Here is a 230686-nt window from a genome sequence, read left to right on the forward strand (position 1 = left end):
GACAACTACTTCGGCACACTGGCGGCCAGCAAGCCACAAATATACGGTATTTACTGGTCAACTCCGCAGGTTGAGGCTCGTCAGGACCAACGCATGAACGCAGTACAGATTTTCTTAAATAACCTGTGGCAAACCGAGAGCAATGGCAAGCAACACTTTGACCCTAACCGAGTGGTAACTTATGCCGACCGCACCCGCCGCCGTCCGCCAAAATCCTCATCTCTTGGCTTATCGCCTCATGTGGATGGTGGTTCTATTGAACGCTGGCTGGATGAGAATTTCCGCCATGTTTACCGCCATGTATTTTCTGGTGAATGGCAGAAATACGATCCCTTTGCTGCTGAAGGTCGCCCGGAAGTGCGCGAATTCGCGTCACCCGCAGTCTGTTCCATGTTTCGAACATTCCAAGGCTGGACTGCGCTGACACCGCAACGCACCCATGCCGGGACGTTAAACGTGATTCCAATTGCCAATGCCATGGCCTATATTCTACTGCGTGCTTTGCAAGATGATGTCGCTGACGATGACTTATGCGGCGCGGCACCGGGGCGCGCATTATCGGCCTCTGAGCAATGGCATCCTCTTTTAATCGAAGCCATTTCCCCTATTCCGGATCTGGAAGCTGGCGATACTGTATTTTGGCACTGCGATGTTATCCATTCGGTAGAAAACGAACATAACGGCGAGTTTGACAGTAATGTTATGTATATCGCTGCTGCTCCTTGGTGTGAAAAAAATGCCGCTTACTTACCACGCCAGTTAGCCAGTTTTATTGATGGCCGCTCACCGCCTGACTTTGCAGCCGATGATTTTGAAGTCGATTTTGTTGGCAGGGCCACAGTCGATAATTTAACCGCCATCGGCAAGCAGCAATTAGGGATGACAAAGTAATCCTCTTCCACCAGATAGTCTGCCGGAGTTTATTTCTCCGGCAGCCTCCATTCAATAGCACGGATAAAGTAGCAGTCTCCCCCCGTTTTCCTTATAGTGATTCGCTTATTCGCCCCAGGATTTAATGGTTTCTTACCGCCAATCCCCGGTTGCTACCAAGAGAAAACAGTGTGCACCAGATATTTGAAATGCTATTAGCGGTATTTGATCGTGCCGCATTGATGCTAATTTGCTTGTTCTTTCTGACCCGCACCCACCTATTTCGTCAGTTATTGCAAAAAGAGAAACACACGCCGCTAGAATTGGCCGCAGTCACTGCTATCTTCTCGTTATTTGCTATTTTCGGCACCTATTCCGGTATCAATGTTGAAGGCTCGCTGGTTAACGTGCGGGTGATTGCCGTCATGTCCGGCGGTATTCTATTTGGCCCGTGGGTGGGGATTATTACTGGGCTTATTGCTGGCTCTCATCGTTATTTAATTGATATTGATGGTATTACCTCGGTCCCTTGCCTCATAACCAGTATTATTGCGGGTCTGATGTCGGGTTATATCAACCTGAAAGTCAAAAAAGAGCGGCAATGGAGCATCGGTATTCTGGCCGGTATGATTTGTGAATCGCTGACCATGCTCTTGGTGGTTATATGGGCCAAACCGACTGCATTGGGTATCGATATTGTGTCTAAAATCGCCATTCCGATGATTTTAGGGGCAGTCTGTATCGGGCTGATTGTGCTATTAGTACAGAGTGTCGAGGATGAAAAAGAGGTCATTGCTGCGCGACAGGCAAAGCTGGCACTGGATATTGCTAATAAAACCTTACCCTATTTTCGCAATATCAACGGCGAGTCATTGCGCAGTGTGTGTGAAATTATTCGCCATGATATCAAGGCCGATGCTGTCGCTATCACCGATACCCAGCATATTTTGGCGTATGTAGGTGTCGGGGTAGAAACTTATAATATCGGCCATGAAATAATCAGTGACATTACCAAGGAAAGTATTCAGCGCGGTAAAATCACCATCCGCAATAATGATGAGGTCCACCGGACGCCCCAAATTCATTCGCTTATTATCATTCCCTTATGGGAAAAAGGTGAAGTGACGGGCTCGCTGAAAATCTATTATTGCCATGCCCATAAAATCACTTATTCACTCAAAGTAATGGCGGTAGGTTTATCGCAAATTATCTCAACCCAAATTGAGGTCTCGCGTATTGAACAACTGCGCGAAATGGCGAATAAAGCGGAAATGCGGGCGCTACAAAGTAAAATTAACCCACACTTTTTATTTAATGCCTTAAATGCCATTTCCTCATCAATTCGTATTAATCCAGATACCGCGCGTCAATTGATCATCAATCTATCTCGCTACCTACGCTATAACCTTGAACTGAATGATGAACAAATTGATATTCGTAAAGAACTGCATCAAATTCAAGACTATATTGCCATCGAACAAGCGCGGTTTGGCAGTAAGTTAACCGTCATTTATGATATTGATGATGACATTGCGCTAAAAATCCCCAGCTTGTTGATCCAGCCGCTGGTAGAGAATGCTATCGTGCATGGTATTCAGCCGTTCCGGGGTAAAGGTGTGGTGGTTATTGCGGTTAAAGACTGTGGCGATCAGATAAAAATCTCGGTGAAAGATACCGGCAATGGGATCAACCCGGAAACCATTGAGCGCGTGGCAAATAACGAAATGCCTGGCAATAAAATCGGCTTACTGAATGTCCATCATCGAGTAAAATTACTCTATGGCGAGGGTTTACAGATACGCCGAATGGAACCGGGCACCGAGATTTCTTTTTATATCAGTAAAAATGGCGGCAAAGTCCATGCAGAACCCAGCATTTCAGCCGGAGCTTAATCCGTGAAAGCAATTATTGTCGAAGATGAATTTCTGGCTCAGGAAGAATTAAGTTACCTGATCCAGCAGCACAGTAATATCACCATCGAAGCAACCTTTGAAGATGGATTGGACGTACTTAAATATCTGCAAAATCATCAGGTTGATGCCATTTTTCTCGACATTAATATTCCGTCGCTGGATGGCGTGTTGCTGGCGCAAAATATCAGCAAATTTGCCCATAAACCTTATATTATCTTTATTACTGCTTATAAAGAGCATGCGGTAGAAGCCTTTGAAATTGAAGCTTTTGACTATATTTTAAAGCCTTACCACGAATCGCGTATTGTCACTATGCTGCAAAAGCTGGAAACCCTGTATAAACGTGATCGCCAAAATAAAGAACAAACCAACAGTCCCAGCCATCGTCCAACGCCCCATACCATCAATCTGATGAAAGATGAGCGCATCATCGTAACGGATATCAATGATATTTATTATGCAGCGGCGCAGGAAAAGGTCACGCTGGTTTACACTCGGCGCGAAGAATTTATCATGCCGATGAATATCACTGAATTTTGTAGTCGCCTGCCTGAAGAGTACTTTTTCCGCTGTCACCGTTCTTATTGCGTGAATTTAGCTAAAATCCGCGAAATCGTGCCTTGGTTTAACAACACCTATATTCTGCGACTCAGTGATTTGGACTTTGAAGTCCCGGTGAGCCGCAGCAAGATAAAAGAATTCAGGCAACTGATGCGCCTTTAAATGCATTTCATTCCTCCCCGAATGCAGCTCATTCCCCTTTCGATCTATTGCTATTAGCCCGCCCGTATACTGGTTTCATTCGGCGGGCTGATAACATCGCAAGACAAGATTTTCGGTGTTCCATCAGCGCGTAATTTTTAGGCTCCGACGCTATTGCTTACTACTACACCGTCAGCAATAGCCCCCATTCGGGCCGTATGCATTGATGTTTAAGGAGTCCGGCATGAGCAATAAACCGGTAAATCGTTGGCTAATTGTTGTTGGTACCATCATCGTTCAGATGGGTTTAGGCACTATCTATACTTGGAGCTTATTCAATCAGCCGCTGGGGGAAAAATTCAGTTGGTCACTCGGTGCGGTTGCCACCACCTTCTCTATCACCAGTTTCTCTCTGGCTATCGCCACCTTGTTTGCGGGCCGCCTGCAAGAGCGCATTGGCATCCGTAAACTGACGCTAATTTCCGGCATCATCCTCGGTTTGGGTTTGATTGCCAGCTCTTTTGCCACCTCATTGGGGATGATTTATCTGCTGGCGGGGATTGTGGTTGGTTTTGCCGATGGCACCGCCTACATCACCACGCTGTCAAATCTGATTAAATGGTTCCCAGAGCGTAAGGGCTTGATTTCAGGTATTTCTGTCGGGGCATTTGGTACCGGTAGTCTGTTATTCAAATACGTGAATGCCAGTTTGATCGCCAACCAGGGGGTGTCACTGGCTTTCTTCTATTGGGGAATTATTGTGATGGTTTTGGTCGGGGCGGGTTCTTTCCTGCTGCGGGAAAAAGCAGTCGCACCACAAACCGCGGCCCACCTGCCATCTGCGCTTGCTGGACGTGATTTCAGTGTCAAAGAGATGTTGGCAGTCAAAGAGTCTTACTGCCTGTTTATCATCTTCTTCACCGCATGTATGAGTGGCTTATATCTGATTGGTATCGTGAAGGATTTGGGTGTGCAGTTGGCGGGTATGGATTTGGCGACCGCAGCCAATACCGTGTCGGCCATCGCCATCTTTAATACTGCCGGACGTATTATTCTGGGGGCGCTATCCGATAAAGTGGGCCGCCTGCGAGTTATCAGCTTTACCCTGCTGGTGACCACTTTAGCCGTATCGGTGTTGAGTTTTGTCCCGCTGACTCATGCCCTGTTCTTCTTGTGTGTCGGTGCTATTGCTTTCTGTTTCGGCGGCAACATCACGGTGTTCCCGGCCATTGTGGGCGATTTCTTTGGCCTAAAAAACCATAGCAAAAACTATGGCGTTATCTATCAAGGATTTGGTTTAGGCGCACTGGCAGGGTCATTTATTGCCGCACAACTGGGCGGATATCATGCAACCTTTATCGTTATTGCAGTGATGTCAGTGGTTTCGCTGTTGTTAACCCTGGTTATCAAGCCGCCGAAAGGGGCTGCTACCGAGGCAGAAAACACATCTACGGCTTCATCTGGGGTCACCGCCAGCAGCCACGCCTAATCATTATAAATTGTAAAAAGCAGAGCCTTGGCTCTGCTTTTTCATTTCAATCCAGTGAACTATGCAATTTTAAGGATGAAGAGTATGCCCTAACTTCTGACGTAAATAAGCCCCTGCGCCCAGCAAACCAGGTTGCTGGTGCGTGATCATATAGACCGGAATATCCTGTAAGAAATCGTTGAAACGCCCTTTATCTTCAAAAGCACCGCGGAAGCCGGAAGCTTTAAAGAATTCCATAAAGCGCGGCACAATTCCGCCAGCGATATACACGCCACCGAAAGTACTGAGATTCAAGGCCAAATTGCCGCCAAAGCGCCCCATAATTACGCAAAACAGTGATAATGCGCGGCGACAATCAGTGCAACTGTCTGCCAGAGCGCGTTCAGTCACATCTTTCGGTGCCAGATTTTCGGGCAGACGACCATCAGAAATCACAATGGCCCGGTATAAATTGACCAGCCCCGGCCCGGAAAGCACTCGCTCGGCGGAAACGTGGCCCAGTTCCTGACGCAGTACCGCCAAAATCCGGTCTTCTTCTTCGCTATTGGGCGCAAAATCCACATGTCCGCCTTCACCCGGCAAGCTTATCCAGCGGCTATCCACATTAACTAAATGTGCCACCCCTAACCCCGTCCCAGCACCGTATACCGCCACCGGTTTACCGGGCTGTGGCGATGTACCACCAAATTGCAGCACATCCTGCTCAGACAACATGGGAATTGCCATTGATACCGCGGTGAAATCATTAATGATCTCTAAGTGCTTCAGCCCGAGGTTTTGCTGCATCGCCGCGATAGAGAATGCCCAAGTGTGATTGGTCATTGCCACCCAATCTCCGGTAATCGGGCAGGCGATAGCAATACAGGCATGCTCTACAGTGACCTTATGCTCTGATAAATATTGCTTAATGACAGCTTCCAGACTGTCGTAATCTAACCCTGAATATGTTTTTGCTTGTGATATTTCGCCCGTCGCCACAGCGCAAAGCGCCAAACGGGCATTAGTGCCGCCAACGTCACCCACCAGGGCATAGCTCGTCATCAGAAACTTCTCCGTTACAGATATTCTTAACTTCAACTATGCCCACTGTAAAATCAGGTTGGCGAAACAACAATCTCAATGCTGGAAACCGTTTCGCTTTGGGATAAAGATCACATAAAAACGTTTCAGCAGCGGTAAATTGCCGCTGCTGAAGTGAGAAATCACGGTTCGTGATGAGCCAAATATTAGTTTGAACCACGCCCTTTATCGGCGGCTGGCGTTAAGACATTGGCCTGGCGTGAGCGGATAATTCGCGCCCGCAAACTGTCATAAGCCCAGTTATAAAACATGGTGTAAGGCAGGAAGAACAGGAAGAAACCTATCTCTAACATAAATGCTTGTAGCAGAGAAACTCCCAATACGCTAGCCGCAATCGGCAAACCAATCAAGATAAACCCACTTTCAAAACCCAGTGCATGGAGTGCCCGCACACGAAGGCTCTTGGCGACACGGCTAACCGGCCAAAAGTAGTCAAACAGGCTGTTGTAAATAATGTTCCATAGCATCGCCACAGAAGAGAGAAGAATGGCCAATGTCCCCATTTGTAATATAGAGCGGTCGAGTAACCATGCTCCTACTGGTGCACAAATGGCGACGGCAATGACCTCAAAGCCGATAGCATGGATAACGCGCTCAAATAAAGATTTGCGATGAACTTGCATAAAACACCCACTTAATGAATCAATAACAGATTGTTGAAGGTGATTATCATCGTTTTTTAAGATAGATTAAAAATAGAACCCATCGATAAAATAGATAGATTATGCATTATTCTCCTGAAGCATTGATTGCGTTTGTCGAAGCGGCCGCACTGGGTTCATTCTCCGCTGCGGCCCGTAAACTGCGCAAAAGCCAGTCAACCATCAGCACCGCCATCGCCAATTTGGAGGCCGATCTGGGGTTAACCTTATTTGACCGGCAAGCCCGTCAGCCGGTATTAACCGATCACGGACGGCGCGTGCTCTCTCATGTGCAAGAAATTCTGGCTGCCAGTGAGCGCCTGGATAATCTGTCAATCCGGCTGGCGGGCCAGGTTGAAACCCGTCTGACGTTTGTCTTATCCGACACCTATCAACCGACTCATCATGAAAGTCTGCTGCGACGCTTTGAGCAACGTTACCCCGATATCGAATTTGAGTGTTTGATTGCTGAAGATGACGATGTGATTGATTTGCTGCAACTGAGGCGGGCGCATATCGGCGTGGTAGAGGTGCAACAACATTACCCGCCGGATATTGCCGCCAGCCGATTAGCCGAGCAAACTGAAATGGCAATATTTGTGCAACGTCATCATCCGTTGGCACAATTATCACAGGTTCACCCGGAACAACTCGCCACCACCCGCCAACTCTGTCTCAACACCTATAACCGCACCGAGCGCAATCAGTCGCAGGGATTGATATGGTCAGCACCCAGCTATTTAATGTTGATGGAGATGGCGGTGCAAGGCTTCGGCTGGGCGATTTTGCCGCACTGGATGGTTGAGCAATACAGTAATAAAAAACTGGTTGCCTTGCCAATCGCAGGTTGGCCAAAAATGATCTCAATTGATGCAGTTTGGTCGAAAAATAGCCCGCCGGGGCCGGCAGGCTATTGGCTGTTAGATCAATTAACCGGTGCCATTAAACCGCCGCATTACGGGCCTGAATAGATTTGGCCACATTAACCATTAATTCAGGCATATCCATTGGTGGCAACATAACCTCAATAAATGCTAATTGCTGGCAATTTTCGATTTGTGTCAGCACCTGTTGCAGTTCATCGGCCTGCGTGACCCGGCAGGTCAATGAGGCTTTGTCCACAGCCAAAGCTTGGGGTAGCTGCGTCCAATCCCACTCAGCAATGTCGTTATAGGGTTGCTGTGGCCCATGAATAGCCCGCTCTACGGTGTAACCATGATTATTAAGCAGAAAAATGATCGGAGTTAAACCATCACGCAGCATCGACCCCAACTCTTGTATGGTGAGCTGCGCTGCGCCATCCCCTACCAGCAAAATCACTCTGCGCTGCGGTTGCGCCAATTGCGCGCCATAGGCTGCGGGTAAGCTAAAACCAATCGCCCCCCACAACGATTGTGCGACAAAGGTGCAGCCAGAAGGCAGACGCAGTGTTGCGGCACCAAAACTGGAAGTGCCTTGATCCGTCACCACAATATCGTCTGGCCGCAGGAAATGCTGGATGTGATACCAAAAGGCTTGCTGGCTGAGGAGATTATCGGACGGCAGCGCGGGTATAGAGTGAGCGATGACCGGTTGCTGCCATTCGCCCTGTAAAGACAAACACAACTCGTGTAGCGCATTAACGGCAGCCAGCATCGGGATTTGACTAAAAACCTGACGTCCAATCCGCACTTGTTCCGGCTGAACATCAATACAATTATCCTGAGTAATATGTTGGCTGAATCCGGCGGTAATGGTATCGACGAACCACACACCGACAGTGATAAGCACATCGGCCTCTTCAATATATTCTCTGACGCTGGCATCACTGGCGGCTCCGGCATAAGTCCCAATGAACATCGGGTGAGTCTCATCCAGCAAGCCTTTCCCCATCAGCAATGTCGAATGCGGTAAATTCACCTCTGCCAGCCAATGATTCAGTGCTTGTCGTGCGCCAAATCTATCGGCGAGAAAATCTGCCAACAGCGCCACCCGGTGCGCCGACTGCAATTTCTGGCGGGCTGCTTCAATAAAAGCCTGTAATGAAGTCGGGGATAACATTGGTTGAGACAGTGCTAACGCCCCAGATTGGCTGGTTAACTCCGCCTCTCCCACATCAGAAGGGAGCTGTAAATAGACCGGACGCCGTTGATAAAGTGCCGCCACCAACAAGCGATCAATCTCAGACGCGGCATTTTCGGCAGTTAAGCTGGTATGCGCGCAAGCAACCTCTTTCGCCATCCGCGCGAAATGGTTGAAATCACCATCGCCAAATGAATGATGTAATAATTCGCCCGCTTTTTGTGAGCGCAGTGCCGGAGTGCCAACAATATGAATGATGGGAAGATATTCAGCAAAGCTACCCGCGATACCATTAATAGCGCTTAACTCACCGACCCCTGCCGTGGTCAATAACGCCGCCGCAGGCATAACACGGGCATAGCCATCAGCTGCGTAAGCCGCGTTAAGTTCATTCGCGCATCCCATCCATTGAATGACCGGATGGCTGATAACATGATCTAAAAAGTGAAGATTGAAATCACCAGGAACACCAAATAGATGCCTGATACCCACTTGTGCCAGTCGATCCAGTAAATAATCTGCTACCTTATAGTTGCTCGCCATCACTACACCACCTCAATGCTTATTATTGTCAAATAAGTATTGAGCAAATCATCAATAAATCTAATGTTTTTTAAATTATTAATTAGCTCGCACAGAATAAGGTTTTGCTGACAGGCATTCTCCCCTGTCACCGAATGCAAACTCTGTGATCACGCCAGCTTTCGAAACCGGTGGAAACGCATACATTAAGACGTTGTTTACTTTCATCAATAAGGGGCATCATGGTCTACCAAGCAGCTTCCTCCCGCTATCAGGAAATGGAGTATCACCGTTGTGGCCGCAGTGGATTAATGCTGCCAGCGATTTCTCTTGGCTTGTGGCATAACTTTGGTGATAGCACCTTGTATGAAAATAGCCGCAACCTGATTCATCGTGCTTTTGATCATGGTATTACCCATTTTGATTTAGCCAATAACTATGGCCCACCGCCTGGCTCTGCCGAACTAAATTTTGGCCGAATCTTGCAACAAGATTTGCGCCCTTATCGCGATGAACTGATTATTTCGTCCAAAGCGGGTTACACCATGTGGCCCGGCCCTTATGGGGATTGGGGCTCCAAAAAGTATCTGGTCGCCAGCATTAATCAAAGTTTGCAGCGGATGGGGCTGGATTATGTTGATATTTTCTATCATCACCGCCCAGACCCTAATACCCCATTGGAAGAGACGATGGCAGCGCTGGATTTACTGGTGCGCCAAGGCAAAGCTTTATATGTCGGCTTGTCCAACTACCCAGCTGCACAAACGCGTCAGGCCTGCAAAATTCTGGCCCAGCTCGGTACGCCTTGTTTGATTCATCAACCCAAATACTCCATGTTTGAGCGCTGGATTGAAACAGATCTGCAAGATACGCTGGACGAGTATGGTGTTGGATCTATTGCTTTCTCGCCGCTGGCGGGCGGTTTATTAACTGATCGCTATTTGGCCGGTATCCCATTGGACTCACGAGCAGCCAGTGACAGTAAATTCCTCAATCCTGAGCAACTTTCAGCGGAAAAACTGGCTAAAGTTCGCCAATTGAATGAACTGGCGCTTGATCGTGGACAGAAGTTGTCGCAGATGTCTTTAGCGTGGGTATTGCGAGGCAGACGAGTGACGTCGGCACTGATTGGAGCCAGTAAAATAAGCCAAATTGATGATGCGGTGGGAATGTTGGCAAATACCGAATTCAGTGACGCAGAGATAAAAGTTATCGAAAATATCTTGGTGTAAACGTTCTCTTTTTAAGTCTTCAACAGGGGGCTAACGCTCCCTGTTACGCCCTGTTATCTCCCCTCACAGATAAATCCTAAATCCGTATTTTACAGTTTTATCCGAATCTCAGCGGCTGACTTCCTGTTTAAGATAGCGCTATAGCCTATAAGGCCAGACAAGGATAAATAATGTTAAAAACGGCCATGTTTAAATCGACAATATTAAAGCTAAGTGTAGTGAGGCCGAGAAGGATAAAACCACTGTTATTGATAACCATCTTAGCCTGGTTCCCGCTTATCCCAATGGCGAATGCCGAGAGTATTGAGCTGCTACCCGGTGTTTCGCTACAAATTGGCGAACAAGACCGCAGCGGTAATTATTGGGATGGTTATGACTGGCGTGACCAGCAATGGTGGCAAAATCATCAAGGACGAGATTTAGGCGAGCGGAATCGTCATGGTCATTACTGGGACGGCCACCGCTGGCAACACAAAGATTGGTGGAAAAAGAACTACTACTATCGTGATGGGCACTATTGGAAATATGATAAACATCATAAAAAACCGAGTAAAAAACATCATCGCGGCAAAGGCCATGATCACCATGATCATGATTAGATGAGAATACCCCAGGCGAGTTTTTATCCTTAGCTCGCCTTACTGATAAATTAAATCAGGCTCACCAATAAGTAAGCATTCAATCCAATCACCACCAGTACAATCAGTTTCCCCAAAACCTGAATCAATTTTGAGTTAACCATATCCCCCATCAATTCTTTATTGCCGGTAAAGGCCAACAACGGCACTAACGCCAAAGCAATACCGAAACTCAGCAATACCTGACTCATCACCAGTATGCGAGTCGCATCCATTCCCATCAAAATGACAATAAAGGAAGGCAACATAGTCACTGTTCGGCGCACCCAAATAGGGATATAAAACCGCACAAAACCCTGCATCACCACTTGTCCAGCCAAGGTTCCGACCACGGTTGATGACAGCCCGGCAGCCACCAAACTCAAGCCAAAAATGGTCGTGGCAGCATTACCCAATAAGGGTTGTAATGTTAAATAAGCTTGTTCAATTTCTGCAATGCTGCCATAGCCGTTGAAGTGGAAAGCGGCAGCTGCCGTCGCCATCATCGCCAAATTGACGAAACCCGCAATCGTCATGGCAATGGCCACATCCAATTTGGTCGAGGCGTAGCGATCCGCTTTAGAGTTTTCCCCGGCGGTTTGCGTCAATGATGAATGCAGATAGATAACGTGCGGCATTATAGTTGCGCCCAATACCCCGGCGGCTAAAAATACTGCATCGCGGTTAGGTAGGTCCGGGATTAACATCCCACGGCCTAAGGCGGCTATTTCTGGGCGTGAGAAGACAAGTTCCACAATATAAGCTGCGGCGACAAACAACAGCAGGCCACCAATCACTAACTCTAATGGCTTTTGCCCGCGCTTTTGTAGCATCAATATAAGGAAGGTCGCGATGCCGGTGAGTACCGCCCCCTCAAGCAGCGTCACACCCAATAGCAATTTAAACCCAATCGCCGCCCCAATAAACTCAGCCAGGTCTGTCGCCATCGCAATAATTTCGGCTTGCACCCAGTAAGCCCATACCGCAGGGCGAGGAAAGCGGTCACGAATATGTTCTGCCAGATTTTTGCCAGTGGCAATACCGAGCTTGGCGGAAAGGAGCTGGATAAGCATGGCCATAAAATTGGCCCAAACCACGACCCATAATAAGGTATAGCCAAAGGAAGCACCGGCCTGAATATTGGTGGCAAAGTTGCCGGGGTCGATATAGCCAATAGCCGCGATAAAAGCAGGCCCCATCAGGGAGAGTTTGATTCTCCTTGATGTACGGGGTGGCGTATCGACAACACGACTATTCAACATTCAGTATTACCCTTGAAAAACTTACGGCTACTTTCTTATCTTTAATAATATCTAAATGATAATAATTATCAAGCGCATTTAGAGGGGTGAAACTTATCTCTCTGATAGCTAATACCGCATAATTTGCCGTGCCGTCATCGCCAGTTGTTGGTTTCTGAAAAATTGAGTTAACAGCTACATCGCAATTTTTAAGACTGAACGCTACAATTGCTCAAACTAGCATATTTACACTATCCCTGTAGCATATTATTAACATCCTGTTTTTTGTGATCAACCCCGCTAATTTGTTTGCATTTATGAAAGTGAATTTCTATATTTGCAGACTACATCTCGTTTTTAATGTAGCCGTTACATAAAATGTCCACCAAAACCTAGCCTGCCTCTAATTTGGAGCACACATGTCCCATATTCTACAGTTTGCGTTGGCCTTAGTCGTAGTGGCCATACTAGCTCTAGTGATCTGTAAGGATCGTAAAAGCATCCGCATTCGGTTTGTTATTCAATTGTTGGTTATTGAGGTGCTGTTAGCGTACTTCTTCCTCCATTCGGAAGTTGGATTAGGTTTTGTGAAAGGATTCGCCGGTTTATTCGACAAGTTGCTTGGATTTGCCGCTACCGGTACCGATTTTGTCTTCGGCAATATGGGTGATAAAGGTCTCGCGTTCTTCTTCTTAAGAGTGCTATGCCCTATCGTCTTCATTTCTGCCCTGATTGGTATTCTGCAATACATTAAAGTTCTGCCGGTCGTTATTCGTATCATTGGTACTTTACTGTCCAAAGTTAACGGCATGGGTAAGTTGGAATCATTCAACGCAGTCAGTTCACTGATTCTAGGCCAGTCTGAAAACTTCATCGCCTATAAAGATATTTTGGGCAAAATGTCTGAAAAGCGCATGTACACCATGGCAGCCACAGCAATGTCGACAGTTTCTATGTCGATAGTCGGTGCTTATATGTCAATGCTGGACGCGAAATTCGTGGTCGCAGCACTGGTGCTTAACATGTTCAGTACCTTTATTGTGTTGTCGTTAATCAACCCATATAAAGCTGAAGATGAAGAAGAGTTACAACTGAGCAACCTGCACGAAGGACAAAGCTTCTTTGAAATGCTGGGTGAATACATCCTGGCTGGTTTTAAAGTTGCCATTATCGTTGCGGCAATGCTGATTGGTTTCATTGCATTGATTGCTGCGATGAATGCTCTGTTCAGCCTGCTGTTTGGTATTAGCTTCCAGGGTATTCTGGGCTATGTCTTCTTCCCGTTTGCTTGGGTTATGGGTATCCCTGCTCATGAAGCCTTGCAAGTTGGCGGTATCATGGCAACCAAACTGGTTTCAAATGAATTTGTGGCAATGATGGACTTACAGAAAGTTGCATCCGAATTGTCACCACGCAGTGTAGGTATTCTGTCCGTATTCCTGGTTTCATTCGCTAACTTCTCTTCCATCGGAATCGTAGCTGGTGCGATTAAAGGCCTGAATGAACATCAAGGTAACGTCGTTTCTCGCTTTGGCTTGAAACTGCTGTACGGCTCTACGCTGGTCAGTGTGTTGTCCGCTTCTATCGCGGGCCTGGTACTCTAAGTATCAGAAAAAAATCGTTAAAAAGGCGCTACGGTGCCTTTGAGGTTAATGACAAAGTGCCCGTATCGGTGAAAACAGGCAGATCGTAAAGACGCCGTAAAATCGTCCCTGATGGCTCGACCCGCGCCATCCGTGGCGCGGACGCTTTACTCTTCTACCTGTCCTCACCTTGCAAGATCGAGTCGTTGGAGTTTGTCAGCAGTCTGAAAGGCGCTACGGCGCTTTTTTTATGCCTGCGATTCACAGATGAGTTATTTGCTTTCGTGATATTTATTGGAAGGTTAAAAGACTAAGGATATAGGTTGGTCACAAAAGGATAGGAGAATGCCATTTGGTATTAGGAGGTGAAGTTGCTGAGGTACTGGATATAATGGTGGGTCGTGCGGGATGACTCGGCCGCTGGCCTCGCCCTTCGGGTCAACGCTGCCGCGTTGCTGTCTCGCTTCGCTCGGCTCGAACCTGAACGCAGGGTCTCACCCACACGATATTGTGTAATATGCGATTTCAGTGTTTGGGGGAAGTTGCTGAGATACTGGATATAATGGTGGGTCGTGCGGGATTCGAACCTGCGACCAATTGATTAAAAGTCAACTGCTCTACCAACTGAGCTAACGACCCATTATATAGACTTACTCGACATTTCCGGCGGTTATCGTGCGGGATTACTCATCCTACGGATTCGCCCTTCGGGTCAACGCTACGCGTTGCTGTCTCGCTTTGCTCGACTCGAACCTTTAACCAATTGATTAAAAGCTACTATTCTACCAACTGAGCTAACGACCCATTATATAATTCTGAAAGTATAGAAGTGGTGGGCGATACCAGATTCGAACTGATGACCCCCTCCGTGTAAAGGAGATGCTCTACCAACTGAGCTAATCGCCCACTTCTACTACTTTTAACACATTAAACATGGATGATGAGTGGTGGGCGATACCAGATTCGAACTGATGACCCCCTCCGTGTAAAGGAGATGCTCTACCAACTGAGCTAATCGCCCTCATCTATCTCATTTAATGCTTGTATTTCATTTACTTAGTAACACGTCGAGTTTGGTGGGCGATACCAGATTCGAACTGATGACCCCCTCCGTGTAAAGGAGATGCTCTACCAACTGAGCTAATCGCCCGCCGTGTTGTTGGAGTCGCATTATAGGGATAGTTCGAAGTGAGTCAACGGTTTTTAAAACGAAAACAATCGTTCGCCGCAAATTTAAACAGGATGCGATATTTATCACCGCTATGGGCGTTTCTTTAGCCGGATCTCATTGCATATCGGTAACATCGTTGAGGAATTGTCTCAGGGTGGTAGAATGTCGCCTACTTTTTCGAAATTCGAGCAACAGCCAGCTTTTGCTGGTCGGCGTAGCGTAATAAGGCATCGAACCCAATGAAAATCAAAACCCGTTTTGCACCCAGTCCTACCGGCTATCTCCACGTCGGTGGCGCGCGTACCGCACTGTATTCCTGGTTATTCACCCGCCATTTCGGTGGTGAATTTGTTTTGCGTATTGAAGATACCGATCTTGAGCGCTCAACTCAGGAAGCCATCGACGCCATTATGGACGGTATGAACTGGCTGAATCTGGATTGGGATGAAGGCCCGTATTTCCAAACCAAACGTTTCGATCGCTACAATGCGGTGATCGACCAAATGTTGGAAAATGGCACTGCATATAGATGCTATTGCTCTAAAGAGCGTTTGGATGAATTGCGCGAAGCCCAAATGGCCAATGGTGAAAAGCCGCGCTATGATGGCCGCTGCCGCGATAGCCAGTGTACCCATGGTGCCGATGAACCTTCTGTGGTGCGTTTTCGTAACCCGCAGGCAGGCTCGGTTATTTTCGACGATAAAATCCGTGGGCCAATCGAATTCAGCAACCAAGAGCTGGATGATTTGATTATCCGCCGTACCGATGGTTCGCCAACGTATAATTTCTGCGTCGTGGTTGATGACTGGGATATGGAAATCACTCACGTTATCCGTGGTGAAGACCATATCAACAACACCCCTCGCCAGATTAACATTCTGAAAGCATTGGGCGCGCCTGTTCCTGAATATGCCCACGTTTCAATGATTCTGGGTGATGACGGTAAAAAACTGTCTAAACGTCATGGTGCAGTCGGCGTGATGCAATACCGCGATGATGGCTATTTGCCAGAAGCGCTGTTGAACTATCTGGTTCGCCTGGGTTGGTCGCATGGTGATCAGGAGATTTTCTCTGTTGCTGAGATGACTGAGCTATTCACACTGGATGCGGTGAGTAAATCTGCCAGTGCTTTCAATACTGAAAAACTGCAATGGCTGAACCACCACTATATCAATAGCCTGCCACCAGAGCAGGTTGCCGTTCACCTGTCATGGCAGGTTGAGCAGTTGGGTATTGATACTCGCAACGGCCCTGAATTGGTCGAGATAGTTAAACTGTTGGGCGAGCGCTGTAAGACGCTGAAAGAGATGGCTGAATCTTGCCGCTACTTCTATGAAGAGTTTGACGAGTTCGACGCCGATGCCGCGAAGAAACATTTGCGCCCTGTTGCACGCCAGCCGCTGGAAGCGGTTAAAGCTAAACTGGCTGCCATCACCGAGTGGACTACTGAAAACGTTCACAATGCCATTCAGGGCACGGCTGATGAGTTGGGTGTAGGTATGGGCAAAGTTGGCATGCCATTGCGCGTAGCGGTCACTGGCGCTGGTCAATCACCGGGAATGGACGTCACCGTCTATGCTATCGGTCAGGCGCGTTCACTGTCTCGTATTGATAAAGCGCTCGCTTTTATTAGTGAACGTGAAGCGCAGCAATAAAATCAAATACATTTATCAGGCGACTGAGTAAAGTCGCCTTTTTTATGCTGTTTGCTCACTGATTTGGCGGCTTTTTCAGCGCTTGGCGTGAGAAATAGAATTAGCCGTTGACACTGTTTCAGGGGTTTCATATCATGCGCCCCGTTCACACGATTTATTATGTGCGCATCGGGGCTATAGCTCAGCTGGGAGAGCGCTTGCATGGCATGCAAGAGGTCGACGGTTCGATCCCGTCTAGCTCCACCAAATTATCTTGTTTGATAAGACTTCAAGCTTGATAATCAGGTGGCATGATAGATAAATCAGCACGAACAACCACATTTGTGGGGCTATAGCTCAGCTGGGAGAGCGCTTGCATGGCATGCAAGAGGTCGACGGTTCGATCCCGTCTAGCTCCACCACTCTTTAAAAGACCGGCCTATGGCCGGTTTTTTGCTTTTTAGCATTTATCATAATCATTCTCCGCTGCTATCCTGCTCCAAACACATTGATTACCGAGGAAACAGGCAATGAACCAGCAACAACAAATCATTGAATGGCTACGTGCGGATCCCTATCGGATGCAAGCATTGTCTATTGCCCGTGAACTTCAGTTAAACCAATGGTGCCTGGCCGCAGGATTTGTCCGTAATCTGGTGTGGGATAAGCTACATGGATACCCTTCCTCTACCCCACTTAATGATATTGATTTAGTCTATTTCGATGAGCAAGATGCCAGTGAGCAGCATGATTTACAGCTCGAAGAACAACTTAATCACACAACTTCAGCCCTGCATCAATCGTTTCCGTGGTCAGTCAAAAATCAAGCCAGAATGCACCTGCGTAGTGGCCGCTGGCCTTACACCAGCACACAAGACGCCATCAGCTATTGGGTTGAAGTGGAAACGGCGATCGGGGCCTGTCTTAAAGAAAATGGTGATATTGAACTGGTCGCCCCATTTGGTTTGGCTGCTTTATTTAGTCAAACCATTACGCTGAATATCAAAAACGGTGAAATCGACACTTATTACCAGCGGGTCAATAGCAAAGGCTGGCAACAGCATTGGCCGCAACTACAATTGGTGATTTAACAGCTTAGAGCCTGGATTTAACGCGCATAAAATCACCAAGTGATAGGTTACTGATTAGCAAGTGATAAGATTGTGTAAAACCCGGCTGAAAGGCTAAAGATTAATATCTTTCACGTCGATAAGCATTATTCCACCCACATGTTCTAAGGAATAATGATGTCGAATACTATCTCTACAGCATCCGTTTCAGTGAGCAGTAGCAGCTCTTCAGATAGCAGTACCGCCGCACAGATTAAATCTCTTAATCAAGAGATCCAAAAACTGACCGAAAAATTAAGTACCTTAAAAGACTCTGGTTTAACTGCTGATGAGTTGCAAAAGCAGCAGCAACAAATTCAGAGTCAAATTGCAGCACTGCAAGCTCAAGTGGCTCGTATTGAGGCACAGGCGGCGGAAAAAGCCAAAGAAGGTGAAGACAACACAACCAGTGCGAGCACACCTACAGGTGATGGGGTAAACCGCCCTTCTGCTCAAAACCAGATTGACGTTTATATTTAATGAAGTTTGTGCCCTACAAAATAAGACTATGGCGATGATCTGCGACTGTTCATCGCCATATCTGAATACAATACTATAGGAATACAATATGTACCCAAAGCCCTTGGTGTTACGGCAAGGCAGCAAGCGAGTGAATCCCGATGAGCTGACACCAGTCAGTGATTCGGGTGAACGAGTGCCGCAGTAGCGTCAAGGACGAAGGGTAAGTGGCTTAACCAAACTATCCAGCCCCTCAATTTTAATCGCGAGCGTCATCTCCATCAACATACCCAGCTTGCCTTGCGGAAACTCACCTTTACGGGCGAACCAAAGCAGGTACTCTTCCGGCAGATCGATTAACACCCGCCCCTGATATTTACCAAAGGGCATCCGGGTATTGGCTATCTCAACCAAGTTCTCTTTTTCCATGCAATCCTCAGCCGTTAGGACGACTCACCGAGCAAACGGATCATTTCCGCTTCATCGATAACTGTAATTCCCAGTTCCTGCGCTTTCACCAGTTTCGATCCCGCCGCTTCACCCGCAATCACCAGATCAGTTTTTTTGGAAACACTGCCACTGACTTTGGCCCCCAAAGCGGCCAGGCGATCTTTGGCTTCGTCCCGTGAGAGGATAGTCAGTGAGCCGGTCAGAACCACAGTTTTACCCGCGAATGGGCTATCTATCTCTTCGGCTATAATTTGCTGCGGCTCGGGCCAAGTGATCACTTTTTCCAGCGCTTCGATCACTTTCTGATTGTGCTCTTCACCAAGGAAGTTCACCACATGCTTGGCCACCACTTCCCCGACATCCGGCACACTTTTTAATGCCTCGATATCAGCAGCACGTAGGTTTTCCAGATTACGGAAATGAGCAGCCAAATTAGCCGCTGTCGCCTCACCTACTTCGCGAATGCCCAGCGCATAGAGGAAGCGGGCAAAAGTCGTCTGTTTTGCCTTTTCCAGCGCCACAATCAGATTTTGAGCCGACTTCGGCCCCATCCGGTCAAGACCCGTCAGCTTGCCCGCAGTCAGCGTAAATAAATCAGCTGGGTTCTCAACATACTGTTTTTCTACCAATTGTTCGATAATCTTGTCGCCCATGCCATCGACATCCAGCGCGCGGCGCGAGACAAAATGCTTCAGTGCCTCTTTACGTTGTGCGGCACAGAATAACCCACCAGTGCAACGGGCAACCGCTTCCCCCTCAACCCGCTCGATATCAGAACCACACACCGGGCAGTGCTCAGGGAAAGTGATCTCTTTGGCATCCTGCGGGCGTTGATCCATCACCACGCCCACCACTTGCGGAATAACATCACCGGCGCGACGGACAATCACGGTATCACCGATACGTAAGCCCAAACGCTCAATTTCATCGGCATTATGCAAGGTTGCATTGCTGACAATCACACCGGCCACTTGCACCGGTTCCAGCCGCGCAACTGGCGTAATTGCGCCCGTACGCCCCACCTGAAACTCCACTTCACGAACTTGCGTTATCTGCTCTTGTGCCGGGAATTTAAATGCTGTAGCCCAGCGAGGTGCGCGCGCGACAAAGCCCAGCTGTTCCTGTAAGTCGAGTGAATCAACTTTGATAACCACCCCATCAATATCAAAACCTAAACCGCCACGGTCTTGTTCGACTTGACGATAGAAAGCAATCACTTGCTCGCTACCAGTACATAATTTGACCCGCTCACTGACCGGTAAGCCCCAGGCCTTAAATTGCATCAGGCGCTGAATATGGCTGCGGGGAAGTTCGCCGCCCTCCAATAAACCGACGCCATAGCAGAAGAAAGTTAATGGCCGTTTAGCCGTAATACGTGGGTCAAGTTGGCGCAATGAACCGGCGGCAGCGTTACGTGGGTTGGCGAAAACTTTCCCCCCTTTGCGACGAGCCTCATCGTTAAGCTGCTCGAAACCCGCCAATGGCATAAAAACCTCACCGCGAACTTCGACTCGTCGAGGGATATTATCGCCCTGCAAACGCAACGGGATTGCACGGATAGTGCGGACATTGGCGGTAATATTTTCACCGGTAGTGCCATCACCACGTGTTGCCGCTCTGACCAGCTCGCCATCTTCGTACAATAAACTCACCGCTAAACCGTCAAGCTTCAATTCACAGCAGAATGTCAGAGGATCGGCACGTTTCAACCGGTCATGGACTCTTTTGTCAAAAGCCAGATAGCTTTCTTCATCAAATACGTTATCGAGAGAGAGCATCGGGACTTCGTGTTTTACCTGCTCGAAAGCATCAAGCGGCGCAGCGCCCACTCGTTGGGTCGGTGAATCATTGGTGATCAATTCAGGATGTTGTGCTTCCAGCTCACGCAATTGCTGCATCAGGCGGTCATATTCAGCATCAGGGATCTCTGGCGCATCCAACACATGGTACAGATGTTCGTGATGGCGCAATGAGGTTCTTAGTTGATTAATTTGCTGAATTATTGATTCCATAGCTCACCATCAAAGATAAAAAACCCCCGGCATGCGGGGGTTCGGGTTAATTCGATTCATTGCGAGGCAACATTATCAGGCGGTTGCGTTTGCATCCAACACTTCGCGGATGCGAGCCTTATATGTTTCCAGTTTTTGCGGGGTCATCATGCGGCGTTCGTCATCCAACACCACACCACCGACATCATCGGCAATGCGTTGGGCTGATTGCAGCATCAACTTAAAGTTTTGATTCGCGTCGCCATAAGACGGCACCATCATAAACATTGAGACACCCGGCGTTGAGAAGTCAGACATAGTGTCAGGGTCAAAAGAACCCGGTTTCACCATATTTGCCAGACTGAATAATACTGGGCCACTGCCAGCAGGGCTTAGATGACGATGGAAAATCCCCATCTCACCGAACTGGAAACCAGACTGAAGCACACTCTGTAGCAACACTTCGCCACCCAGAGCACCACCGTGATGTGCAGCAACATGCAGCACCAAAACGGTTTCTTTCAGTTTTTGCGGTTTCACCTCAGGAGCCGCAACAGCAGGCTCTGGTTGTGATTCCACATGTTGTGGAGCCACCCGAGGGGCATGTTCAGCCACATGTTGTGGCTCTGCATAACGCGGTTGTGGGTCATGTTCTTCAACCGAGCCAAGCAAAGGATCACGCTGTGATTCATGCGGTGGTTGCTCAGCAGATAGTCCACCCAAAAGAGGGTCTTCATAATCTGTTGGCACTGAAGCAAAAGGTTTTTGGCGAGGCTCCGCCTTGACCTGCACCGGTTTGGTTTCAGTATGCTGAATCACCGGCAGTTCATCGTCGTCTTCATCAATATGATTAAACGAAGGCTTCTCTTGTGGATGAGCCGTGCGGACGCGCACTTCTCCTACCCCTTCATCGAGACTCTCGATCGGGGTTTCAACACGTTCTTGTTTCGGACGTTTAACTGGGCGATCGCGAAAAAGCGATGAGCGTTCTTTACGGCTGGTCCATAAACCATGCAATAACAACGCTATTATGGCGATCGCGCCAACAACGATTAATATCAGACGCAAATCCTGCATCATTACTATCTCTGTTGTTCCAATACATTGCCACCGCGGCAAACATTCACCCTTTAACTCTATTTCCCAACGAACACAAGTGCAAGTCCGTGCTCAATTTTCTTCGAAGAAAGATGATTATGCTAGATCTTTCGCTCACTTTTCATACAATATGTGACTATGCAGTGGGAAATCATACCGATATGATACGCAGGTCAATGAGCTTATAGAGAACGGAATGGCATGGCGTATACGCAAAAAGCGGTAAAAAAGGTCAGTGGTATCCATTATTTCGCCCAAGGATGGCAGTTAATCTCCCGTCCAGGTATCCGGCGATTTGTGATTTTGCCCCTCTTGGTGAATATTCTGCTGATGGGTGGGGCTTTCTGGTGGTTATTCAATCAGATAGGGGGCTGGGTTCCCCAATTGATGAGTTATGTCCCTGACTGGTTGCAGTGGCTCAGTTATCTATTGTGGCCAGTGATGGTGATTTCAGTGCTGCTGGTATTCAGTTATCTATTTAGTACGCTGGCCAATTTCATCGCCGCCCCCTTTAACGGTTTGCTGGCCGAACAGTTAGAAGCCAGTTTAACCGGGAAGCCCCTGCCGGATACCGGTATTCTGGGGATTATGAAAGATCTGCCGCGAATTATGGCGCGTGAATGGCGTAAATTAGCCTACTACTTGCCGCGAGCATTAGTGCTGCTGCTGTTGTATTTGGTGCCGGGTGTCGGCCAAACACTGGCCCCTGTTCTGTGGTTCCTGTTCAGCGCCTGGATGCTGTCGATTCAATATTGTGATTATCCCTTTGATAACCACAAAGTGAGTTTTCAGCATATGCGCAGTGCGTTGCGTCAAGATAAGGTCGACAACCTGCAGTTTGGTGCACTGGTGAGCTTATTTACTATGATTCCATTGCTTAATCTGGTGATTATGCCAGTGGCAGTCTGCGGTGCCACCGCAATGTGGGTTGATCGTTATCGCGATCAGTTTATGCAACCACCACGTTAATTTTGCATTTGCATGGGCGTGCTGGTCGCGCCCCTATTGCCAAGGTTAAAAGTGAGCTGCCAAGCTTAAAAGCTATTGGGATTAAAACTTATTTCCTAATAACATATCGATATACCAATTACTTACTTCCATAGCCATACTGTTAGCGTATGCTTTGAACGTTTCCTACATTTTCATAGAGTTAAAGGACGGGCTATGAGCAAGATATATGAAGACAACTCTTTAACAATCGGCCATACGCCGCTGGTTCGTCTGAACCGTATCGGTAACGGGCGCATTTTGGCGAAAGTTGAGTCACGCAATCCAAGTTTCAGTGTTAAATGCCGTATCGGTGCCAATATGATTTGGGACGCCGAAAATCGTGGCATTCTGACCGCAGACAAAGAACTGGTAGAACCTACCAGTGGCAATACCGGCATCGCACTGGCATTTGTTGCAGCCGCGCGCGGTTATAAACTGACCCTGACCATGCCTGAAACCATGAGTATTGAGCGCCGTAAACTGCTCAAAGCATTGGGTGCCAATCTGGTGCTGACCGAAGGTGCTAAGGGGATGAAAGGGGCGATAGCTAAAGCGGAAGAAATTCAAGCCACCGACCCAAATCGCTATATTATCTTGCAGCAATTCAGTAACCCAGCAAACCCGGAAATTCACGAAAAGACCACTGGCCCAGAAATCTGGGAAGACACCGATGGTGAAGTGGATGTCTTTATCGCAGGTGTGGGTACCGGCGGTACTCTGACCGGTGTCAGCCGTTACATTAAAAAAACTAAAGGCAAGTCTATCACCACGGTTGCGGTTGAGCCGACTGATTCTCCTGTCATCACTCAGGCATTGGCGGGTCAGGAAATTAAACCCGGCCCACACAAAATTCAAGGTATCGGCGCCGGTTTCATTCCTGGCAACCTTGATTTGAGTCTGGTTGACCGTGTCGCACTGGTTACCAATGATGAAGCAATCTCTATGGCTCGTCGTTTGATGGATGAAGAAGGTATCCTGGCCGGCATTTCTTCCGGTGCCGCGGTTGCAGCAGCAGTCAAGCTTTCTGAAGAAGCAGACTTTACTGACAAAACAATTGTGGTTATTCTTCCGTCCTCGGGTGAGCGCTATTTAAGTACGGCGTTGTTCGCAGATTTGTTCACTGAACAAGAACTGCAACAGTAGTTAGACCGTCGCACTAAATGCTAAAAAAGCACCCTCATGGGTGCTTTTTTTGTGGCGTGCTTCAAAGTTTTTACTACATAAAGATTGATTTTACCCTCTGGGTTTAGTATTTAACCGGTCAATTATTTTGATACGCGAAATTAATCAAGTATCCTGTGTATCTCTGGCTGAATCGATTTATCAATTATGCAACACAACAAAAAATGTCGTCACTGAGTGCTGATTGAAGACATAACGCAAAGAGAGCATTATTCTTAGATGTAGCAGTATCGATTTTAAGCCTGAACTCAGGTTGTATCGGAAACTGTCTTTGTGACTTACCTGCGGTTAAGGCATAGTCATGCGCGAATGTGAAAGAAGAGTTATCCGCGCACCAATACAGGCTAAAGTTTAGGTTCTACACTAAACTTTAGCTCCACAACATAAATCCAAAATAAGTTGGGGAAATACAATGTTCCAGCAAGAAGTTACTATTACTGCACCAAACGGTCTGCATACCCGCCCTGCTGCCCAGTTCGTAAAAGAAGCAAAAGGCTTCCCGTGCGAAATTACTGTGACCTCTAACGGTAAAAGCGCTAGCGCCAAAAGCCTGTTCAAACTGCAAACTCTGGGCCTGACCCAAGGTACTGTTGTGACGATTTCGGCTGAAGGCGAAGATGAAAAGAAAGCTGTTGAGCATCTGGTAAAACTGATGGCAGAGCTTGAGTAATCACGCACTCTTTTTTAGTTAACACCAGTCAAGAGTAAGGTAGGGTTATGATTTCAGGCATTGCAGTATCACCGGGCATCGCTTTTGGTAAAGCACTTTTACTGAAAGAAGATGAGATTGTCATCAACCGGAAAAAAATCTCTGCTGACCACGTGGAGCAAGAAGTCGAGCGTTTCTTAGCTGGGCGAGCCAAAGCGTCTGCGCAATTAGAAACGATTAAGACCCAAGCTGGCAAAACATTCGGTGAAGAGAAAGAGGCTATCTTCGAAGGGCATATCATGCTGCTGGAAGACGAAGAGCTTGAGCAGGAAATCATAGCCCTCATCAAAGATGATAAACAATCTGCAGATGCAGCCGCTTTTTCAGTCATCGAAGGGCAAGCAAAAGCCTTGGAAGAATTGGATGACGAATATCTGAAAGAACGTGCGGCTGACGTACGTGATATCGGTAAGCGCCTGCTGAGAAATATTCTCGGCCTGGAGATTGTCGATTTAACGACCATCCAAGATGAAGTCATTCTGGTAGCAACCGATCTGACGCCATCTGAAACCGCACAGATTAATCTGAACAAAGTGTTAGGGTTCATCACCGATTTAGGTGGCCGTACCTCTCACACCTCGATTATGGCGCGCTCACTGGAGTTACCGGCGATCGTCGGCACCAGCAAGGCGACCACACAGATTAAGAATGACGACTATGTGATCCTTGATGCGGTCAATAACAAAATCTATTTAAACCCAACTGCCGAAGTGATTGATCAGTTGAAAGCGGTGAAAGAACAGTACATCACCGAGAGAAATGATCTGGCCAAACTGAAAGACTTGCCAGCTATCACCCTGGATGGTCATCAGGTTGAAGTCGTTGCCAACATCGGTACCGTGCGTGATATCGCGGGTGCTGAGCGTAATGGCGCTGAAGGTGTTGGTCTGTATCGTACCGAATTCCTGTTCATGGACCGCGACTCACTGCCGACTGAAGAAGAGCAGTTCCAGGCCTATAAAGCCGTTGCTGAAGCTATGGGCTCGCAAGCTGTTATCGTCCGTACTATGGACATCGGTGGTGATAAAGACCTGCCGTACATGAACTTGCCGAAAGAAGAAAACCCATTCCTGGGCTGGCGTGCCATCCGTATTGCTATGGATCGCAAAGAAATTCTGCACGCACAGCTGCGCGCTATCTTGCGTGCCTCGGCGTTTGGTAAATTGCGCATCATGTTCCCGATGATTATTTCGGTAGAAGAAGTGCGCGAACTGAAAGCAGAACTTGAGCTGCTGAAGAGCCAATTACGCGAAGAAAACAAGGCCTTTGATGAAACCATCGAGGTCGGTGTTATGGTGGAAACACCAGCGGCGGCGGTCATCGCTCGCCATTTAGCTAAAGAAGTTGACTTCTTTAGTATTGGGACAAACGATCTAACTCAGTATACTCTGGCAGTAGATCGTGGCAATGAGCTGATTTCTCATCTCTATAATCCAATGTCACCATCGGTATTGGGCCTGATCAAACAGGTGATTGATGCGTCTCACGCTGAAGGTAAGTGGACCGGTATGTGCGGTGAACTTGCTGGCGACGAACGTGCTACACTGTTGCTATTGGGCATGGGGCTGGATGAGTTCAGCATGAGTGCGATTTCGATCCCACGCATCAAGAAAATTATCCGTAATACGAATTTCGAAGATGTGAAGGTGTTGGCGGAGCAGGCATTGGCTCAACCAACAGCGAAGGAATTGATGGATTTGGTTACCACATTCATCGAAGAAAAAACGCTCTGCTAATTCCACGATACTGGAACGCTGCCCAATATAAATACTTAGGAGAAGATCATGGGTTTGTTCGATAAACTGAAATCACTGGTTTCAGATGATAAAAAAGACAGTGGTACTATTGAAATCGTAGCACCGTTGTCTGGTGAGATCGTCAACATCGAAGATGTTCCTGATGTTGTGTTTGCAGAGAAAATCGTTGGTGATGGTATTGCCATCAAGCCTTCAGGCAATAAAATGGTTGCTCCTGTTGACGGCACCATCGGTAAAATTTTCGAGACTAACCATGCTTTTTCTATCGAATCAGACAGCGGCATTGAGCTGTTCGTCCACTTCGGTATTGATACTGTTGAACTGAAAGGCGAAGGCTTCAAACGTATCGCAGAAGAAGGCCAACGCGTCAAGAAAGGTGATGTGGTTATTGAGTTCAATCTGGCCCTGTTGGAAGAGAAAGCCAAGTCTACTTTGACACCGGTTGTTATCTCTAACATGGATGAGATCAAAGAACTGATTAAACTATCTGGTAGTGTCACCGTGGGTGAGACACCTATTATTCGTATCAAGAAGTAATTGTATACGAATGGAAAACGGCGCTCTTGAGCGCCGTTTTTGTTTAGTCATTTAATCTGCTGTAATCCAGCGCGGCACACGTAGTGTAATCACTAACCCACCCTGCTCACCGTTTCTTGCTTCAACCTGCCCACCATGAGCCAAAATCACCTTACGAGTAATAGCCAGCCCTAAGCCGTAACCTTTACCCGACATTGCCGACTTAACGCGCACGAAGGGATCAAAAATACTGGATAACTTGCTCTCATCAACACCAGGCCCCTGGTCAGAAACCTGAATCTGGTAACTCTTATCAACCTGTGAAAGCAGCACTTTCACCTGTTGGCCGTGAGTTGAGAAACGCAGTGCATTACGAACAATATTGTCGATCGCCCGCTGCATCAGCTCGGCATTTCCCTTGACGGTATAGTCAACTTGCGGTGATACCTGTAGCAAGATTTCAACCCCTGGCACCTGCGCTTCATAGCGGGCATCATTAACCACCACAGTCACTAACTCGCGCAAATCGAAATACTCATCATCTTCGGCAATATTGTGGTTTTCAGCACGCGATAACGCCAGTAACTCGCCAATCATCTTATCGAGGCGTTCCGACTCATGCTCAATACGCTGTAATGAATTTTCGACATTATCGGGATTCTGGCGCGCCAATCCAATCGCCAATTGCAATCGTGCCAGCGGCGAACGTAACTCATGAGAAACATCATGCAGTAACTGTTCGCGGGCGCTGACCAACTCTTCCAAACGCTCGGCCATTGAATCAAAATCCCGCGCTACTTCGGTCAATTCATCATGACGCCGCCGCATGACAGGCAGCAGTCGCACCGACAAATCCCCCTGAGCCACCCGTTCAAAACCCGCGCGTAATTGGCGCATCGGCCGTGTCAGGTTCCAGGCCAGCAATGTACTGAAGAACAAACCACCTAACACCCCCATCCAAATCATCGGGATCGGTATATTCAGTATTTCGCGGCGACTCTCACCGCCTCCGCCCCGCTGATTAACATCCCTTAGTCCATCAATGTCGTAACTAATACGATAATTCTGACCATCGAGACTTTGAGTCCAGGTCGTCACTTCCCGGCTGTAAAACTCGGGATCGCGCCCCTTAGGGGGTTGTACCTTATCCGATGATAGTGCTGTGACCGGGGGAATTTGTGCCACAGGCAAAACCGAAAAGTGACTTTTATCTGTTTCTGACCAGTTAGCCGTCATGGCATTTAGGGCTGGCAGACCACCACTTTGCAGTACCGAGGCCGCAGAAGCGACTTGTAATTTGGCAATCCTGCGCACCATCTCACGCTCAGGCGGTTCATGGCGATTGCCGTAAAAGGAAAACACCAGCCACAGCATCTGAGTCATTAAAATAAAAGTAACCCAAAATCCCAGCAAGATTTTCCAAAATAACCGTCCACGCATAGCTGACTGACTCCACCAATAGCGATTATCTGATGCGGTAGCCAATGCTGCGTACCGTTTCAATGTTTAAGGTACTGCCCGGCAACGCCGCAAGCTTTTGTCTGATATTGCTGATATGCACATCGACACTGCGGTCATAAGCCTCACGTGGTCGGCCCAAACCTTTATCAGATAACTCATCTTTAGTTACTACACGATCGGGCGAGCGTAATAGCAACTCCAGCAAATTAAACTCAGAGGCAGTCAAATCAAAGGGTTTACCCTGCCATTCACTGCTGCGAGTCGACGGGTTAAGCGTCAAATCACCATGCGTAATAACACCATCATCACCCGATGGCACATCCGGATGCTCGTCAAAGCGGCGTAAAACGGCACGCAATCGGGCCACCAGCTCACGCGGGTAACACGGCTTTGGCATATAGTCATCTGCGCCCATTTCCAGGCCGATGACTCGATCAATATTGTCGCCTTTGGCGGTCAGCATGATGATCGGTAAGCGGCTTTTTTTACGCACCTGCCGCAACACATCGATACCACTCATATCAGGCAACATAATGTCGAGGATCAAGGCGGTATAGTTACCGGACAACGCGCCGTCTATGCCCTCTTTGCCGGTTAATACCAGCTCGGCGGTAAACCCTTCGCCGCTCAGGTATTCTCTCAACATGCTACCCAGTTCAACATCATCATCGACTAACAAAATTTTCATCGTTTAACTCTCCTGCCTGATTTCGGCTATTTTCATGCCTATTTGACTCGCGCGCAGCCGATTTTACTCAATCCTTACATATCCTTGAATTTCACTTAACTCACCCCCGTTGGCCTTGGCGGTAAATTATCCCCTGACATTTGGCTTCACTATTTTGTTCATCGTGGTTCAAGGATAGTTGATTGATTATGCAAAAGGTTACAGGCTCGAAACGGCGCCTTATGGGGCTGGCTGTTGTGCTACTGATCGCCGGTGGCGTACTGTTGTTTAGACTGATTTCACCGCCAGACAGGCCAGGGTTTATCACCGCTCCAGCAGAGATCCGTACTCTGGAACAAACGGTACTGGCGGATGGCACTATCAAGGCACAAAAACAGGTCACAGTGGGCGCTCAGGTTTCAGGGCAAATCAAAGCCCTCCATGTCACCCTAGGGCAACAGGTTGAAAAAGGCCAGTTAGTGGCTGAAATTGATGATCTTACTCAGCAAAATGCGTTGAAAGACGCAGAAGAAGCACTAAAAAATGTGTTAGCCCAGCGCGCGGCCAAAGAGGCAACCCAGAAAAATAACCAGTTAACCTACCAACGCCAGCAACAAATCCTCGCCAAAGGGCTTGGTGTACGGGCCGATTTTGATAGTGCCAAAGCCACATTAGACAGCACCCAAGCTGAAATTAAAGCCTTGGATGCCCAAATTGCACAGGCTGAAATCGCCGTCAGTACTGCCAAACTCAACCTCGGTTACACCAAAATCACTTCGCCGATTAACGGTACAGTTGTCGCTATTCCGGTTGAAGAGGGGCAAACCGTCAATGCGGTGCAAAGTGCGCCAACAATTATAAAAGTGGCACAACTCGATACCATGACTGTCGAAGCCCAGATTTCCGAAGCTGATGTAGTGAAAGTCAAAGCTGGCATGCCGGTTTACTTTACCATTTTGGGCGAACCGGAAGAGCGCTTTAGCACCACACTGCGTGCTATTGAACCCGCCCCCGACTCGATCAACGATGAAACCACCACCACATCATCCAGCTCAAGTAGCAGTTCCAGCTCCACCACGACTGCTATTTACTATAACGGTTTATTTGATGTCGCTAATCCAAACGGGGCTTTACGTATTTCAATGACTGCGCAGGTGTATATCGTGTTGCATAAAGCTGAGGATGCCGTGGTGATCCCGGCTACCGCATTGGAGAATAACAATGGGCGCTATCGAGTCCAGGTCGTTGATAGTAATGGCAACGTCAGTACGCGTGAGGTCACTGTTGGGCTAAATAACAATGTCGATGCCCAGATACTTTCCGGTTTGCAAGCCGGGGAGCAAGTGATTGTCAGTCAGGCAAGTGCTGTTACCTCCAACAATAAGGCCCAACATATGGGGCCACCGATGGGGATGTAACGGATGCCTAATATCAATCAAAGTAAGATTTTGCTTCAGCTTGATAATGTCAGCCGCTGGTTTATCAGCGGTGAAGAACGTGTTCGGGTGCTGAAAAATATTAATCTCACCATTCACAGCGGCGAAATGGTGGCGATTGTCGGCGCATCAGGTTCCGGTAAATCAACACTGATGAATATTCTCGGCTGTCTGGATAAACCCAGTTCGGGTGAATATCTGGTGGCTGGCCGCATCCCCCAGCATTTGGATAGCAATGAATTAGCAGAATTACGCCGCGAGCATTTTGGCTTTATTTTTCAGCGTTACCATTTACTGAATGATTTAAGCGCGCAAGAAAATGTCGAGATTCCGGCTATTTATGCCGGAGTTAATCGTGAAGAACGTCGCCAGCGGGCTGCCAGCCTGCTCTCGCGTCTGGGGTTGGCTGACCGCTTGGATTATCGCCCAAGCCAACTTTCCGGCGGGCAACAACAACGGGTCAGCATTGCCAGGGCACTGATGAATGGCGGAGAAGTTATTCTGGCCGACGAGCCGACTGGCGCACTGGATACCCACAGCGGCACAGAAGTATTGAATATCCTGAAGGGCTTACATCAGCAAGGCCATACCGTGGTGATTGTCACCCATGATATGTCGATTGCGGAACATGCTCAGCGAATTATCGAGCTCAGAGACGGCGAGGTGATTTCGGACAGACAAATGCCGCAACCGGAGTTACCCGCGAAAATAAGCACGATAGAAACACCCGACATTGCCCATAAGCCACCACTAACCTCATGGAAAGCACAGCGTGATCGCCTACAAGAGGCGTTCAAAATGGCCCTGTTGGCAATGTCAGCACAGCGCTTGCGCACCTTATTGACCATGCTGGGGATTATTATCGGTATTGCTTCGGTGGTCTCGGTGGTGGCATTGGGTAAAGGATCGCAACAACAGGTTCTGGCAAATATCAATTCGATGGGCACCAGTACGTTAGAGATCTTCCCCGGCAAAGATTTCGGTGACATGCGCTCGGCGGCGATCCACACACTGCGAGCCACTGACGCTGATGCTTTAGCACAACAAGGTTATATTCACAGCGTGACACCAACTGTGTCTACCAGCACCACCTTGCGCTATGGCAATAAGTCCGTCAGTGGCACGGTTAATGGTGTCGGCGAGCAATATTTCTTGGTACGCGGCTATACCCTCGCTCAGGGAATGGCATTTAATCGCACCAGCGTAGATAACTTGATGCAAGAAGCCGTCATTGATGAAAACACCCGCGATAAGCTGTTTCCAAATGGGGAAAACCCGTTAGGCAAAGTTATCTTGCTCGGCTCCCTGCCCTGCCGAGTCATCGGTGTCGCGGCTAAGAAGCAAAGTGGCTTCGGCAGTGACGAAAATCTCAACGTATGGATCCCCTACACCACCGCGATGAAACGTATGCTGGGGCAATCCTATCTGAAAAGCATCACGGTGCGGGTGAATGATGATATTGATCTGGCGAACGCCGAACAAGGAGTCACCAAACTACTGACACAACGTCATGGAACGCAGGATTTTTTCGTTATGAACACCGACAGCATCCGCCAAACCATTGAGAAAACCACCTCCACCATGACATTACTGGTATCGATGATAGCGGTTATTTCATTAGTTGTCGGTGGGATTGGGGTGATGAATATCATGTTAGTTTCAGTCACCGAGCGCACCAAAGAGATAGGGGTGAGAATGGCTGTTGGCGCACGAGCCAGCGATATTATGCAGCAATTTTTGATTGAAGCGGTGCTGGTATGCTTACTGGGGGGCGGCCTCGGCGTGGTGTTATCACTGGCTATCGGCCTGTTGTTCAGCCAATTTAGCAGCAGTTTTTCGATGGTTTACTCCGCGACATCAATTATCACCGCGTTTATCTGCTCCAGCCTAATTGGCGTAATTTTTGGTTTCTTCCCCGCCCAAAGAGCGGCACAGATGGACCCTATCAGAGCATTGGAGCGAGAGTAGGGTTTATATTTTGTACAACCGGCAAAGGGTGTGTTGGTGCACACCCTTTAATCAAAAACGCCGGTTGATAAATAGCGATCGCCACGATCGCAAATAATCGCCACAATCACCGCGCCCGGGTTTTCGGCTGCCACTCTTAATGCTCCAGCTACCGCACCACCTGAGCTAACACCACAGAAAATCCCCTCTTCTGTTGCCAACCGGCGCATGGTCTGTTCGGCTGAACTCTGCGAGATATCCAACACCTGATCCACCAGTTCGGGGCGGAAAATTCCTGGCATATAGGCCACAGGCCAGCGGCGGATTCCCGGAATACTACTGCCCTCGGCGGGTTGCAGACCAATAATCGTAACATCCGGATTTTGGCTTTTTAGATACTCGCTAACACCGGTAATGGTGCCGGTAGTGCCCATGCTGGAAACAAAATGGCTCACTTTACCGGCGGTTTGCTGCCAGATTTCCGGCCCGGTACCGGTAAAATGGGCATACGGATTGTCAGTATTATTAAACTGATCCAGCACCTTGCCCTGCCCTGCGGCTTGCATCGCCAGCGCCTGATCGCGTGCTCCCTCCATGCCCTGCTCACGGCTGACCAAAATCAGCTCGGCCCCATAGGCTCGCATAGCGGCCTGACGCTCCTGGCTCATGTTTTCCGGCATCAGTAATTTCAGCTGATACCCCTTCAAAGCAGCAATCATCGCCAGCGCAATGCCAGTATTACCGCTGGTTGCCTCGATAAGCACATCACCTGGAGAAATCTCCCCACGCAACTCTGCCCGTTGGATCATCGCCAGTGCGGCACGGTCTTTCACCGAACCGGCTGGGTTATTGCCTTCCAATTTGACCCAAATTTCCGCATTTAGCCCTTGGCTCAAGCGTTGCAGTTTTACCAGTGGGGTGTTGCCGATGCAGTGTTCGAGGGTTTTCACTGTAAATACCTATTAAATCCCCTTCCTCCTTGAAGCGGCAGCTGTGTTCGCTGCTCTCACGAACCCGAATCACTTACTTATGTAAGCTCATCGGGATTCGCTCGTTAGCTGCCTTGCTGCCACTCCAATGACGTTGGGTATAATTCTATGTTTATCAAAAGAAGAAAAACTTATCAGGCGCTTTGGGCTAAAGCAATGGGTTGCAGTAATTGATCGCCAGAATATAAGCGAGCATTTAATCCACCAACATAATAACGAGAGCCACGCAGCGGGGTTTCAATATTACCTTCCGGCAAGACCACACTAATAGGATCCTGATGCCAACCAATAGGTTGCACCGTCAATTGCCAGAAATGACCGCGAGGACTGACTTCCAGCACCTGAACCGGCAGCGGGCAGCGCGAGCTTGATTGAGTACTGACTTCCATCTCCCAAGGGCGCAGGAAGAGATCCACACTGCCTTGGTGCATCGGTGCCAAATCCAGCGGCCAATGATGGGCACCGATAAACAACTGTGACCCACGAATTTCACCACTTAAGCGGTTAACTTCACCGAGGAACTCCAATACAAAACGGGTTGCTGGGTCGCGCCACACTTCATCTGGTGTCCCGACCTGCTCAATATTCCCCTGACTCATGACCACCACGCGATCAGCCACTTCCATAGCTTCTTCCTGATCGTGCGTCACAAAAACGCTGGTGAATTTCAATTCTTCGTGTAACTGACGTAACCAACGGCGCAGCTCTTTACGCACTTGCGCGTCCAGTGCACCAAACGGCTCATCCAATAATAGAATTTGCGGCTCTACCGCCAGCGCACGCGCCAAAGCAACACGTTGCTTCTGCCCGCCGGAAAGCTGTGATGGATAGCGGTTAGCCAGATGACCTAATTGCACCATTTCCAGCAACTGCGCAACTTTCTGCTTGATAGCCGCAGCATTTGGCCGCTCACGGCGCGGCAATACCGTTAAACCGAAAGCTATGTTATCGAATACCGTCATATGGCGGAACAGCGCGTAATGCTGGAACACAAACCCAACACGCCGGTCACGGGCATGTAAACGGCTAACATCGGTGCCGTGGAAACTTAAACGCCCGGCGTTTTGGTTCTCCAACCCGGCAATAATACGCAATAAGGTGGTTTTTCCCGAACCAGAAGGGCCAAGCAATGCCACCATTTGGCCTGAAGGAATATCAAGTGTGATGTCATTCAGTACCTTGGTACGACCAAAATACTTGCTGATATTATCAATCTCAATGCTCATGCTTTTGCTCCTGTTCGAGACGAACAACCTGACGCGCTAAGCGCCATTGCAGGCCGCTTTTCAGAAAAAGGGTCACTATTGCCATCAGAGTCAGTAACGCGGCGGCGGTAAAGGCCCCGGCGGTGTTGTAATCCTGATGCAACAACTCAACTTGCAGCGGCAAGGTGTAGGTCTCGCCACGAATAGAACCGGATACCACTGAAACCGCACCGAACTCGCCAATGGCGCGGGCGTTGGTCAACACCACGCCATACAGCAATGCCCAGCGGATATTGGGAAGTGTCACACGGCGAAACATCTGCCAACCAGAAGCCCCCAATAACACTGCGGCTTCATCTTCCTGACTGCCCTGACTCATCATCACCGGCACCAACTCACGCACCACAAATGGGCAGGTGACGAAGATGGTCACCAGCACCATACCCGGCCAGGAGAACATCAATTGGATATCGTGAGAATCCAGCCAACCGCCCACCACACCGTTTGAGCCGTAAAACAACAAATACATCAGACCGGCGACTACCGGTGAAACCGCAAACGGAATATCAATTAACGTCATCAATAGCTGTCGTCCTGGGAAGACAAACCGCGTCACCAGCCAGGCCAATACCACACCAAATACCAAATTGACCGGCACGGTAATCAGCGCCACCAACACCGTCAGCCAAATAGCATGCAGCATATCTGGGTCGAGTAAGTTCTGCCCTACCACCTCAATCCCTTTCGAGAAAGCCGTGATAAAGATCCACACCATCGGGATCACTAGCAGTAAAAATGAGAACAGTGCGCCGATGGCGATCAATGTCCATTTACCCCAATTGATCGGCGGGCGGGCCACACCATTAAACTCTGCAATATCAGCCATCAGTGCCCACCTATCCGCCGACCAAAGCGACTTTGTAACGTGTTAATACCGAACAACAACACCAGTGAAACCGCCAAAATAACGGAGGCAATGGCGCTGGCGGCCGGGTAATCAAATTCTTGCAAGCGGATGAAAATCATCAGCGAAGTGACTTCAGTCTTCCAGGCAATATTGCCAGCGATAAAGATAACCGCACCGAATTCGCCCAGACTGCGAGTAAAAGAGAGTGCGGTTCCCGCCAGTAATGCTGGAGCCAGTTCGGGCATCACCACCAGACGGAAACTCTGCCAGCGGCTGGCCCCTAAAGTTTCCGCCGCTTCTTCATATTCCGGTCCTAACTCTTCCAATACCGGCTGCACGGTGCGTACCACAAACGGCAAGCTGGTAAAGGCCATAGCGACCGCGATCCCTAACCAGGTAAAGGAGACTTTGATGCCGAAAACGTCGTTTAACCAGGCTCCATACCAACCGGTGGTGGAGAACAAGGTTGCCAGTGTCAACCCCGCCACCGCAGTGGGTAAGGCGAAGGGCAAATCCATCAAACCATCGAGTAAACTGCGGCCGGGGAATTGATAGCGCGTCAGGATCCAGGCCATCAACATGCCAAATACCGCATTGAATACACTGGCAACACCAGCGGCCAGTAAAGTGACTTTATAAGCGGCAACCACCTGAGGGTTAGTTATCACTTCCCAGTACTGTGCCCAACTCATCTGGGCGACTTGCATCACTAACGCACTGAGCGGCAATAACAAGATCAGACAGGTGTAAAGCAGGCTGCTCCCAAGACTGAGGGTGAATCCGGGCAGAACCCGTTTACTGGATGCCGACAACATTACTGATGACCTTCTGCTAACAATTTATCCAGCACGCCGCCGGTGGCAAAGTGGGTGCTCATAACTTGTGGCCAGCGACCAAATTGCTCTTCAACCCGGAATAATTTGGTGTCAGGGAATTGGGATTTTGCCGCTTCCATCGCCGCTTTATCATTAACACGGTAGTTAAAGCTGGTAATTACCTGCTGTGCCGCTGGGCTGTAGAGATAATTGAGGTAAGCTTTGGCGGCTTTCTCGGTGCCATTTTTCTCGACATTTTTATCCACCCATGCCACCGGGAATTCCGCCAGAATATCGACCGGCGGGACAATCACTTCATATTTGTCGCTGCCATATTCTTTGCGGATATTATTCACTTCAGATTCAAAACTGATCAGCACATCACCCAAGCCGCGCTCAACAAAAGTGGTGGTGGCACCACGGCCGCCGGTGTCAAATACCACCACGTTTTTCAGGAAGCGCGTCATCCAATCGCGGGTTTTGGCCTCATCTTTGCCATTGGCTTGTTCAGTTGCCCCCCAAGCGGCCAGATAGGTATAACGGCCATTACCGGAGGTTTTTGGGTTCGGGAATACCAGTTTGACGTCTTCGCGCACCAAGTCATCCCAGCTATGGATGTTCTTTGGATTGTCCTTACGCACCAGGAAAGCCATGGTGGAGTAGAACGGCGAGCTGTTGTTGGGTAACCGTGCTTGCCAATCAGCCGGAATAAGATTGCCGCGGTCATGCAAAATTTGTACATCGGTGACTTGGTTATAGGTCACTACATCCGCTTTCAGCCCTTGTAAGATAGCCAATGCCTGTTTGGAAGAACCGGCATGAGATTGTTTGATAGTGAGCTTGTCACCGAGGTTTTGCTGTTCCCACTGTTTCTCAAAGCCCGGATTTAATGCGGTGAATAACTCGCGGGAGACATCATAAGAGCTATTGAGCAACTCAGTCGCAGAAGCCGTTGCACTGCCGAAGATTAACGCGCTAAATAAGGCAACACGGGTCCATCCATTTTTCTTTATTGAAATCTGTTTCATTTTGCACCTTATTCACTGGGTTCATTCGGCAACAAACCTATTCATGAAGAATGTTGCGCCGCTAAATTATGTTCAGTGTATTTATAACTAGGTGCATACCTATAACGCTTTTATATACCGTTTAGTGATGTGCAAGTATCAAATGCTCTAAGCCAGTCACCACGCAGGTCGCCAGCCGCCTATTTCACTTATATCTGGTCAATAAAAAGCCCGGCTAAACTGCACCGGGCGATAAAAATGCGTTCTTAGGTAGAAATATTATTTCTGCGTCACAACACTGGCACCCACCGGGCCGGTAGCGCCACTGAATGGTTTGCCGTCAATGGCATCCACCATACGCAAACCGGATGGCCGTACCCAGCGCTGCACACGGGATGGCATATCAAAACCAATCAGCAGAATAACCACAAATGTCAGGCTGAATGAGAGTGAACCCAATGCCGTACCGAGGCTGAGATGTTGAGCAATTGAAGCGCCTAGAATCGGTGCTAATGCCCCACCCAAGGCACCGACGTTATAGGTAAAGCCCAACCCCGCCGCACGTTGTTCAGTATCAAAATAACCCCCCAGCAGTTTGGGTAATAGCCCGGCAATCCCCTGGCCCAACATCTGTTGCAGGAACAATAACCCGCCGAGGAACAGAATGCTGCTGCCCTGAATAGCGAACAGTGGGATTATCAGTAACTGTGAAATCAGCAAACTGGTGACATAGGCTTTACGCGTCCCGAGCCAATCCCCCAAAAAACCCCCAACACAGCAGCCCACTGCGGCACCAAATCCACTGAAGAACAACACGTTGCCCACGGTGTGCGGGTCATAACCCAAATCCATTTTCAGGTACGTAGGCAATAATGCCTGAATCGGCCATGAGTAGAGGAAAGCACAGAACACCACCACCATCAGCATCACACCAGTCGGCCAACGATCACCACTGGTTTGCACCATAAAGTAGATGAATACTGCTGCGCAAAGGATACCGAGGAGCACCACTACAGGGGTGGATACCATGCCGGTAAAGCAAGCATAGAGCGCAGCGGCGGCAAAGAGGGTCAGCGCAATATTCAGGTAGCTCAAGTTGCTGCGATACAGAATATCCACCATGTTGCGATCTTTAGCCTGCTTAGATTGCTGATGCTTACTTTGTGCTTTTTCCCAATCTTCAGCTTCTGGCAGATTTTTACGTAACCACAAAGCAAAGATAATCGGCAGCAAGCCAATGTAGAAAAGCATACGCCAGCCAAATGCCGGAACCACATAACTGTACGCCTGAGCGGCTAAGACCGCGCCAATAGAGAAACCAGAAATCAGGAACCCACTGGCTTTGTTACGCATATTCTTAGGCCAGCTCTCCATCACGTAGGTAGAACTGGAGCCATACTCCCCCGCCATCCCGATACCGATAATCAGTCGGGCGATAAACAGCGTGGTGTAACCTGGTGCTAAACCACAAGCCAGCGTACCGAAAGAGAACAACACGATGCTGGTGATCATGGCCAATTTACGGCCATAACGGTCACCCATAGCACCCAGTACCAAACCACCGAACCAACGTGAAATAAACGCAGCTGAAATCAGACTGGTAGCTTGAATCAGCGTCAGACCAAATTCCTGTTTAATATCAGTCAGAACCAGAGTAATAAGAACAAAATCAAAGCCGTCCAGGGCATAACCGATCCAGGCGGCAATAAATGCCTTCCATTGCGCAGGGGTGAGCTGCTTGTACCAGCGCAATGGTTTGTCTCTACGAGGCCGTTTATCCGTTTGAGGTTGTACTGAAGTGCTCATAGCGTCGCTCTCTCTCCACCACCAGCCAAGTTCACTGGCAGAAACTGTTTTCCTCGCGGCAGGTAAACCATAGCAACTGATTGTTTAACATCACTTAATCTGTCACTACCAGACGGTTTTCGCCACATTTATATTTATGTGGTTTAACTCCAAATAAAATCAATCAAAGGAGTAAAACTCCATTTGAGTGTATAAGATCAGCCCGCTATTTCAATCACAATGTGTCTAAAACGTGACAAAGATGGCGAAATGCTGAGGTGAATGAGATAAGCAACAGGATGCGGGGTATTTACCACCGCTGGCGGAAGATCCCCGCAGCAGCGGCTAGAAATGGCAGCAGAAATAGATTACCGGTCATCCATTTTGGCTAACGGCTTGGGTTGTTTTACGTTTAATGCTTTCTGCCTGAGCCGGATCGGCTTTGACCAGCAAGGCGTAAATCAGGTCTAGCACAAATAATTGGGCAATTTTGGTACCAATGGAGTCCCCTTGCAGCTGCCCCTGACGGTTGCCGTTAATCAGCACATAATCCGCCAGTTCAGTAATGGTGGAGCCCATATTGTGTGTCAGTGCCACAGTGGTGGCCCCGGCTTGCTTCGCCAGCTTTAATGCATGTACCGTCTCAGCTGAGGTTCCCGAATGGCTGATACCAATTGCTACATCACCGGGGCGCATCAAAGAAGCCTGCATATACATAAAATGATTATTTGTGGCCGCATCGACCCGCAATCCGATACGCATTAATTTACCTTTGGCATCTTCCGCAGTGATACCGGATGAACCGACACCAAAAATGCAGATACGATCAGCCGGGCGCAATAGCTTAACCACCTGCTCGACACTCTCGATAGACAACAGATTCAGGGTTTCAGACAACACATTATTAATCGCCGATTGCAATTTATTGCCAATCGCCAACGTATCATCCCCCTCTTGTACATCAGCATCTAACAGACTGTTTTCATTGTTATGGCGGGTGGCCACTTCAATGGCCAAATCCATTTTGAAATCCTGAAACCCTTTGTAACCCAGCGTGCGACAAAAACGGATAATCGTGGCTTCACCGGCTTGTGTCAGCGCAGAAAGGTCAGCAATGGAAAGCTGAGTCACTTTAGCGGGTTCTGCCAGAATATAGGCAGCAATACGCTGCGCTGAGCGGGTCAGGCTATTTTGCATCGCACCCAAGGCATCAAGAATTTTACCTGGCTTAAAACGGGGGGCACCAGTTTTCACGCGGACACCTCAAGGGAAAGAGAATTGACGGACAGGTGACAGTTCTGCGGCGCATCATGACATAACTGGCCCATTTCGTGAAGAAGAATGGCGGTATTGTGCGGGGTGAGATCAATAAAAAAACCCCGGGGGGCCGGGGAAGATGTCAAAGATAACGTGCATTTTTATTATATAAAAATCATAGAGATAATTTCTTCACAATAAAGAATAGTGAACTTTCACCACCGCTTTTTTGATAGTGCCAGAACCGGCGATTTGGCAACCCGGCTTATGCGGTTCACCCGGCAGAAATACCGCAAACATCCCCGGTAACATGCGTAATTGGCTTTTATCTGGAATCTCAGCAATAAGCTGGTAGTCATCGTCGGCATGATAAGGCTCAAGATGCTCGGTGGGCGTCAATACCGAGTATTCAATCCCTTCAATGCCGCTGATGAGTAGTTGAACATCGGCATAAGTTTGGTGCATTTCAGCTTTCTTATTTTCAGCCAGTTGGGTGTCAAACTCCATCACGTTCATGAAAATAAGCTCGCCATCTATTTCATGACGCCCGCAACTCAATTGAGCCAACGGCGTCTTAGCCAAATAGGCTAAAACCCATTGCAAACGTTCTGGTAATCCGCTGAAAAAAGCTGTTTGTGTTAATGAACCACTGATCATATTGACCTCAATATTTTTGTTTTGATGTTATGGCTTCAGTGATGATCTGGCCCACAGCGCTGCGCCTAATAAACCACTATCCTGCCGGTGATAAGCTGCTTGTAGCGGCACACGATAGATGTCCGGCAAGGTTTTTTGTGCACCAATGACCCGCTCTAAATACCCCGGTGCCAACCCGACACTGCCGCCCAGAATGACCACTTCCAGATCCAGCGCCATTTTCATGTCTGCCAGCATCTGGGCAATGGCGGCCGCGGAGCGGTTAATAATGTTTTCCGCCTGAACATTGCCAAGTTGTGCCAACTCAAACACTTTGGCGGCAGTCACCGGTTGCTTCCAACCCAAGGTTTCCGCGCCGATTGCCGTACCGGAAGCCACACTCTCGACACACCCCTTACGGCCACAACCACACAACAAGCCATGAGGATCGGCCAGCGTATGACCTATGTGCCCGGCCAGTCCGTGATTACCGACCAACAGTTTTTTATTCAACACAATGCCGCCGCCCACCCCCGTGGAAACCGTCACAAACATCATATTGTTTATCGTAATCTCATTGTTTAGCGATATCAGCTTGTCGCCATCATGGCTTAATGCCTGATATTCAGCCCATGCAGCCGCCTGCCCATCATTAAGCAGCACACAAGGTAAATCAGCGATCGATTGGATGCATTCTTGTAACGGAAAATCTGCTAAGCCGCCCAAGTTGGCGGGATTAAGCGCGGTCAGGCGGCCATCACTGATAATACCGGTTGAGGCAACAGCAATAAAATCAACCAGATGTCGATAAGGTGTAATCAGCGTTTCCAGCGCTAGCGCCAGTTGTGCTGCCCCGCCACGTGGCGTTGCCACCTGCTGACGGCCAACCAACATGCCGCTTTCAGTCACCACCGCCGCCGCAATTTTTGTTCCACCGATATCCAGTGCTAACACTTTTCCCATCTGGCGCAACCCTCTTGTACCTGTAATGATGTTGATAGAATCACTATGACAATTTTTTGGCCACAACTCCATTATTTTTTAAAAATTGGAGTTGCACTCCACAATGAACGCTTTTTGACCTGATTAATGAAAGGTTGACCATTGCACCCGGCAAATAAAAGATCTAACATAGTGGAGTAAAACTTCATTTAAAATATTTTATCGGAGCTAAAGACCGTGAGCAATCTGAACGTAACTAAAATAAGTCGTCTCCGCCACCAGCTCCAGAATGGCCTCATCGCCTCGTGCCAACCCGTACCTGGCAGTGCTATGGATACGCCAGAAATTGTTGCGGCAATGGCATTGGCTGCACTGGCCGGCGGCGCAGTAGGTCTGCGTGTTGAGGGCATCAGCAATATTGAAGCTGTGCGCCGGGTTACCGATGCCCCAATCATCGGCATTATTAAACGTGATTTGCCCGACTCAGAAGTCAGGATCACACCGTGGCTGGAAGATGTTGATGCGTTAAGCGCCGCCGGAGCCGATATTATCGCTTTTGACGTCACCTGCCGCCCACGCCCGGTTTCAGTGGAGGATTTATTCCAGCGGGTGCAGGCAACTGGCTGCCTGGCGATGGCAGATGCCTCTAATATTGAAGATGGCCTACTGGCATACCGCTTAGGCATCGACTTTATCGGCACTACATTATCCGGCTATACCCAAACCCCCGTCCCCACTGAACCGGACTTAGAACTGGTAAAACAGTTATCTCAAGCGGACTGTAAGGTGATTGCTGAAGGCCGTTATAACTCTCCAGCCTTAGCCGCAGCGGCAATATCAGCCGGCGCTTATGCCGTAACCGTTGGCTCTGCCATTACGCGTATAGAACATATTTGCAGTTGGTTTTGTGAAGCAATTCAACATGCGCCACAAGAAAACGAAGCAGCAAAACTAACGAGTCACTGATGGCACAACCAGATGTCGCTGGTACTCAAAACTATTTTGGCTAACCATGCCCCCACTCTCTCTGATTTATTAAGGATGCGTATGAAAAAGTTAACCGGCCTGATCGCAGCTCCGCACACTCCCTTTGATGAGCAGGGTGAAGTCAATTATCCCGTCATCGACCAAATTGCCGAGCATCTGGTGAATGATGGTGTGAAAGGGGTCTATGTGTGTGGCACCACGGGTGAAGGTATTCATTGCTCGGTAGAAGAGCGCAAAAAAATTGCCGAGCGTTGGGTAAAAGCGGCACAAGGTAAACTGAGCATTACCTTACACACTGGCGCACTCAGCATTAAAGATGCTATCGACCTTTCGCGTCATGCCGAAACTCTGGATATTTTCGCGACCTCAGCCATCGGCCCATGCTTCTTTAAACCGGGTAATATTGACGACCTGATTGCCTATTGTCAGGCCATCGCGGCAGCCGCACCTTCAAAAGGTTTCTATTACTATCATTCCGGAATGTCCGGTGTGAATTTGGATATGGAACAATTCCTCATCAAAGCCGAATCAAAAATCCCAAACCTGTCAGGGATTAAATTCAATAATGCAGATTTGTATGAATTCCAACGCTGTCTGCGCGTCAGCGGTGGCAAATTTGATATTCCATTCGGGGTCGATGAACATTTACCGGGTGGTCTGGCAGTGGGAGCTATTGGCGCAGTCGGTAGTACTTATAATTACGCCGCGCCGCTATTCCATAAAATCATTGCTGATTTTAGTGCTGGCAATCAAGTTGCCGTACAACGCGGTATGGATCAGGTTATTGCCCTTATTCGCGTTTTGGTCGAATTTGGTGGCGTTGCTGCCGGTAAAGCTGCCATGCAATTACACGGTATTGATGCCGGTAATCCGCGCTTGCCATTACGTGCGCTGACTAAAGAACAGAAACAAACCGTGGTGAATAGAATGCGGGATGCAATCGCGATTTAATTACGATAGATAACTCATCACAAAAAGATAAAGGCCGGAAAACCGGCCTTTCGTCATTCAGAAGAGCTGCACTTATAAAGACAATAACTTAGTCAGAGACGGCGCAAAGTAATAACTGCCGGTTACTGGCTTACTAAAACCTAATAACAGATCGTGCTTACCGTCTATTGAACCAAACATGCTCAGTAATTGCTGTTCGATATTGTGCAACCGTGCGCAATAGGCAATAAAATACAAACCGTGTTTGCCACTGGCAGTACCGTAAGGCAAGCTTTGACGCAAGATTTTTAGCCCTTTACCATTCTCTTTAAGATCAACCCGGCTGACGTGAGAGGTATCTGGGCGTTGATCTGAAGGCAATTCCTCACTGCCATGTTTGGTACGCCCTACAATTTGTTCTTGTTTATGTTCTGGAATACGCTGCCATTTTTTCAGATCATGTTCATAGCGCTGAACCAAGACATAACTGCCGCCCGCATCTTCTTCGCCATCAGCAATAACAGCCACTTCAGGTCGACTTTCACCTTGCGGATTCTCAGTACCATCAATAAAGCCAGTAAAATCACGCTCTTCAACCCAGCGGAAACCATGAGTCTCTTCTTCAACCGCAATAGCATCACCAAACGCAGCCACAGCAGCTTGCGCCAGAGTGAAGTTGATATCCTGGCGTAATGACTGAATATGAATTAATAAATCACGTTGGGTGGCAGGAGCAATCATCGGCGCTTTGCCCAGTGCAGTAAAAGGTTTTAACTCTTTCGCGCCCTGACCATTAGACAGGTCATGCCAAATATCGGAACCGAAAGCAATTACGGCACCTAAATGCTCATTGGGGAATTGCTGTTGTAACTCTTGCAATGCAAAACAGAATTTTTTACACCCTTGCCGAATGGCTTCAAATTCGCCCTGCACTTTTGCTTCCATAAAAATGGCAAAACGGCAATGCTCCAGCAAAATGCCACTCTGAACTTGAGTCATGTTATTTCCTCACTAACAGCCAATATTGATTATGCCGAATATCATAGCTGAAGCGATTAAAATAACCTTGCGTCAACGCAAAATAAAACTGAGCTGGTACCGAGGCTTTGAGAAGGAAGAATATTATTAAGACGCAGATATCAGCCGCGCCTTAATAATAAAAAGAGAATAATATTTATTCGCTTTTAGCGCGCCATATAATTTTACTGACTTTCCAGCTTTGCAAAGCATCGTCAGCTGGCATTAAGCCCTCCGGGCCATGCCAGTCACCATCAAATAAATAACTGACATGCTGACTATCTGGTGCAGCACACTCTATTTGCGCATGATCATCACCGGTACCTTGGCGACAGACACCAAAGGCTTTTTTATACAATTGGCTAAATGGCGTGCCGATACTGACACCCCATTGGCTCGGAATATCTTTATCCATAACATCAATGCGCTCTACCGTACCTTTTGGTTGGCCGGAGATAACCAACTTAATTTGGTCTTCTTTCATGGCCTGATAGAACGACACTAACTTGCCACCATTAGTTTCCATACCGCTGCGCAGCCGATAATCGCCTTTCAGCCCTTCTTTAATCTCATTTTCACTCAACGGCGTACTGGCTGTAATACCACCAACACCTTTATCGGTAACTTGCATACTGCTGCTACCGCCAAACCAATTAAGAGGAGACAAACTGGACCAAGAAAAACCGGACGTGGCTGAGCACCCTGCTAGCAACAAAGGGGCTCCCAGTAATAACCAGCGCATCCCAGACAATCGTGGGCAAATATTCATCTAAAACTCCTAAAAAAACCACTGCATCCCATAAGTTCTCCTGCAAAAAGACTATGCACGGAAGCAAGAGCATGACAATTGAAAATGATAACCAGAGATTGGAGTCCGGCTGGCTGAAAAAGTGCCATCACACTACCGGCTTTCATCATTCTTTCCTATAATCGGTGTCGTCAAACGAATTCACTCACAGAAGAAAATTCCACTAATCGGCTTGATAAAATAGACTTTATCCCCATTTATACTCACCAGACAGTTATATTTCGCAATGAGCTAATCTCTTATTAGGCAAATTCTCACGTAATTTTGGTCTAGTATTGGGTAACGAGGCTAACAAGGCCTCTGGTTTCAAATGCAATAATTTTGAAGGAGCAATAAAATGAAGAAACTGACCTTAGCTGCAACCTTGGTTATGTTGTGCAGCACACCATTTCTGGCGCAAAGCGCATCAACCGCAGCGCAAGGTGGTTTTGACGGCCCGGCAACAACACAGACTCAGCCAGCCGCTCAAGGTGGGTTCTCAGGGCCAAATGCCAGCAATACCACGGTAGATAAAGTGAAAACCATGCGTGATGATGCCCATGTTACCTTGCAAGGGAATATTACCGAGCGCCTGGGCCATGATACTTATACTTTCCGCGATAGCACCGGCACCATTACTGTCGATATCGACAGCAAACGCTGGCAAGGCCAAACCATCACGCCGCAAGATAAAGTCCAAATCGAAGGGAAAGTGGATAAAGACTGGAACTCTGTGGAAGTTGATGTGAAAAACATTACCAAGATTAAATAAGTTAGCTGAAAGTAAGTGGAGTCGCAACCAACCTACCTGCGACTCCACATAATAACATCACTCACTAATATCATTGGATGCCTGAGCCATTTCAGTCACGACGACTATTGAATAAAAAGTGCGGTTTTAAATTAAATTCAACCCACTAACCCCTTAATATTCCTGATCCACAATCAGCCGTTTGCCCAGCATAATCGTGTCTTGGGTTTCGTAATCCAGCTTTTCATACATGCCGATCACTGCGTCATTGTCTTCGCGCACCATAATATTCAGCTTTGGGCAGCCACGGGCAATGAGTTTCTTTTCCAGCCGACTGATCAGCGCATTGGCAAAGCCACGTCCCCGGAAATCAGGATGAACGCCCAGATAATAAGCAGAACCTCGGTGGCCGTCATACCCTCCCATTACCGAGCCGACGATCGCGCCACTGACTTCCGCCACCAGAAACAATTCGGGATCATGATTCAGTTTACGTTCAATATCCATTTCCGGATCATTCCAGGGCCGCAGCAAGTCACAATGCTCCCACAGCAGAATCACTTCTTCAAAATCACTTTGCTGAAATACACGGATTTCCATGGATATTCGCACCCTTGAGTCAAATGGATATGCTGATCATTACACAAAATTATATCACGCAATAATAAAGTGATATTTCCCATAGTGATAGTACGTAATGATAGGAGAACTGGATAAATCTTGTCAGATTCCAACCCACACAGCACAACTCGACACCGAGAGTACAACAATGGCGGCAAATCGCGGTATACTTGGCCCCTTATAATTTCTCGGCTACCAGAACCCTTCAGATGAATTTACCCAATATCGACCAAATCAAAACCTACCTGCTGGATTTACAGGATAAAATCTGTGCTGCGCTGGCCCAAGCTGATGGCAGCGCCAAATTCACAGAAGAAAACTGGGTGCGTGAAGAAGGTGGCGGTGGCCGCAGTCGGGTAATGGTCAAAGGGGCAGTTTTCGAGCAAGCAGGGGTAAACTTTTCACATGTTTCTGGCGCGGCACTGCCAGCATCTGCCACCGCACATCGCCCCGAACTGGCGGGTCGCAGTTTTCAGGCGCTCGGCGTGTCACTGGTTATTCATCCGAATAGCCCTTATCTACCCACCAGTCATGCCAATGTACGCTTTTTTATTGCTGAAAAGCCTGACGAAGATCCGGTGTGGTGGTTTGGTGGTGGCTTTGATTTAACCCCCTTCTATGGTTTTGAAGAAGATGCGATTCACTGGCATCAAACCGCTTATAACCTGTGCCAACCTTTTGGCGAACAACTCTATTCGCGTTATAAAAAATGGTGCGACGACTATTTTTATATTAAGCATCGTAATGAAGCTCGCGGTATTGGCGGCCTATTCTTCGACGATTTAAACAGCCCCGACTTTGATACCTGTTTCAACTTTACTCAAGCAGTCGGCGATGGTTTCCTGGATGCTTATATGCCGATTGTCGCGCGACGCAAAGCTCTGTGTTGGGGCGAGCGTGAGCGCGAATTTCAGCTTTATCGCCGGGGCCGTTATGTTGAATTTAATTTGGTCTGGGATCGCGGCACGTTATTTGGTTTACAAACCGGTGGGCGCACAGAATCTATTTTAATGTCCATGCCGCCACTGGTGCGTTGGGAATATAATTATCAACCGGCAGCAGACAGCGCTGAAGTGGCGCTGTACCGAGATTTTCTGCCGGTAAAAGACTGGTTAGCCGCAGGAGAACATCACTGATGCAAATTTGGGTTGATGCGGACGCTTGTCCGAATGTTATTAAAGAAGTGCTATTTCGTGCCGCAGACCGAACTGGCATGATGGTAACGCTGGTGGCAAACCAGCCACTAAAAACCCCGCCTTCAAAGTATATTCGTACATTACAAGTTGCTTCTGGCTTTGATGTTGCTGATAACGAAATCGTGCAGCGCGTCGAAAAAAATGATCTGGTCATCACTGCAGATATTCCGTTAGCCGCCGAGGTGATTGAGAAAGGGGGGATTGCGTTAAATCCGCGCGGCGAACGCTATACTCCAGATACTATCCGTGAGCGGTTGAATATGCGCGACTTTATGGACACCATGCGCGCCAGCGGTATTCAAACCGGTGGTCCTAATACCTTAAATCAGCGCGATCGCCAGCAATTTGCCAATGAGCTGGATAAATGGTTACAACAAGCCATTAAAGCGCAAGTCTAAATATCGATAACTAAAAATTTAGCGTTATCTCTGCCCCTACCCAGCCCAAAATGAATAATTTGGTTTTATCGTGTTATATACTTTATATAAACCTTCACTGCGGGCTGGCATATGAAAAAATTTGATTACAATCTGGTGAAATTGCTGCAATGCCTGATTGAGTTTCGTAGTGTTACCCGCACAGCAGAAGAACTGGATGTTGCAATTTCAACGGTTAGCCACGGTCTTGCTCGCTTAAGGCGTGAATTCAATGACCGGATTGTAATTAATACCAAAGAAGGTTTGGTTCCCACCACTCTCGCAATAACACTCAACAGCCATTTTTCGTCTGCCGCTAATCTGATTGATAATGCCATTGCTGCTGGGAAAAATAGTGATTCGGCCCAAAACTCGCTGACAATCAGTGCCAGCCCATTAATCCAACACTGGTTAAGTTGCCAAATATACCAACTGTCACAGTCCAGCGATATGGGCAAGAGTTTTACTATCAAATATGTTGATAGCCATTATACCAGTGAGCAACGAGTATCACGGTTAAGAAATAGTGAAGTAGATATCGATATCGGCTCTATTTTAGATATAGACCGTTCATTAGTCAGTTATCATTTAGGATCATTTCCACTGGGGGTTTTATTAAGTAATTCACACAGTAGAATTCCTGGTGACATAACTAAAGATGACTGGTTGCAAGAACAGCGCTTAATTTGGAACCTCAATACCCAAAGAGCTTTATTTACTCCCGGGCGTTCTTTTAATGATATTCATGTCAATGATAATGCAAAAATTGAAACAACCAACTCACTCAACGCTGTAACTCTAGTCGCCAATACAGACTACTTAGCGATTTTCCCCTTTATGATGCAGTCATTCTTAGCGAAACAGTTCAATGTCCGCATGTCCCCTCTCCCCTTTTCAAATGATGGCGTAGTATCGTATTATGCCTATATTAATAAAAAATCCGACTCAAATAATCTGATCAGGAAATGTCTCAAAATCATAGCGAATCTTCATTAACGGAGACTAACAACATACAGCCTGATTAAGTAGTTTATTATAAAGTTGCCCTACCGACTTAACTTTTAGTTTGATATAAATACTGTGTCGATGACCACTCACAGTTTTCTCACTAATATCAAGTTTTTGTGAAATATTCTTATTACTATTACCCGATAAAATAAGGCTAAGTATGGTATATTCTCTTTGTGTTATTTTAAATTTTCTTAAATAGTATATATAGAGAATATCATCAATATTAATATCATTATTAATTCGTCCTTTAATAGTTGCGCTATCAGAAAGTACTAATTGTAGCCCTTGGATACTATTATATAAATCAAAAGATAGATAAGAGGTTTGTTTAATAACAATGTGCTCTATTTCAAGTATTTTCTCACCAATAATACTGACTATTTTAAAATGATGATATCTCATCCGTTCCTTCAGTGAAATTATCATATTTAACCAGTTTTCACCTGGCCAGGTATAATCAACTATTAAGAAATCGACACTATGCATCTCAACATAATCACAGGCTTCAGCAATATCAGTAAAATTATTTAGCGATATTGAATGCTTAGATTTTCTGAGTGACATAACATCCGAGACTACATAGTCTAATCCGATACCAAAAAATGATGACTGACTTAAAGATACAACTGAAATCATTGGATTACCCTTGAGATTAAACAAACGAACACAGCGCATCAATCTATTGATAATCATGTTATCAATATCAATAGATAAAGTAATTCAGACACACCTTGCCGTGCTGGGAATAATCCTATTATGTAAAATAAAATCACAACAGATCTTAAAATGAAAAGACATTTAGCAAAAAACGAACAACCTTAAAAATCATCAAGTTAAACTAAATAAATAGATATCAAAGAAGATAAAACGAACAGTTAATAGCTATTAAACATCATTACGACTAAATATTCACCCTATAAAAACAAGACATATCTTATTAAATAGTCACCAATAATCTTAGGTAACTCAGTTAATCATAAACGCAATAGATAATAGATCAATTTTTATTGTATAGAGTCACTTTTATATATTCATACAATTTGTTGACAAGAAGCCAGCCTTGCATTCGCTATTTTACAATTTAATAAAACAGAGCGGAGCTAATATAGCTCCCCTCCGACTGCTGACAAAGTCAAATGAAGGGGAATCGTGCCGTTGGGGTCGTAGTCGCGTAAGCGACCGGAGTGCCCCGAGGTGCGGTAAACCCTTCACTCACTAAGTTATCAACAGCTTTGTCATTAAGCTCAGGAGAGCTAATATGCTCCCCTCTGACTGTTGACAAACCCCAACGACTCGATCTTGCAAGGTGAAAACAGGTGCGTCCGCGCCAAGGAGGGCGCGGCTCGAGCCCCCAGGGAGGGGGTTACGGCGTCTTTACGATCTGCCTGTTTTCACCGTTACGGGCACTTTGTCATTAACCTCATGGGAGCTAATATAGCTCCCCTTTTGACTCACCACGTTATAACACCAGAAACTACAATGGCTGGGTTTGTGCCTCTACCACCGCTAATGCCACCATATTCACGATTCGACGCACAGAAGCAATCGGCGTCAGAATATGAATCGGTTTTGCCACCCCCATTAGCACCGGCCCAACAGTCACACCCTCTGAAGTGGTCACTCGCAGCAAGTTATAACTGATTCGCGCCGCTTCCATATTTGGCATTATCAGTAAGTTCGCAGCCCCTTTCAGTGGGCTATCTGGCATCAAGTTATGGCGGATACTTTCTACCAGCGCGGCATCCCCATGCATTTCACCGTCAATCTCCAGTTCAGGCGCCATCTGATTCACCAACTCAAGTGTGCGGCGCATTTTACGCGCGGCCGGGCAATCTGATGTACCAAAACTCGAATGAGATAACAGTGCCACTTTTGGCTCAATACCAAAACGGCGCACCGTTTCAGCTGCCATCAACGTAATCTCGGCCAACTGCTCCGGTGTCGGGTCATCATTGACGTAAGTGTCAGCGATAAACGTATTGCCGGTTGGCAGTAATAGCGCATTCATCGCGCCCGCCACATGCGCCCCCTCACGGAAACCGAATACTTTCTCGACCACATCATAATGCTCATGATAAGTGCCAATGGTGCCACAAATCATCGCATCGGCCTCCCCCCGATGAACCATAATGGAGCCAATCAGGGTTGGGTTGCCAATCACTGCCCGACGCGCCTGTTCCTGCGAAACCCCACGGCGCTTCATGATTTGATAGTATTCGTGCCAATATTCATTAAAGCGTGGGTCAGACTCATTATTGACCACTTCGAAGTCTTTCCCCGCCGTAATTTGCAGGCCCAACTTTTTCAGCCGAGTCTCAATCACGTTTGGGCGACCAATCAAGATAGGATAGGCCAGCCCTTGGGAAATAAGCTCTTGAGTCGCATGCAATACTCGCTCTTCTTCCCCTTCCGCCAAGACTACCCGCTTCATCTCTTTTTTCGCTTGCGAGAAAATTGGCTTCATAAATAAGTTGGTTTTATAGACAAATTCCGTCAGTTTTTCGATGTAAGCACTAAAGTCAGTGATTGGACGGGTTGCTACACCGGAATCCATTGCCGCTTTCGCCACCGCCGGTGCGATTTTCACAATCAAACGCGGGTCGAATGGTTTAGGAATAATGTATTCAGGGCCAAACGAAAGGTCTTGTTCACCATAGGCGGATGCCACTACATCACTCTGTTCAGCCAGTGCCAGGTCAGCAATCGCATGCACACAGGCCAGTTTCATCTCTTCATTAATGGTGGTCGCGCCCACATCTAATGCGCCACGGAAAATGAACGGGAAGCACAGCACGTTATTCACCTGATTCGGGTAGTCCGAGCGACCGGTGCAGATAATCGCATCAGGGCGCACGGCTTTTGCCAGTGGCGGCAAGATTTCAGGTTCAGGGTTCGCCAGCGCCAAAATCAGCGGGCTGGCGGCCATGGTTTTCACCATATCTTGCGTGAGGACACCGGGGCCAGAGCAGCCGAGGAAGATATCCGCACCTGGCATCGCATCGCCCAAGGTGCGCTGACCATTATCTTCAATGGCATAAGCCGCTTTGGTTTCGGCCATATTGGCTTCACGACCTTTATAAATCACACCTTTGGAATCACATACCGTAATGTTGTGATGCTTTAATCCCAATGCGACTAATAGATTCAGGCAGGCTATAGATGCAGCCCCGGCCCCAGACACCACCAGCTTCACATCGCTGATATCTTTTTTCACGACACGCAAGCCGTTGAGTACCGCCGCGGTGCAGATAATCGCAGTGCCATGCTGGTCATCATGGAACACCGGGATCTTCATGCGTTCACGCAACTTTTGCTCAATATAAAAACACTCGGGCGCTTTAATATCCTCCAGATTAATGCCACCGAATGTCGGTTCCAGTGAAGCAATAATGTCAATCAGTTTGTCGGGATCGAGTTCATCTACTTCAATATCAAATACATCAATACCGGAGAATTTCTTAAACAGAACCCCTTTCCCCTCCATGACTGGTTTACCCGCTAATGCGCCAATATTACCCAGCCCCAATACCGCAGTACCGTTTGAAATCACTGCGACCAGGTTGCCACGCGCCGTATATTTATAGGCAGCCAGTGGATTAGCCGCAATCTCCAAACACGGAGCAGCAACACCAGGAGAATAAGCCAGCGCCAAATCCCGTTGGGTCGCCAGCGGTTTGGTTGGTGACACCTGAATTTTCCCCGGAGTAGGATATTGGTGGAAATCAAGCGCGCTCTGTTTCAATTGTTCATCCATTGTAGGTTCCCTTTGCTTTTATTCTTTGAGGTGGTAGGCAACCAGTATAGTGAGTGAATTATCACAATCTATGAAGCAGGGCATACTCTGCATAACATTTTTATATCAACAGAAGAATTTGCTTATCAATCAGGAGATATTATCAACAATTAACCATCGGGAATTGAAAATGAAGTGCCGCAATATTGCGGCAGCAAGCAGAGAGCCAATCAGAGTAATATTATTTTAATAAGCCGTGGATTTGGGCGTATTGCAACAGCATGATGGTTTTGCCATCTTTAATTCGACCATCCGCGATCATGGCAATAGCTTCAGTGAAAGGTAACTCAATTACCTCAATAACCTCATCCTCCACCCCAACATCATCAGTCACTTTTTGATCCGCATGATATTCAGCAGCAAAGAAATGAATAATTTCAGTCACGCCACCCGGCGACATATAAGCTTCAAACAGCTTTTGTACGCTATCAACCTGATAGCCGGTTTCTTCCATGGCTTCACGGCGAATACACTCTTCCGGCGAGTCGTTATCCAACAAACCGGCACAAGTTTCCAGCAACATGCCGTCGGGGTTGCCATTGACATAGGTCGGCATACGAAATTGATTAATCAGCAAGACGGTGCCATTGGGCCGGTTATACAACAAAATAGTCGCGCCATTCCCTCGGTCATACACTTCGCGAATCTGTTGTACTGACGTTCCATTATCATCGATTAAATCAAAGGTGTACTTATGAAGCTTGAACCAGTTTTTAGATAACAATTCACTGCGAATATTTTCAATTTTGACTGACATAAGACCTTCTTTACCGGGCTAACAATAATTAGCGTAATCTATCACTGGCCAGTTTATAAACCTCACTACGTTCTCTTTTCCCTACCGCAACCACTGCAACTACCAAAATACCATCAATAACTTCATACACGAGGCGAAAACCAGAGGCACGTAATTTAATTTTGTAACCATTCTTGATCCCCCGCAGTCTGGCACTTTCAATATGGGGATTTTCACTGCATTTTTTTAATTTCTTGGCAAACTGCTGTTGTATCGTCTTATCCAGTTTGTGCCATTCCTTTAGCGCTTCGTCTCTGAATTTAACGATATAAGTCATAAATAGCTATCCAAATCAATATCATGAAGTGGTTGATTACGACGTTCATTCACCAGCCTGGCTAATTCATGATCATCAAGCGCTTCCATTATTTGCTCATAGAGTTCAGCGGGCACACAATAAAATACAGGTTGATTACGGTTCAGAATAGCAACAGGGAAACCTGCCCCAGCATTCACTGTCGCCATGGGATTTTTCTTCAGTTCACTTACGCTCGCGCTGGTATCTGTCAAAATAACACTTGGCATAACTACCTCAATAAGACCTGTTAACTGGTCTTATTATGCGAGTGGATATGCGATATAGCAATAAAAATGCTCTGTCGACGCACAGTCCACAGAGCATTTGATTCGGGTTCATGAGCGCTGCCAACAACCCTGCGGCTTCAAGTATCAAATAAATACCCAAAGTAATTGAAGTTGCAGGTAGGCGGCCAGCGAATGTATCCCGATGAGCTTACTCAAGTAAGTGATTCGGGTTCATGAGCGCAGCCAACAACCCTGCGGCTTTAAGTACGCAGGGGATTAGAAACCGGTCGGCACATCCTTCATATCCGGCAACTTATGGGCGATACCTTTGTGGCAATCGATGCAGGTTTTACCTTCTTCAATCGCTTTACTGTGCATTTTCGCCGCCACCGTTTTCTGAGCCGTGAAGTCCATATTGTCAAAATTATGGCAGTTGCGGCACTCTTGCGAACCATTGGCTTTCATCCGCGCCCACTCGTTTTCCGCCATCGTCAGGCGATGAGCCTCAAACTTCTGTGGTGTATCAATCAAACCAAAGGCCTTGGCATATAGCTCTTTACTGGCTTTGATTTTACGCAGCATTTTCGGCCCCCACTCATGGGGCACATGGCAATCCGGGCAGGTTGCCTTCACACCACTGCGGTTGCTGTAGTGGATGGTTCCCATGTATTCCTGATAAACGTTGTCTTTCATTTCATGGCAGCTAATACAGAATTTTTCAGTATTCGCCATTTCCATGCCGGTATTAAAACCGCCCCAGAAAATGATGCCACTGACAAAGCCAATCAGCAGTAACGTGCCGAGCGCCAGCCGGCTCGGCCGACGCCACCACTGCCATATTCGTTTAATCATGCCGGGCTTTTTAGTTTCATTCATTGTTTATTCTCACAATAGCCATCTCGCTTATTGACCAAAGCCAGGTGCTGGCTGGAAGCTATTACCGACAATCGGTGCTGCATCAGTTTGTGGCACATGGCATTGCAAGCAGAAGTAGCGACGTGGGGATACTTCACTCGATACCTTGCCATCGCGATCAATAAAGTGGGTTGGGCTAACACGAGGCGCACCCGTAGTACGATAATGTTCAACGCCATGACATTGCAGGCAACGGTTGGTATTTTTGCTGATTTGATAGCCATCAACACTATGTGGGATCAGTGGGGGTTGGTTAACATAGTTCAGCGCCATCCGCTGTTGCTGTTTGGGCATTTTCACCTTACCTTCTGCCGTACCAGAGACTTCCGGTGATTGGCTTAAATCCATCTCGACATTGCTGGCAGCGTTGACGACACCGGCTATCAGTAATACCGCCAGTAGCGATATCACTGATATTACCCGGCGATTGAATGCGTGAAACATCGTGTTATTCATTATTTTCTCCTGAGAACACCGTTCTTCCTGAACTGCGCGCTATTTTCTGGACTACGCGCTATCTTCTGAACTACGCGACAACTCGAGCCAATTTGACTGCACATTTCTTGAAGTCAGTTTCTTTGGATAACGGATCGGTAGCATCCAACGTCAGGTTATTCACCAACTGCGCAGCATCAAAGAACGGCATGTATACCAGCCCTTGTGGCGGACGGTTACGACCACGGGTTTCCACCAGCGAAATCACTTCGCCACGGCGTGAAATCACTTTCACTTTGTCACCGCGCCGTAAACCACGAGCTTTAGCATCCAATGGGTGAATGAAAAGCACCGCTTCAGGGAAAGCACGATGTAATTCAGGCACTCGGCGGGTCATGGAACCGGTATGCCAATGCTCTAGTACACGGCCAGTGGAGAGCCACAGGTCATACTCCTGATCCGGACTTTCCGCCGCCGGTTCATAAGGCAATGCAAATATCACGGCCTTACCATCCGGTTTGCCATAGAAACGCACGTCCTCACCTTTTGGCACGAAGGGATCAAAGCCTTCACGGTAACGCCACAGCGTTTCTTTACCATTCACCACCGGCCAGCGCAGGCCACGTTCCTGATGGTAGCGATCGAACGGCGCTAAGTCGTGACCATGACCACGGCCAAAATCGGCATACTCTTCAAACAGCCCTTTTTGAATGTAGAAGCCGAAATCACGCGCTTCATCATTCAATTGGTCAGCAGGAATTTCACTCAGTGGGTATTTATTCACCACATTATTGGCAAACAGCACGTCATACAGCGTCTTACCGCGATACTCCGGTTTCTTGTTAATCAGCTCATCAGGCCACACTTCTTCAACTTTGAAGCGCTTGGCAAACTCAACCATCTGCCATAAGTCAGATTTCGCTTCACCCGGCGCAGGCACTTGTTGACGCCAGAACTGGGTACGGCGCTCAGCATTGCCGTAAGCGCCCTCTTTCTCGACCCACATCGCGGTCGGTAAGATAAGGTCAGCGGCCAGGGCACTGATAGTGGGATAAGGGTCTGAAACGACAATAAAGTTACGCGGATCTCGCCAACCCGGCATGCGCTCTTCATTGATATTTGGCCCGGCCTGCATGTTGTTGTTACACATCACCCAGTAGGCATTAAGCGTGCCATCTTTCAGCGCACGATCTTGCGCTACAGCATGTAAACCCACTTTTTCCGGAATAGTGCCCGCGGGTAGTTGCCATTTGGTTTCGGCAATTTGGCGATGTTTTTCGTTAGTGACCACCATATCGGCAGGCAGGCGGTGGGAGAATGTCCCCACTTCACGGGCTGTACCACAAGCGGAAGGCTGGCCGGTCAGAGAGAAAGGCCCAGAACCCGGTTTAGAAATTTTGCCGGTTAACAGATGCAGGTTGTAGCACATGTTATTGGCCCAAACACCACGAGTGTGCTGGTTAAAGCCCATCGTCCAGTAAGACACCAGTTTCACTTTCGGATCAGCATACAACTGCGCCAGTGACTCTAATTGATCTTCCGGCACACCGCTCATTTTGGCGGTTTTTTCCAGCGTATATTCAGCCACAAAGGCTTTAAAATCATCAAAACTCATCGGTTCTGATGCATCACTACCGGGGTTTTTGGCCGCTTTCTCCAGTGGATGTGTTGGCCGTAGACCATAGCCAATATCCGTTGCACCACGGCGGAAGTTCACATGGCGATCCAGGAAGCCCTGATCAACGGCATTATTTTGAATAATGTAATTGGCGATGTAATTCATAATCACCAGATCGGTCTGTGGGGTAAAGACGATCGGGTTATCAGCCAGTTCAAAGCTGCGATGTTCAAAAGTAGACAGTACCGCAATTCTGACATGCTCATTCGTCAGGCGACGGCTGGTCATGCGTGACCACAAGATAGGGTGCATTTCCGCCATATTGGAGCCCCAGAGCACAAAGGCATCTGCTTCTTCAATATCATCATAACAACCCATTGGCTCATCCATACCGAAGGTACGCATAAAGCCCACCACGGAAGAAGCCATGCAATGACGCGCATTGGGATCAAGGTTGTTGGAGCGGAAACCGGCTTTCAGCAGTTTAGACGCCGCGTAACCCTCCCACACCGTCCACTGGCCGGAGCCAAACATGCCTACAGCGGTCGGGCCTTTTTCTTTCAGTGCATTTTTGAACTTCAGCTCCATGATATCAAAGGCTTTCTCCCAACTGATCGGAGTGAAATCACCTTCTTTATCATACTGGCCGTCTTTCATCCGCAGCAGCGGCTGAGTCAGGCGGTCTTTGCCGTACATGATTTTAGGCAGGAAATAGCCTTTCACGCAGTTCAACCCACGATTGACCGGTGAGTCTGGGTCACCCTGAGATGCCACGATACGGCCATTTTGCGTGCCAACCAAAACACCGCAGCCAGTACCACAGAATCGGCAAGGCGCTTTATCCCATTTGATTGCGTTTGTTGTCTCACCCACAACCGCCTTGGCGACGGTGGGTATGGTCAATCCGGCTGCGGCTGCCGCAGCAACTGCGGCATTGGCCTTCATAAAATCCCGGCGACTGAGTTTCATGGCATTTCCTCACCTTGGCTTTCCTGCTGGTGATAAACCAGCGATACAGCCAGCACACCATCCAGATTGCGTGCTGACTCAATATAATTCAGGAGCACGTCTGAGCGCGCTGCCTGCATAACCACCACCAATTTACCCAGAGCGGTATCACTGGTGGGTATTTCTGTGCCCGGAATCGCCAGCAGGCTGTCGATAAGTGGCGCTATTCGCGCAGGCTTGGCTTGTATCACCAATCCACAGACATGCCATTCTTTATCGTCCATCTTCACTCCGGGTAAGGGTTACTGCTTGGACGGGGCAACTGGGTACACAGGCACCACAGCCGGTACAAGCAGGAAGGTCTAATTCGGGCTGAGCAATGCCGTTTAGGCGCGGACGGAATTTTATCGCCCGCGTTTCACAACTATCCTGACAACTGCGGCATTCAATATTGTGAAAAGGTAAACAGCGGTCAGAGATATTGATTTTCAGCGACCAGGCGGGTTGCGCCGTTGAGGTAAAAACACCCACTTCACAGGCCAGCACACAGGCTTGACAGAAGCTGCACTCGGCACGCTGAAAATCTATTTCGGGAAATCCGCCACTGCCAGCAACCAATACGCCAGTTTCACAAGCGGCAACACAGTTTTGGCAACGGGTACAACCAGCAATAAAATCACTTTCACTAACCGACCAAGGTGGCCGAATAGCCGAGGGCTGCTGTTTACCTGCTTGCCAAAAACCAGTCAGCAATTTACGCCGCGATAAATCAGTCATACTGATATCCTTAACATCTACTGGCGCGCCCGCGTGTACTTTAGGAGAGTGTTCATTTAAAGCTCGGTGAGTCACACCAAAGCAATGATAATAATTCTTATTTGTATTATTAGAGAATTCCCCAGTGTCTAGCTATTAAATACAGAATAATGAGTAATAAAATAATTACTCTTTAGAGTTAATCGTTGGTAGATATTGAGCAAGATCAATTAATTTAGTGGTTATTTGCGTGGTTTCTCACGGTTAAATCTATTTGCGTTATTACTTTTTTTATATAACGATTTGTTTAATGAGAATGGCTATCAAAAAGAAATGATATTTTGGTGATTATTCTTTAGATAAACTGGCGCGGTTAAATGAATTTGGCCGAAGTTTTGAGGTACACTTAACGCGTGGTTCAACTAACTATGATGGATAACATGGTTGGCCAAATTAATGCCGCCAAATAATCCACGTTCAACAGCCAGACATTTAATGCTATCGGTTACAGGGACATTACTTATCATGACCAAAAGCCACACTATAATGATCGTTGACGATCATCCCCTCATGCGCCGTGGGATCAAGCAGTTACTTGAGCTGGATAGCAACTTTGATGTGGTTGCTGAAGCCAATTGCGGCAGTGATGCCATTATTGAAGCGGCCAAGTGCCAGCCAGATGTCATTCTGCTTGACCTAAATATGAAAGGCATGTCTGGGCTGGATACATTGAAAGCTTTGCGTAATGAAGGTATTGATGCGCGAATTATTGTTTTGACCGTCTCAGATGCGCGCAGTGATGTCTACGCCATGATTGATGCAGGCGCAGATGGTTATCTGCTTAAAGACAGTGAACCTGAAATATTACTGGAAAATATCCGTCTGGCTTCAAAGGGTGAGAATGTATTCAGTGATGCAGTCACACAATATTTATCCTCGCGAGATGAACAGGTTAATCCATTCTCTGAATTAACCGAGCGAGAATTAGATGTTCTGCAAGAAGTCGCGCGGGGAATGTCCAATAAACAAGTCGCGTTTGAGTTACACATTTCAGAAGAAACCGTGAAAGTGCATATCCGCAATTTATTACGGAAACTGAATGTCCGCTCACGCGTTGCGGCAACCATCATGTATTTAGAAAATAAACAATATTAATAACCACCCTATTATTTAATAGCAGCCAAGTTATTCGATTATTCAATGGCTGCTAAAATAAAATTATGGTTATCGTCTATCCATTTTTTATTCAGCGGCCCCCAACTGTCTAACCGATAATATCCCGCATTATTGCGCACACCATCCTGTACAAATGTCATGGTGATGCCCAAACCGGGCAGCGCTTTCAGCACATCCTGTAATGTTCGCCGTGGCCAGCCAGTCAATTCCATCAAGCGCGGTACATTCAGCGACTCCCCCCGGCTTATCAACCAGCAAAGGTAAAGACGACGGGCAAATACCGGATTAAGTTCCATAACATCCTCCAAGGTTGGATAATTACTCATAGTCTACTTGATGCCAGAAAAAATACCTGTTTATACCCGTCATACTTCAAGCTACATGTGCGTTGGCTGCCTTCGTTACTCGGCCCATCCATGAGCCTCGCCTCTTCGAGGCCACTGCAAACAGCGTTCAAATCGGTTCCCGACCGATTTGTCACCCCAGTCACTTACTCATGTAAGCTCCTGGGGACTCGCTCAGTTGCCGCCTTCCTACAACTCGAATTATTTAGGGTATATGACTATTTTCGCCATCAAGGTGAATTAACTCGTTTTTTACGATGTTATTTACAGCTTCTCCATATTTTCTTCACGTTTTCTTCAGCATTCCCGCGTAAAGTGCAGCGTGGATTCTGCTGTATTTAACCCGAGAGGCTGGCACTGCATGGCTAATTTTTTCATCGACCGCCCAATATTTGCTTGGGTATTGGCGATAATTTTGTGTCTGACTGGCGCATTGGCAATCTCAACACTGCCGGTTGAGCAATACCCTAATCTGGCACCGCCCAATGTGCGCATTAGTGCATCCTACCCCGGAGCCTCGGCACAAACACTGGAAAATACGGTCACGCAGGTCATAGAACAAAGTATGACCGGTCTGGATAATCTGCTGTATATGTCATCACAAAGCAGTAACTCCGGCAGTGCATCAATAACCCTGACTTTTCAGGCTGGAACCAATCCTAACGAAGCTATGCAGCAGGTACAAAACCAGTTGCAGTCCGCTATCAAAAAGTTGCCGCAAGATGTACAGCAGCAAGGTGTTTCAGTGTCTAAATCAGGGGATAATACCCTGATGATGGTGGCGTTTGTTTCCACTGATGGCAGCATGGATAAACAAGATATTGCCGACTATGTCGCCAGTAACCTGCAAGACCCACTCAGCCGTATTGAAGGGGTGGGCAGCATTGATGCTTTCGGCTCTCAATATGCGATGCGTATTTGGCTTGATCCTAATAAACTCAATAATTATCAACTTACTACCCAAGATATTGTGACTGCAATCCAGTCACAAAACAGCCAGATAGCCGTGGGGCAATTGGGCGGAACACCTTCAGTCGATAATCAGGCGCTCAATGCCACGATTAATGCCCAATCCCAATTACAAACCCCAGAACAATTCAGAGAAATCACGCTGCGAGTCAACCAAGATGGCTCACTGGTGACACTCGGTGATGTAGCAAAAATTGAGATGGGCGCCGAAAAATATGATTACCTGAGCCGTTTTAATGGTCAGCCCGCCTCGGGGATGAGCATCAAACTGGCCTCAGGCGCTAATGAACTGCAAACGGATGAATTAGTCAAAGCGCGTATCGCAGAACTGACCCCATTCTTCCCACACGGCCTCGAAGCAAAAATTGCCTACGAAACCACCCCCTTTGTGAAAGCCTCCATTAAAGACGTGGTCAAAACACTGCTGGAAGCCATTTTGCTGGTTTTCCTGGTGATGTATCTGTTCTTACAAAACTTCCGCGCCACCCTGATTCCGACGATTGCCGTTCCGGTAGTGCTATTGGGCACCTTCGCGATACTGTCGGCATTCGGATTCAGCATTAATACCTTAACCATGTTTGCCATCGTGCTAGCCATCGGTTTACTCGTCGATGATGCCATTGTCGTGGTGGAAAATGTGGAGCGTGTGATGAGTGAGGAAGGGCTTGATCCACGAGAAGCTACGCGCAAATCCATGAGCCAAATTCAGGGCGCGCTGGTGGGGATTGCTCTGGTACTGTCGGCGGTATTTATTCCGATGGCTTTCTTCGGTGGCACCACCGGGGCTATTTACCGCCAGTTCTCTATTACTATCGTATCCGCGATGGTGCTTTCAGTGCTGGTGGCATTGATTTTGACCCCAGCACTTTGCGCCACCATGCTCAAGCCGATCAAACCGGGGCATCATCATGCCAAACGCGGCTTCTTTGGCTGGTTTAACCGCATGTTTGACCGCAATGCTCACCGCTATGAGCGGGGCGTAGCGCAGGTTTTACATCACAGCGTGCGTTATATGCTGCTGTATTTATTGCTTTTGGGTGGGCTGGCGCTGCTGTTTATCAAGTTACCAACCTCATTCCTGCCACTGGAAGACCGCGGTGTCTTTATGGCTCAGGTACAACTTCCTGTCGGCTCTACTCAGCAGCAGACACTCAGAGTGGTTGAGAAAGTCGAGAATTACTTCCTGACGGCAGAGAAAAATAATGTGCTGTCGGTGTTCTCCACCGTAGGGTCAGGCCCCGGTGGTAATGGTCAAAACGTCGCGCGCCTGTTCATCAGACTGTCTGACTGGGAACAGCGAAAAGACAGTAATGATTCGTCATTTGCCATCATTGAACGCGCCACCAAAGTGTTTAACAAAATCGCCGAGGCCAAAGTCTCGGTCAGTAGCCCACCGGCCATTTCAGGTTTGGGCGGTTCGTCAGGTTTTGATATGGAATTACAAGATCACGGCGGTTTAGGCCATGACAAACTGATGGCGGCGCGCGACCAATTATTACAGATGGCATCTCAGGATCCGGCGCTAACACGCGTGCGTCATAACGGGCTGGATGATAGCCCGCAATTACAGATAGATATTGATCAGCGCAAAGCACAAGCGCTGGGGGTGTCCTTGGATGATATTAACAACACGCTAAAAACGGCCTGGGGTTCAACTTACGTTAACGACTTTGTTGATCGTGGGCGGGTGAAGAAAGTGTATGTTCAATCTGAAGCTACCGCACGTATGTTGCCAGAAGACGTTAACAAATGGTATGTGCGTAATAAAAACGGCGGCATGGTACCTTTCTCTGCCTTTTCAACCACTCGCTGGGAGTATGGTTCGCCACGACTGGAGCGCTATAACGGCTATTCTGCTTTGGAAATCGTCGGTGAAGCGGCTCCGGGCGTCAGTACCGGTACCGCTATGGATGTAATGGAGGGATTAGTCAAACAACTGCCTAATGGATTTGGCCTGGAATGGACGGGAATGTCCTATCAGGAACGGCTATCTGGCTCACAAGCCCCTGCCCTCTACGCCATTTCACTGTTAGTCGTATTCTTATGTCTGGCAGCATTATATGAAAGTTGGTCAATACCCTTCTCAGTGATGCTGGTTGTGCCACTCGGGGTGATTGGGGCGGTTGCCGCAACTTGGATGCGGGGCTTGGAAAATGACGTCTATTTCCAGGTCGGATTACTAACCATCATTGGGCTATCAGCCAAAAATGCTATCTTGATAGTCGAGTTTGCCAGTGAATTAAACAATAAAGGCAAAGATTTGGTTGAAGCCACACTTGAAGCCTCTCGCCTGCGGCTACGGCCCATTCTGATGACCTCTTTGGCGTTTATCTTTGGTGTATTGCCTATGGCCATCAGTCAAGGGGCTGGCTCTGGTAGCCAACATGCAGTGGGTACCGGTGTGATGGGAGGGATGATTTCAGCTACCGTGCTGGCTATTTTCTTCGTGCCACTGTTCTTTGTCCTGGTACGACGCCGCTTCCCCGGCAGGCCAGCACACACGAAAAATAGTGATACTCAGTAAAGCAGCAAAGGATACTGGCGGTACGTAAAAAAGGTGATATTAACGATTAATGTCACCTCAGACTGTTGACGCCCGCCAACGACTCGATCTTGCAAGGTGAGAACTGGCAGAAGAGTAAAGCGTCCGCGCCAGGGAGGGGTTTACGGCGTCTTTACGATCTGCCTGTTTTCACCGTTACGGGCACTTTGTCATTAACCTCGAATAATAAGCCAATATATTAATTATATTTTAATAAGTAATTAAAAGTTAAATAAAAAAGCAGCGCTATATATTTATAGTTATATCTTGACCATCTTGAAATCATCATCCATATTTATTTTTCCCGTCATACTTCGGGAATAAAAACACAGCATAACATTAACCTCAAAAGAGTCAGGAGATATAACTATGGGTATTCTCGGCTTATTGCCAAACAAAGTTGATGAAGATGAGTCTATTGAAAACAATGAACACCTTACTTGTTTAACAGAAAAGGAGTTGGCTGAACTGGAAAGCTAATAGCATCATAATTAAGGGGGCTTAGGCCTCCTTAATTAATTGTTAACAGGAGATAAATTAATGGAATTACCCTATGAGCGTGAAATTACATTAGCTGAAGCAAAAAAACGAATTCTGGCTGAATTTCAAGATAATGCCATCACTCCTCACATAGAAAATATTGGTCTACATATCATTACAACCACATGTGATATTTATGATCAAAATAATAATTTACTCAGCCAAGGTGTGGGCAAAGGTATTGATGGCGCGGCACTAACTGGTGCTTTTTATGAAGCATTTGAACATTATATTTCAACAAATCACCAAAAATTCGGCGAAATGACATTATGCAAAACCAATAAACTGCAACATACGTTAGGCGGTACTGATTTCGTTAGAGATGTGCTACAAACTCAACCCAATAAAAAAATTGCTTGTCGCCATTATAGTAATATCACTGGCGATATTTCGATTTATTATCCAGCCGCTTTTTCAACGCCGGATTACGCAGATTGTCCTGTTGCAGGAGATAATTTCGATTATCAGGTATTACGCCGCTATTCCAGTAACAGTGGCACCGCTATTGGTTCTTCTTTTCAGGAAGCGACGCTGCATGCTGCAAATGAAAGTATTGAGCGTGAAGATTTATCGCAATTTTTGATTAATTACTTTTATCAAGATAACAAAAAAGCATTACGCCTGGTTAATCCTGATTCGCTACAAGAAGAACTTCACACTTTATGGTTAAATGCTCAGGCCGAAATAGCAGACCACATTACAGTACTCGAAATCAGCCAATCTTCAAGTTGTCGGACATTCATCGCTTTCGGCCATAAAATCTGCCAGGCAGTACATTTATTTGGCGCAGGAACCTCCCTCTCTCCTTATTACGCCATATCCCGGGCAATAACCGAACTGATCCAGTTTCACTCTATTGTCACCCGATTCCCTTACCTCATTGAGACACAAAAACATTCTTTACGGCGATTAGCACAGTGGCCAAAACTACAGCGCAGCTGTGAAGCTTATTTACCCGGATTATTAACGGATAGAACCTTACATAGTGTCGATATTCCAGAAGATAGCCCCATTGCGCCAGTAATTGAGCAATTATTGCAGGTAGAGCGGGAGTTAAACATGCGAGGGTACCAATTGCTGGTCAATATACTCTATCAAAGTACTTCTGGCTGTACTGTCGTCAATGTGTTGGTTCCTGGCTTTGAGCGTTTCTTTCTTATTAATAGCGGCAACATTGTGGTGCCTTGGATGGGCTATCAATATCAAAACAGCTAGTGATAATTGGCTGAGAGTAAAAGCGATAGATAACCAATAAAAAAGGCAGGAACAATGACGTTTCTGCCTTTCTGCGGACGATAACCCGCCCCTGGATATGTATTAATAAAACAACAAAAGATAACAACTCTTACTGCCGGTTTATTCGCTTATGCCTTACGCAGCATAGCATCGATAAACTCTTTCCACGTACCTAACTCAAAATCAACCATAACTTCCTCTCTAATTATCGCGGTCAATTATACGCCTGTTTTTTGAACAGTCAAAATTGGAATCCATTTAAATTAATGTGGAAATGAGATCTGCTTCAGAGATATTGAATTTGGTCTTTTGACTGTGTTTCTCAGGCGGTGAGCACTTTACTTGCCTGTTGGTTGATTCCGGAGTAGCGTGCTCAGATATATAGGGTAAATGCCGCTTTTGACACAACCCATTATTGGCAAAATGCAGAGTAAACCATGAAACACTCTATTGATTCGCTGAAAGAGTTGGGCCGTTACGATGATGCAGTGGCAATGGCGCAAAATTTACTGCGCAGCGACCCAGACAACGCCATCCTGCTGTATAAGATTGCCTCTCTTTATGATGTGCAGGGGCTAGAGTTGCAAGCGATCCCCTTCTATCGTGCGGCTATCGAGCATAATTTGGCGGGAAAAGAGCTACAGGAAGCCTATCTTGGGCTAGGTAGCACTTACCGGGCGCTGGGGCTATATCAAGAATCATTAAATACATTTGACGCGGCGTTAGTTCGTTTTCCACAAGCAAAAGAGATAACCTTGTTTCGAGCCATGACATTGTACAATCTGGGTGAAACCAAAGAAGCGGTCGCAACATTATTGATATTGCTGGCTGAAACCTCAAATCATCAACATATCAGCCTCTACCAAAAAGCTATTCGCCAATATGCCACTGACCTTGACCGAATTGGCTAAATCCCTCGACTGACGTGTGTATTTACGCGCTAAACACCCCATAGCCATCTGGATTCAAACCCCATTTTCCCGCATTATGGGCAAACCAGGCAGCCATATCAGTGACTAGCCTTGTATTTATCCTGCATAATCGCGCCATTCTAGCCGAGGTATTATTTTTCCATGTCAGATAACCCAGCAACCCCATTATTGTGCCTTTATGGCATTAAAAATTGTGACACCATAAAAAAGGCCCGCCGCTGGCTGGAAGAACAAAACATTGCCTATCAGTTTCACGATTATCGAGTGGATGGATTGAGTGACGAACACCTGCAAGGTTTTATCGATAAACTGGGTTGGGAGCCATTACTGAACACTCGCGGGACAACTTGGCGTAAATTGCCACCAGCCCAGCGCGATGCCATTACTGATGCACAATCGGCCAAACTGCTGATGCTGGAACAACCTGCTATCATCAAGCGCCCGCTGTTGGAAGCGGCCAATGGTGAGCTGCTGCTGGGTTTCAAAATTGAAGTTTATCAACAATTTATTCAGCAACATCTTCAAAAAGTGACTCATAACCAAAACGCTATTGAGGTGCAATAACATGATCTGTCCGGTAATCGACCTGGCCCAACAATTAATTAAACGCCCGTCGCTCAGCCCTAATGATGCAGGTTGCCAGGAGATCATGATTCAGCGTTTAGAAGCTATCGGTTTTACTGTCGAACCGATGAATTTTGGCGACACTCTCAACTTCTGGGCCTGGCGTGGCGAAGGCGAGACATTGGCGTTTGCTGGTCATACCGATGTGGTTCCTACCGGCGATGAAAGCCATTGGTGCAGCCCACCGTTTGAGCCAACCATTCGCGATGGCATGCTGTATGGCCGGGGTGCTGCCGACATGAAAGGTTCACTGGCGGCGATGGTGGTTGCGGCGGAGCGCTTTGTGGCCGCACATCCTAATCATAAAGGTCGCCTGGCATTTATGATTACCTCCGATGAAGAAGCCAAAGCTATTAATGGCACCGTTAAAGTGGTTAACGCCCTGATGGCGCGTCATGAGCGACTGGATTACTGCCTGGTGGGTGAGCCATCCAGTACCGACCGCGTCGGCGATGTGGTGAAAAATGGTCGCCGAGGCTCTGTCACCGCTAACTTACATATCCACGGTATCCAAGGGCATGTGGCTTATCCTCATCTGGCTGATAACCCCGTTCACCGTGCGATACCCGCGCTGAATGAACTGGTGACGACACAATGGGACGAAGGCAATGAGTTCTTCCCCGCCACCAGCATGCAAATCGCTAACTTGCATGCCGGTACTGGCAGCAATAACGTGATTCCCGGTGAGTTCTATGTGCAGTTCAATTTCCGCTTCAGCACTGAACTGACTGATAGCATGATTAAGCAGCGGGTTGAGGCATTGCTGGAGCGTCATCAACTCGATTACACCCTGGAATGGGTTCTATCTGGTCAGCCATTCCTGACTGCGCGTGGTGCGTTGGTTGATGCTGTGGTCAATGCCGTTGAGCATTACGCCGAGATAACGCCGCAACTGTTGACCACCGGTGGCACCTCTGATGGCCGGTTTATTGCCTTAATGGGGGCACAAGTGGTTGAACTAGGGCCAGTTAATGCCACAATCCATAAAGTGAATGAATGTGTTCACGCTGCTGATTTACAACTGCTAAGCCGGATGTATCAGAAAATCATGGAGCAACTCATCGCATGACAGCTAATACATTGACCCCACAGATGATTACCGGGCGCTCAACGGAACATTTAGTGGTGTTAACCGGTAATCACCGCATGCAGCCACAGGCTGTTGATGCCTTTCTCGCCATGCAACGGGCAGCTAAAGTGGCTGGTTTTGATTTGCAGCCAGCCAGTACTTTTCGCGATTTTGACCGCCAATTGGCTATCTGGAATGGCAAATTTCGCGGTGAGCGACCAGTATTAGATAAAGACAGTCAACCGATAGACATTTCTCAGCTTGATGCAGCCAGCCGTTGTGAGGCTATTTTGCGTTGGTCCGCCTTGCCGGGGGCCAGCCGTCACCATTGGGGCAGTGATTTGGATATTTACGATCCATCACTGTTACCTTTGGAGGCAAAATTGCAACTGGAGCCGTGGGAATACCAACTGGGTGGGTATTTTTATCCGCTGACTCAATGGCTTGATACACATATGGCTGAGTTTGGCTTTTACCGGCCTTTTAGCGCAGATACCGGCGGCGTTGCTGCTGAACCTTGGCACCTGAGTTACCGCCCTCTGGCGACAACTGCGGAGTATTTACTGACACCTGCCATCTTGCTGGAAGCCTGGCAATCACAGGATGTGGCGGGTAGTGAGTGGCTTACTGGTCATTTACCCATGATTTTTTCACGATTCATAACGATACCTAATAGATTTCAAGCTGCAACTAACACATAGCAATTTGAAAGATGACAGGTAAAGGAATTTAACCATGCATTGGCTCGCAGATTACTGGTGGGTAGTTTTAATCATACTTGTCGGCATGATCTTAAACGGTATCAAAGAGTTACGCCGCCTTGATCATAAGAAATTTTTGAGCAATAAGCCGGAGATCCCGCCCCATCGCGACAATAATGCGCAGTGGGATGATGACGACGACTGGCCGGATAAAGACAAGAAAAAGTAAATGGGAGGGAGCACAGCTTCCCCTGATTAATTTCCCGCTAGATCTTGATGCAAATGAGTAATCGCTCGCGCCAACATGGGTTGATTAATGCCATGTCCGGTATTGGTATCCAGATCCAATGTCACCGAACATCCCAACGCCGTTAAGCTATTCGCTGCGGCTTTGGCCTGTTCTACCGAGATAACGCCATCCTGTTCCCCATGAATCAGATGAATGATGACGTCAGCAATAGGCTGCTGTGGCAAAGTGGCGAAACGCCCACTGAACCCAACGACCTGCCCAGCCAACTGCGGCTGCGCTTTCACGCCTTCCAATGACATAATAGTGCCCTGCGAGAATCCCACTAATGTCGTCTGCGCTGCGCTAAGCCCACTTTGTTGCTGCCAGTGACGCACCGTAGCAATAAATTCGGGCATCACTTCATCAATACGCCCTTGCCGGCCCTGCTCGGTGATCCCCTGAACGGAAAACCACTGCCGCCCATTGCCCATACTGCTGGAAAATGGCCCATCAATACTGACCACCAACGCCTGTGGGAAAGCTTGAGCAAAATGGCTACCGACCGGTGCCATCCCAGCAGCACTATCGCCAACACCATGAAATAACAAAATTAATTGCTCAGGTTGTGCCGGTTGCTGCACCACAATATGTTTCTGATTCATCACGAGACCTTTAGTATCAAAATAATAATAGGATTAACTATAGGCTGCTGGTTTAAAAAGGATATTGGGTTTTATTGAGGGAGTTATTGGAAATTATTGATGTTAACTAAAAAATTGCCCACCGGTTTTAGCTCCGCCATCGCTTCGGCAGCCTCTTGACGCCACTTGGTCACCAATGCTTTGCGCCCTGAAAGGCCCAGCTGATGAACAATTTCCGCTGTCGTACGCCCCTGCTGTAAATATTGTCGTAAGGCGGGAAGAGGAGCTTTTATTTGCAACGCTTTATCTTGCAACAATAGTCGCTGCAACGCAGGCAAGCTCGCCTCTAATGGGCGCAAAGCAAACGCAAACCCAGCAAGCTCACGCCAGTCATCATCATTTAAGGTAATATCAGGTTGTTCAGGTGGGAATAACGATACCGGCGTTTCGAGGCCAATCCATTGCTGCAACCAATACCAATCCCGCACTAATTGCTGGCGTGCCGCCTCACAGAGCATGTCCCCGGCGCGACTCAGGGGTAACACAGCCATTGCTGCGTAACAGCCGCTACTGGCTTCTTTATGACTCCCAATACGCACCAGATGAAAGCCGCAAGCATGCCAAAAACACGCTAATTCTACCGTATAGCCAAAACTGACCGAAAGAAAGTCCAGCCCTTCGCCCTGCGCCCGAGCTTGTTCGGCGGCAATCATCTGCCGGGCAATCCCTTGCTGTCGCCATAATGGTGCTACCGCGACTCGACTAATTCGTCTGGATAATAAGATTGGTGCTTGCCATTGGCCGCTGTGGGCCGCCAGTGATTGCGCCACCAAACTGCCTTTGGGTCGTCGTTGGCCAGCCCAAACCGCATGAGCTAATGCGCTCGCCAACCCACCTTCATCCACCAGCCACAAAGCACCGACCACTGAATCAGCAACCTTTGCGGCTGAAAAATGCATACCGGGCGCATCCATCAAACGACGTAAATCAAGTGGTGTGGTGCGATAATGAGCACTGGAAAGCAAACCATAAAAGTGCCGCAATAACTCGGAGTTACTCAACCAATTAGACTGTTCACAGACAGTAATACCGATGGATGCCGTGGCTGATCCTGTCGGCGACAATTTATCATTTATCCGATCATCATCGAACAGCATAATATCGTCGATAATCTGCTCCAGCGGATCATGGCTGGCCCAGCGAATAGGCTCTGTCAGTGTTATATGATGCCAGTCACTTAAGGTCGCGCAAAACTTCAATAAGAAGCCACGTCCAGTGCCTTCATAGCCCTGTACAGTCGTGGTTAATAAAGCCCGAGGAAAGTAAGCCAAAAGCGCCGATAGCAACGCCGTTGGGATAGCTGCAGCCTCATCAACCAATAACCAGTCAACATCACTGACATCATGTTGCTGGCAATATTCCAGCAGTGCATCTGGCGCCCAAAAACGCGCGCGATCCCCTGCTCGCTGACTTAATACTTGAGTGGCGGCCTTGCCCGGCCCAGTAACCCAACAATGGCCCGCAGACTGTGCCACCAGCATACCGGCAAGTGTCGACTTACCCCGCCCGCGTGCTGCGGTTAGTACCCAAACCCCCTGCCTGCCCTGCATCAAGCGTTGAAGAATCGCCTGCTGTTCCGTGGTGGGGGTGCCGTCTGGCGGCTGCCAGTTTGGGCGAGCAGCAAACTGCGGCACAGGCGGCAACTGACCCTGCTGCCACAAAAACACATCGGGAGAGGCCAGAAGTTGGCGCTGCATATGGTAGATAAAATTCGGCGTCGAGATAGGGGCACTCTGTTCACTCCAGCGCAGACTGTCACTGTCTGGTAACAGTGCCCAATCGTCCCACGCGGGCACCAATAACAGTAGCCAACTTCCTGCCCTTAATACCCCTGCTAACACCGCCAGCGCTTCGGTATTCAGGCCATCGGTGGCATCGAATACACCGTGTAACCCCTCCTGCCCCAATAAGGTTTTGGCCGCCGTCGGTAGAATGCCATTAGCACCAGGGGGGAAATTATCCCCCACCCACAGCCAATCGCCGGGTAGTTGTTCACTCAGATGTATCGCCTGCTGCCGCGCCCAATCAGCATCGCCACTGAGCACCAGCAAGCGCCGATGCCCCTGCTGTGCCATCAACGCCTGACTAGCAATAATCCCATTGATCACGCTAGGATTTACCAATAACCAGTGAGAGCAAACCCGCCGCAATCAATGGCCCGACCGGGACACCGCGGAATAAGGCAACCCCCAATACGGTTCCCACCAATAACCCCGCCACCACCGACGGTTGGTGTGTCATCAGTGATACGCCCCGCCCACCGAGCCAGGAAACCGCGACCCCAACCACAATAGCTAAAATCGATTTCCACTGGACAAAGGAGTGCAACACTTCGCTGGCACTGATTTTTCCACTGGCAATCGGCGTCATTACCCCAATAGTCAGAATCAAGATACCAATGGTTAACCCATATTTTTCTATCCAGGGAAAAAACTGATTCAGAGGGGTAATACGCACCGCGATTAATGTCAGAATAGCGAGTGTGACAGTCATGTTGTGGCTAATAATACCGAGTCCTGCCAGCACTAAGAGAATTAATAAAGTTGGATCAAGAGCGGCCATCGTTATTCCGCCTTACCATAAATGTTATTCTGCCTTACCATAAGGGTATTCCTGCCTTGCAATAAAATGCCGGCGGCGAATGCACCGGCAAAAAGTCTTCTTATGATAGTCTCTGCTTACTTGAGGTTCTAGCGCTATTAGCGGGTGGCAAAGGTGTTGCAGCTATTCGGGTCGCCACTGTCGAACCCCCGTTTAAACCAGGTATAACGTTGCGCCGAAGTGCCATGGGTAAAGCTATCCGGTACCACACGCCCCTGGCGCTGTTGTTGTAATCTGTCATCACCAATGGCCTGTGCGGCATTCAGTGCTTCTTGTAAGTCACCAATTTCCAACACATTTTGCTTTTCCATAGCTTTACCCCAGACGCCGGCAAAACAGTCCGCCTGCAATTCCATTTTGACCGATAGGCGATTGGCTTCCGCCTCAGATGCGCCTTGCTGCTGTTGGCGCACTTTAGTATCGATCCCCATCAAATGCTGTACATGGTGCCCAACTTCATGGGCAATCACATAGGCTTGAGCAAAGTCGCCATCTGCGCCGAGTTTATTTTTCATATCTTCATAGAAAGATAAATCGATATAAACCGTGCTGTCTGCCGGGCAATAGAATGGCCCCATCACCGACTGGCCGGTACCACAGCCGGTGCGCGTTGCACCGCGGTACATCACTAACTTCGGCTCTTTGTAGGTTGCCCCCATTTTTTGAAAAATGGGTTTCCAGGTGTCTTCGGTATCGGCCAACACCACCGAGGTAAACTTGGCATATTGGTCATCTTGGGCGCTGACAGAGCCTTGTGAACGTGGCTGAGTCTGGGTTTGAGACAGCGGATCAGCGCCGTTTAACAGCGGCGTCAAATCAACCCCGTAGTAGCCCGCCACCAGCACCACAATCAGGATAACCAGCCCCCCTTTGCCACCAATAGGGGGACGAAAACCGCCACCACCGCCAGATGAATTTCCCCGTCTGTCTTCTACATTGTCACTTTCGCGACGACCTTGCCAACGCATAGCGATACTCCCAGATATTTTCCTTACATATTATCGTAAGAAATCTGTTTAGCTAATACCATTAAAAGCTTAAATGATTGGTGCTATTCGGGGAATTTGGCATTCAAATACATGCTCAAAGTACTTAGCGGTACAATCAGGTGGCAGGTGGCAAGTGAGAGACAAATCTGTCTGGAGCCTACCTGAATGCGGTTTGCAGCGGCCTCGCAGCAGAAATGGGCCGAGTGGTGAGCATAGCTAACAACGCAGTGGCATTGAGTAAGAACAATGAGGGGAGATAGCAGCTATCTCCCCTGTGCCAGACAAACGTAATCGATTGCGTGGTTAGGCTAATTTTACGCCGATACGGTGTGCAACTTCTTCGTAGGCTTCAATCAAACCACCCAGGCTTTGGCGGTAACGGTCTTTATCCATTTTGTTTAGGGTTTTCTTATCCCACAAGCGGCTGCCATCGGGTGAGAACTCATCGCCCAACACCACTTCACCGTTGAACAGGCCGAATTCCAATTTGAAATCCACCAGGATTAAACCTGCGTCATCAAACAGTTTGCTTAGCACGTCATTAGCCAAATAGCTCAGTTCTTTCATCCGTGCTAATTGTGCTTCTGTCGCCCAGCCAAAAGTCTTGCAGTAAGACTCATTAACCATCGGATCATGCATGGCATCGTTTTTCAAAAACAAATCAAACAACGGTGGATTCAGCTCCAGACCTTCTTCAATCCCCAAACGCTTGACCAAAGAACCCGCAGCACGGTTACGGATAACACACTCAACCGGGATCATTTCCAGTTTTTTCACCAGCACTTCGGTGTCAGACAGTAAGCTTTCCATCTGGGTAGGAATACCGGCTTCTTCTAATTTAGCCATAATGAAATGGTTAAATTTGTTGTTTACCATGCCTTTACGATCGAACTGCTCAATGCGCTGACCATCCAGTGCTGACGTATCATTACGGAACTCCAATACCAATAGGTCAGGGTTTTCGGTGGTATAGACGGTCTTCGCCTTGCCACGATACAACTCAGCTAGCTTTTGCATCTTAATTACTCCAGTAATGTGAAAATATAACTCGCCATAAAATGACTAAACCCTAAATAATTCGAGTTGCAGGAAGGCGGCAAGCGAGTGACAAATTGGTTGTAAACCATTTTGAACCGCGCCTGCACTGGCCCGTAGGGTGAGCCTCTGATGAAGCTCATCATCCCGATGAGCTTACTATTTCTTAAGGTCAAGACCAGTCAGTGACTCGGGTGATTGAACGTAGCCAACGCATATGCAGCTTGAAGTATGACGGGTTTAAAGGGGCCGAAGCCCCTTTGGTTTTATTGAGTACTTATAGCACTAGTCTAGCTAAGCGCTGCCTGGAACACCGCGACCAGGGCATCATTCTGCGACTGAGTCAGCGTTTGCCCTTTAGGCCCGATGAACTGTAAGCTACTGCGGTTATCAAGGTCACCGACTTGCAGCTTATAATCACCGGTTGGCAATTCTGGGTCTTTGGCACCCAAGGCATCCCAACTACTGCTGCTCATCGATTTAACTGTGACGTTAATCGTACCCAGTGGACGGCTGCGATCCGTAACTTTCATGCCCACTTTTTCAAGTGCATTTGGCAGACGTTCCCACAGTACCGCATACGGCGCACGCACAATCAGTTGCGGTAAGCCGGTATCATCGCTGCCACTCTGGACATCAAGAGCACCAGCTGTACGTGCCGCCTGATTGTTTTCGCTATCAGAACGCACCTTATCCAGACCTTCGATAATGGCATTCAGCATGGCACCATTGTAGCGCTGGATTTCGGTATAGCTGGTAACCGGCTTGCCACCTTGTTGTAACTCAAGGGATTTCACCACCAGGGCCAACTGATAACCTTGCTCTTGCACACTTATCTGATAACGCCCTTCAAATTGGACGTCTTCATCTGCACGATTCCATTTAACCCAGTCAGTTGTCAGGGTCTGGCTGGCATCCTGGCGGCTGGCGATTGCCCAGTTTTTATCCTGTAGCACGCGGGTGACTTGCGCCCACAAGTTACGATTTTGCGGGCTATTTTCTAACAATAGCTTGCTGGTATCGTTAGCATTTTCAGCGCGAGAACCGCTTAACAATGCCAGTGGCTGAACGGGAGGACGAATATCCAACTGTTTGCCCACAGCGCCTTGTGTGTTGACAGAGCGGACATCATACTCACCATTTTGCACTGGCAGAATCATCCCTGCCGGCGAATTCAGTGGCTTCAACCCTGGAGCTTCAAGATAAGACTCGTCACCGCCAACCTGGCGTTTGTAGCGTTGGTCAGTGGTACAGCCTGCCAGCAACATCGCCAGCGAAACCCCCACAACCGTTACCACCGTCGACTTTTGCAATGTTATTGCCATCAAATTTCCCTAAGAGTTACAGCAAACCTGCGCTTTTCAGCGCGTCTTCCACAACCCGTTTAGCTGGGTCAGTCAGTGGGGTCATTGGCAGACGCAGAGTGTCATTCGCCATTAATCCCAGCTTCTTCGCAGCCCATTTCACCGGAATTGGGTTTGCTTCTACAAATAAATGCTGATGCAACGGCATCAAGCGCTGATTCAAACGGCGTGCCTCTGCAAAGTTACCCTGTGCAGCCAGCGCGCAAAGTTCAACCATTTCGCGCGCAGCAATGTTGGCTGTCACCGAAATAACACCTTGGCCACCTAACTGCATAAAGTCTAAACCGCTCGCATCGTCACCACTGAGCAGGATGAAATCTTCATCATCAACCAGCACTTGGATCTGACTTACCCGACTTAAGTTCCCTGTTGCTTCTTTAACAGCAACAATATTTTTAATCTTGGCTAAACGGGCAATGGTCGGCGGTAACATATCGCAACCGGTACGCGAGGGCACATTATAGAGGATTTGTGGTAAATCGGTACTTTCAGCAATCGCTTTGAAGTGCTGATATAACCCTTCCTGCATTGGGCGGTTATAATATGGCGTCACCGTCAGGCAACCAACCACACCGGTATCATTAAAGCGCTGCGTGAGCGAAATAGCTTCGGAGGTGGCATTAGCACCGGTTCCGGCAATCACAGGAATCCGGCCATCGGCCAGTTCGAGCGTCTGCAAGACAACATCAACATGCTCGTCATGGTTCAACGTCGCAGATTCACCCGTCGTGCCTACGGAGACAATCGCCGCAGTTCCACTGGCTACATGATAATCGATAAGTTTCTTAAGACTCGCACGATCGACATTACCTTTGTCGTCCATCGGCGTGATCAGCGCAACTATGCTTCCTGTAAACATCGGACTTCCCGTAAACATTGCCCACCCCCTCCATAAACAAGTTACTCATGGTACTTTTGACCTCTATCCAAAAGCAAGCAAACAACTGTGTTGTAAGCGCTTGGCAGCAGGTTTTTTTTATGTTTACCATGGTAACCCCAAAGAGCATGACAGGAAGAGCGATTTTGCCGCAGCTTGATGAACATTATCTGGTCATTACCGCACTCGGTGCTGACCGCCCTGGAATCGTGAATACTATCACCCGCCATGTCAGTAGCTGCGGTTGTAATATTGAAGATAGCCGGCTGGCCATGTTTGGTGAAGAGTTCACTTTTATTATGCTGCTTTCCGGCAGTTGGAACGCCATAACCTTACTGGAATCGACTTTGCCGCAAAAAGGGGCCGAGCTTGATTTGCTGATTGTGATGAAACGCACCAATGCACAAAATCAGAAAGCCATGCCTGCCACTGTCTGGGTGAAAGTCGAAGTGAATGACTCCCCTCATATTATTGAACGGTTTACCAATCTGTTCCATTGTCACAATATGAATATCGCAGAGTTGGTTTCCAAAACTCAACCAGCCGAAGGTGACATTCCTCCCCGGTTGCATATTCAGATAAGTGCGCACAGCCCTGCTAGCCAAAACAGTTCGATAATCGAACACGCTTTTTATCAGCTATGTACAGAACTCAACGCACAAGGCAGTATTAGCGTTGTGAACTATCCACAGCATGACTCACGAATGGAGAGTTAGTAATGAGCCCATTGAAAGCCGGTGATATAGCGCCGAAGTTTAGTTTGCCCGACCAAGATGGCGAGCAAATTAGTTTGGCCGACTTCCAGGGACAACGTGTCTTGGTCTATTTCTATCCTAAAGCCATGACGCCTGGCTGTACTGTTCAGGCCTGTGGTCTGCGCGATAATATGGATGAATTGAAAAAAGCAGGGGTCGAAGTGCTGGGTATTAGCACTGACAAACCTGAAAAGCTGTCACGTTTCGCCGAAAAAGAGCTACTGAACTTTACTTTACTTTCTGATGAAAATCATGAAGTTGCAGAGCAATTTGGCGTCTGGGGCGAGAAAAGCTTTATGGGAAAAACCTATGACGGTATCCATAGGATCAGTTTCTTGATTGGCACTGATGGCAAGGTGGAGCATGTGTTTGATAATTTCAAAACTACCAACCACCACGAAATCGTTATGGACTATTTGCGCCAAAGTGCTTGAGTGATTAGTTAGCCAGAAGAGCAAAAAAAGAGCGCTCAAACGCTCTTTTTTATTGGCAATAAATCGAATGATCCCCAAAGCCATTGCTGTTGCAGCAAGGCAGCCAGCGAACTCATCCCGATGAGCTGACTCCGGTCAGTGATTCGGGTGACAAATCTGCCGGGAGCAGATTTGAACGCTGCTTGCAGCGGCCTCAACGAGGCGAGGCCCATGGATGGGGCGAGTAGTGAGTGCAGCTAACACCGCTGCGGCATCAAGGGCACAGGGGATAGTTAATCTGCGTCGGGGATAAACTCCTCCGGCCAGGCATGGATAACCGCTTTAACTAAGGTCGCCAGCGGGATGGCAAAGAACACGCCCCAAAAGCCCCACATCCCACCAAAAATGATCACTGACAGGATAATCACCAGTGGGTGCAGATTCACCGCCTCAGAGAACAACACCGGCACCAGCAGGTTGCCATCCAGCCCTTGCACCACCAAATAAGCGACAAAAAGCGTCCAGAAATCCGCGCCAATCCCCCATTGGAACAGCGCCACCAGCACCACTGGAATGGTAACAATCACCGCGCCAATATAGGGAATCAGGACGGAAAAACCGACTAACACCGCCAGCAACAGGGCGTAATTCATCCCCATCACGAAGAACACCAGATAAGTGGCGATACCGACCACCACCATTTCCAACACTTTCCCACGAATATAGTTGGTGATCTGTTGGTTCATTTCCAACCAAACCTGACCTGCCAAACCACGATTGCGCGGTAAAATACGGCGCACCGCATTTAGCATCTGCTCTTTATCTTTAAGCAGGAAAAACAGCATTAGCGGCACCAGAATCAAATAGATGGCCAATGTCAGCAAACCGATTAATGAAGCCAGTGAGATTTTCACCACTGACTCCCCCATGCCGGAGAGCTTGCTACGCAGGTTTTCTGCCATCATATCGACAATGCCAGCGTCCACTAATGCGGGATAACGCGCAGGTAATGTCTGAGCAAACGCATTGAATTTATTCAGCATCTTCGGCATATCTGAGATCAGATGATTACCTTGCTGCCAGACAGTGGGAGCAACCACAAACACCGCCAGCAGCGCAATACCGCCGAAAACCACTAACACAAGACTGGCCGCCCACGGGCGCGAGCAACCAATACGCTGCAACCGGGCCGTTGGCCACTCCAATAGGTACGCCAGAACAATAGCCGCCAATAACGGGGCCAAAATACCGCTGAAGAAGTAGAGAATACAGAACCCAGCCAACAGAATAACCAGTAAAGCGATAACCTGCGGGTCGGTAAAACGACGGCGATACCATTGTAACAACAGCTCTAGCATCCGAAATTGCTCCTTAAATACGATGAGGAATCCGCAAATAAGCGAATTCCTTAAACAGCCCCATAATGCAGAGGCATAACCCGAAGGTCCGTTGATGCTTCAGCCGTTTCTTTGTCACCGTTGCCTTAGTCACCATTCCTTTATATAACTATTTCTTTATATCTATAGGCTGACTAAGATAGTTGCGAATCTCAGTAATGGATGATGAGCTTAACCTTTGACCTATTTAAGACTATTTTTGTGATCCTATACCCAATAGATTTCAAGATGCAGGAAGGCGGCAAGCAAGAGAACCCCGATGAGTTTACACTCGTAAGTGATTCGGGTGCGTGAGCGCGGCCAACACACCTGCGGTTTGAAAGATGACGGGGATAACTCGCTTTCGTGATGATTGTACTGGAGAGCAGTGCAAGGAAGAAGAACTCTTACACATCTCGGAGTCTAATTGTCATTACATCAGTAGGGGCAATCTCGTTTATGACCGTTCAGTTAAATAAAATAAGTCAGTTAAATAAAACAGGCCGGATAAGTAAGACGGTGATCGCCACACTGCTCAGCAGCTTACTGCTCACTGGCCCTTTACCTGTCAATGCTGACACACAGACACAAGATCTGCTGCCCGATATCGGCACCTCAGCAGGTGCAACCTTGAGTATCGATCAAGAAAAAGCCATGGGGGATTTTTATGTCCGCCAAATGCGTGCCAGCGCCCCACTGATTTATGACCCATTATTGACACAATACATCAATTCGTTGGGTAACCGCTTAGTCGCAAATGCTTACTCAGTGCGCACGCCATTCCATTTCTATTTGGTGAATAACGATCAAATTAACGCCTTTGCATTCTTTGGCGGCAATGTGGTGCTCCACTCAGCCCTATTCCGCTATACAGAAAACGAAAGCGAACTGGCTTCCGTATTAGCTCATGAAATATCCCATGTCACTCAACGCCACCTGGCGCGAGCGATGGAAGAACAGCAGCGTATGGCACCACTGACATGGGTTGGTGTACTAGGGTCTATCCTGCTGACAATGGCCAGCCCACAAGCGGGTATGGCGGGTTTAAGTGGTACACTGGCAGGTGCTCAGCAGGGTATCATCAGCTTTACGCAGGGTAATGAGCAAGAGGCTGACCGAATTGGCATTCAAGTGCTACAGCGGTCAGGGTTTGATCCACAAGCCATGCCTAATTTCCTGCAAAAACTGGCCGATCAGTCGCGATATGCATCCAAACCACCGGAAATGCTACTGACCCACCCATTACCCGATAGTCGTCTATCTGATGCACGTAACCGGGCTAATCAGATGAAGCCGCACTCGATTGCCTCGTCGCAAGATTACTTGTTCGCCAAAGTTCGTATTCTGGGTATGTATGGTTCAAGCGAAAACAGCCTGACCCCTGATCTGCTTGAGACATTAAGTAAAGGCACTACACGCGAACAACTGGCCGCCAAATATGGCCAGGCTATTTTGTTGTATCAAGCCAAAAAGTACGATGAAGCCCGCAATCAGTTACAACCGCTGTTAACCCAACAGCCGGGCAATGTGTGGTTCCTTGATTTGATGACAGATATCGATTTGGGGCAAAACAAAGCGGCCAGTGCCATTAGCCGCCTGCAAGCCGCAACCGCTAAACAAAATAATGATCCGGTGTTACTGCTGAATTTGGCCAACGCCTATGTTCAGGGCGCGCAACCAGCGGCGGCGATCAAAATATTGCGTAACTACACATTCCGCTATCCGAATGATCCTAACGGTTGGGATTTACTGGCGCAAGCCGCAGCAGCACTAGGCCTGCGCGATCAGGAACTGGCTGCGCGCGCGGAAAGTCTGGCATTGAGTGGCAAATTAACTCAAGCCATCGGCTTACTGAGTGATGCCAGTGCGCGGGTGAAACTAGGGAGTTTGGAACAAGCTCGCTATGATGCCCGAATTGACCAGTTGCGCCAATTGAATGAACGCTTCCGTAAATACCAGAAGTCCTAAGGAAAGTTACTATGAAAGATGTCACGATTTATCACAATCCGCGTTGCTCCAAAAGCAGGGAAACACTCGCATTAGTTGAGCAACAAGGCATTAAACCGCAGGTGGTATTGTATCTGGATAGCCCTCCCTCAGTAGCAACGTTAAAAGAATTACTGCAACAGTTGGGGTTCAGTGACGCACGGCAATTGATGCGCACCAAAGAGGAGCTTTATAAGGAGCTGAATCTGGCGGATAAAGCACTGACGCAAGAGCAATTGCTGCAAGCGATGAGTGATAATCCCAAGCTTATTGAGCGCCCCATCGTGGTTTATCACGGCAAAGCGCGCATTGGCCGCCCACCAGAGCAGGTACTTGAGATTTTGTAGTCATTGCCTGAATGGAATCATGCCCTGCGTCATAAGAACGCGGGGTATTAAAGGCTGAGGATCTCTTTCACAAAGGGGATAGTCAGTTTGCGCTGCGCAGTAATGGAGGCTCGATCAAGCTGATCTAACGTCATAAATAAAGTGCGCATTTCTCGATCGAGGCGTTTTAACAAAAAACGACCGACATCTTCCGGTAATTCAAAACCGCGTAATTTGGCGCGTAATTGCAAAGCCTGCAATTTTTCATCATCTGACAAGGGCTGCAATTTATAGATTTGCCCCCAATCAAGCCGAGAGGCCAAATCAGGCAAACCAAGATTTAACTGCCGTGGCGGACGATCGCCGGTGATCAATAAACGGGTACGGCCGGTTTCCACAATGCGGTTATAGAGATTAAACATCGCCATCTCCCACTGCTCGTCACCAGCAATACACTCAATATTATCAATACAAACCAGGGCCAATTGCTCCATGCCATCCAGCACTTCCGGCACGAAGTATGCGCGTTTATCCAGCGGGACATAGCCCACCGCCTCACCTTTTTGTGATAACTCGGCACAAGCTGCATGCAACAGATGACTGCGGCCACCGCCTTCGCGCGACCAAAAATAGATATAACTGCCATGAGACTGATGAACAGCGGACTGGATCGCAGCTAATAGGGACGGGTTCTCCCCCGGATAAAAACTGGCAAAAGTTTCATCATCGGGAAGATAGAGTGGCAGTGAAAGCTGTGCCGGCGTATTCAGAAGCACCTCAACCAACAAAACGGGCGGGAAAACGTGGCAAGCTTACCACAAAAAATGACAACAGCATAAAAACCTGACCTGAGGCGAAAAACTGGCCGAACCGACAAGTGCAGTTCGACCAGATGGCTCTTTTACTTAAGCGCAGGCTCGTCTTCCGTCGCCTCGATAATTTCTTCTTCGGTGCGGATTAAGCTAATCACTTTGAACAACAGGCTCAGGCCGATACCCACTACTGTCGCCAGTGCCATGCCTTTCAACTCAGTTGCACCAATGTTCACTTTCGCACCGCTCACCCCAATTATCAGGATGACGGAGGTTAAGATCAGGTTTTGTGCTTTGTTATAGTCAACTTTTGACTCGATCAACACGCGAATACCTGACGCAGCAATAACCCCGTATAGCAGCAGTGAGACGCCCCCCATAACCGGCACCGGCACCGCCTGAATTGCAGCAGCCAATTTACCGATACAAGAGAGCATAATCGCCAGAATCGCCGCACCACCGATAACCCAGGTACTGTAAACACGGGTGATCGCCATAACGCCGATATTTTCACCATAAGTGGTATTCGGTGTCGAACCGAAGAAACCAGAAATAACCGTCGAAATACCATTAGCAAACATCGAACGGTGTAGGCCAGGGTCACGAATCAAATCTTTTTTCACAATATTTGCTGTGACCACCAAATGCCCAATATGCTCGGCAATCACCACCAATGCCGCTGGCAAGATAGTCAGAATGGCAAACCACTCAAAACGTGGAGTATAGAATGTCGGCAAGGCAAACCAGTGGGCCTCACGAATAGGTGTCAAATCAACCACCCCCATCACGAATGACAAGGCATAACCGACCAGCACACCAATCAGAATAGGGATAATGGCAAAGAAACCACGGAATAACACTGACCCTAGAATGGTCACACCTAAGGTCACCATGGAAATGATGATGGTGGTGGAATCGACTGTCACCCCTTCAGCAGGCAACAGCCCCGCCATTCCCGCAGCCACGCCAGCCAATTCAAGGCCGATAACCGCCACAATCGCCCCCATTGCCGCAGGCGGGAAGAGCACATTCAACCAACCGGTGCCAGCTTTTTTGACAATCAACGCCACCAGACAGAACAACACACCGCACATGATAAAACCGCCCAAGGCGACTTCGTAACCCAATGGCAGCAATAGCAATACTGGTGAAATAAAGGCAAAACTGGAACCCAGATAAGCAGGAATTTTCCCCTTACAAATGAATAAGTAAAGCAAGGTTCCGATACCGTTAAACAGCAGCACCGTCGCCGGGTTAATTTTAAACAGAATAGGAACTAAAACAGTGGCACCAAACATGGCGAACAAATGTTGGAAACTCAGGGGGATCGTTTGGAGCAGCGGTGGGCGCTCGCTGACGCCAATGGTGCGACGGCTCATTTTCTCTATCCTCTAATGAAAGTTATATGGTGTTGTGTTGAATGCTAAAAATTATTCAAAAAAAAGCCGACTATCGAGTCGGCTATCATCAGTTATTTGGTTCCAAAAATCTTATCACCGGCATCACCCAATCCAGGGATAATGTAGCCGTGTTCGTTCAGGCCTTGATCGATGGAAGCGGTGTACAGCTCGACATCTGGGTGAGCGGCTTCCAGCGCTTTGATACCTTCAGGAGCGGCAACCAATACCAATACCTTAATACTCTTACAACCCGCTTTCTTGAGCAAATCAATGGTTGCAATCATGGAACCACCGGTTGCCAGCATCGGGTCAACCACCAGCGCCATGCGCTCATCGATATTTGACACCAACTTCTGGAAGTAAGGGACAGGTTTTAGGGTTTCTTCATCACGATAGACACCCACCACACTGATGCGCGCACTAGGTACATTTTCCAATACCCCTTCCATCATGCCCAAACCAGCACGCAGAATAGGGACTACAGTAATTTTCTTACCTTTAATCTGTTCAATCTCAACCGGCCCGTTCCAACCCTCAATGGTGACTTTTTCAGTTTCCAGATCGGCGGTTGCCACGTAAGTCAGCAAACTCCCCACTTCAGACGCTAACTCGCGAAAACGCTTTGTACTGATATCATTCTCACGCATCAAACCAAGTTTATGTTTTACTAGCGGGTGTTTCACCTCAACGATCTTCATTATTTTTCTCCTGGTTAGGCGACTGGCGGCCAAAAAAATCGCGAGATTATACCGCCTTTTTTTTGAACGCCACAATGAATAGCCTGATTCAGATCAATAGAAAATCATTATTAAGTCAAGAAAGCTAAAAATTGGAGTGATATCACAAGCTACTCGCAAACGTTTGCCTGCGCTGTTAGAATTGTCGCGTTTTCTTCCTAAGCTCAAACAGCCAACCGCAGTGGGGACCTCGCAGTGACCAACAAAACCTCTCTCAGCTATAAAGACGCAGGTGTAGATATTGATGCCGGCAATGACCTTGTTGATCGCATAAAAGGTGTGGTTAAACAGACTCGTCGCCCAGAAGTGATGGGGGGATTGGGCGGCTTCGGTGCCCTCTGCGCTTTGCCACAAAAATACCGTGAACCTATCCTGGTTTCAGGCACCGACGGCGTCGGCACCAAGCTGCGTCTGGCGATGGACCTGAAACGTCACGATACCATCGGTATCGATTTAGTCGCTATGTGTGTTAACGACCTGGTGGTTCAAGGCGCAGAGCCGCTGTTCTTCCTTGACTACTTTGCCACCGGTAAACTGGATGTGGATACTGCCGCCAGTGTGATTACCGGAATTGCCGAAGGGTGCAAACAATCAGGTTGTGCGCTGGTCGGGGGTGAAACTGCCGAAATGCCGGGGATGTACCACGGCGAAGATTACGACGTTGCCGGTTTCTGTGTTGGCGTGGTCGAAAAATCTGAAATCATCGACGGCAGCAAAGTCGCACCCGGTGATGCTCTGGTGGCGTTAGGGGCTAGCGGCCCGCACTCTAACGGCTACTCTTTGGTGCGCAAAATTCTGGAAGTCAGCAATACTGACCCAGAGCAGACTCAATTGGACGGTAAATCTCTGGCCGACCATCTGCTGGAACCGACCAAAATCTACGTAAAATCAATTCTTAGCTTGATTGAACAACTTGATATTCATGCGATTGCTCACCTGACCGGTGGTGGCTTCTGGGAGAATATCCCACGCGTATTGCCACAAGGGACTCAGGCAGTGATTGATGAAGCTAGCTGGCAGTGGCCTGCGGTGTTTAGCTGGTTGCAAGAGACCGGTAATGTCAGCCGCCACGAAATGTACCGTACCTTTAACTGCGGCGTCGGCATGGTTGTTGCGCTCCCCGCTGAACTGGCAGACAAAGCGGTTGAATTGCTAACCGCATCCGGTGAAAAAGCCTGGAAAATCGGTGTCATCGCTGCAGCGGCTGAGGGTGCAGAGCAAGTCATTATCAATCCGTAATATTGATAACCCCCCTGCAACTTCAAGTATGAAGGGTATATGAAAAAGATAGTGGTTTTAGTTTCAGGCCAAGGCAGCAACTTGCAAGCATTGATAGACGCCCAGCAACAAGGGCGTATTTCAGGCGAGATTAGTGCTGTTTTCAGTAATAACCCTGATGCTTATGGCTTACAACGTGCTGAATTGGCAGGTATTCCCCACCATGCAATAGATGCTAAATCTTATGCTTCGCGTGCCAGCTTTGATTTAGCATTAGCGCAAGCCATTGATGAATATCAGCCTGATTTACTGGTGCTGGCGGGTTATATGCGCATTCTCAGCCCGGAATTTGTTCAGCATTATGCTGGCCGGATGTTGAATATTCATCCCTCGCTGCTGCCGAAATACCCCGGCTTGCATACCCATCGTCAAGCATTGGAAAACGGCGACCAGGAACACGGTACCTCCGTGCATTTTGTCACAGAAGAACTGGATGGCGGCCCGGTCATCCTGCAAGCTAAAGTCCCGATCTTTAGTGATGATAGCGAAACAGATGTAATGTCGAGAGTGCAAACTCAAGAGCACAGTATTTACCCGTTAGTGGTCGGCTGGTTTACTGATGGCCGTCTGACAATGCGTGATAATGCCGCCTGGCTGGATGATAAACGCTTACCCGCACAAGGTTATGCGGCTGAGTGAAACAAGTTAATGAATATTGATTAAAGGCGCTGCCATTTTAAGGTGAGCGCCTTTTTTAATTCCCCTGTGCTTACCCCTTATGCTAATAGTATAATTTTTAGGGCAGCAACCGCTGTCGTCAGATGAGGAATAAGCATGTCTACCACTAGCAGCGTCCGGTTACGCCCTCTGGAACGGGATGATCTGCCGTTTGTCCATCAGTTAGATAACAATGCCAGCGTTATGCGTTATTGGTTTGAAGAGCCTTATGAGGCTTTCGTCGAGCTGTCTGATCTGTATGATAAACATATCCATGATCAGAGTGAGCGCCGCTTTATTATTGAAAGCCAGGGCACCAAAGTGGGTCTGGTTGAATTAGTTGAAATTAACCACATTCACCGCCGCGCTGAGTTTCAGATTATTATCGACCCAGCCCATCAAGGTAAAGGTTTTGCCGGTTCGGCGGCACGACTCGCAATGGAATACGGTTTTTCCGTCCTAAACTTGTACAAACTGTATTTAATTGTGGATAAAGAAAATGAGAAAGCCATTCATATTTATACAAAATTAGGCTTTGAAATAGAAGGTGAATTAAAACAAGAGTTCTTTATCAATGGTGAGTATCGCACAGTAATCCGTATGTGTATTTTCCAGCCGCAATATTTGGCTAAATATAAGACACCATCGATAAAGAGTGCTTAATCCATTGGGGTCGTACGACCCCAACAATATAATTATCAGAATCAACCTAACTAATTCAACAAAATACTAACAATCATATTGTACCAATAAATATAATGTCCAGAAGTTATCCCTCATCACCATAGCAATCAATTACTGGATGGGTACAATGGCTTTGAACGCCTGAGTCCATGAATTACAGATGCTATTGGCAATGACGCGTCTGTTTGATATTTCGGCCTTAGGAAAAGCGCCTTATTTTAATTTAGGCCCTACACAATAATCATGACTACTACAGCTTGTAATGGCAATAAGCTCATTAGCAGAAAATCCAGTTCTAAAGGCCGGATCATACCAGACGTCTTTCTTTATATATACTCTTACTTGTAAACCAGTAGAATAATAAAACTTGGCTGTGTCCATCATGGCTGAAAAACCATTCTTGTATTTCCCGTACACATCTACTTTACATGCGTTATTGATATCTGGTTTATTTCCAACCCTCGTGTATCCAATACAAAAGAAAGTAGTGTCTTTACCTCCTGAATTATATACTCCACTTGAGAAGTTATTTATTATTACATTACTGTAATAAGTATCATAATCCTTCATTGCAGCTGAAGTCACTGATGAAACCAACAAAGATGCCAATGCAATTGCCTTTATTTTCATGATAGCCACCTATTTTAACTGGTTATTTAGTTAAATAAAAAATGAAACACATAAAATAATGGTTGTCAACCATTATTTGGCCACTTGAACATTTGATAGCAATATAAAATTCCAGTAGCTTTTGCTTGAGCTGACACTTCATCAGTGATTATAAAAATAACTAGAGAGGTAAATGATAAATCAAACAACGAAAGTCATTAAACCCCAAATAAGTGCGAACTGGCCGCTTAAGCGGCAATAGAAACGTATCCCTACGCCCAGTAAAAATGAAAAACATTACCTCACCGGAGTCCTTCATGCGGGAACCGGCAAAGTGGATTACGTCAGTGGAGCAAGCAAAAACTCAAGTTTATTTATTAAGATGCGACGAAACTGAGAAACACATATCGCAGTGCCAAAACGATCACAGTGATTGCCGATAATTACATCATACTTAAAAGTAGAAAAACACAGCATCGTGCCACCAAAAAACTCTCCCGTCAGACGGGCTGATTTCGATCATATTATCTAGCCTCAGCATGATTTGGAATATTTTTGGAAACGGCTCACCGCGCTGGAAACCCAAATTGGGCAGGAAGATTGTATTCTCATCAACACTCAACAATTACAGGCTCTAGTGAAATCGAAACGCAGCATTCCCTATTCCTTACTGGATTTTATATTTATACTATCAAATGTTCAAAAAGTTAAATTAAGACTTGACAACTGTTAGCGATCTAATTAAAAAGAATTCTGTAATTAAACGGCTGAGAAAAGCACCGAATAAACTAAGGTGTTTATGAGTCGTATTCGGTCTTTTTTTTATTCATCTGTTAAAATCAACCATATGAATAAATATCCGTCAATTACCTCCAATCCCGTTACTCTTCATTGCTTGCTATTTCATCCGCTATCGCTGTAAGTATCCCGCTTAAACGGCCCATTCACTTTTAGAGATCTTCCGACATACTGATGATGTCACCTGAGAAGATCCTTATGCGTAAAATCCGATTCACCGAGCACCAGATCATCGCCGTACTGAAATCAGTCGAAGCGGGTAGGACCGTCAAAGATGTGTGCCGCGAGGCTGCTATTTCCGAAGCCAGCTATTACAATTGGAAGGCGAAATATGGCGGGATGGAAGCCGCTGATATCAAAAAGATCAAAGATCTAGAAGACGAGAATCGCCGTCTGAAGCAGATGTTTGCTGATCTGAGTCTGGAATGCCGTGCGCTGAAAGACGTCATCGAAAAAAAGCTTTAAAACCAGCGATAAAGCGTGAGCTCGTCAACTATCTGACCACGCAGTTTACGATGAGCATACGCCAGGCATGCAGGACGTTATCGCTGAGCAGGACGGTGTTTCGTTATCAACCGAATAAACGACGTGATGAACCGGTGATCCAGAGGCTGACTGAGGCGGCTGAACGCTATCCCCGCTACGGATTTAAGAAGCTTTTTCAGGTGCTTCGCAGGCAGGGACACGCCTGGAACCACAAGCGTGTACACCGGATTTACTGTCTGCTAAAACTGAATTTTCGTCGTAAAGGGAAACAACGCCTGCCGGTGCGTAATCCGGCTCCGCTGGCCACGCCGGAAGCCCTCAACCAAAGCTGGTCGATTGATTTTATGCACGACGCGCTGACATGTGGCCGACGTTTTCGGACTTTCAACGTCGTGGATGATTTTAACCGCGAGGCTCTGGCTATCGAAATTGACCTGAATATCCCGGCGCAGCGCGTTGTGCGGGTGCTGGACAGAATAGTGGCAAACCGTGGATATCCGCTGAAAATGCGGATGGATAACGGGCCAGAACTAATATCACTGGCGCTGGCACAATGGGCTGAAGACCATGGCGTGATGCTGGAATTTATCAAGCCCGGCAAACCGACGCAAAACGCATTTATCGAACGGTTTAACCGAACGTATCGGACCGAAATACTGGATTTTTATCTGTTCAGAACGCTGAATGAAGCACGGGAAATAACGGAACGCTGGCTGAATGAATACAACAGTGAGCGGCCCCATGAATCCCTGAATAACCTGACGCCGGAAGAATACCGGCTGATGGGTGAGAAGACGGAAATCTCAAAAAGTGTGTGGAACTAAAACTGGGATACTTACAGTTTGACCTGCCCAAAAACGAATACATGACTATTCTAGTAATGTCTCATCTACAATATAAGTATGAGTACATTCCCCATGAAGAAGCGTTTATCCAAGCAACAGATCATCCGTATGCTGCTCCGCAAAGTGGGCCGGTGAACACGGTGTAGAGCTGCGGCTTATCCAGCCCGGGGAAGCCACACCGAATGGTATTATCGAGAACTTCAACGCCGCTTTCGGCACGAACATTGGTTCAGCGATATGGCTCATGCAAGAAATATTATTAGTGAATGGCGGAAAGATTATAATGTCTATAGGCCACACTCAACACGGAGCGACTTGACTCCCCTTGGAGTTTGCAGCAAACGGGTGTAACGGTGATGTTGACAATGATAAAAATGACATTACTCAATGAGTGCTGGATTTAATTTAGGGGCAGGTCAATCTTCGATTATCCCATATCCTTACGACATTTCCGTCTATTATTATCAATCTAATCGTCTATCTATCACTAACAGACAGTCAGATAAGCGAGCATCTTATATTTATTTCGTGGCGTTTAGATGACAATGTTGATAATGCTTACCTGACAATATTTTTGAAAGATAACTCGTGATATCTGTTGGACTTTCTGGTCAATCTTTCGCAATAATGATTGAGGACACTAAATACTCCCACAATAATCTTACTGGAGTTGCAATGGGTCAGGAAAAGCTCTACACCGAAAAAGAACTCAGTTGGTTATCTTTTAATGAACGGGTATTGCAGGAAGCGGCGGATAAGAGCAATCCACTTATCGAGCGGATGCGATTTCTTGGCATTTACTCCAATAATCTCGACGAATTTTATAAAGTCCGTTTCGCCGATCTGAAACGGCGCATTTTAATTAGCGAGGAGCAAGGTTCTGCCGTCACCTCTCGCCATTTGCTGAAAAAAATCCAAAGTAAAGTGGTGAAAGCCGATCAAGAATTTGACGGGCTTTATAATGATCTATTGCTGGAAATGGCGCGTAATCAAATCTTCTTGATTAATGAGCGGCAAATTTCCGAGAATCAGCAAATCTGGTTAAAGCTATATTTCAAACAGCATCTGCGCCAGCACATCACGCCGATTCTGATTAACCACGACACTAATTTGGTTCAATTCTTAAAAGATGATTACACCTATCTGGCAGTGGAAATTATCCGTGGTCAGGAAATAGCCTATGCGCTGTTAGAAATACCTTCAGATAAAGTACCGCGCTTCGTTAATTTACCACCGGAAGCTCCTCGCCGCCGCAAACCAATGATATTACTTGATAATATTCTTAGGTATTGTCTCGATGAGATTTTTAAAGGCTTCTTTGATTATGATGCGCTGAATGCCTATTCCATGAAGATGACCCGCGATGCGGAATATGATTTGGTCACTGAAATGGAATCCAGCCTGCTGGAATTGATGTCGTCGAGCCTAAAACAGCGCCTGACCGCTGAGCCAGTACGCTTTGTTTATCAACGCGATATGCCTGATGAAATGGTAGAATTACTGCGCGAAAAACTGGGTATCTCGAATGATGACTCCGTTATTGCCGGCGGCCGTTACCATAATTTCAAAGACTTTATTAACTTCCCTAATGTCGGCAAAAGCAATCTGGTTAACAAAACTATGCCACGCCTGCGCCACATTTGGTTTGATAAATTCCGCAATGGTTTTGATGCTATTCGCGAACAGGATGTGCTGCTGTATTACCCTTATCACACCTTCGAACACGTGTTGGAATTGCTGCGTCAAGCATCATTCGATCCCAGCGTTTTGGCCATTAAAATCAATATCTACCGCGTTGCCAAAGATTCGCGCATTATCGAATCAATGATCCATGCCGCTCATAATGGTAAAAAAGTGACAGTGGTGGTGGAATTACAGGCGCGTTTCGATGAAGAAGCCAATATTCATTGGGCCAAAAGTCTGACTGCCGCTGGCGTGCACGTTATTTTCTCCGCGCCGGGGCTGAAAATTCATGCCAAATTATTCTTAATCTCTCGACTCGAAGGCGAGGAGATCGTGCGTTATGCTCATATTGGCACCGGTAACTTTAATGAGAAAACAGCACGTCTTTATACCGACTATTCTTTACTGACGGCAGATGCGCGTATTACCAATGAAGTGCGGCGGGTATTTAACTTTATTGAAAACCCTTACCGCCCGGTCAAGTTCGATAATCTGATGGTGTCACCACAGAACTCGCGCTTGATGTTATATCAATTGATCGATCAGGAAATTATTCATGCTCAGGCGGGCGAAAGTGCCGGTATTACCCTGAAGATAAATAATTTAGTGGATAAAGGCCTGGTAGATAGGTTATATAGCGCCTCCAGTGCGGGCGTGAAAATCCGGCTATTAGTGCGAGGGATGTGTTCGTTAATCCCCAATATGCCGGGGATCAGCGATAATATTCAGGTCACCAGTATTGTTGATCGCTTCTTAGAGCATGACCGGGTATACGTTTTTGAGAATAAAGGCGACAAACTAGTCTATCTCTCTTCCGCCGACTGGATGACCCGTAACATTGATTATCGTATTGAGGTGGCAGTCTCATTACTAGACCCGAGGTTAAAGCAGCGGGTGCTGGATATTTTAGAGCTGTTATTCAACGACACGGTAAAAGCCCGTTATATTGATAAAGAACTGAGTAATCGTTATGTACCGCGTGGAAATAGGCGCAAAGTACGTGCACAGATTGCCATCTATGATTATTTAAAAGCGCTGGAACAACCAGACGCATCGAGCTAAAACTATGCCGCTAACCAACAATTCGATTACCTCGAAACCGCAAGAAATTGCTGCTATCGACCTGGGATCTAACAGTTTTCATATGGTCATTGCCCGCGTCGTCAACGGCGCGTTGCAGGTTTTAGGGCGCCTGAAGCAGCGCGTGCATCTGGCTGATGGTCTGGATAGCAATAATATGCTCAGTGAAGAAGCCATTGAGCGGGGTCTGGCTTGCCTGGCCCTGTTTGCCGAACGTTTGCAAGGTTTCTCACCAGATAATGTCTGCATCGTGGGGACGCATTCACTGCGACAAGCGGCGAATGCAGAGACTTTCCTCAAGCGCGCCGCCGAAGTTATTCCTTACCCGATCGAAATTATTTCGGGTCAGGAAGAAGCGCGTCTGATTTTCATGGGAGTCGAACATACCCAGCCGGAGAAAGGCCGTAAACTGGTGATTGATATCGGTGGTGGTTCAACCGAGTTGGTTATTGGCGAAGATTTTGAACCTCTGCTGGTTGAAAGCCGCCGTATGGGGTGTGTCAGTTTTGCGCAACAGTTTTTCCCACACGGAGAAATCAGTAAGACAAACTTTAAACGCGCCCGCCTGGCTGCTGCACAAAAGTTGGAAAATCTTGCCTGGCAATACCGCATTCAAGGCTGGCAATATGCTCTGGGTGCATCCGGCACCATTAAGGCCACCTACGAAGTATTGGTGGAAATGGGCGAGAAAGACGGGCTTATCACCCCAGAACGCCTCGAAATGCTGGTTGAGCAAGTACTGCAATACAAACACTTCTCTGCACTAAGCCTGCCGGGGTTATCGGAAGATCGCCAATCAGTATTTGTACCGGGTTTGGCTATCTTGTGTGGCGTATTTGATGCATTAGCAATCAAAGAGTTACGTCTGTCTGATGGGGCATTGCGTGAAGGCGTGTTGTACGAAATGGAAGGCCGTTTCCGTCATCAAGATATCCGTCAGCGCACCGCTAAAAGTTTGGCCGAACACTACAATATTGATAGAGAGCAAGCCCGCCGGGTGCTGGAAACCACTGAGCAACTTTATGCACAATGGATGGCACAGAATACCAAGTTGGTGCAGCCACAACTGGAAGCATTACTAAAATGGGCGGCAATGCTACACGAAGTGGGGCTGAGTATTAATCACAGCGGGATGCACCGCCATTCTGCTTATATATTGCAAAATACCAATCTGCCCGGCTTCAATCAGGAGCAGCAATTGCTGCTGGCAACTCTGGTGCGTATGCATCGTAAAGCCATTAAGCTTGATGAGTTGCCACGCTTGAATTTGTTCAAGAAAAAGTATTATTTGCCGTTAATTCAGTTATTACGCTTAAGCACGTTATTGAATAATCAGCGCCAATCGACCACCACGCCGGAAACTCTGCGACTGATAACTGACGATAGCCATTGGACATTGCGTTTCCCAGCCGGTTACCTGGCACAAAATAATCTGGTACAACTGGATTTTGAACGTGAGCAGGCTTATTGGGATGATGTGGTTGGCTGGAAGCTAATCATTGAAGAAGAAGCAGCGGAAGAAGCCGAATCTGAGGCCGAAACGCCCAAAACATAAGCAGAACAAATCCCGATGAGCTTATTTATAGTAAAGTCGACTAACAGTCAGTGATTCGGGTGAGTGAGGGCAGCTAACTCTTGCTGATACCAAACAAGCTGCAATTTCAAGCACGCAGGGGATTCCCCAAAGTCATTGGGATTGCGGCAAGGCAGCAAGCGAACAAATCCCGATGAGCTGACATAAATCAGTGATTCGGGTGAGTGAGAGCAGCTAACTCTTGCTGATACCAAACAAGCTGCAATTTCAAGCACGCAGGGGATTCCCCAAAGTCATTGGGATTGCGGCAAGGCAGCAAGCGAACAAATCCCGATGAGCTGACATAAGTCAGTGATTCGGGTGAGTGAGAGCAGCTAACACCGCTGCAATTTCAAGGACACAAGGGAAAAGGGTAAATATGAAAAGACGGCCATCAACCCAACTAACAAAAATCATCTTGCTGGTGAGCTTTCTGATTCTGTTTGGCCGCTTGCTGTATGCAGGGATTGCCTCTATTTCTCATCATCAGGAGCGACGAGATGCGCAACGAGTTGAGTTGTCAGTGGATGGTGAACTTCCTGGCCCGCATGAGACAGATGTTAGCCCCTAGATTTTCGCACTCATGCGCTCGTTTTATATACACGGACATCACACATTATGCCAGTACCAATCATTCCGGTTTCGTTTTCTGCTGCGGCCAAAAAAACCTCTAAAAATAACGCGAAAAAACTGGCAGAAATACGCAATCGAATACTATCCCTCTTATTAAATAATAAAGCCTTAGTCGATGGCATTCTTGGCCGTCAGGATGAGCGGGAAAAACTCAGTGATGAGCAATTAGCTGAACAAACTTTAGAAATCAAAACACTGCTCGACGATCTGCACGCCGCTGACCTTGCCGACTTACTCGAAGCCTTGCCCAACGATGAACGTTTAGCATTGTGGCGGTTAGTCAAAAACGAGAAACGTGGTCAAACGCTGGTCGAAGTTTCTGAAACAGTGTGGGATACACTGATCAAAGAGATGAGCGATAAAGACCTGTTAAAAGCGATGCGCACCTTGCATGTCGATGAACAGGCTTATCTGGCCGAATACCTGCCGCGTAACTTGATGGGCCGCCTGTTAACGTCACTGGATCCGGATCAACGCGCTCGGGTACGGGAAGTTATCCAATATGGCCGCGATACTGTCGGTCAGATGATGGATTTCGAACTGGTGACGGTTCGGGCTGATGTTACCCTCGCCACCGTGCAGCGCTATTTGCGTTATCGGAAAAATATCCCTGATGCTACAGATAAAATCTTTGTTATTGATCGCAAGAATACCTTACTGGGCGAACTGCCGTTAACCGCCATTCTGCTCAACGCGCCAGATACCCAAGTATTTGAGGTAATGGAGAGCAACCCGACGACTTTCCAACCGGAACAGAAAGCAGAAGACGCCGCAGGTGCCTTTGAGCGTTATGACTTGATCAGTGCCGCCGTTATTGATGCAAAAGGCAAACTGATGGGCCGTTTGACCATCGAAGAGATCGTTGACGTGGTCAATGAAGAGAGCGACACCACCTTAAGGCGCATGGGGGGATTAAGCCCGGAAGAAGACGTGTTCTCCCCTGTAGGCCGTGCGGTTCGTACCCGTTGGTCATGGCTGGCCATCAATCTCTGCACCGCGTTTGTCGCCTCAAGGGTCATTGGATTATTTGAAGACACCATCTCACAATTAGTGGCATTGGCGGCATTAATGCCGATTGTCGCTGGCATTGGCGGTAACACCGGTAATCAAACCATCACCATGATTGTGCGCGCCCTGGCATTGCACCATATCCAACAAGGTAATGTGACCTTCCTGATGTTCAGAGAGTTAGGTGTCGCACTGATCAATGGTCTGGTGTGGGGCGGGATTATGGGGGTGGTCACCTATCTGCTCTATGGCGATCCCGCCATGGGCGGTGTGATGACGCTGGCAATGATGCTTAACTTGCTAATGGCAGCACTGATGGGCGTCATTATCCCGATGACCATGGCCCGTTTGGGCCGAGATCCGGCCATCGGTTCCAGTGTCATGATCACAGCTATCACCGATACTGGCGGCTTTTTCATTTTCCTGGGACTCGCCACTCTATTCCTGGTTTAATTATTATGATAATAAACAAATAATTAATTCAGTATCGAGCCAACAAATCGCCACCATCCATGCTTAGCTATACTAAACTACTGAATATGACCCAGACTGCTGACAAAGTAAAACGAAGGAGAATCGTGCCGTTGGGGTCGTAGTGGCGTAAGCCACCGAAGTGCCCCTGGGTGCGGTAAATCCTTCTATCACAGGGTTATAAGTAGGTTTGTCAACAAACTCACCGCATGTCAAATGCGGTCTATTTTTATGTGATGGATTTTTCCCATCATAATCAAAATGATTGCGAGCAAAATAAGGCGTTCTATGGATCTCAGCGCGGCCGAAAAACCGGCTCCTGACAATAAAACTCTTCTTCACATCACCATCATCAGCATAGTGGTGTTTTTGCTCGCTCTCTTTTGTATCCGCCTTTCTGAGCAATCAGAAAATCTGGCTCCGTTATGGTTCCCGACCGCAGTATTGATGGTGGCACTCTTCCACCACCCCATGCGCTATTGGTCGTGGCAATTATTGGCTGCTGGCATATCTATTATTGCCGCTAATTTTATCTTATATGGCATCAGTTGGTTCCCGCTACCGCTGACATTGATAAACCTTACCGAGGCGACTGCGGGCGCTTGGTTACTGCGTAAATTTCTCCAACCTAAAGATCCGTTAAATAACCTGTTCAGTTGGCTTAAATTCTCAGTTTGTACCGTGATTTTGGTTCCTCTGCTGAGTGGGCTGGCAGCAGCGTGGTATTTAGCCCCGCAAAACGGCAGCTTTACCCAAGTGCTGACAGTGTGGTTTATGTCCGAAGCCATCGGCATGTTGGCTTTAGGGCCAGTCGGGCTGCTTTATCGTCGGGGTTATTTTAATATTACCAATAAAACCAAAGCGCTATTCGACATGATATGGATGATGATAGTGTCACTGTCAGCTTGCTATATCGGCCTGATGTATCTGCCATTTCCCTTTACTTTCATCATTATGGCATTGATCTGGACCTCCATCCGCTTACCGCGTTTTGAAACCTTTACTATCTGTTTTCTGGCCACCTTGCTGATTGCGATGATGATCAATTTCAACCTGTTTACCCTTCAGGTTGATACCAAACTGTCAGTACAGGCGTTTTCCTTTATTCCATTACTGATGGTATTGATTCCTCCCCATGCTATGGCGATGGTGATGCACGCCTTTCGCATGGAAAAAGAGCATATCGTTGAAAGTGAAAACCGCTTTCGCAATGCGATGGAATACTCGGCTATCGGTATGGCTCTGGTGTCGCCAGAAGGCAAATGGATGCAGGTCAACCAGGCACTGTGTAAATTACTGGGTTACCGGCAGGAAACCTTACTCACCCTGACTTTTCAGCAAATTACTCACCCGGAGGATCTCTCCGCCGACTTGAAATTGCTTGATGATTTGTATCATGGTCATATCCCCAGTTATTCGATGGAAAAACGCTATATCCGCAGTGATGGCGAGGTGGTGTGGGCGCTACTGGTGGTCAGTGTGGTGCGAGACCATGAGCAACAGCCGCTCTATTACATCTCGCAGGTTGAAGATATTAATGATCTGAAAAAGAGCGAGATTGTTAACCGCCGCCTGATGGAACGTATCACACTGGCAAACGAAGCCGGTGGTATTGGTATCTGGGAATTGGATATCAGAAAGCAGCTGATCAGTTGGGATAAACGGATGTATGAGCTTTATCATATCCCGTTCAATACCCCCGTTGACGAGACCGTCTGGCAACAATACATTCACCCAGAAGATATCAACCGCGTAAAGCGTGAATACAGTGCGGCGCTCACTCAGCGTCAGCCGTACCGGCTGGATTTCAGGCTATTGCTGCCTAATGGCGATATCGTCCATTTGCGTAATCAAGCCAATATGATTTGCGACAAAAATGGCAATATTCTGCGCCTGATGGGTACCACGCTGGATATGACGGAAATCAGAAACCTGACTGAAGCGCTACATGAAGAGAAAGAGCGATTACATATCACTCTCGATTCCATCGGCGAAGCAGTGGTGTGTACTGATCAGGAAATGAAAATCACCTTTATGAATCCGGTGGCGGAGAAAATGACCGGTTGGGCCAATACCATCGCACTCGGTCAGCCCATACAGCATATTATTAAGCTGACCAACGGCGTCGATGGGCCGGAAATTGATAATCCAATAGAACATTGTCTCACCCATCGTCCTCACTCCTCGTTGAATGAGTCAATCGTGTTACATCATCGCGACGGGCAGTATTACGACATTCAGGAGTCTGTCGCCCCACTGAAAACACTGGAAGGAACCGTTGTCGGGGCAGTACTGGTGTTCCAGGATGTCGGCGAGTCGCGCGCAATGATGCGCAAGCTCAGCCACAGCGCCTCTCACGATAATCTTACCGGGCTGCCAAATCGCGCCAATTTTGAAAATAAGCTGAAGGCAGCTATCCAGAACAGCATCGACTTTGACCAACAACACGCGCTGGCCTTCCTTGATCTGGACTATTTCAAAGCGGTTAACGACACCGCCGGGCACCCTGCTGGCGATGCGCTGCTCAAAGAACTCAGTCAGTTAATGCGCCAGCATCTGCGCAACAGTGATTGTGTCGCACGGCTCGGTGGCGATGAATTTGGTTTACTGATGCTCAATTGCACCCTGCCTCATGCCAAAGCTATCACCCAAAGTCTGGTATCCATGATCAATGGCTATCATTTCTACTGGGAAGATAAGCTGTACCGTATAGGAGCCAGTGCCGGTGTCACACAAATCAGTAGCAGCAACAGTCAGCGCAGTGAAATCATGGCGCAGGCTGATATCGCCTGCTATACCGCCAAGCACAGCGGGCGTGGTCAGGTTTATCTCTATCAGCCGAGGCAAAAGCAGCTGTTAGCTCGCCAGCACGAATTGCTGAGTCGCGAAGAGGTAGAAAGCATTCTCAGCGAGAATCAACTGTTGCTACAGGTTACCCCGACCGCACCGCCTAAAACGCCGTTGTCAGTATGTTTCTATCAGGTCAGTTTGGAGATTGATCGGCCACAAAGCCCGCTGGTCAGCCAGTCTGCCTTTGAGGAGGCGGCAACGTTGTATAACTTGCTGCCGAAAGTCGACAGTTGGATATGCGAGCAATTGTTAGTTGATCACGCCCAGGCCATTCATCAGAAAGGGCTGGCGCTGGCGGTCCCACTGTCTGAAGTGGCTCTGCTCCAAGAAGATTTTCGCCAGTCACTGCTCAACTTGCTGCAACAGACTCTACTGCCCCCACAGAGCCTGTATTGGATGATAGATGAGTCCACATTGCTGCAATACCCGTTTGCGATTGGTAACTTCCTCGCCAAACTGCAACAGCTGGGCTGCAAGCTGATTGTGAAAGAGTTTGGCCATAATTTGAATGATTTTGAATTATTAGCTGAGCACCGCATTGATTACCTGAAATTTAACAGCGAATTAATCGCCCATATTCATATTAATCAAATGGACGAAGTGCTGATATCCATCATCAATGGCACGGCACAGCGCGCGAATATCGCTACACTGGCAGGCCCGGTAGAATTACCGCCAACCTTGAGTAAATTGATTGATATCGGTGTTGATTTAGCCGACGGCACAATGATTGGCCACACTGAACCCTTATCTGAAGTGCTTAACAGCGGCTATTTCGCGATAAAATAGCGCGATAAAATAGCCCGATATCCTGTCTTGACGATTGCCCCACTGCCCACTCTAAGGTAAAGTCGCCCCCTTTTATTTGGCCTGGGGGCAATTATGTTCATTGGATTTGACTACGGCACAGCAAACTGCTCAGTTGCCGTGATGCGGGATGATGCTCCCGAGTTGCTGGTGCTGGAGAATAATGACGTCTATTTGCCCTCGATGTTATGCGCCCCTACCCGCGAAGCGGTGAGTGAGTGCCTGCACCGCCACTGGCAGGTGCCCACCGGCAGTGACGAAAACCAGCAACTGTTACGCCGCGCCATGGCGTTCAATCGCGAAGAAGATATTCCGGTGACAGCTGACAGTTTAATGTTCGGCCTGTCAGCGCTGGCTCACTATATTGAAGACCCCGAAGAAGTTTACTTTGTAAAATCGCCTAAATCCTTTTTGGGTGCCAATGGATTGAAACCGCAACAGTTGGCGCTGTTTGAGGATTTAGTCTGCGCCATGATGTTCCATATCAAACGCCAGGCAGAATCGGTATTGGCAGCTGAAATCAGCCAGACAGTGATTGGCCGCCCGGTTAACTTTCAGGGTTCCGGCGGTGAAGAGGCCAACCAACAAGCTGAAGGTATTTTACTGCGTGCCGCGCAACGCGCTGGTTTTCGCGATATCGCCTTCCAGTTTGAACCGGTGGCCGCCGGGTTGGATTTTGAAGCCACACTAACCAGTGAGAAAACTGTGTTGGTGGTAGATATTGGCGGCGGGACCACTGACTGTTCAGTGCTGCTGATGGGGCCAAAATGGCAAGGTCTGGCCGATCGCCAGCAAAGCCTGTTAGGGCACAGTGGTTGCCGTGTCGGTGGGAATGACCTCGATATCATGTTGGCATTCAAGCAACTGATGCCACTGTTTGGTATGGGCAGCGAAACCGAAAAAGGGATTGCGATGCCGTCGTTACCTTACTGGAATGCCGTTGCCACCAATGATGTTCCGGCCCAGAGCGATTTCTATAGCACAGTTAATGGCCGTTTCCTGCGCGATTTGATCCGTGATGCCGCTAATCCGCAGCAAGTTGAGCTTCTGCTGAAAGTCTATCAACAGCGCTTAAGTTACCGCCTGGTGCGGGCCGCAGAAGAGAGCAAAATTGCGCTTTCCGAGCAACAACAGGTCGCCGCGGCACTGGATTTTGTGCAACCAGAGTTGGGGCAAACTATCAGCCAGCAACAGCTCGCCGAAGCTATCTCCCAGCCATTACAGCGCATTCAAGAGCAAGTCAACCTGGCGCTCGCCACCAGCCACGTCACACCGGATGTGATTTACCTGACCGGCGGTAGCGCCCGCTCCCCGCTACTACGCGCGGCCTTACAGCAGCAATTGCCGGGTATTCCATTAGTGGGGGGTAATGATTTTGGCTCCGTCACCGCTGGGTTGGCGAGGTGGGCGCAGACGCTATACCGGTGATATTGATGGTGGTGATGAGTGATTGGTTCGGTTGTTAGAGAATCAGATCATTGTTGCGATTGATAGTCACAGGATTATCTGGTTCGGTTGTTAGAGCTTCACGGCTCACTTAACCTCCGATGAACCAACCGCCAAAGGGGGCAGCGGCCCCCTTGTGGAATCCCGCGCTTGCGCCCGTATCGCTTGCCCACTGCGTGGGTTCCCTCACTCATCATTTCGCTGACGGACCGGGCCGATTCGCATCCATGCTCAAGCGGCCCTCACTCGGCATCCATGCCTCGCGTCCTGGCTTCATTCTTCACTCGGCGGCTCAAATGTGCTTTTAACATCAAGGTCAAAAACCATGGTTTTGATTTTGAGCGCAATCTGAGATATTGCCGACAAGGAGGGAGGGCCAAGTGAGCCGTGAAGTTTTAACAACCGAACTAACTTCTAACTTCTAACTTCTAACTTCTAACTTCTAACTTCTAACTTCTAATAAAATATCAACCGCCCCCCACCAAACTAATCCCCCTCCTGATTCGATTAAGTTTTAATCCCCATTCCGAACTATTCCGTTACCCCCCCTCTTCCACACCCCTTAATGACTATTTTAAGACCCTATTCCAAGTGATTAATAAACTCCTCCACCTTATTAAATTCTCACTATCTTTTACCCGGTATTAATTCCGAAAAAGAAACTTCCCTCATCACACTTCAGGTCACTATATTAGCTCCCAAGATGAAACGGCAACAAACACCTTTCATTGCAAAATCGGCCATTGGGGCCAAACAAATTAACTATTAAACATTACTATTAACTACCGCGAACTATTTCGCACTGGAGCTTTATTATGAATATCACTATGAAAAAGAAACTGATTGTTACCTCTTTACTGGCTGCCTCGGTATTTGCCTCTGCGGCAAATGCCGCGAATGGTACAATTAATGTTACAGGCAAAATTACAGCAAGCCCATGTTCTATAGATACAGCAAAATCAACTGCTACTCTGGATCTTGGAAGTATTAATCTGAACAGTAAAGATACTATTCCCGCCGAAAAAGAAATTACAATCAGTCTTAAAGACTGTCCATTCACCGCCCAAACTGCCACGGTAAAATTTACCGGTACAGCAGATGGGGATAATTTCAAGTTTGATGGTGGTGCTAAAGGCTATGCATTGCAACTAATTGATATCGATGGCTCAACGCCGATCAAGAATAATGTTGATGCCAACGCTCTGAACATGACAGGCCAAGCTACTCATGACCTAAAATACAAAGCTAAATTTATCAAGACCGGTACTGCTATTACTGACTTCCAAGCTGCTTCCCAAGCTACTGGTGATGTAAATGTATCGTTAAATTACGAAATAACATTTAACTAATTCCCTCCCGCGTTAATACCTTTATTAGCGGTGTATTTGTTGTGTCTTTACCGCCCCGATATTTTATTTGTCGGGGCAGTAATTTTTATTATTTATTGTTGCCACCAAGGCAATAAATTAATCTACTCAGAGAGAAAAACCATGCCGTGGTTAAAATCGTTATTCTTTATCGCCTGTTTAACCGGCGTGATGCAGTCAGCTCAGGCCGGTGTTGCTATCGGCGGCACACGTGTTATTTATGACGGGGCCAAAAAAGAAGCCACTTTATCCGTTAACAATCAGGATAAAAACATCCCTTATTTAATTCAAAGCTGGGTCGATAATATCGAGGCCACCAATCATAATAAAGTGCCCTTTATTATCACCCCACCATTATTCCGTTTAGATGGCGGGCAGGAAAGTAACCTGCGAATTTTGTTCACCGGCGGTAATTTGCCGCAAGACCGCGAATCGGTGCATTGGCTGAATGTCAAAACCATTCCATCCAGTAAAAAAACTAATGGCAACCAGTTATTTATCTCGATTAAAAACCGCATCAAATTATTTTACCGCCCGGCAGGGCTAGCCGGTAACGCCGCTGATGCTTATAAAGCGCTGAGCTTCTCGCGCCACGGTAAGCAATTGCAAGTGAGCAACCCCACCGCCTATTACGTCTCCTTCCATACCCTGAAAGTGGGTGGCAGTGAGATCAAAGGCGCGCTGATGGTTGCCCCCAAAGGCATCCTGAGCGTTGACCTCCCTGCGGGTGCTGCCGGTGTCGTGAGCTGGCAGGCGATTAATGATTTTGGCGGCACTTCCGATGTTGCCACTGCCACCTTATAAATCCGGATTAACCACCATGACGCAGCTTCATTTTGCTTTACCTCCTGCTCGCCGCGCTTTAGGGTTGGCGATTCAGTTGGCGCTGGGATTAACCGCCTTATCGGCCCCCGCCTGGGCTGAAGATTATTTCAATCCCAGCTCGTTAGAAATCAAGGACGCCAGCTACGCGGCGATTGACCTCAGTATTTTCTCCCAATCGGGCGCACAGTTACCCGGGACTTATCGGGTGGATATCTATCTTAACGGCCAGCAGATAGAAACGCGTGATGTCACCTTTATTGAAGATAACGGCAGCTTATTGGCCGAAATCACCCCGCAGCAATTAGCCGATTTAGGGGTGAAAGTAGCGGCCTTCCCGGCTCTGCAACAGCAACCGGCCGACCTGCCTGTTACACAATTGGGTAAATTTATCCCCGCCGCCAGCAGCAGTTTTGATTTTAATAAACAGCGGCTGGATGTGAGTATTCCGCAGGCGGCGCTCAACAGTCAGGCGCGTGGCTATATTGACCCTAAACAGTGGGATCAAGGCCTTCCTGCGCTGATGGTCAATTACAACCTGAGCGGGGCTAATCGCTGGCAAGATAACCGACCGGGCAGCAACAGCAACCACTTCCTCAACCTGCGCAGCGGGCTGAACTGGGGGCCGTGGCGCTTGCGTAACTATTCCACCTATAGCCAAAGTAGCAATGGCGAGCCGCAGTGGAATAACCTGACCAATACTTTACAGCGCGATATTCATGCCATCAAAGGCCAACTGACCCTGGGCGACAGCTACACCCCCGGCGATATCCTGAGCGGGGTGCCATTCCGTGGCGCGCAGTTAGCCTCTGATGACAGTATGTTGCCCGACAGCTTGCGCGGTTTTGCCCCGCTGGTGCGCGGTATTGCTGACAGCAACGCGCAGGTTACCATTCGCCAGAACAATAATGTGATTTACCAAACCTATGTGCCACCGGGGGCTTTTGAAATTAATGACCTGTTCCCCACCTCTTCCAGTGGCGATTTGGAAGTGACCATCAAAGAAACCGATGGCCGCGAGCGCAGCTTTAAACAGGCGTTTTCTTCCGCGCCGATTATGCAGCGCGAGGGCAGCCTAAAATATGCGCTGAGCGCCGGTCAATATCGTGGCGGTGGCAATGGCAGCCCCACCCCGAACTTTGCCCAGACCTCGCTGGCCTACGGCATGCCGTACGGCTTTACCCTGTATAACGGCTTATTGATTTCATCTGATTATCAGGCCGGTGCGCTGGGGGTGGGAATAGGTTTAGGTAGCATGGGGTCGGTATCAGCGGATGTAACGCAAGCCAAAACCACTTTTAGCGATCAAACTACCCGGCAGGGGCAATCTTATCGGCTACAATATGCCAAAAGCATTACCGCTACCGGCACTAACTTCTCGCTCGGCAGCCACCGTTATTCCACGGAAGGTTTTTATGATTTCAGTGAAGCCAATCAACTGAGCGACGTGGGCAGCATTCATTCGCTGGGGCGCAACAATAATAAGCGCAGCCGTACTCAGTTGCATATCAGTCAGTCACTAAATGATTTCGGTAGTTTGTACCTTTCGGCTTATCAACAGGATTACTGGCAGCGCAAAGGTTACGAACGCAATGCCACGCTGGGCTACAACATTTCGCTCTCGGGCATTAGCTATAGCCTGAACTACAGCTATAGCCAAACCCCCGGCCAGCAACAAAACGACCAGCGCGCCAGCTTGAGTGTCAATATCCCATTGGGTCGCCATAACTGGGCCAATTACAGTATTAACACCAGCAAAGGCGGGGCCACCAGTCAGCAGTTGGGCCTGAGTGGCAGTGCACTGGCAGATGATAATCTCAGCTACCACCTGCAACAGAGCCGCAGCAATCACGGCGGTGGCAATAGCGGTAGCCTGAGCAGCAGCTATAGCGGCGCTTACGGCCAGATGAATGCCGGTTACAGCTTCGGCAGCAACAGCCGTCAGTTGAACTATGGCCTGAGCGGTGGTGTGCTGGCGCACCCTTACGGTGTCACCTTGTCACAATCGCAGAGCGATACCTTAGTATTGGTGCGCGCTCCCGGTGCCAGTGGTGTTGGCGTCAGCAGTGGTCGCGGGGTGAAAACCGATTGGCGCGGCTATGCGGTGGTGCCCTATGCCAGCGCTTATCGCCAAAACAACGTAGCGCTGGATACCCAAAGCATGGGTGACAATATTGATATGGATATTACCAGCCAAAACGTGGTGCCAACACGCGGCGCGGTGGTGCTGGCTAACTTCCAGCCGCGCCTCGGTAGCCGGGTGCTGATTAACCTGAGTTATCAGGGTAAGCCGGTGCCATTCGGCGCCATGGCCAGCTTGCAAGATGATGGTGCAGACAGTGCCAATAGCAGCATCGTCGGCGATGGCGGCCAGGTGTATCTCAGTGGCGTGCCGGATAACGGCAATTTGCTGGTGCAATGGGGTAATCAGGACAAGCAGCAGTGTCAGGTGAAATTTACCTTACCGGCAGCGGATACCAATACCACTTCGGCAGTGCGCATATTAGATGCGGTGTGCCGGTAAAATAAAAAACTTCAGGCTAATAATTTATTGGCCTGAATAACCTCCTGACTTATTAAGTTATCAGATTATTATGTTTAATTTTATGAAAAATAAAAAGCACGTTCTTCTTAGTCACTTAATTATATTGTTTGCAGGAATGACATTATTCATTCCTAAAGTCACCCAAGCGGTGGTAACTTCAATGGGATGCAATATAGTTAGTAATAATGACATTCCACCACGATCACTTACCATATATAGTAAAGCACCCAATAACACAGAATATTATATAGGCGAATCAAGTAATCAATTGAGCTGTTTCGCAGAGACAAAGAAAATGTTATTGGGTGACGATAGATTAGTAACAATTAAAATACATGCCGACAGAGCATCAATTCCTGGGCTGCCCAATATTTATCAAACAAACATTAAAGGAATTGGAATAAAAGTTGATATCGATTACTCACAATCTGCATTTTGTAGCAAAGTAGAGAAAAAAATCGTTAACAACGGAATAGACGTCGATTGCATATTAAACCCTGCGGGGGTATCATCTTCATCTCTTAATCCATCCTTCCTATCATTCAAAATAAACCTTGTCAAGTTAGATAATAACTTTGATACCGGTTTAGTTAATGATTTCCCTAAATTTAATTTTACTTATTACGTGCAAAACCAAGGAGAAAAAACAGCTAACACACTTCCCTATATGGGTTTTCTTCGAAATGGGGTTACTTTAACAAAAGCGGGCTGTGAGTTAACTCGCCCCGATATTAATTTTAACTTAGGAGCACAGCAGCAAAAAGATTTTACTAGCATTGGGTCTAAGGGCCGTGATAATACACAAAAAATAGCTTTAACCTGTGATCCCAATACCAAATACTCCTTTAAAATCGATGGTGATGCCGAGCTAAAGCATCAAGGCGTCATTAAATTATCCCCAGAACCCGGTGCCGCCAGCGGGGTGGGAGTGCAACTACTTACTGGTAAAAATAATGACCCAGTAGTATTTGGCCAACCTAAACAAATGGGTATCTCCGCCAGTAGTGGTACTAATTTACAGGAAGAAATAGATATCACCGCCCGCTATTATCAAATTGCGGATAAAGTCACCCCCGGCAGCGCCAATGCCAGTGCCACCTTTACTATGACTTATCAGTAGCAAATTGCGGTGGCAGTGAGTTAACTTCACTGCCACCGTAGCGGCCATTGTCAAGAGTCGGAATGGTATTTTCCCAAAAAGTAAACTGCCCCCAAAAGTTGGACAGTTCTTATCAGGCGGCTAATTGGGTCTGGGTTGATGCGCTTAAACGCGATCCTGGTGGGTAATAATGCTGGAGATTGTTTATCAAAGTCGCTTTAAAAAAGATGCAACAGGGTATGCCAATAATAAAAAAGCGCAAAAAATTATTTTAGAAACTATTGCACTGTTGCAAACCGGCAAGGCACTTCCTAAAAAATATAAAGCACATCCTTTGACAGGTAACTATATTGGCTATCTCGAGTGTTATGGTATGCCAGATTTACACTTAATTTATCAACGTTCTGATTCAGCGGTTAAATTATATCGTGTCGGGAGCCATGCCTATTTGTTTTAAGATGCCAGTATCTGGGTGGACTTTGCTAAAATTTTCTGGCAAAACCTGACCAATTCCAGACATTAGTTTAAACAATTCTCAAGTTATTCCTTAATTCCTCCATTTTTATCCGGTAAATTCCCGCTAAACTAGTAACCTATGCAAAAACCATCTCAGAACACATAAAGGGACTCTTCGCCATCATGAAAGCTCAATCCAAACGCACTTCCCGCTTATTGATTTTATTGGGAATAGCGGTGGCGATTATTGTTGCTGTGTTTGTCTGGCGTCATTTCAGTGCAACCCCCGATGGCAGCACTGGCGCGCAGCAGCATGCGGTGGGGAACAACCCTGCCCGCGCAGGGGGGCGGCGTAATATGCCGATGCCGCCGGTACAAGCCGCCACCGCTACCGAACAAGCGGTGCCGCGTTATCTCACCGGTTTAGGGACGGTGATTGCCGCCAACACCGTAACAGTCACCAGTCGGGTTGACGGTCAGCTAATGGCTATCCATTTTACCGAAGGCCAACAGGTCAACGCTGGCGACTTACTGGTCGAAATTGACCCGCGCCCATACCAAGTCCAACTGACCCAAGCTCAGGGGCAGCTGGCGAAAGATCAAGCCACACTGGATAACGCGCGTCGCGATTTAGCCCGTTACCAAAAACTGGCGAAAACCGGCCTGATTTCACAACAGGATCTGGATACCCAAGCCTCGCTAGTGCGCCAAAGTGAAGGCAGTGTGAAAGCTGACCAGGGGGCTATCGATAGCGCCAAACTGCAACTGACTTATAGCCGCATTACCGCGCCTATTTCCGGTAAAGTCGGGCTAAAACAAGTGGATGTCGGTAACTACATTACCAGCGGCACCGCCACTCCGATTGTGGTTATCACTCAAACACATCCGGTTGATGTGGTCTTTACCCTGCCAGAAAGTGATATCCCAGCCATTATGCAAGCGCAGAAAAATGCGGCAAAAAATAATACGACTGTCCCGGTTGAAGCCTGGGATCGCACCAACAAGCAAATGCTGGCGCAGGGCTATCTGCTCAGTATTGATAACCAGATTGATACCACCACCGGCACCATTAAGCTCAAAGCCCGCTTTGCCAATGAAGATGATGTGCTGTTCCCGAATCAATTTGTCAACGCGCGTATCAAAGTGGATTTACTGCAAAACGCCGTGGTAGTTCCAACCGCTGCGGTACAGATGGGCAACGAAGGCAGCTTCGTCTGGACATTAAATGACGAGAACAAAGTCAGTAAACACTTGGTTACCACTGGGATTCAGGATAGCAAACAAGTGGTTATCAGCGCCGGGCTGGATGCCGGTCAGCGCGTAGTCACTGACGGTATTGATCGCCTGACGGAAGGTTTACAAGTTGAAGTGGTAACGCCGCGCTCAGCGGATACCACGCCAACCGATGCAGCAGAAAAGCCCGCTACGGCTGAGAAAGCCACACACCGTAGGGGCGGAAAATCAGCGACGGGCGCATCGGCAGGCAGTACCACAACTGTGGCGGAGAAATCCTGATGCAAGTGATGCCTCCAACTCCGGGCGGCGGGCCATCACGGCTATTTATCCTGCGCCCTGTCGCCACCACCCTATTTATGGTCGCCATTTTGCTGGCGGGGATTATCGGTTATCGCGCCTTGCCGGTTTCCGCCCTGCCGGAAGTGGATTACCCCACCATTCAGGTAGTCACACTCTATCCCGGCGCGAGTCCGGATGTGGTGACTTCCTCCATTACCGCACCACTCGAGCGCCAGTTTGGTCAGATGTCTGGCTTGAAACAGATGGCGTCACAAAGCTCTGGGGGCGCGTCGGTTATCACCTTACAATTCCAGCTCACTTTGCCGCTGGATGTGGCCGAGCAGGAAGTGCAGGCGGCGATTAACTCCGCCACTAATTTGCTGCCAAATGATCTGCCTTATCCACCGATTTACAGTAAGGTGAATCCGGCGGATCCGCCGATTCTGACACTGGCCGTCACCTCCAGCGCTATCCCGATGACTCAAGTGGAAGACATGGTGGAAACCCGCATTGCGCAAAAGATCTCGCAAGTCACCGGCGTCGGTCTGGTCACCATTTCTGGTGGGCAGCGCCCTGCCGTGCGGGTCAAATTGAATGCCCCGGCGGTCGCTGCTTTGGGGCTGGACAGTGAAACCATTCGCACCGCCATCAGCAATGCCAACGTCAACTCCGCCAAAGGTAGCCTGGATGGGCCAACCCGTTCGGTAACCTTATCCGCCAACGACCAGATGAAATCGGCTGAGGATTACCGCGACCTGATTGTGGCTTACCAAAATGGCGCGCCAGTCCGCTTGCAGGATGTCGCCACCATCGAGCAGGGCGCAGAAAATAACAAACTGGCGGCCTGGGCCAATAACCAGCAGGCGATTGTGCTGAATATCCAGCGCCAGCCGGGGGTCAATGTGATCGCTACCGCCGACAGTATTCGCGAAATGCTGCCGGAGCTTATCAAAAGTCTGCCAAAATCGGTTGATGTCAAAGTACTGACCGATCGCACCACCACTATCCGCGCCTCGGTCAATGATGTGCAGTTCGAGTTACTGCTGGCCATTGTGTTGGTGGTGATGGTGATTTACCTGTTCCTGCGTAATGCAGCGGCCACCATTATCCCCAGTATTGCTGTGCCGTTGTCATTGATCGGGACGTTCGCCGCGATGTATTTCCTCGGTTTCTCAATCAACAACCTGACATTAATGGCGCTGACTATTGCCACCGGCTTTGTGGTCGATGACGCCATTGTGGTGATTGAGAATATCTCGCGCTACATCGAAAAAGGCGAAAAACCGCTGGATGCCGCGCTGAAAGGGGCCGGTGAGATTGGCTTTACCATTATTTCACTGACCTTCTCATTGATTGCTGTATTGATTCCACTGCTGTTTATGGGTGATATCGTCGGCCGCCTGTTCCGTGAGTTTGCGGTGACATTGGCGGTGGCAATCCTGATTTCAGCCGTGGTGTCCCTGACACTGACGCCAATGATGTGCGCACGCATGCTCAGTTATGAGTCACTGCGCAAGCAAAACCGCTTGTCACGCGCCAGTGAGAAGTTCTTTGACTGGGTGATTGCCCATTATGCGGTGGCACTGAAAAAAGTCCTTAAGCACCAATGGATAACCTTGGGTGTCGCGCTGAGCACCTTAGTGCTGACAGTACTGCTTTACCTCATCATGCCCAAAGGCTTTTTCCCATTACAGGACAATGGCTTGATTCAAGGTACGCTGGAAGCGCCACAATCGGTTTCATTCAGTAATATGGCGGAGCGCCAGCAGCAAGTGGCCGCTATCATCCTGAAAGATCCGGACGTCGAAAGTCTGACTTCATTTGTCGGGGTGGATGGCACCAACGCCACACTGAATAATGGCCGGTTACAGATTAACCTTAAGCCATTGGAGAGCAGAAAGGATCGCATCCCAGAAATCATCACCCGCCTGCAACAGAGCGTATCCGGCGTTCCGGGTATTAAGCTCTATTTGCAGCCAGTGCAAGATTTGACTATCGATACCCAACTGAGCCGCACCCAATATCAGTTCACCCTGCAAGCCACCTCACTGGAGGAGCTAAGCACTTGGGTGCCGAAACTGGTGAGTGAATTGCAGCAACAAGCGCCATTCCAGGATGTGACCAGCGACTGGCAGGATCAGGGGTTAGTGGCATTTGTCAATGTCGACCGAGACAGCGCCAGCCGCCTGGGGATCACTATGGCGGCTATTGATAGCGCGTTATATAACGCATTTGGTCAGCGGCTAATTTCCACCATTTATACTCAAGCCAATCAGTATCGGGTGGTATTGGAGCATGACGTCAAAGCTACGCCAGGGCTGGCGGCCTTCAATGATATCCGCCTGACCGGCAGTGACGGCAAAGGCGTCCCATTGAGTAGTATTGCTACCATCGAAGAGCGCTTCGGGCCGCTTTCTATCAACCATTTGAATCAGTTCCCGTCAGCCACCATTTCATTCAATTTGGCACAGGGCTATTCTCTGGGTGAGGCGGTGGAAGCCGTGACACAAGCGGAGCAGGCCATTCAACTGCCGGCTGACATTACAACGCGTTTCCAAGGCTCAACGCTGGCGTTTCAGGCCGCACTCGGCAGCACGCTATGGCTGATTATTGCCGCCATTGTGGCAATGTATATTGTGCTCGGCGTGTTGTACGAAAGCTTTATTCACCCGGTCACTATCTTATCTACCCTACCGACCGCCGGTGTCGGGGCATTGTTGGCGCTGATGCTGACCGGCCATGAACTGGATGTGATCGCCATTATCGGGATCATTCTGCTGATTGGGATCGTGAAGAAAAACGCCATCATGATGATCGACTTTGCGCTGGCCGCCGAGCGAGATCAGGGGATGACACCATATGACGCAATTTATCAGGCCTGCTTATTGCGGTTCCGCCCAATTCTGATGACTACCCTGGCCGCGCTGTTTGGCGCATTACCGCTGATGCTCAGTACCGGGGCCGGTGCCGAACTGCGCCAGCCGCTCGGGGTGTGTATGGTTGGTGGGCTGATTGTCAGTCAGGTGCTGACTCTGTTTACCACACCGGTTATCTATCTGTTGTTCGATAAACTGGCACGCAATACCCATAATCATCAGGATATTGATACACCAGCATTGCCGAATGGACGGGAACAGCCGTGAAATTCTTTGCTCTGTTTATTCAGCGCCCGGTGGCCACGACTCTGTTGACACTGGCGATAACGCTAAGTGGAGTGATCGGCTTTAGCTTATTGCCGGTCTCACCACTGCCGCAGGTCGATTACCCAGTGATTATGGTCAGCGCCTCGATGCCCGGTGCGGATCCGGAAACTATGGCGTCATCCATTGCCACACCACTGGAGCGCGCACTGGGAAGAATTGCTGGGGTCAATGAAATGACCTCAACCAGTTCATTGGGTAGCACGCGGATTATTCTGCAATTTGATCTTAGCCGCGATATTAATGGCGCGGCTCGTGACGTGCAGGCCGCACTCAACGCCGCTCAGAGTTTGCTCCCATCAGGGATGCCCAACCGCCCGACCTATCGCAAGATGAACCCGTCGGATGCGCCGATCATGATAATGACCCTGACTTCGGATACTTTCAGTCAGGGGCAATTATATGACTTTGCCTCAACCCAACTGGCGCAGAAAATTGCCCAGACCGAGGGCGTCAGTGATGTCTCAGTCGGTGGCAGTTCCCTGCCAGCGGTGCGGGTAGAACTGAATCCAAGTGCGCTATTCAATCAGGGCGTGTCACTGGATGCGGTGCGTCAGGCGATCAGTGCCGCTAACGTGCGCCGCCCGCAAGGTTCAATCGACAGCAGTGAGCAGCATTGGCAAGTGCAGGCTAATGATGAGATCAAAACTGCCGAGGGTTATCGCCCGCTCATCATTCACTACAACAATAGATCCGCAGTGCGGCTGCAAGATGTCGCCAATATCGTCGATTCTGTGCAGGATGTGCGCAATGCCGGGATGTCTGATGGCAAGCCAGCGATCCTGTTGGTGATCAGCCGTGAACCAGGGGCCAATATTATTGCCACCGTCGACCGAATTCGCGCCGAACTCCCGGCTCTGCGCGCCTCGATCCCCGCCTCGATTGAGTTGAATATTGCGCAAGATCGCTCGCCGACTATCCGCGCCTCACTGGATGAAGTGGAGCGATCACTGGTGATCGCCGTGGCATTGGTGATTTTGGTGGTGTTCCTGTTCCTGCGATCGGGCCGCGCCACCTTGATCCCTGCGGTCGCCGTGCCGGTTTCGCTGATCGGCACCTTTACTGCCATGTATTTGTGCGGTTTTAGCCTCAATAACCTGTCGCTGATGGCGCTGACCATCGCCACCGGTTTTGTGGTTGACGATGCTATCGTGGTGCTGGAGAACATTTCCCGCCATTTAGAAGCTGGCGTGAAACCGATGGTTGCCGCCTTGCGCGGGGTACGCGAAGTCGGTTTTACCGTGCTGTCGATGAGTATTTCACTGGTGGCGGTGTTTATTCCACTGCTGCTGATGGAAGGATTACCGGGGCGATTATTCCGTGAATTTGCCGTCACATTGTCGGTAGCAATTGGTATCTCACTGGTTATTTCGTTGACCCTAACGCCGATGATGTGCGCCCATTTATTACGCGCCCAACCGGCAGGGAAACAACAACGTATTCGTGGGTTCGGTAAAGTGCTGCTGGCTATTCAGCAAGGTTATGGCCGCTCGCTTAATTGGGTGCTGGGTCATACACGCTGGGTGATGGTTGTGCTGCTTTCCACTATTGCTCTGAATGTTTGGCTCTATATCAGCATTCCAAAAACCTTTTTCCCCGAGCAGGATACCGGCCGCATGATGGGCTTTATTCAGGCCGATCAAAGTATTTCGTTCCAGGCGATGCAGCAAAAACTGAAAGATTTCATGAAAATTGTCAGTGCTGACCCGGCGGTCGATAATGTCACCGGCTTTACCGGCGGTTCGCGCACCAACAGTGGCTCGATGTTTATTTCATTGAAACCACTGAGTGAACGTAGCGAAACGGCGCAACAAGTGATTACCCGGTTACGCGGCAAGTTGGCAAAAGAGCCGGGTGCCAGCCTGTTCCTGTCTCCAGTCCAAGATATCCGTGTTGGCGGCCGTCAATCTAACGCCAGTTATCAATTTACGTTATTAGCCGACGATTTAGCGGCTCTGCGTGAATGGGAACCAAAAGTGCGGGCCGCCCTGAGCAAGTTACCGGAGCTAGCGGATGTTAACTCCGATCAGCAGGATAAAGGCTCAGAAATGGCCCTGACCTATGACCGCGAAACTATGGCGCGGCTGGGTATCGATGTGTCTGATGCCAATGCGTTGCTCAATAACGCCTTTGGTCAGCGGCAGATTTCCACCATTTACCAGCCGTTAAACCAATACAAAGTGGTGATGGAAGTCGCGCCTCAATACACGCAGGATGTGAGTTCGCTGGACAAAATGTTTGTGATTAACAGCGCAGGCCAGTCTATCCCGCTGTCCTATTTCGCTAAATGGCAGCCCGCCAATGCGCCGCTGTCGGTTAATCACCAAGGCTTATCGGCCGCCTCGACTATCTCATTTAACTTGCCCGATGGCGGCAGCTTGTCTGAAGCGACGGCAGCCGTTGAACGAGCAATGACCGAACTGGGGGTGCCGAGCACGGTGCGCGGTATGTTTGCCGGGACCGCACAAGTGTTCCAGGATACCTTGAAATCCCAGCTCTGGCTGATTATGGCGGCGATCGCCACGGTGTATATCGTGCTGGGTATTTTGTATGAAAGTTATGTCCACCCGCTGACCATTTTGTCAACACTGCCTTCCGCCGGAGTCGGGGCATTACTGGCGCTGGAGCTGTTCGATGCGCCGTTTAGCCTTATCGCCCTGATTGGCATCATGCTATTGATTGGTATCGTGAAAAAGAACGCCATTATGATGGTCGATTTTGCCCTTGATGCACAGCGCAATGGCAACCTTAGCGCCCGCGATGCCATTTTCCAGGCCAGTCTATTGCGTTTTAGGCCGATTATGATGACCACTCTGGCCGCCTTGTTCGGCGCGTTGCCGCTGGTATTGGGTAGTGGCGATGGCGCGGAATTACGCCAACCACTCGGGATTACTATTGTCGGCGGGCTGGTCATGAGCCAGTTACTCACCTTATATACCACGCCGGTGGTTTACCTCTACTTTGACCGCCTGCGCAGCCGCTTTAGCAAAAAACCGTTAATGAGACTGGAATAATTCATTATGAAATGCCCAATAGCTTTTAAGTGGCAGCCAACACAGCAGCAGGTTGAAAGATGACGGGTATACGCGCGCAACTGTGGATAGTGGCCTTCGGCTTCTTCATGCAAACACTGGACACCACCATCGTCAACACTGCCCTGCCCTCAATGGCTGCCAGTCTGGGTGAGAACCCATTGCGCATGCAGTCGGTGATTGTCTCTTATGTGCTGACGGTGGCAGTGATGTTACCCGCCAGCGGCTGGTTGGCGGATAGAGTGGGCGTTAAATGGATATTTTTCTCTGCCATTATCTTGTTTACCCTCGGTTCATTGATGTGCGCGCAAGCTGGAACCCTGAATGAGCTGATTGCTTCCCGCGTTATTCAGGGGATTGGCGGCGCGATGATGGTGCCGGTTGGCCGCCTGACGGTGATGAAAATCGTGCCGCGCGAACAATATATGTCGGCGATGGCATTCGTCACATTACCCGGTCAGATTGGGCCATTGGTCGGGCCTGCGCTGGGCGGTTTTTTGGTGCAATATGCCAGTTGGCATTGGATATTTTTGATCAACCTGCCGGTCGGTGTGGTCGGCGCAATCGCCACTTTATGGCTGATGCCCAATTACACCACTCGCACCCGGCGCTTTGATATCAGCGGCTTTATTATGTTGGCTATCGGCATGGCAACCCTGACACTGGCTCTGGACGGGCACAAAGGATTGGGCTTGTCACCGCAGGCGATTGCCGGTTTGGTATTGTGCGGAATATTAGCGCTGGCCGGTTACTGGTGGCATGCCAAGGGTAACAGTTCAGCGCTGTTCACACTGCGGTTGTTCAACAATAAATCTTACTCTCTTGGCCTGATAGGTAGCATGAGCGCCCGTATCGGCAGTGGCATGTTGCCATTTATGACGCCGGTTTTCCTGCAAATCGGGCTGGGGTTTACCCCCTTCCATGCCGGTTTGATGATGATCCCGATGATTATTGGCAGTATGGGCATGAAGCGAATTATCGTGCGCGTGGTCAACCGTTTCGGCTACCGGCGGGTGTTGGTCAGTGCCACATTGTTGCTGGCGGTGGTCAGTCTCAGCTTCCCATTGGTAGCTTTGATGGGATGGACATTACTATTACCGATCGTGTTATTTTTCCAGGGAATGCTCAATGCCCTGCGCTTCTCCACAATGAATACATTAGCGCTGAAAGATTTACCCAACCGTCTGGCCAGCAGCGGCAATAGTCTATTGTCGATGGTGATGCAGTTATCCATGAGTCTGGGAGTCAGTACCGCGGGGATATTGCTCGGCGTGTTTGCTCACAATCAAGTTGTCACCAACACACCGGCGACTCACAGTGCGTTCTTATACAGCTATATCTGTATGGCCATTATTATTGCGCTACCCGCCCTGATATTTAACCGCGTGCCAGCGGATACCGGCACTAACCGTAATCTGCCTCGCGCATCCGCGAAAGCGGCCAACCGATAAAACAGGTGGAAATATCATGAGAATCGGCATTACCGGAAAACTGTTTATGGCGATATTTGCCACTTGTATGCTGGTGCTTATTACTATGCATTGGGGTGTTAGAGCCAGCTTTGAGCGCGGTTTCATCGATTATATAAAGCAAAGTAATGAACAAAGGATCGCCATGCTGGGGGATGCGCTTGAAGTGCAATATCAGCGCTACGGTAATTGGGATTTTCTGCGCAACAATGACCAAATTATCTATCAGATAATGAAGTCTTTTGAGCAAAGTGGTGATAACAGCCGCAACCTGCCACCACATGGCTGGCGTGCTCAGTTTTGGGTGGTCGATAGTCATAATAATCTGCTGGCAGGCCGTACCGACCGGGTACCTAAAGAAGCCAGCCGCCAGCCGATAACCGTGAATAAGCAGGTGGTGGGCTGGGTGATGTCGACCCCGCCAGAAAAACTAACCCGTAATGCTGATATTAACTTTGACAGGCAACAGCGCCGCACCAGTTGGATTATTGTCGGGCTGTCGACCTTACTGGCTGCCGCTGCCACCTGGATTTTATCGCGCGGCATGTTAGCCCCAGTCAAACGTCTGGTAGAAGGAACTCATCGGCTGGCAGCGGGTGATTTTAGTGCTCGCGTGGCTGTTAGCAGCCGTGATGAGTTGGGCCGTTTGGCGCAAGATTTTAATCAGCTTGCCAGCTCACTGGAGAAAAATGAGCAGATGCGGCGCGACTTTATGGCGGATGTCTCGCATGAGTTACGCACTCCGCTGGCGGTACTGCGCGGTGAACTGGAGGCGCTGCAAGATGGTGTCCGCGCACCCACACCAGAATCGTTAATTTCACTGCAAGCTGAAGTCGGGATACTGACCAAATTGGTTAACGACTTACACCAGCTTTCGCTTTCCGACCGAGGCGCGTTGGCTTACCGTAAAACACAGCTCGATGCGGCCCGTCTGCTGCAAATTGCCATAGCCAGCTTCCGTGGCCGGTTTGAAAGCAAAAATATCACCATCACGACCCATTTTCCGGAACAAGCGGTGATGTTCGGTGATCCCGACCGGCTAAACCAACTGTTTCACAATCTGCTGGAAAATAGCCTGCGCTACACCAACGAAGGCGGCCAGTTAGACATTAGCGCACACCAAGAAGAAGAGACCTTAACGCTGCGCTGGCAGGACAGTAAACCCGGCCTGAGCGACGAGCAGCTACAACGTATTTTTGAGCGTTTTTATCGCACCGAAAGCTCACGTAATCGCGCCAGTGGCGGCTCGGGATTGGGATTGGCGATTTGTCACAATATTGTCGAGGCGCACGGGGGGAAAATCAGCGCCGAACATTCACCTATGGGTGGCCTGCGGATTACGGTAGTATTTCCGCTATTCCATTCAATAGGGTAATTCATGTCATGCACGAACCGCTTCAGTCTGCCAGCCAGTCTGGCACCGTATTGATTGTTGAAGATGAACCCAAGCTCGGCCAGCTATTGGTCGATTACCTGCAAGCTGCGGGTTACAGCACTCAGTGGCTTACCAATGGAGCCGAAGTGGTCGCCGCAGTTCGCCAGTCTCCTCCGGCCATTATCTTGCTGGATCTGATGTTGCCCGGCAGTGATGGCATCAGTATTTGCCGTGAAATTCGCCGTTTTTCCGATGTTCCAATCATGATGGTCACCGCGAAGACAGAAGAAATTGACCGATTATTGGGATTAGAAATTGGTGCTGACGATTATATCTGCAAACCATACAGCCCACGGGAAGTGGTGGCTCGGGTCAAAACCATCTTGCGCCGCTGCCAGCAACAGCGGGAACAACCCAGTGAGAGTGCGCCGCTGATTATCGATGAATCCCGCTTCCAGGCAAGCTATCAGGGCCATCTGTTGGAACTGACCCCGGCAGAATTTCGTTTGCTGAAGATCCTGGCGACCCAACCCGGCCACGTTTTTAGTCGTGAACAACTACTGAATAACCTGTATGACGATTACCGTGTGGTGACTGACCGCACTATCGACAGCCATATCAAAAACCTGCGCCGTAAACTGGAAGCACTTGATGGAGAGAAGCCATTTATTCGCGCGGTTTATGGAATGGGGTATCGCTGGGAAGCTGAGATCTGTCGTTTACTTTAATCTCATCATCTTAGGTTGGTGGTGACTCAGTGATTGACTACACTCATTAGAGGTACCACCACCAACAGGAGAAACATTATGGCCACGGGTCACTATGAGATTAAGAAGGCAAAGAATGGGCAGTATCATTTCAATCTGAAAGCCAGTAATGGCGAAATCATTCTCACCAGTGAGATGTATGCCAGTAAAGCCTCGGCGGAAAATGGCATATCATCGGTGCAAAGTAACTCCCCACTGGAAAGCCAATATGAGCTGAAACACAACACCAAAAATGAGCCTTATTTTGTGTTGAAAGCGAAAAACCATCAGATTATTGGTGTTAGTGAGTCCTACAGTTCCGAAGCTGCCGCTAAAAATGGTATTGCCTCAGTGATAAAAAATGGCCCGACTACCATTATTAAAGATCTAACGCTGTAATTTTATTGATTCGATAGCGCTATTTTACCTAAGTATCCTACTAAAAATGTATTCGCGCGGGGCTATTAACCGCGCCTTTCATTTCACCTTTCCCTGCCCATCTGTTGCTTCAAATTCTTTTTCCAGTATCTTTTTTAACAGCTGCTGACTACGCGGCAATAATCCTATTTTCAGACCAAAAGGTCGAAAAGCTCGCCCAAGAACAGATAATGACTGGCTCCCTTTATCTGTCTCAATATCGGACAAAGTTCGTCGACTAATTTTAACCAAAGATGAGAATTCCTCCTGAGACATATTCAGCATATCTTTTCGTAACCGACGTAATAGCTCACCCGTTGAGACTTGATCACTGAAAAATTCGCTCAACAATCCCAGTAACAAAGCTTCGCGCTCCAAAGGCGAAAGTTTAATTTTCATAACTGTGCCCATCGCTGTAATTTTTCATCCAGATAATCAAAAGCCATTCCCGGCATACTAAGAATGCTTTCAGGTACCCCCCGTGCTTTAAGCCGCGATTTTAGACCTATTAATTTTTGGGCTGTTTGTTGAAATGCCAAGAAAACATGATTGGGATCAGCAAGGTCTGATAGCTCAGTAATAATAGCTTGCCAGTTAAAATTCCCCCCTTCTTCATAAGGTGATCCCCATTGGGTTACTCTGACTATCCCCTCAGGATCCGCTTTCAACTGAATTCATCATTATGATACATCCACTCAATCGCATAGTTACCGTCATAACCTAATATAGTGGGCCCCTGCCTTCCGCTAGTTGGGGCTGGAAAGGTCAATTCAGCAGCATCATGCCAAGAGCCGTGATTAAAAATCTGTATCATTAATTTGGCCACAGACACCTCATGAGCAATTTTTTGCTCAAGTGATAGGTAAAAATTTTGTAGCGATAATCAGCAAAAATCATCTAAATTGATCCAGATCATTTAAACCTTACAAAAATTGTGCGATGGCTGATTTTCATAGTTGCCAAGGTTACAATCCTCTGCTTTTAACCACCCCTCGGGCGTGGTTCTGACTTGAACTCAGACTGAGAGCCGTGATATGTCTTTAACAAAAGTATCGTCATCTTCAACCAATACGCCTTTTACACCAGAATTGTTATCCCCGGCCGGTACCCTTAAAAACATGCGTTATGCCTTTGCTTATGGCGCAGATGCCGTTTATGCCGGACAGCCGCGCTATAGCCTGCGGGTACGTAATAATGAATTCAATCACGAAAATCTGGCATTAGGTATTCAGGAAGCCCATGCTTTGGGCAAACGCTTCTATGTGGTGGTGAATATTGCCCCCCATAACTCCAAGCTGAAAACCTTCCTGCGTGATTTAAAACCGGTGATTGATATGGGGCCTGATGCCCTAATTATGTCTGACCCTGGTTTGATCATGATGGTGCGTGAAGCTTTCCCACAGATGGACATCCACCTGTCGGTACAAGCTAACGCCGTGAATTGGGCGACCGTTAAATTCTGGCAGCAGATGGGGCTGACACGCGTGATCCTTTCTCGTGAATTATCGCTGGAAGAAATCGCTGAGATCCGCGCGCAAGTACCGGATATGGAACTGGAAATTTTTGTCCACGGCGCACTGTGCATGGCTTACTCCGGCCGTTGCCTGCTCTCCGGCTACATCAACAAGCGCGACCCGAATCAAGGCACCTGCACCAATGCCTGTCGCTGGGAATATAACGTCCAGGAAGGCAAAGAAGATGACGTTGGCAATATTGTGCATATTCATCAGCCAATTGCCGTTAAGAATGTCGAGCCGACATTGGGTATCGGTGCCCCTACCGATAAAGTCTTTATGATAGAAGAAGCCCAGCGCCCAGGTGAATATATGACAGCGTCGGAAGATGAGCACGGCACTTACATCATGAACTCCAAAGACCTGCGCGCGATTCAGCATGTCGAGCGCCTGACCAAAATGGGGGTACATTCGCTGAAAATTGAGGGCCGGACTAAATCATTCTATTATTGTGCTCGTACTGCACAGGTGTATCGCCGTGCAATTGATGACGCGGTGGCCGGTAAGCCTTTCGATCCAACTTTGCTCACCACTCTGGAAGGGCTGGCTCATCGTGGTTACACCGAGGGCTTCCTGCGCCGTCATGCCCATGAAGAACAGCAAACTTACGAATATGGTTATTCGGTTTCAGAACGTCAGCAATTTGTCGGCGAATTTACCGGTATACGTCGTGATGGACTGGCGGAAGTGATCGTCAAAAACAAATTCTCAGTCGGTGACAGTGTTGAGCTGATGACCCCCAACGGTAATATCCAGTTTATCCTTGAAAGTATGCAAGATAAAAAGGGCCAACCGGCAGATGTCGCTCCGGGTAACGGACATATCATGTATTTGCCGATCCCAGAGGATATTAATGTGGAATATGGCTTGTTGATTCGGAATCTGAACGGGACAAATAGCCGTAATCCTCATGAAAAAGCGTAACGATAAGCAATAAAAAAATAATGCCATCGTCAGGATGGCATTTTAGCAAATATTAGAAATGGATCACATCAATTATAATAACACTGGGGTAGGATAGCTCGAGTACAATCAAGAACTAAAAAAGTTTTAAAGCAAGACTAGGAACCACCTCCTTGGCTAGCCCAATCTCCCTTGGGCTGGCCTTTTCTTTTTTATTAAACAACCCATTGATTATAGGTGATTTTCACCATTTTTTATTATTAATGATTCTTGTTAGGGCATTAGATAATAATAAGAATAGCCCCTTATCACAAATAGCCCACTCGAAATAAAATTTATCTTCGCTAAATAAATATTTCAGTAAAAATAAAACCTGTTTTTATTATGGCAAACTATTACTGATATTCTGTGTTATTTATTGAATAATTTGATAGATAAAATAAACAAGTATGGGTTACTGTTACTCTTATTGAAGAAATGATCTGGAGCAAGTTATGACCTCAATGCCACATACCCTTCTCATCCTGAATGGTAAAGAAGCGGGTAATCAAGATGTTCGCAATGCAGTCAAAAACTTGCGTGATGAGGGTGTGACTCTCCATGTTCGCGTGACCTGGGAACAGGGTGATGCAAAACGCTATGTCAATGAAGCAGCGGCACTGGCAGTTGAGACGATCATTGCTGGCGGGGGGGATGGCACTATCAATGAGGTAGCGAGTGCGCTAATAGCATTACCTGAGTCCAATCGCCCCAGTTTGGGTATTCTGCCACTGGGCACGGCCAATGATTTTGCTACCAGTTGCAGTATTCCTCTGCAAATAGACCACGCATTACAGTTAGCAGTTAAAGGGCGAGCGGTTGCCATCGATTTAGCACAAGTGAATGACAAACACTATTTCATCAATATGGCGACAGGTGGCTTTGGCACTCGCATTACCACCGAGACCCCCGAGAAACTCAAAGCCGTGTTGGGGGGCGCGTCTTACTTTATTCATGGTTTAATGCGCATGGATACAATTAAAGCTGACAGTTGTGAAATTCGTGGCCCGGGCTTTGAATGGTCGGGTGATGCCTTAGTCATCGGGATTGGTAATGGCAGGCAAGCCGGTGGCGGGCAACCTCTCTGCCCCGATGCACTGATTAATGATGGTCTGCTGCAATTACGTTTGTTGATTGCTGAAGAATTGCTTCCCGCCCTGCTGACCAGTGTCTTTAGTGGTGAGAAAAACAAAAACGTGATTGAGACCACTTTGCCCTGGCTCGAAATCACCGCTCCCCATGACATCACTTTTAATCTGGATGGCGAACCGTTGTCAGGAAAAAACTTTCGTATTGAGGTTATTCCTAATGCTATCCAGTGCCGCTTACCTCCCAATTGCGAGTTGTTAGGCTAAAGACCTGAACATGGGCTATCAATGATTAGCCCATGAATATCCTAGATTTTATTGCCATTCCAGCTTCGTCACCTCCCCTGTACCATCCAAAAAATCGTTAAAGTAGCTTCATTCCCCACAGCAAAACCTTTCATTTCAATTCAATTTTCTTTTATTTTTAATATTCACTTTGAAAGATTTATCTTTCAAAGTGTGATCTATATGCAATAAATAGATCTGAAAAATGATTATGGTAGTGCACATGGCGACAAACAAGATGCTGAAGTTCATTCTGGTACCTCAGTGTTTTGAAACCGCTTTAGCACGCGGAACACTAAATCTCTTTTGATAACAAAAGATTATAAAAACAGCCATAACCTCGATTACAGGAGAAGAAGAATGATTGAACTTATAACCCATGGAGCCGAGTGGTTTATCGGACTCTTCCAAAAAGGGGGAGAAGTTTTTGTTGGCATGGTCACCGGGATTTTACCTTTATTAATTAGTTTGTTAGTCATCATGAATGCACTGATCAAGTTTGTCGGTCAGGACAGAATTGAGCGATTGGCACAACGTTGCGCGGGTAACCCCGTGTCGCGTTATCTGTTACTGCCAGTGATTGGTACCTTTGTATTCTGTAACCCAATGACATTAAGTCTTGGGCGTTTTATGCCAGAAAAATACAAGCCAAGTTATTACGCAGCCGCATCTTATAGCTGCCACTCAATGAATGGTTTGTTCCCACACATTAACCCGGGCGAGTTATTCGTTTACCTCGGTATAGCCAGTGGCTTAACCACTCTGGGTCTGCCATTAGGCCCGCTGGCGGTTAGCTACTTCCTGGTCGGGATGGTTACCAACTTCTTCCGCGGCTGGATTACTGACCTGACGACATCCATTTTCGAACGCAAAATGGGCATCCGCCTGGATCGTAACGTACAACTTTAATATGTAATTCAAATGCATACTGTGTGGAGCAGATCATGAGTGAATTTATCCGGATTGAAAAAGGCGAAGGCGGTTGGGGTGGCCCATTAGAGTTGCCAATCGTCCCCGGTAAAAAAATTGTTTATATCACCGCGGGTACCCGTCCAGCCATTATTGACCGCATTAGCGAACTGACGGGTTGGGAAGCGGTTGACGGATTCAAAGAAGGAGAACCACCTGCTGAAGAGATCGCTGTCGCCATTATTGACTGTGGGGGCACCCTGCGTTGTGGTCTGTATCCGAAACGCCGTATACCAACCGTCAACATCCATTCCACCGGTCAATCAGGGCCGATGGCGAAATACATACTGGAAGATATCTATGTTTCCGGTGTACGTGAAAAAAACATCCATAAAATCAGCAAAACTGATGGCGCAACTACCGTAACTGCACAAACAGAACCCGCAGTAGAAGTTGCACCGCAAGCGGCAGCAGCAAACGCCGCCAAAGGTGGCCGTGATTACGACACAACGAAGAAAATCACTGAACAAAGTGACGGTTTGTTGGCAAAAGTAGGCATGGGCATGGGCTCTGTGGTTGCCGTGTTCTTCCAGTCAGGCCGCGACACCATTGATACGGTACTGAAAACCATCCTGCCGTTTATGGCCTTCGTCTCGGCATTAATCGGCATCATCATGGCATCCGGTTTGGGTGACTTTATTGCCCACGGTTTGACACCACTGGCCAGCAGCCCGATTGGATTAGTACTCTTGGCGCTGATCTGCTCCTTCCCGCTGTTGTCACCTTTCTTAGGCCCAGGGGCGGTGATTGCACAAGTTATCGGTGTATTGGTTGGGGTTCAAATTGGTTTGGGGAATATCCCACCACAATTAGCCCTGCCAGCTTTATTTGCGATTAATGCTCAAGCGGCGTGTGACTTCATCCCGGTCGGCCTGTCTCTGGCTGAAGCGAAGCAAGATACCGTGCGTGTCGGGGTGCCATCAGTGTTGGTTGGCCGCTTCCTGACAGGTGCGCCGACTGTATTGATTGCCTGGGCAGCATCCGCCTTTATTTATCAGTAAGACATTATCAGTCACACAGAAGCATTAGATTTTCTGTAATACATTCAACGGTTAAGGATGTACGTATGAATACTATTTATCAGACAACTATTACCAATATCGGAGACAGCGCCCGGGAGGCGCTGTTGGATGACATGCTCATCACCTTCCGCGAAGGGGCACCAAAAGATATTGAAGAGTTCTGTTTTATCCACCAGCACAGCGATACCGATGGGGAATTACAGGCAGGCAACATTATGGAATTGGCCGAGACGCGCTATGTCATCACCGCAGTGGGTGAAGTGGCGACGCAAAATCTGCGTGAGCTGGGCCATATCACCATCCGTTTTAACGGTGATGAGCAGCCTGAATTTCCTGGCTCCATTCATGTCATTGGCCCGACACCGACTGATGTTCCGGTCGGCAGTGCATTGAAATTTATTCGTTAATTTATTCATATCCAACGTCATTGAAGTTGCAGCAAGGCAGTAAACGAACAAATCCCGATGAGCTGACCCCCGTCAGTGATTCGGCTAACAGCGCTGCGACTTCTAGTCCGAAGGATAATTTTGGAGGTATGTATGACACAAGTAGCAGTAGTGATTGGTGGTGGGCAAACTCTGGGTGCATTTTTGTGCCATGGTCTGGCCGAAGCAGGTTATAAAGTGGCCGTTGCTGACTTGAATTCCGGCAACGCACAGTTAGTTGCTGATCAGATTAATGCCGAATATGGTGCAGACAGCGCACAAGGTTTCCAGGTTGATGCCACCAATGAAAGCAGCGTACAAATGCTGGCAAAAGCGGTCGATCAGCGCTTCCATCAAACCAATTTACTGGTTTACAGTGCGGGTATTGCCAAGGCCGCACCAATCACTGATTTCCCTCTGGATGATTTTGACCGCTCACTGCAAGTGAACCTGGTCGGTTACTTCTTATGTGCTCGTGAGTTCTCCCGACTAATGATTCGTGATGGAATTGCTGGTCGTATCATCCAAATCAATTCCAAATCAGGTAAAGTGGGCAGCAAACACAACTCTGGTTACAGTGCTGCTAAATTTGGTGGTGTGGGTTTGACACAATCGCTGGCACTGGATTTGGCTGATTACGGCATCACCGTCCATTCGCTGATGTTAGGAAATCTGTTGAAATCGCCGATGTTCCAGTCACTTTTACCGCAGTATGCCGCCAAATTGGGCATCAAACCGGAAGAGGTTGAAAAATATTATACCGATAAAGTGCCACTAAAACGTGGTTGCGATTATCAAGATGTGCTCAATACCCTGTTGTTCTACGCCAGTGATAAAGCCGCCTATTGTACTGGCCAATCAATTAATATCACCGGCGGGCAAGTGATGTTTTAATATGTTGTCTGAAACAGTTTGTAGTCCCGATGAGCGACGGGGCGACTGTTCCCAGAGGCGCTCCGGCGGTATAGGCCGCTACGACCCCAACGGAACATTTCCCCTTGGATTCGCCTGGTTAGCAAACGAATAAATCCCGATGAGCTGACATAAGTCAGTGATTCGGGTGCATGAGTGCAGCTAACACCGCTGCAGCGTCAAGGGCGAAGAGTATGAGGAGAAAATTATGTCCCCCACATCCGCACTAATCAGCATTGTCATCATCGCCTGGGTACTGCAAATCTTACTTGGATGGTGGCAAATCAATCGGTTTAACCGTGCTTTTGATAGACTTTGCCAGCACGGTAAATCGGTCGGTGTGGGACGTTCTGGCGGGCGTTTTAAACCCAGAGTAGTAATGGCGCTGGCTTTTGATGAAAATATGCGTGTCAGTGACAGCATGATCATGCGAGGAATCAGTGTTTTTGCCCGTCCACGCACATTAGCGCACCTTCATGGGTTACATCAGCAGGATTTAATCCCGGATGTGATCTTCCCTACGGATACAGCATGTCAAACTGCACTATCATTAGCGATTAAACCGAAATCATGATATTTTCACAATGAAAGTTATTCTTTTTCATGTGAAAGTTATGCCTGAAAAAGAGGCAATGGAAATACTTGAGCAGGAATCGTTATGAAACCAAAGCAGCGACAAGTCGCTATCCTGGAATATCTCCAGCAGCACGGTAAAACGGCGGTTGATCAACTCGCCGCCCATTTTTCGACCACCGGCACCACAATCCGCAAAGATTTAACCAGTCTTGAAAATGAAGGCGCGGTTATTCGCACCTACGGCGGGGTGGTGTTAAATCGCGACGATATTGAGCAACCCATCGATCGTAAAACGCATATTAATACCGAGAAGAAAAAGCAAATCGCCAAAGCGGCCAGTAAACTGATTAATGACGGTGATAGTCTGGTTTTTGATGCAGGCAGCACTGTGCTGCAAATGGTGCCGCATCTGGCCAAATTCAACAATATTACGGTGATGACCAACAGCTTGCATATCGTCAATGAATTGGTCGAGCTGGATAACAATCAGACTATCTTGATGCCAGGCGGCACATACCGTAAAGGTTCAGCCTCTTTTCATGGCAGTCTGGCAGAATCTGCCTTTGATAAGTTTAGTTTCGATAAACTGTTTATCGGTGCAGATGGTGTTGATCTTAATGCTGGTGTCACCACGTTTAACGAAGTTTATCATGTCAGTACTGCTATGTGTCATGCCGCCAGTCGCATCATTCTGCTGGTCGACTCTTCCAAATTTGGCCGTAAAAGCCCCAATGTCGTTTGTGCACTGAGTGCCGTTGATATCCTGATTACCGATAAAGGTATTAGCGCTGAGTATTTGCAGGAACTACAAAAAATGGGCATTAACATCATTCTGGTTGATAAAGATGACTAATCCACTGCTTACCTATGCCCGTGAAACACTGGAAATTGAGCTAACAGAAGCCCAGCGTTTGTTATCGCGTTTGGATAATAATTTTGTCCACGCTTGCGAATTATTATTGGCCTGTACCGGTAAAGCGGTGGTCTCTGGCATTGGCAAATCTGGTCATATTGGTAAAAAAATCGCCGCCTCACTGGCCAGTACCGGCACCCCATCCTTTTTCGTTCACCCCGCCGAAGCATTACACGGCGATTTGGGGATGATTGGGTCGCAAGATGTATTGATTTTTATCTCTTATTCGGGTCGAGCTAAAGAACTGGATTTGATCCTGCCGTTGCTGGCAGACAGCCATATTCCGGTGATTGCGATGACTGGCGGTTTAGCGTCGCCACTGGCGCAAGGTGCGGCCTGTGTACTGGATATCAGTGTTGAGCATGAAGCTTGCCCGATGGGGCTGGCCCCCACCTCCAGCGCGGTAAATACACTAATGATGGGGGATGCACTGGCGATGGCCCTCATGCGCCATCGCGGTTTCAATGCAGAAGACTTTGCGCGCTCGCACCCTGGCGGCAGTTTGGGTGCACGGTTGATCAATCGAGTTCACCATCTAATGAGAACCGGTGACCGCTTACCGGTGGTAAATGAATCCGACAGCGTGATGGAAGCTATGTTGGAACTGAGCCGTACCGGATTAGGGCTGGTGGCTGTATGTGATCCTAACCAAAAGGTCGTGGGTGTTTTCACTGATGGCGATTTGCGCCGCTGGTTGGTCAAAGGAGGCACGCTACAGCAGCAGCTCGGAGGCGCGATTACCCGCCCAGGTTTCCGATTGCCAGAACAATGGCGTGCCGGTGAAGCATTAGAAGCACTGCATCAGCATCATATCAGCGCGGCACCGGTGGTTGACCTGGATGGCAAACTGGTTGGTGCTATCAACTTGCACGATCTACATCAGGCCGGCGTTGGCTGATATCCCGTCATCTTTCAAGTTGCAGGTGTGTTGGCTACTCTCATTTGCCGCCTTCCTGCAACTTGAAAACAATCAGCTATCAGTGCCAGTTGGGGTCTTGCTCTAACTGCTTTTTCAACATAGCTTGAATACTCTCACTCGGGCGCCCCAACCATTGATAAGTGGCGAACTTACTCGGGGCATCTAGCGCTTCTGGCTTGTCGTCAACCGAAACTCGCATCCCCCATGCCTGCCAGACTTGTTTTTCATCCCGACTAAAGGCTACCCACATAAAATTATTACTACAATCATGGGGTTTACAAATCCGCCCCACTTTATACTGCTGCCCTTCCCAATTGATCACCGCATACGGCGCAGATGTCCCGACCCCCTTACGCGCCCATGCAGGTAAGTTTTTTTGGCTTTTCACCATTTTTTGCCAGCTATTTTTATACACTGGCTGTTGCAGTAAATCTGCTGTGGTAGGCAAGGGTTTGGCTAATGTGGGCTGAACAGGCGTTGAACTTGCAGACACTAAAGCAGCATTCGTCGCAGGTTGCGCGAAAGCCCAGGAACTGGCACTGAGTATCGTCGCAGTAACAAGACAATGGAGGGTTTTATGGCCTTTCATTATCGAAAATCCTTATTATCTGATTAATCTATACCCTAAATAATTCGAGTTGCAGAATGCACATGCAACTTGAAGTATGGCGGGTATGCTCGCCAGGGATTGAACTGGCCTCTGTGCAACAAATTTGCATACGTGATATTAATTTGCATTTCTATGACCTTCAACTGTCGGAAAAGTTGATCTATAGCACGAATTTTCATCCTAATTCTCGTTATAGCGCAATCTGTATGACAGCTTGAGGTAAGCTATAAACCAGACAATGTTGAGTTGATAAACCTACTCCAGAAGGCCCTGCTATGTTAACCCTTGAGTTGCCCGAAGCCCCAGAGAAGTTGTACTACTCCGCTGGTGATGCCCATCCGCTAGACAAGCTCGAGAGCGATAAAATCGTCCAAATGGTGATAGACCTGGATATTGCCAACTCTGATAGTGAGCATTATGTCACCGGTTGGATGGGGCTAAATAGTGTGGTGATAATTCGCAATTATCAAAATAAGCGCGGGACCGCCAACGGCTTTGTGGTAAATAAAGGAGACCGCTACCGGCTGAGTATTCAGTCGATTGAATTTCGTATCCCAAAAGTGGTGTTATGGATGAGTTTTCGCCGCAAGCCCCGCACCATGGAGTTAATTACCTATGAAACATTGGGCGAGCAACCTAGTGGCATGCAGCAATACCGCAATATCCTCGAAGAGGAATTACGTCAGCAACTTGATGAAGATTGGCGCGAGCTGAATGATTATCTGGGCGCGGCCTGCTGGCAAATCGAAAATGATGTGCCGTTGTGGCAGCAAGCGCATCGAGAAATAACATTGGATGCCATTAACCAACTCGCTGCGGCCCCCATTTTCCGCACCAAACATTTACAAGCTGATGGCAATTATGCCGGTTTCTGGGCAGGCGATTACTTTTTTGCCGTCAGGCAACCTACGGCCGATAACCCCTTACCCGCGATACAAATTTCCTGGCGAGAAAATGAAAAAGAGATCGGCAGCTATCTGTTCGATCTCATAAAAGATGAGGCAGGCGAGCCGAAATTGTTGCTGTGCATTCGCCCACGCAAAGGGGCTGAAAGTTACCTACTTAACCGTTTTGACGCCCATCATTTGCAGCGGGCCATCGCGATGTTTGCCATGACACAGCGCTATTTACTGGCGTAAGAATGCAGGTAAGCAACAAGTGAACATATCCCGATGAGCTTATTTATGCTCAACGACCAGTAAGTGATTCGGGTGTGTGAGCGCAGTTAACACCCCTGCGGCTTCAAGACCACGGGTGCCCAAAGCCATTGGAGTCGCAGGTAGGCAACAAGTGAACATATCCCGATGAGCTTAGTCAAGTAAGTGATTCGGGTGTGTGAGCGCAGTTAACACCCCTGTGGCTTCAAGGGCGAAGGGCATTACCACCATCGGTGGAAATGATGCACCGGCCCGATCCCCTGCCCCACTTCAAGGGTATCGGCCTGCTCCAGCGCCCCTTGCAGATAGTCTTTAGCTGCACTGACGGTATCTGGCCAATTGGCATATCGTGGCCGTAATGCCGCCAGTGCTGCCGACAAGGTGCAACCAGTGCCGTGGGTATGTCGGGTATTAACCCGGCGCGTTACAAAACGCTGTTCCCCCTGAGCGGTAAACAGCCAATCCGGACTTTCTTCGCCGCTCAAATGCCCGCCTTTCATCAATACTCCCTGACAGCCTAAAGCCAATAGTGCTCGCCCCTGTTCGCGCATTTCTTGCTCATTATGTGCGGACGAACAATCCAGCAGTGCCGCAGCTTCCGGCAAATTAGGTGTAATCAAAGCAACCCGTGGGAGCAGTATACGGCGCACAGCATCAATGGCCTGAGGTGCCAGCAAAGGATCACCACTTTTGGCGACCATCACGGTATCTAATACCACAAATGGGATGGGATAACGGCGCAATTGCGTGGCGACAATATCGACAATTTCCGCATTTGCCAGCATGCCGATTTTGGCGCTATCGATACGCACATCACTGAGAACAGAATCTAATTGGGCGGCAACAAAAGCCGGTTCGATGGGATAGACCGACTGCACACCACGGGTGTTTTGCGCCACTAAAGCGGTGATAACACTGGTGCCGTAGGCCTGTAATGCAGAAAAGGTTTTTAGATCAGCCTGAATACCGGCACCACCACTTGGGTCAGTTCCGGCAATAGTTAACGCATTGATACGCTTCATTAATACACTTCCCTACGCTGGCATAATCCAGATCAGGTAATACGGGTAATATCTCAGCCATACCACGATTTGTAGCAGGCACCCCGAGTCAGAATTGTTATTATCACGGGCAGGTGATAGAAGATCAATGATGTATTAACTAAACCAATGATCAACCCAGCAGTCTTGGAGATATAACCGAAGAATGAGCATACAGATTCGTCAGTATCGAGAGAGTGATCGACCATTTCTGCGCACTTTGTATTTGGCATCACGTCAGGCCGCGTTTAGCTGGCTGGATGGGGAGCATTTTCGTCTGGAGGATTTTGACCGTTCCACTCTGGGTGAAACCATTCTGGTGGCGATTGATGGCGATGACCACCTTGGTTTTGCCTCCATATTTATGGAGGAGAGTTTCCTGCATAACCTGTTTGTTGATCCTAAAGCACAGCATCTTGGGGTGGGTAAGGCCTTATTGCTGGCAGCACAACAGCGATTTACTTCTCATGGCTCATTAAAGTGCCTGGCAAAAAACCAGCAAGCTATGGCGTTTTATCGCAAACAAAACTGGGTAGCAATTGCCTCCGGTAAGAGTAACGATGGCGACTATATATTAATGCATTGGCATAATGAAAAGGTTAAATAAGGCCAAGAACTCAATAATAGAAACGAAAAGAGAGTAAGGGAGCCGAAGCTCCCTTATCTTTATTGATTAATTACTCTTCACGTAATGCTTTAACATCCTCAGCTTTGATATTCAAAGTGGGTTGGCCAAACTGTTGCAACAGATAATTGCTCAAACTAACCACCTGTTCATCAGTTAATGTATTGGCAAAACTGGGCATAAAGACCTCGCCATCATTGGTTTGGCGCGACACACCGTGAAGAATCACATTAATCAGGTTATTTTGCGTGGATGCCCCGACCACCGAGTTCTTCATCAATGATGGATAATAACCGTCTTTCACCCCCTCACCGGTAAAACTGTGGCAACTGGCGCAATTCCCCAGATACAAACGCGCACCATCGGTGTGGTTATCTGCGATGAAAGGCATGCCGCGTAAGGTATTAACACTGGTTGCCGCCTGCCCCCAATCCGAGCGACTCTTGGCCTCATCATCGGGATTCAATGGTTTCAGCGTGCGCAAATATACGGCCATCGCGTTCAGATCACTGTCAGTCAGGTGGCGCGTACTGTTTTCAATGACTTCTGCCATCGGCCCAGCCGCTTGTGCTTTACCGTCAACATGGCCGCTACGCAGATATTGCACTACCTGCTGCTGGCTCCAGCCACCAATTCCAGCATGGGGGTCTGAGGTAATATTGAATGCTGTCCAACCATCAATATCGGCACCAGAATAGGCTTTGCTGTCTTTCATCCCCATAGTGATATTGCGCGGGGTATGACATTCACCGCAGTGCCCCAGCGCTTCAACAAAATAAGCCCCCTGATTCCATTGTGCATCCTTACTGGTATCCGGTTGGAAGCGCTGCCCGTCAAAATTCACCAGATTCCAGAACCACAACCCCCAGCGCTGATTGAAGGGGAACGGCATGTCATTCTCACGATTCGGCTGATGCACCGCTGGCAAGTTGAACAAATAAGCTTTAATCGCTTTAACATCCTCATCGGTCAGCAAGGTATACGAGGTGTAAGGGAATGCAGGGTAGAGATTTTCGCCATTTTTGCCTTTGCCTTCATGCAGTGCGCGCAAAAACTCCTCATCGGTCCAACTGCCAATTCCGGTTTCTTTATCGGGTGTGATATTCGGCGAATATAAGGTGCCCATCGGGGTTTTAAAGGCTAATCCACCGGCAAAGGGTTTACCCTCTTTGGTGGTATGGCACGCCACACAGTCCGCGGCTTTAGTCAGATATTCACCACGCGCAATTAAATTAGCATCTGCACTGGCATATCCGGCTACAGCTAATCCGAATGCGATAAACAGGAATCTCATTGAGTGAGCCAAGGTTTGCTTTTTCATATTACACCTCGGCCTTAAGTGTTTCAGCAATGCGCAGAGAGAGCGCGGCAATCGTCAAAGTACAGTTCACTGAACCGACAGTGGGCATCACACTGCTGCTGGCGATAAACAAATTCTTATGGTCATGGCTGCGGCAATCACTGTCGACTACTGAATCTTTGGGGTCATTACCCATGATGGTGGTGCCCGTAATATGATTATTATTGGCAAAATTATTATGGAACTGCACTTCTGTACCGCCCATCAACCTGGCGGCCTCAGCATAAACTTGCTGCGTGTGCACCGCACTTTTGCGCACATAATCATCCATCGCATAGTAAAACTCTGGCTTCGGAATACCGATGGCATCTTTCTCGGTCGGGCTGGGAATAATGCGATTTTCTACATGTGGCAGAATTTCGTGGAAACTGTCGAACTGCACAAAGCGCGCCGCCCGATCGCGGATCTTCGCATCCAACTGTGGCCCCAGTTGCAATTCCCCCTGCTTGAGTAACTCAATCGTGACCTGATCAGTGCGAGATAAGTTAGACAAATGAATCTTTTTCGCTGCATATTCGGATCGAAATGCACCATCCCGGAAGCCAATCAAAGAGGTCATTTCCTGCGGGCCACGCCCCGGCCACAACGGTTCATTAGCCATAAAGGTCACACCGGTGCCTGGGTGATCCATCAGATTGCGCCCAACCATATCGGAGCTATTTCCCACACCAAGCGGATTTTTATCACTGGTGGACATCAGCATCAGCTTTGGCGTTTCAATACCATTGGCCGCCAGCACAAAATACTTACCCTCAGCGCGATGCTCATTACCCTGCGCATCCTTAAATAAGGCAGCGGTGATCTGCTGCTGGTCATTGACTTCCAGTTTATACACCACGGCTTGTGGGCGGATAACAGCACCTGCAAGCTCGGCTTTTTCTACATGGGTAATGGCGTTATACATCGCCCCTATCGGGCAAATTGGCATGCAGTTATTGTTGCCACAACAGGTAGGACGGCCATCATAAGGGCGGCTATTACGGGCCACCGGCTCGGTCACCACATCAAAGTGGCTGCCATTAAAAGTGTGACTGTTTAGCACGGTTTTAATACGCTGTTCATTCCACGACAGTGGCAGCGGTGCCATTGGATAAGGTGCGCTGCGCGGTGAGCCAAGATCTTCATCACTCGGCCCCCAAACCCCTAACTCTTGCTCTGCGCGTAAATACCACTTTTCCAGCGCTGCGTAGTCAATAGGCCAGTCGCGCCCAACGCCATAGATTGTTTTTAGCTTGAAATCATTCGGCAGGAAACGCCAGGCCGATGCCGCCCAATGCCAGGTGGTGCCCCCTACCGCACGAATATATTGTACATCGTATGGGTGTTCACCCTTTTGAATCAGATAGTTATTATTAGGGTTAGATTCAGGATGAGGGGCATAAGAAGTTGAGGGGTAAGGTGCCATATTGTCTGATTTGTCGGGCTGATTGCGGAAGTTTTCCACAATCTCCCAGCGCGAAAGGCGTGGGCCAGCTTCTAGCACCAATACTGATTTGCCAGCCATCGCCAATTGATGCGCAACCAAGCCGCCAGCCACGCCCGAACCAATGACGACGATATCCGCCTTGAGTGTGTCAGCCATAAATGTATTCTCCAAAATTATAAGGCGACATCAGGCTTTGCAGCCCAGTATCCAGGTTTATTCGGGCAATAAGAGCGAATAACCAACACATCGGATACCGCATCGAACATCAACGCATTTTCATAACTGATAACTGCTGCATCAGTTCCTTCACCAATGACACCCACATACCAACCTTGCAAGATCTGCCGGGCAATCTGCTGTTGTAATGGCGGCCATTGATGAGGCTCACCGGCGGGCAGAGGCTGCAATAAGGCGAGTTTTTGGTCAAAACCACCGACTTTACCGAGCAATACTTGATAGATTCGCTGACCAACCTGCGCATTAAGCTGGCGTTTACCCGTCAGTGTGCGGGAAACCAACATAAATCTTTCAAAGTTCTGCGGCGAAGTTTGAGTTGATGCTGCGAAAGCATCCAAAGAGAGGGGGTTCATCAGGCTGCTGACCAGCCCGACACCGACATAGCCTAGCAGGCGACGACGCGAAATACCGCGCAGCTGGGGTATCGCAGAGCGAGTTACCGACATGTTTTTTCTCCACAAAAGAGCACGCGCGCAGTATTCATCTGTTGAATAAATGGACATGCTATCGGCATGGCGTTAACAGATGTGGGTTACTGCGAGCTAAACTGCCGTCTGAAACACCCTGCGGCAGTGGCAATCTTGACTAGTAATGAATGGACTTCCCGCCTGATGGCGATGTGAGTTATAAGATAAATATGTTAAACATTTAGTTTAGTTGTAAAGATTCGTCAAGATTATACATCCATCAATGAGAGGGTAAAGTTAAATGTGATGCACGTCACATTTTGTAACTATGGTGGCGAGTTATTCTCCCATTCGATTAATACATCGACTCGATTTAGGAGATAAGCGGCTTGATACCAAATTTTGGTGTATTCATCTGAGCCATAAGTCTGCAAAAACTCGACCAATAGTGTTTTTGTTTGCTCTAATGCCGGTTTATCAGCTGGCTGGTTTCTCTTCTGTTCGAAAAGCGTCTCCAACGCTTCAACCTTTTGCAGGAAAGCCGCCAATTCATCAGTCCATTCATTTATATGCAACCTATTAGCTATTTGTGATAACAACCAAGGGATATAGTCACGGCTGAGATCGGTATTCAATACTTGGTAATCAGTTGAAGACCAACGGGTATTTGTCCCGCCACACCGGGTATTATTTTTATCTTGAGTTGCACTTAACTCACAAATGCCTTTTTCCATCTCAAGAATATGGGCTAAAGCCGGGTTATTAATGAATATTGCATCCTGTGGTTTTCGATCACTAAAATTAATCGCCTGGCCAATATGCTCACCCACTTTCGGGCCAATAACGCCGCCTCTGAAATTTATCTTTTGTGGGTTTTCATTAATATAAAAGTGCAGCACTTTATTTTCATGTCCATTAACTAAAAAATGATATTGATCATCTGCTAGAAAATTCCACCTATGTGTATATTTATTATAAGCAATACCATTATCACAGCGATACTCAATAGCGTTATCACTGTAACTACTGCGGTTATAAGTAAAGTTGAGTGGTAAGTCATGTCCCTGCCCTACAGGGTTATTAACTAATGAAAGGCATGATGCTTCTTTTAATTTCTGTTCATCACTGTATTTATTATAAGAAATTAAAGATTTGGTCTCTGCATTGTAGTAAACATGCATACCTATTTTATCTCCGCCCAAATAGATATTAATATCATCGGATTTATCTAAATGATTAACTATAACATCTCTATGGCCGGACTCATTTAATGCTTCAAATGTCTCTTTATATTGAAGGAAAGGTCTTACCGCAAATGACTTCATATTCTCAATGTAGGGTTCATCAAACCATATTGTATTTTCGTTAATTTCAATCTCCGAGTGATAATTTTGGTTTCCTCGGCCAAACAGATGATTCATCACATTGGATCGTGGATGCAAACTCACATAAAACCCCTGCTCATCTAATGACAAGGCTGTGCCCGTGCCTTGATTAACCAGCACTGTCTGATCTTTTATTTTTTGAGGGAGCCAAACCTGCCCTTTATTTCCTATATCGCAATAGCTAAATGTAACATCAGCAGCTAAATTGCCCTTCCTACGATCGGCCGGAAACAAACAATAGAGATTACGATCAAATCCTTGTCCAGCAAAAGCGGTCATGATCTGCCCAGCATGACTATAAAAGACAGAGGAACTTTGACTGTCGATATCTATAGGTTGGTCCTTTCTACTTAAAAGAATACTGTGTCCACGGCTAAAATAATAATTGTAGCTGAGATACCTTTCTGGAAACAGATGAGAATGATAGGTAAAAATAATTCGCTTATTACTGGAGTACAATTTTTTAGGTAAAACACGATAGGAACTTATATCAGATATCAAACCGTATTTTTCCAACTCAGCAGAATTGGTGTTTTTATAAAACGATGCCGATTTCCCCGTAAATGAAAAATCGCTAAAGACATCAACCTGGAGATTTAATGGTATTTTAATAGAGGCTATATTATTGTTCCACAGACTAAATAACCACTCATCTTCAGTATAATATGGCACACAAAACTTCTTTGCCCCCCCTTTTTCGATATAGCCATCATTAGAGTAAAAACAGACATTATCCTCATCAAAATGATTAGACATTGAACTGCATGAGATAAAAATCAATGCATAAAACACCTTATCTAGCTGATTATTGATATTCATGCTTCACCTTTTAAAATAAGTAAGCAGAAACATGCTATTTTTTGCATGACCCGATGTGCAATAATTAACTTTTTTATACTCACACACACATAAACAATTTAAAAGAACAACCTGTGAAAAATTAATTCATTTTTTATTTATATTTAAAGATAAAAACATAATTACTATTTTTCTTATGACCAACATAAAAAAACCTCCGAAATATCGGAGGCTTCATTTAGATTAGAAACAATATCTTATTAGAAGCTTATTCCCACTCAATTGTTGCAGGTGGTTTACCACTAATATCGTAAACTACTCGGGAAATACCATTGACTTCATTAATGATGCGGTTTGAAACACGACCCAGGAAGTCATATGGCAAATGCGCCCAATGTGCTGTCATGAAATCAATAGTTTCAACCGCACGCAGAGAGACAACCCAGTCATATTTACGACCATCGCCCATCACACCGACGGAACGAACTGGCAGGAACACGGTAAAGGCCTGGCTGACTTTATTGTACAGATCTGCTTTATGCAGCTCTTCGATAAAGATAGCATCCGCGCGGCGCAGTAAATCACAATATTCCTTTTTCACTTCGCCGAGAACGCGCACACCCAAACCTGGGCCTGGGAATGGATGACGATATAGCATGTCGTATGGCAGGCCAAGTTCGAGGCCGATTTTACGCACTTCGTCTTTAAACAGCTCTTTCAGCGGTTCAACCAAACCCAGTTTCATCTCTTTAGGCAAGCCGCCCACATTGTGATGCGATTTAATCACATGCGCTTTACCGGTGGCAGATGCAGCGGATTCAATCACGTCTGGGTAGATAGTGCCCTGCGCCAGCCATTTAACCTGTTCTTGTTTACAGGCTTCTTCGTCAAATAACTCAACAAACACGCGACCAATGATTTTACGCTTGGCTTCTGGTTCATCAGCACCAGCCAGTGCCGCCAGGAAACGATCTTCTGCCGCCACATGAACAATGTTCAGGCCGAATTTATCGCCGAACATTTCCAACACCTGATCCGCTTCATTCAAACGCAGCAGGCCGTTATCAACAAACACACAAGTCAGACGTTTACCAATAGCACGATGCAACAGCATTGCGGTCACGGATGAGTCAACACCACCGGACAGACCAAGAATGACGTGGTCTTCACCAATTTGCTCACGCAAACGCACGATAGCATCTTCAATAATGGTGGCCGGGGTCCACAGTGCTTCACAAGCACAGATATCCAGAACAAAGCGCTCCAGCAGGCGTTGACCTTGCTTGGTGTGCGTCACTTCAGGGTGGAACTGCACGCCATAAAAACGTTTTTCTTCGTTAGCCATAATGGCAAACGGGCAGGTATCAGTACTGGCTACGGTGACAAAGTCAGACGGGATCGCGGTAACCTTGTCGCCATGACTCATCCAAACATCCAACACCGCTTCACCGGCTGGATTGATGGCATCTTTGATATCACGGATAAGCGCGCTGTCAGTTTTAATTTCAACCTGCGCATAACCGAATTCACGTTGGTTTGACCCTTCGACTTTACCGCCCAGCTGCATTGCCATGGTTTGCATGCCATAGCACACACCCAGCACCGGAACCCCAGCAGTGAACACATAATCAGGCGCTCGTGGGCTGTCATGTTCAGTGGTGCTTTCAGGGCCGCCGGAGAGAATGATGCCGCTTGGATTAAATTCGCGGATCTGGTCTTCGGTCACATCCCACGCCCAAAGTTCACAATAGACACCAATTTCACGAACACGGCGCGCCACCAGTTGGGTGTATTGCGAGCCGAAATCGAGGATAAGAATGCGATGTTTATGGATATTTTTTGTCATGTGCGGCAAATTCCACAGATAATTAATAAAATTAGAGAGTTACCATTATTATTCATAGGTCATTCCAGTCGACGGAACCAAGAAGTTGGCTAACGCCCGCAGCACAGCATGCGCAGTTGACAGCAAGTCAATGAGCAATGCGAGCAGCGGACGATAGTCACATTCGCCGGTTTAAGCCCTGGAATTAGCCCATGCGGTAGTTTGGTGATTCTTTGGTGATGGTAACATCATGAACATGGCTTTCTTGAATGCCTGCACCGCTGATACGAACAAATTCAGCTTTGGTGCGCAATTCATTGATAGTGCCGCAGCCGGTCAGCCCCATACATGAACGCAGGCCACCCATTTGTTGATGCACAATCTCTTTCAGCAGACCTTTGTATGCCACACGCCCTTCGATACCTTCTGGTACCAATTTATCGGCCGCATTATCGGTTTGGAAGTAGCGATCTGAAGAGCCTTTGGACATCGCACCCAGTGATCCCATACCGCGGTAAGATTTGAATGAACGGCCTTGATACAGTTCGATTTCGCCCGGAGACTCTTCAGTCCCTGCCAGCATAGAACCGACCATGACACATGAAGCACCCGCCGCAATGGCTTTAGCAATATCGCCAGAGAAACGAATACCACCATCGGCAATAACCGGAATACCAGTACCTTCCAGCGCTTCGACCGCATCAGCAATCGCCGTAATCTGAGGAACACCAACACCGGTCACAATACGTGTAGTACAGATTGAACCAGGGCCGATACCGACTTTAACTGCGCTCACACCAGCATCAGCCAAGGCTTTAGCCCCTGCACCTGTTGCGACGTTACCGCCAACGATTTGCAGGTTAGGATATTTAGCGCGCGTTTCGCGAATGCGCTGTAAAACGCCTTCGGAATGACCATGAGATGAGTCGATAAGTAAAACATCAACACCAGCAGCGACCAGAGCATCGATACGCTCTTCATTACCCGCACCGGCACCGACAGCAGCACCAACGCGCAGGCGGCCATGCTCGTCTTTACAGGCGTTTGGCTTGCGCTCTGCTTTTTGGAAATCTTTCACGGTAATCATGCCGCGCAGATGGAAGCTATCGTCAACGACTAAAGCTTTCTCGACACGTTTTTCATGCATTTTTTGCAGCACAACTTCGCGGGCTTCGCCTTCTTTGACCGTCACCAAACGCTCTTTCGGTGTCATCACCGCAGTCACGGGTTGGTCCAGATCAGTGACAAAGCGAACATCACGGCCGGTAATGATCCCAACCAGCTCGTAATCTTCGGTCACTACCGGATAACCGGCGAAACCGTTACGGGCGGTCAGTTCTTTAACCTGACGGAGAGTAGTGGTAGGGGTAACAGTCTGTGGCTCAGTTACAACGCCACTTTCGTGTTTTTTCACGCGGCTGACTTCTTCGGCCTGGCGCTCAATGGACATATTTTTGTGGATGAAACCTAAACCGCCCTCTTGTGCCAGCGCAATGGCCAGACGAGCTTCGGTTACGGTATCCATTGCTGCGGACAGCATAGGGATATTCAGGCGGATAGTTGCAGTCAGTTGAGTACCAAGTTCTGCCGTATTAGGCAAGACTGTGGAGTGGGCTGGAACCAGGAGAACGTCGTCAAATGTTAGAGCTTCTTTCGCGATACGTAGCATGGGCAATATCTCACCAAGGTGAATGTAAAAAGATAAAATATTGCCGTGGCATTATACAGAGCGTAATCGGTTGCCTCCAGCACTTTCTCACTATTTTTCTTGCCAAGCGGCTTGAGGCAGGTAATATCGATCAATTAAGTGCTTGTTTTAAAATTTGAACCAGGTCACATGTCACAATCTTCCGCGTCATCAATTTTTACTGTCAGCCGCCTTAATCAGACGGTGCGACAACTGCTGGAAATGGAAATGGGCCAAATTTGGCTCACTGCCGAGATTTCCAATTTCTCTCAGCCTTCGTCGGGTCACTGGTATTTCACCTTAAAAGACGATCGGGCGCAGGTGCGCTGCGCGATGTTCCGTAACACCAATCGTCGAACCACTTTTCGCCCACAAAATGGCCAACAAGTGTTGGTCAGAGCATCGATCACCCTGTATGAACCGCGTGGTGACTACCAATTAATTGCCGAAAGCATGCAACCTGCTGGCGACGGATTGCTGCAACAGCAATTTGAACAGCTTAAACAGCAACTGGCCGCTGAAGGGCTTTTCGACCAAAGCCACAAGCAACCTCTGCCCAGCCCAGCCAAACAGGTGGGGGTGATAACTTCATCCAGTGGTGCTGCTCTGCACGATGTTTTACAAGTTTTGCAGCGCCGTGACCCTTCACTTCCGGTTATTATTTATCCGACAGCAGTGCAAGGTGCTGATGCTCCATTGCAGATAGTCCGAGCCATTCAACTGGCAAATCTGCGGGGGGAATGTGATGTATTGATTGTCGGGAGAGGTGGCGGCTCGTTGGAAGACTTGTGGAGTTTTAATGACGAGCGGGTTGCCCGCGCTATTTTTAATAGCAGGATTCCCATTGTCAGTGCGGTCGGCCATGAAACTGATGTCACTATCGCGGACTTCGTTGCCGATTTACGCGCCCCAACCCCATCAGCCGCCGCCGAGCTGATCAGCCGCAACCAAATAGAGTTGGTTCGGCAAATTCAGGGGCAGCAGCAGCGCATGGAAATGGCGATGGATTATTATCTGGCGCAGCGCCATCAGCAACTCACCCGCCTTGAGCATCGGCTGCAACAGCAACACCCGCATTTGCGATTGGCCCGTCAGCAAACACTGCTGTTGAAATTACAACGCCGACTGGAAGATAGCGCGCAAAACCAAATTCGCCGATTAAGTCGACGCACTGAACGGCTGCAACAACGGCTGGTTCAAGCTCAACCGCAAGGGCAGATCCATCGTTATAATCAGCGGGTACAACAGCAGGAGTACCGCTTGCGTCAGGCATTAGAGCGCCAGTTGAATGGCTATCGTCAACGTTTTGGCATCGCCTGCTCACAATTGGAAGCGGTCAGCCCATTGGCTACACTAGCCCGCGGCTACAGCGTAACGCAGACCCCAGAGGGCAGCTTACTCAAAACCACGAAACAAGTGCATACTGGCGACAAGCTAACCACCCGACTGCAAGATGGCTGGGTGGAAAGTGAAATCACTCAAATCAAGGTGGCAAAAAAGCCCCGTCAGCGTAAAGCCGCTAACTGAGCGCCGTTATTATTGCCACAGCCAATAGATCTGCCGATTGGTATTAGACCATTGGCAGATAACTAAAACGAACGCGGCTTTTTGAAATCAGCCCATGCCCATTCTGGCAAAAATAATCAACAGCTCCACACGCTTTCAATACTTGTAGCGGTTTAGCGCAATCAGGGCATTCAGCCTGTTGCTGATAGTTGCCATAACAACTAGAGCAATGAAAGTGGCCACTCACTTCCGCCATTGTTTTCTGACAAACCGGACATAGCGCATCCATAAATTCTCTCCCAGCGGTTAATGAAAACTTACATCACACCCAGTGAACGTAAAAAGTAAATCCCCAGCGCGGTAGTGAAAAATGAACCGACAGTCGTTATCGCGATGATATTTGCGGCCAGCGTAGCATTTCCTCCCATCGCGCGGGTCATGACATAACTACCTGCGGCAGTTGGTGTTGCGGAGAATAGAAAAATAATACCTAACGTTGCACCACGGAACCCCATCAGCAAGCCGCCTAAAGTCATCAATATTGGCACGATGAATAGTTTTGCCACCGAGGATAATGCCGCCACATTAGAAGAACGGAACATCGCATGCCAATCAAGACTCGCGCCGGTGCAGAGTAATGCCAAGGGCAGTGCCAATGCTGAGATATAGCTGCCAGTCTGAACAATCACCTGGGGAATAGGCAACTGGGTTTGAGCATAGGCTAAACCGCATACCAGACCGATAATCAATGGGTTAGTCACAATACTGCGCAGCAGTGCCACTTTGCTGATTTTACCGCCCTGCCCACTCTGTAAGCTGCGGGTTAGTGTTATCACTGACAGCATATTAAATAAAATCACCGTCACCGTCAGATACATTGACCCCAGAGCAACCCCTTCATCGCCATAAGCCGTCATAGCAAATGCCAGGCCAACAATCGCGGTATTGGCTCTGAAACCACCCTGCACGAACACACCACGCTCTCTTGGGTCTTTTACCAACCACTTGGCGGCAATCTCGAGCAGTAGGAATGTCAGCAAGGTACCGACAGCACCGTAGATAACCAAGGGCAAGTTATCCAGTACGCTGACGTGATTGGTGGCGACACTGAAAAACAACAGGCAGGGCAACGCCAGATTGAACACCACACGGGTCGCGCCATCGCAGAACCGATCATCCATCAGGCCGCCGCGCCGTAATAGCATTCCGAGTAACATCATCAATAAGTTGGGTACTGTGACACTAAATGCAAAACTCCAGGTTTCCCAAGACATGGCTGATGTTCAACTCCTTTTGTTTACGGTTAAGCGACCAAGGCGGCATTTTACTGATGGCGGTCATTAAATGTGCAAAAAGCGTGGAATGCCCACGCTTTGCAGTTACTATTTACCTTTTTTCAAGTGCGACATCAAACGTTTACGTTTGCGCATCTGATTTGGCGTCAGAGTATTGCGCTTACCCGCAAACGGGTTCTCGCCCTCTTTAAACTGGATACGAATAGGCGTACCCATAACTTTCAATGAACGACGGAAGTAATTCATCAGATAACGTTTATAAGAATCCGACAGATCAGTAACCTGGTTGCCGTGAATAACCACGATCGGTGGGTTATAACCCCCGGCGTGAGCATATTTCAGCTTCACACGGCGACCACGAACTAACGGAGGCTGATGATCTTCTTCTGCCATTTGCATAATACGGGTCAGTAAGGAAGTGCCCACTCGTTTGGTTGAACAGTCATACGCTTCCTGAATGGATTCAAACAGGTTACCGACACCGCTACCATGCAGTGCAGAGATAAAGTGAATGCGGGCAAAATCGACAAAACCAAGGCGCAGGTCTAGCATATCTTTAACCTGAGCACGGGCTTCTTCTGACATGCCATCCCATTTATTGACCGCAATAACAAGTGAGCGCCCACTATTGAGAATAAAGCCTAACAGAGACAAATCCTGATCTGAAATACCATCACGGGCGTCAATGACCAACAGCACAACGTTGGAATCTTCAATGGCCTGCAAGGTTTTAATAACCGAGAATTTCTCAACCGCTTCAGTGATCTTGCCGCGTTTACGCACACCTGCGGTATCAATCAGAATATATTCACGTTCATCACGGGTCATTGGAATATAAATGCTGTCACGCGTGGTGCCCGGCATATCATAAACCACCACACGGTCTTCACCGAGGATACGGTTAGTTAGTGTGGACTTACCTACGTTAGGACGCCCAACGATAGCCAACTTGATTGGCAAACTCAGTGGATCAAAGTCATCCTCTTCGTCTTCTGGAATTTCATCTTCGTCAGCTTCTTGCGCCGCCCAATAGGCCGCGTTAGCTTCTTCGTCTGTCAACTCAGCTTCAGGTTCTTCGGCGTCCATGTAAGGCGCCATGACATCTTCAATCAGCTGAGTCACACCACGGCCGTGGGAAGCTGCAATCGCATGCACTTCACCCAAGCCTAATGAATAGAAATCGGCGGTAGCGGTATCTGGATCAATACCGTCAGTTTTGTTGGCAACCAGGAAAGTGGCTTTTTCACGACTGCGCAGATGTTGAGCAATGCCCTGATCCGCAGGCATCAGCCCGGCGCGCGCATCGACCATAAACAGGACGATATCCGCTTCTTCAATCGCCAGTAACGATTGACCAGCCATCTTGGTTTCTACACCATCTTCTGTGCCATCAATACCTCCGGTATCGATAACAATAAACTCATGACCCTCGACCTCGGCACGACCATATTTACGGTCACGCGTTAGCCCGGGAAAATCCGCAACTAACGCATCACGGGTGTGCGTTAAGCGGTTAAATAAAGTGGATTTACCCACATTCGGGCGCCCGACCAGCGCGATGACAGGTATCATTGTTGGAGCCTCATTACTTAATTTTCAAAGCGTTACAGCACTGTATCGAACATTCAACAGCGCAGTTTTAGAAGACAAACGGCCCCTGAATATCAGGAGCCGCTTTGAACCCTTCCTCCTTGAAGTTGCAGCGGTGTTACTTACTGCAACGCCAGTGGCTTGGGTATTAACCTGTCAGACAGGCATTTTAAATAAGGATTAACGGGTGAACGCGTATACCGTGCCGCCTCTTGCCTGCACCAGCAACTTATCGCTGGCAACCACAGGCGCACTCAGGAAACCGGAGCTATCTACGCTCTGCTGAGCAACAAAACGACCATCAGTGGTATTCACCCAGTGCAGATAACCTTCAGCATCACCTACAACCAGATAACCATTATACATCACAGGAGCCGTCAAGTTACGATGTAATAAATCGCTTTGACTCCAAAGAGTTACACCACCATCGGCTTTCAGCGCAACAATGCGATCATTCTGATCGACCAGATAAATATTGCCGCCGTCAACAATAATGTCATTGACTGAACCCATTTCGCGCTTCCACAGAATCTGACCAGAGCGCAGATCCAGTGCAGTCAGGTTGCCATTGTATGCCAGAGCATAAACAACGCCATCTACAACAACAGGTGTGGTATCAACATCATTCAGGCGGTCAATTTCAGTAGTCCCAGTCACTTGGGAAATACGCTGTTGCCAGATCAACTGACCTTGCTCCAGCATTACCGCACTGACACGGCCATTATCACCACCAACAAGTGCAGCACCAAATGCAACTGTTGGCGCTGATTCACCCCGTAGAGACAAGGCTGGTGTATCCAGATTTAATGTCCACTTAATGGCACCGTCAGATTCATTCAGCGCTTGCAACATACCATTCGAGGTGTGAATCAGTACCACACCATCACTGACAACCGGGCGGGACAAGGCTTCGCCAGCAACTACCGTCTGCCAGGCCACCTGTCCATCGTCAGAGTTCAACGCATAAACTACTGCTTTCTCACTACCGACGTACACATGAGCACCTGAAGCTGTTACGCCACCAGATAACATTGCGGAACGGTTGCTGGAGAGGAAGTTGGTTTTCTCAGACAGGTCAGTTTGCCAAATTTGTTTGCCCGTATCGGCTTCCATCGCTTTCACCAGACCTTTACGGTCCGCTGCAAAGACAGAAGTTCCCTGCCAGGCTGGGCGCAGATGTGAGTAATAATCACCGACACCACCACCCACAGAAGTGCTCCACACTTTTGTCGGCGTGAATTGATTCTCAACTTTTGGCAGTGGCGACATGGTAACCACATCTTCTTCACTGTTAAACAGTGAACAACCACTCAATAGGGCAACAGATACCAGTCCTACTAAGAGTGTTTTACGCAATTGCATGGGAATACCCCTTAGCTGGACAAATTATTCAATTTCATGCGCAGTAAAGCTTGTAGCGCCTGAGAAGCATTTGATTCGACACCTTTACTGTAAGCTGCGCGTGCACCTGCGGTATCACCTTTGCTCAATAATGCATCGCCACGAACATCTTGTGCCATCGCAGTCCAGCCGTCGCCTTGCACTGCATCCAGTGTTTTCAATGCTTCATCTGGTTTTTTCAATTGCAATTGCAAACGAGCAAGACGCAAATTAATCAACGACAGCAGATTTTCATCTTTTGTCTGGCCCAATGCTTGGGTAAGTTGCTGCGCAGCTTTATCAAATTCGTTTTGCTCAACAAAGTGGTGAGCCAGCTCTAACCCGGCAAGTACGCCGTAGTTATTTTTATTGCTCTGAACAAATTTTTCAGCGACAGCAACACCATCAGCACTGTTGGCTGACAAGGCATCACTGGCTTGCTGATAGGCAGAGGAGGCTTCCGTCAAAACAGTATTTTGATGACTCTGCCAGTAACGCCAGCCCACTAATGCACCAATCCCGAGCACCACACCCACGGCCAGCGCTTTACCATTCTCACTAAAGAAACGGCGCACTGCATCAACCTGGTCATTTTCAGTGGTATAGACTTCCACGGTGTCTCTCTCCTTAACCCAACATCAAAGCCAGACGCGCAGCAACATCCGCTTGCGCCAGCGTTTCTTGTTCACCATTCCGCAAATCTTTTACAACCACTTGCTGTGCTGCCACTTCGCTTTCGCCAAGTATTAATGCCACACGCGCCCCCCACTTATCAGCGCGGGTAATTTGCTTTTTGAAATTGCCACCGCCGTAGTTAGTCATTAACTTTAAGGTCGGTAAAACATCACGCACACGTTCTGCCAGCTGCATCGCCGCACTTTGCGTTCCCTCACCCGATGAGATGAGATACACATCAATAGTCGCAGGTACTTTAAACTCTGGATTAACGGCTTGTACCAACAGAACCAAACGCTCAAGCCCCATAGCAAAACCAACAGCAGGTGTGGCACGCCCCCCCAGTTGTTCAACTAAACCGTCGTAACGCCCACCGGCACAGACTGTACCTTGTGCGCCCAAACTGTTGGTCACCCACTCAAATACCGTACGGTTATAATAATCCAAACCACGAACTAAACGCTCATTAACGGTATATGGGATGCCAGCCTGATTTAAAAGTTCACACAAACCGGCAAAATGTTGTTTTGATTCATCATCCAGATAATCAGATAGCTTAGGTGCATCGTTAAGCAATAACTGAACGTCTGGGTTCTTAGAATCCAGCACACGTAACGGGTTGCTGTACATGCGACGCTTGCAATCTTCATCCAACACATCAACATGTTGTTCAAGGAAAGTCACCAGAGCTTCACGATAATCAGCGCGCGCATCCAATGAACCGATGGAGTTCAATTCAAGCTGCACATGCTCTGATATCCCTAAGGCACGCCACCAACGAGCCGTCAGCAGTATCAATTCTGCATCAATATCAGGCCCTTGCAGACCGAAAACTTCCGCACCTAACTGGTGGAATTGACGGTAACGTCCCTTCTGTGGGCGCTCATAGCGAAACATCGGGCCGATATACCACAGACGCTGTTCCTGATTGTACAGCAGACCATGTTCAATGCCTGCGCGCACGCACCCTGCGGTACCTTCCGGGCGCAGAGTCAGACTTTCGCCATTGCGATCGTCAAAGGTATACATCTCTTTCTCAACCACGTCGGTGACTTCACCGATAGCGCGTTTGAATAACGGGGTCTGCTCTACAATCGGCATGCGAATTTCGCTGTAGCCATAGCCTGCCAGCACTTGCTTTAAAATACCTTCAATACGCTGCCATATTGCCGTATCGGCTGGCAGGTAGTCGTTCATACCACGGATGGCTTGAATGTTCTTTGCCACGTCTGTTCTCTGTAGTTTTATACCCAGTTTACATGATGTTGCAGCGGTGTCGGCAGCAACGCCAATAACATTGGGCATAGTGCAAAAAATAAAGCCGATTATAGAGGCTTGCCGCCCACATATTCAATGGTGACAATTTGTCACCTCTACTGGCTCATTATAAAGCGGGCCATGCCCGCTTGAGGTTAATGACAAAGTGCCCGTAACGGTGAAAACAGGCAGATCGTAAAGACGCCGTAAACCCCTCCCTGGGGGCTCGAGCCGCGCCCTCCCTGGCGCGGACGCTTTACTCTTCTACCTGCCTTCACCTTGCAAGATCGAGTTACCGAGGTTTGTCAGCAGTCTGAAGCGGGCCATGCCCGCTTTTTTGTATTCAACGATAACGAATGATCGTGCTACTTATTTTTCTTCCAGCATATTGATAACTATTCGATTATTTGCATCGAGCATCGATGCTTTTGCACGAATTTTAGCTTCCAACTGGTCAATCATCTTTTCGTTATCAAAACGTTCTCTCTGACGAACCCCATCTTCGTAGAAACCACTGTGGTTACGAGCACCGGTCACTCCGATAGTCGAGACCAATGCCTCGCCCGGCCCATTGACCACGCAGCCAATGATAGAGACATCCATTGGGGTAATCAGATCTTCTAACCGCTGTTCCAACGCGTTGACCGTACCAATAACATCAAACTCTTGGCGAGAACAGGTTGGGCAGGCAATAAAGTTGATCCCGCGAGAACGGATCCGCAGTGATTTAAGGATATCAAAGCCAACTTTGACTTCTTCTACCGGATCGGCAGCCAACGAGATACGTAACGTATCGCCAATACCTTCTGACAACAAAAGGCCTAAACCAATAGCCGATTTTACGGAGCCACTTCGTGCGCCACCGGCTTCAGTTATCCCAAGGTGCAACGGATTATTAATTTGCTTGGCCAGCAGACGGTAGGAGTTTACCGCCAGGTAAACATCGGAGGCTTTAACACTGACTTTAAACTGATCAAAATTAAGACGATCAAGGATATCGACATGACGCATCGCAGATTCAAGCAGGGCTTCCGGCGTAGGCTCACCGTATTTTTCCTGAATATCTTTTTCCAGCGATCCACCATTGATACCAATTCGAATAGGGATATTGTGGTGACGAGCACAATCAACCACAGAACGAATACGTTCTTCTGAACCGATGTTTCCAGGGTTAATTCGCAGGCAATCAACACCATACTCCGCAACTTTTAGCGCAATACGGTAATCGAAATGGATATCGGCAACCAACGGAACATTTGACTGCTGCTTGATTAACTTAAATGCTTCAGCCGCATCCATGGTTGGTACTGAAACTCGCACGATATCTACGCCAACACGTTCCAGTGCCTTAATTTGAGCAACAGTCGCAGCAACATCAGTGGTCTTGGTATTGGTCATCGATTGCACTGTAATCGGCGCACCATCGCCAATAGGTACTTTTCCGACGTAAATCCGCGTCGATTTACGGCGGATAATTGGGGATTCGTTATGCATTACACACTCTCCTTTACAGTCGTGTAGTTTTCGCAACGCAGTCGTCTTTCAAAACCATTATCCTTCACGAGACAATAGCCATTTGTTAGATCCACAGTGTTGTTTGTCAAAAACACAATATTACTCTACACCGACAGTCAGGCGGGCTACGCGATTAGCCTTAATAAACTTACTCAAATCTACTGGGTTACCCTGATACGTAATCGTTAATGCACCCGGAGCACCAATGGTCAGCTTATAGGGCGCTTTCCCTGATAGATTGAGGGTCGCGCCCCCTTTTTGGATACCACTAAATAATGTTTTCCCGCTTGCATCGACAACCTGTAACCAACAATCAGCAGTGAAATTCATAACTAATGAATCGGCTGATGATGTCGTACCAGTCACTCCAGCATCTGCTGTAGGTAATGGTGGTTGCGCGGTAGAAACACTTGGCAAGGGGGCCTGACTTGGAGAAACAACCGCAGACTCCGCTGAAGTTGTTCCTTGAGGTGCTGTTGTGTTGACACCGTTGTTCGCCGTATCTGCTGGTGCTGCACTGCTCGTCGCAGGTACAGTACCATTTTCTGTTGGTGTAGACGGCTGGCTATTCGCGACCGGAGCTTGAGTATCCACCGGGTTCGCAGGATCGCTATTATCATCGGATAGCGGCACAGATTGACCGCCATTTTGCGACAGTTGAGCAGAAGACTGATCAGCCATAGTGACTATTTCTGCTTGCTGTGCCTGATGATTTTGCCACCACCATGCCCCTGTCAGACCGAGCACAACCAACACAATAAGCCAGGTGAAACTCATCAACCAGCCATCACGTTTTTTATGCTTTTTGCCCAATGAAAAACTTTGCATCGGGGCAACTTTTGCCGCTCTGATCGGCGCTTGTTTTGCCAACATAGGCAAGAGTTCATCTTCGGGAAGGTGAACCAGTTTAGCGTAAGAACGAATGTAGCCACGGTGGAATGTCGAGGCGAGATTAGCTTGAGCTTTATCCTCCTCAATATCACGGATTGTGGATACTTTCAGACACAGACGTTCTGCAACCATCTGCTGAGTTAGCCCTAGCGCTTCACGGGCTTGACGCAGGCGCACACCTGTCGTCTCTGGAACAGTTTGATCTTGGGAGGCTTCAGTATTCATTAGCTAGAAAATGCTGGTACTGTTTGGATTGTGGAAAACTTCGCGCAAGCTGCTTGCCATAGCGTTGAACACTATCTTGACGGCCTGCTAGCGCGGCGAAACGAATTTGTAACCATAAACTTTCAGCACTGGCTGGAAGTACATGTTGATAAACATCCAGTAATAATTGCGCCTGAGCGCGATTCCCTTCTCCAAAATGCCTTTGAGCTTCTGCAAGCAGCGGCTCACCTTTATCCGGATCATACTTCAATGCCCGACTCAAGAGTACCCGAGCCTGGTCATTTTGATTAGCCCGTAAAAAGCAATATCCAGCGTTTTCCAGACTATCTGCAACCTGACCATAATCAGGCGACAATACAGCTGCGCTAAACTGTTGTTGGGCCGGTACATACTGCCCTAAACTACACAGAAACGCACCGTAATTATTCAGTACAGTGCCATTTCCTGGTGCCAGTTTCATCGCTTGCTGATAGCGCTGCTCTGCTGCATCGTTTTCACCGATGCGTTGCTCATAAAAAGCCATACCCAATTGAGCGCGATAATCCTGTGGATCTGCCGCTACAGCCTTTTCAAGATTCTGCCGCGCAGCAGTAAGATCACCTTGCGCCAGATATTCTAAACCCAGTTGTAAACGTGTCTGCCCGGCGGCGGATTGGCTCACTTTTTCCGGCGATGAACCAGAACAACCCGCCAATACAGTCGCTATCAGGCAAACTCTCCACAGTCTTGTCAGCTTCATGCTTACTCAATTGTCCTTATTTGTGAAAATACCCGTCGTCTGCAAGCTACAGCTACGTTAATCGCTGCACTTACCCGAATCAGGCACTTATGTTATCCCCATTAATGACTTTTGAATAACCTTTTTGTATCGGTTACCTAACAAATTATAAGTTGAATAACAAATAGTTATGCACAAACTAATGGCATCGTGAATCAGACTGTTTTAATGGCGATAGGTTCACCGGCCATTTTCTTTTTCAAGGTACGCTTGGTGCGATCGATCACCTCACCGGCCAATTGACCACATGCCGCATCGATATCATCACCACGGGTCTTACGGACGATAGTGGTAAATCCGTATTCCATCAATACCTTAGAAAAACGATCCACCCGGCTGTTTGAGCTACGACCATAAGGTGCTCCCGGGAACGGGTTCCATGGGATCAAGTTAATCTTACACGGCGTGTCTTTTAAACATTCTGCCAACTGATGAGCTTGCTCAGTGCTGTCATTGATGTGATCCAGCATAACGTATTCAACCGTAACCCGCCCACCATTGGCATTCGATTTTGCCAAATAACGGCGAACAGCGGCCAGGAAGGTTTCAATATTGTATTTACGGTTGATAGGCACGATTTCATCGCGGATATCATCCGTCGGTGCGTGTAATGAGATTGCTAAGGCAACATCAATCATATCGCCCAGTTTATCCAGCGCTGGTACCACACCAGAAGTCGACAATGTCACACGACGTTTGGATAAACCGAAACCAAAATCGTCCATCATGATATCCATAGCCGGAACCACGTTATTCAGGTTCAATAAGGGTTCGCCCATCCCCATCATCACCACGTTAGTGATCGGACGGATACCGGTTGCCTTTACTGCACCGATAATCTTGGCCGCACGCCATACCTGGCCGATAATTTCTGATACTCGCAGGTTACGGTTGAAGCCTTGTTGTGCGGTTGAGCAGAATTTGCATTCTAATGCACAGCCCACTTGAGATGACACACACAGCGTCGCGCGGTCGCCTTCCGGTATATACACCGTTTCGACTTGCTGATCGCCGACTTTGATGGCCCATTTAATGGTGCCATCGGTTGAGCGCTGTTCTTCCGCCACTTCGGGGGCACGTATTTCAGCTACCCGCTGTAACTTGGCGCGCAACCCTTTATTAATGTCGGTCATTTGCTCGAAATCATCGTAGCAATAGTGATACATCCACTTCATGACCTGATCTGCACGGAAAGGCTTCTCACCCATTTCGGCAAAAAATTCGCGCATTTGCTGACGATTTAAATCAAGTAGATTGATTTTGCTGGTTGCTGGTGCTGCAACCGCGTTGTCAGACAGGGGGGCAGCATCAATTGGCATTGATGCAGTTAATAATTGTTCAGACATGAGTTGTCGTGGCCTCGTTGTTACACTTTACGGCGCTGCGCTTTAAACCGGGTACGGCTTTCGAAACGGCGATGAATAAATAATAGAACGCCCCGGCAGAGATGTCTCCACCGGGGCGCAGCATTGTACAAATTTTAAAGCATGGATTCCATGATTGGAAAGGCGTGTAGGCAACTTTATTGTTTCAGTTGATTAAATAGCCCAACCTAATTCATAAAATCAATTAATTAGCGGGGGCAGATTTCATTTTCGCTGAAGAAATAAGCGATTTCACGCTGAGCCGATTCAACTGCATCAGAACCATGTACCGCATTCTCGGTGAAACTATCGGCGAAATCTGCACGCAGAGTGCCTGCCAGTGCGTTGTCTGGGTTGGTTGCACCCATGATATCACGGTGACGTTGAACGGCATTTTCGCCTTCCAGAACCTGAATCATAACCGGGCCTGAAGTCATAAACTCTACCAAACCATCGAAGAATGGGCGGCCTTTATGTTCAGCGTAAAAACCTTCAGCTTGTTCTTTGGTCAAATGCAGCATTTTTGCAGCAATAATTTTGAAACCAGCACTTTCAAAACGCGCATAAATGGCACCAATGTTATTTTTGGCAACAGCATTAGGTTTGATAATGGAAAAAGTACGTTCTACAGCCATGATAACCTCTATTGGATTTCTAATATTGACCGGACTCGGAACCCGCCCCGTGAAGAGCTATTTAGCAGGCAAACAGTTCCTTTACTACAAAATTATGCCGACCCTGTACAGTGGCCGCAGATTATATGTGTGCTGTTAGTGCTTGCATATGGGAATTACAACATTTTATTAAAAAATATTTATCTTTATTCCTCATTTTTATGCACAACTCACACTTTTAATCATAATCAGCGACTTAGTAGCTTTGACTTCCTCTATTGGCAGCACACACCGCCGTGTTGCGAAAACTAACGTTAAAACTCCTCGGCAAACTTAAAACCTACCTTGTTTTTCACGATAGCTGATGGTTCGCTGATAACATCTGAAATCAGTGAGCGTCTACCTTTAGCTTTCAGATAAATCGCTAAAGCTTTGATTGCCGCAGTCCCCGCGCCTCTTATGGTACCTTCAGCCGCTGGATGCAATACATAATCAGGATGAGACAGTGAACCCGCAATGCCAGAATCATGCTCATTGATATCAATTGCCATTGTAATACTCACCACCCTTCCTGCTAAACGGACGATGACGTAGATATAATCATCACGACTGCTTCGTAACCAGCTCTGGGCAACATCACTGACCAGGCAGGCCGCCTCAATGGTGGTGGTAGCCTCAATAGAGGTGACAACGTCCAGACGGGAGGCTGTCTCAGTGACAGTGGCAGTCTCAATGACAGAATCAGCCTCACTGGAGATGTCATCTTCATCGAAGGGCATATCGGTGACTTTACCTGAGGTAGCCGACATCAATAATTGCTTTTTAGCCTGATAATATGTCTGCCGCCATTCCTCGATGACAGGCAGAACATTCAGCCTGGCAGATTGCGTTTCCGCAGTAATACCGCTAATCAACTCTACCTCAAATTGCAAATCAGGATCGTTCACCCATTGCCCCTCACGGCGTATGCGTGGAACCGTCTCAACTAACTGAAAATTTTGCAGCGCTAACTCATAACGTCCCAAGGGGTATTGCTGAATGATGACTGGGGGAGATGCGACCTGTTGAGATGTCTGATTCTGCATATAATCTGCATAACTCAGTTGTGAAAAATTAAATGCCGTTTTTATATGAATCATGTTGTCTGTATTTTCTGCCAGATTCGCTCGGACATTTTCAATCAAACGCCTTTCTGACTCGCTATTTGATGCAGCATGGCCGATGTTCCCCTCTCTCAAAATTCGCTCAATAACCCGACCAAAATTATCCGCATTCCAGGTATCTATACTGTCACCAAATAGCAACGTAAAATCGGTCAAAATATTGAGAGTCCACTCAACACAATATGGAATTATATCGCGACGCTGGCGCATTAGATGAGGTAGTATCTGATCCTTTACCGAGACATTGCAGGCCCGTGCTGTGGCTGGCACCGTTAATGACCCTCCTTGCATATTAATAGTAATATGAGTGAGCCAGCCTCCAACTCCGGAGTTGAAGGTTGCGAAAGGAACTTCAAATTCTATTGGACTATTATTCATTTTCGGTAAAGGTTTTGCACTACCGCTGATTTGCAATATTTTGTTATCTGGGTTATTAAAGAAATCATAAACACTCTTTGCCACCCTATCGACTTGATTACAGTTGTCCTGAATAACATAATTATAAATATTTATAATTGGAATAAGCCAACAAGCTGCTGTTCCCAGGATACTCCGTTCAGAGCGAGCCTCAGCTTTCTCTGCCGTCAGAATGACTTTATTCACCACCAAGGCTTGATCCTCATTAAAGTTATTAATAGTCACATTTATATTAATCAAACCAAAATCAAATAAAGAACCGACCAGTGGTGAAATATACACCGCTTTACTATCTTTGGACTCAATAAATTGCACTTCAGAATAACCACCATTAAATCGTGATAAAAATGATAATCTATCACTGCCTTTTCTTAGCGCAAAAATAAAACTATTATTTAGGAAGGTGTTGTGTATGTATATTACAGCTCGCCCTATAACCTTGAAAATCCCGCCATCAAAAAATTCTATTGAGAAATTATCCTCACCATTTAAATCAAAACTAATTAATGACTCTTTATATTTAATCCTATCATCTAACCAATAAGAGCCAAAAGCCTCTCCCAGCGGAATGGATTGATTCCCTTTGATAATGCAGTATTGATCACAAATAAAGTGCTCTTTCTGAGAAACCTTAATACTCGTGATGCTATCATTCATTCCTATTTTTTCTAATTCTTCATAAGCAAAATCATCCGTCAGAACAAAATATTTTCCACTGTAGTTATTATCTTGATAAACAGTGACTTGTGTATTAGGTGGGATTTTTATAGAGTTAACTCTATCATTCAGTGGATTCAAAATATGATGTTGACCAAGAGAGAGATCACTTGAGTGATAAAGATCTATTCGTTCGTTACCCGATAAACATATTGACTCCCCGCCAAAATCATCAGTTTCATAAAAGCAGGCGGCACTTCTGATTTTAAAAGATCTGATAGCATCATTTAAATCTGCCCAGCGGCGAGAAAGGTATAAATCGACACTTTCCTTAAAGGTGAAATTCTTGCCGGAAAAATTGATATCCTGAAAGGCAGTAACCACCATGCCGGGAGGAATAGCAATAGATGAAATCCGATCATTCCATTCCATTTTAAGGTCGCTAACCGCCTGACCTTGAGTAGCACAAATAGATTTCCCTTGAAAACCTTCATCAGCAAAAAAACATATTTTAGGTTGTTCAGCAAAAACATTAGTTATTAATACTATCAAAAATAAAATCATAAATAAAATGTTATTAATCATCACACTATCCTCCTACCACAAATAACGATATGGAGTACCCATGCGGTGCTAATTTATCTAACAAATAAAAACTTTGAAATTATTTTATTTATCACAAAAACATTAATTAATGATGAAATATAAAAGTAAGCTATAGGTTATCAGTAATTAATTTAAAATATTTATTCTACACGAAATAATAGATTAGCCACCTGCCCGCTTTCATCTAATACATTAAGCTGATGGCGACCGGGCACTGATAAGGTTTGCACCCATGATTGGTCATGCTCAGTGACGGCAACTTGTTCCCCGTCAAGGAACCACCAATGTTGGCCCAGCCCCCCCTGAGCCGTCAGGCGCAGATCCAGACTATTTTGGCCCGGTAAGCGCTTAAGCACTGCCCCATCGCGTATTCCCAGAATCAACAGCGGTGCTGCATCTATTCCACCTTGAGGTGAGCACTCACTGCTGGCCGCAGGCAATCGATGATTTCGGCGCTCTGTCATCGGTAGCCAGGGTTCAAGTGGCAAGGGCCACAATGCTAATGCGACCGGCATAGCGCCCTGGCAATCAGCAGCGACTCGCTGGCCTTGTGGATTCAACCAAATAGTGAACTGGCCGCCTTGTGAATTTTCCTGACCCGGTGCTGCCAGGGTGGGCGGCAAAGTGCCATCCAGAACCCAGCTTTGTCGACGTTGGCGGCAATTAGTGTCTCCGGCCGCCAAAGGTTGACCACCCGGCCAGCAAATCTCTTCGCGACTGACAGACGACGGTTTTGGATCAAGAGGTAATTGACGACCATTTTGCTGTAAGCTCGTCATCAGTAAGTTATTGACTTGATTGAGGATAGGGATGGCAGTGGCATAACCAAACTGTCCAGCGACCGGGGTACCATCTGGCCGACCGACCCACACGCCAATGGTATAGCGCGCATTAATGCCAATCGCCCACGCATCACGGTAACCATAGCTGGTGCCGGTTTTCCATGCCAATGGCACCGTGGCGGGCAAAATATCGTCCGGTAATGGTCGGGCTTCCCCCGCCATGATTCGCCGGGTAATCCATGCCGCGCCGGCGGAAAACAAACGCCGTTCCTGTATCTGCTGTTGTGACTCGAAGCGCAACGTTGCCGCCATGCCGCCCCGCGCAAAAGCACTGTAGGCTGCGACTAATTGATCCAGCCGTGAACCTGTACCGCCGAGGATCACCGCCAAACTGGGTTCACTGTGCAGCGGGAAACGTAAGTTCAAACCGCCATTACGTAAATTAGCGGTAAAACGCTTCGGGCCATAAGCTTCGAGTAATTGTACCGCTGGCAGATTTAAAGAGCGCACCAAAGCCTCGCTGGCACTGACCGGGCCGTGGAAACCGGTATCAAAGTTACCGGGTCGATAATCGCCAAACTGGCGCGGCACGTCTTGCAGCAGTGATTCTGCATGAATTAGGCCATCATCTAAGGCCATAGCATACAGAAATGGTTTGAGTGTGGACCCCGGCGAGCGCCAGGCGCTAACCATATCTACATGCCCGAAGCGGCGGTCATCTTGAAAATCAACCGAACCGAGGTAAGCACGCACTTTCATATTGGTATGGTCGACCACCAGCAATCCCAATGAGGTTTTCTCTGGGAGTTGGTGACGCCAACCTGCGGTCATATCTTCTAATTGCCGCTGTAAACCGGCATCCACCGTAGTTTGAATCACTTCCCGTTGATTACCACGGGTTAAGCGTCGGGCCAATAATGGCGCTAATTGCGGCACCTGACGCGGTGCCAGCCAGATATCTTCTTGTTTGATATCAGCCACCTGCTCAGCCGACCATACCTGATAATCGGCCAGCCGACTTAACACTTTATCGCGCGCGGCTTTAGCTCGCAACGGGTAGCGATCTGGGCGCAAGCGGCTCGGTGCCTGGGGCAACGCGGCCAATAGCGCGGCTTCTGCCGGCGTTAATTGTGAAGGGGGTTTACCCAGATATGTCCAACTGGCCGCGCCAATGCCTTGCAACGTACCACCGAAAGGGGCGCGATTAAGATAGATTTCGAGGATTTGATCTTTAGAAAAGTGCCATTCCAGCTGAGCCGTTCGCCACACCTGGCGCAATTTACCGGCTAACGTGCGGGGATGTGGGTCAATCAGGCGGGCAACTTGCATCGAAAGTGTACTACCACCAGACAGAATCTTACCTGCGCGCAAATCCTGCCAGGCGGCGCGGGCCAGTGCCAATGGATTCACTCCGGGATGAGAATAGAACCAGCGGTCTTCAAAGGTCAGCAGCGCTTGCAGGTAATAAGGGGAAACCTCTTTCAGCGTCACCGGATAACGCCAAACCCCGTCAGCATCGGCAAAACGCCATAACGGTGTCCCATCCTCGGCGACCACTACCCGCGCCACCTGCACTTCAGTCAGTGGCAGCGGCCAGCGCTTATCCGCCAGCCACAAGATAGCCGGAAACAGCACCACCATAAGCGCCAGCACCCAGATCTTACGGCGATGACGGGAAAAGCACATTTTTAGCATCAAAGGTAACTGGCTCCCCCTTTGCTGACCGCCGCAAAAGGGGAGTAAGTGTTTACTTAACTATTTCAAGCTGCGGCACCGTGCTGCCCAGCGCTCGCCAATCCGGAACATACATCGACTCCACTTGCGGCGCAGGCACCTGATAGACCCCCGGCGTCACTGCGCGCGCCAGATATAACAATGTAGTATGGCGGTAAGCATCAACATTGACGGCGGCAACATAGCGGTCATCACGGAACTCCTGATGCTTGATATCTGACTGCTGCATATCCTGCATCAACTCGGTCACGCTGCTGGCACTCTCCCCCAAGCTGGCGCTGCTGTCGCCCAAGTTCTGGTTTTCCAGCTCCAAACCGGCTGGCAGCAAATCGACCACCAGCGCATCGGGTACCCGCTGATCAGCCCAAACATCTAAATGCACCAGAACTAACTCGCCACTCTTCAATTGGGATAAGCGCAGCGGCTGACCATCAAGCCCAATATAACTGCGGGTGATATGTAAATTGTTGCTGTATGGCGCTGGCGTTTGCTGTGGATACCCCACCACATTCATGCGGCTGTACAATGCAACGTCGCCGCGGTTTTGTAATTGCATCCCGCCCGCCAATTGTTGTGCTGACCAGTTTTGATTCAATGCCGCACTTTGCGTCAGTGTCTCGGCCTGCTCAATTGGTTCAACTTGCGGTGCAATCGCTACTTGCCACGGCGTTTCTGCCCCACTCATCAATGTACGGCCCGCGAGGAATACCGCATTGCTCTCCTGCGTTGACAGGTAGTTGCGGCTGGTTAACCCATCAGACAGTGCCAATAGGCGCGTATCACGATCTTGCGCCAGCAAGTTATTGTCAGTCAGCAGTGCCAAAATCAGCGCATCATCGCGCAGTGAACTGCCGTAATCCTCCAGCCAATAGTCTTTATCACTGCGGGTGGTATTCAGCCCTTGGGTAATGGCTTCTTTGGCCCGCGGCATGTCCCCCATTAATTTCAGTGCAACGCCCAGTTGCACCAACGGCAGGCCGGAACGCGCATCATTGCTGCGGGTAGATAATTGGCGCAAAGCCCCCAATGAAGCTTGCTGCTGTTGTGCCAATACCAAGCCCGCGTAAGCTTGCACCGCAAAGCGCGTGTGTTTGGTCTGTTCGCTGTAACGAATTTCAATTTGACTCGGATCTTGCAAATAGCGCTGCAAACGATTATTCGCCGCTGTGAGCGCAGCCACCGGCACACTATACCCCTGCTGGCTGGCGCGATAGAGGAAGTCAGTGGCGTACGCCGTCAGCCAGAATTCTTCCGGGCTATCATTGCTCCACAAACCAAAACCGCCGTTATAGCGCTGCATGCTGAGCAAATGCTCGATACCGACATCAATGCTTTTACGCCGTTTCTCGTCACTATCGGCCTTAATACCGAGTGCCGTCAGTTGAGCATGATTGCTGTACAACGACGGATACAACCCGCTCACTGTCTGCTCCAGACAGCCATAAGGATAGGCATATAATTCAGTGATGTAGCGCGCTAAATTCAGCGGTGGCCGGCTGGTTATCAGCAGTTGCCCTTGCAGAGTTTCAGGAGTCAGCCCTTTGGTGGCCTCCGCTGGCAGGCTCCAGCTGTCACCGCTATGCAACACATTGGCGAAATGGCGCGTCTGGGCTGGGTATGCTGGCCGCACGCCTATTTTCCAATGATGCTGATAATTGGGCAGTTTCTCATTCGGTAAAACCATACCGGTAATAGTCAGGCCGATATCACCCTGGCCAAAACCATTCAATGCCCGTACCGGGATCAGCACGGTTTTGCGCTCGCCATTTGCCAGCGAAAGAGTTTGAGTTGACGCGCCATTCAGTGCCAGTAAATCACTGGCAGCCCAGTTAAGTGACAGCGTTTGCGGCTGGCCGGATAGATTACTCAAATCCAATGCCAGTTGGGTGCTGTCTCCTCCCGCCAGAAAACGCGGGGTAGCAAGTTGGGCAATTAGCGGTGCCGCGACCACCACTTTAGATTCAGCTTTACCGAAATCTTCATCACTCCAGGCTTGTGCCATCAGGCGTAGTTCGCCGTTAAAGTCCGGAATAGCCAGCTCAATAGTGCCCTCACCCTGTGCGTTTAAGGTCACCGGTTGGGCCTGTTGCGCCACAATAGTGACTTCAGTTATCGGTTTTTTACCACCACGGGAGAGTGCATCTTCTTCAGCACCATCCCCGCCAAAGCGCAGGCTCGCCAGACGCCCCTGCCCTTCAATTAATTGCCCGTAAACATCATATTGGTCGGCACTGTAGCGCTTGCGACCCAAGAAGGCGTCATAGGGATCGGGCGTGGCGTAATCAGTAATATTAAGAATTCCGCTGTCAACGGCGGACAGCAACACTTGCACTTTTTCAGGTAACGGCGCACCACTGCGGCTAGCTTTCACTTTGACGGTTAAAGTCTGATTCGGACGGATACGCTCAGGTGATTCCAGCTCCAGAGCTAATTTGCGGGTTTCATCCACCAGCGGCAGATGCAGCAAACCAATGGCGCGTTTTGGTGTCGCCTGCTGTGACTTATCACCAGGGCGAATCACTGTCGCACTGAGATATAAATCATGGCGATTCCATTCTTTGTTAATCGGCACTTCAACCTCAGCGCCGCCAGCTGGAATAGTCACTTCCTGCCACCACAATGGGCCATCACTGGATTCCACCAGCAGATAGCCATTACCGGCAGCCGGTGCTTCAATGTGCAGTTTTACTTTTTCGCCAGGGCGGTAAGCCGGTTTATCCAGTGTCAGTTTGACTTGGTCTGGCCGCACAGCACCACTGCCCGCAGTATTATCCTGCCAACTGTAACCGGCCCAGAAACGAGAGCTACTGACTAATTCATTATCTGGATTACTCACCTCAATACGATAAGCCCCCCCACTCCACCGGGAAGCTGACTTTGGCGCTGCCGTTGGCGGGAACATTCACTGACTGCTCGGCCAGTGTCAGATCTTTTTTATCATACAATGACTGCCAACCATCACTTTCTGACCACTGCCAATAGTAATCACGGCGCTCACGCACCAACTTCACTTTCAAACCCTTCGCCGCCAGTTTTTTACCGTCAGCATTAGCATAAACAATTTCGAAATCAGCGCTGGTGTCCTGATCGACCATGGCTTGTGATTTATAGCTGTCACTGCGGTAATCATAAACTTGCTGCTTGTTGAATAGCGGGCGAATACCGACCAGCGCATCAGCTGGCCACAAAGCTTGCTCAGCGCGCCGCGTGACTGGCCGCCCGCCGGACTCCAGCAAACTGGCCTGTAAAATCAGCTTCAGTGGTGATTGCGCATTCTGCCAGCTGTTATCAACTTCAACGTCAGTTTGGCCGTCGCTGTTGAGTGTGGTATCAAACTCATCCAAGGTACGTGAAAGGTTTTCTTCGATAATCGAACCGAATTCAAAACCAGGTAATGAGGCAACCGCTTCGCGCAGTGGGCGCAGGAATAATTGCCCTTGCAATCGGTTACCGGAGGCCGGAGCGCCGTAGAGATAGCGACCAGTGATGGCAAAGCTGGCTTCGCTGTCGGTGGCAATCGGCTCTTTACGACTGGCAATCTCAAGTGCCATCCGTTCTGGCAGGAAGTCTTCCACTTTAAATTTGTACAGGCGCGGCTGATTGTCGCCCAAATTCATGCGCAATGACCATTCGCCGGTCGGGCCACTTTCGGCAATCGCGTATTGGTATTGATACAAACCGTCTTGCGGCTGCCAGACAAAGCTGCGCACCACTTGATTATCCGGCTTGAGAATATCCACTTTAACCGGCTGGGTGGTCAGTGGTTTACCATCGGCATCGCGCAGCAACCCGTTGACAATTAAGGTTTCTCCGGGGCGATACAAGTCGCGCGGGCCGAAAACAAAAAACTGCTTCTGGAAACCTTCTGGGCCAGCGATATCAAACTCAGCCAGATCCAGCGCCGGAGCATTGAGATCAATCAGGCTGGTCTGCCCATTTTGCGCAGCCAATAGCAATTTGGCTTTGGCATTCTTTTCCAATTGCGCATGGCCCTGACTGTCAGTTTCAGCCTGCTCCAGTACCTGGCCTTTTTCATCCAGCAATTGTAGCGATACCCCTTTCAGAGCTGCCCCACCCGCCAATGCTTGGGTAAAGACATCCATTCTGTCATGGTAGCTGTGCAACGAAACGCCAATATCGCTCAGGGTAAATAAGGTGGCGGCATTGGTATAATTGTAACTCCCGGCTTGTTGCATCACCGCCAGATAGACGCCGGACTCTTGCAGCGGCTTGATATCAGCTAATGGCAGTAACAACTTTTCGCGAGTATTAGCGGCGGGATTAAGATCAAAACGGCCGGTATAAACCAGATCAGCCATTTTTAATAATTCGTCCGATTCCCAGTTCGATAGCGCACTGCGGTACTGCCAGCTGGCGAGGAAATTAGCCAGGCTGCTTTGCTTAATGCGGAAAAAATTAACATCAACACTATCAACATTGAGCGCCATCACTGGCAAGCCTTGGGCCAATTTACCCGGTAACAAAGAGCCTTTACTGGCAAAGCCAACACTTGGTTTGATATCGCGGGTGGTGATTTGCTGCTGCTGTTGATTACCCAGCTCAGAGCCACCAATCCCTTGCAAGGTGCTGTCGACAGTCAGCAGTAATTTACGCTCAGGTTTAAGATGGCGTAACCGCAGCTCCATCAGGTTGTCTGACAGCTCCCAGGCTCCGTCTATTTTTCCACTGACGGTATCAACCAAATGAACCCGTGAGGAGAAGTCTTGCTTGGGATCCAATGGCTGCGAGAAAGTCAGCACCATGGCACTGGCCCCCTCGAGTTGTAGCTCAGAGGCATCCAGTAAAGTGAGCTGTTGGCCTACATGCTGTTGCGCCAACTCTATCAATTTGTTTGCATCGTTTATTTTGCTGGCCGGTGCTTTAGCTGCCGATTCACTTATCTGTGTAGCCACTGGGGCTGATGGTGCTGCTACATCCTTATTTTTGCTCCCATCATCGCAGCCCGCCAATAACAATAAGATACTGACCAACAGGGCGGTTTGACACCCTTTTATTTTCGACATTAACCGCTGCAATCCGTTGTGGTTCATATCTTGCCCCGTGACTAATGATTAATGACTAATAATTAATGACTACTTGCAGGAATCGCATTTCTCAGCCAACTGCCCCATCTGCGCTGGTAAAATGCCTGGGTATGTGTCATCAGATAATGACTGACTCCCCGTTCGTTCTCATTCACCACACAAAAATCGACCGGGCCATCATCAGGTGCATGGTCACTGGCCACATTACCGGCCTCTTGAATCAGTTGGTCAATTTCGTCAATGGAGCCATCGACTTCCAGCCCAACCAATAAGTTAGGTTTCTCATCGACACTCTTATCATGCATCAGCGCCAGAAATGCACGCCGCACCGGTTTGCGTTGGCTGAACAGTTGAATCAAAGCATCCACCATTGCCGACGGGTACTCTTCCGGTTGGCCCAGTAGAATTTGACTCTCTTTATCCACTACCATTTCCGCCGGTTGAGCTAAACCGCCGTTTTCCAATAACATTGCCACTTCTTGCGGCCAAAACTCTTTACCGTGCTCTGATTTAGGATTCAAAAACAAATGCGCGCCCTGTGTCATTTCAAATAACACCCGCACTGGCATCGCGATGAAAGGCTGTTTTGGGGCATTAATAGACAGTTTTTCACTGCCAATCGGTTGATCTTCGGCGATATCCAGCGCCTGCTGTAACACCTCTACCGAGGTAAAGAATGGAATGACCGATTCACCATCCTGCTTTTCCCAATGCAGAATATTCACCCCATTGCCCGCAGTGAATGTCATTTCGCCGTCTTCACTGCGCTGCTCTGAATCGTCCACCAGCACTAAAACTGTCGCATCTAACAATGCACGGAAAAAGGCGGTGCGATGAATTGATTCCGTCGCCGCCAGTTTCAGCAAAGACTCCAGATTTTGGTCTTCATCATGATGGTGACTTACGTGGCTATCAGCTGCAGGGGGTTGTGGCAAACTCATCTTGTACTCCGAAAAACGTCAAGCAGATCGAACAAAGGGACGTAAATGCGCCCCATTGGTAGCTTACAAAGCCAAACAAAGGGGAAGCGCACCGTTCGGGTCGTAGCGGCATGAGCCGCCGGAGTGCCCGTAGGTGTGCTAGCCCCTTAATTCACCTAACTTACTGTTTTGCTTTCGCCAACAGTAAGTTAGCAATAGTACGAACTCCCAGACCTGTAGCACCGGCCGACCATTGCTCAACCGCGCCTTTACGGTAAGTGGCAGAGCAGTCAATGTGCAACCAGCCTTGCTGATACTCTTTCACGAAATGCGACAAGAACGCAGCAGCTGTGCTGGCACCGGCACTGTAGGCTGCCCCCGCGACATTATTCAATTCAGCAAAATTAGACGGTAACTGGCTGCGATGGAATTCTGCCAGCGGCAAACGCCAGAAAGGTTCGTGCTCACTTTTGGCACTGCTTAACAACTGTTGCGCCAGTTGATCATCAAAGCTAAACAGAGCATGGTAATCATTACCCAAGGCAGTTTTCGCCGCGCCGGTTAAGGTAGCAGCATCAATAATCAGCGGTGCATTCTGTTCCGACGCATCAATCAGGCCATCGGCTAATACCAAGCGCCCTTCGGCATCGGTATTCATGATTTCAACCGTCTTGCCATTACGATAGCGAATGATATCACCCAGCTTAAAGGCATTACCGCTCACCATATTATCTGCGCAACACAAATACAGTTTCACGCGCTCTTTCAAACCACGAGCCGCAGCCAGTGCCAATGCACCGGTAACTGTCGCCGCACCACCCATATCGGATTTCATCGAATCCATAAAGGCACTCTGTTTCAGGCTATAACCGCCTGAATCAAAAGTAATACCTTTACCGACCAGGCACGCCATCACTGGCGCATCGGGATTGCCGGTTGGGTTATAGTCCAACGCCAACAACACCGGCGCGCGATCAGAACCACGACCGACAGTGTAAATCCCGGCATAACCCTGCTCACGCAGATCTTCGCCTTTGGTAATACGGTAACTAACAGCATCGCATGATACTGAACACAGTAAATCGATCGCGTTTTTAGCCAGTTGCTCTGGCCCCAAATCTTCTGCTGGTGCATTAATAGTATCGCGCACCCAGTCAATAATTTTCAGCCGCTGCTCCAGCTCGGTTTTTTCGTTCTCTGGCAGTTCTGCCCACTCCACGCTGCGCTGGCCTTTTGGCCCACGGAACCCCTGCCAGAATGCCCAGCTTTGTTCCAAACCCCAGCCGTCCCCGGCCAATTTTACGTGTTTGATGCCCTGCCCGTCGATTTTACGGGCGGCACGTTGAATCGCACCTAATTTACCATTACCGGTCAGATGAATCGTTATCCCCTCAGCATCGGTGCTGAGTAAAGCTTTCTCACCCCAACGGGCGTCAGCTGGGTTATTTGATAGGGATACTTGCATTGTTTCTGTCATAGACTACCTCGTCATTATTATTTTTTACTGTATACCCTTCGTTCTTGACGCTACAGGGGGGTTAGCTGCGCGCACTCACCCGAATCACTTACTTAAGTAAGCTCATCGGGGTTCGTTTTCTGGCTGCCTACCTGCAACGCCAATGACTTTGGGTATAAGATATCAAATCGGGTAGAAAAAAGGGCCGCTCGTGCGACCCTCAGGTATTTATTCAAACTCATCTAACCAGACCAGAAGGATCGCTTCCAGCACTTTTTCATTTGATCCCTGCGGATCATCATCGAAATCTTCTAAGTCGCAGATCCATTGGTGCATATCGGTGAAACGCACTGTTTTCGGATCAGTATCCGGAAACTGATCATACAGCGCTTCGCCAATTTCGCGGGTATCTTGCCAGGTTAAACTCATATCATGTCCTCGTGTATATACTCTAAATAATTCGAGTTGCAGGAAGGCGGCAATTGAGAGACAAATCGGTCGGGAACCGATTTGAACAGCATTTATGCTAGCCCGCAGGGTGAGCCTCAAGGATGAGGCTCATTAGTCCCGATGAGTTGACGTGTGTCAATGATTCGGGTGCGAGAACGCAGCCAACGCACATGCAGCTTGAAGTATAACGAGTATGATTAATGCTCTCGCGCATGGTTAATGGTATAACGCGGGATCTCAACCACCAGATCTTCATCCGTCACTCTGGCCTGACAACTCAGGCGACTTTCTGGCTCCAGCCCCCAGGCTTTATCCAGCATGTCATCTTCCAGTTCACTGCTTTCTGGCAGAGAATCAAAACCTTCCCGCACCACACAGTGGCAAGTGGTACAAGCACAGGATTTCTCACAGGCATGCTCGATGTCGATTCCATTACGCAAGGCGACATCTAATATGGTTTCACCTTGAGTTGCTTCCAGTACTGCACCATCTGGGCAAAGGTCTTTATGGGGCAGAAATACTATTTTGGGCATGATTAAACCTCATCCACTGAATGGCCAGCCAAAGCACGGCGAATAGAAGCATCCATTCGGCGCGCGGCAAAATCTTGCGTTTGTGCATCTAACGCTTTTATCGCAGCTTCGATTGCGTGTGGGTCAGTGCCCTGCATCTGCTGCTGTAATGCCGCCATCGCCTGAGCGATAGCAGTACTTTCTTGCTCACTGAGTAATGCTGCATCTTCTGCCAATGCGCCTTGTAAACTTTCCAGCACACGAGAGGCTTCGACTTGTTGTTCCGCCAGCTTACGCGCGCCGATATCACTTTGCGCATTCGCCATTGAATCTTTAATCATATTGGCAATTTCATCATCGGATAGCCCATAGGAAGGCTTCACCTGAATCGATGCCTCCACGCCGGTGGATTTCTCCATCGCCGTGACACTCAATAACCCATCCGCATCAACCTGGAAAGTCACACGAATATGCGCCCCTCCCGCTGGCAGCGGCGGCAAACCACGTAAGGCAAAGCGGGCCAGAGAACGACAATCCTGTACCAACTCGCGTTCACCTTGTAGCACGTGGATAGTCATCGCACTCTGACCATCTTTAAAGGTGGTGAACTCTTGCGCGCGGGCGACCGGAATGGTGGTATTGCGTGGAATCACTTTTTCCACTAAACCGCCCATAGTTTCCAGCCCTAATGACAGCGGGATAACATCCAGCAGCAACATATCACTGTCAGGTTTATTCCCCACCAGAATGTCTGCTTGGATCGCCGCGCCAATAGCGACCACTTTATCGGGATCAATTGAGGTCAGTGGCGTGCGGCCAAAGAATTGCCCCACCTGCTCACGCACCAACGGCACGCGGGTCGAACCGCCTACCATCACCACTTCCAACACTTCGTCAGCCGTCACGCCAGCATCTTTTAACGCACGACGACAAGCCATTAATGTGCGCTTAACTAATGAAACAATCAGCGATTCAAATTGCTCACGGGTGATTTGCCCTTGCCAACCAGCGACCGAGACATCAGCAACCTCGGCATCACTCAACGTAATTTTGGCTGCGATCGCCGCATCAAGTAATTGCCGCTGGACACCATGATCATCACGGGAATCAATACCAGCTTGCTCGCGCAGCCAATCAGCTAATAAGTGGTCGAAGTCATCGCCACCCAGCGCAGAATCACCGCCAGTTGCCAACACTTCAAACACGCCACGGCTTAAGCGCAAGATAGAGATATCAAATGTTCCGCCGCCTAAGTCGTAAACAGCAATCACCCCTTCCTGGCCTGAATCCAGACCATAGGCGATAGCCGCTGCGGTCGGCTCATTAAGCAAACGCAACACATGCAACCCCGCTAAGCGGGCTGCATCTTTGGTTCCCTGACGCTGAGCATCATCAAAGTAAGCCGGAACGGTAATTACTACACCGTCAAGTTCACCTTCCAATGCAGCCCGCGCCCGCTGTGCCAATGCTTTTAGGATATCCGCAGACACTTGCACCGGGTTAACTAACCCGCTGGCAGTCTGGATCATCGGCAAGCCATTTTCACTCGGCTGAAACTGGTAAGGCAGATTAGGGTAGCGCTGCACGATATCGGCCAAAGAACGGCCCATCATGCGTTTGACTGAACTAATAGTATTGACCGGATCCAATGCCGCTAAATCGCGCGCATTCCAGCCGACATCAATGTTATTTTGTTGATAGTGAACCACCGACGGCAAAAGATCCCGCAGTTGTTCATCTGCCAGAGTTTGCGCTTTACCACTGCGCACAGTGGCTACCAATGAATTTGTGGTACCTAAATCTATCCCTGCGGCCAACCGACGTTGGTGTGGTGCCGCAGTTAAACCAGGCTCACTAATTTGTAATAAGGCCATGTTGAGCTTCCATCAATCTATACTCGTCATACTTCAAGCTGCACATGCGTTGGCTGCGTTCTCGCACCCGAATCATTGACACACGTCAACTCATCGGGACTAATGAGCCTCATCCTTGAGGCTCACCCTGCGGGCTAGCATAAATGCTGTTCAAATCGGTTCCCGACCGATTTGTCTTTCACTTGCCGCCTTCCTGCAACTCGAATTATTTAGAGCATATAAAAACGTTAGTGACGCGCCCTAATAAGAACTAGCTGGGCATTGCAGTCATCAATAAATTGATCTTTATTTATTTTTATCAATTAGATACAACTTTTCACTTCACTAAACTATCAAGATAAATCATCAAACAGCCGCTCTTCGAGCTGTTCAACCTGTTGCTGTAATTTATCCAGAAAACGTAATTTTCGAACCGTATCAGCGGCTTGTTCCCACTGTTGCCTACCCAATTGCTCAACCATCAGTTGGCTGCGCGTTTTTGTCATCAAAGCCAGGCGGCTACTGAATGTAGCGAGTTGTATTTCAGCATCCGGGCTGCGTTCGATAGCATCAAGCTCTTCCCGCAACTCTAATTGTTCCATCAGAAAAGCGGTATCACGCAGTGTATGTTGTTCATTGCCTAGATCAAAACCCTGCAAAGATAGCATATACTCAGCCCGTTTTAACGGATGCTTGAGGGTTTGGTAGGCGTCATTGATGGTCGCGGCTTGCTGTAATGAGGCCAAACGCTCGCGTTCAGGCTGATTGGCAAAACGGTCAGGGTGGAATTGGCGCTGCAATTCCTGATAGCGGGTCGTGAGTCGGCTACCGTCAATCAGGTACTGAGGCGGCAGCCCAAATAGTGTGAAGTAATCCATAGCATGCTCAAGAATATGTGATGGCTTAGCTGAAAGTTATACAGCCCTCTTATAACGTATGAGAGCTGTATGAAGCACAAGTGCCTGAGGTAGGGACAAAACAGGGGTCAGACGTTAAAGCTTTCACCACATCCGCACTCACTGGAGACGTTTGGATTGTTGAACTTAAAGCCTTCGTTCAGACCTTCTTTGACGAAATCCAATTCGGTGCCGTCAAGATAGACCATGCTTTTGCCGTCGATGATCACTTTCACGCCTTTGTCTTCAAAAACGATGTCGTCATCGTTCATTTCATCAACAAATTCCAGGATATACGCCATACCGGAGCAGCCCGACGTCCGAACGCCTAAGCGCAGACCCAAGCCCTTACCACGGTTATTTAAAAAGGCGCTGACCCGCTGTGCAGCACTGTCGCTGATTGATATCGACATAGACCTTCCTCAACTCTAATAACTTATACCCATCATACTTCGAGCTACAGGTGCGTTAGCCGTCTTCCTGTAACTCGAATTACTTAGGGTATCTATATTACAACTACTTGGCAGTATGTTTGCTTTTGTAGTCGGCGATAGCTGCTTTGATGGCATCTTCTGCCAAAATTGAGCAGTGAATTTTGACTGGCGGTAACTCCAGTTCTTCCGCGATCTGAGTATTTTTGATCGCTTCAGCCTGATCGAGAGACTTGCCTTTCATCCATTCAGTTACCAGAGAACTGGAAGCAATAGCAGAGCCGCAGCCATAAGTCTTGAAACGCGCATCTTCAATGATGCCAGCTTCGTTAACTTTGATCTGCAACTTCATGACATCACCACAAGCGGGTGCGCCAACCATGCCGCTACCAATGGTAGGATCTGCATTATCGAATGACCCAACGTTGCGTGGGTTTTCGTAGTGATCGATTACTTTTTCGCTGTAAGCCATGTGATTACTCCTGAGTCTTAAAGTCTGGAATTAATGGTGAGACCATTCAATGCTGCTGATATCCACGCCCTGCTTAAACATCTCCCATAACGGAGACAAATCACGCAAGCGGCCAATGGATTTACGTACCAGCGCAATGGCGTAGTCGATCTCTTCTTCAGTGGTGAAACGCCCGAGAGAGAAACGGATTGAACTGTGAGCCAGTTCGTCGTTCATCCCCAACGCGCGCAACACGTAAGAAGGTTCCAGACTCGCGGAAGTACAGGCTGAACCCGATGAAACTGCCAGATCTTTCAATGCCATGATAAGCGATTCACCTTCAACATAGTTGAAGCTGACGTTAAGAATGCCAGGTGCACCATTCTCTAAATCGCCATTCAGGTAAACTTCTTCGATATCTTTAATACCGTTCCACAAGCGCAGACGCAGTGAACGCAGACGGGCAGCTTCGCTTTCCATCTCTTCTTTGGCGATGCGGTAAGCTTTACCCATACCCGCAATCTGATGCACTGGTAAAGTGCCCGAACGCATACCGCGCTCATGACCGCCGCCATGCTGCTGGGCTTCGATACGAATACGAGGTTTACGGCGAACAAACAGCGCTCCAATGCCCATCGGGCCATAAACTTTATGGGCAGAGAAGGACATCAAATCGACTTTCAGTTTGCTCAGATCAATCGGTAATTTACCGACGCTTTGCGTAGCATCAACATGGAAAATGATCCCGCGACTGCGGCACATTTCGCCGATTTCCGCGATATCTTGCACCACACCGATTTCATTATTCACATGCATGATAGAAACCAAGATGGTGTCTTCACGCATCGCAGCTTCAAGCTGTTTCAGGTCGATAATTCCGTTAGACTGCGGTGCCAAATAAGTCACTTCGAAGCCTTCACGCTCCAACTGGCGACAAGTATCCAACACCGCTTTATGTTCGGTCTTACAGGTGATGATGTGCTTGCCTTTCTTCTGATAGAAGTTAGCGGCACCTTTAATAGCGAGGTTATCAGACTCAGTTGCACCGGAGGTGAAGACTATTTCGCGAGGGTCAGCACCTACCAATGCAGCAATATCATTACGTGCAATATCAACAGCTTCTTCTGCTTGCCAGCCGAACTTATGGGAACGAGAGGCAGGGTTACCAAAAATGCCGTCCAGAGTCAGATACTGCATCATTTTTTCAGCGACACGAGGATCTACCGGGGTCGTTGCTGCATAGTCCAGATAGATCGGTGTCTTTATTTTTGATTCGGTCATTGCTCTTATGCTCCGTACATCACTTCCAAAACGTAAAATTCCGCAGACTCTGCTTTATGCGCGCAGATTGACGTTGATCGTCTCTTGCGGTCGGCCATTAGCCGTACGGCGCGTATCGTTATTCTGACGATCCGCAACCTCAAGAATATCTTGGTTATTCACCAATTCTGCCAATGTGATGTTGTTGAGGAAGCTGCTGATGCGCTCACTCAAATCACGCCACAAGGTATGAGTCAAGCAACGATCGCCCCCCTGACACCCTTCTTTACCCTGACAACGAGTCGCATCAACAGATTCGTCAACGGCGGTAATAACAGCACCTACCGCGATTGCTGATGCATCTTTACCCAGCAGGTAACCACCACCTGGACCACGAACGCTGGCCACTAAGCCATTTTTGCGTAACCGTGAAAAAAGCTGTTCCAGATAGGATAATGAGATCCCCTGACGTTCAGAAATATCTGCCAGAGGAACTGGCCCGTCCTGGGAATGTAATGCCACATCAAGCATGGCGGTCACGGCATAACGGCCTTTGGAAGTCAGTCTCATAGCTAAAGTTACCTGTTGGTGAAAACAAGCCAGAATTCTGACATTCTTGAGTGTTTTAGTCAACTATTTAACCTAGTAAATCACTCAAGTATTATTTAACTATTCCATTTCTAATAATTTGGGTTAGTTTTTATAATAACCAATTGATATAAAGCATTAATTTTTACCGTTATGCTCGCTGCCATCTGCCCCACGTTGTGGATATTTATCTTGTTTCTCAATAGATGTCAGCATCCCGCGCAGGATATTCAGCTCCTGAGCTTCCGGGCGCGCACGGGTAAACAGACGGCGCAATTTACTCATAATCTGCCCCGGATGGGCCTGGCGAATAAAGCCGGTATGAGATAAAACCTGCTCCAAATGCAGATAGAAACGCTCCAGATCATCCACTAATGGATAAGGAGCTTCCTCTTCTTCTACTATTGGTGCGGCAGCCTGTTGGCGATCGAGGAAGGCCACGCGCACTTCATACGCTAAAATTTGTACCGCCATAGCCAGATTCAGCGAACTGTATTCCGGGTTAGCTGGGATTGCCACATGATAATGGCACTTTTGCAGCTCATCATTTGTTAGCCCCACCCGCTCACGACCAAACACCAGCGCAACCGGCGCATGTTCGGCTTCGCGTGCGCTGCGCACACCACATTCACGCGGCTCTAGCATTGGCCAAGGCAAGGTGCGAGAACGTGCACTGGTACCCACCACCAGGCTGCATCCCGCCAGCGCTTCATCCAAGGTATCAACGATGGTGGCATTGCCAATCACATCGCTGGCGCCGGCGGATAGTGCGATGGCCTGAGAATCCGGATTGACTAAAGGATTGACCAGATACAAATTGGTTAATCCCATTGTTTTCATGCCCCTGGCTGTCGAACCCATATTGCCGGTGTGTGAGGTCTCAACCAAAACGATACGAATATTGTGTAACATACAAACTCTGAGGATAACGGGGAATCGGCATATCTTAACACAGACATAGGCATTTATCCGAACCCCTGCTATACTATGCGCCGTTTCTCGTTCTTTAACATCCTAGTGGAAGATACCCATGCATCCAATGCTGACTATCGCCATACGCGCTGCGCGTAAGGCCGGTAACCTGATTGCCAAACATTATGAAACGCCTGACTCCGTCGAAGCGAGCCAAAAAGGCAGTAACGATTTTGTTACCAACGTTGACCGCGATGCCGAGTCTATGATTGTTGACGTTATCCGTAAATCTTACCCAAAACACACCATTATTGGTGAAGAATGCGGTGAGTTGGTCGGCGAAGATTATGATGTACAATGGGTTATTGATCCACTGGATGGCACTACCAACTTCATCAAACGTCTTCCTCATTTCGCTGTTTCTATCGCCGTACGCATCAAAGGCCGTACCGAAGTTGCCGTAGTTTATGACCCAATGCGTAACGAATTATTTACAGCTACTCGTGGTCAAGGCGCTCAATTAAATGGTTATCGCCTGCGTGGCACCAATGCCAAAGATTTAGACGGCACCATTCTGGCAACTGGTTTCCCATTCAAAGTTAAACAACATGCTCCGGCGTATATCCGTATTGTTGGCAAGCTGTTTGAACAGTGCGCAGATTTTCGCCGCACCGGTTCTGCGGCACTGGATTTGGCCTATGTTGCCGCCGGCCGTGTTGACGGTTTCTTTGAAATTGGCTTGAAGCCGTGGGATTTTGCTGGCGGCGAACTGTTAGTTCGTGAGTCAGGTGGTGTGGTAACTGACTTTGCCGGTGGTCATAATCACTTCAGCTCTGGCAATATCGTGGCCGGTAATCCGCGCGTTGTGAAAGGCATTCTTCAGTCCATAGTTCAGGCCGAAGTGAGTGATGCCTTAAAGCGTTAATTCTATACTCGTCATACTTCAAGCTGCATGTGCGTTGGCTGCGTTCAATAACCCGAATCACTTACTGATGTAAGCTCATCGGGATTTTCTCTCTTGCTGCCTTCCTGCAACTCGAATTATTTAGAGTATATATGAATGACGGTTTGATACAAAAAAGCCAGTCGGCTAACACTGACTGGCTTTTTTATTGCTCATGACCCGTCCTAAATAGCGTTGACACATTTAACTCGTACACTGAGGAAAATGTGATGAACCAATATGTTAAACGTACGCAACGCGATTATCCTCTATCCTTTAAATTGGCCGTTGTCGAACAGGTCGAAAAAGGTGAAATGACATACCGCCAGGCGCAAGACCGCTACGGTATTCAAGGCCGTTCTACCGTCCTGACGTGGCTACGCAAGTTCGGTCAACTCGACTGGCTTTCTCCCTCTCCTGCAAGAATGTACGGAATTAACATGCCCAAAATGCCTCTTACTCCCGAACAGCGAATCAAAGAACTCGAACAGCAACTTGCTGAATCAGAAGTCAAAGCGCAGTTTTTTGAAGCGGTTGTGAAGGTCATGAATACGGAGTTCGGAGCCACACTGACAAAAAAGCAGTTGGCCACGTTATCACGCAAGCGCAAACGCCGGGACTCACAGTAACGCGCGCTTGCTGGTTCATGGGGATTAGCCGACAGGCGTGGTATCAGTCTTTGCAGCGTGAACGCGGAAGAGAAAAACAGGCACAGCGCATCGTTGAGCAAGTGACGGCCATCCGGTTACAACAGCCCCGGTTGGGTACGCGTAAATTGCATTACTTGTTGCGACAACAAGCAGAACCGGCGCTGCATGTTGGCCGAGATCGCCTGTTCCAGATACTGCGTTTCTCGCGGTTACTGGTGATGCCTAAACGTGCCTATCATAAAACGACAAACAGCCATCATCGCTTTTACCGTCACCCTAACTTATTGAAGTCAGGAGCAAATCAGGTTATTGCCAGCCGCCCGGAACAGGTATGGGTCGCGGATATCACTTACCTTCCCCTGCGGACAGGAACGGCGTATGTGAGTCTGGTCACTGACGCCTGGTCGAGAAAAATCGTGGGATATCATGTGCATGAAAGTCTGCACACCCGCCATGTAGCCGCTGCGCTCAAAATGGCGCTGGTGAGCAGGCGCACAGCATCTGCGCTGATACATCACTCAGACCGGGGTATCCAGTACTGTTCAACAGAATATCAGGCGTTACATCAACGTCACGGTGTCATCTGTTCGATGACGGATGGATATGATTGTTATCAGAATGCGCTGGCGGAGCGGGTCAATGGGATATTAAAACTGGAATATCTGCTGGTTAAGCCGAAAGATATTGGTCAGGCAAGAAAGATGGTCAGGGAGTCAGTGGAAATCTACAACACGCGGCGACCGCATCTGTCGTTAAAATACAAAACGCCCGATGAAGTTCATCAGGCGTTTTAAGGCTGAAAAGTGTCAACCTATATCAGGACTAGTCATCATTTAGCGGCCAAATGGCCTGACTCCGCCGATAAAGTCCGGTTGGCTAGAAAGATAAAGCAGAGCACCAGCAAACAATAAAATGAGGCCGCCAGTTAAGGCCAATGTCGCCCAGGCTATTGCTCCCCAAGCCGCAGGTGCTCGTTTGCGACTTAAATGCACTGCCATACGCCGCGCATAGTGAACAAGCAGCGCCAACAACGAAATAGTCAATGATGTGCCAATAGCCATAGCAATTGCCGACAAAATGCCCCACCAGTAAACCCCAATCACTTTAGCAAATAGCAGCACCATAATTGCGCCGGAGCAAGGCCGCATGCCCATCGCCAAAATAATCGCTAAACGGGTGCGCCAGTCATTGCCCGCTTGCAGCTCTTGAGAACTCGGCATATGTCGATGCCCGCAGCCGCAACTCTCACTGTGAATATGATCTGCACTCAACGGCAGTATACGCTGGATGCTGATTTTCTGCGGCTTCAATAGCTTTACTTGATGGTAAAGCCGTTTTATTGCGCGAAAACATAACAAAATCCCGAGCGCGATCACCAACAGAAAACTACCTTTTTCCAACCAGAAGCTACTTTGATGCAAATAACGCGACGAGAGTTGCAACACACCCAGCAGCACAGTTACCAGCATGATCGCGACACCACCTTGCAATATCGATGCAGCAAAAGTCAGTTTCAGACTGTTTTTGAGTTGCGCCGGATGGGTTGCAAGATAAGTCACTATCACCACTTTACCGTGCCCCGGCCCCACAGCATGAAGCACGCCGTAAATCAGGCTGAACATCATCAACGCCAGACCAGTTTGATGCGGATTGGCTTTGACCTGTTGCAGTAACTGGACCATCTGCTGATGCATACTTTTTTGCCAGACTACTGTTTTGAACAGCAGTTCCGGCCAATAGAGCCAGGCAAGTTGGGCGGCACCGGCCAATAACACTAAGAAAAGCAACAGCGGCCATAAATTAATTAGCCAATGTCTTGGCCGCACAATGGGGGTGAGACCTACTGACATTGCACAGTTACCCGTTGGGCGAATTGTTTGCCAAGTTCCATATCTTCTCCCGGTGAATCACTTTTATCCAAAGACAACGCATAAGCCTGTAAGGAAGCATTGGGGTTGGGTGTGAATAAAGTTAATTTGCAACTTTTTGCCATTTCAGCCGACAGCCTGACTGCCTTATTATCGGCATAGGTCATATCCACAAAATAGGTCGGATCGTAAGTCGAGATAATAAAAGGCTTTCCGACCAAGGGTTGCGGTTCAGCCAGAGGTAACACGAATTCCAAAACCGCCTGATGGCCTTTGCGCGACAAATGATATTCTGTCGGTAAATTTTTATATTTCACCGGCTTACCATCACGGTAGATATCAGTGAAATAGTGCTGCCCCAACACATTAGCCATCACTTCGGCTGCCAATTTCTTCCAAATTTCAGAATCACTTTTGGCATTCTCTGCATCATATAGCAGGTCTGCAGAGGTGATTTCGTCCATTGTCCAGACCATTTTAATTCCCACTAATGTCTGTTTTTCACTGACAAAAGTGGCATCCATATCGATGAAACTGTGCGGATGTGCCTCCGCTATTTGGCTATAAATAACAGTGCTACCCACTAACAGTAGAGCTATGAGTCGCTTAAATGCACTTAATTTGTTATAACATAACATAACCTGCATGGATCAATCCTTGGAAATTCAGCAATAACTGTGATGTAAGTTGTAAGTCGATGTAAAAGCTCCGGACCTCAGTAAACCGGATAGAATCTCTTTTGCTATGCTTAAGACTGATGAATAACAACACATCCATCACGGAAGGTTATATGCACTTGGACACTTCTTCTGTGCCCCAGTTATCCAGTCAACCACTATCCGGTCAACAACGCCGCTGCCACATGTTACTGATGCTATTTATGCCCGCAAGCACAGTACACTTGGACACTATCAGCCAATTCAACGGCGTTGAGCAGCCAACTACCCGGCAAGATATAGCCGAGGTTGCTAATGAAATCCAGCGTTTCTACCATTTGCAACTGAGTGCCAATGCCGATGATAGCTGCTTGATTCAGGGCAATCGGCTGGACAAAAGGCTGTGCTTAATCCACTGTCTACGCCGGGGTGTACGCTATTGTCCTGAATTTGTTGAGCACTATTTCGCTCCCCGTTTATATGATGCACTCTCCTGGGATAACATACTGATTTCAGAGGCCTTACCCCAAATCATCACTCAGTGTGAACCCTTTCTGAACCGCCAACTTAATGAAAAAGATCGTCAGTTCTTACAACTGTATTTGGCCTATTGTACTTGGGAAAATCGGCAACATGCTGCACCAGAGTTATCCCTCACCCAGCAACAATGGTTGACACGTAAGCCCGCACTGGCGGCCGCTGACAGTCTATTTGATTCATTTAATCCACTGCTGGGCAACCCGCTCGATAAAATCGAACGCGACGTACTTATCTTGATGTTAACCATGATTAAGGCACACCGTTATCACAGTACCCAATCAGCGGAAGATTCACGTCTGATCACGGCCACTAACCAATTAGTCATGCGTTTTCAACAGCTTTCCGGAATGACACTGGGCAGTAATGAGCTGTTGATGAGCCAGCTGTTTGCTCATCTCGCCCCTGCTATTGAACGCTGTTATTTCAATATCGGGATTGATAATTCATCACTGGAAGAGGTGAACCGACAATATCCCCGGCTGCTACGCACCACCCAGCAGGCATTGGTCGTATTCGAGCAAGAGTATCAGATTCAATTTTCTGCCGACGAAGTTGCTCTGATAGCCATTAGTTTTGGTGCCTGGTTGATGCAAGAAAATGCATTACAGGAAAAGCAGATTTTACTACTGACACGTAATAATTCGGAATTAGAACAACAAGTTGAGCAGCAAATTCGTGAGTTAACGCTTTTGCCATTACATATTAAGTACTTGCCCCATGATGTGTATCTCCAATCTGGTGCGCCCTCCGGTACAGCGGTGGTGCTAACGCCTTATGCTGTGCGGCAACCTGAATCGTCTCCCCCACTGATTCAGGTGTTATTGCCCATAACTGAACAACAAAACAAGCGGTTACGTCACCTGTTGGATTTGCCCTAACCGGCGAGATCTTCCGGGTTTGCCACCACCCGAGGGCGAATAAATAACGCTGGGATCACGATTAATGCCATTACCCAGAACACCCCACCCTGATAATGTTCGAACAGGAACCCCGAAATAACCGTCATCACCGCAATTCCCCCCGCCCATCGCCAGTGCCGAATAAACCGATTGTAAACGGATAACATCGGCTCCACGGCGCGCCGCAATAAAGCGCATCGCCGCCAAATGGCAAACAGTAAATGAGCCACAATGCAGGATTTGAATCAGAATAAGCCACGACAACTCGGTGGTGGAGGCCATTAGGCTCCAGCGGATAATGCCGCTCACGGCCGAAAGCAGTAACAGACTGCGAGCAGTCCAGCGGCGGAAAAGGATATTGCTGAAGGCGAATACCAGAATTTCGGCCACCACCCCCAGCGACCATAAATAGCCAATGGTCGCGGCGGAATAACCGGCCTCTTTCCAGTAAATAGAACTGAAACTGTAATACCCGGCATGCGCGCCTTGCAAGAGAGTCACACACAGTAAAAAGCGCCACACCTGCGGCTCAGCTAGCAACACTTTCCAGTCGGTCGCGGCTACATTACGATGCTTAACCTCACCCTGCGGCATGACACTCGGTTTCAGCAATGCTCCCAGTAACATGGCTGAAACGCCGAACAGCAAGCTGTAAAGAATCGCCGGATGGCCCCAAACAGAGACGAGTTTACCGGTCAATGCAGAACCAATCACAAACGCCAGCGATCCCCACAGCCGGACTTTGCCGTAATCCATGGTTATCTGTTTTTGCCAGGTCGCCGCCAGCGCATCGGTAAGTGGTACTAATGGGCCAAAAAACAGGTTAAAACCGGCAATAATCACCATCAGCCAGGCCCAGCCATGACCAAACCAAAAGCCAACCGCAAAGGCTAATGTCAGGAGTGCCAGAATGCGGATGGCAGTGACCAGATAAGAGGGATCTTTAACACTGGGAGCAATAATCAAGCTGCCGAGAAAGCGGGAAATTAATCCAGCGCCCAGCAAAATCCCAATAGTTTCAGGCGGTATCCCTTCCCCTTGCAACCAGATGCCCCAGAAAGGCAGGAAAATGCCATAAGAAAAGAAATAGGTGAAATAGCTGAGCGACAGCCAACGTGTTGATTGCAATACCATGAATCCCTCCGAGGTCAGCCCGCCACTGTGACAGAGGCCCCGTATGCTAGCAACTTTGTCATTAGGTAAACATGTAATTTGAGATTGGCTTCACATTTACGTTACGTAAATGACAAAAAACCCGCATTTCGCGGGTTCAGACTGCTGACAAACCTCGATAACTCGATCTTGCAAGGTGAAGGCAGGTAGAAGAGTAAAGCGTCCGCGCCACGGACGGCGCGGCTCGAGCCCCCAGGGAGGGGGTTACGGCGTCTTTACGATCTGCCTGTTTTCACCGTTACGGGCACTTTATCATTAAACTCAACCCGCATTTCGCGGGTTTTTATTAGAAAAATCAATTGGCTGAGATTATGCGTAAACCGGGAAACGGGCACAAATAGCCAATACTTTCTGTTTGATGCGCTCGATAGTCGCTTCGTCGGTGATGTTATCCAACACATCACACATCCAGCCAGCCAGCTCGCGCGATTCTTCTTCTTTGAAACCACGGCGAGTAATCGCCGGGCTACCAATACGCACACCAGAAGTGACAAACGGGCTTTTCGGATCGTTAGGCACGCTATTCTTATTTACCGTGATATTGGCACGACCCAAAGCAGCATCGGCATCTTTACCGGTGATGTTTTTATCGACCAAATCAAGCAAGAACAAGTGGTTATCTGTACCGCCAGAAACCACTTTATAGCCGCGTTCCAGGAAGACCGCCACCATAGCTTTGGCGTTCTTAGCCACTTGTTGTTGGTAAACTTTGAACTCAGGCTCCATAGCTTCTTTCAATGCCACCGCTTTACCGGCGATAACATGCATCAATGGGCCGCCTTGGTTGGCTGGGAACACAGAAGAGTTCAGTTTTTTATACAGCTCTTCATCACCACCTTTCGCCAAAATCAAGCCACCGCGTGGGCCAGCCAGTGTTTTGTGCGTGGTAGTGGTTACGATATGTGCATGTGGAACTGGGTTAGGATAAACGCCAGCAGCCACCAGACCGGCGACGTGAGCCATATCGACAAAGAAATATGCGCCAATGCTGTCGGCGATTTCGCGCATTTTTGCCCAATCAACAATACCGGAATAAGCAGAGAAGCCGCCGATGATCATTTTCGGTTTATAACGTTCGGCCTGACGCGCCATATCTTCATAATCAATTTTGCCAGACTCATCAATGCCGTAAGGGACGATATTGTACAGTTTGCCAGAGAAGTTAACCGGTGAGCCGTGGGTCAAATGGCCGCCGTGCGCCAGGTTCATCCCCAAAACAGTGTCACCCGGTTGCAGCAAGGCGGAGTAAACCGCCACGTTCGCCTGAGAACCGGAATGCGGCTGAACGTTGGCGTAATCTGCGCCGAACAACTCTTTTGCGCGGTCAATAGCCAACTGCTCAACAATATCGACATACTCACAGCCACCGTAGTAACGCTTGCCCGGATAGCCTTCAGCATATTTGTTGGTCAACTGAGAACCCTGAGCCTGCATAACGCGCGGGCTAGTGTAGTTCTCAGAGGCAATCAGCTCGATGTGCTCTTCCTGGCGCACCACTTCTTGCTCCATTGCACGCCATAGATCTGCATCATAATCGGCAATGTTCATTTCACGCTTTAACATCCGGCTCTCCTGACTTAGCTAACAAAATAGACCTGGTAGACTGCCCTCTTGGGCTTTATGACACAGTGTAAACTGTTTCCCCCCCGTTAAGATAGGTCTTGACTGAGGTTTTTACGCAAACGATTGGCTCCAGACTGCGTAAGGCTTTGACCTGTTCAGACTTCATCCAAGGCAACGGAATTATCCTCATATTCATTATGTGATTTTTTCATATTCTGTGAACTGACACGGCACGCTAGTCCCTTATAAGAATGATGTGCATTTACAAATTAGGCTGCAAACTATAAGATGCATTTAAAATACATGTATTGAATCACACACAATAACACCTGAAGTCATTGGCGTTGCAGTCAGGGCGAAAGGGATAAATATTTAAGGAGCACCGCATGCTGGATAGTCAAACCATCGCCACCGTTAAATCCACTATTCCGTTACTGGCCGCCACTGGCCCCAAGCTAACGGCACATTTCTATGACCGCATGTTTGAGCACAATCCTGAGCTGAAACACATTTTCAACATGAGCAATCAGTTTAATGGGGATCAACGCGAAGCCCTGTTCAACGCCATTTGTGCTTATGCAGCAAATCTTGAAAATCTGGCGGCTTTACTGCCCGCAGTAGAGCGGATCGCGCATAAACACGCTAGTCTGAATATTCAACCAGAACACTATCCTATCGTCGGCCATCATCTGATAAGCACGCTGGATGAAATGTTCTCTCCTGGTCAGGAAGTGTTAGATGCCTGGGCGAAAGCCTACGGTGTGTTGGCGGATGTATTTATTGCGCGAGAAAGTCAGATTTATCAACAGAGTGAAAATAGTGATGGCGGCTGGCGAACCTTGCGCCGTTTCCGCATCATCAAAAAAGAGATGCAGAGTGAGGTTATTTGTAGTTTTGTGTTAGCACCTGAAGACGGTGGCCGGGTATTGGATTTCAAACCAGGACAATATCTGGGTATCTATATTGAAGATGAACGGCTTGAATATCAGGAAATCCGCCAATACTCCCTGACCGCCGCGCCAAACGGCAAAACCTACCGTATTGCGGTGAAGCGTGAAGATCAAGGGACCGTTTCTAATTATATGCACCGTGAATTGAACGAGGGCGACAGTGTACGCATTGCCCCTCCACGTGGTGATTTCTTCTTGGATATTACGCCGGATACCCCTGTAGCGCTGATTTCGGCTGGTGTCGGTCAAACCCCGATGTTGAGTATGCTCAACACCTTGCACAATCAGCAACATCCCGCGCCAGTACATTGGTTACATGCCGCTGAAAATGGACGAGTTCATGCTTTTGCTGACGAAGTTGCCGCTATTTCAGACAATATGCCCAATCTCAGCCGCCATGTATGGTATCGCGAGCCAACCGCCCAAGATAATCATGGGAAGGATTATCACAGTAAAGGGTTAATGGATCTCAGCTCACATCAGTGGCTGGCAGCCGATCCCAACCGACATTATTACTTCTGCGGCCCGTTAGCTTTTATGCAATTTGTCGGCCGCCAATTATTAGCGCAAGGAGTCGCTGCCGAGCGAATTCACTACGAGTGCTTCGGCCCGCATAAAGTCATTTAATTATTGAATTTTATTTCATTTCTCAGGGGATGCCATTCTCGCTCCCCTGCATATCCGTTATAAAAAAACCGTCTACTTATTGCTTTTAAATGTGGTAGAACGTGATTTAAATCTCATATATCCTAATTTAATATTGCCACGATGAGGCATTCAGATGAATGTCTAAATATTCATATAACTGAACATTAATAGTGTGGCTGACATTATCCCTTACTATTTATTGCCCGGTAACACAGGGTAAATTAAGGCTGAATTGACCTACCATGAGTAAGAAATTCATAAAAAAAGAAGGGTTGGCATTGGTATCTATGGCGCGCTATTTAATTGGTGAGCGCTCCGGGAATCGGCTTAAAACCATCGATGAGTTATCCGATGATTTCGGTATCTCCGTCGGCGTGGTACAGCATGCATTAAAAGTGCTGGAAGCGGATGGCGCTATCATCGTTGAACGCCGAGGTCGTAATGGCACCTTGTTGATTGATCTGAATATGCCGCTGTTACTGCAACAGGCTGATCTGGGTAATATGGTGTGTGCCATGCCACTACCTTACACCAAGCTTTATGAAGGTTTGGCCAGCGGTTTAAGAGAGCAATTTACCTTACTTCCCCTTTATTTTGCCCATATGCGCGGCGCTGAAGTGCGGATAGAATGTCTGATAGACGGTATTTACGACATGGCGGTGGTTTCGCATCTGGCAGCTAAGAGTTATCTGGATCAAGGTAAAGTCGCTCTGGCACTGAATCTGGGAAATGGCTCTTACGTGGATGGTCACCAACTTATTTGCCGCCGTGGTGAGCAAAATAACATTCGTCGTGTCGGGTTAGATCCGCGCTCCCCCGATCAATGTCTGCTCACTGAGATTAAATTTTCCGGACAACCTATCGAATTAGTTGAATTACCTTATAGCGATTGTATCGCACATATAAATCGTGGTGATATTGATGCCGCTATTTGGAATCTGGCGGATAATGTCCCTCATGAAAATTTGCAGGCAATAAAACTGCAAGGCGATGAGCGCTATATTCAAGCTTCGCAAGCCGTTATCCTTATCCGACCCGATAATCATCCGATCAAATTGCTGCTGGAAAAAGGCATTAATGAGACATTACTGCTTAACCACCAGCGAGCAGTACAGAATGGCGAGATAGAACCTCGTTATTAATCATATTAATCTGGCAGCAAGCCAGGCTATTTTCGGGAGGCCACTCTTTGAAGATTTGTATTGATGCGCGTCTTAATATTCTATGTCAGTCAGGGGTTATCGATCAGGATATTGGTCAAGGATTAGACCAGGTTATCAACCGGTTAGAACATTTCTGGCAATTACCGGTACATGGGGAGCAAGGGGTAATGGCTATCACTCATATGGCAAATGCATTAATGCGAACCCGCCGCGGCGAAGAGATCGCTGCGTTGAACCCGGCAATATTAGCGGAAATTGTTCAAAGCAAAGAAATTCACTATATCCGGGAAATAAATCAGGATTTATTGGCCTATTTTTCATTAAAACCGGCAGAAAATGAAATCGGATATTTACTCGCGAACCTTTACGGTCTATACCTTTCCAGTGACACGCCCCTGTTGCGCTAAAGCAGACTTGTCGGGGTAGTGCCACAAAAATACAACATCAGGGTTCTTTTTTATTGTAAATGTTCAAAATAATAATAATTTAACAAATATAATTATGCCCAGGGCGTTCAGGACATTAAATGTTTTTAAAAACCCTATTAAAACAAAACACTAAACTTATTGATGCGGCTATCTCATTCTGGCATCAGGGAAAGATTTATCCTGATAGCTATGTCATCGATGTGGAACAAACTGAAGCTAATGCCCGTTTACTACTGCAAGTTGCCCATCATCACCAAGTAAAACTGTATTTGATGAGCAAACAATTTGGCCGTAATCCGGAGTTGTGTCGCCGGCTGCTGGCTTGCAGTTATCAGAGCACCCATTATCACGGCATGGTGGCGGTGGATTTTAAAGAAGCTCGACAACTCTATCGCCACGCCATTCCTGTTGCTCATATTGGCCATCTGGTACAACCCCCCTCTGGCATGCTGGCGGAAATAATTCGTCAGCGACCAGAAGTCATAACCGTTTTCTCATTGGAAAAGGCACTAGAAATATCACAGACGGCACATCGCCAACATATTATCCAACCCTTAATGTTGAAGGTTTGCCAATCAGGAGATTTGCTCTATTCAGGGCAAGAAGCGGGGTTCGAGTTAAATCATTTACCGGCTGTCATTGCGGCTCTACGGGAGATGCCAGGCGTGCGATTGATTGGAATAACGCATTTCCCTTGTATGGTGTATGACCCCCAGTTGCGGCAAACTTTGCCAACAGCCAACATGCAAACTTTATTGACCGCGCGGGATATCCTGCAAGCAGAAGATGTCACCCTTGAACAGGTAAATGCCCCCTCAGCAACCAGTTGTACCACCCTCTCCCAGTTGGCCCAATTAGGGATAACACACAGCGAACCAGGCCATGCCCTCACCGGAACCATGCCCGCCAATCAGCATGGCGACCAGCCAGAACAGATATCTATGCTATATCTGTCCGAGATTTCCCATCATTTTGCTGATAATAGCTATGTATTTGGCGGCGGTTATTATCGCCGTGGTCATTTGCAAAATGCGTTAATTTGGCACGATAACCAATTTAGCCAATCCTCAGTATTACCGATTGATAATGACAGTATCGATTATTGTCTGCGTCTGGCGGGCCAGTTCCCAGTTGGTAGTCCGGTTATTATGTGTTTCCGCACCCAGATATTTGTAACTCGCAGTGATGTCGTATTGATAGATGGCATTCAAAGTGGTACTCCCCGCATACTTGGCTGCTATGACAGCCAGGGCAATAGGCTGGGTTAATCAATAAAAAAAGCCATCAGCCCAATACGTTAGTTTATTTAATGTATACCCATGATAGTCTTACACACTGACTTTCTTCGGAGCCTGCCCGATGATTAATCCCGATGGATACACCTACGCGCACGAACATCTCCATATTGATTTATCCGGATTTAAAAATAATTTGGACTGCCGGTTGGATCAATATCAACTCATCTGCGACGAAATGCGTGAGTTAGTGGGTAAAGGGGTGGCCAATATTGTCGAAGTGACCAATCGATATATGGGCCGAAATCCGCAGTTTTTATTGAATGTGATGCGTGACAGTGGCATCAATGTTATCACTTCAACCGGCTATTATACCGACAGTTTTTACCCGCCAATGGTGCGCGAGAGTAGCGCTCAGCAATTGGCACAAACCATGATTGATGAAATAGAGATAGGTATTGATGGCACAGAACTGAAAGCCGGTGTTATTGCCGAAATTGGCACCAGTGAGGGCATAATTACCCCTGACGAAACCAAAGTCTTTCATGCCGCAGCATTAGCTCACCATGCCACCGGCCTGCCCATTTCGACCCACACCAGTTTCAGCACTATGGGGTTGGAGCAAATCGCCCTGCTCAAGCAACATGGTGTCGCGCTGGAGCACGTAGTCATCGGCCATTGTGACCTGAAAGAACAGCCCGATCTTATTATGAAAATGATCGATATGGGTGTATATGTCCAATTCGATACCATTGGTAAAAATAGCTATTTCCCTGATGAACGTCGAATCGCGATGTTAGTCACACTCGCTGAACGTGGGTTATTGGATAAAGTCATGCTCTCTATGGATATAACCCGCCGCTCACATTTAAAAGCCAATGGCGGTAGTGGATTTAGCTATTTAGTTGATTCATTTGTTCCCATGTTACTGGCCGCAGGGATTTCCTCCGCTCAGGTGGAAATGATGTTGCGCCACAATCCTAATAAATTTTTCGCCACGCAAGGAAAGTGATTATGAAGAAGATTGGCATTGCCGGGCTGCAACGAGAATTAATTCGTGAAATGATTGAGCAGACGGCTCCTCATACTTTTGAAATATTTATTCTTTCGGATATGGATGCCGCAGTAAAAGTGAAAGAAGGCCAGTTGGATTATTATATTGGTGCCTGTAACACTGGGGCCGGAGCCGCATTATCAATGGCTATCGCGATTATTGGTTATAACAAAAGTGCCACAATTGCCAAGCCGGGAATCAAAGCCAAACCAGAACAAATAGAAAAATTTGTCACTGAGGGTAAAGTGGCGTTTGGCCTATCGGTTGAACATATTGAGCATGCTATCCCGCTGCTGATTACACAGCTGCGCTAAGGGGACCACCGTGGATTATATTCATATTGTTGTGGTTGCCCTGTTGACCGGGATGACCGCGCTGCTTTCTCACCGCAGTGTCGCCGTGTTCCATGACGGCATTCGCCCTATTCTGCCGCAATTGGTTGAAGGAAATATGAGTCGCCGTGAGGCGGGCAGTATCGCTTTTGGTCTGAGTGTTGGCTTTATTGCCTCTGTCGGTATCTCTTTCACACTCTCAACCGGTTTACTTAACTCCTGGCTGCTATTTCTGCCGACCGACATCATTGGTGTACTGGCAATTAATAGCTATCTGGCCTTCGCGCTAGGTGCAGCTTGGGGTATTTTAGCACTGACCAGCTTGCCGGCCGTTAATACCGCTTTGACCTCATTGCCGGTGAACTTTATTGGCTCACTAGGAGAGCTGAGCAGCCCAGTAATTTCCGCCTTCGCCTTGTTCCCATTGGTCGCCATTTTCTACCAATTTGGCTGGAAAACTGCCGTCGTCTCTGCTTTTATCGTGCTACTAACCCGCCTAATTATTACTCGATTTACCGGCTTATTTCCTGAATCCATTGAGATTTTCGTCGGTATGATTCTGCTTATTGGTATTGCCATTGCACAAGATTTACGAGCCAAAACCCACCTGGGAGGTGGTGGTGGGCACTCTGTTTTCGAAGAGCGAACCCAGCGAATTATTAAAAATCTCCCGATGCTGGCGATTGTCGGCGGGTTAATTTCTGCGGTAGCCAGTATGAAGATCTTCGGCGGTAGCGAAGTGTCGATTTACACCCTGGCAAAAGCTTACGCTCCGGGCATCACACCGGAAGAATCGCTGGCATTAATCCATCAGGCATCATTGGCCGAGTTTATGCGTGGCCTCGGTTTTGTACCGTTAATTGCCACCACCGCGCTGGCAACCGGTGTTTATGCCGTAGCTGGTTTCACATTCGTGTTTGTGGTGGGTTATCTGGTACCGAATCCATTGCTGGCAGGGATAATTGGTGCGGTAGTAATATCGCTGGAAGTATTGATGCTGCGCTCAATCGGCAAGTGGCTGGGCCGCTTCCCGTCGGTGCGAAATGCTTCCGACAATATTCGTAATGCTATGAATTTACTGATGGAATATGCGCTGTTAATCGGGGCTATTTTCGCGTCAATCAAAATGGCCGGTTACACCGGTTTTACTATCACTACCGCACTCTATTTCCTCAACGAGGCTATTGGCCGCCCGGTAATGAAGATTGCCGCACCTGTGGTTGCAGTGATTATCGCCGGTATTGTGCTGAATCTGTTCTATTGGCTGGGGTTATTTGTCCCGGCATAAATCCGTTGTACTTGAAGGTTGCAGGGTTGTTAGCTACGCTCACTCACCCGAATCACTTACTTGAGTAAGCTCATCGGGATTTGTTCACTTGCTGCCTACCTGCAACTCCAATTACTTCGGGTTTAAGGGTATTTAGGTGTAAAAAAGCCCGTTCGTGGAAACGAAACGGGCTTTTTATTGATGACTTAAATATACAGAATTTAAATCGCTTCTTCGTCCTGCTCACCGGTACGGATACGAACTACGCGGGAGACATCAAAGACAAAGATTTTACCATCGCCGATTTTACCGGTCTGAGCAGTTTGCATAATCGCTTCTACGCAGGTATCCACAATATCGTCAGCAACAACAATTTCGATTTTTACTTTTGGCAGGAAATCCACCATATACTCAGCACCACGGTACAGTTCGGTATGCCCTTTCTGGCGGCCAAAACCTTTTACTTCTGTTACCGTCATCCCGGTGATACCAACTTCAGCTAGTGCCTCACGGACATCATCGAGTTTGAATGGCTTAATAATCGCGTCAATTTTTTTCATGGTGAATCCCTGTTTTACCAATTCTTGCGGCCAAAGCCTGATGTAATCGGATAGCGTCTATCTTTACCAAAATTGCGGGCGGTGATTCGCGGCCCGACAGCAGACTGACGCCGTTTATATTCGTTGATATCTACCAGGCGGATGACCTTACGCACAATAGTTTCATCAAAACCTTCAGCAACCAAATCGGCGACTGACTTATCTTGCTCGACATACCCTTCGAGAATGGCGTCCAAAATATCATAAGGTGGCAGGCTATCCTCATCTTTCTGATCAGGTGCCAGCTCTGCCGACGGCGGACGAGTAATCACCCGCTGCGGGATAACATATGAAACGGTGTTACGATATTCGGATAATTTAAATACCAACGTCTTAGGCACATCTTTCAAAACATCAAAACCGCCCGCCATATCACCGTACAGTGTGGCGTAGCCGACAGCCATTTCGCTTTTGTTCCCGGTGGTTAATACAATGCTACGGCGTTTGTTCGACAACGCCATCAACACCACACCACGGCAACGCGCCTGAAGATTTTCTTCAGTGGTATCGCGTGCGGTACCAGCAAACATCGGTGACAATTGGCCCATAAAGGCATCAAACATCGGTTCGATGGAGAGCACATCAAATTCGATACCTAAAATTTCAGCTTCTTCTTTGGCATCAGCGATACTGATATCTGCGGTATAACGGAACGGCATCATCAATGCCTGAACCTTATCTTTACCCAAAGCATCCACGGCGATTGCCAGTGTCAGCGCTGAGTCAATCCCGCCCGACAGGCCAAGAACCGCGCCATTGAAACCATTTTTAGTGACGTAATCACGCACCGCCAAAACCAAGGCCTCATAGACCTGCGCCAATGGCGGCAACTCAGCGGCAGGTGCCATCATCGGCACCACTTCACACTCATTGAACTGCAATAAGGTGGTTTGCTCAGCAAATGCCGCCAGACGGTGGGTCATATTACCGGCAGCATCGAATACTTTGGAACAGCCATCAAAAATCAGCTCATCCTGACCACCAATTTGGTTGAGATACACCAATGGCAAGCCGGTACGCTGGCAATGCGCCGCCATTAGCGTTTTGCGAATATAGGGTTTTTCCCGGTTATACGGCGAGGCATTGATCGACAATACAATTTCAGCCCCCGCAGCTTTAACTGCATCAACCGGGCCATCGAACCATAAATCTTCACAGATAAGCAGACCCAAGCGGTAACCTTTTAACTCCACCACACAGGTATCATGACCGGCAGAGAAATAGCGTTTCTCATCAAATACGCCGTAGTTGGGTAATTGCTGTTTGAAATAACGCCCCAGCAACTTACCGTCCGCAAACAGGGATAACGCGTTATACAGGTTACCCTCTTCACGCCATGGATGCCCCACCAACACGGCGGTTTGCTGCGTTGCCGCCTGCAAACGATCCAACTGCGCTTCACAGCGTTGGTAGAAATCATCACGGTACAGCAGATCTTCTGGCGGATAACCGGACAAAGCCAGCTCGGAGAACATCACCAGGTCGGCTCCAGCCTTCTGCTGCTCATGTAAGGTCTGCAACATACGTTCAGTGTTGCCTTCAATATCGCCGACCAGCCAATTTAACTGGGCTAATGCAATAGAAAGTGATCTGCTCATCGTATTTAAACTCTATTTAAGCTGGGTCAGGGAATAATCGCTGCTAACAAATAATAGTGATTATTCTTTAAAATCATTGGCATCTAGCTCATGACGTGACAGTAACTTGTAAAATTCGGTACGGTTACGCCCCGCCATCCTTGCTGCCTGAGTCACATTGCCTTTGGTGATTTGTAGCAGTTTACGCAAATAATTCAATTCGAATTGATTACGCGCCTCGACAAAGGTCGGTAACGCGGTATTTTCACCTTCCAACGCCTGCTCAACCAGTGCTTCACTGATAACAGGTGCAGAGGTTAATGCCACACATTGCTCAATCACGTTCACCAACTGCCGCACGTTACCTGGCCAACTGGCCGTCATCAGCCGTTTCATGGCATCGGTTGAGAAACTGCGGACAAATGGCTTATGGCGTTTGGCTGATTCACGTAACAGATGGTTAGCCAGCAGCGGAATATCTTCTGAACGCTCATGCAATGCGGGGATCTTGAGATTCACCACATTCAAACGATAGTAGAGATCTTCGCGAAATTCATTTTTTGCCATCGCCTTGGGCAGATCACGGTGAGTCGCTGAAATGATCCGCACGTCGATACTCAAATCACGGTTACTGCCCAAAGGGCGTACTTTACGCTCCTGCAATACTCGCAGTAGTTTCACCTGCAAAGACAGCGGCATATCACCGATTTCGTCTAAGAACAGTGTCCCGCCTTCGGCCGCCTGAAATAGCCCTTCGCGGCTACTGACTGCGCCGGTAAATGCCCCTTTGGCATGACCAAATAGTTCTGATTCCAGTAACTGTTCAGGCAAGGCACCGCAGTTGATTGCGATGAAAGCTTTTTTCGCCCGCGGGCTGGCGGCATGAATGGCTTGTGCCAACACCTCTTTACCGGTACCACTTTGGCCGTTAATCAACACGCTGACATCCGATTGCGCCACCATTTTGGCCTGCTCCAGCAAGCGCAACATCACCGGGCTGCGAGTCACTATCTCTTCACGCCAGGTATCATCACCGGCAGGAATAGAAAGCTCTAATGCTGCATCAATTGCTTTATATAAGGCATCGCGATCAACCGGTTTAGTCAGAAAACTAAACACCCCTTGTTGGGTCGCGGCCACGGCATCAGGGATCGAGCCATGTGCGGTCAGGATAATCACTGGCATACCCGGTTGATGCTTTTGTATTTCAGCAAACAACGCCATACCATCCATTTCATCCATACGCAAGTCACTGATAACCAAATCAATTTTATCGCGCATCAACAGACGCAATGCTTCCTGCCCGCTTTCCGCGGTGGTGACATTAAAACCTTCACTGGTTAAACGCATTCCCAGCAATTTCAGTAAGCTAGGGTCGTCGTCAACCAGCAGTAGATTGGCCGGTTTGCGTGGCGTCATGTGATTCCTTATTTGTCGCTGGTGGCACGTCAGTTGGTGGTACGACTGGTGCGGCATAAGTATCAGCCGGCTTTTCTACCGGTTGTGGTGCGGGTTTGCTGTCTGCTGGCGGCTCGGTTGGTTTACTTTCAACCGGGCTGGTGGATGCGGCAGGTTTGTTTTCCGCCGGTTTAGCTTCAGCAGGTTTGGTTTCTATAGGTTTAACATCCGCAGGCTTGGTTTCAACCGGTTTAACCGGCTCGACTTTAGGCTGAGGTTTAGCCTCAACTGGCTTGGTTTCTGCTGGCTTGAGGGCCGCAGCGGCTTTGCTGTCAGCATCGGTTTCCGGGATCTCGTTTTGCATTTGCTTACGTGATGAAAGCTGCCGTTCGATATCTGTCAGATTTTCCAGCTTACGGGTAGTATCCAGTAAATTATATTGCAACCGAACCTGACTTTCTCTCAGGCGGTCAATTTGCGCGTCGGACTCTTCTTGCAAGCGCTGATAACGCGTGCGCTCTTCTGCCAGAGAGATGCGCAGAACTTGCTGCTCACGCCATAGTTGAATCAGTGGCCGCACCGCGCCGGGGAAACTTTGGCTATAGCTGTTCAAGCGCTCAACGACTTGACGACGCTCGGCAATCGACGGTTCAGCGCTGCTCACCAAAATACCCTGTTTGAAGGCGGCTGACCACGTCACGACCGGTAATGTTTTGGCTAATACCCGTGCTTGAGTTGAACCCAAGCGCTCAGCACAATCCATCGCCCGTAACCAATAAAGGGAGTTTTCCAGCGTCTCTTTATCATCAAGATCCCACAATACATCACAGGATAAGGTCCGATAATCAACGATTTTCGTTTCTGGTATCACCATCTGAACAGCTTGGGAGAAACGACCCGCTGTCGGGTTATCAGTACATCCCGTGAGTAATAGCGGGGCCAGCAACAAAGCTGGCCAAAAAATACCCGAGCCTGACCTTCCCACCAGCTTATTGGTAGTAGTTGATGTCGGACATGACAAAAAGACGGTCTTTTTAATAACGCTGCTCATAGACCATTTGTACATTATTTATTCATTCTCAGCGGTTAATGGCAATTCAACACGGAAACAGACTGCGGCGTAATCCACGGACACCAATTGCAAGTCGCCCTGCATACGTTTGATACAGTCCTGAGCAATACTCAGCCCCAGCCCGCTGCCTTTGACGGCCCCTTTTCGCTGATGACTTCCCTGGAAAAAAGGCTCAAATATCATTGTTTCTTCAGATTCCGGGATCGAAGCACCGGTATTGGCGATATCAATTTGTACGCGGTTATTCACCTGACGGCTTCTCACCCAAATGGTACCGGATTCCTCGCCATAGTGCACCGCATTGGAGTAGAGATTATCTAATACCCGCATCAATAGTGTCGGATCTGCCCAACAAATATCCGCTTTCAGATCCGTCTCGGTACGAATCATCTTGGCTCGCGCCGGTAAGCTATGGGCTGAAATCACATCTTCAACCATTTCTACCAATTCGACATTTTCCAGCTCACCGGGGCCATCAGCCAGTTTACGGTTATAGTCCAATAATTGTTCAATTAATAATTGTAAATGGCGGCTACTGTTATCCAGGATAGCCACGACTTCTTTTTGATCTTGAGTCAGCGGGCCGGCAACCTCATCTGCTAACAATTCAGTACCTTCGCGCATACTGGCCAGCGGCGTTTTTAATTCATGGGAAATATGGCGTAAAAACTCATGGCGCTGTGATTCAAGCCAAGCTAAACGTTCACTGAGCCAGATAATGCGCTGTGCCAGCGAGCGTAACTCTCGCGGCCCTTTAAACAAGGCCGTGTTACCCAGTGGACGCCCCTCTCCTAACCGATTAATCATTCGCTCGATGCCTTTAACCGGCCCGATAATCATGCGTGTGAATAACACCACCAGCAACACGCTGACTAAAAACAGTAACAGGGACTGCCAGCCAAAAAATTGCCCACGTTCGGCAATATCTTTTTGCAGTTGCTGTCCTCGGGAGAAAATCACATCACGGGTGGCCTGTACCATTTCGGCATTCGAACGCGAAAATTGCTCTAATAACGCCGAAGCATTTTGTTCTGGCCCACTATTTTTACATTTAATATCAGAAAGTTGCGTTAACAATTCACGCAGGGTCTGATAATAGCGAGCATCGGGCAGGATGGCGGCATGGGCATCGAGCATTTGAGCATACTGTTTACGCTGATGCTGATAGAGCTTTGCCAGTGTTGCATCATCTAATACACAATACTGGCGATAACTGCGCTCCATTTCGAGCGCCACGCTGGTCATGGCCTCACTGCGCCGGGCATCTGCCAGCGTGGTGCGATTAATGTCGGCCGCCTGGGTGCTCAGATGGTCAAGGCTTTGATAAGCCTGATATGCCAGCACCAATAGAGGGAGCAGCACCAACAGAAATGCCATGAGCACCAATTGACGTAAAGAACGGGGGAACAAACGCCATCTTTTCAACGAAATCATCTCATTACCTATCATTCTGTGGTGATGCTAACTGACTCTATCAGGATTACAATGCCTGTGACCCAATTTATGCGGGCATGTCCGCAACTTGTCCGTTTGATTGAAGTAAAAAAAAAGCACTTAGCGTTGAGCAAAGTGCTTTTAATTAAGGTTGCTGGTCCATTATTGTCAGAATCATCATCAGACCTGCTTTTAGTGTCATTTGCAGTAGAAACGGGGGCTTTAGCTTGTCTTTGACCCTATGATGCCCTAAATAATTCGAATACAGGAAGACGGCCAACGTACATGCGGCTTGAAGTATGACGGATATAGATGTGACAACGGGGCAATAAATTGCCCCGTCGCAGAATATGTGGATGCCCTTAAATATCGTCTCCAGTTTGATGAAGCCGAGGCAATCATCGGGAGGATGAGACGAATAGCATCCAGACATGTCCAATATTGATGAACTACTCATCACAGCAGGACATAGGCGGCGCCTCACTCAACGTGTCGTCCGATGTTTGATAATGTGCATTCACACAATATCGGTTTGGGTGGACGATAGGCACCAGTCTTAGGCATCATTCGGTGGCTTATGAAGTGCATATTCCGCTATACGGCGGGACTATCATAAAGAGGTGAATGAGCAACTGATAGTAGTAATGCACCTTGCGTGCCATGTTTTAGAATTAAATTATAACTAATTGATATTAAGCTAAAATTAATTTTAACCCCTCTCTGAAACCTTACTTACACCAATCAAACCGAGTGATTTAATCCGTTTTTGTCGCTATTACCCGACACCTGATTCTCTTTTAAATAAAACACTTATAAATCAATATTATAAATGTCTCCTTTTTGAGACACATTAAAACATCATTGTCGCAATTTACCGACAAAAACCATAAAAACATTTAAAATCAATTAATTAGTCATTTTATTTTGCAATTAATTATGTTTAGCGCCATCAACCACACCACACAGTGATACTGTTGAAATTATCACCACGTTATAATTTATGTAATTTCATCACTGCGACATATGAGTCACCATGGGTAGCAATAAAATCCTATAACAAGAAAATAAAAATAACCTTTTTAATGCCAAAAAATAATAAACCCGCGACACTTAAAAATACCGAGGTTAATATGACCACAATAAATAAAATACTTACCACAATAGCTCTGATTTTTTTTATCAATATCCAGAGTATATATGCCGTAACACATACATTATTAGTATCACCAAACCCTAGACTACATGGCATAGATAAAATAAATCATATTCATGATGAAGAAAGCGCCACTGCACCTCAAATTGAGGTGAACTACTTTCAATATAACCATCAGTTAATAAATAAAAAATCCTCTGTTTCTTTCACTATTAGCTCACCTGAATTTGTTAGTTATTACATCTATTTAGCAAACAATGAAAATACCATATTACATGAAACGTCCGGATTTATTAATCATAACGCCCAAAGAATAGATCTGAACCTGGAGAATATTATCGCCGGAAACTATGATCTGGTCGTGGAAGTTTATAATAATGAGAAAGTATCAACTAAGAAAACGTTTCCACTCATATTTAAATAATAGTGAAAACAGCCTAATAAAAGAAAGGGGCATCATCCAATGCCCCTGCTGTCATATTCAAAGCAAATTGACTTATCCCAATTGCTTACGCGCATTCCGGAACATACGCATCCATGGGCTATCTTCGCCCCACTCTTCTGGGTGCCATGAGTTACTGACAGTGCGGAAAACCCGCTCAGGATGCGGCATCATTACCGTTGCCCGCCCACTGGCACTGGTGACTGCGGTGATGCCATTAGCGGACCCATTAGGGTTAGCTGGGTACTGCTCGGTCACGACACCGTAGTTATTTACAAAGCGCAGCGCCACCAGATTGTTTTGCTCCAGTGTCGCCAGATGCGCGGCATCACGCACTTCAACTCGCCCTTCACCATGTGAAACAGCAATTGGCATCCGTGAACCGGCCATATCCTGCATAAACAGTGATGGGCTGTTTGCCACTTCAACCAGACTGAAACGCGCTTCAAAGCGGTCTGACAGATTGCGGACAAAACGTGGCCAATGGTCAGCGCCGGGGATCAATTCACGCAGATTAGACATCATCTGGCAGCCATTACAAACGCCCAACGCCAGCGTTTCAGGGCGATGGAAGAAAGCTTCAAACTCTTCACGCACCCGATTATTGAACAAAATAGACTTCGCCCAACCTTCGCCCGCACCCAGCACATCACCGTATGAGAAACCGCCGCAAGCAACCAACGTTTGGAAGGATTGCAAATCAGTGCGCCCTGCCAGCAAGTCGCTCATATGCACATCAACCGCATCAAAACCGGCGCGGTGGAAAGCGGCTGCCATTTCCACGTGAGAGTTAACCCCTTGCTCACGTAGCACTGCCACTTTTGGTCGCACTTGCTTGATGATGTAAGGTGCGGCAATATCTTCTGCTGGGTCAAAGGTCAGTTTCGCATTCAGGCCCGGATCACGTTCATCCTGTTTCGCCTGATGCTCTTGATCGGCGCAATCCGGGTTATCGCGCAGGCGCTGCATCTGCCAGGTGGTTTCAGCCCACCACAAGCGCAAGGTGCTGCGTTTTTCACTGTAAACCACATCAGTGCCACTGCGGATGTCAAAGACATCCCCCTCAACAGCGCGGCCCAGATAGTGGACACAATTCGCCAGACCATGATCTGCCAGCATTTGTTCCACTGCGGCTCGCTGCTCAGCGCCCACCTGAATCACCGCCCCCAGTTCCTCGTTAAACAAGGCAGCCAGCGCATCATCACCCAGGGATTGAATATCCACTTGCACGCCACAATGGCCAGCAAAAGCCATTTCAGCCAGTGTCACTAACAGGCCGCCGTCAGAGCGGTCGTGATAGGCCAACAAGGCTTGATCAGCGACTAAATGCTGCATCGCGTTGAAGAAACCCGCCAGCTGTTGCACATCGCGCACATCTGCCGGTTTGTCCCCTAACTGGCGATAAACCTGAGTCAACGCCGTCGCCCCCAGCGCATTGTGACCCGCGCCCAAATCAATCAGCAGCAGCGCATTATCACCTTTATCGGTGCGCAGCTGTGGGGTCACTGTGTGGCGAACATCTTCGATACGCGCGAAAGCCGTAATTACCAAGGACAGCGGCGAGGTCATTTCGCGCTGTTCCTCCCCTTCCTGCCAGCGGGTTTTCATCGACATAGAGTCTTTGCCCACCGGAATGGTAATCTCCAGCGCCGGACATAACTCCTCGCCCACCGCACGTACCGCGTCATACAAACCGGCATCTTCACCGGGGTGGCCCGCTGCGGACATCCAGTTAGCCGACAGTTTAATGCGCTTAAGTTCGCCAATTTGGGTCGCGGCGATATTGGTCAATGCTTCGCCAACCGCCAAACGGGCTGAAGCGGCGAAATCCAGCAAGGCCACTGGCGCACGTTCGCCCAGTGACATGGCTTCGCCATAATAACTGTCCAGACTGGCGCTGGTTACCGCGCAGTCAGCTACCGGAATCTGCCATGGGCCAACCATCTGATCACGGGTGACCATACCGGTTACAGTGCGGTCACCAATGGTTATCAAGAAGGTTTTCTCGGCAACTGTTGGCAAATGCATTACACGTTTCACTGCATCAGCAATGCTGATTTCAGCCCGTTGCAATGCCTCACCTTTCGCCTGTAGGCGGGTGACATCACGCAGCATTTTCGGTGTTTTACCCAACAGCACATCCAGCGGCATATCAATCGGCTGATTGTCGAAATGGCGGTCATTCAGGGTCAGATGTTTTTCTTCGGTGGCTTCACCGATAACAGCATAGGGTGCACGTTCACGGCGGCAAATTTCTGCAAATTGTGCCATTTGCGCAGGAGCAACGGCCAGAACATAGCGCTCCTGGGATTCGTTACACCACACTTCCAACGGACTCATACCCGGTTCGTCATTGAGGATATCGCGCAGTTCAAAGCGACCACCACGGCCACCATCGCTCACCAACTCCGGCATGGCGTTGGACAAACCGCCAGCACCGACATCATGAATAAACAGGATGGGGTTGTGGTCACCCAACTGCCAGCAGCGATCAATCACTTCCTGACAGCGGCGCTCCATTTCCGGGTTATCACGCTGTACCGAAGCAAAATCCAGATCTGCATCAGATTGGCCAGATGTCATGGAAGAAGCAGCCCCCCCCCCCAAACCGATGTTCATCGATGGCCCACCGAGCACCACTAGCTTGGCACCGACGGTAATTTCGCCTTTTTGCACATGACCCGCGCGGATATTGCCAATCCCGCCCGCCAACATAATCGGCTTATGGTAACCACGTAACTCAGTGCCGTTATGGCTGTTCACGCGCTCTTCATAGGTACGGAAATAACCCAGCAGTGCCGGACGGCCAAATTCATTGTTAAATGCCGCGCCACCCAATGGGCCTTCGGTCATGATATCCAATGCGGTAACAATGCGATCTGGCTTACCGAAATTCTCTTCCCACGGCTGTTCAAAACCGGGGATACGCAAGTTAGATACCGAGAACCCCACCAAACCGGCTTTCGGTTTAGCACCGCGCCCGGTGGCACCTTCATCACGGATCTCGCCACCTGAACCGGTAGCCGCGCCTGGCCACGGCGATATAGCCGTCGGGTGGTTGTGGGTTTCCACTTTCATCAGAATATGCGCCTCTTCCTGATGGTAGCCATAAACGCCATTCTCTGGCGCAGCAAAGAAGCGCCCAACCTGAGAACCTTCCATCACCGCGGCATTGTCTTTATAGGCAGATAAGACGTAATCCGGTGTGTGTTCAAAGGTGTTTTTGATCATCTTAAACAGCGACTTAGGCTGGTCAACACCATCAATTTTCCAATCCGCATTAAAAATCTTATGGCGGCAATGCTCAGAATTGGCCTGAGCAAACATATACAGCTCGATATCTGTCGGGTTACGCCCAAGGCCGGTAAAGGCGGCCAACAGATAATCAATTTCATCCGGAGCCAGTGCCAGACCTAATTTAATATTGGCCTGCTCCAGTGCACTGCGGCCCTGCGCCAGAATATCCACCCGTTGCACTGGGGCTGGCTGGTGGTGAGAGAACAGTTGCTCAGCTTGCTGCAAATCAGTAAAGACCGTTTCCATCATGCGGTCATGCAGCAGTGCCGACAATTGTTGCCATTGGGTTTCAGTCAGGTTCGGGCCTTGTATATAGAAAGCCAGACCGCGCTCCAGACGCAGCACCTGTGGCAATGCACAATTGTGGGCGATATCTGTTGCTTTGGAAGACCACGGAGAAATAGTGCCCGGCCTTGGGGTAACCAAGAGTAAACGCCCTTCTGGCGCATGTTCGGGGAGAGATGGCCCATACTGTAGCAGCCGCTGGAGTCTGGCATGTTCGTCAGCACTCAATGGGGCGCTAACATCGGCAAAGTGAACATATTCTGCATAGATATCATCTACTGGCAGATGAGCATCCTGGCAACGGGACAGCAGTTTGGTAATTCGAAAAGCCGACAAAGCGGGCGAACCACGCAGTATTTCCATAATCTAAGTTTCTCTCTCTTCGAAGCGACTGGAACAGCACTTCATTGGGCGCAGCACTCATTGGCGCAAAACAGGGGAAAACGCGCGCCATTATAGTGAATCTGAGCCGCCGACGAAACCGTTTGCGTAGCTATTATTAATAATTGCGTCAGAAAGTGTCGTTATCTTTAAAAGATGAACACCGAATAAATAAGCTCGCAATAAAGTTGCACAGTGACGATTTGTTGCGCAAAATGCCACTCCACTGGGGATTTAACCATGTCGATTTCAGTTTCACGACACACATATAAAGAGCGCTGCCGAGAGATAACTATTTGACGCGCATAAAATTAAACTACTTTGTTATCGGTGTAGTCGCCTTACTTCTGGCTCTCGCGCTGTGGCCCAATATTCCCTGGCGCAACGGCCAAGAGGGGCAACTGGACCGTATAAAAGCCCGTGGTGAACTGCGAGTTAGCACAATAAGTTCACCGCTTATCTACTCGACCGGAAAGGATGGCCCTTCCGGTTTCGACTATGAGCTGGCAAAACGTTTTGCTGACTATCTGGGGGTTAAGTTGGTGATGACCCCTCATCATAATATCAACGATCTGTTTGATACTTTAGATAGTGATGATGCAGACATGATTGCTGCTGGGCTGATTTATAATAGTGAGCGTCTTAAGCGGGCGCGCACCGGCCCTGCCTATTATTCCGTGTCGCAACAATTAGTCTACCGCTTGGGTTCTCCCCGGCCAAAGTCATTCAGTGATCTGAAAGGGCAGCTGATTGTGGCCTCCGGCTCGGCCCATATGACCACATTGAAACAGCTTAAACAGACGAAATATCCGGATCTTAACTGGGGGTCGTCTGTCGATCGCTCAGGAAAAGAGTTATTGGAGCAGGTCGCTGATGGCAAGCTCGATTATACCCTTGGCGATTCTGTCACCATTGCTCTGCTACAACGTATCCATCCACAATTGGCAGTCGCTTTTGATGTCACGGATGAAGAGCCGGTGACCTGGTATTTCCAACAGAGCCATGATGACAGCCTGTATGCGGCGATGCTTGATTTCTACAGTGAGATGGTAGAAGACGGCAGTTTGGCGCGCCTGGAGGAAAAATATCTGGGTCATGTCGGCAGTTTTGATTATGTCGACACGAAAACATTCCTGTCCGCTATCGACAATGTTCTGCCCTCTTTCCGGCCATTATTTGAAAAACATGCTGGCGAAATCGACTGGAGGTTACTGGCTGCCATCGCTTATCAGGAATCCCATTGGAATCCACAAGCGACTTCCCCAACTGGCGTGCGCGGCCTGATGATGCTCACGCGAGCCACCGCAAGTGGTTTGGGAGTCAAAGACCGGGTTGATCCGGAGGAAAGCATTAGAGGCGGATCGGTTTACTTACAGCGGTTGATGCAAAAGGTACCAGATACCATTCCCGAAGATGAACGAATCTGGTTCGCACTGGCGGCATATAATCTGGGCTACGGTCATATGCTCGATGCCCGCAAGTTGACCAAAAACCAGAATGGCAATCCGGACAGTTGGGTTGACGTAAAAATGCGGCTACCGATGTTGAGCCAAAAGCGCTACTACCCAAGCACCACTTATGGCTATGCTCGCGGTCACGAAGCCTATAACTACGTCGAAAACATCCGTCGTTATCAGGTTAGCTTAGTGGGATATTTGCAGGAAAAAGAGAAGAAAGCAGCGCAGCACGCCGCGATTGAAGCCGAGTTGGGTAAGGCTTACCCAGTGGTTGGTCCCGGCTGGTCAATCAATAATTAGCACTTCTTTCAGATTCCCGACTCCATTGTTGCCAACTCTTTTAGATTGCCAATAATGGAGGGGAAACGTGCCGTTGGGGTCGTAGCGACGAAGTCGCCGGAGCACCCCTGGGTGCGGTCGCCCCTTCACTCGCTGAGCTATAATTAATCTTACTTATTTTTACTTACATCTCGCGCGGTTCAGGATTTTCCCGCTGCGCGAGTTTCAGTGCTTTTTGCTGTTCGCGCCGCAGGCGGAAAAACGCGCTTAATTGATGAGCGCAGGCGTCGGCCATCACACCCGCCGTTATCTCTATCTGATGGTTCATTCCTGGGTGGCGCAAAATATCGACCAATGATCCTGCTGCACCCGTTTTCAGATCATTAGCGCCATACACTAACCGGCGGATCCTGCTGTGCACCATCGCTCCGGCACACATCACACACGGCTCCAGAGTGACATATAAAGTGGCGTCTATCAGGCGATAATTCTGCACAACTTGCCCCCCCTGACGCAGCGCCATGATTTCAGCATGAGCTGTAGGGTCGTTATCACGAATTGGCCGGTTCCAGCCTTCACCAATTACCTGATTATCCAGCACCAATATTGCGCCCACCGGAACTTCACCTTCTACTTGCGCACGTAGCGCTAATGCTAATGCTCGCTGCATCCAGTATTCATCACTGTATTCCGCTGGCGAATCACATTCAGAAGACAAATTATTATCAGTAGACACATTAACCTCTCTGGCACTTTTGCGGCGTGCATTATACACAGCAATCGGCAGCTGCTATACCCACTAAATTCACTATAAAGTAGCTCAATGAATAATGTTCGGTTAATGTTTCGACAAGGCAGGAATCATTCCTGATATAAATAACTAGTAACTCAATATGGAAGCCAAAAATATGAAGCTCAACAAGAAGAGCGCGGTAATTGTGCGCAAAACCCTTGATGGATGGGCCAAAGAAGGAGTTATTCCTGAAGAAGAGCATCAGCGTTTGTTGGAAAATATTGATGTTCAACCTTTTGACTGGCGCAGGTTGGCGGGTTACGCCTTCCTTGCGGCACTGGCATCACTGGTCATCGCCATTGGTAGCCTGATGGCTGATACTTTCCTGCTCGCCTGGATTAGCCAATTTTTCCGTTTTGATCCCCCTGTTCGAGTCGTCGTTACGGGCATATTAGCAGCGACCTTTTACGGCTGGGGTTTTTACCGACGCCGACAAGATCCCAGTAAAATCTATAGTAACGAGGCCGTGCTGTTCCTCGGTGTGATTTTTACCGCTGCGGCTATCGGTCAGCTTGGCGAATGGCTGGATAACGGCAGTGGCCGTATCTCGGTATTATTGTTACTTGGCACGGTGATTTACGGGGTGGTTGGCTGGTTTGGCCGCTCACCACTAGTCTGGTTATTTGCTCTACTGTCACTGGGAAATGCATTTGGCGCAGAAACCGGTTATCTGTCCGGTTGGGGCGCATACTGGTTAGGAATGAGCTACCCCGTGCGCTTTATCGCCTTTGGCTTGCTGCTTTGCGCCAGTGCATTGACACTACAACCGCAACTGGCTGCACGTCGGCTGGATCGAGTTTCGCAGGCAATGGGGCTGCTTTATCTGTTTATTGCCCTGTGGCTACTGTCTATTTTTGGTAATTACGGTGATATCGACCATTGGTATCAAGTGCGCCAAATTGAGTTAATGCACTGGAGCCTTTTGTTTGCTCTCGCGGCAGCAGCAGCCATCTGGCTGGGGCTAAAACGCGATGATGCCATGCTACGCGGTTTTGGCCTGACATTTTTAGCCATTAACTTGTATACCCGTTTCTTTGAATTCTTCTGGGATAGCATGCCGAAAACAATTTTCTTCCTGTTACTCGGCATCAGCTTGTGGCTACTGGGGCGGCACGCTGAACGGGTCTGGCGGCTTGGTCACCACGAAAATGATGTGACTCACTAGTGAGATGCAGCGAATAAGCCACGGTGGCTTATTCCAACTGTTGTAATTCACCGGTCTTACTGACCCGCCAACGGTGTTCGCAGAAATGCAGCAGTGGATTATCCTGTTTACTGTCACTGTAACCGCTGTAGAGTTTCAGTGGAGACCCCAAGCGCTGTTCTAATTGCAGCACTTTTTCTGCCCCTAAACAGCGCAGTGGCAACACCCACCCGCCATTGCGCCGCGCCATACGGCTCCCCACCAGCCGTAAATGATGGATAAAGTCCGAATCGTGGTAAACCTGCTCCACTAGCCGTTGCGGAGAGCCGGTGATAAGCCATACCTGCGCGTCTGTGCTCTTTAAATATTGACGTAAACGCATCATCACCACCGGAAATTCAGTGACTTTTTGGCGAAATTCGTTCACAAAGCGCAATTCTAAATCCCTCAGATGTGCTTCACGTCGGCCAAAAGTGATCGCCCACAACAACAAACTCATTGGCCAGCGCGCACAACGCCCACCGACCAATAATCCCAAGCCAATAACGGGCAATAATGGAATAACTAACAACAGATTCAGTGGCAGATGGCGCAGCAGAAAACGCAAAAAACTGCCAAACATATCTTGCTGATGCAAAGTGCCATCTAAATCAAAGAAGACAACACGTTTGACACTTGCCGATGGTGGCTCGGCAGTAGTGCTTACTGATTCTGCATTCGAAACCTTGGTCATTGAAATCCCATAAATTTAATCAATTAAAATCTGCCATTACGGTTCAATACAATATCGATACAATACAATATCATTTTATTAGCGGCTGAAGGCCAGGTGATAGCTAACCTTACAATGCAGCCCGCAAATAACCATTATGTTGTTGTAGATCCAAACGTGCTTGCTCAGCACTGACCCCTTTTAGGATCATCAAGATAGCCGGTTTAACTTCAAATTCGGTTTGCGATAAGGCATTTTCAGCCTCGGCACGGCTGGCTCCGGTGGCTTCAACCACTATGCGGCATGCGCGATCGACTAATTTCACATTAGTGGCTTTTACATCCACCATCAGGTTTTGATAGACCTTACCTAACTTCACCATCGCGCCGGTCGATAACATATTCAGAACTAATTTTTGTGCCGTGCCGGATTTCATGCGGGTAGAGCCAGTAAGCGCCTCAGGCCCAACCACCGGTGAAATCGCGATCAGAGCTTCTTGCGCGATAGGAGAATCCGGATTACAGGAAATAGCCGCAGTGGGGCATCCGAGTTGGCGGGCAAAACGCAGCGCACCAATAACATAGGGGGTACGGCCGGAAGCGGCTAGCCCAACCACCATATCTGTTGCGTTCAACTGCAAATCTCGCAAGTCCCGCTCGCCAAGTGATACATCATCTTCGGCACCTTCCACCGCTTTGAGTAATGCACCGGGGCCACCGGCAATTAAGCCGATAACCCTACCATGAGGCACACCAAAAGTCGGCGGACATTCCGAGGCATCTAACACGCCAAGCCGCCCGCTGGTGCCCGCGCCAAGATAGATCAACCGGCCTCCGTCCCGTAAGGCTTTAGCCGCTAAATCTACCGCCTGCGCAATAGTGGGGATCACCAAACGAATCGCCTCGGGTACTTTCCTGTCTTCATCATTAATACGGGTCAACATCTCCAATGTGGAGAGCGTATCCAGATCCATCGTATCTGGATTGCGACTTTCAGAAATCAAAGCACCCAAGTTCATGATTTTTCCTCATTATTATAGAGTCTATAGTGTGCATAAAAATCATATCATTTAACAATTAGGCCTTGTAGTGACTTATCGCCATTCAACGGTTAATCCTCTTTCTTATTTTAGCTTCCCTATTTATTTTCTCTCCGGAGTTTTGGTCATAATATCTTGTCGGCCATATTTCTGATGGATGAATATCCAAAAAATCCGCAATGATATACTCGCCTTTAGGCCAGGGCTTGGTTAGCGCATTAGTAAGCGTACTTGAACTTAAACCTGAATTTCGCGATACCGCAGAGAGCGTAGAGCCTTTTTTACGTATCGCAGCTATTATATCCGCAGGATGCCAGTCCGATATTTTTTTGATCATAAAAAACTCCTTTTAATATAACATCCATCTTATTAAGATAATCCCCACATTATTTTTCGAGAATTATACCCATACTGACAAACGAGGGTAATTATACTAAGGTACAATCCAGTACTGTGCTTTAAAACAGCAAGGCATTTAAATCAATAATAAACTGTAGGCGCGTTTAATTATTATCTAGATAAATAGGTTAATTCGATTAAATCCTTTTCAGATAATTTACGTATAAATTTACACATAATCATTTAATAAAAATGGATTTTATTAAGGAGGTGAATCTTGAATAAATTATTTTTCAAATACCAATTAATCAACACCACTATAAATAAAAAACTTGAAGAAAAACTCGAAAAATACAGAAAAATCAGATATGCATATGCAATAATGAATAAGAGAAACCCTTCTGACTTCACGGTTATTTCAAATACAGGAAATTGGTTCGAATTCTATACACAAAACAACTTTCAGTTTACGGACCCGGTTCTTCTCATGGCCGCGCATTGTATTATGCCATTCTCTTGGGATGAAAAGATTATATTCAGATGGCCAAAATTATTTGATATGGCAAAAGAGTATGCTGTATTTAATGGCTATACCTTTGTTTTACACGATCAAAATAATAATTTGACTGTTCTTTCTCTTATGACGGACAAAGATTGTAATGAAGATATGGAGGAGAAATTTGGCAAGGATAAAGGTAATATTCAGTTGCTATTGATGAGTACTCACGAAAGACTCACTTCACTTTATAAAGATCTAAATAATACAAGTATTTTCTATAAAGTTAATAGAAATGAAATTTTTTCAACGCGTGAAAATGAGATTATTTACTGGGCCAGCGTGGGAAAAGCTTATCAAGAAATAGCGCTTATTTTAGGAATAAAACCCACCACAGTAAAACATCATATGGGGAAGGTGGTTCGAAAACTCGGAGTAACTAATGCCAAACATGCAATAAGCCTTGCCGTTGAGTTACAACTGATTAGGCCCGTTTATTCCTAGTATACAAAGATAATGGCCAAGTGTTTTCTTGATCCATCCACCGGACTCTCGCCAAAAAAAAGTGCTATGCTCCCTCACTTGGCCCTTTGATTTTATTATTTATGGGTGTTATTAACCAACCTGGCAGAATAACCGCCCATATTCAGGAACTGATTTATGAGTAGTCTTCTTCGCATTCGTCAGCTCTATCCAACGCTGGCACAAAATGATCGTAAGTTAGCTGATTTCTTGCTGAATAATCCTGAGCAGGCACGCCACCTCAGTTCTCAAAAACTGGCACAGCAAACCGGCGTTAGCCAATCTGCGGTAGTGAAGTTCGCACAAAAATTAGGCTACAAAGGCTTCCCGGCACTGAAACAAGCCTTGAGTGAGATTGTGGCTGCTCCCGAGCAAGCCGTCACTCTTCATAACCAAATTTTAAGTACCGACAGTTTAAAAACAGTGGGCGAAAAGTTATTGGCGGAAAAAGCTGCCGCACTGCGAGCGACGTTGGATATCAATAGCGAGCAACGTCTAACTGAAGCATTAGACATGTTGCGCTCAGCGCGCCGCGTTATTTTGACGGGCTTGGGTGCCTCTGGTTTAGTGGCGAAAGACCTTGCTTATAAGCTATTAAAGATAGGCGTTATGGCGGTATCCGAAACAGATATGCATGCACAATTAGCGGCGGTACAGGCTTTGGATTCGCGAGATCTACTATTGGCTATTTCCTTCAGCGGTGAGCGCCGTGAGATTAATTTGGCGGCTGAAGAAGCACAACGATGTGGTGCCAAAGTGTTGGCGTTGACCAGTTTTACCCCGAATAGCTTGCAGCAACGGGCTGATCATTGTTTGTACACTATCTCAGAAGAACCGGCCATACGCAGCGCAGCCATTTCATCGAGCACTGCACAATATGCGCTGACTGATCTGCTATTTATGGCAATGATCCAGCAAGACCTTGAAAGTGCGCAGGATCATATTAAGCACAGTGCCGCGCTGGTGAAAAAATTGGTCTAAGGATGCCAGAGGGGTATAATCCCCCACTGTTAAGCATACCCGACCTAAGATAAGAGGAACCATGGCCCTGTTAATCACTCGTAAATGTATTAATTGCGACATGTGCGAGCCGGAATGCCCTAACGAGGCAATTTCTATGGGTGCAGAAATCTATCAAATTGACCCTATGCGCTGTACAGAATGCGTCGGTCATTACGAAACCCCAACCTGCCAGTTGGTCTGCCCTATTGATAATACGATTTCTCTCGATCCCGCTTGGGTGGAAACTAACGAGCAGCTGTGGGACAAATTTGTCCAATTGCATCACGCCGATCGGCTCTGATTTTTATAGCTGAATTATCAGTGCCTCCACTGAAGCACTGATAATATAATCAACTCAAATCCGCACTAAACAAACAGGCTAATCAGCAATACCATTGCCAGACCCACCACTGAGTTAGTCAACTCAAGCAAGCCCCAGGTCTTCAGCGTGTCTTTAATAGACAAGTCGAAATACCCTTTAAACAACCAGAATGAAGCATCATTAATATGGGTAAAGGTATTGGAGCCTGCCGCTGTTGCCAGCACCAACAGCGCCGGATCAACTGAGGTAATGGTATGTGTCACAGGGTCCATAACTGCTGCACCAATAATACCCGCGGCTGTCATTGCCGATACCACGCCTTGCCCGGTTGACAGGCGAATAAGCACAGTAATCAGCCAGGCCATGATATAAGGTGACACACCGCCAGCCGACATCAACATGCCAATGGTATCGCCAATGCCGGTATCAATGATGACTTGCTTGAGCGCACCACCTGCACCAATGATCAAGATGACCATCGCAATACCTTTTACCGCCCCCTCAAATGAGTGCATGACCCATTCCATCTTATGACCACGCCCGGTACCAAACAGGACAAAGGCAACCAGCATGGCGATAAACATGGCAATAGGCGATGAACCGAGGAAGTTTAGAATGGTGTATGACGTCGTCCCTTTCACCAGCCAAATGTTGGCAATGGTGGTAAAAATCATAATAAAAGCAGGGATTAATGGTACTAGTATTGAGGTGCTGAACGACGGCAAGTTGTTCTCATCCAGCGGATTCTCAGCTTTCAGGAAGGTTGGCACTGGTCGTTCCAGGTTGCCAAGGAATTTGGGTAAAATCAGCCCGGCGCAAATCACTGAAGGGATGGCAACCAGAACGCCATAGATATAAACCATTCCCATATCAGCACCATACGCACTAACCAATGCAACTGGCCCTGGCTGTGGTGGGAAAAGGGAGTGTGCTGTCGTCGCAGCTGCAACCGCAGGGATCGCCAGCTTAAGGAATGGGATCTTAGCTTCAACGGCAATAGCAATGATCAATGGAGCCAAAATGATAAAGGCAACTTCATAGAACATCGCCAGACCAAAGATAAGGCCGATGATAATGACAGCAAATTCAACATACTTAAGCCCGAACCGGCGCAATAGCGTCTGAGCTATCTGATGGGCAGCACCAGAGTCGACCATGAGCTTGCCGATCACCGCACCAAATACGACGATTATCGCCAGTTCACCGAGTGTCCCGCCAAACCCCGCTTTAATAGTATGCAGAAGTTTGAGCAAGTCCATCCCGGCGAGAGTACCCACCAGCAGAGCCGCCAACAGTAATGCAATCATTGAGTTAATCTGATAGCGTATATTCAGCACTAGCATTAAGCCAATACCCAATACCACCCATAGGATATTAATCCATTCCATCTTTTACTTTCCCCAGTTGTTAAACATCAAATTTTTCTAATATCACTGTTGTTATATTGGTCAGGCCAAATTTAGTGATTTTTTGTGACTGTAAAATTGCCTTAACACTGAACTTTTCTGTCAAAACCCGTACTTATGCGTACTAATTGCTTATCACACCCAGCAATTTGGTATTACAAGTACCGCCAATTGGATGACCAAATGAAGCATTGGTTAACCAACTTGTCGGGCAGATCGCAAAATTAAGATTTATTCTGGGGAATTTTCACACGCAGATGGGGCATAAAGCGCGCAGCTTTCAGATGGAAAATGGAGGGAATATGAGAGTCATAACCTATAAGCAAATAGAATGGGCAACAAAAAGGAGCGCCATTTTCATGCCACCCCCTTAAGATCGATTAGCCACGCTCTGGCAGCCATAGAAAGCTTTTAGCTTTGAGGTTAATGACAAAGTGCCCGTAACGGTGAAAACAGGCAGATCGTAAAGACGCCGTAAACCCCTCCCTGGGGGCTCGAGCCGCGCCCTCCCTGGCGCGGACGCTTTACTCTTCTACCTGCCTTCACCTTGCAAGATCGAGTTATCGAGGTTTGTCAGCAGTCTGAAAGCTTTTAGCTTTTAGCTTTTAGCTTTCAATAATCACAGTTGCACAGGCATAACGCCGCTCATCAGCCAGAGTCACATGCAAAGATTTGACACCGAGTTCGGCCGCCAACTCTGCCGCTCGTTGATGTAAACGTAGCGTTGGTTTGCCTAATGCATCGTTGACCACTTCAAACTGGTTAAATGCCAAACCATTACGGATACCGGTACCAAATGCTTTAGCGGCCGCCTCTTTAACGGCAAAACGCTTGGCTAAAAAACGAATTGGCTGTTGGTGCTGCTGATAATGTTGCCATTCCGCAGGACTAAGGATGCGCCGAGCCAGCTTTTCACCACTGCGTTCAACCACCGCCTCTATCCGTGAAATCTCAACAATATCAGTGCCTAGCCCAATAATAGCCATTAACGACGCGCTTCCCGCATCAAGACTTTCATATCGGTCACCGCAGCAGCAAGGCCCGACATAACCGCCTGACCAATGATTGCATGGCCAATATTTAGCTCATGCATTTCCGGCAAGGCGGCTATGGGTTGGACATTGTGATAAGTCAGGCCGTGACCTGCGTTAACTTTTAACCCTTTGCTGGCAGCATAGGTCGCCGCTTTAGCGATCCGTACCAGCTCAGCCTGCCGTGCCAAATCTGAAGTAGCATCAGCATAAGCGCCAGTGTGGATTTCAATGTAAGGAGCCCCAACCGCAACCGCAGCATCAATTTGGCGCATATCCGCATCGATAAACAGTGAAACCAGAATACCGGCCTCAGCCAGGCGACTCACCGCGACGGTCATTTTATCAATTTGACCGGCAACATCCAGCCCGCCTTCGGTAGTCACTTCCTGACGTTTTTCTGGCACTAAACAGCAAAAGTGAGGGTTTATCTCACAAGCAATACCCACCATTTCATCGGTGACGGCCATTTCCAGATTCATGCGGGTTTGGATTGTTTCACGCAGGATACGCACATCCCGATCAGTAATATGGCGGCGATCTTCACGTAGATGGACTGTGATGCCGTCAGCACCCGCTTGCTCAGCAATAAAAGCTGCCTGCACAGGATCGGGGTAAATGGTCCCACGTGCATTTCGTAATGTCGCAATGTGATCAATATTAACGCCCAGCAACAAATCAGCCATGACAGCCCTCCAGATATGGATGCATCTTTAATAGGTTAATGAGCATGCAAAAATGCTTGCCAATAAACGTGTAAGTGCCTGGCAGTTTACACCGAGTAGGCGGCCAGCGGATAGGCTACAGCAGGGGAAAATTGATGATGAGCAGTGTAAACAATCGAGCTATCGGTACTAGGGTAAGGGTTCAGATGGCGGTTTAATCACAAATTGGCGGAACAGTTCGCGACTTTTGAGTGGTTTCCCCCCCAGATAGGGCTTCAGAGCAATGCGGGTAAAACGCTTGGCGGCACGCAACGTATCTGCATCGGGAAACTCACGATTAGCCAGTGCCAATAATTGGCGGCCGGTAAAACTGTAGTGATCAACCACCAAACTGGCAATAAACCCCTTCTCTTCACGATAGCGGTAGGTCATGGTGTCTGACACCGGTTGACCACTGCCAGCGCAATGGAGGAAGTCAACGCCATAGCCAAGATGAGCCAGTATCGCCAATTCAAACTGGCGTAAAGCATATTCAGGTGAGCCATCGCTGCCCGCGAGTGATTGTAAGCAATGCAGATAGTCGAAGAATAACGCAGAGTAATTGGTTTGATGTTCGAGTACGCGCGAGAGCAGCTCGTTGACATATAGGCCGCTGTACAACATTGAGCCGGTCAATGGGAGAGCCAATGAAACCGGCTCGGCACTACGTAATGTTTTGACTTCACCACGCCCGGTCCAACGAACCAGTAAGGGTGTAAAAGGCTGCAAGCAGCCTTTTAGGTTGGAACGGCGACCGCGCGCACCTTTTGCCAACACCCGCATGCGACCTTCCCCTTCAGTGAACAAATCCAGCATTAAACTGGTTTCACTGTAAGGTCGCCCATGCAGGACAAATGCGCGTTGCCAACCTTCCATCGGCGAGTCTTATTTCAGATCGTCGGTATAGCCTAAGCTGCGCAATGCACGTTCGTCATCTGCCCAGCCGGATTTCACTTTCACCCACAGCTCAAGATGCACTTTAGCTTCGAACATTTGTTCCATGTCCTGACGGGCTTCGATACCGATGGTTTTGATTTTTGAACCTTTATTGCCGATGACCATTTTCTTCTGGCCTTCGCGTTCCACCAAAATCAGACCATGGATGTTATAACCACCGCGCTCATTTGGTACGAACTGTTCAATTTCCACTGTCACAGAGTAAGGCAATTCCTCACCCAGGAAGCGCATTAACTTCTCACGAATGATCTCTGACGCCATAAAGCGCTGAGAACGGTCCGTGATGTAATCTTCCGGGAAATGATGGTCAGCTTCCGGCATATGCTTGCGCACGATGCTGGCGATAGTGTCCACATTCATCCCTTTTTCAGCAGAAATAGGAACAACATCCAAGAAATTCATCTGCTGGCTTAAGAACTGGATATGAGGCAACAGCTTAGTTTTATCTGTTACGTTATCGACTTTGTTGATAGCTAATAATACCGGGCATTGCAAACTGCGCAGCTTATTAACTACCATTTCATCGTCAGCAGTCCAGTTCGTCCCTTCAACCACAAAAATAACTAATTCTACATCACCGATAGAGCTACTTGCCGCGCGATTCATTAAGCGGTTAATCGCACGTTTTTCTTCAATATGTAGCCCTGGGGTATCAACATAAATGGCCTGATAAGGCCCTTCAGTGTGGATCCCCATAATACGGTGACGTGTGGTTTGCGGTTTACGTGAAGTGATGGAGATTTTCTGCCCCAGCAATTCATTCAGCAAGGTAGATTTACCCACATTCGGGCGACCTACAATCGCAATAAAACCACAATACGTTTTTTCTACTTCGCTCATTCAAGCTCCAACTGTTTCAGCGCTTGTTCCGCTGCCGCCTGCTCAGCTTTACGGCGACTTGAGCCGGTACCTATTACCGGTTCATTCAAGCCACTCACCTGGCAGTGGATAGTAAATTCCTGATCATGTGCTTCACCACGAACCTGCACAACCAGATAAGAAGGTAATGGCAGATGACGGCCCTGTAAATATTCTTGCAGGCGCGTTTTTGGATCTTTCTGCTTATCACCGGGGCTGATTTCTTCTAATCGACTGTGATACCAGGCGAGAATCAGCCGTTCAATCGTATGAATATCGCTGTCTAAGAATATACCGCCGATTAACGCTTCGACTGTATCTGCCAAAATTGATTCCCGGCGGAAACCACCACTTTTCAATTCACCCGGCCCAAGGCGTAAACATTCACCGAGGTCAAACTCACGGGCCATTTCGGCTAGCGTATTACCTCTAACCAAGGTTGCTCGCATCCGACTCATATCCCCTTCATCAACACGAGGGAAACGGCGGTACAACTCATTGGCAATAACGAAACTTAATATAGAGTCACCCAGGAACTCCAAACGCTCGTTATGTTTGCTACTGGCGCTACGATGAGTCAGTGCTTGCAGCAAGAGCTCCTGCTGTTGAAAAGTGTAGCCCAGCTTCCGCTGTAGCCTATTTATTACGATGGGGTTCATGAGTTACCAATAGATCAAGAATGCGTCAAAAACTACAGCAGACGGAACAGGTCTGATCGGCCAATAATACCAAGACAAAACTGTTTCGTTTGCAGTGGCCCCCATAAAAGAGCCAACTTTTATCGCTCGAAAGGTTATTCTACAACGAGTGGAAATATAATGCTGCGTTTAAATACCCTGCGGGCTTGAAGTGACAGCGGTATTCAGTGCCGCTGTCACCCCGATGACTCAAGGTAGAGCCAGTATTAATGTATTCCACCAATACGACTTAAACGCACACCCGTTGGCCACTCACCTTCTTGCTTTTCAAAACTCATCCAAATAGCAGTAGCTTTGCCGACCAGATTACGTTCTGGCACAAAACCCCAGTAACGGCTATCTGCGCTATTATCCCGGTTATCACCCATCATAAAGTAATGACCTTCTGGAACAACCCATACACCTAATGGCTGATTAGGTTGTTGATAATAAGCACCTAGCTGCTCCTGGCGCCCAGGAACGGTCAAAATCTGGTGTGCAACCGGGCCGAGGGTTTCGGTACGCTCTCTCAAACGCACACCACCACCAGGTACAGCCTGATTTAGCGGAATTTGGAAGAAACCGGCAGAAGCCTCACCATTACCGCTATAACGGAATGTTTGCACGAAATCGCTAGGCTCAGATGCACTGTAAGTAATCGGCAATGCGCTATCACAAGAAGAGCCGGTATTACATGCTGGCTGAACCGTTACTTCTTTACTGATCGGATTATAACTTACGCGGTCGCCCGGTAAACCCACCACGCGCTTGATATAGTCCAAACGAGGGTCTAACGGGTATTTAAACACGGCAATATCACCGCGTTTTGGATGCCCGGTAGGAATCAGCGTGGTTTGAGTAATTGGGTCTTTAATACCGTAAGCAAATTTCTCTACCAGAATGAAATCACCGATCAACAACGTGGGCATCATCGAACCAGAAGGAATCTGGAAGGGTTCGTAAATAAACGAACGCACGATAAATACCAGAGCTAACACCGGGAAGACTGAAGCACAAGTCTCTATCCAGCCCGGCTGTTTTGCCGCCGGTGCCAGAGTCTTGTTATCAACAGCACTCCCGGTTTGCGCCTTGATAGCCGCAGTTTGCGCATTAACAGCCGCAATTTTTGCCTGACGGGCCGGCCCCCATTTGAATCGCTCGAAGCACCAGATAATCCCTGTCACTAGCGTTGCTATTGCTAAAATCAAGGCAAACATGTTAGCCATCAAAACTCCTTATTTACTGTCTTTTCCGACGTGCAGAATAGCCAGGAAAGCCTCTTGCGGTAATTCAACGTTACCGACCTGCTTCATACGTTTTTTACCGTCTTTCTGTTTCTGCAGAAGTTTCTTCTTACGGCTAACGTCGCCGCCATAACACTTCGCCAGTACGTTTTTACGTAGCTGTTTCACAGTCGAACGAGCAATAATGTGGTTACCGATCGCGGCCTGAATCGCAATGTCAAATTGCTGGCGCGGGATCAGTTCTTTCATTTTCTCAACCAGATCACGGCCACGATACTGTGCGTTATCACGGTGAGTGATGAGCGCTAAAGCATCAACACGCTCATTGTTGATTAATACATCAACACGTACCATGTCGGAAGTCTGGAAACGTTTAAAATTGTAATCCAATGATGCATAGCCACGAGAGGTAGATTTCAAGCGATCGAAGAAGTCGAGTACCACTTCAGCCATTGGAATTTCATAAGTCAGTGCCACTTGGTTACCGTGGTAAACCATGTTGGTCTGCATACCGCGTTTTTCAATACACAATGTAATGACGTTACCCAAGTATTCCTGTGGCAACAGCATATGACATTCGGCAATAGGTTCGCGCAGTTCTTCAATATTATTCAGAGCGGGCAGCTTGGAAGGGCTATCAACATAGACCGTTTCCTGAGCAGTAGTAATCACTTCGTACACCACCGTTGGTGCCGTCGTGATAAGTTCCAGATCGTACTCGCGCTCCAAACGCTCCTGGATAATTTCCATATGCAGCAAACCAAGGAAGCCACAGCGGAAACCAAAGCCCAATGCAGTTGAACTTTCTGGCTCATAGAACAAGGAGGCGTCATTCAGACTCAACTTGCCCAATGCGTCGCGGAAAGCCTCATAGTCATCGGAGCTAATCGGGAACAGACCAGCATAAACCTGTGGTTTGACTTTCTTAAAACCAGGTAATGATTTTTCAGCTGGGTTACGGGCCAATGTCAACGTATCGCCGACTGGCGCGCCAAGAATGTCTTTTATCGCACAAACCAACCAGCCTACTTCACCGCAACTCAGCACGTCACGATCAACACGTTTTGGCGTAAAGATACCCAAACGGTCGGCGTTGTAGCTCTGGCCTGTACTCATGACCTTAACTTTATCGCCTTTTCGCAACGAACCATTCTTGATACGGATTAATGACACTACGCCCAGATAGTTATCAAACCAGGAGTCAATAATAAGCGCCTGCAATGGGCCGTCTGGATCGCCCTGAGGCGGCGGAATATCGCGCACCAGCCGTTCAAGGATATCAGGTACACCTACGCCGGTTTTTGCCGAGCAACGAACAGCATCAGTTGCATCAATACCAACAATGTCTTCAATTTCTTCAGCAACCCGCTCAGGATCAGCAGCAGGTAAGTCGATTTTATTCAGAACTGGAACCACTTCCAGATTCATTTCCATCGCGGTATAGCAGTTTGCCAGCGTCTGAGCTTCAACGCCCTGCCCTGCATCAACAACCAATAAAGCCCCTTCACAAGCCGCCAAAGAGCGGGAAACTTCATAAGAGAAGTCAACGTGACCAGGGGTATCGATAAAGTTGAGTTGATAGGTTTGACCATCTTTCGCGTGATAATCAAGTGTCACGCTTTGTGCCTTGATGGTAATACCACGCTCACGCTCCAGATCCATGGAATCCAGTACTTGAGCCGCCATTTCACGCTCAGATAAACCACCACAAATCTGGATAATGCGATCCGACAGTGTCGACTTACCGTGGTCAATATGGGCAATAATAGAAAAGTTTCTTATGTGCTTCATTTATATGAATTTTTCTCTAGTCGTTGTCTTTAATTAATTATTGGTGGACACAGCGATGGACTCAAACCCAAAACTACCCACATAAATATGCACGCATCTTACACTGTAAGTCAGCCTCGTGAAAGGCATCACACTTAGCTTGTTAGCTGATTTATGCTGTTAAAAGTTGCCAATACCTTTCTGTTGGCCGCTATAGTGAAGATGCAATCCTGATTCAACGACTTACTGCATCTCTATTTCTTCAGTATAAATACTTATTAAATCACTTTAGGAAAATGCTCATTTACCCTATAGATAAATAACCTAGAGTACTAGTGTGACTGTGTAATAACCAAGTGAAATATCCTCTTGGCGGCAGAAAGGAGAATATTATGATTGACGAAGGAAAAATACTTAGCCGCCATGAGTTAAGAACTAAAAACTCAAAACTAACCATTGGCATAATAATATTTTCATTAGGATTAAGCTTCGTAATAATTAGTTTATCACTAACAACAGCTATTTTTTCAACTCCCTCTATTCTTTCAATTTTATGCGTTGCCATTGCCGGTATATCACTGAGTTTACTGTTATACTCGCGCCAATATGATAATCCGATATTTACCTATTTCCTTTATGAAAAAGGCGTGCGTGTTTTTAATCATCATACTGGAAATGTTTATTTCATATCATTTAATAAGATAGAATATATTTATAAATATCACGCAGGAATAAACCCCAATGGAAAAATTAACGCCATGGCATTCCGCACATCAAAAAATCAGCCTTGGAATATTATCATTAATAATATCACCAACGCATACCCTCTCATGAATACTATAATCCATCAGCAGGTTATGAATGTTGGGTTAACAAGTTTAAATGGATTATCGCGAGGAAAAACAATCGTATTCGATATCGTACGGGGAAATGACATTTGGTTAAAGCTACTAATATTTAATTTCATTAAGATAAAAAAAATACAAATAGATACCATCCCACTTTCACTTAGTGCGCACTCATTAGTGACAACAAAAGGTACTATTAATATTGAAGATATACAGCGTATAGAAACCTTGCGTGAAGCACAGCATGACAAAATACGACTATTTGATGCAAAAGGTAACGTACTTTTTTCAATAGACTACTCATCTCTTATAAGTGCTGATCTTTTTATTGCCCTGCTGGAACACATGATACAGAACCGAATACCAGCCTATTACGGCTAATAAAAAATGAATAATTACTCCTGCTGGATACGTATAGCTGCCGGCGGTAAACTAATCTGCAAAACCGTGGGTTGATAATCGCTTTGCCCCTCAATCTTACTCGCTATAACCTTGGCTAATAAAAATCCAAAACCTGCCCCCAAAATAGCACCCAGAGCGGTAAAGGCATCGGTAATAAATAAGGCTTGAAACAAAGCACCACCCGCAATTAATCCGACTAATGGGGTCAAATAAACCAAAGCAGCAGAGCGCAATAAGCTACCCTCACTGATCCCAACCTCAACCTTTTGTCCTGGTTCAAGTGGTTGCGAAATTGTTATTCTTAATTGGTGTTCCGACTCTGGCCCCAATTCATTTAAGAGATGGCTACCACATCCAGTACGAGCATTACAGCTTCCACAACCAGAATGTGGTTCACAACGTAAAAGTGCTACCCCATTTTTCCATGAGATAACTGTTGCCCATTCCTTTATCATTTTGCAGACTCCAAAACGATACTATCGGCAATACGCTTAGCTGTTGAAGGGGGCAACTCACCGACTACGGTAATTTCTACATTATTACGTGCTTCTGTATGAACCGTGCGGCGTCCTTGGCGCAGTGATTGTTCGGAAGGCGCATCTTTGCCAGCAGGATTCACATTAACTGAAAAGCTAAACAAACCATCAGAGTAGAGCCGTGATTCAGTTGCTGTATCCATATTAGGCAATGTGCGGCGACTACGCGAAACCTCAGTAACACCCTCAGGTAACCAACGCGGAGCCCAAGCGAAATCCACCTTGTTCTTTGCTGGCAAAGCAAGCAACGGTGGCAGAGGAAGCTTTAATACTCCTCGCAGAATCTCCTGAATCGGCTCGCCGACAGCAAAAGAAATCACACGAAATTGCTCAAGTGTTTCACCATCACGATCCAACAGATCTACCCGCATCGGTAGTTTTGTTGTCTCATCCATCCAAATAATATAGCTATATCGCGTACTATCACGGGCAACTACGCGAATGACCTGGCATGGCCTATCGGCAATGCGGGCGCGGCCTAGTGCAATATAATTATAATATTTTGATAGCTTTTCAAAATCAGGAAATACAACAGAAGGTAAAGCATCAACAATATGCTCACCGCTCAACGTGAAAGAGTCAAACCCTGGCTCGAAATAACTAATCTCGTCACCACGCTGTATGATCTCGGTACGCGGACCATCCATACGCAGTAATTGCGCTAGCGTTTTTTTATCCAGGATGGCATGGCGATAGCGAAGAGAATCGATCCCTTGCTTGTTAACGTTTATGTACGATAACTCATAATTGAGCGATTGGCTGGCAGCGCTCATGTCCTGCAACATTGCTATCGGCGCTGTCTCCGCCGCAGCAATTGTTGGCATGAACAGGCTGCCCGCCATTAAACAGACGGAGAACCAAAGTTGCTTCATTACTGCTGCTGCATTCCTAAGGACTGAGTTCCAGGGACCTGAATAGCGGCTTGTGTAGATGCTGAAGGCACCTGTGACACATCAGTTTGCGGCAAACGACGTTGCAATTCAAAATCTTGCAATTGCGTCATCATATTAACGCGGCGACGTTGCTCTTGAACTTGATGCTGCTGAGACGTTCCGAAAGAACCATCAGCAGGCACACCAAAGCTGACAGGTGATGCTTTACCCATCATCGGTAATGTATTAAAAGCCGGTGCTTCTGGCTGTAAGTTGCCGGATGCCGGTTGGTTATACTGCTGAACGCCCACAATAACGGCAAGCGAAACACACGCAGCAACCCCAACTTGAGTAATCTGGCTAGCCCATGGGCGAACTTTTTGCCAGAAAGGCATTTTCTGCCAGACATGAGGTTGCGGCTGAGATTCAGGCACAGCAATAGGAACAAAACGAGCAGGCTCATTTTTGAGCGCCTCTGCGACACGGCTGGCGATATCCAGATGCAAGACTTCACCAACGTCCCCCCGCAGGGTATCACGGATTAAATGATAGCTCTGCCAGCTTTGCTGTAGCGCTTTATCTTTAGATAAAGAACCTATCAGCTCACTATCAAGAGTTTCTCCGTCCATCAGAGCGGAAAGCTTTTCTTTCTGCATGCCAAATACCCTTTGTTTGTCCGCTTATCGCTGAATCAGCGGCTGAACTTTGTTATCGATAGCCTCTCTGGCACGGAAGATACGGGAACGAACAGTACCGACCGGACAGTCCATAATAACAGCTATCTCTTCATAGCTTAGACCATCTAACTCCCTGAGTGTAATCGCCATCCGGAGATCTTCAGGAAGAGACTCTATGGTTTTAAAAACTATCTGCCTCAATTCTTCTGACAACATTAAGTTCTCAGGGTTCGATATTTCTTTCAATGCACCTGCATTTTCGTAATTTTCAGCATCATTTGCATCCACATCACTGGATGGTGGACGCCGCCCCTGAGCGACTAAATAATTTTTCGCCGTATTAACAGCAATACGGTACAGCCAAGTATAAAAGGCACTGTCGCCACGAAACGATTCCAGGGCTCGATAGGCCTTAATAAAAGATTCTTGAACTACATCAGGGACATCGCCCTGAGGCACGTATCGGGATACGAGGCTCGCAACCTTATGCTGGTATCGAATTACCAGTAAATTGAACGATTGCTGATCACCTTTCTGGACCCGTTCAACCAGCATCTGATCCGTTAACTGCTCGCTCATCCGAGGTGAACTCTCCCGAAATCTATCCCCACGCTAAAAGTAGTACTGCCAGCCATATCTTTATTTTCCTGAGCAAGCACACGCTTGGAGTTTATAAAAGTTGCAAAGTTCCATGTTGCCAGATTATTTGTCTGAATATTCTTTAGACATCTTATAGCCATAGCTTTTGCTCTGGCAGATAGGCTAACATGAATTTCACTCTTATTCTGCACACATCATACGATATGCAATCATCATCTGAACACGTAAGCGATGTATTGATCATCGGGAGTGGCGCTGCCGGTTTGTCACTGGCACTGCGTCTCGCGCCACATTGTAAAGTCACCGTTCTGAGCAAAGGGCCGCTTAATGAAGGTGCCACTTTTTATGCTCAAGGAGGTATTGCTGCCGTTTTTGATGAAACTGACAGCATCAGTTCACATGTCGATGACACTCTGATTGCTGGGGCCGGGCTTTGCGACAAAGAAGCCGTCGAGTTTATTGCCAGCAACGCCCGCTCTTGTGTGCAATGGCTCATTGATCAAGGCGTTCTTTTTGATACCGAAACCAATGCCAGCGGCGAAGAACGTTATCACCTTACACGAGAAGGTGGTCATAGCCATCGCCGTATACTACATACCGCGGATGCTACAGGTAAAGAAGTAGAGACCACCCTGGTGGGCAAAGCAAGGGCTCATCCGAACATTTTAGTTAAAGAGCGCTGTAATGCAGTAGATCTTATCACGTCCAATAAAATTGGTCTGCCGGGGACAAAACGCGTCGTTGGCGCTTATATCTGGAACCGCGAATTAGAGAAAGTTGAGACTTTTCGTGCCAAATCTGTCGTGTTAGCGACAGGCGGTGCCGCAAAAGTTTATCAATACACCACCAACCCGGATATTTCCTCTGGTGATGGCATTGCCATGGCATGGCGTGCTGGTTGTCGGGTTGCTAATCTGGAATTTAACCAGTTCCATCCTACTTGCCTGTTCCATCCGCAAGCTCGCAACTTTTTACTGACCGAAGCCTTACGTGGCGAAGGTGCCTACCTAAAACGCCCAGATGGCAGTCGTTTCATGCTCGATTTTGATGCCCGAGGCGAACTCGCACCACGAGATATCGTCGCGCGCGCCATCGACCACGAAATGAAACGCCTTGGCGCGGATTGTATGTACCTCGATATCAGTCATAAACCCACCGATTTCGTGATGCAGCACTTCCCGATGATCTACGAAAAACTGCTGTCATTGGGTATCGACCTGACTAAAGAAGCTATTCCAATTGTTCCAGCCGCACACTATACCTGCGGCGGCGTGATGGTCGATCAACACGGTCGCACGGATCTGGACGGATTATATGCGATTGGCGAAGTCAGCTATACCGGCTTACATGGTGCTAACCGCATGGCGTCTAACTCGTTGCTTGAATGCCTGGTTTATGGCTGGTCTGCAGCCGAGGACATTCTTTTGCGTTTACCGACGGCCAAGCTGGCTCCGCATTTGCCAGACTGGGACGAAAGCCGTGTTGATAACTCCGATGAACGTGTTGTCATCCAACATAACTGGCACGAATTACGCTTATTTATGTGGGATTACGTCGGCATTGTCCGTACGACCAAACGCTTAGAGCGGGCCTTACGCCGCATAACAACATTACAGCAGGAAATTGATGAATATTATGCCAATTTCCGTATCTCTAATAACCTGCTGGAATTGCGTAATCTGGTACAAGTTGCTGAACTAATCGTGCGTTGCGCTATGGATCGCAAAGAGAGTCGCGGATTGCACTACACCCTTGACTACCCAGAGCAACTTGAGAATCCAAAACCGACCATTCTCCATCCATAATACTATTCAGGGCGCACATATTTTTGTAAGTACTATATTTTGTGAACACCAGATTTTATGAACACAAAGTATCGCGCCCTGCTTCCTCTTTTCCCGCGCTTTAATAACCCGCTAGTAGTTTAAGTAAAAATCGCTGATTAGTGCGCAGAACTCCGGTGAATACACCCCTTCCGATTGACGTAAATCCAGTTGCTGAAATTCAGTCTCACCAGCCTGGCGTGATAGCGTTAGCAATATGCGATGTAATGGCTTGCCGGGGCGATCTCTGATATCAACCTGGCAACGAATAAACCAATTTTGTTGTACGGCAAGACGCGAAAGTTCTTCCCCCAAATCGTGGGGTAAAACCACACAAAAGATACCGTCCTCTGTGATAAGCTTCTCCGCGCAGTTCAGTAAAGCATCGTGAGTTAAGGAGCCGGTGTAACGTGCAGTATCCCGAGCTTCATCACGACATGCGACCGCCGGAGCAAAATAAGGTGGGTTACTGACAATCAGGTCATACTGATGAAGATGGTTTTCAGCAAACTGGTGTACATCTTGCTGATAAATATGAACGCGCTCCGCCCACGGCGATTGTGCTGCGTTACTGCTTGCTTGTTGCGCCGCCTCAGGTTCTAGCTCTACACCATCAATCATGACTTCGGGTGTCGAACGCTGGGCAATCATCAAAGCAATAAGCCCACTGCCGCAGCCAATATCCAGCACTTTGCGCGCTTTTTCTACCGGTACCCAAGCACCAAGTAGGACACCATCTGTGCCCACTTTCATCGCGCAGCGATCATGTGCCACAAAGAATTGTTTAAAAGTAAAACCACCACCGCGTAACATCGGTTTTTTTTTCAATTGCTCGCCCACATTAGTCACCAGAATCTATAACCGGCGTAGCATAGGACAATATGATTGAAGGGAAAAGACATCATTACCGCTTAAACAGGTGAAGAATTCGGCTAACCCGTCTATAATCGGCGCCCCAAGTAGAGGAAGACCATGACTGTAACCAATTTTTCCGAACTCGATCTCGATGAACGCCTGGTTGACGCATTGCGCGACAAAGGCTATGAGCGCCCGACTGCCATTCAAGCTGCGGCTATTCCGCCAGCTATGGATGGGCGCGATGTATTGGGTTCGGCACCAACAGGTACCGGCAAAACTGCCGCCTTTTTGCTGCCCGCCTTGCAGCATTTGCTGGATTTCCCACGCAAAAAATCTGGCCCACCACGGATTTTGATCCTGACGCCAACTCGTGAGTTAGCCATGCAAGTGGCAGATCAAGCCCGTGAGCTTGCCAAGCATACCCAACTGGATATCGCGACCATCACCGGTGGTGTCGCTTATATGAACCACGCGGAAGTCTTTAGTGAGAATCAGGATATTGTAGTGGCGACAACCGGCCGCTTGCTGCAATACATCAAAGAAGAAAACTTTGACTGTCGGGCGGTAGAAACCCTGATTCTGGACGAAGCTGACCGTATGCTTGATATGGGCTTCGCACAGGATATTGAAACTATCTCGGCAGAAACCCGCTGGCGTAAACAGACCTTACTTTTCTCGGCCACGCTAGAAGGTGAAGCTATCCGTGAGTTTGCGGAACGCATCCTGACTGAGCCGGTAGAGCTGGAAGCTGACCCCTCACGCCGTGAACGTAAAAAAATTCAGCAATGGTATTACCGCGCAGACAATATTGAGCACAAAACTGCCTTGCTCGTGCATTTGCTGAAGCAACCAGAAGTACAGAAATCAATTATTTTTGTGCGTACCCGTGAAAAGGTACATCAACTGGTCAGTTGGTTACGCGAAGCTGGAATTAATGCCTGGTTCCTTGAGGGTGAAATGGTTCAGGCCAAACGTACCGAAGCCGTGATTCGTTTAAGCGATGGTCGGGTTAACGTTCTGGTTGCAACTGATGTGGCTTCACGCGGTCTGGATATCGACGATATCAGCCACGTGTTCAACTTTGATTTGCCGCTGACTGCTGACGTCTACCTTCACCGTATCGGTCGTACTGGCCGTGCAGGGCGTAAAGGGGTTGCTATTTCCCTGGTTGAAGCGCATGACCATTTATTGCTGGGTAGAATAGGCCGTTATCTGAAAGAGCCATTGAAGCCACGAGTGATTGATGAGCTGCGACCAACCAGTAAAGCACCGAGCGAGAAAAGCACAGGTAAACCGTCTAAAAAGGTTTTAGCGAAGCGTAAGGAGCTAAAAGAAGCCGGTAAAGAGAAAACGAAGGTTAAGGTTCGCCATCGCGATGCTAAGAATGTGGGTAAGCGCCGTAAGCCAAAGGACAAGCCCGATACCAAGAGTGCGAGTTAATTCTGCACCCTGACAAAAAAGCCGCTTATAAACAGCGGTTTGAGGTTAATGACAAAGTGCCCGTAACGGTGAAAACAGGCAGATCGTAAAGACGCCGTAAACCCCTCCCTGGGGGCTCGAGCCGCGCCCTCCTTGGCGCGGACGCTTTACTCTTCTACCTGCCTTCACCTTGCAAGATCGAGTTGTCGAGGTTTGTCAGCAGTCTGAAGCCGCTTATAAACAGCGGCTTTTTTATTTATTATCAAACGGATTCAAACTACAGAACCTGATTTTACAGTGAAGTGCTACTTTGGGCATTTCAGCCTCATTCAAGCGGTTCAAACTCTATTGCTGGTAAATCTCTGCGAGTTTTTTACCCCGCAACCAAACATTCAATTGCTGATATTTTTGCTGCATTTCAGCACTTTGGATGTTCAGCGGTGTCATCGCTAAATACTGTTGGAATGTCGCGCCCTGCTTATTACGGACTTCAGGATCAGCACCAGCTTTGAGCAAACGCAAAGCTAAATCCGGTGCATTGCTTTTACCAGCTAAATGTAACGGCGTATCACCCACACGATCGGCAATATTCGGATCAACACCAGCGACCAACAATAGGATCACCTGGATCTCGCGCCCCGCCATGATAGCAGCCGCTAAGGGCGTTGCGAGTGTCACACTATTTCTGGCATCAGGCCGAATATTGTTTTTAAGCAGAATTTGCATGTAATGCGCATCTTGCACAGTGGCAGCGGTGTGCCAGGCGGTATCACCCTGCATTCCGGGCTGAAAAGGATCTGCATGTTCTTGCAACAATGCCACCAAACTTTCAGGTTGTTGATTGAGGATAGCCCACTGCATAAGTGTCACTGCCTGCTCACCCTGCTGTTGCAGCAATGATTTAGTAGCTAACTGATGGATCTGCTTCACATTGCCATGAACAATCGCATCTGCAATTGGCATGACTAGCGGATCGGTAAATGCGATATTAATCTCTGTCATTGCCTGCCCCTCAAAACTGATTAATGGCATCAAAACACCGTAGATAGCGTAACGCAAATGGCGTTTCACTCTCATTGTCAGTGTTGATTCAGGCATACTGCCGCTCCCAAGGTTGTTGTTCATTCATGGAACTGAGCACTTTATCAATACCATGCGCCGCAAGGCTACGTTCGAGGTGTTTGTGTGGCAGCCAGTCATTTACCCCCGCCAGTTTATCGCTATTAGCCAATGTGATCTTATGGCCAATCGCATCAGGAATGAGTGAGGTTGACTCTTGAGTATCCGTCAATAAGTCATGTTGCTCACTATAACGTCGTATGCCACCCCCCTCCGCCGACTGCCGCGCCTGAGCAGGGTTCATGCCCAAACGATTTAATGTATGATCAGAAACACCGGCGGCATTAAATGTTACAGCAAAAGTCCCGCTGGCTAATGCAGCCGTGGCTGCCAGCCCACCGCCTAATGAATGGCCGGTAATGACCAGTGCATCACCAAATGCCATTTTAGCGGTTTTCCCCAGCGCAACAGCCTGATTATATTGAAAATCCTCATAACCTGTTGCTTGCCGGATATTACTTAACCAATCCTGAATATCATTGGTACCCGCGAAAGAGAGGACATACTGTTGATTATCACTGTAAATCCCAGCCTGAAACCCTGAAGCTGTATCAGATAGGCTCGCCGGATCTATCCCCGCCGAAAGCAACGCGGCATCACCCAACCGTGTAAATCCGCCGATGCTTCTCGCAGCAGGAGCGTAAACATCTTTCGCGAGTAATGCTAATGAATAGTCCGCTTGCTGTGATCCTTGTCCACTTGATATCGGTACATTGTCGCTGGCAGCTAAAACACGTTCACCACGTGATATTCCAAGGCTGGCCAGCATGCTGTAATAAACATCATTACCTACCTGAGTGGGAGTTAGGGAGGCGGGTTCTTTTTGAAGCTGGTTCGAAGACCCAACAGGAGTAGAGTTCTCTTTCTTGACCTGCTCTATTGGTTGCACCTGGTTCATCAAGTCTGCTAATGGAACAGGCCGGGCTAAACTAACAGATATACTCATGCCAACTCCTTGTCGATAGATAATCCCAATATTGAGTCAACCTCAATAACTTTATCTATCGACACATCGGATGAGTTCTTAAATGGAAATGGTAAGATTTATTTATATAAATTGAATATTGTGATCTCAGTCTAACTTCTCGATAAACAAATCACAGGAACAAAAAAGGGAGCCACAGAGGCTCCCTTCAGAATTTGAGACTTAATTATTATGACAAGAATTACAGGCTTTCTGTGAAAGTACGAGTAATCACATCACGTTGCTGTTCTGGTGTCAGTGAGTTGAAACGTACGGCGTAGCCGGATACACGAATCGTCAACTGAGGATATTTTTCCGGATGCTTGACTGCATCTTCCAGTGTTTCGCGGCGCAGAACGTTTACGTTCAAATGCTGACCACCTTCAACGCGCACCGTTGGTTGTACTTCCAACGGAATTTCACGATATTCGATCTGGCCTAACTCACTTGCCGGAACAATTTGATCTTCTGCATAGCCAGCTTTCGCGCAAACACAGCGTAGCTCAGCTTTTTCATCATCCAGCAGCCAGAAAGAGTTCAGCAAGGCTTCATTGTTAGCTTTAGTAATTTGAATACCAGTAATCATTTGGTGCCTCCGTAATACGGCTATAAATTCCAAGGGGAGAAACTATCTTGGTTATTTGGTAAAACCATTGTTGTCTTATTGTTCTGTATACCAGTCAAACCACTGCATTTCTTTGACATAAATCAATCTTTTAACCCACATGGCGATCATGCTATGGGCAAATTTATGTTTTATATCAATTTTATCAATCTGACTTACAGCAATTTTTTTGTAAATTTTCAACATTTTTTGCATAAAGAGGTCAAAAAAACATCATCACATCACAGGCGCTGGTTTAACAGTTTCACTCACAGGTTTGAAGCGGTAAGCTAGAGCACATCAATATCTTACAGAAACCAAGGAGAGTGTTTATGCCCGCCTCCCTTACCTGGCACGATGTGATCGGCCAGGAAAAAGAACAACCTTACTTTAAAGATACGCTGGCCTATGTGGCAGCAGAGCGTAATGCTGGCAAAACCATTTATCCGGCACAACACGATGTATTTAATGCTTTTCGCCTGACCGAATTGGATCAGGTCAAAGTGGTTATTTTGGGCCAAGACCCTTACCACGGCCCTAATCAGGCTCATGGGTTATCATTCTCTGTCTTGCCAGGAGTCCCAGCACCGCCCTCTTTGGTC

199 protein-coding genes, 6 tRNA genes, 2 other RNA genes, 5 pseudogenes and 1 riboswitch (2 of these 213 only partly in view) are annotated in these 230686 nt (G+C 48.0%); of the genes and pseudogenes, 95 read left to right on the forward strand and 117 right to left on the reverse strand.

From position 1 onward, the window contains the following. The 4 genes from FGL26_RS09240 to FGL26_RS09255 all read left to right on the forward strand — a co-directional run. Positions 1–891 carry the 3' portion of a DUF1479 domain-containing protein gene (locus FGL26_RS09240; protein WP_005172156.1) on the forward strand. The gene continues 357 nt to the left of window position 1, outside the view, so the window shows 891 of its 1248 coding nt (coding positions 358–1248); its start codon lies off the left edge, out of view; the stop codon is at positions 889–891. 170 nt (positions 892–1061) lie between these two features. Then, positions 1062–2762, forward strand: coding sequence for a sensor histidine kinase (locus FGL26_RS09245; protein WP_005172159.1), 1701 nt, complete (start codon positions 1062–1064; stop codon positions 2760–2762). Between the two features lie 3 nt (positions 2763–2765). Further along, entirely contained in the window at positions 2766–3506 is a 741-nt protein-coding gene (locus FGL26_RS09250; protein WP_005172160.1) for a LytR/AlgR family response regulator transcription factor, read from the forward strand. Positions 3507–3729: 223 nt separating this feature from the next. Next, positions 3730–4974, forward strand: a complete 1245-nt coding sequence (locus FGL26_RS09255) for an L-lactate MFS transporter (RefSeq protein WP_005172163.1) — start codon at positions 3730–3732, stop codon at positions 4972–4974. A 69-nt stretch (positions 4975–5043) separates the two neighbouring features. On the opposite strand, the gene glk is transcribed toward FGL26_RS09255, so the two are convergent. Together glk and FGL26_RS09265 are read right to left on the reverse strand one after the other, a co-directional pair. Beyond that, positions 5044–6015: a glucokinase gene (gene glk, locus FGL26_RS09260; protein WP_005172166.1), complete on the reverse strand. Its 972-nt coding sequence runs from the start codon at positions 6013–6015 to the stop codon at positions 5044–5046. A gap of 185 nt (positions 6016–6200) precedes the next feature. Next, entirely contained in the window at positions 6201–6677 is a 477-nt protein-coding gene (locus tag FGL26_RS09265) for a multidrug/biocide efflux PACE transporter (RefSeq protein WP_005172168.1), read from the reverse strand. A gap of 101 nt (positions 6678–6778) precedes the next feature. Between FGL26_RS09265 and FGL26_RS09270 the strand changes: the two genes are divergently transcribed. Then, positions 6779–7666: a LysR family transcriptional regulator gene (locus FGL26_RS09270; RefSeq protein WP_005172172.1), complete on the forward strand. Its 888-nt coding sequence runs from the start codon at positions 6779–6781 to the stop codon at positions 7664–7666. On the opposite strand, the gene FGL26_RS09275 is transcribed toward FGL26_RS09270, so the two are convergent. Then, positions 7638–9299 (reverse strand): alpha-keto acid decarboxylase family protein, encoded by a 1662-nt coding sequence (locus tag FGL26_RS09275; RefSeq protein WP_005172175.1) that lies wholly within the window; start codon positions 9297–9299, stop codon positions 7638–7640. The two genes, FGL26_RS09270 and FGL26_RS09275, sit on opposite strands and share 29 nt — an antisense overlap. Before the next feature lie 221 nt (positions 9300–9520). Between FGL26_RS09275 and FGL26_RS09280 the strand changes: the two genes are divergently transcribed. Together FGL26_RS09280 and FGL26_RS09285 are read left to right on the forward strand one after the other, a co-directional pair. Next, positions 9521–10510, forward strand: coding sequence for an aldo/keto reductase (locus tag FGL26_RS09280; RefSeq protein WP_005172178.1), 990 nt, complete (start codon positions 9521–9523; stop codon positions 10508–10510). A gap of 170 nt (positions 10511–10680) precedes the next feature. Further along, positions 10681–11109: a DUF2502 domain-containing protein gene (locus tag FGL26_RS09285; RefSeq protein WP_011815866.1), complete on the forward strand. Its 429-nt coding sequence runs from the start codon at positions 10681–10683 to the stop codon at positions 11107–11109. A 50-nt stretch (positions 11110–11159) separates the two neighbouring features. On the opposite strand, the gene FGL26_RS09290 is transcribed toward FGL26_RS09285, so the two are convergent. Then, positions 11160–12389 (reverse strand): Nramp family divalent metal transporter, encoded by a 1230-nt coding sequence (locus FGL26_RS09290; protein WP_005172185.1) that lies wholly within the window; start codon positions 12387–12389, stop codon positions 11160–11162. Positions 12390–12787: 398 nt separating this feature from the next. Between FGL26_RS09290 and FGL26_RS09295 the strand changes: the two genes are divergently transcribed. Continuing rightward, positions 12788–13972, forward strand: coding sequence for a NupC/NupG family nucleoside CNT transporter (locus FGL26_RS09295; protein ID WP_005172189.1), 1185 nt, complete (start codon positions 12788–12790; stop codon positions 13970–13972). Positions 13973–14343: 371 nt separating this feature from the next. Here FGL26_RS09295 and FGL26_RS09300 read toward each other — a convergent pair. From FGL26_RS09300 to FGL26_RS09325, 6 genes are all read right to left on the reverse strand, one after another. Next, positions 14344–14469, reverse strand: a non-coding RNA gene (locus FGL26_RS09300) — RtT sRNA. Between the two features lie 45 nt (positions 14470–14514). Then, positions 14515–14590, reverse strand: a tRNA-Lys gene (locus FGL26_RS09305). Between the two features lie 31 nt (positions 14591–14621). Then, positions 14622–14743, reverse strand: a non-coding RNA gene (locus FGL26_RS09310) — RtT sRNA. Positions 14744–14781: 38 nt separating this feature from the next. Next, positions 14782–14857: transfer RNA gene (locus tag FGL26_RS09315), tRNA-Val, on the reverse strand. Positions 14858–14896: 39 nt separating this feature from the next. Then, a tRNA-Val gene (locus FGL26_RS09320) sits at positions 14897–14972 on the reverse strand. Between the two features lie 53 nt (positions 14973–15025). Then, positions 15026–15101: transfer RNA gene (locus FGL26_RS09325), tRNA-Val, on the reverse strand. Positions 15102–15361: 260 nt separating this feature from the next. On the opposite strand from FGL26_RS09325, the gene gltX reads away from it, so the two are divergent. The 5 genes from gltX (at position 15362) to FGL26_RS09355 (ending at position 18345) form a co-directional block, all read left to right on the forward strand. Further along, complete coding sequence (gene gltX / locus FGL26_RS09330) at positions 15362–16777, forward strand: glutamate--tRNA ligase (RefSeq protein WP_005172192.1); 1416 nt, start codon at positions 15362–15364, stop codon at positions 16775–16777. 170 nt (positions 16778–16947) lie between these two features. Beyond that, a tRNA-Ala gene (locus FGL26_RS09340) sits at positions 16948–17023 on the forward strand. A 79-nt stretch (positions 17024–17102) separates the two neighbouring features. Further along, positions 17103–17178: transfer RNA gene (locus tag FGL26_RS09345), tRNA-Ala, on the forward strand. Positions 17179–17286: 108 nt separating this feature from the next. Continuing rightward, positions 17287–17847, forward strand: coding sequence for a nucleotidyltransferase family protein (locus FGL26_RS09350; protein WP_005172218.1), 561 nt, complete (start codon positions 17287–17289; stop codon positions 17845–17847). Between the two features lie 156 nt (positions 17848–18003). Next, the gene (locus FGL26_RS09355; protein WP_005164848.1) at positions 18004–18345 is read left to right on the forward strand and encodes a FlxA-like family protein; all 342 of its coding nucleotides are present in this window, start codon (positions 18004–18006) and stop codon (positions 18343–18345) included. A gap of 189 nt (positions 18346–18534) precedes the next feature. On the opposite strand, the gene FGL26_RS09360 is transcribed toward FGL26_RS09355, so the two are convergent. The 3 genes from FGL26_RS09360 to zipA form a co-directional block, all read right to left on the reverse strand. After that, positions 18535–18753: a DUF3820 family protein gene (locus tag FGL26_RS09360; protein ID WP_005172220.1), complete on the reverse strand. Its 219-nt coding sequence runs from the start codon at positions 18751–18753 to the stop codon at positions 18535–18537. Positions 18754–18767: 14 nt separating this feature from the next. Continuing rightward, on the reverse strand, positions 18768–20786 hold the full coding sequence (gene ligA, locus FGL26_RS09365) for an NAD-dependent DNA ligase LigA (RefSeq protein ID WP_005172221.1): 2019 nt from the start codon (positions 20784–20786) through the stop codon (positions 18768–18770). A 75-nt stretch (positions 20787–20861) separates the two neighbouring features. Continuing rightward, positions 20862–21845, reverse strand: a complete 984-nt coding sequence (zipA, locus tag FGL26_RS09370) for a cell division protein ZipA (protein ID WP_005172224.1) — start codon at positions 21843–21845, stop codon at positions 20862–20864. A gap of 219 nt (positions 21846–22064) precedes the next feature. Here zipA and cysZ point away from each other — a divergent pair, with 219 nt between their 5' ends. The 5 genes from cysZ to crr all read left to right on the forward strand — a co-directional run bounded on the left by cysZ (position 22065) and on the right by crr (position 27038). Beyond that, positions 22065–22832, forward strand: a complete 768-nt coding sequence (gene cysZ, locus FGL26_RS09375) for a sulfate transporter CysZ (protein WP_005172229.1) — start codon at positions 22065–22067, stop codon at positions 22830–22832. Positions 22833–23027: 195 nt separating this feature from the next. Then, positions 23028–23996 (forward strand): cysteine synthase A, encoded by a 969-nt coding sequence (gene cysK / locus FGL26_RS09380; RefSeq protein WP_005172232.1) that lies wholly within the window; start codon positions 23028–23030, stop codon positions 23994–23996. A gap of 451 nt (positions 23997–24447) precedes the next feature. Beyond that, on the forward strand, positions 24448–24705 hold the full coding sequence (gene ptsH / locus FGL26_RS09385; RefSeq protein WP_005164859.1) for a phosphocarrier protein Hpr: 258 nt from the start codon (positions 24448–24450) through the stop codon (positions 24703–24705). Positions 24706–24752: 47 nt separating this feature from the next. Further along, complete coding sequence (ptsI, locus tag FGL26_RS09390) at positions 24753–26480, forward strand: phosphoenolpyruvate-protein phosphotransferase PtsI (RefSeq protein ID WP_005172236.1); 1728 nt, start codon at positions 24753–24755, stop codon at positions 26478–26480. A 48-nt stretch (positions 26481–26528) separates the two neighbouring features. Further along, on the forward strand, positions 26529–27038 hold the full coding sequence (gene crr, locus FGL26_RS09395; protein ID WP_004392561.1) for a PTS glucose transporter subunit IIA: 510 nt from the start codon (positions 26529–26531) through the stop codon (positions 27036–27038). Between the two features lie 51 nt (positions 27039–27089). Here crr and FGL26_RS09400 read toward each other — a convergent pair whose 3' ends face one another. Both FGL26_RS09400 and FGL26_RS09405 read right to left on the reverse strand, forming a co-directional pair. After that, complete coding sequence (locus FGL26_RS09400) at positions 27090–28457, reverse strand: ATP-binding protein (RefSeq protein ID WP_005172239.1); 1368 nt, start codon at positions 28455–28457, stop codon at positions 27090–27092. A gap of 25 nt (positions 28458–28482) precedes the next feature. Then, positions 28483–29166 carry a response regulator transcription factor gene (locus FGL26_RS09405; protein ID WP_005172242.1) on the reverse strand — a complete coding sequence of 228 codons (684 nt, stop codon included), beginning with the start codon at positions 29164–29166 and terminating at the stop codon, positions 28483–28485. Between the two features lie 188 nt (positions 29167–29354). Here FGL26_RS09405 and FGL26_RS09410 point away from each other — a divergent pair, with 188 nt between their 5' ends. Together FGL26_RS09410 and FGL26_RS09415 are read left to right on the forward strand one after the other, a co-directional pair. Continuing rightward, entirely contained in the window at positions 29355–30563 is a 1209-nt protein-coding gene (locus FGL26_RS09410) for an efflux RND transporter periplasmic adaptor subunit (protein WP_005172244.1), read from the forward strand. Between the two features lie 3 nt (positions 30564–30566). Further along, positions 30567–32549, forward strand: a complete 1983-nt coding sequence (locus FGL26_RS09415; RefSeq protein WP_005172246.1) for a MacB family efflux pump subunit — start codon at positions 30567–30569, stop codon at positions 32547–32549. 47 nt (positions 32550–32596) lie between these two features. On the opposite strand, the gene cysM is transcribed toward FGL26_RS09415, so the two are convergent. The 9 genes from cysM to FGL26_RS09465 form a co-directional block, all read right to left on the reverse strand. Further along, a complete protein-coding gene (gene cysM / locus FGL26_RS09420; RefSeq protein WP_005172249.1) occupies positions 32597–33478 on the reverse strand; it encodes a cysteine synthase CysM in 882 nt (293 codons plus the stop codon). Positions 33479–33651: 173 nt separating this feature from the next. Beyond that, entirely contained in the window at positions 33652–34743 is a 1092-nt protein-coding gene (cysA, locus tag FGL26_RS09425) for a sulfate/thiosulfate ABC transporter ATP-binding protein CysA (protein WP_005172252.1), read from the reverse strand. Next, complete coding sequence (cysW, locus tag FGL26_RS09430) at positions 34733–35608, reverse strand: sulfate/thiosulfate ABC transporter permease CysW (protein WP_005172255.1); 876 nt, start codon at positions 35606–35608, stop codon at positions 34733–34735. Before cysW ends, cysA begins: the two co-directional genes overlap by 11 nt. Next, a complete protein-coding gene (gene cysT / locus FGL26_RS09435) occupies positions 35608–36444 on the reverse strand; it encodes a sulfate/thiosulfate ABC transporter permease CysT (protein WP_005164877.1) in 837 nt (278 codons plus the stop codon). Before cysT ends, cysW begins: the two co-directional genes overlap by 1 nt. Further along, a complete protein-coding gene (locus FGL26_RS09440) occupies positions 36444–37472 on the reverse strand; it encodes a sulfate ABC transporter substrate-binding protein (RefSeq protein ID WP_005172262.1) in 1029 nt (342 codons plus the stop codon). The genes cysT and FGL26_RS09440 overlap by 1 nt, the downstream gene beginning before the upstream one ends. 258 nt (positions 37473–37730) lie before the next feature. Then, a complete protein-coding gene (locus tag FGL26_RS09445) occupies positions 37731–39257 on the reverse strand; it encodes an MFS transporter (RefSeq protein WP_005172270.1) in 1527 nt (508 codons plus the stop codon). Between the two features lie 354 nt (positions 39258–39611). Then, positions 39612–40433, reverse strand: coding sequence for a MurR/RpiR family transcriptional regulator (locus FGL26_RS09455; protein ID WP_050547150.1), 822 nt, complete (start codon positions 40431–40433; stop codon positions 39612–39614). 252 nt (positions 40434–40685) lie between these two features. After that, positions 40686–41150, reverse strand: coding sequence for an N-acetylneuraminate anomerase (nanQ, locus tag FGL26_RS09460; protein WP_005172273.1), 465 nt, complete (start codon positions 41148–41150; stop codon positions 40686–40688). A gap of 27 nt (positions 41151–41177) precedes the next feature. Further along, positions 41178–42092, reverse strand: coding sequence for an N-acetylmannosamine kinase (locus FGL26_RS09465; RefSeq protein ID WP_005172275.1), 915 nt, complete (start codon positions 42090–42092; stop codon positions 41178–41180). Between the two features lie 225 nt (positions 42093–42317). Here FGL26_RS09465 and FGL26_RS09470 point away from each other — a divergent pair, with 225 nt between their 5' ends. Further along, positions 42318–43037, forward strand: coding sequence for an N-acetylmannosamine-6-phosphate 2-epimerase (locus FGL26_RS09470; RefSeq protein ID WP_073969954.1), 720 nt, complete (start codon positions 42318–42320; stop codon positions 43035–43037). Positions 43038–43118: 81 nt separating this feature from the next. Beyond that, positions 43119–44009, forward strand: a complete 891-nt coding sequence (locus FGL26_RS09475; RefSeq protein ID WP_005172286.1) for a dihydrodipicolinate synthase family protein — start codon at positions 43119–43121, stop codon at positions 44007–44009. 72 nt (positions 44010–44081) lie between these two features. Here FGL26_RS09475 and FGL26_RS09480 read toward each other — a convergent pair whose 3' ends face one another. Together FGL26_RS09480 and FGL26_RS09485 are read right to left on the reverse strand one after the other, a co-directional pair. After that, positions 44082–44987, reverse strand: coding sequence for a Dyp-type peroxidase (locus FGL26_RS09480; protein WP_005172289.1), 906 nt, complete (start codon positions 44985–44987; stop codon positions 44082–44084). Positions 44988–45162: 175 nt separating this feature from the next. Continuing rightward, positions 45163–45774 (reverse strand): RpoE-regulated lipoprotein, encoded by a 612-nt coding sequence (locus FGL26_RS09485; RefSeq protein WP_005172292.1) that lies wholly within the window; start codon positions 45772–45774, stop codon positions 45163–45165. A gap of 376 nt (positions 45775–46150) precedes the next feature. Here FGL26_RS09485 and FGL26_RS09490 point away from each other — a divergent pair, with 376 nt between their 5' ends. After that, a complete protein-coding gene (locus FGL26_RS09490; protein ID WP_005172296.1) occupies positions 46151–46564 on the forward strand; it encodes a YgiW/YdeI family stress tolerance OB fold protein in 414 nt (137 codons plus the stop codon). 153 nt (positions 46565–46717) lie between these two features. On the opposite strand, the gene FGL26_RS09495 is transcribed toward FGL26_RS09490, so the two are convergent. Beyond that, on the reverse strand, positions 46718–47143 hold the full coding sequence (locus FGL26_RS09495; RefSeq protein WP_005172297.1) for a GNAT family acetyltransferase: 426 nt from the start codon (positions 47141–47143) through the stop codon (positions 46718–46720). A 230-nt stretch (positions 47144–47373) separates the two neighbouring features. On the opposite strand from FGL26_RS09495, the gene hemF reads away from it, so the two are divergent. The 3 genes from hemF (at position 47374) to FGL26_RS21670 (ending at position 49772) form a co-directional block, all read left to right on the forward strand. Continuing rightward, complete coding sequence (gene hemF / locus FGL26_RS09500) at positions 47374–48300, forward strand: oxygen-dependent coproporphyrinogen oxidase (RefSeq protein ID WP_005172302.1); 927 nt, start codon at positions 47374–47376, stop codon at positions 48298–48300. Continuing rightward, the gene (locus tag FGL26_RS09505; protein ID WP_005172304.1) at positions 48300–48758 is read left to right on the forward strand and encodes a YaiI/YqxD family protein; all 459 of its coding nucleotides are present in this window, start codon (positions 48300–48302) and stop codon (positions 48756–48758) included. The genes hemF and FGL26_RS09505 overlap by 1 nt, the downstream gene beginning before the upstream one ends. 111 nt (positions 48759–48869) lie before the next feature. Next, the gene (locus FGL26_RS21670; protein ID WP_005172308.1) at positions 48870–49772 is read left to right on the forward strand and encodes a LysR family transcriptional regulator; all 903 of its coding nucleotides are present in this window, start codon (positions 48870–48872) and stop codon (positions 49770–49772) included. Positions 49773–49778: 6 nt separating this feature from the next. On the opposite strand, the gene FGL26_RS09515 is transcribed toward FGL26_RS21670, so the two are convergent. The 10 genes from FGL26_RS09515 to napF form a co-directional block, all read right to left on the reverse strand. Next, complete coding sequence (locus FGL26_RS09515; protein WP_005172311.1) at positions 49779–50423, reverse strand: response regulator transcription factor; 645 nt, start codon at positions 50421–50423, stop codon at positions 49779–49781. 838 nt (positions 50424–51261) lie between these two features. After that, positions 51262–53541: an NADP-dependent oxaloacetate-decarboxylating malate dehydrogenase gene (gene maeB, locus FGL26_RS09520; protein WP_005172316.1), complete on the reverse strand. Its 2280-nt coding sequence runs from the start codon at positions 53539–53541 to the stop codon at positions 51262–51264. A gap of 220 nt (positions 53542–53761) precedes the next feature. After that, a complete protein-coding gene (gene nudK / locus FGL26_RS09530) occupies positions 53762–54337 on the reverse strand; it encodes a GDP-mannose pyrophosphatase NudK (RefSeq protein ID WP_005172319.1) in 576 nt (191 codons plus the stop codon). Between the two features lie 28 nt (positions 54338–54365). Then, positions 54366–54653 (reverse strand): type II toxin-antitoxin system RelE family toxin, encoded by a 288-nt coding sequence (locus FGL26_RS09535; RefSeq protein WP_005172322.1) that lies wholly within the window; start codon positions 54651–54653, stop codon positions 54366–54368. Beyond that, positions 54650–54901, reverse strand: coding sequence for a type II toxin-antitoxin system Phd/YefM family antitoxin (locus tag FGL26_RS09540; protein WP_005172325.1), 252 nt, complete (start codon positions 54899–54901; stop codon positions 54650–54652). Before FGL26_RS09540 ends, FGL26_RS09535 begins: the two co-directional genes overlap by 4 nt. 276 nt (positions 54902–55177) lie before the next feature. Further along, entirely contained in the window at positions 55178–55777 is a 600-nt protein-coding gene (gene napC / locus FGL26_RS09545) for a cytochrome c-type protein NapC (RefSeq protein ID WP_005172326.1), read from the reverse strand. Between the two features lie 27 nt (positions 55778–55804). Further along, entirely contained in the window at positions 55805–56272 is a 468-nt protein-coding gene (gene napB / locus FGL26_RS09550) for a nitrate reductase cytochrome c-type subunit (RefSeq protein WP_005165692.1), read from the reverse strand. Between the two features lie 70 nt (positions 56273–56342). Next, entirely contained in the window at positions 56343–58838 is a 2496-nt protein-coding gene (gene napA, locus FGL26_RS09555; protein WP_011815828.1) for a nitrate reductase catalytic subunit NapA, read from the reverse strand. After that, the gene (napD, locus tag FGL26_RS09560) at positions 58835–59101 is read right to left on the reverse strand and encodes a chaperone NapD (RefSeq protein ID WP_005165688.1); all 267 of its coding nucleotides are present in this window, start codon (positions 59099–59101) and stop codon (positions 58835–58837) included. Before napD ends, napA begins: the two co-directional genes overlap by 4 nt. Next, entirely contained in the window at positions 59091–59594 is a 504-nt protein-coding gene (napF, locus tag FGL26_RS09565; RefSeq protein ID WP_005172332.1) for a ferredoxin-type protein NapF, read from the reverse strand. The genes napD and napF overlap by 11 nt, the downstream gene beginning before the upstream one ends. A gap of 504 nt (positions 59595–60098) precedes the next feature. On the opposite strand from napF, the gene FGL26_RS09570 reads away from it, so the two are divergent. Beyond that, positions 60099–60728, forward strand: coding sequence for a response regulator (locus FGL26_RS09570; protein WP_005165685.1), 630 nt, complete (start codon positions 60099–60101; stop codon positions 60726–60728). Between the two features lie 38 nt (positions 60729–60766). Here the strand turns inward: FGL26_RS09570 and FGL26_RS09575 are convergent, their stop codons facing one another. Further along, entirely contained in the window at positions 60767–61045 is a 279-nt protein-coding gene (locus tag FGL26_RS09575) for a winged helix-turn-helix domain-containing protein (protein ID WP_005165683.1), read from the reverse strand. A 409-nt stretch (positions 61046–61454) separates the two neighbouring features. Here FGL26_RS09575 and acrD point away from each other — a divergent pair, with 409 nt between their 5' ends. Both acrD and FGL26_RS09585 read left to right on the forward strand, forming a co-directional pair. After that, complete coding sequence (gene acrD / locus FGL26_RS09580; RefSeq protein WP_005172336.1) at positions 61455–64586, forward strand: multidrug efflux RND transporter permease AcrD; 3132 nt, start codon at positions 61455–61457, stop codon at positions 64584–64586. 558 nt (positions 64587–65144) lie between these two features. After that, the gene (locus tag FGL26_RS09585; protein ID WP_032908584.1) at positions 65145–66359 is read left to right on the forward strand and encodes a YcaO-like family protein; all 1215 of its coding nucleotides are present in this window, start codon (positions 65145–65147) and stop codon (positions 66357–66359) included. Positions 66360–66508: 149 nt separating this feature from the next. On the opposite strand, the gene ypfM is transcribed toward FGL26_RS09585, so the two are convergent. After that, positions 66509–66571 carry a protein YpfM gene (gene ypfM, locus FGL26_RS22015; protein WP_138060276.1) on the reverse strand — a complete coding sequence of 21 codons (63 nt, stop codon included), beginning with the start codon at positions 66569–66571 and terminating at the stop codon, positions 66509–66511. A gap of 246 nt (positions 66572–66817) precedes the next feature. On the opposite strand from ypfM, the gene FGL26_RS09595 reads away from it, so the two are divergent. The 5 genes from FGL26_RS09595 to FGL26_RS09615 all read left to right on the forward strand — a co-directional run bounded on the left by FGL26_RS09595 (position 66818) and on the right by FGL26_RS09615 (position 69935). After that, complete coding sequence (locus FGL26_RS09595) at positions 66818–67291, forward strand: tetratricopeptide repeat protein (protein ID WP_032908585.1); 474 nt, start codon at positions 66818–66820, stop codon at positions 67289–67291. A 162-nt stretch (positions 67292–67453) separates the two neighbouring features. Then, on the forward strand, positions 67454–67876 hold the full coding sequence (locus FGL26_RS09600; RefSeq protein WP_005172345.1) for an ArsC family reductase: 423 nt from the start codon (positions 67454–67456) through the stop codon (positions 67874–67876). 1 nt (position 67877) lies between these two features. Further along, a complete protein-coding gene (gene dapE / locus FGL26_RS09605) occupies positions 67878–69005 on the forward strand; it encodes a succinyl-diaminopimelate desuccinylase (RefSeq protein ID WP_005172348.1) in 1128 nt (375 codons plus the stop codon). Continuing rightward, positions 69002–69706 carry a M15 family metallopeptidase gene (locus FGL26_RS09610; RefSeq protein ID WP_005172351.1) on the forward strand — a complete coding sequence of 235 codons (705 nt, stop codon included), beginning with the start codon at positions 69002–69004 and terminating at the stop codon, positions 69704–69706. The genes dapE and FGL26_RS09610 overlap by 4 nt, the downstream gene beginning before the upstream one ends. Before the next feature lie 34 nt (positions 69707–69740). After that, positions 69741–69935, forward strand: coding sequence for a YpfN family protein (locus tag FGL26_RS09615; protein ID WP_005172354.1), 195 nt, complete (start codon positions 69741–69743; stop codon positions 69933–69935). Between the two features lie 26 nt (positions 69936–69961). On the opposite strand, the gene ypfH is transcribed toward FGL26_RS09615, so the two are convergent. From ypfH to dapA, 7 genes are all read right to left on the reverse strand, one after another. After that, positions 69962–70597: an esterase gene (ypfH, locus tag FGL26_RS09620; protein WP_005172356.1), complete on the reverse strand. Its 636-nt coding sequence runs from the start codon at positions 70595–70597 to the stop codon at positions 69962–69964. A gap of 83 nt (positions 70598–70680) precedes the next feature. Further along, a complete protein-coding gene (locus FGL26_RS09625; protein ID WP_005172359.1) occupies positions 70681–72744 on the reverse strand; it encodes a tRNA(Met) cytidine acetyltransferase TmcA in 2064 nt (687 codons plus the stop codon). A gap of 1 nt (position 72745) precedes the next feature. Next, on the reverse strand, positions 72746–73198 hold the full coding sequence (locus FGL26_RS09630; protein WP_005172363.1) for a DUF441 domain-containing protein: 453 nt from the start codon (positions 73196–73198) through the stop codon (positions 72746–72748). Between the two features lie 137 nt (positions 73199–73335). After that, the gene (gene ypfJ / locus FGL26_RS09635; protein ID WP_005172365.1) at positions 73336–74205 is read right to left on the reverse strand and encodes a KPN_02809 family neutral zinc metallopeptidase; all 870 of its coding nucleotides are present in this window, start codon (positions 74203–74205) and stop codon (positions 73336–73338) included. Between the two features lie 324 nt (positions 74206–74529). Then, positions 74530–75243 carry a phosphoribosylaminoimidazolesuccinocarboxamide synthase gene (purC, locus tag FGL26_RS09640; RefSeq protein WP_005172366.1) on the reverse strand — a complete coding sequence of 238 codons (714 nt, stop codon included), beginning with the start codon at positions 75241–75243 and terminating at the stop codon, positions 74530–74532. A gap of 308 nt (positions 75244–75551) precedes the next feature. Next, the gene (gene bamC, locus FGL26_RS09645) at positions 75552–76586 is read right to left on the reverse strand and encodes an outer membrane protein assembly factor BamC (protein ID WP_138060231.1); all 1035 of its coding nucleotides are present in this window, start codon (positions 76584–76586) and stop codon (positions 75552–75554) included. A gap of 16 nt (positions 76587–76602) precedes the next feature. After that, positions 76603–77484, reverse strand: coding sequence for a 4-hydroxy-tetrahydrodipicolinate synthase (gene dapA / locus FGL26_RS09650; protein WP_005172368.1), 882 nt, complete (start codon positions 77482–77484; stop codon positions 76603–76605). Positions 77485–77648: 164 nt separating this feature from the next. On the opposite strand from dapA, the gene FGL26_RS09655 reads away from it, so the two are divergent. Both FGL26_RS09655 and bcp read left to right on the forward strand, forming a co-directional pair. Beyond that, complete coding sequence (locus FGL26_RS09655; RefSeq protein ID WP_005162088.1) at positions 77649–78218, forward strand: glycine cleavage system transcriptional repressor; 570 nt, start codon at positions 77649–77651, stop codon at positions 78216–78218. Between the two features lie 2 nt (positions 78219–78220). Then, complete coding sequence (gene bcp / locus FGL26_RS09660; RefSeq protein WP_005172369.1) at positions 78221–78691, forward strand: thioredoxin-dependent thiol peroxidase; 471 nt, start codon at positions 78221–78223, stop codon at positions 78689–78691. Positions 78692–78963: 272 nt separating this feature from the next. Here bcp and FGL26_RS09665 read toward each other — a convergent pair whose 3' ends face one another. Further along, a complete protein-coding gene (locus FGL26_RS09665; protein ID WP_005172372.1) occupies positions 78964–80028 on the reverse strand; it encodes an AI-2E family transporter in 1065 nt (354 codons plus the stop codon). A gap of 477 nt (positions 80029–80505) precedes the next feature. Between FGL26_RS09665 and bepA the strand changes: the two genes are divergently transcribed. Further along, the gene (gene bepA, locus FGL26_RS09670; protein WP_005172375.1) at positions 80506–82014 is read left to right on the forward strand and encodes a beta-barrel assembly-enhancing protease; all 1509 of its coding nucleotides are present in this window, start codon (positions 80506–80508) and stop codon (positions 82012–82014) included. An 11-nt stretch (positions 82015–82025) separates the two neighbouring features. After that, complete coding sequence (arsC, locus tag FGL26_RS09675; RefSeq protein WP_005172378.1) at positions 82026–82379, forward strand: arsenate reductase (glutaredoxin); 354 nt, start codon at positions 82026–82028, stop codon at positions 82377–82379. Positions 82380–82426: 47 nt separating this feature from the next. Here arsC and hda read toward each other — a convergent pair whose 3' ends face one another. The 3 genes from hda to upp all read right to left on the reverse strand — a co-directional run bounded on the left by hda (position 82427) and on the right by upp (position 85268). Then, a complete protein-coding gene (hda, locus tag FGL26_RS09680; protein ID WP_005172380.1) occupies positions 82427–83134 on the reverse strand; it encodes a DnaA inactivator Hda in 708 nt (235 codons plus the stop codon). A 125-nt stretch (positions 83135–83259) separates the two neighbouring features. Further along, positions 83260–84549, reverse strand: a complete 1290-nt coding sequence (uraA, locus tag FGL26_RS09685) for a uracil permease (RefSeq protein ID WP_005172384.1) — start codon at positions 84547–84549, stop codon at positions 83260–83262. A 92-nt stretch (positions 84550–84641) separates the two neighbouring features. Beyond that, entirely contained in the window at positions 84642–85268 is a 627-nt protein-coding gene (gene upp / locus FGL26_RS09690) for a uracil phosphoribosyltransferase (RefSeq protein WP_005162121.1), read from the reverse strand. Positions 85269–85502: 234 nt separating this feature from the next. Here upp and purM point away from each other — a divergent pair, with 234 nt between their 5' ends. The 3 genes from purM (at position 85503) to speG (ending at position 87905) form a co-directional block, all read left to right on the forward strand. After that, positions 85503–86546: a phosphoribosylformylglycinamidine cyclo-ligase gene (gene purM, locus FGL26_RS09695; protein ID WP_005172388.1), complete on the forward strand. Its 1044-nt coding sequence runs from the start codon at positions 85503–85505 to the stop codon at positions 86544–86546. A gap of 39 nt (positions 86547–86585) precedes the next feature. Next, positions 86586–87224: a phosphoribosylglycinamide formyltransferase gene (purN, locus tag FGL26_RS09700; RefSeq protein ID WP_005172390.1), complete on the forward strand. Its 639-nt coding sequence runs from the start codon at positions 86586–86588 to the stop codon at positions 87222–87224. A gap of 135 nt (positions 87225–87359) precedes the next feature. Continuing rightward, complete coding sequence (speG, locus tag FGL26_RS09705) at positions 87360–87905, forward strand: spermidine N1-acetyltransferase (protein ID WP_004391278.1); 546 nt, start codon at positions 87360–87362, stop codon at positions 87903–87905. A gap of 234 nt (positions 87906–88139) precedes the next feature. On the opposite strand, the gene FGL26_RS09710 is transcribed toward speG, so the two are convergent. After that, positions 88140–88556: a subtilase family AB5 toxin binding subunit gene (locus FGL26_RS09710; RefSeq protein ID WP_005172393.1), complete on the reverse strand. Its 417-nt coding sequence runs from the start codon at positions 88554–88556 to the stop codon at positions 88140–88142. Between the two features lie 235 nt (positions 88557–88791). Here FGL26_RS09710 and FGL26_RS21675 point away from each other — a divergent pair. From FGL26_RS21675 to FGL26_RS09810, 21 genes and pseudogenes are all read left to right on the forward strand, one after another. Then, positions 88792–89009: pseudogene (locus tag FGL26_RS21675) on the forward strand (IS630 family transposase); the annotation flags it as partial. A gap of 522 nt (positions 89010–89531) precedes the next feature. Then, positions 89532–90643, forward strand: a protein-coding gene (locus tag FGL26_RS09715; RefSeq protein ID WP_102990169.1) for an IS3 family transposase whose coding sequence is annotated in 2 segments (ribosomal slippage) — positions 89532–89793 and positions 89793–90643 — 1113 coding nt in all. Because the reading frame shifts where the segments join, the coding sequence is not laid out codon by codon here. 142 nt (positions 90644–90785) lie between these two features. Continuing rightward, positions 90786–91055, forward strand: a pseudogene (locus FGL26_RS09720) (integrase core domain-containing protein); the annotation flags it as partial. A gap of 284 nt (positions 91056–91339) precedes the next feature. Then, positions 91340–93409, forward strand: a complete 2070-nt coding sequence (gene ppk1, locus FGL26_RS09725; RefSeq protein ID WP_005162157.1) for a polyphosphate kinase 1 — start codon at positions 91340–91342, stop codon at positions 93407–93409. Positions 93410–93413: 4 nt separating this feature from the next. After that, complete coding sequence (gene ppx / locus FGL26_RS09730; protein WP_005172405.1) at positions 93414–94982, forward strand: exopolyphosphatase; 1569 nt, start codon at positions 93414–93416, stop codon at positions 94980–94982. 397 nt (positions 94983–95379) lie between these two features. Further along, positions 95380–95571, forward strand: a complete 192-nt coding sequence (locus FGL26_RS09735; RefSeq protein ID WP_005172408.1) for a YfgG family protein — start codon at positions 95380–95382, stop codon at positions 95569–95571. Positions 95572–95618: 47 nt separating this feature from the next. Further along, entirely contained in the window at positions 95619–97094 is a 1476-nt protein-coding gene (gene mgtE, locus FGL26_RS09740) for a magnesium transporter (RefSeq protein ID WP_005162151.1), read from the forward strand. A gap of 306 nt (positions 97095–97400) precedes the next feature. Continuing rightward, entirely contained in the window at positions 97401–100751 is a 3351-nt protein-coding gene (locus FGL26_RS09745) for a diguanylate cyclase (protein ID WP_005172415.1), read from the forward strand. 93 nt (positions 100752–100844) lie between these two features. Next, positions 100845–102197, forward strand: coding sequence for a molecular chaperone (yegD, locus tag FGL26_RS09750; RefSeq protein WP_011815808.1), 1353 nt, complete (start codon positions 100845–100847; stop codon positions 102195–102197). A gap of 833 nt (positions 102198–103030) precedes the next feature. Then, entirely contained in the window at positions 103031–103564 is a 534-nt protein-coding gene (locus FGL26_RS09755; protein WP_005172437.1) for a fimbrial protein, read from the forward strand. A gap of 141 nt (positions 103565–103705) precedes the next feature. Beyond that, positions 103706–104386 (forward strand): fimbrial biogenesis chaperone, encoded by a 681-nt coding sequence (locus FGL26_RS09760; protein WP_005172440.1) that lies wholly within the window; start codon positions 103706–103708, stop codon positions 104384–104386. After that, entirely contained in the window at positions 104343–106928 is a 2586-nt protein-coding gene (locus tag FGL26_RS09765) for a fimbria/pilus outer membrane usher protein (RefSeq protein ID WP_005172443.1), read from the forward strand. The genes FGL26_RS09760 and FGL26_RS09765 overlap by 44 nt, the downstream gene beginning before the upstream one ends. A gap of 82 nt (positions 106929–107010) precedes the next feature. Beyond that, positions 107011–108069, forward strand: coding sequence for a fimbrial protein (locus FGL26_RS21680; RefSeq protein WP_227746662.1), 1059 nt, complete (start codon positions 107011–107013; stop codon positions 108067–108069). A gap of 169 nt (positions 108070–108238) precedes the next feature. Further along, positions 108239–108505, forward strand: a complete 267-nt coding sequence (locus tag FGL26_RS09775; protein ID WP_005172450.1) for a type II toxin-antitoxin system RelE/ParE family toxin — start codon at positions 108239–108241, stop codon at positions 108503–108505. 182 nt (positions 108506–108687) lie between these two features. Continuing rightward, positions 108688–110019: an MdtA/MuxA family multidrug efflux RND transporter periplasmic adaptor subunit gene (locus tag FGL26_RS09780; RefSeq protein WP_005172454.1), complete on the forward strand. Its 1332-nt coding sequence runs from the start codon at positions 108688–108690 to the stop codon at positions 110017–110019. Continuing rightward, positions 110019–113162: an MdtB/MuxB family multidrug efflux RND transporter permease subunit gene (locus FGL26_RS09785; RefSeq protein WP_005172471.1), complete on the forward strand. Its 3144-nt coding sequence runs from the start codon at positions 110019–110021 to the stop codon at positions 113160–113162. The genes FGL26_RS09780 and FGL26_RS09785 overlap by 1 nt, the downstream gene beginning before the upstream one ends. Further along, on the forward strand, positions 113159–116233 hold the full coding sequence (gene mdtC / locus FGL26_RS09790) for a multidrug efflux RND transporter permease subunit MdtC (RefSeq protein ID WP_005172474.1): 3075 nt from the start codon (positions 113159–113161) through the stop codon (positions 116231–116233). Before FGL26_RS09785 ends, mdtC begins: the two co-directional genes overlap by 4 nt. Positions 116234–116292: 59 nt before the next feature. Then, entirely contained in the window at positions 116293–117702 is a 1410-nt protein-coding gene (mdtD, locus tag FGL26_RS09795) for an MFS transporter (protein WP_005172478.1), read from the forward strand. Between the two features lie 16 nt (positions 117703–117718). Further along, complete coding sequence (gene baeS, locus FGL26_RS09800) at positions 117719–119095, forward strand: envelope stress sensor histidine kinase BaeS (RefSeq protein WP_005162191.1); 1377 nt, start codon at positions 117719–117721, stop codon at positions 119093–119095. Between the two features lie 8 nt (positions 119096–119103). Then, on the forward strand, positions 119104–119823 hold the full coding sequence (baeR, locus tag FGL26_RS09805; RefSeq protein WP_005162192.1) for an envelope stress response regulator BaeR: 720 nt from the start codon (positions 119104–119106) through the stop codon (positions 119821–119823). A 78-nt stretch (positions 119824–119901) separates the two neighbouring features. After that, positions 119902–120240 (forward strand): YegP family protein, encoded by a 339-nt coding sequence (locus tag FGL26_RS09810; RefSeq protein ID WP_005172483.1) that lies wholly within the window; start codon positions 119902–119904, stop codon positions 120238–120240. A 78-nt stretch (positions 120241–120318) separates the two neighbouring features. Here FGL26_RS09810 and FGL26_RS09815 read toward each other — a convergent pair whose 3' ends face one another. Both FGL26_RS09815 and FGL26_RS09820 read right to left on the reverse strand, forming a co-directional pair. Next, a complete protein-coding gene (locus tag FGL26_RS09815) occupies positions 120319–120657 on the reverse strand; it encodes a helix-turn-helix transcriptional regulator (protein WP_005172486.1) in 339 nt (112 codons plus the stop codon). Continuing rightward, positions 120654–120926: a hypothetical protein gene (locus FGL26_RS09820; protein WP_032902942.1), complete on the reverse strand. Its 273-nt coding sequence runs from the start codon at positions 120924–120926 to the stop codon at positions 120654–120656. The genes FGL26_RS09815 and FGL26_RS09820 overlap by 4 nt, the downstream gene beginning before the upstream one ends. Before the next feature lie 366 nt (positions 120927–121292). On the opposite strand from FGL26_RS09820, the gene trhP reads away from it, so the two are divergent. The 9 genes from trhP to gutQ all read left to right on the forward strand — a co-directional run bounded on the left by trhP (position 121293) and on the right by gutQ (position 129802). Further along, on the forward strand, positions 121293–122696 hold the full coding sequence (trhP, locus tag FGL26_RS09825) for a prephenate-dependent tRNA uridine(34) hydroxylase TrhP (RefSeq protein WP_005172489.1): 1404 nt from the start codon (positions 121293–121295) through the stop codon (positions 122694–122696). Between the two features lie 482 nt (positions 122697–123178). Then, a complete protein-coding gene (gene yegS, locus FGL26_RS09830; protein ID WP_011815796.1) occupies positions 123179–124069 on the forward strand; it encodes a lipid kinase YegS in 891 nt (296 codons plus the stop codon). Positions 124070–124447: 378 nt separating this feature from the next. After that, positions 124448–124996, forward strand: a complete 549-nt coding sequence (gene srlA, locus FGL26_RS09835; protein WP_004391259.1) for a PTS glucitol/sorbitol transporter subunit IIC — start codon at positions 124448–124450, stop codon at positions 124994–124996. A 35-nt stretch (positions 124997–125031) separates the two neighbouring features. Continuing rightward, on the forward strand, positions 125032–126057 hold the full coding sequence (srlE, locus tag FGL26_RS09840) for a PTS glucitol/sorbitol transporter subunit IIB (protein WP_005172498.1): 1026 nt from the start codon (positions 125032–125034) through the stop codon (positions 126055–126057). A 65-nt stretch (positions 126058–126122) separates the two neighbouring features. Beyond that, a complete protein-coding gene (gene srlB, locus FGL26_RS09845) occupies positions 126123–126485 on the forward strand; it encodes a PTS glucitol/sorbitol transporter subunit IIA (protein WP_005172503.1) in 363 nt (120 codons plus the stop codon). Positions 126486–126617: 132 nt separating this feature from the next. Beyond that, positions 126618–127397, forward strand: coding sequence for a sorbitol-6-phosphate dehydrogenase (gene srlD, locus FGL26_RS09850; protein ID WP_005162204.1), 780 nt, complete (start codon positions 126618–126620; stop codon positions 127395–127397). 226 nt (positions 127398–127623) lie between these two features. Continuing rightward, entirely contained in the window at positions 127624–127989 is a 366-nt protein-coding gene (gene gutM / locus FGL26_RS09855) for a transcriptional regulator GutM (RefSeq protein ID WP_005172508.1), read from the forward strand. An 84-nt stretch (positions 127990–128073) separates the two neighbouring features. After that, on the forward strand, positions 128074–128844 hold the full coding sequence (srlR, locus tag FGL26_RS09860; protein ID WP_005172511.1) for a glucitol operon DNA-binding transcriptional repressor SrlR: 771 nt from the start codon (positions 128074–128076) through the stop codon (positions 128842–128844). Then, positions 128837–129802 carry an arabinose-5-phosphate isomerase GutQ gene (gene gutQ, locus FGL26_RS09865; protein ID WP_005172515.1) on the forward strand — a complete coding sequence of 322 codons (966 nt, stop codon included), beginning with the start codon at positions 128837–128839 and terminating at the stop codon, positions 129800–129802. Before srlR ends, gutQ begins: the two co-directional genes overlap by 8 nt. A gap of 79 nt (positions 129803–129881) precedes the next feature. Here gutQ and FGL26_RS09870 read toward each other — a convergent pair whose 3' ends face one another. After that, complete coding sequence (locus FGL26_RS09870; protein ID WP_005172517.1) at positions 129882–130412, reverse strand: inhibitor of vertebrate lysozyme family protein; 531 nt, start codon at positions 130410–130412, stop codon at positions 129882–129884. 296 nt (positions 130413–130708) lie between these two features. Between FGL26_RS09870 and FGL26_RS09875 the strand changes: the two genes are divergently transcribed. Continuing rightward, positions 130709–131572, forward strand: a complete 864-nt coding sequence (locus FGL26_RS09875; protein WP_005172519.1) for a hypothetical protein — start codon at positions 130709–130711, stop codon at positions 131570–131572. 239 nt (positions 131573–131811) lie between these two features. Here the strand turns inward: FGL26_RS09875 and thiD are convergent, their stop codons facing one another. Next, the gene (gene thiD, locus FGL26_RS09880) at positions 131812–132612 is read right to left on the reverse strand and encodes a bifunctional hydroxymethylpyrimidine kinase/phosphomethylpyrimidine kinase (protein WP_005172521.1); all 801 of its coding nucleotides are present in this window, start codon (positions 132610–132612) and stop codon (positions 131812–131814) included. Continuing rightward, positions 132605–132708, reverse strand: a riboswitch (TPP riboswitch). (Overlaps the previous gene by 8 nt.) A gap of 88 nt (positions 132709–132796) precedes the next feature. Here thiD and FGL26_RS09885 point away from each other — a divergent pair. Further along, positions 132797–133237, forward strand: a complete 441-nt coding sequence (locus FGL26_RS09885) for a GNAT family N-acetyltransferase (RefSeq protein ID WP_005172523.1) — start codon at positions 132797–132799, stop codon at positions 133235–133237. A gap of 70 nt (positions 133238–133307) precedes the next feature. On the opposite strand, the gene FGL26_RS09890 is transcribed toward FGL26_RS09885, so the two are convergent. The 6 genes from FGL26_RS09890 to guaB all read right to left on the reverse strand — a co-directional run bounded on the left by FGL26_RS09890 (position 133308) and on the right by guaB (position 142362). Continuing rightward, positions 133308–134576 carry a c-type cytochrome gene (locus tag FGL26_RS09890; protein WP_005172526.1) on the reverse strand — a complete coding sequence of 423 codons (1269 nt, stop codon included), beginning with the start codon at positions 134574–134576 and terminating at the stop codon, positions 133308–133310. A 1-nt stretch (position 134577) separates the two neighbouring features. Continuing rightward, on the reverse strand, positions 134578–136197 hold the full coding sequence (locus tag FGL26_RS09895) for a GMC family oxidoreductase (protein WP_005172530.1): 1620 nt from the start codon (positions 136195–136197) through the stop codon (positions 134578–134580). A 17-nt stretch (positions 136198–136214) separates the two neighbouring features. Beyond that, the gene (locus tag FGL26_RS09900; RefSeq protein WP_005172533.1) at positions 136215–136724 is read right to left on the reverse strand and encodes a sugar dehydrogenase complex small subunit; all 510 of its coding nucleotides are present in this window, start codon (positions 136722–136724) and stop codon (positions 136215–136217) included. 287 nt (positions 136725–137011) lie between these two features. Beyond that, positions 137012–138889 (reverse strand): hypothetical protein, encoded by a 1878-nt coding sequence (locus FGL26_RS09905; protein WP_005172537.1) that lies wholly within the window; start codon positions 138887–138889, stop codon positions 137012–137014. A gap of 247 nt (positions 138890–139136) precedes the next feature. Continuing rightward, positions 139137–140714 (reverse strand): glutamine-hydrolyzing GMP synthase, encoded by a 1578-nt coding sequence (gene guaA, locus FGL26_RS09910; RefSeq protein ID WP_005172541.1) that lies wholly within the window; start codon positions 140712–140714, stop codon positions 139137–139139. Between the two features lie 184 nt (positions 140715–140898). Next, complete coding sequence (gene guaB / locus FGL26_RS09915) at positions 140899–142362, reverse strand: IMP dehydrogenase (RefSeq protein ID WP_005172545.1); 1464 nt, start codon at positions 142360–142362, stop codon at positions 140899–140901. A gap of 168 nt (positions 142363–142530) precedes the next feature. Here guaB and xseA point away from each other — a divergent pair, with 168 nt between their 5' ends. Next, positions 142531–143907 (forward strand): exodeoxyribonuclease VII large subunit, encoded by a 1377-nt coding sequence (gene xseA, locus FGL26_RS09925; protein WP_005172547.1) that lies wholly within the window; start codon positions 142531–142533, stop codon positions 143905–143907. A 43-nt stretch (positions 143908–143950) separates the two neighbouring features. On the opposite strand, the gene FGL26_RS09930 is transcribed toward xseA, so the two are convergent. From FGL26_RS09930 to trmJ, 25 genes and pseudogenes are all read right to left on the reverse strand, one after another. After that, positions 143951–144175 carry a zinc ribbon domain-containing protein gene (locus tag FGL26_RS09930; protein ID WP_005172551.1) on the reverse strand — a complete coding sequence of 75 codons (225 nt, stop codon included), beginning with the start codon at positions 144173–144175 and terminating at the stop codon, positions 143951–143953. 28 nt (positions 144176–144203) lie between these two features. Continuing rightward, the gene (locus tag FGL26_RS09935; RefSeq protein WP_005172553.1) at positions 144204–145160 is read right to left on the reverse strand and encodes an AEC family transporter; all 957 of its coding nucleotides are present in this window, start codon (positions 145158–145160) and stop codon (positions 144204–144206) included. Positions 145161–145268: 108 nt separating this feature from the next. Further along, positions 145269–146753, reverse strand: coding sequence for a ribosome biogenesis GTPase Der (gene der, locus FGL26_RS09940; RefSeq protein ID WP_005172557.1), 1485 nt, complete (start codon positions 146751–146753; stop codon positions 145269–145271). 198 nt (positions 146754–146951) lie between these two features. Further along, entirely contained in the window at positions 146952–148133 is a 1182-nt protein-coding gene (gene bamB, locus FGL26_RS09950; protein WP_005172565.1) for an outer membrane protein assembly factor BamB, read from the reverse strand. 11 nt (positions 148134–148144) lie between these two features. After that, positions 148145–148765, reverse strand: a complete 621-nt coding sequence (locus FGL26_RS09955; protein WP_005172568.1) for a YfgM family protein — start codon at positions 148763–148765, stop codon at positions 148145–148147. A gap of 13 nt (positions 148766–148778) precedes the next feature. Continuing rightward, positions 148779–150053, reverse strand: coding sequence for a histidine--tRNA ligase (hisS, locus tag FGL26_RS09960; protein ID WP_005159557.1), 1275 nt, complete (start codon positions 150051–150053; stop codon positions 148779–148781). Between the two features lie 399 nt (positions 150054–150452). Next, the gene (ispG, locus tag FGL26_RS09970; RefSeq protein WP_005172591.1) at positions 150453–151577 is read right to left on the reverse strand and encodes a flavodoxin-dependent (E)-4-hydroxy-3-methylbut-2-enyl-diphosphate synthase; all 1125 of its coding nucleotides are present in this window, start codon (positions 151575–151577) and stop codon (positions 150453–150455) included. A 120-nt stretch (positions 151578–151697) separates the two neighbouring features. Next, entirely contained in the window at positions 151698–152714 is a 1017-nt protein-coding gene (gene rodZ, locus FGL26_RS09975; RefSeq protein WP_005172602.1) for a cytoskeleton protein RodZ, read from the reverse strand. Then, the gene (gene pilW, locus FGL26_RS09980) at positions 152704–153453 is read right to left on the reverse strand and encodes a type IV pilus biogenesis/stability protein PilW (protein ID WP_005172603.1); all 750 of its coding nucleotides are present in this window, start codon (positions 153451–153453) and stop codon (positions 152704–152706) included. Before pilW ends, rodZ begins: the two co-directional genes overlap by 11 nt. Before the next feature lie 194 nt (positions 153454–153647). Then, positions 153648–154811 carry a dual-specificity RNA methyltransferase RlmN gene (gene rlmN / locus FGL26_RS09985; RefSeq protein ID WP_227746672.1) on the reverse strand — a complete coding sequence of 388 codons (1164 nt, stop codon included), beginning with the start codon at positions 154809–154811 and terminating at the stop codon, positions 153648–153650. Positions 154812–155065: 254 nt separating this feature from the next. Further along, positions 155066–155491, reverse strand: coding sequence for a nucleoside-diphosphate kinase (ndk, locus tag FGL26_RS09990; protein ID WP_005172605.1), 426 nt, complete (start codon positions 155489–155491; stop codon positions 155066–155068). Between the two features lie 293 nt (positions 155492–155784). After that, entirely contained in the window at positions 155785–158292 is a 2508-nt protein-coding gene (locus FGL26_RS09995; RefSeq protein ID WP_005172606.1) for a peptidase inhibitor family I36 protein, read from the reverse strand. Between the two features lie 161 nt (positions 158293–158453). Further along, positions 158454–160790 carry a peptidoglycan glycosyltransferase PbpC gene (gene pbpC / locus FGL26_RS10000; RefSeq protein WP_170219575.1) on the reverse strand — a complete coding sequence of 779 codons (2337 nt, stop codon included), beginning with the start codon at positions 160788–160790 and terminating at the stop codon, positions 158454–158456. A gap of 52 nt (positions 160791–160842) precedes the next feature. Then, a pseudogene (locus FGL26_RS10005) lies at positions 160843–165880 on the reverse strand (alpha-2-macroglobulin family protein). Positions 165881–165915: 35 nt separating this feature from the next. Next, positions 165916–166815, reverse strand: coding sequence for an enhanced serine sensitivity protein SseB (gene sseB, locus FGL26_RS10010; RefSeq protein ID WP_005172611.1), 900 nt, complete (start codon positions 166813–166815; stop codon positions 165916–165918). Positions 166816–166975: 160 nt separating this feature from the next. Continuing rightward, a complete protein-coding gene (gene pepB / locus FGL26_RS10015; protein ID WP_005172614.1) occupies positions 166976–168271 on the reverse strand; it encodes an aminopeptidase PepB in 1296 nt (431 codons plus the stop codon). A gap of 207 nt (positions 168272–168478) precedes the next feature. Then, entirely contained in the window at positions 168479–168679 is a 201-nt protein-coding gene (gene iscX / locus FGL26_RS10020; RefSeq protein ID WP_004702435.1) for a Fe-S cluster assembly protein IscX, read from the reverse strand. A 218-nt stretch (positions 168680–168897) separates the two neighbouring features. Further along, the gene (gene fdx, locus FGL26_RS10025) at positions 168898–169233 is read right to left on the reverse strand and encodes an ISC system 2Fe-2S type ferredoxin (RefSeq protein WP_004713939.1); all 336 of its coding nucleotides are present in this window, start codon (positions 169231–169233) and stop codon (positions 168898–168900) included. 2 nt (positions 169234–169235) lie between these two features. Continuing rightward, on the reverse strand, positions 169236–171086 hold the full coding sequence (gene hscA / locus FGL26_RS10030) for a Fe-S protein assembly chaperone HscA (RefSeq protein ID WP_005172623.1): 1851 nt from the start codon (positions 171084–171086) through the stop codon (positions 169236–169238). 332 nt (positions 171087–171418) lie between these two features. Then, the gene (gene hscB, locus FGL26_RS10035) at positions 171419–171943 is read right to left on the reverse strand and encodes a co-chaperone HscB (protein ID WP_005172628.1); all 525 of its coding nucleotides are present in this window, start codon (positions 171941–171943) and stop codon (positions 171419–171421) included. A gap of 107 nt (positions 171944–172050) precedes the next feature. After that, on the reverse strand, positions 172051–172374 hold the full coding sequence (iscA, locus tag FGL26_RS10040) for an iron-sulfur cluster assembly protein IscA (protein WP_004702422.1): 324 nt from the start codon (positions 172372–172374) through the stop codon (positions 172051–172053). 103 nt (positions 172375–172477) lie between these two features. Then, positions 172478–172864: a Fe-S cluster assembly scaffold IscU gene (iscU, locus tag FGL26_RS10045; RefSeq protein ID WP_005159510.1), complete on the reverse strand. Its 387-nt coding sequence runs from the start codon at positions 172862–172864 to the stop codon at positions 172478–172480. A gap of 30 nt (positions 172865–172894) precedes the next feature. Then, on the reverse strand, positions 172895–174109 hold the full coding sequence (locus FGL26_RS10050) for an IscS subfamily cysteine desulfurase (RefSeq protein ID WP_032902958.1): 1215 nt from the start codon (positions 174107–174109) through the stop codon (positions 172895–172897). Positions 174110–174178: 69 nt separating this feature from the next. Then, the gene (gene iscR / locus FGL26_RS10055; protein ID WP_004707916.1) at positions 174179–174673 is read right to left on the reverse strand and encodes a Fe-S cluster assembly transcriptional regulator IscR; all 495 of its coding nucleotides are present in this window, start codon (positions 174671–174673) and stop codon (positions 174179–174181) included. A 156-nt stretch (positions 174674–174829) separates the two neighbouring features. Further along, entirely contained in the window at positions 174830–175603 is a 774-nt protein-coding gene (gene trmJ, locus FGL26_RS10060; RefSeq protein ID WP_032912801.1) for a tRNA (cytosine(32)/uridine(32)-2'-O)-methyltransferase TrmJ, read from the reverse strand. 118 nt (positions 175604–175721) lie between these two features. Here trmJ and suhB point away from each other — a divergent pair, with 118 nt between their 5' ends. Further along, complete coding sequence (gene suhB, locus FGL26_RS10065; protein ID WP_005172639.1) at positions 175722–176528, forward strand: inositol-1-monophosphatase; 807 nt, start codon at positions 175722–175724, stop codon at positions 176526–176528. Between the two features lie 248 nt (positions 176529–176776). After that, a protein-coding gene (locus tag FGL26_RS10070; RefSeq protein ID WP_102990447.1) for an IS3 family transposase occupies positions 176777–177990 on the forward strand; the annotation gives its coding sequence in 2 pieces (ribosomal slippage) (positions 176777–177119 and positions 177119–177990; 1215 coding nt in all). 39 nt (positions 177991–178029) lie between these two features. On the opposite strand, the gene FGL26_RS10075 is transcribed toward FGL26_RS10070, so the two are convergent. Together FGL26_RS10075 and FGL26_RS10080 are read right to left on the reverse strand one after the other, a co-directional pair. Beyond that, positions 178030–179046 (reverse strand): nickel/cobalt transporter, encoded by a 1017-nt coding sequence (locus FGL26_RS10075; protein WP_005172656.1) that lies wholly within the window; start codon positions 179044–179046, stop codon positions 178030–178032. Then, positions 179037–179702, reverse strand: coding sequence for a DUF1007 family protein (locus FGL26_RS10080; protein ID WP_371836842.1), 666 nt, complete (start codon positions 179700–179702; stop codon positions 179037–179039). Before FGL26_RS10080 ends, FGL26_RS10075 begins: the two co-directional genes overlap by 10 nt. A gap of 152 nt (positions 179703–179854) precedes the next feature. Here FGL26_RS10080 and csiE point away from each other — a divergent pair, with 152 nt between their 5' ends. Further along, complete coding sequence (gene csiE, locus FGL26_RS10085) at positions 179855–181138, forward strand: stationary phase inducible protein CsiE (protein ID WP_005172663.1); 1284 nt, start codon at positions 179855–179857, stop codon at positions 181136–181138. On the opposite strand, the pseudogene FGL26_RS10090 reads toward csiE, so the two are convergent. Further along, a pseudogene (locus FGL26_RS10090) lies at positions 181135–182293 on the reverse strand (3-phenylpropionate MFS transporter). The gene csiE and the pseudogene FGL26_RS10090 overlap by 4 nt on opposite strands. Positions 182294–182641: 348 nt before the next feature. Beyond that, positions 182642–183895: a serine hydroxymethyltransferase gene (gene glyA, locus FGL26_RS10095; protein ID WP_005172669.1), complete on the reverse strand. Its 1254-nt coding sequence runs from the start codon at positions 183893–183895 to the stop codon at positions 182642–182644. Positions 183896–184281: 386 nt separating this feature from the next. Here glyA and hmpA point away from each other — a divergent pair, with 386 nt between their 5' ends. The 7 genes from hmpA (at position 184282) to FGL26_RS10130 (ending at position 190993) form a co-directional block, all read left to right on the forward strand. Then, positions 184282–185472, forward strand: a complete 1191-nt coding sequence (hmpA, locus tag FGL26_RS10100; protein WP_005172672.1) for an NO-inducible flavohemoprotein — start codon at positions 184282–184284, stop codon at positions 185470–185472. A 263-nt stretch (positions 185473–185735) separates the two neighbouring features. Further along, positions 185736–186635, forward strand: coding sequence for a GntR family transcriptional regulator YhfZ (gene yhfZ / locus FGL26_RS10105; RefSeq protein WP_005172674.1), 900 nt, complete (start codon positions 185736–185738; stop codon positions 186633–186635). 47 nt (positions 186636–186682) lie between these two features. Continuing rightward, positions 186683–187063 (forward strand): PRD domain-containing protein, encoded by a 381-nt coding sequence (locus FGL26_RS10110; protein ID WP_005172676.1) that lies wholly within the window; start codon positions 186683–186685, stop codon positions 187061–187063. 119 nt (positions 187064–187182) lie between these two features. After that, positions 187183–188352 (forward strand): YhfX family PLP-dependent enzyme, encoded by a 1170-nt coding sequence (locus tag FGL26_RS10115; protein WP_005172680.1) that lies wholly within the window; start codon positions 187183–187185, stop codon positions 188350–188352. Positions 188353–188443: 91 nt separating this feature from the next. After that, positions 188444–189331 carry a phosphotriesterase-related protein gene (locus tag FGL26_RS10120; protein ID WP_005172682.1) on the forward strand — a complete coding sequence of 296 codons (888 nt, stop codon included), beginning with the start codon at positions 188444–188446 and terminating at the stop codon, positions 189329–189331. A gap of 2 nt (positions 189332–189333) precedes the next feature. Further along, positions 189334–189687: a DUF2620 domain-containing protein gene (locus FGL26_RS10125; protein ID WP_005172684.1), complete on the forward strand. Its 354-nt coding sequence runs from the start codon at positions 189334–189336 to the stop codon at positions 189685–189687. 10 nt (positions 189688–189697) lie between these two features. After that, positions 189698–190993: a YhfT family protein gene (locus FGL26_RS10130; protein ID WP_005159463.1), complete on the forward strand. Its 1296-nt coding sequence runs from the start codon at positions 189698–189700 to the stop codon at positions 190991–190993. Between the two features lie 200 nt (positions 190994–191193). On the opposite strand, the gene glnB is transcribed toward FGL26_RS10130, so the two are convergent. From glnB to FGL26_RS10155, 5 genes are read right to left on the reverse strand one after another with little or no spacing between them, the layout of a single operon-like run. Next, positions 191194–191532, reverse strand: a complete 339-nt coding sequence (gene glnB, locus FGL26_RS10135) for a nitrogen regulatory protein P-II (protein WP_002231018.1) — start codon at positions 191530–191532, stop codon at positions 191194–191196. A 14-nt stretch (positions 191533–191546) separates the two neighbouring features. Beyond that, a complete protein-coding gene (locus FGL26_RS10140) occupies positions 191547–193169 on the reverse strand; it encodes an NAD+ synthase (protein WP_005172691.1) in 1623 nt (540 codons plus the stop codon). 60 nt (positions 193170–193229) lie between these two features. Next, positions 193230–194567, reverse strand: a complete 1338-nt coding sequence (glrR, locus tag FGL26_RS10145; RefSeq protein ID WP_005172694.1) for a two-component system response regulator GlrR — start codon at positions 194565–194567, stop codon at positions 193230–193232. Beyond that, positions 194530–195597 carry a two-component system QseEF-associated lipoprotein QseG gene (qseG, locus tag FGL26_RS10150; RefSeq protein WP_227746671.1) on the reverse strand — a complete coding sequence of 356 codons (1068 nt, stop codon included), beginning with the start codon at positions 195595–195597 and terminating at the stop codon, positions 194530–194532. The genes glrR and qseG overlap by 38 nt, the downstream gene beginning before the upstream one ends. An 18-nt stretch (positions 195598–195615) precedes the next feature. Further along, the gene (locus tag FGL26_RS10155) at positions 195616–197052 is read right to left on the reverse strand and encodes a sensor histidine kinase (RefSeq protein WP_005172700.1); all 1437 of its coding nucleotides are present in this window, start codon (positions 197050–197052) and stop codon (positions 195616–195618) included. A 51-nt stretch (positions 197053–197103) separates the two neighbouring features. On the opposite strand from FGL26_RS10155, the gene FGL26_RS10160 reads away from it, so the two are divergent. Further along, positions 197104–197289 (forward strand): hypothetical protein, encoded by a 186-nt coding sequence (locus FGL26_RS10160; RefSeq protein ID WP_005172702.1) that lies wholly within the window; start codon positions 197104–197106, stop codon positions 197287–197289. A gap of 737 nt (positions 197290–198026) precedes the next feature. Beyond that, the gene (locus FGL26_RS10165) at positions 198027–198629 is read left to right on the forward strand and encodes a hypothetical protein (protein ID WP_227746661.1); all 603 of its coding nucleotides are present in this window, start codon (positions 198027–198029) and stop codon (positions 198627–198629) included. A gap of 72 nt (positions 198630–198701) precedes the next feature. Here FGL26_RS10165 and purL read toward each other — a convergent pair whose 3' ends face one another. Further along, complete coding sequence (gene purL, locus FGL26_RS10170; RefSeq protein WP_005172708.1) at positions 198702–202592, reverse strand: phosphoribosylformylglycinamidine synthase; 3891 nt, start codon at positions 202590–202592, stop codon at positions 198702–198704. A 314-nt stretch (positions 202593–202906) separates the two neighbouring features. On the opposite strand from purL, the gene mltF reads away from it, so the two are divergent. After that, positions 202907–204367, forward strand: a complete 1461-nt coding sequence (gene mltF, locus FGL26_RS10175) for a membrane-bound lytic murein transglycosylase MltF (protein WP_005172712.1) — start codon at positions 202907–202909, stop codon at positions 204365–204367. 163 nt (positions 204368–204530) lie between these two features. On the opposite strand, the gene tadA is transcribed toward mltF, so the two are convergent. Continuing rightward, positions 204531–205121 carry a tRNA adenosine(34) deaminase TadA gene (gene tadA / locus FGL26_RS10180; protein ID WP_005172714.1) on the reverse strand — a complete coding sequence of 197 codons (591 nt, stop codon included), beginning with the start codon at positions 205119–205121 and terminating at the stop codon, positions 204531–204533. 133 nt (positions 205122–205254) lie between these two features. Here tadA and FGL26_RS10185 point away from each other — a divergent pair, with 133 nt between their 5' ends. Then, positions 205255–206304: a DUF2157 domain-containing protein gene (locus tag FGL26_RS10185; protein ID WP_005172718.1), complete on the forward strand. Its 1050-nt coding sequence runs from the start codon at positions 205255–205257 to the stop codon at positions 206302–206304. 28 nt (positions 206305–206332) lie between these two features. Here FGL26_RS10185 and yfhb read toward each other — a convergent pair whose 3' ends face one another. From yfhb to FGL26_RS10200, 3 genes are all read right to left on the reverse strand, one after another. Next, positions 206333–207016: a phosphatidylglycerophosphatase C gene (gene yfhb, locus FGL26_RS10190; protein WP_005172722.1), complete on the reverse strand. Its 684-nt coding sequence runs from the start codon at positions 207014–207016 to the stop codon at positions 206333–206335. 109 nt (positions 207017–207125) lie between these two features. After that, positions 207126–208013 (reverse strand): N-acetylmuramic acid 6-phosphate etherase, encoded by an 888-nt coding sequence (gene murQ / locus FGL26_RS10195; RefSeq protein WP_005172725.1) that lies wholly within the window; start codon positions 208011–208013, stop codon positions 207126–207128. Positions 208014–208098: 85 nt separating this feature from the next. Further along, on the reverse strand, positions 208099–208371 hold the full coding sequence (locus FGL26_RS10200) for a helix-turn-helix domain-containing protein (protein ID WP_005172728.1): 273 nt from the start codon (positions 208369–208371) through the stop codon (positions 208099–208101). A gap of 279 nt (positions 208372–208650) precedes the next feature. Between FGL26_RS10200 and FGL26_RS10205 the strand changes: the two genes are divergently transcribed. From FGL26_RS10205 to FGL26_RS10215, 3 genes are all read left to right on the forward strand, one after another. Next, complete coding sequence (locus FGL26_RS10205) at positions 208651–209373, forward strand: helix-turn-helix transcriptional regulator (protein ID WP_005172730.1); 723 nt, start codon at positions 208651–208653, stop codon at positions 209371–209373. Positions 209374–209529: 156 nt separating this feature from the next. After that, positions 209530–210372 carry a MurR/RpiR family transcriptional regulator gene (locus tag FGL26_RS10210; RefSeq protein ID WP_005172731.1) on the forward strand — a complete coding sequence of 281 codons (843 nt, stop codon included), beginning with the start codon at positions 209530–209532 and terminating at the stop codon, positions 210370–210372. A gap of 61 nt (positions 210373–210433) precedes the next feature. Beyond that, the gene (locus FGL26_RS10215) at positions 210434–210694 is read left to right on the forward strand and encodes a YfhL family 4Fe-4S dicluster ferredoxin (protein WP_005159423.1); all 261 of its coding nucleotides are present in this window, start codon (positions 210434–210436) and stop codon (positions 210692–210694) included. A gap of 65 nt (positions 210695–210759) precedes the next feature. Here FGL26_RS10215 and gntP read toward each other — a convergent pair whose 3' ends face one another. The 9 genes and pseudogenes from gntP to lepA form a co-directional block, all read right to left on the reverse strand. Continuing rightward, positions 210760–212103, reverse strand: a complete 1344-nt coding sequence (gene gntP, locus FGL26_RS10220) for a gluconate permease GntP (RefSeq protein ID WP_005159420.1) — start codon at positions 212101–212103, stop codon at positions 210760–210762. Between the two features lie 425 nt (positions 212104–212528). After that, a pseudogene (locus FGL26_RS21945) lies at positions 212529–212600 on the reverse strand (gluconate 5-dehydrogenase); the annotation flags it as partial. A 126-nt stretch (positions 212601–212726) separates the two neighbouring features. Beyond that, complete coding sequence (acpS, locus tag FGL26_RS10230; RefSeq protein WP_005172734.1) at positions 212727–213107, reverse strand: holo-ACP synthase; 381 nt, start codon at positions 213105–213107, stop codon at positions 212727–212729. Beyond that, on the reverse strand, positions 213107–213838 hold the full coding sequence (pdxJ, locus tag FGL26_RS10235; protein ID WP_005172737.1) for a pyridoxine 5'-phosphate synthase: 732 nt from the start codon (positions 213836–213838) through the stop codon (positions 213107–213109). The genes acpS and pdxJ overlap by 1 nt, the downstream gene beginning before the upstream one ends. Positions 213839–214006: 168 nt before the next feature. After that, the gene (gene recO / locus FGL26_RS10240; RefSeq protein WP_005172741.1) at positions 214007–214732 is read right to left on the reverse strand and encodes a DNA repair protein RecO; all 726 of its coding nucleotides are present in this window, start codon (positions 214730–214732) and stop codon (positions 214007–214009) included. Between the two features lie 9 nt (positions 214733–214741). After that, positions 214742–215653: a GTPase Era gene (gene era, locus FGL26_RS10245; RefSeq protein ID WP_005159414.1), complete on the reverse strand. Its 912-nt coding sequence runs from the start codon at positions 215651–215653 to the stop codon at positions 214742–214744. Next, positions 215650–216330 carry a ribonuclease III gene (rnc, locus tag FGL26_RS10250; protein WP_005172746.1) on the reverse strand — a complete coding sequence of 227 codons (681 nt, stop codon included), beginning with the start codon at positions 216328–216330 and terminating at the stop codon, positions 215650–215652. Before rnc ends, era begins: the two co-directional genes overlap by 4 nt. A 245-nt stretch (positions 216331–216575) precedes the next feature. Next, positions 216576–217574, reverse strand: a complete 999-nt coding sequence (gene lepB / locus FGL26_RS10255; protein ID WP_005172748.1) for a signal peptidase I — start codon at positions 217572–217574, stop codon at positions 216576–216578. A gap of 9 nt (positions 217575–217583) precedes the next feature. After that, positions 217584–219383, reverse strand: a complete 1800-nt coding sequence (gene lepA / locus FGL26_RS10260) for a translation elongation factor 4 (protein ID WP_005172749.1) — start codon at positions 219381–219383, stop codon at positions 217584–217586. 371 nt (positions 219384–219754) lie between these two features. Between lepA and FGL26_RS10265 the strand changes: the two genes are divergently transcribed. Then, a complete protein-coding gene (locus FGL26_RS10265; protein ID WP_005172752.1) occupies positions 219755–220591 on the forward strand; it encodes a hypothetical protein in 837 nt (278 codons plus the stop codon). 14 nt (positions 220592–220605) lie between these two features. Here the strand turns inward: FGL26_RS10265 and rseC are convergent, their stop codons facing one another. Genes rseC through rpoE form a run of 4 tightly spaced genes read right to left on the reverse strand, consistent with a single transcriptional unit; the run spans position 220606 to position 223276 of the window. Beyond that, positions 220606–221067, reverse strand: a complete 462-nt coding sequence (gene rseC / locus FGL26_RS10270; protein WP_005172756.1) for a SoxR-reducing system protein RseC — start codon at positions 221065–221067, stop codon at positions 220606–220608. Next, complete coding sequence (gene rseB, locus FGL26_RS10275) at positions 221064–222020, reverse strand: sigma-E factor regulatory protein RseB (protein WP_005172759.1); 957 nt, start codon at positions 222018–222020, stop codon at positions 221064–221066. The genes rseC and rseB overlap by 4 nt, the downstream gene beginning before the upstream one ends. Continuing rightward, on the reverse strand, positions 222020–222676 hold the full coding sequence (gene rseA, locus FGL26_RS10280; RefSeq protein ID WP_005172760.1) for an anti-sigma-E factor RseA: 657 nt from the start codon (positions 222674–222676) through the stop codon (positions 222020–222022). Before rseA ends, rseB begins: the two co-directional genes overlap by 1 nt. A gap of 24 nt (positions 222677–222700) precedes the next feature. Next, positions 222701–223276, reverse strand: a complete 576-nt coding sequence (rpoE, locus tag FGL26_RS10285) for an RNA polymerase sigma factor RpoE (RefSeq protein ID WP_005159396.1) — start codon at positions 223274–223276, stop codon at positions 222701–222703. 224 nt (positions 223277–223500) lie between these two features. Between rpoE and nadB the strand changes: the two genes are divergently transcribed. Further along, entirely contained in the window at positions 223501–225102 is a 1602-nt protein-coding gene (gene nadB, locus FGL26_RS10290) for an L-aspartate oxidase (RefSeq protein ID WP_005159392.1), read from the forward strand. A gap of 111 nt (positions 225103–225213) precedes the next feature. Here nadB and trmN read toward each other — a convergent pair whose 3' ends face one another. After that, positions 225214–225960, reverse strand: a complete 747-nt coding sequence (trmN, locus tag FGL26_RS10295; protein ID WP_005172767.1) for a tRNA(1)(Val) (adenine(37)-N(6))-methyltransferase TrmN — start codon at positions 225958–225960, stop codon at positions 225214–225216. Positions 225961–226092: 132 nt separating this feature from the next. On the opposite strand from trmN, the gene srmB reads away from it, so the two are divergent. Then, the gene (gene srmB / locus FGL26_RS10300) at positions 226093–227418 is read left to right on the forward strand and encodes an ATP-dependent RNA helicase SrmB (RefSeq protein WP_005172769.1); all 1326 of its coding nucleotides are present in this window, start codon (positions 226093–226095) and stop codon (positions 227416–227418) included. A gap of 324 nt (positions 227419–227742) precedes the next feature. Here the strand turns inward: srmB and FGL26_RS10305 are convergent, their stop codons facing one another. From FGL26_RS10305 to grcA, 3 genes are all read right to left on the reverse strand, one after another. After that, positions 227743–228399 carry an ankyrin repeat domain-containing protein gene (locus tag FGL26_RS10305; protein ID WP_005172771.1) on the reverse strand — a complete coding sequence of 219 codons (657 nt, stop codon included), beginning with the start codon at positions 228397–228399 and terminating at the stop codon, positions 227743–227745. 88 nt (positions 228400–228487) lie between these two features. Then, a complete protein-coding gene (locus FGL26_RS10310; protein ID WP_005172773.1) occupies positions 228488–229462 on the reverse strand; it encodes a Tle-like phospholipase domain-containing protein in 975 nt (324 codons plus the stop codon). A 220-nt stretch (positions 229463–229682) separates the two neighbouring features. Continuing rightward, positions 229683–230066, reverse strand: a complete 384-nt coding sequence (gene grcA, locus FGL26_RS10315) for an autonomous glycyl radical cofactor GrcA (RefSeq protein ID WP_005166327.1) — start codon at positions 230064–230066, stop codon at positions 229683–229685. Between the two features lie 350 nt (positions 230067–230416). Between grcA and ung the strand changes: the two genes are divergently transcribed. Then, positions 230417–230686, forward strand: the beginning of a protein-coding gene (ung, locus tag FGL26_RS10325; RefSeq protein WP_005166325.1) for a uracil-DNA glycosylase. 417 nt of this gene lie beyond the right edge of the window; 270 of the gene's 687 nt are visible here — the first part of the coding sequence; its start codon is at positions 230417–230419; the stop codon falls past the right edge of the window.

It is taken from the genome of Yersinia enterocolitica subsp. enterocolitica, assembly GCF_901472495.1.
Classification (GTDB): Bacteria; Pseudomonadota; Gammaproteobacteria; order Enterobacterales; family Enterobacteriaceae; genus Yersinia; species Yersinia enterocolitica.

Excerpts from the sequence above, each read along its gene's own strand:
- FGL26_RS09255 (WP_005172163.1), top strand. The coding sequence starts at position 3,730 with ATGAGCAATAAACCGGTAAATCGTTGGCTAATTGTTGTTGGTACCATC.
- glk (WP_005172166.1), bottom strand. The coding sequence starts at position 6,015 with ATGACGAGCTATGCCCTGGTGGGTGACGTTGGCGGCACTAATGCCCGT.
- FGL26_RS09265 (WP_005172168.1), bottom strand. The coding sequence starts at position 6,677 with ATGCAAGTTCATCGCAAATCTTTATTTGAGCGCGTTATCCATGCTATC.
- FGL26_RS09270 (WP_005172172.1), top strand. The coding sequence starts at position 6,779 with ATGCATTATTCTCCTGAAGCATTGATTGCGTTTGTCGAAGCGGCCGCA.
- FGL26_RS09275 (WP_005172175.1), bottom strand. The coding sequence starts at position 9,299 with ATGGCGAGCAACTATAAGGTAGCAGATTATTTACTGGATCGACTGGCA.
- FGL26_RS09280 (WP_005172178.1), top strand. The coding sequence starts at position 9,521 with ATGGTCTACCAAGCAGCTTCCTCCCGCTATCAGGAAATGGAGTATCAC.
- FGL26_RS09285 (WP_011815866.1), top strand. The coding sequence starts at position 10,681 with ATGTTAAAAACGGCCATGTTTAAATCGACAATATTAAAGCTAAGTGTA.
- FGL26_RS09290 (WP_005172185.1), bottom strand. The coding sequence starts at position 12,389 with ATGTTGAATAGTCGTGTTGTCGATACGCCACCCCGTACATCAAGGAGA.
- FGL26_RS09295 (WP_005172189.1), top strand. The coding sequence starts at position 12,788 with ATGTCCCATATTCTACAGTTTGCGTTGGCCTTAGTCGTAGTGGCCATA.
- gltX (WP_005172192.1), top strand. The coding sequence starts at position 15,362 with ATGAAAATCAAAACCCGTTTTGCACCCAGTCCTACCGGCTATCTCCAC.
- FGL26_RS09350 (WP_005172218.1), top strand. The coding sequence starts at position 17,287 with ATGAACCAGCAACAACAAATCATTGAATGGCTACGTGCGGATCCCTAT.
- FGL26_RS09355 (WP_005164848.1), top strand. The coding sequence starts at position 18,004 with ATGTCGAATACTATCTCTACAGCATCCGTTTCAGTGAGCAGTAGCAGC.
- FGL26_RS09360 (WP_005172220.1), bottom strand. The coding sequence starts at position 18,753 with ATGGAAAAAGAGAACTTGGTTGAGATAGCCAATACCCGGATGCCCTTT.
- ligA (WP_005172221.1), bottom strand. The coding sequence starts at position 20,786 with ATGGAATCAATAATTCAGCAAATTAATCAACTAAGAACCTCATTGCGC.
- zipA (WP_005172224.1), bottom strand. The coding sequence starts at position 21,845 with ATGATGCAGGATTTGCGTCTGATATTAATCGTTGTTGGCGCGATCGCC.
- cysZ (WP_005172229.1), top strand. The coding sequence starts at position 22,065 with ATGGCGTATACGCAAAAAGCGGTAAAAAAGGTCAGTGGTATCCATTAT.
- cysK (WP_005172232.1), top strand. The coding sequence starts at position 23,028 with ATGAGCAAGATATATGAAGACAACTCTTTAACAATCGGCCATACGCCG.
- ptsH (WP_005164859.1), top strand. The coding sequence starts at position 24,448 with ATGTTCCAGCAAGAAGTTACTATTACTGCACCAAACGGTCTGCATACC.
- ptsI (WP_005172236.1), top strand. The coding sequence starts at position 24,753 with ATGATTTCAGGCATTGCAGTATCACCGGGCATCGCTTTTGGTAAAGCA.
- crr (WP_004392561.1), top strand. The coding sequence starts at position 26,529 with ATGGGTTTGTTCGATAAACTGAAATCACTGGTTTCAGATGATAAAAAA.
- FGL26_RS09400 (WP_005172239.1), bottom strand. The coding sequence starts at position 28,457 with ATGCGTGGACGGTTATTTTGGAAAATCTTGCTGGGATTTTGGGTTACT.
- FGL26_RS09405 (WP_005172242.1), bottom strand. The coding sequence starts at position 29,166 with ATGAAAATTTTGTTAGTCGATGATGATGTTGAACTGGGTAGCATGTTG.
- FGL26_RS09410 (WP_005172244.1), top strand. The coding sequence starts at position 29,355 with ATGCAAAAGGTTACAGGCTCGAAACGGCGCCTTATGGGGCTGGCTGTT.
- FGL26_RS09415 (WP_005172246.1), top strand. The coding sequence starts at position 30,567 with ATGCCTAATATCAATCAAAGTAAGATTTTGCTTCAGCTTGATAATGTC.
- cysA (WP_005172252.1), bottom strand. The coding sequence starts at position 34,743 with ATGAGCATTGAGATTGATAATATCAGCAAGTATTTTGGTCGTACCAAG.
- cysW (WP_005172255.1), bottom strand. The coding sequence starts at position 35,608 with ATGGCTGATATTGCAGAGTTTAATGGTGTGGCCCGCCCGCCGATCAAT.
- cysT (WP_005164877.1), bottom strand. The coding sequence starts at position 36,444 with ATGTTGTCGGCATCCAGTAAACGGGTTCTGCCCGGATTCACCCTCAGT.
- FGL26_RS09440 (WP_005172262.1), bottom strand. The coding sequence starts at position 37,472 with ATGAAACAGATTTCAATAAAGAAAAATGGATGGACCCGTGTTGCCTTA.
- FGL26_RS09445 (WP_005172270.1), bottom strand. The coding sequence starts at position 39,257 with ATGAGCACTTCAGTACAACCTCAAACGGATAAACGGCCTCGTAGAGAC.
- FGL26_RS09455 (WP_050547150.1), bottom strand. The coding sequence starts at position 40,433 with ATGCAAAATAGCCTGACCCGCTCAGCGCAGCGTATTGCTGCCTATATT.
- nanQ (WP_005172273.1), bottom strand. The coding sequence starts at position 41,150 with ATGATCAGTGGTTCATTAACACAAACAGCTTTTTTCAGCGGATTACCA.
- FGL26_RS09465 (WP_005172275.1), bottom strand. The coding sequence starts at position 42,092 with ATGGGAAAAGTGTTAGCACTGGATATCGGTGGAACAAAAATTGCGGCG.
- FGL26_RS09475 (WP_005172286.1), top strand. The coding sequence starts at position 43,119 with ATGAAAAAGTTAACCGGCCTGATCGCAGCTCCGCACACTCCCTTTGAT.
- FGL26_RS09480 (WP_005172289.1), bottom strand. The coding sequence starts at position 44,987 with ATGACTCAAGTTCAGAGTGGCATTTTGCTGGAGCATTGCCGTTTTGCC.
- FGL26_RS09485 (WP_005172292.1), bottom strand. The coding sequence starts at position 45,774 with ATGAATATTTGCCCACGATTGTCTGGGATGCGCTGGTTATTACTGGGA.
- FGL26_RS09490 (WP_005172296.1), top strand. The coding sequence starts at position 46,151 with ATGAAGAAACTGACCTTAGCTGCAACCTTGGTTATGTTGTGCAGCACA.
- FGL26_RS09495 (WP_005172297.1), bottom strand. The coding sequence starts at position 47,143 with ATGGAAATCCGTGTATTTCAGCAAAGTGATTTTGAAGAAGTGATTCTG.
- hemF (WP_005172302.1), top strand. The coding sequence starts at position 47,374 with ATGAATTTACCCAATATCGACCAAATCAAAACCTACCTGCTGGATTTA.
- FGL26_RS09505 (WP_005172304.1), top strand. The coding sequence starts at position 48,300 with ATGCAAATTTGGGTTGATGCGGACGCTTGTCCGAATGTTATTAAAGAA.
- FGL26_RS21670 (WP_005172308.1), top strand. The coding sequence starts at position 48,870 with ATGAAAAAATTTGATTACAATCTGGTGAAATTGCTGCAATGCCTGATT.
- FGL26_RS09515 (WP_005172311.1), bottom strand. The coding sequence starts at position 50,423 with ATGATTTCAGTTGTATCTTTAAGTCAGTCATCATTTTTTGGTATCGGA.
- maeB (WP_005172316.1), bottom strand. The coding sequence starts at position 53,541 with ATGGATGAACAATTGAAACAGAGCGCGCTTGATTTCCACCAATATCCT.
- nudK (WP_005172319.1), bottom strand. The coding sequence starts at position 54,337 with ATGTCAGTCAAAATTGAAAATATTCGCAGTGAATTGTTATCTAAAAAC.
- FGL26_RS09535 (WP_005172322.1), bottom strand. The coding sequence starts at position 54,653 with ATGACTTATATCGTTAAATTCAGAGACGAAGCGCTAAAGGAATGGCAC.
- FGL26_RS09540 (WP_005172325.1), bottom strand. The coding sequence starts at position 54,901 with ATGCCAAGTGTTATTTTGACAGATACCAGCGCGAGCGTAAGTGAACTG.
- napC (WP_005172326.1), bottom strand. The coding sequence starts at position 55,777 with ATGAATGAAACTAAAAAGCCCGGCATGATTAAACGAATATGGCAGTGG.
- napB (WP_005165692.1), bottom strand. The coding sequence starts at position 56,272 with ATGAATAACACGATGTTTCACGCATTCAATCGCCGGGTAATATCAGTG.
- napA (WP_011815828.1), bottom strand. The coding sequence starts at position 58,838 with ATGAAACTCAGTCGCCGGGATTTTATGAAGGCCAATGCCGCAGTTGCT.
- napD (WP_005165688.1), bottom strand. The coding sequence starts at position 59,101 with ATGGACGATAAAGAATGGCATGTCTGTGGATTGGTGATACAAGCCAAG.
- napF (WP_005172332.1), bottom strand. The coding sequence starts at position 59,594 with ATGACTGATTTATCGCGGCGTAAATTGCTGACTGGTTTTTGGCAAGCA.
- FGL26_RS09570 (WP_005165685.1), top strand. The coding sequence starts at position 60,099 with ATGACCAAAAGCCACACTATAATGATCGTTGACGATCATCCCCTCATG.
- FGL26_RS09575 (WP_005165683.1), bottom strand. The coding sequence starts at position 61,045 with ATGGAACTTAATCCGGTATTTGCCCGTCGTCTTTACCTTTGCTGGTTG.
- acrD (WP_005172336.1), top strand. The coding sequence starts at position 61,455 with ATGGCTAATTTTTTCATCGACCGCCCAATATTTGCTTGGGTATTGGCG.
- FGL26_RS09585 (WP_032908584.1), top strand. The coding sequence starts at position 65,145 with ATGGAATTACCCTATGAGCGTGAAATTACATTAGCTGAAGCAAAAAAA.
- FGL26_RS09595 (WP_032908585.1), top strand. The coding sequence starts at position 66,818 with ATGAAACACTCTATTGATTCGCTGAAAGAGTTGGGCCGTTACGATGAT.
- FGL26_RS09600 (WP_005172345.1), top strand. The coding sequence starts at position 67,454 with ATGTCAGATAACCCAGCAACCCCATTATTGTGCCTTTATGGCATTAAA.
- dapE (WP_005172348.1), top strand. The coding sequence starts at position 67,878 with ATGATCTGTCCGGTAATCGACCTGGCCCAACAATTAATTAAACGCCCG.
- FGL26_RS09610 (WP_005172351.1), top strand. The coding sequence starts at position 69,002 with ATGACAGCTAATACATTGACCCCACAGATGATTACCGGGCGCTCAACG.
- FGL26_RS09615 (WP_005172354.1), top strand. The coding sequence starts at position 69,741 with ATGCATTGGCTCGCAGATTACTGGTGGGTAGTTTTAATCATACTTGTC.
- ypfH (WP_005172356.1), bottom strand. The coding sequence starts at position 70,597 with ATGAATCAGAAACATATTGTGGTGCAGCAACCGGCACAACCTGAGCAA.
- FGL26_RS09630 (WP_005172363.1), bottom strand. The coding sequence starts at position 73,198 with ATGGCCGCTCTTGATCCAACTTTATTAATTCTCTTAGTGCTGGCAGGA.
- ypfJ (WP_005172365.1), bottom strand. The coding sequence starts at position 74,205 with ATGCGTTGGCAAGGTCGTCGCGAAAGTGACAATGTAGAAGACAGACGG.
- purC (WP_005172366.1), bottom strand. The coding sequence starts at position 75,243 with ATGCAAAAGCTAGCTGAGTTGTATCGTGGCAAGGCGAAGACCGTCTAT.
- bamC (WP_138060231.1), bottom strand. The coding sequence starts at position 76,586 with ATGGCAATAACATTGCAAAAGTCGACGGTGGTAACGGTTGTGGGGGTT.
- dapA (WP_005172368.1), bottom strand. The coding sequence starts at position 77,484 with ATGTTTACAGGAAGCATAGTTGCGCTGATCACGCCGATGGACGACAAA.
- bcp (WP_005172369.1), top strand. The coding sequence starts at position 78,221 with ATGAGCCCATTGAAAGCCGGTGATATAGCGCCGAAGTTTAGTTTGCCC.
- FGL26_RS09665 (WP_005172372.1), bottom strand. The coding sequence starts at position 80,028 with ATGCTAGAGCTGTTGTTACAATGGTATCGCCGTCGTTTTACCGACCCG.
- bepA (WP_005172375.1), top strand. The coding sequence starts at position 80,506 with ATGACCGTTCAGTTAAATAAAATAAGTCAGTTAAATAAAACAGGCCGG.
- arsC (WP_005172378.1), top strand. The coding sequence starts at position 82,026 with ATGAAAGATGTCACGATTTATCACAATCCGCGTTGCTCCAAAAGCAGG.
- uraA (WP_005172384.1), bottom strand. The coding sequence starts at position 84,549 with ATGAGCCGTCGCACCATTGGCGTCAGCGAGCGCCCACCGCTGCTCCAA.
- upp (WP_005162121.1), bottom strand. The coding sequence starts at position 85,268 with ATGAAGATCGTTGAGGTGAAACACCCGCTAGTAAAACATAAACTTGGT.
- purN (WP_005172390.1), top strand. The coding sequence starts at position 86,586 with ATGAAAAAGATAGTGGTTTTAGTTTCAGGCCAAGGCAGCAACTTGCAA.
- speG (WP_004391278.1), top strand. The coding sequence starts at position 87,360 with ATGTCTACCACTAGCAGCGTCCGGTTACGCCCTCTGGAACGGGATGAT.
- FGL26_RS09710 (WP_005172393.1), bottom strand. The coding sequence starts at position 88,556 with ATGAAAATAAAGGCAATTGCATTGGCATCTTTGTTGGTTTCATCAGTG.
- ppk1 (WP_005162157.1), top strand. The coding sequence starts at position 91,340 with ATGGGTCAGGAAAAGCTCTACACCGAAAAAGAACTCAGTTGGTTATCT.
- ppx (WP_005172405.1), top strand. The coding sequence starts at position 93,414 with ATGCCGCTAACCAACAATTCGATTACCTCGAAACCGCAAGAAATTGCT.
- FGL26_RS09735 (WP_005172408.1), top strand. The coding sequence starts at position 95,380 with ATGAAAAGACGGCCATCAACCCAACTAACAAAAATCATCTTGCTGGTG.
- mgtE (WP_005162151.1), top strand. The coding sequence starts at position 95,619 with ATGCCAGTACCAATCATTCCGGTTTCGTTTTCTGCTGCGGCCAAAAAA.
- FGL26_RS09745 (WP_005172415.1), top strand. The coding sequence starts at position 97,401 with ATGGATCTCAGCGCGGCCGAAAAACCGGCTCCTGACAATAAAACTCTT.
- yegD (WP_011815808.1), top strand. The coding sequence starts at position 100,845 with ATGTTCATTGGATTTGACTACGGCACAGCAAACTGCTCAGTTGCCGTG.
- FGL26_RS09755 (WP_005172437.1), top strand. The coding sequence starts at position 103,031 with ATGAATATCACTATGAAAAAGAAACTGATTGTTACCTCTTTACTGGCT.
- FGL26_RS09760 (WP_005172440.1), top strand. The coding sequence starts at position 103,706 with ATGCCGTGGTTAAAATCGTTATTCTTTATCGCCTGTTTAACCGGCGTG.
- FGL26_RS09765 (WP_005172443.1), top strand. The coding sequence starts at position 104,343 with ATGATTTTGGCGGCACTTCCGATGTTGCCACTGCCACCTTATAAATCC.
- FGL26_RS21680 (WP_227746662.1), top strand. The coding sequence starts at position 107,011 with ATGAAAAATAAAAAGCACGTTCTTCTTAGTCACTTAATTATATTGTTT.
- FGL26_RS09775 (WP_005172450.1), top strand. The coding sequence starts at position 108,239 with ATGCTGGAGATTGTTTATCAAAGTCGCTTTAAAAAAGATGCAACAGGG.
- FGL26_RS09780 (WP_005172454.1), top strand. The coding sequence starts at position 108,688 with ATGAAAGCTCAATCCAAACGCACTTCCCGCTTATTGATTTTATTGGGA.
- FGL26_RS09785 (WP_005172471.1), top strand. The coding sequence starts at position 110,019 with ATGCAAGTGATGCCTCCAACTCCGGGCGGCGGGCCATCACGGCTATTT.
- mdtD (WP_005172478.1), top strand. The coding sequence starts at position 116,293 with ATGACGGGTATACGCGCGCAACTGTGGATAGTGGCCTTCGGCTTCTTC.
- baeS (WP_005162191.1), top strand. The coding sequence starts at position 117,719 with ATGAGAATCGGCATTACCGGAAAACTGTTTATGGCGATATTTGCCACT.
- baeR (WP_005162192.1), top strand. The coding sequence starts at position 119,104 with ATGCACGAACCGCTTCAGTCTGCCAGCCAGTCTGGCACCGTATTGATT.
- FGL26_RS09810 (WP_005172483.1), top strand. The coding sequence starts at position 119,902 with ATGGCCACGGGTCACTATGAGATTAAGAAGGCAAAGAATGGGCAGTAT.
- FGL26_RS09815 (WP_005172486.1), bottom strand. The coding sequence starts at position 120,657 with ATGAAAATTAAACTTTCGCCTTTGGAGCGCGAAGCTTTGTTACTGGGA.
- trhP (WP_005172489.1), top strand. The coding sequence starts at position 121,293 with ATGTCTTTAACAAAAGTATCGTCATCTTCAACCAATACGCCTTTTACA.
- yegS (WP_011815796.1), top strand. The coding sequence starts at position 123,179 with ATGCCACATACCCTTCTCATCCTGAATGGTAAAGAAGCGGGTAATCAA.
- srlA (WP_004391259.1), top strand. The coding sequence starts at position 124,448 with ATGATTGAACTTATAACCCATGGAGCCGAGTGGTTTATCGGACTCTTC.
- srlE (WP_005172498.1), top strand. The coding sequence starts at position 125,032 with ATGAGTGAATTTATCCGGATTGAAAAAGGCGAAGGCGGTTGGGGTGGC.
- srlB (WP_005172503.1), top strand. The coding sequence starts at position 126,123 with ATGAATACTATTTATCAGACAACTATTACCAATATCGGAGACAGCGCC.
- srlD (WP_005162204.1), top strand. The coding sequence starts at position 126,618 with ATGACACAAGTAGCAGTAGTGATTGGTGGTGGGCAAACTCTGGGTGCA.
- gutM (WP_005172508.1), top strand. The coding sequence starts at position 127,624 with ATGTCCCCCACATCCGCACTAATCAGCATTGTCATCATCGCCTGGGTA.
- srlR (WP_005172511.1), top strand. The coding sequence starts at position 128,074 with ATGAAACCAAAGCAGCGACAAGTCGCTATCCTGGAATATCTCCAGCAG.
- gutQ (WP_005172515.1), top strand. The coding sequence starts at position 128,837 with ATGACTAATCCACTGCTTACCTATGCCCGTGAAACACTGGAAATTGAG.
- FGL26_RS09870 (WP_005172517.1), bottom strand. The coding sequence starts at position 130,412 with ATGAAAGGCCATAAAACCCTCCATTGTCTTGTTACTGCGACGATACTC.
- FGL26_RS09875 (WP_005172519.1), top strand. The coding sequence starts at position 130,709 with ATGTTAACCCTTGAGTTGCCCGAAGCCCCAGAGAAGTTGTACTACTCC.
- thiD (WP_005172521.1), bottom strand. The coding sequence starts at position 132,612 with ATGAAGCGTATCAATGCGTTAACTATTGCCGGAACTGACCCAAGTGGT.
- FGL26_RS09885 (WP_005172523.1), top strand. The coding sequence starts at position 132,797 with ATGAGCATACAGATTCGTCAGTATCGAGAGAGTGATCGACCATTTCTG.
- FGL26_RS09890 (WP_005172526.1), bottom strand. The coding sequence starts at position 134,576 with ATGAAAAAGCAAACCTTGGCTCACTCAATGAGATTCCTGTTTATCGCA.
- FGL26_RS09895 (WP_005172530.1), bottom strand. The coding sequence starts at position 136,197 with ATGGCTGACACACTCAAGGCGGATATCGTCGTCATTGGTTCGGGCGTG.
- FGL26_RS09900 (WP_005172533.1), bottom strand. The coding sequence starts at position 136,724 with ATGTCGGTAACTCGCTCTGCGATACCCCAGCTGCGCGGTATTTCGCGT.
- FGL26_RS09905 (WP_005172537.1), bottom strand. The coding sequence starts at position 138,889 with ATGAATATCAATAATCAGCTAGATAAGGTGTTTTATGCATTGATTTTT.
- guaA (WP_005172541.1), bottom strand. The coding sequence starts at position 140,714 with ATGACAAAAAATATCCATAAACATCGCATTCTTATCCTCGATTTCGGC.
- guaB (WP_005172545.1), bottom strand. The coding sequence starts at position 142,362 with ATGCTACGTATCGCGAAAGAAGCTCTAACATTTGACGACGTTCTCCTG.
- xseA (WP_005172547.1), top strand. The coding sequence starts at position 142,531 with ATGTCACAATCTTCCGCGTCATCAATTTTTACTGTCAGCCGCCTTAAT.
- FGL26_RS09930 (WP_005172551.1), bottom strand. The coding sequence starts at position 144,175 with ATGGATGCGCTATGTCCGGTTTGTCAGAAAACAATGGCGGAAGTGAGT.
- FGL26_RS09935 (WP_005172553.1), bottom strand. The coding sequence starts at position 145,160 with ATGTCTTGGGAAACCTGGAGTTTTGCATTTAGTGTCACAGTACCCAAC.
- der (WP_005172557.1), bottom strand. The coding sequence starts at position 146,753 with ATGATACCTGTCATCGCGCTGGTCGGGCGCCCGAATGTGGGTAAATCC.
- bamB (WP_005172565.1), bottom strand. The coding sequence starts at position 148,133 with ATGCAATTGCGTAAAACACTCTTAGTAGGACTGGTATCTGTTGCCCTA.
- ispG (WP_005172591.1), bottom strand. The coding sequence starts at position 151,577 with ATGCATAACGAATCCCCAATTATCCGCCGTAAATCGACGCGGATTTAC.
- rodZ (WP_005172602.1), bottom strand. The coding sequence starts at position 152,714 with ATGAATACTGAAGCCTCCCAAGATCAAACTGTTCCAGAGACGACAGGT.
- pilW (WP_005172603.1), bottom strand. The coding sequence starts at position 153,453 with ATGAAGCTGACAAGACTGTGGAGAGTTTGCCTGATAGCGACTGTATTG.
- rlmN (WP_227746672.1), bottom strand. The coding sequence starts at position 154,811 with ATGCCAATTGATGCTGCCCCCCTGTCTGACAACGCGGTTGCAGCACCA.
- ndk (WP_005172605.1), bottom strand. The coding sequence starts at position 155,491 with ATGGCTGTAGAACGTACTTTTTCCATTATCAAACCTAATGCTGTTGCC.
- FGL26_RS09995 (WP_005172606.1), bottom strand. The coding sequence starts at position 158,292 with ATGATTAATAACATTTTATTTATGATTTTATTTTTGATAGTATTAATA.
- pbpC (WP_170219575.1), bottom strand. The coding sequence starts at position 160,790 with ATGCTAAAAATGTGCTTTTCCCGTCATCGCCGTAAGATCTGGGTGCTG.
- sseB (WP_005172611.1), bottom strand. The coding sequence starts at position 166,815 with ATGAGTTTGCCACAACCCCCTGCAGCTGATAGCCACGTAAGTCACCAT.
- pepB (WP_005172614.1), bottom strand. The coding sequence starts at position 168,271 with ATGACAGAAACAATGCAAGTATCCCTATCAAATAACCCAGCTGACGCC.
- iscX (WP_004702435.1), bottom strand. The coding sequence starts at position 168,679 with ATGAGTTTAACCTGGCAAGATACCCGCGAAATTGGCGAAGCGCTGTAT.
- fdx (WP_004713939.1), bottom strand. The coding sequence starts at position 169,233 with ATGCCCAAAATAGTATTTCTGCCCCATAAAGACCTTTGCCCAGATGGT.
- hscA (WP_005172623.1), bottom strand. The coding sequence starts at position 171,086 with ATGGCCTTATTACAAATTAGTGAGCCTGGTTTAACTGCGGCACCACAC.
- hscB (WP_005172628.1), bottom strand. The coding sequence starts at position 171,943 with ATGGATTACTTCACACTATTTGGGCTGCCGCCTCAGTACCTGATTGAC.
- iscA (WP_004702422.1), bottom strand. The coding sequence starts at position 172,374 with ATGTCGATATCAATCAGCGACAGTGCTGCACAGCGGGTCAGCGCCTTT.
- iscU (WP_005159510.1), bottom strand. The coding sequence starts at position 172,864 with ATGGCTTACAGCGAAAAAGTAATCGATCACTACGAAAACCCACGCAAC.
- iscR (WP_004707916.1), bottom strand. The coding sequence starts at position 174,673 with ATGAGACTGACTTCCAAAGGCCGTTATGCCGTGACCGCCATGCTTGAT.
- trmJ (WP_032912801.1), bottom strand. The coding sequence starts at position 175,603 with ATGTTACACAATATTCGTATCGTTTTGGTTGAGACCTCACACACCGGC.
- suhB (WP_005172639.1), top strand. The coding sequence starts at position 175,722 with ATGCATCCAATGCTGACTATCGCCATACGCGCTGCGCGTAAGGCCGGT.
- FGL26_RS10075 (WP_005172656.1), bottom strand. The coding sequence starts at position 179,046 with ATGTCAGTAGGTCTCACCCCCATTGTGCGGCCAAGACATTGGCTAATT.
- FGL26_RS10080 (WP_371836842.1), bottom strand. The coding sequence starts at position 179,702 with ATGTTATGTTATAACAAATTAAGTGCATTTAAGCGACTCATAGCTCTA.
- csiE (WP_005172663.1), top strand. The coding sequence starts at position 179,855 with ATGCACTTGGACACTTCTTCTGTGCCCCAGTTATCCAGTCAACCACTA.
- glyA (WP_005172669.1), bottom strand. The coding sequence starts at position 183,895 with ATGTTAAAGCGTGAAATGAACATTGCCGATTATGATGCAGATCTATGG.
- hmpA (WP_005172672.1), top strand. The coding sequence starts at position 184,282 with ATGCTGGATAGTCAAACCATCGCCACCGTTAAATCCACTATTCCGTTA.
- yhfZ (WP_005172674.1), top strand. The coding sequence starts at position 185,736 with ATGAGTAAGAAATTCATAAAAAAAGAAGGGTTGGCATTGGTATCTATG.
- FGL26_RS10115 (WP_005172680.1), top strand. The coding sequence starts at position 187,183 with ATGTTTTTAAAAACCCTATTAAAACAAAACACTAAACTTATTGATGCG.
- FGL26_RS10120 (WP_005172682.1), top strand. The coding sequence starts at position 188,444 with ATGATTAATCCCGATGGATACACCTACGCGCACGAACATCTCCATATT.
- FGL26_RS10125 (WP_005172684.1), top strand. The coding sequence starts at position 189,334 with ATGAAGAAGATTGGCATTGCCGGGCTGCAACGAGAATTAATTCGTGAA.
- glnB (WP_002231018.1), bottom strand. The coding sequence starts at position 191,532 with ATGAAAAAAATTGACGCGATTATTAAGCCATTCAAACTCGATGATGTC.
- FGL26_RS10140 (WP_005172691.1), bottom strand. The coding sequence starts at position 193,169 with ATGAGCAGATCACTTTCTATTGCATTAGCCCAGTTAAATTGGCTGGTC.
- glrR (WP_005172694.1), bottom strand. The coding sequence starts at position 194,567 with ATGACGCCACGCAAACCGGCCAATCTACTGCTGGTTGACGACGACCCT.
- qseG (WP_227746671.1), bottom strand. The coding sequence starts at position 195,597 with ATGAGCAGCGTTATTAAAAAGACCGTCTTTTTGTCATGTCCGACATCA.
- FGL26_RS10155 (WP_005172700.1), bottom strand. The coding sequence starts at position 197,052 with ATGATTTCGTTGAAAAGATGGCGTTTGTTCCCCCGTTCTTTACGTCAA.
- FGL26_RS10160 (WP_005172702.1), top strand. The coding sequence starts at position 197,104 with ATGCCTGTGACCCAATTTATGCGGGCATGTCCGCAACTTGTCCGTTTG.
- purL (WP_005172708.1), bottom strand. The coding sequence starts at position 202,592 with ATGGAAATACTGCGTGGTTCGCCCGCTTTGTCGGCTTTTCGAATTACC.
- FGL26_RS10185 (WP_005172718.1), top strand. The coding sequence starts at position 205,255 with ATGAAGCTCAACAAGAAGAGCGCGGTAATTGTGCGCAAAACCCTTGAT.
- yfhb (WP_005172722.1), bottom strand. The coding sequence starts at position 207,016 with ATGACCAAGGTTTCGAATGCAGAATCAGTAAGCACTACTGCCGAGCCA.
- murQ (WP_005172725.1), bottom strand. The coding sequence starts at position 208,013 with ATGAACTTGGGTGCTTTGATTTCTGAAAGTCGCAATCCAGATACGATG.
- FGL26_RS10200 (WP_005172728.1), bottom strand. The coding sequence starts at position 208,371 with ATGATCAAAAAAATATCGGACTGGCATCCTGCGGATATAATAGCTGCG.
- FGL26_RS10210 (WP_005172731.1), top strand. The coding sequence starts at position 209,530 with ATGAGTAGTCTTCTTCGCATTCGTCAGCTCTATCCAACGCTGGCACAA.
- FGL26_RS10215 (WP_005159423.1), top strand. The coding sequence starts at position 210,434 with ATGGCCCTGTTAATCACTCGTAAATGTATTAATTGCGACATGTGCGAG.
- gntP (WP_005159420.1), bottom strand. The coding sequence starts at position 212,103 with ATGGAATGGATTAATATCCTATGGGTGGTATTGGGTATTGGCTTAATG.
- acpS (WP_005172734.1), bottom strand. The coding sequence starts at position 213,107 with ATGGCTATTATTGGGCTAGGCACTGATATTGTTGAGATTTCACGGATA.
- pdxJ (WP_005172737.1), bottom strand. The coding sequence starts at position 213,838 with ATGGCTGATTTGTTGCTGGGCGTTAATATTGATCACATTGCGACATTA.
- recO (WP_005172741.1), bottom strand. The coding sequence starts at position 214,732 with ATGGAAGGTTGGCAACGCGCATTTGTCCTGCATGGGCGACCTTACAGT.
- era (WP_005159414.1), bottom strand. The coding sequence starts at position 215,653 with ATGAGCGAAGTAGAAAAAACGTATTGTGGTTTTATTGCGATTGTAGGT.
- rnc (WP_005172746.1), bottom strand. The coding sequence starts at position 216,330 with ATGAACCCCATCGTAATAAATAGGCTACAGCGGAAGCTGGGCTACACT.
- lepB (WP_005172748.1), bottom strand. The coding sequence starts at position 217,574 with ATGGCTAACATGTTTGCCTTGATTTTAGCAATAGCAACGCTAGTGACA.
- lepA (WP_005172749.1), bottom strand. The coding sequence starts at position 219,383 with ATGAAGCACATAAGAAACTTTTCTATTATTGCCCATATTGACCACGGT.
- FGL26_RS10265 (WP_005172752.1), top strand. The coding sequence starts at position 219,755 with ATGATTGACGAAGGAAAAATACTTAGCCGCCATGAGTTAAGAACTAAA.
- rseC (WP_005172756.1), bottom strand. The coding sequence starts at position 221,067 with ATGATAAAGGAATGGGCAACAGTTATCTCATGGAAAAATGGGGTAGCA.
- rseB (WP_005172759.1), bottom strand. The coding sequence starts at position 222,020 with ATGAAGCAACTTTGGTTCTCCGTCTGTTTAATGGCGGGCAGCCTGTTC.
- rseA (WP_005172760.1), bottom strand. The coding sequence starts at position 222,676 with ATGCAGAAAGAAAAGCTTTCCGCTCTGATGGACGGAGAAACTCTTGAT.
- rpoE (WP_005159396.1), bottom strand. The coding sequence starts at position 223,276 with ATGAGCGAGCAGTTAACGGATCAGATGCTGGTTGAACGGGTCCAGAAA.
- nadB (WP_005159392.1), top strand. The coding sequence starts at position 223,501 with ATGCAATCATCATCTGAACACGTAAGCGATGTATTGATCATCGGGAGT.
- srmB (WP_005172769.1), top strand. The coding sequence starts at position 226,093 with ATGACTGTAACCAATTTTTCCGAACTCGATCTCGATGAACGCCTGGTT.
- FGL26_RS10305 (WP_005172771.1), bottom strand. The coding sequence starts at position 228,399 with ATGACAGAGATTAATATCGCATTTACCGATCCGCTAGTCATGCCAATT.
- FGL26_RS10310 (WP_005172773.1), bottom strand. The coding sequence starts at position 229,462 with ATGAGTATATCTGTTAGTTTAGCCCGGCCTGTTCCATTAGCAGACTTG.
- grcA (WP_005166327.1), bottom strand. The coding sequence starts at position 230,066 with ATGATTACTGGTATTCAAATTACTAAAGCTAACAATGAAGCCTTGCTG.